General features: G+C 65.6%; 219 protein-coding genes and 1 pseudogene (1 of these 220 running past the window's edge). 130 read left to right on the top strand and 90 right to left on the bottom strand.

Features of this window, described 5'->3' with window-relative positions; genetic code table 11:
- Positions 1-564, top strand: a 564-nt coding sequence (locus D7325_RS10760) for a sodium:solute symporter family transporter (RefSeq protein ID WP_425452289.1), incomplete at its 5' end; no start/stop codon positions are given.
- A gap of 605 nt (positions 565-1169) precedes the next feature.
- Here D7325_RS10760 and D7325_RS10755 read toward each other — a convergent pair.
- Together D7325_RS10755 and D7325_RS10750 are read right to left on the bottom strand one after the other, a co-directional pair.
- Complete coding sequence (locus tag D7325_RS10755; protein WP_120995551.1) at positions 1170-1769, bottom strand: LysE family translocator; 600 nt, start codon at positions 1767-1769, stop codon at positions 1170-1172.
- Positions 1766-2662, bottom strand: a complete 897-nt coding sequence (locus tag D7325_RS10750; RefSeq protein ID WP_120995550.1) for a TauD/TfdA family dioxygenase — start codon at positions 2660-2662, stop codon at positions 1766-1768. Before D7325_RS10750 ends, D7325_RS10755 begins: the two co-directional genes overlap by 4 nt.
- Positions 2663-2812: 150 nt before the next feature.
- Between D7325_RS10750 and D7325_RS10745 the strand changes: the two genes are divergently transcribed.
- Entirely contained in the window at positions 2813-3733 is a 921-nt protein-coding gene (locus D7325_RS10745) for a LysR substrate-binding domain-containing protein (RefSeq protein ID WP_120995549.1), read from the top strand.
- Between the two features lie 2 nt (positions 3734-3735).
- On the opposite strand, the gene D7325_RS10740 is transcribed toward D7325_RS10745, so the two are convergent.
- The 9 genes and pseudogenes from D7325_RS10740 to D7325_RS10700 all read right to left on the bottom strand — a co-directional run bounded on the left by D7325_RS10740 (position 3736) and on the right by D7325_RS10700 (position 10591).
- Positions 3736-3960: a DUF3203 family protein gene (locus D7325_RS10740; protein WP_120995548.1), complete on the bottom strand. Its 225-nt coding sequence runs from the start codon at positions 3958-3960 to the stop codon at positions 3736-3738.
- 116 nt (positions 3961-4076) lie between these two features.
- On the bottom strand, positions 4077-4916 hold the full coding sequence (locus tag D7325_RS10735; RefSeq protein ID WP_120995547.1) for a DMT family transporter: 840 nt from the start codon (positions 4914-4916) through the stop codon (positions 4077-4079).
- Positions 4917-4982: 66 nt separating this feature from the next.
- Positions 4983-5648 (bottom strand): response regulator AgmR, encoded by a 666-nt coding sequence (agmR, locus tag D7325_RS10730; RefSeq protein WP_120995546.1) that lies wholly within the window; start codon positions 5646-5648, stop codon positions 4983-4985.
- Between the two features lie 76 nt (positions 5649-5724).
- Positions 5725-6276, bottom strand: a pseudogene (locus tag D7325_RS10725) (PQQ-dependent catabolism-associated CXXCW motif protein); the annotation flags it as partial.
- 113 nt (positions 6277-6389) lie between these two features.
- On the bottom strand, positions 6390-7184 hold the full coding sequence (locus D7325_RS10720; RefSeq protein WP_120995544.1) for an ABC transporter permease: 795 nt from the start codon (positions 7182-7184) through the stop codon (positions 6390-6392).
- 40 nt (positions 7185-7224) lie between these two features.
- The gene (locus tag D7325_RS10715) at positions 7225-7947 is read right to left on the bottom strand and encodes an ATP-binding cassette domain-containing protein (protein WP_120995543.1); all 723 of its coding nucleotides are present in this window, start codon (positions 7945-7947) and stop codon (positions 7225-7227) included.
- Positions 7944-8906, bottom strand: coding sequence for a YVTN family beta-propeller repeat protein (locus D7325_RS10710; RefSeq protein ID WP_120995542.1), 963 nt, complete (start codon positions 8904-8906; stop codon positions 7944-7946). Before D7325_RS10710 ends, D7325_RS10715 begins: the two co-directional genes overlap by 4 nt.
- 18 nt (positions 8907-8924) lie before the next feature.
- On the bottom strand, positions 8925-9407 hold the full coding sequence (locus tag D7325_RS10705; protein ID WP_120995541.1) for an SEL1-like repeat protein: 483 nt from the start codon (positions 9405-9407) through the stop codon (positions 8925-8927).
- Positions 9404-10591, bottom strand: coding sequence for an ABC transporter substrate-binding protein (locus tag D7325_RS10700; protein ID WP_120995540.1), 1188 nt, complete (start codon positions 10589-10591; stop codon positions 9404-9406). Before D7325_RS10700 ends, D7325_RS10705 begins: the two co-directional genes overlap by 4 nt.
- 338 nt (positions 10592-10929) lie before the next feature.
- Between D7325_RS10700 and D7325_RS10695 the strand changes: the two genes are divergently transcribed.
- Positions 10930-13008 (top strand): TonB-dependent receptor, encoded by a 2079-nt coding sequence (locus D7325_RS10695; protein WP_245962066.1) that lies wholly within the window; start codon positions 10930-10932, stop codon positions 13006-13008.
- A gap of 219 nt (positions 13009-13227) precedes the next feature.
- Here the strand turns inward: D7325_RS10695 and D7325_RS10690 are convergent, their stop codons facing one another.
- Positions 13228-13854: a 3'-5' exonuclease gene (locus D7325_RS10690; RefSeq protein WP_120995538.1), complete on the bottom strand. Its 627-nt coding sequence runs from the start codon at positions 13852-13854 to the stop codon at positions 13228-13230.
- Positions 13855-14159: 305 nt separating this feature from the next.
- Here D7325_RS10690 and D7325_RS10685 point away from each other — a divergent pair, with 305 nt between their 5' ends.
- Positions 14160-15506, top strand: coding sequence for a pectate lyase family protein (locus D7325_RS10685; RefSeq protein WP_120995537.1), 1347 nt, complete (start codon positions 14160-14162; stop codon positions 15504-15506).
- Positions 15507-15646: 140 nt separating this feature from the next.
- Here D7325_RS10685 and D7325_RS10680 read toward each other — a convergent pair whose 3' ends face one another.
- Positions 15647-16051, bottom strand: a complete 405-nt coding sequence (locus D7325_RS10680) for a VOC family protein (protein ID WP_120995581.1) — start codon at positions 16049-16051, stop codon at positions 15647-15649.
- Between the two features lie 122 nt (positions 16052-16173).
- Positions 16174-17490: a methyl-accepting chemotaxis protein gene (locus D7325_RS10675; protein WP_120995536.1), complete on the bottom strand. Its 1317-nt coding sequence runs from the start codon at positions 17488-17490 to the stop codon at positions 16174-16176.
- A 350-nt stretch (positions 17491-17840) separates the two neighbouring features.
- Here D7325_RS10675 and pedF point away from each other — a divergent pair, with 350 nt between their 5' ends.
- From pedF to D7325_RS10610, 13 genes are all read left to right on the top strand, one after another.
- Positions 17841-18278, top strand: a complete 438-nt coding sequence (gene pedF / locus D7325_RS10670) for a cytochrome c-550 PedF (protein ID WP_120995535.1) — start codon at positions 17841-17843, stop codon at positions 18276-18278.
- Between the two features lie 5 nt (positions 18279-18283).
- Positions 18284-19180: a substrate-binding periplasmic protein gene (locus D7325_RS10665; RefSeq protein WP_120995534.1), complete on the top strand. Its 897-nt coding sequence runs from the start codon at positions 18284-18286 to the stop codon at positions 19178-19180.
- On the top strand, positions 19164-19970 hold the full coding sequence (locus D7325_RS10660) for a quinoprotein dehydrogenase-associated SoxYZ-like carrier (RefSeq protein ID WP_120995533.1): 807 nt from the start codon (positions 19164-19166) through the stop codon (positions 19968-19970). Before D7325_RS10665 ends, D7325_RS10660 begins: the two co-directional genes overlap by 17 nt.
- Positions 19971-20068: 98 nt before the next feature.
- Positions 20069-21025 (top strand): quinoprotein relay system zinc metallohydrolase 1, encoded by a 957-nt coding sequence (locus D7325_RS10655; protein WP_177431789.1) that lies wholly within the window; start codon positions 20069-20071, stop codon positions 21023-21025.
- Positions 21026-21123: 98 nt separating this feature from the next.
- Complete coding sequence (locus D7325_RS10650; protein WP_120995532.1) at positions 21124-23262, top strand: TonB-dependent siderophore receptor; 2139 nt, start codon at positions 21124-21126, stop codon at positions 23260-23262.
- Positions 23263-23288: 26 nt separating this feature from the next.
- On the top strand, positions 23289-23585 hold the full coding sequence (locus D7325_RS10645) for a DUF3649 domain-containing protein (protein ID WP_425452287.1): 297 nt from the start codon (positions 23289-23291) through the stop codon (positions 23583-23585).
- The gene (locus D7325_RS10640) at positions 23582-25105 is read left to right on the top strand and encodes a PepSY-associated TM helix domain-containing protein (protein ID WP_120995531.1); all 1524 of its coding nucleotides are present in this window, start codon (positions 23582-23584) and stop codon (positions 25103-25105) included. The genes D7325_RS10645 and D7325_RS10640 overlap by 4 nt, the downstream gene beginning before the upstream one ends.
- Positions 25105-25425, top strand: a complete 321-nt coding sequence (locus tag D7325_RS10635; RefSeq protein WP_120995530.1) for a DUF3325 domain-containing protein — start codon at positions 25105-25107, stop codon at positions 25423-25425. Before D7325_RS10640 ends, D7325_RS10635 begins: the two co-directional genes overlap by 1 nt.
- Positions 25426-25564: 139 nt before the next feature.
- A complete protein-coding gene (locus D7325_RS10630; protein WP_120995529.1) occupies positions 25565-27337 on the top strand; it encodes a PQQ-dependent methanol/ethanol family dehydrogenase in 1773 nt (590 codons plus the stop codon).
- 127 nt (positions 27338-27464) lie between these two features.
- Positions 27465-28727 carry an NAD(P)/FAD-dependent oxidoreductase gene (locus D7325_RS10625; RefSeq protein ID WP_120995528.1) on the top strand — a complete coding sequence of 421 codons (1263 nt, stop codon included), beginning with the start codon at positions 27465-27467 and terminating at the stop codon, positions 28725-28727.
- The gene (locus tag D7325_RS10620) at positions 28724-29497 is read left to right on the top strand and encodes a thiosulfate oxidation carrier protein SoxY (RefSeq protein WP_162988034.1); all 774 of its coding nucleotides are present in this window, start codon (positions 28724-28726) and stop codon (positions 29495-29497) included. Before D7325_RS10625 ends, D7325_RS10620 begins: the two co-directional genes overlap by 4 nt.
- Before the next feature lie 293 nt (positions 29498-29790).
- Positions 29791-31311, top strand: a complete 1521-nt coding sequence (exaC, locus tag D7325_RS10615) for an acetaldehyde dehydrogenase ExaC (protein WP_120995526.1) — start codon at positions 29791-29793, stop codon at positions 31309-31311.
- Positions 31312-31580: 269 nt separating this feature from the next.
- Positions 31581-32690: an oxidoreductase gene (locus D7325_RS10610; protein WP_120995525.1), complete on the top strand. Its 1110-nt coding sequence runs from the start codon at positions 31581-31583 to the stop codon at positions 32688-32690.
- A gap of 29 nt (positions 32691-32719) precedes the next feature.
- Here D7325_RS10610 and tsaA read toward each other — a convergent pair whose 3' ends face one another.
- Complete coding sequence (gene tsaA / locus D7325_RS10605) at positions 32720-33406, bottom strand: tRNA (N6-threonylcarbamoyladenosine(37)-N6)-methyltransferase TrmO (protein WP_120995524.1); 687 nt, start codon at positions 33404-33406, stop codon at positions 32720-32722.
- Positions 33407-33443: 37 nt separating this feature from the next.
- Positions 33444-34214 carry an SDR family oxidoreductase gene (locus D7325_RS10600; RefSeq protein WP_120995523.1) on the bottom strand — a complete coding sequence of 257 codons (771 nt, stop codon included), beginning with the start codon at positions 34212-34214 and terminating at the stop codon, positions 33444-33446.
- Positions 34215-34621: 407 nt separating this feature from the next.
- On the opposite strand from D7325_RS10600, the gene betT reads away from it, so the two are divergent.
- From betT to betA, 3 genes are all read left to right on the top strand, one after another.
- Entirely contained in the window at positions 34622-36685 is a 2064-nt protein-coding gene (betT, locus tag D7325_RS10595; RefSeq protein ID WP_120995522.1) for a choline BCCT transporter BetT, read from the top strand.
- An 84-nt stretch (positions 36686-36769) separates the two neighbouring features.
- Entirely contained in the window at positions 36770-38242 is a 1473-nt protein-coding gene (gene betB / locus D7325_RS10590) for a betaine-aldehyde dehydrogenase (RefSeq protein WP_120995578.1), read from the top strand.
- A gap of 42 nt (positions 38243-38284) precedes the next feature.
- Complete coding sequence (gene betA / locus D7325_RS10585; RefSeq protein WP_120995521.1) at positions 38285-39961, top strand: choline dehydrogenase; 1677 nt, start codon at positions 38285-38287, stop codon at positions 39959-39961.
- Positions 39962-40057: 96 nt separating this feature from the next.
- Here the strand turns inward: betA and D7325_RS10580 are convergent, their stop codons facing one another.
- Positions 40058-40447, bottom strand: a complete 390-nt coding sequence (locus D7325_RS10580) for an ABZJ_00895 family protein (RefSeq protein ID WP_120995520.1) — start codon at positions 40445-40447, stop codon at positions 40058-40060.
- 209 nt (positions 40448-40656) lie between these two features.
- Positions 40657-41979: a 30S ribosomal protein S12 methylthiotransferase RimO gene (rimO, locus tag D7325_RS10575; RefSeq protein WP_120995519.1), complete on the bottom strand. Its 1323-nt coding sequence runs from the start codon at positions 41977-41979 to the stop codon at positions 40657-40659.
- Between the two features lie 361 nt (positions 41980-42340).
- On the opposite strand from rimO, the gene D7325_RS19170 reads away from it, so the two are divergent.
- Both D7325_RS19170 and D7325_RS10565 read left to right on the top strand, forming a co-directional pair.
- Positions 42341-46042 (top strand): hypothetical protein, encoded by a 3702-nt coding sequence (locus D7325_RS19170; RefSeq protein WP_177431788.1) that lies wholly within the window; start codon positions 42341-42343, stop codon positions 46040-46042.
- Positions 46043-46278: 236 nt separating this feature from the next.
- A complete protein-coding gene (locus tag D7325_RS10565; protein ID WP_120995518.1) occupies positions 46279-47991 on the top strand; it encodes an amidase in 1713 nt (570 codons plus the stop codon).
- A gap of 79 nt (positions 47992-48070) precedes the next feature.
- Here the strand turns inward: D7325_RS10565 and D7325_RS10560 are convergent, their stop codons facing one another.
- Positions 48071-48712, bottom strand: coding sequence for a cupin domain-containing protein (locus D7325_RS10560; protein WP_120995577.1), 642 nt, complete (start codon positions 48710-48712; stop codon positions 48071-48073).
- Positions 48713-49036: 324 nt separating this feature from the next.
- Between D7325_RS10560 and D7325_RS10555 the strand changes: the two genes are divergently transcribed.
- Positions 49037-50083: a threonine aldolase family protein gene (locus D7325_RS10555; RefSeq protein ID WP_120995517.1), complete on the top strand. Its 1047-nt coding sequence runs from the start codon at positions 49037-49039 to the stop codon at positions 50081-50083.
- Between the two features lie 33 nt (positions 50084-50116).
- Here the strand turns inward: D7325_RS10555 and D7325_RS10550 are convergent, their stop codons facing one another.
- The 7 genes from D7325_RS10550 to coxB form a co-directional block, all read right to left on the bottom strand.
- Positions 50117-50893 (bottom strand): cytochrome c oxidase assembly protein, encoded by a 777-nt coding sequence (locus tag D7325_RS10550; RefSeq protein ID WP_120995516.1) that lies wholly within the window; start codon positions 50891-50893, stop codon positions 50117-50119.
- Complete coding sequence (locus D7325_RS10545) at positions 50883-51338, bottom strand: DUF2243 domain-containing protein (protein ID WP_120995515.1); 456 nt, start codon at positions 51336-51338, stop codon at positions 50883-50885. The genes D7325_RS10550 and D7325_RS10545 overlap by 11 nt, the downstream gene beginning before the upstream one ends.
- Before the next feature lie 131 nt (positions 51339-51469).
- A complete protein-coding gene (locus tag D7325_RS10540) occupies positions 51470-52708 on the bottom strand; it encodes a c-type cytochrome (protein WP_218565180.1) in 1239 nt (412 codons plus the stop codon).
- Positions 52692-53324 carry a cytochrome c oxidase assembly protein gene (locus D7325_RS10535; protein ID WP_120995514.1) on the bottom strand — a complete coding sequence of 211 codons (633 nt, stop codon included), beginning with the start codon at positions 53322-53324 and terminating at the stop codon, positions 52692-52694. The genes D7325_RS10540 and D7325_RS10535 overlap by 17 nt, the downstream gene beginning before the upstream one ends.
- Positions 53324-53737, bottom strand: a complete 414-nt coding sequence (locus D7325_RS10530) for a hypothetical protein (protein ID WP_218565179.1) — start codon at positions 53735-53737, stop codon at positions 53324-53326. Before D7325_RS10530 ends, D7325_RS10535 begins: the two co-directional genes overlap by 1 nt.
- The gene (gene ctaD, locus D7325_RS10525) at positions 53734-56265 is read right to left on the bottom strand and encodes a cytochrome c oxidase subunit I (protein WP_120995513.1); all 2532 of its coding nucleotides are present in this window, start codon (positions 56263-56265) and stop codon (positions 53734-53736) included. The genes D7325_RS10530 and ctaD overlap by 4 nt, the downstream gene beginning before the upstream one ends.
- Positions 56262-57260 (bottom strand): cytochrome c oxidase subunit II, encoded by a 999-nt coding sequence (gene coxB / locus D7325_RS10520; RefSeq protein WP_120995512.1) that lies wholly within the window; start codon positions 57258-57260, stop codon positions 56262-56264. The genes ctaD and coxB overlap by 4 nt, the downstream gene beginning before the upstream one ends.
- Before the next feature lie 167 nt (positions 57261-57427).
- On the opposite strand from coxB, the gene D7325_RS10515 reads away from it, so the two are divergent.
- The 3 genes from D7325_RS10515 (at position 57428) to D7325_RS10505 (ending at position 58911) form a co-directional block, all read left to right on the top strand.
- Positions 57428-57667, top strand: coding sequence for a hypothetical protein (locus D7325_RS10515; protein ID WP_120995511.1), 240 nt, complete (start codon positions 57428-57430; stop codon positions 57665-57667).
- Between the two features lie 91 nt (positions 57668-57758).
- On the top strand, positions 57759-58574 hold the full coding sequence (locus D7325_RS10510; RefSeq protein ID WP_120995510.1) for a substrate-binding periplasmic protein: 816 nt from the start codon (positions 57759-57761) through the stop codon (positions 58572-58574).
- 148 nt (positions 58575-58722) lie between these two features.
- Entirely contained in the window at positions 58723-58911 is a 189-nt protein-coding gene (locus D7325_RS10505) for a hypothetical protein (protein ID WP_120995509.1), read from the top strand.
- Positions 58912-58921: 10 nt separating this feature from the next.
- On the opposite strand, the gene D7325_RS10500 is transcribed toward D7325_RS10505, so the two are convergent.
- The 3 genes from D7325_RS10500 to D7325_RS10490 are packed head-to-tail and all read right to left on the bottom strand — an operon-like array spanning position 58922 to position 61856.
- Positions 58922-59959, bottom strand: coding sequence for an NADP-dependent oxidoreductase (locus D7325_RS10500; protein WP_120995508.1), 1038 nt, complete (start codon positions 59957-59959; stop codon positions 58922-58924).
- A 29-nt stretch (positions 59960-59988) separates the two neighbouring features.
- Positions 59989-60957, bottom strand: a complete 969-nt coding sequence (locus tag D7325_RS10495) for an alpha/beta hydrolase (RefSeq protein ID WP_120995507.1) — start codon at positions 60955-60957, stop codon at positions 59989-59991.
- 50 nt (positions 60958-61007) lie between these two features.
- Positions 61008-61856, bottom strand: a complete 849-nt coding sequence (locus D7325_RS10490; RefSeq protein WP_120995506.1) for a TlpA disulfide reductase family protein — start codon at positions 61854-61856, stop codon at positions 61008-61010.
- Between the two features lie 506 nt (positions 61857-62362).
- On the opposite strand from D7325_RS10490, the gene nirB reads away from it, so the two are divergent.
- From nirB to D7325_RS10470, 4 genes are all read left to right on the top strand, one after another.
- Positions 62363-64933 (top strand): nitrite reductase large subunit NirB, encoded by a 2571-nt coding sequence (nirB, locus tag D7325_RS10485; protein ID WP_120995505.1) that lies wholly within the window; start codon positions 62363-62365, stop codon positions 64931-64933.
- Positions 64933-65307, top strand: a complete 375-nt coding sequence (gene nirD, locus D7325_RS10480) for a nitrite reductase small subunit NirD (RefSeq protein WP_120995504.1) — start codon at positions 64933-64935, stop codon at positions 65305-65307. The genes nirB and nirD overlap by 1 nt, the downstream gene beginning before the upstream one ends.
- Positions 65308-65579: 272 nt before the next feature.
- Entirely contained in the window at positions 65580-66392 is an 813-nt protein-coding gene (locus tag D7325_RS10475) for a formate/nitrite transporter family protein (protein ID WP_120995503.1), read from the top strand.
- A 56-nt stretch (positions 66393-66448) separates the two neighbouring features.
- Positions 66449-68170, top strand: a complete 1722-nt coding sequence (locus D7325_RS10470; protein ID WP_120995502.1) for a bifunctional protein-serine/threonine kinase/phosphatase — start codon at positions 66449-66451, stop codon at positions 68168-68170.
- Positions 68171-68182: 12 nt separating this feature from the next.
- Here the strand turns inward: D7325_RS10470 and D7325_RS10465 are convergent, their stop codons facing one another.
- The gene (locus tag D7325_RS10465; protein ID WP_120995501.1) at positions 68183-68866 is read right to left on the bottom strand and encodes a DUF1294 domain-containing protein; all 684 of its coding nucleotides are present in this window, start codon (positions 68864-68866) and stop codon (positions 68183-68185) included.
- 214 nt (positions 68867-69080) lie between these two features.
- Between D7325_RS10465 and D7325_RS10460 the strand changes: the two genes are divergently transcribed.
- Positions 69081-70766: an AMP-binding protein gene (locus D7325_RS10460; RefSeq protein ID WP_120995500.1), complete on the top strand. Its 1686-nt coding sequence runs from the start codon at positions 69081-69083 to the stop codon at positions 70764-70766.
- A gap of 16 nt (positions 70767-70782) precedes the next feature.
- Here the strand turns inward: D7325_RS10460 and D7325_RS10455 are convergent, their stop codons facing one another.
- The 4 genes from D7325_RS10455 to D7325_RS10440 are packed head-to-tail and all read right to left on the bottom strand — an operon-like array spanning position 70783 to position 75584.
- Entirely contained in the window at positions 70783-71862 is a 1080-nt protein-coding gene (locus D7325_RS10455) for a hypothetical protein (RefSeq protein ID WP_425452285.1), read from the bottom strand.
- A 4-nt stretch (positions 71863-71866) separates the two neighbouring features.
- A complete protein-coding gene (locus tag D7325_RS10450) occupies positions 71867-72115 on the bottom strand; it encodes an acyl carrier protein (RefSeq protein WP_120995499.1) in 249 nt (82 codons plus the stop codon).
- On the bottom strand, positions 72112-74028 hold the full coding sequence (locus D7325_RS10445) for an HAD-IIIC family phosphatase (protein ID WP_120995498.1): 1917 nt from the start codon (positions 74026-74028) through the stop codon (positions 72112-72114). The genes D7325_RS10450 and D7325_RS10445 overlap by 4 nt, the downstream gene beginning before the upstream one ends.
- A 17-nt stretch (positions 74029-74045) precedes the next feature.
- On the bottom strand, positions 74046-75584 hold the full coding sequence (locus D7325_RS10440; RefSeq protein ID WP_120995497.1) for an MBOAT family O-acyltransferase: 1539 nt from the start codon (positions 75582-75584) through the stop codon (positions 74046-74048).
- A 458-nt stretch (positions 75585-76042) separates the two neighbouring features.
- On the opposite strand from D7325_RS10440, the gene D7325_RS10435 reads away from it, so the two are divergent.
- From D7325_RS10435 to D7325_RS10415, 5 genes are all read left to right on the top strand, one after another.
- Positions 76043-76645, top strand: a complete 603-nt coding sequence (locus tag D7325_RS10435) for a flavin reductase family protein (protein ID WP_120995496.1) — start codon at positions 76043-76045, stop codon at positions 76643-76645.
- A 94-nt stretch (positions 76646-76739) separates the two neighbouring features.
- Positions 76740-77657, top strand: a complete 918-nt coding sequence (locus D7325_RS10430) for an AAA family ATPase (protein WP_120995495.1) — start codon at positions 76740-76742, stop codon at positions 77655-77657.
- A gap of 31 nt (positions 77658-77688) precedes the next feature.
- Entirely contained in the window at positions 77689-78651 is a 963-nt protein-coding gene (locus D7325_RS10425) for a DUF58 domain-containing protein (RefSeq protein WP_120995494.1), read from the top strand.
- Positions 78648-80642, top strand: a complete 1995-nt coding sequence (locus D7325_RS10420) for a transglutaminase TgpA family protein (RefSeq protein ID WP_120995493.1) — start codon at positions 78648-78650, stop codon at positions 80640-80642. The genes D7325_RS10425 and D7325_RS10420 overlap by 4 nt, the downstream gene beginning before the upstream one ends.
- Before the next feature lie 82 nt (positions 80643-80724).
- On the top strand, positions 80725-81522 hold the full coding sequence (locus D7325_RS10415) for an acyl-CoA thioesterase (protein ID WP_120995492.1): 798 nt from the start codon (positions 80725-80727) through the stop codon (positions 81520-81522).
- A gap of 3 nt (positions 81523-81525) precedes the next feature.
- Here D7325_RS10415 and D7325_RS10410 read toward each other — a convergent pair whose 3' ends face one another.
- Both D7325_RS10410 and D7325_RS10405 read right to left on the bottom strand, forming a co-directional pair.
- Positions 81526-82995 carry a methyl-accepting chemotaxis protein gene (locus tag D7325_RS10410; protein WP_120995491.1) on the bottom strand — a complete coding sequence of 490 codons (1470 nt, stop codon included), beginning with the start codon at positions 82993-82995 and terminating at the stop codon, positions 81526-81528.
- 92 nt (positions 82996-83087) lie between these two features.
- Complete coding sequence (locus D7325_RS10405) at positions 83088-83936, bottom strand: TatD family hydrolase (RefSeq protein ID WP_120995490.1); 849 nt, start codon at positions 83934-83936, stop codon at positions 83088-83090.
- A gap of 132 nt (positions 83937-84068) precedes the next feature.
- Between D7325_RS10405 and D7325_RS10400 the strand changes: the two genes are divergently transcribed.
- Positions 84069-84716, top strand: a complete 648-nt coding sequence (locus D7325_RS10400; RefSeq protein WP_120995489.1) for a hypothetical protein — start codon at positions 84069-84071, stop codon at positions 84714-84716.
- A 199-nt stretch (positions 84717-84915) separates the two neighbouring features.
- Here D7325_RS10400 and D7325_RS10395 read toward each other — a convergent pair whose 3' ends face one another.
- From D7325_RS10395 to D7325_RS10380, 4 genes are all read right to left on the bottom strand, one after another.
- Entirely contained in the window at positions 84916-85683 is a 768-nt protein-coding gene (locus D7325_RS10395; RefSeq protein WP_120995488.1) for an SDR family oxidoreductase, read from the bottom strand.
- 54 nt (positions 85684-85737) lie between these two features.
- Positions 85738-86805, bottom strand: a complete 1068-nt coding sequence (locus D7325_RS10390; RefSeq protein WP_120995487.1) for a phosphotransferase family protein — start codon at positions 86803-86805, stop codon at positions 85738-85740.
- Between the two features lie 193 nt (positions 86806-86998).
- Complete coding sequence (locus D7325_RS10385) at positions 86999-87313, bottom strand: SCP2 sterol-binding domain-containing protein (protein WP_120995486.1); 315 nt, start codon at positions 87311-87313, stop codon at positions 86999-87001.
- Positions 87314-87365: 52 nt separating this feature from the next.
- Positions 87366-88067 (bottom strand): histidine phosphatase family protein, encoded by a 702-nt coding sequence (locus D7325_RS10380; protein WP_120995485.1) that lies wholly within the window; start codon positions 88065-88067, stop codon positions 87366-87368.
- 171 nt (positions 88068-88238) lie between these two features.
- Here D7325_RS10380 and sohB point away from each other — a divergent pair, with 171 nt between their 5' ends.
- Positions 88239-89264 (top strand): protease SohB, encoded by a 1026-nt coding sequence (sohB, locus tag D7325_RS10375; protein ID WP_120995484.1) that lies wholly within the window; start codon positions 88239-88241, stop codon positions 89262-89264.
- Between the two features lie 13 nt (positions 89265-89277).
- On the top strand, positions 89278-90264 hold the full coding sequence (locus D7325_RS10370) for a YhdH/YhfP family quinone oxidoreductase (protein WP_120995573.1): 987 nt from the start codon (positions 89278-89280) through the stop codon (positions 90262-90264).
- Between the two features lie 80 nt (positions 90265-90344).
- Here the strand turns inward: D7325_RS10370 and D7325_RS10365 are convergent, their stop codons facing one another.
- From D7325_RS10365 to D7325_RS10345, 4 genes are all read right to left on the bottom strand, one after another.
- Positions 90345-90851 (bottom strand): DUF934 domain-containing protein, encoded by a 507-nt coding sequence (locus D7325_RS10365; RefSeq protein ID WP_120995483.1) that lies wholly within the window; start codon positions 90849-90851, stop codon positions 90345-90347.
- Positions 90835-92493, bottom strand: a complete 1659-nt coding sequence (locus D7325_RS10360; protein WP_120995482.1) for a nitrite/sulfite reductase — start codon at positions 92491-92493, stop codon at positions 90835-90837. Before D7325_RS10360 ends, D7325_RS10365 begins: the two co-directional genes overlap by 17 nt.
- A 340-nt stretch (positions 92494-92833) precedes the next feature.
- Positions 92834-93049: a DUF2970 domain-containing protein gene (locus tag D7325_RS10350; RefSeq protein WP_120995480.1), complete on the bottom strand. Its 216-nt coding sequence runs from the start codon at positions 93047-93049 to the stop codon at positions 92834-92836.
- A gap of 124 nt (positions 93050-93173) precedes the next feature.
- On the bottom strand, positions 93174-94829 hold the full coding sequence (locus tag D7325_RS10345) for an electron transfer flavoprotein-ubiquinone oxidoreductase (protein ID WP_120995479.1): 1656 nt from the start codon (positions 94827-94829) through the stop codon (positions 93174-93176).
- Between the two features lie 319 nt (positions 94830-95148).
- Here D7325_RS10345 and D7325_RS10340 point away from each other — a divergent pair, with 319 nt between their 5' ends.
- The 7 genes from D7325_RS10340 to D7325_RS10310 all read left to right on the top strand — a co-directional run bounded on the left by D7325_RS10340 (position 95149) and on the right by D7325_RS10310 (position 101023).
- Complete coding sequence (locus D7325_RS10340; protein WP_120995478.1) at positions 95149-95898, top strand: electron transfer flavoprotein subunit beta/FixA family protein; 750 nt, start codon at positions 95149-95151, stop codon at positions 95896-95898.
- Complete coding sequence (locus tag D7325_RS10335; RefSeq protein ID WP_120995477.1) at positions 95898-96827, top strand: electron transfer flavoprotein subunit alpha/FixB family protein; 930 nt, start codon at positions 95898-95900, stop codon at positions 96825-96827. Before D7325_RS10340 ends, D7325_RS10335 begins: the two co-directional genes overlap by 1 nt.
- A gap of 114 nt (positions 96828-96941) precedes the next feature.
- The gene (locus tag D7325_RS10330) at positions 96942-97775 is read left to right on the top strand and encodes a substrate-binding periplasmic protein (RefSeq protein ID WP_120995476.1); all 834 of its coding nucleotides are present in this window, start codon (positions 96942-96944) and stop codon (positions 97773-97775) included.
- Positions 97772-98128, top strand: a complete 357-nt coding sequence (locus D7325_RS10325; protein ID WP_120995475.1) for a DUF4398 domain-containing protein — start codon at positions 97772-97774, stop codon at positions 98126-98128. Before D7325_RS10330 ends, D7325_RS10325 begins: the two co-directional genes overlap by 4 nt.
- Positions 98125-98919, top strand: coding sequence for an OmpA family protein (locus D7325_RS10320; protein ID WP_120995474.1), 795 nt, complete (start codon positions 98125-98127; stop codon positions 98917-98919). Before D7325_RS10325 ends, D7325_RS10320 begins: the two co-directional genes overlap by 4 nt.
- Positions 98920-99015: 96 nt before the next feature.
- The gene (locus D7325_RS10315; protein WP_120995473.1) at positions 99016-100455 is read left to right on the top strand and encodes an aminotransferase-like domain-containing protein; all 1440 of its coding nucleotides are present in this window, start codon (positions 99016-99018) and stop codon (positions 100453-100455) included.
- Between the two features lie 34 nt (positions 100456-100489).
- Positions 100490-101023, top strand: a complete 534-nt coding sequence (locus D7325_RS10310; RefSeq protein ID WP_162988032.1) for a hypothetical protein — start codon at positions 100490-100492, stop codon at positions 101021-101023.
- Between the two features lie 7 nt (positions 101024-101030).
- Here the strand turns inward: D7325_RS10310 and D7325_RS10305 are convergent, their stop codons facing one another.
- Entirely contained in the window at positions 101031-103601 is a 2571-nt protein-coding gene (locus D7325_RS10305) for a bifunctional diguanylate cyclase/phosphodiesterase (protein WP_245962060.1), read from the bottom strand.
- Between the two features lie 88 nt (positions 103602-103689).
- Positions 103690-103851: a DUF2897 family protein gene (locus D7325_RS10300; RefSeq protein WP_120995470.1), complete on the bottom strand. Its 162-nt coding sequence runs from the start codon at positions 103849-103851 to the stop codon at positions 103690-103692.
- Positions 103852-103967: 116 nt separating this feature from the next.
- On the opposite strand from D7325_RS10300, the gene pyrF reads away from it, so the two are divergent.
- Entirely contained in the window at positions 103968-104666 is a 699-nt protein-coding gene (gene pyrF, locus D7325_RS10295; protein ID WP_120995469.1) for an orotidine-5'-phosphate decarboxylase, read from the top strand.
- A 5-nt stretch (positions 104667-104671) separates the two neighbouring features.
- On the opposite strand, the gene D7325_RS10290 is transcribed toward pyrF, so the two are convergent.
- Positions 104672-105676, bottom strand: a complete 1005-nt coding sequence (locus tag D7325_RS10290; RefSeq protein WP_120995468.1) for an NADP-dependent oxidoreductase — start codon at positions 105674-105676, stop codon at positions 104672-104674.
- A gap of 219 nt (positions 105677-105895) precedes the next feature.
- On the opposite strand from D7325_RS10290, the gene D7325_RS10285 reads away from it, so the two are divergent.
- Positions 105896-106657 carry an SDR family oxidoreductase gene (locus D7325_RS10285; protein ID WP_120995467.1) on the top strand — a complete coding sequence of 254 codons (762 nt, stop codon included), beginning with the start codon at positions 105896-105898 and terminating at the stop codon, positions 106655-106657.
- Position 106658: 1 nt separating this feature from the next.
- On the opposite strand, the gene D7325_RS10280 is transcribed toward D7325_RS10285, so the two are convergent.
- Positions 106659-107834, bottom strand: a complete 1176-nt coding sequence (locus tag D7325_RS10280; RefSeq protein ID WP_245962059.1) for a benzoate/H(+) symporter BenE family transporter — start codon at positions 107832-107834, stop codon at positions 106659-106661.
- 144 nt (positions 107835-107978) lie between these two features.
- On the opposite strand from D7325_RS10280, the gene D7325_RS10275 reads away from it, so the two are divergent.
- The 19 genes from D7325_RS10275 (at position 107979) to flhB (ending at position 123966) form a co-directional block, all read left to right on the top strand.
- Positions 107979-108611, top strand: coding sequence for a hypothetical protein (locus tag D7325_RS10275; RefSeq protein WP_120995465.1), 633 nt, complete (start codon positions 107979-107981; stop codon positions 108609-108611).
- Between the two features lie 98 nt (positions 108612-108709).
- Positions 108710-109039, top strand: a complete 330-nt coding sequence (gene fliE, locus D7325_RS10270; protein ID WP_120995464.1) for a flagellar hook-basal body complex protein FliE — start codon at positions 108710-108712, stop codon at positions 109037-109039.
- Positions 109040-109053: 14 nt separating this feature from the next.
- A complete protein-coding gene (gene fliF, locus D7325_RS10265; protein WP_120995463.1) occupies positions 109054-110844 on the top strand; it encodes a flagellar basal-body MS-ring/collar protein FliF in 1791 nt (596 codons plus the stop codon).
- Positions 110837-111853, top strand: a complete 1017-nt coding sequence (gene fliG / locus D7325_RS10260; RefSeq protein ID WP_120995462.1) for a flagellar motor switch protein FliG — start codon at positions 110837-110839, stop codon at positions 111851-111853. The genes fliF and fliG overlap by 8 nt, the downstream gene beginning before the upstream one ends.
- Positions 111854-111863: 10 nt before the next feature.
- Positions 111864-112643 (top strand): flagellar assembly protein FliH, encoded by a 780-nt coding sequence (fliH, locus tag D7325_RS10255; RefSeq protein WP_120995461.1) that lies wholly within the window; start codon positions 111864-111866, stop codon positions 112641-112643.
- The gene (gene fliI / locus D7325_RS10250; RefSeq protein ID WP_120995460.1) at positions 112633-113991 is read left to right on the top strand and encodes a flagellar protein export ATPase FliI; all 1359 of its coding nucleotides are present in this window, start codon (positions 112633-112635) and stop codon (positions 113989-113991) included. Before fliH ends, fliI begins: the two co-directional genes overlap by 11 nt.
- Positions 113992-114012: 21 nt before the next feature.
- Positions 114013-114465: a flagellar export protein FliJ gene (gene fliJ, locus D7325_RS10245; protein ID WP_120995459.1), complete on the top strand. Its 453-nt coding sequence runs from the start codon at positions 114013-114015 to the stop codon at positions 114463-114465.
- Between the two features lie 78 nt (positions 114466-114543).
- The gene (locus D7325_RS10240) at positions 114544-114849 is read left to right on the top strand and encodes an STAS domain-containing protein (RefSeq protein ID WP_120995458.1); all 306 of its coding nucleotides are present in this window, start codon (positions 114544-114546) and stop codon (positions 114847-114849) included.
- A 1-nt stretch (position 114850) separates the two neighbouring features.
- Positions 114851-116545 (top strand): ATP-binding SpoIIE family protein phosphatase, encoded by a 1695-nt coding sequence (locus D7325_RS10235; RefSeq protein WP_120995457.1) that lies wholly within the window; start codon positions 114851-114853, stop codon positions 116543-116545.
- Positions 116546-116574: 29 nt separating this feature from the next.
- A complete protein-coding gene (locus tag D7325_RS10230; protein WP_120995456.1) occupies positions 116575-116931 on the top strand; it encodes an Hpt domain-containing protein in 357 nt (118 codons plus the stop codon).
- Between the two features lie 74 nt (positions 116932-117005).
- Entirely contained in the window at positions 117006-118322 is a 1317-nt protein-coding gene (locus D7325_RS10225) for a flagellar hook-length control protein FliK (RefSeq protein ID WP_120995455.1), read from the top strand.
- A 154-nt stretch (positions 118323-118476) separates the two neighbouring features.
- The gene (gene fliL, locus D7325_RS10220; protein ID WP_120995454.1) at positions 118477-119001 is read left to right on the top strand and encodes a flagellar basal body-associated protein FliL; all 525 of its coding nucleotides are present in this window, start codon (positions 118477-118479) and stop codon (positions 118999-119001) included.
- A 9-nt stretch (positions 119002-119010) separates the two neighbouring features.
- On the top strand, positions 119011-119982 hold the full coding sequence (gene fliM / locus D7325_RS10215; protein ID WP_120995453.1) for a flagellar motor switch protein FliM: 972 nt from the start codon (positions 119011-119013) through the stop codon (positions 119980-119982).
- Positions 119983-120018: 36 nt separating this feature from the next.
- Complete coding sequence (fliN, locus tag D7325_RS10210; protein WP_120995452.1) at positions 120019-120477, top strand: flagellar motor switch protein FliN; 459 nt, start codon at positions 120019-120021, stop codon at positions 120475-120477.
- Positions 120477-120905, top strand: a complete 429-nt coding sequence (gene fliO / locus D7325_RS10205) for a flagellar biosynthetic protein FliO (RefSeq protein ID WP_120995451.1) — start codon at positions 120477-120479, stop codon at positions 120903-120905. The genes fliN and fliO overlap by 1 nt, the downstream gene beginning before the upstream one ends.
- A complete protein-coding gene (gene fliP, locus D7325_RS10200) occupies positions 120905-121690 on the top strand; it encodes a flagellar type III secretion system pore protein FliP (protein WP_120995450.1) in 786 nt (261 codons plus the stop codon). Before fliO ends, fliP begins: the two co-directional genes overlap by 1 nt.
- Complete coding sequence (fliQ, locus tag D7325_RS10195) at positions 121687-121956, top strand: flagellar biosynthesis protein FliQ (RefSeq protein ID WP_120995449.1); 270 nt, start codon at positions 121687-121689, stop codon at positions 121954-121956. The genes fliP and fliQ overlap by 4 nt, the downstream gene beginning before the upstream one ends.
- 72 nt (positions 121957-122028) lie before the next feature.
- Complete coding sequence (gene fliR, locus D7325_RS10190) at positions 122029-122805, top strand: flagellar biosynthetic protein FliR (RefSeq protein ID WP_120995448.1); 777 nt, start codon at positions 122029-122031, stop codon at positions 122803-122805.
- A 24-nt stretch (positions 122806-122829) separates the two neighbouring features.
- Positions 122830-123966: a flagellar biosynthesis protein FlhB gene (gene flhB, locus D7325_RS10185; protein ID WP_120995447.1), complete on the top strand. Its 1137-nt coding sequence runs from the start codon at positions 122830-122832 to the stop codon at positions 123964-123966.
- A 205-nt stretch (positions 123967-124171) separates the two neighbouring features.
- On the opposite strand, the gene sodC is transcribed toward flhB, so the two are convergent.
- Positions 124172-124693 carry a superoxide dismutase family protein gene (gene sodC / locus D7325_RS10180; RefSeq protein WP_120995446.1) on the bottom strand — a complete coding sequence of 174 codons (522 nt, stop codon included), beginning with the start codon at positions 124691-124693 and terminating at the stop codon, positions 124172-124174.
- Positions 124694-124903: 210 nt separating this feature from the next.
- Here sodC and flhA point away from each other — a divergent pair, with 210 nt between their 5' ends.
- From flhA to D7325_RS10105, 15 genes are all read left to right on the top strand, one after another.
- On the top strand, positions 124904-127024 hold the full coding sequence (flhA, locus tag D7325_RS10175; RefSeq protein WP_120995572.1) for a flagellar biosynthesis protein FlhA: 2121 nt from the start codon (positions 124904-124906) through the stop codon (positions 127022-127024).
- A gap of 15 nt (positions 127025-127039) precedes the next feature.
- On the top strand, positions 127040-128335 hold the full coding sequence (flhF, locus tag D7325_RS10170; protein WP_120995445.1) for a flagellar biosynthesis GTPase FlhF: 1296 nt from the start codon (positions 127040-127042) through the stop codon (positions 128333-128335).
- Between the two features lie 82 nt (positions 128336-128417).
- On the top strand, positions 128418-129245 hold the full coding sequence (gene fleN, locus D7325_RS10165; RefSeq protein ID WP_120995444.1) for a flagellar synthesis regulator FleN: 828 nt from the start codon (positions 128418-128420) through the stop codon (positions 129243-129245).
- Between the two features lie 17 nt (positions 129246-129262).
- Complete coding sequence (gene fliA, locus D7325_RS10160; RefSeq protein WP_120995443.1) at positions 129263-129988, top strand: RNA polymerase sigma factor FliA; 726 nt, start codon at positions 129263-129265, stop codon at positions 129986-129988.
- A 72-nt stretch (positions 129989-130060) separates the two neighbouring features.
- A complete protein-coding gene (locus tag D7325_RS10155; RefSeq protein ID WP_177431786.1) occupies positions 130061-130435 on the top strand; it encodes a chemotaxis response regulator CheY in 375 nt (124 codons plus the stop codon).
- A 19-nt stretch (positions 130436-130454) separates the two neighbouring features.
- A complete protein-coding gene (locus D7325_RS10150) occupies positions 130455-131243 on the top strand; it encodes a protein phosphatase CheZ (RefSeq protein WP_120995441.1) in 789 nt (262 codons plus the stop codon).
- 12 nt (positions 131244-131255) lie between these two features.
- A complete protein-coding gene (locus tag D7325_RS10145; protein ID WP_120995440.1) occupies positions 131256-133418 on the top strand; it encodes a chemotaxis protein CheA in 2163 nt (720 codons plus the stop codon).
- A 39-nt stretch (positions 133419-133457) separates the two neighbouring features.
- A complete protein-coding gene (locus D7325_RS10140; protein ID WP_120995439.1) occupies positions 133458-134555 on the top strand; it encodes a protein-glutamate methylesterase/protein-glutamine glutaminase in 1098 nt (365 codons plus the stop codon).
- A 16-nt stretch (positions 134556-134571) separates the two neighbouring features.
- A complete protein-coding gene (locus D7325_RS10135) occupies positions 134572-135312 on the top strand; it encodes a flagellar motor protein (protein ID WP_120995438.1) in 741 nt (246 codons plus the stop codon).
- Position 135313: 1 nt separating this feature from the next.
- A complete protein-coding gene (motD, locus tag D7325_RS10130; protein ID WP_120995437.1) occupies positions 135314-136186 on the top strand; it encodes a flagellar motor protein MotD in 873 nt (290 codons plus the stop codon).
- A gap of 62 nt (positions 136187-136248) precedes the next feature.
- The gene (locus tag D7325_RS10125; RefSeq protein ID WP_120995436.1) at positions 136249-137037 is read left to right on the top strand and encodes a ParA family protein; all 789 of its coding nucleotides are present in this window, start codon (positions 136249-136251) and stop codon (positions 137035-137037) included.
- A gap of 71 nt (positions 137038-137108) precedes the next feature.
- Positions 137109-137972: a CheW domain-containing protein gene (locus tag D7325_RS10120; RefSeq protein ID WP_120995435.1), complete on the top strand. Its 864-nt coding sequence runs from the start codon at positions 137109-137111 to the stop codon at positions 137970-137972.
- Between the two features lie 62 nt (positions 137973-138034).
- Positions 138035-138514, top strand: a complete 480-nt coding sequence (locus D7325_RS10115; RefSeq protein ID WP_120995434.1) for a chemotaxis protein CheW — start codon at positions 138035-138037, stop codon at positions 138512-138514.
- Between the two features lie 3 nt (positions 138515-138517).
- Positions 138518-138922, top strand: a complete 405-nt coding sequence (locus tag D7325_RS10110) for a DUF2802 domain-containing protein (RefSeq protein WP_120995433.1) — start codon at positions 138518-138520, stop codon at positions 138920-138922.
- Positions 138923-139045: 123 nt separating this feature from the next.
- Positions 139046-139483, top strand: coding sequence for a rhodanese-like domain-containing protein (locus D7325_RS10105; protein ID WP_120995571.1), 438 nt, complete (start codon positions 139046-139048; stop codon positions 139481-139483).
- Here D7325_RS10105 and D7325_RS10100 read toward each other — a convergent pair.
- The gene (locus D7325_RS10100) at positions 139480-139812 is read right to left on the bottom strand and encodes an EscU/YscU/HrcU family type III secretion system export apparatus switch protein (protein ID WP_120995432.1); all 333 of its coding nucleotides are present in this window, start codon (positions 139810-139812) and stop codon (positions 139480-139482) included. The two genes, D7325_RS10105 and D7325_RS10100, sit on opposite strands and share 4 nt — an antisense overlap.
- Complete coding sequence (gene fliK / locus D7325_RS10095) at positions 139809-141335, bottom strand: flagellar hook-length control protein FliK (RefSeq protein WP_120995431.1); 1527 nt, start codon at positions 141333-141335, stop codon at positions 139809-139811. The genes D7325_RS10100 and fliK overlap by 4 nt, the downstream gene beginning before the upstream one ends.
- A gap of 139 nt (positions 141336-141474) precedes the next feature.
- Between fliK and ccmA the strand changes: the two genes are divergently transcribed.
- From ccmA to D7325_RS10025, 14 genes are all read left to right on the top strand, one after another.
- On the top strand, positions 141475-142107 hold the full coding sequence (gene ccmA, locus D7325_RS10090) for a cytochrome c biogenesis heme-transporting ATPase CcmA (protein ID WP_120995430.1): 633 nt from the start codon (positions 141475-141477) through the stop codon (positions 142105-142107).
- A complete protein-coding gene (gene ccmB / locus D7325_RS10085) occupies positions 142104-142775 on the top strand; it encodes a heme exporter protein CcmB (protein ID WP_120995429.1) in 672 nt (223 codons plus the stop codon). The genes ccmA and ccmB overlap by 4 nt, the downstream gene beginning before the upstream one ends.
- 85 nt (positions 142776-142860) lie before the next feature.
- Complete coding sequence (locus D7325_RS10080; protein WP_120995428.1) at positions 142861-143616, top strand: heme ABC transporter permease; 756 nt, start codon at positions 142861-142863, stop codon at positions 143614-143616.
- The gene (gene ccmD, locus D7325_RS10075; protein ID WP_120995427.1) at positions 143613-143789 is read left to right on the top strand and encodes a heme exporter protein CcmD; all 177 of its coding nucleotides are present in this window, start codon (positions 143613-143615) and stop codon (positions 143787-143789) included. Before D7325_RS10080 ends, ccmD begins: the two co-directional genes overlap by 4 nt.
- Complete coding sequence (ccmE, locus tag D7325_RS10070) at positions 143786-144250, top strand: cytochrome c maturation protein CcmE (RefSeq protein WP_120995426.1); 465 nt, start codon at positions 143786-143788, stop codon at positions 144248-144250. The genes ccmD and ccmE overlap by 4 nt, the downstream gene beginning before the upstream one ends.
- Positions 144247-146220: a heme lyase CcmF/NrfE family subunit gene (locus D7325_RS10065; RefSeq protein WP_120995425.1), complete on the top strand. Its 1974-nt coding sequence runs from the start codon at positions 144247-144249 to the stop codon at positions 146218-146220. The genes ccmE and D7325_RS10065 overlap by 4 nt, the downstream gene beginning before the upstream one ends.
- Entirely contained in the window at positions 146221-146754 is a 534-nt protein-coding gene (locus D7325_RS10060; protein WP_120995424.1) for a DsbE family thiol:disulfide interchange protein, read from the top strand.
- Positions 146751-147221 (top strand): cytochrome c-type biogenesis protein, encoded by a 471-nt coding sequence (locus D7325_RS10055; protein WP_120995423.1) that lies wholly within the window; start codon positions 146751-146753, stop codon positions 147219-147221. Before D7325_RS10060 ends, D7325_RS10055 begins: the two co-directional genes overlap by 4 nt.
- Positions 147218-148444, top strand: a complete 1227-nt coding sequence (gene ccmI / locus D7325_RS10050; RefSeq protein ID WP_120995422.1) for a c-type cytochrome biogenesis protein CcmI — start codon at positions 147218-147220, stop codon at positions 148442-148444. The genes D7325_RS10055 and ccmI overlap by 4 nt, the downstream gene beginning before the upstream one ends.
- 25 nt (positions 148445-148469) lie before the next feature.
- Positions 148470-148904 (top strand): hypothetical protein, encoded by a 435-nt coding sequence (locus D7325_RS10045; protein WP_120995421.1) that lies wholly within the window; start codon positions 148470-148472, stop codon positions 148902-148904.
- Between the two features lie 118 nt (positions 148905-149022).
- A complete protein-coding gene (gene fliT, locus D7325_RS10040) occupies positions 149023-149319 on the top strand; it encodes a flagellar protein FliT (RefSeq protein WP_120995420.1) in 297 nt (98 codons plus the stop codon).
- 162 nt (positions 149320-149481) lie between these two features.
- Complete coding sequence (locus tag D7325_RS10035) at positions 149482-150954, top strand: sigma-54 dependent transcriptional regulator (protein ID WP_120995419.1); 1473 nt, start codon at positions 149482-149484, stop codon at positions 150952-150954.
- A gap of 117 nt (positions 150955-151071) precedes the next feature.
- Positions 151072-152259 (top strand): sensor histidine kinase, encoded by a 1188-nt coding sequence (locus D7325_RS10030; protein WP_120995418.1) that lies wholly within the window; start codon positions 151072-151074, stop codon positions 152257-152259.
- A 4-nt stretch (positions 152260-152263) separates the two neighbouring features.
- Positions 152264-153652 carry a sigma-54-dependent transcriptional regulator gene (locus D7325_RS10025; protein ID WP_120995417.1) on the top strand — a complete coding sequence of 463 codons (1389 nt, stop codon included), beginning with the start codon at positions 152264-152266 and terminating at the stop codon, positions 153650-153652.
- Here D7325_RS10025 and D7325_RS10020 read toward each other — a convergent pair.
- Positions 153649-154110 (bottom strand): MarR family winged helix-turn-helix transcriptional regulator, encoded by a 462-nt coding sequence (locus D7325_RS10020; protein WP_120995416.1) that lies wholly within the window; start codon positions 154108-154110, stop codon positions 153649-153651. The genes D7325_RS10025 and D7325_RS10020 overlap by 4 nt on opposite strands.
- Positions 154111-154188: 78 nt before the next feature.
- Between D7325_RS10020 and D7325_RS10015 the strand changes: the two genes are divergently transcribed.
- Both D7325_RS10015 and D7325_RS10010 read left to right on the top strand, forming a co-directional pair.
- A complete protein-coding gene (locus D7325_RS10015) occupies positions 154189-155355 on the top strand; it encodes an aminotransferase-like domain-containing protein (RefSeq protein WP_120995415.1) in 1167 nt (388 codons plus the stop codon).
- A gap of 7 nt (positions 155356-155362) precedes the next feature.
- Positions 155363-155965 carry a glutathione S-transferase family protein gene (locus tag D7325_RS10010; protein WP_120995414.1) on the top strand — a complete coding sequence of 201 codons (603 nt, stop codon included), beginning with the start codon at positions 155363-155365 and terminating at the stop codon, positions 155963-155965.
- Positions 155966-155978: 13 nt separating this feature from the next.
- Here D7325_RS10010 and folE read toward each other — a convergent pair whose 3' ends face one another.
- The 4 genes from folE to D7325_RS09990 all read right to left on the bottom strand — a co-directional run bounded on the left by folE (position 155979) and on the right by D7325_RS09990 (position 158218).
- Positions 155979-156527 (bottom strand): GTP cyclohydrolase I FolE, encoded by a 549-nt coding sequence (gene folE / locus D7325_RS10005; protein ID WP_120995413.1) that lies wholly within the window; start codon positions 156525-156527, stop codon positions 155979-155981.
- A 108-nt stretch (positions 156528-156635) separates the two neighbouring features.
- Entirely contained in the window at positions 156636-157196 is a 561-nt protein-coding gene (locus D7325_RS10000; RefSeq protein ID WP_120995412.1) for a Smr/MutS family protein, read from the bottom strand.
- Positions 157197-157229: 33 nt separating this feature from the next.
- Positions 157230-157550, bottom strand: a complete 321-nt coding sequence (locus D7325_RS09995) for an LPXTG cell wall anchor domain-containing protein (protein ID WP_120995411.1) — start codon at positions 157548-157550, stop codon at positions 157230-157232.
- A gap of 74 nt (positions 157551-157624) precedes the next feature.
- The gene (locus D7325_RS09990; protein WP_120995410.1) at positions 157625-158218 is read right to left on the bottom strand and encodes a cysteine hydrolase family protein; all 594 of its coding nucleotides are present in this window, start codon (positions 158216-158218) and stop codon (positions 157625-157627) included.
- Positions 158219-158386: 168 nt separating this feature from the next.
- On the opposite strand from D7325_RS09990, the gene prmB reads away from it, so the two are divergent.
- Complete coding sequence (prmB, locus tag D7325_RS09985) at positions 158387-159343, top strand: 50S ribosomal protein L3 N(5)-glutamine methyltransferase (protein WP_120995409.1); 957 nt, start codon at positions 158387-158389, stop codon at positions 159341-159343.
- Here prmB and D7325_RS09980 read toward each other — a convergent pair.
- Entirely contained in the window at positions 159317-160084 is a 768-nt protein-coding gene (locus D7325_RS09980; RefSeq protein ID WP_120995408.1) for a hypothetical protein, read from the bottom strand. The genes prmB and D7325_RS09980 overlap by 27 nt on opposite strands.
- Before the next feature lie 173 nt (positions 160085-160257).
- Here D7325_RS09980 and aroC point away from each other — a divergent pair, with 173 nt between their 5' ends.
- The 7 genes from aroC (at position 160258) to D7325_RS09945 (ending at position 164970) form a co-directional block, all read left to right on the top strand.
- Positions 160258-161349, top strand: a complete 1092-nt coding sequence (gene aroC, locus D7325_RS09975; protein ID WP_120995407.1) for a chorismate synthase — start codon at positions 160258-160260, stop codon at positions 161347-161349.
- Positions 161350-161426: 77 nt separating this feature from the next.
- A complete protein-coding gene (locus tag D7325_RS09970) occupies positions 161427-162590 on the top strand; it encodes an MFS transporter (protein WP_120995406.1) in 1164 nt (387 codons plus the stop codon).
- Positions 162590-163213: a methylthioribulose 1-phosphate dehydratase gene (locus tag D7325_RS09965; RefSeq protein WP_120995405.1), complete on the top strand. Its 624-nt coding sequence runs from the start codon at positions 162590-162592 to the stop codon at positions 163211-163213. The genes D7325_RS09970 and D7325_RS09965 overlap by 1 nt, the downstream gene beginning before the upstream one ends.
- A 34-nt stretch (positions 163214-163247) precedes the next feature.
- The gene (locus D7325_RS09960) at positions 163248-163793 is read left to right on the top strand and encodes a 1,2-dihydroxy-3-keto-5-methylthiopentene dioxygenase (RefSeq protein ID WP_120995404.1); all 546 of its coding nucleotides are present in this window, start codon (positions 163248-163250) and stop codon (positions 163791-163793) included.
- A gap of 3 nt (positions 163794-163796) precedes the next feature.
- A complete protein-coding gene (gene mtnC, locus D7325_RS09955; protein ID WP_120995403.1) occupies positions 163797-164513 on the top strand; it encodes an acireductone synthase in 717 nt (238 codons plus the stop codon).
- A gap of 56 nt (positions 164514-164569) precedes the next feature.
- Positions 164570-164779, top strand: a complete 210-nt coding sequence (locus D7325_RS09950; protein WP_120995402.1) for a PLD nuclease N-terminal domain-containing protein — start codon at positions 164570-164572, stop codon at positions 164777-164779.
- The gene (locus D7325_RS09945; protein WP_120995401.1) at positions 164779-164970 is read left to right on the top strand and encodes a PLDc N-terminal domain-containing protein; all 192 of its coding nucleotides are present in this window, start codon (positions 164779-164781) and stop codon (positions 164968-164970) included. Before D7325_RS09950 ends, D7325_RS09945 begins: the two co-directional genes overlap by 1 nt.
- Before the next feature lie 4 nt (positions 164971-164974).
- On the opposite strand, the gene D7325_RS09940 is transcribed toward D7325_RS09945, so the two are convergent.
- Positions 164975-165904 carry a DNA-3-methyladenine glycosylase family protein gene (locus D7325_RS09940; protein ID WP_120995400.1) on the bottom strand — a complete coding sequence of 310 codons (930 nt, stop codon included), beginning with the start codon at positions 165902-165904 and terminating at the stop codon, positions 164975-164977.
- 128 nt (positions 165905-166032) lie between these two features.
- Here D7325_RS09940 and speE point away from each other — a divergent pair, with 128 nt between their 5' ends.
- The gene (gene speE, locus D7325_RS09935) at positions 166033-166893 is read left to right on the top strand and encodes a polyamine aminopropyltransferase (protein ID WP_120995399.1); all 861 of its coding nucleotides are present in this window, start codon (positions 166033-166035) and stop codon (positions 166891-166893) included.
- A gap of 181 nt (positions 166894-167074) precedes the next feature.
- The gene (locus D7325_RS09930) at positions 167075-167416 is read left to right on the top strand and encodes a ribonuclease E inhibitor RraB (RefSeq protein WP_120995398.1); all 342 of its coding nucleotides are present in this window, start codon (positions 167075-167077) and stop codon (positions 167414-167416) included.
- Between the two features lie 7 nt (positions 167417-167423).
- Here D7325_RS09930 and D7325_RS09925 read toward each other — a convergent pair whose 3' ends face one another.
- Positions 167424-168380, bottom strand: coding sequence for a LysR family transcriptional regulator (locus tag D7325_RS09925; protein ID WP_120995397.1), 957 nt, complete (start codon positions 168378-168380; stop codon positions 167424-167426).
- A 107-nt stretch (positions 168381-168487) separates the two neighbouring features.
- Between D7325_RS09925 and D7325_RS09920 the strand changes: the two genes are divergently transcribed.
- Entirely contained in the window at positions 168488-169237 is a 750-nt protein-coding gene (locus D7325_RS09920; RefSeq protein ID WP_120995396.1) for a sulfite exporter TauE/SafE family protein, read from the top strand.
- Here D7325_RS09920 and D7325_RS09915 read toward each other — a convergent pair.
- Entirely contained in the window at positions 169205-170629 is a 1425-nt protein-coding gene (locus D7325_RS09915; RefSeq protein ID WP_120995395.1) for an MATE family efflux transporter, read from the bottom strand. The two genes, D7325_RS09920 and D7325_RS09915, sit on opposite strands and share 33 nt — an antisense overlap.
- Before the next feature lie 132 nt (positions 170630-170761).
- On the opposite strand from D7325_RS09915, the gene pdxB reads away from it, so the two are divergent.
- The 8 genes from pdxB to D7325_RS09875 all read left to right on the top strand — a co-directional run bounded on the left by pdxB (position 170762) and on the right by D7325_RS09875 (position 178523).
- Positions 170762-171904, top strand: coding sequence for a 4-phosphoerythronate dehydrogenase PdxB (pdxB, locus tag D7325_RS09910; RefSeq protein ID WP_120995394.1), 1143 nt, complete (start codon positions 170762-170764; stop codon positions 171902-171904).
- A gap of 96 nt (positions 171905-172000) precedes the next feature.
- The gene (dnaX, locus tag D7325_RS09905; protein WP_120995393.1) at positions 172001-174133 is read left to right on the top strand and encodes a DNA polymerase III subunit gamma/tau; all 2133 of its coding nucleotides are present in this window, start codon (positions 172001-172003) and stop codon (positions 174131-174133) included.
- Entirely contained in the window at positions 174130-174456 is a 327-nt protein-coding gene (locus tag D7325_RS09900) for a YbaB/EbfC family nucleoid-associated protein (RefSeq protein WP_008567825.1), read from the top strand. The genes dnaX and D7325_RS09900 overlap by 4 nt, the downstream gene beginning before the upstream one ends.
- 62 nt (positions 174457-174518) lie before the next feature.
- Positions 174519-175118, top strand: coding sequence for a recombination mediator RecR (gene recR, locus D7325_RS09895; RefSeq protein ID WP_120995392.1), 600 nt, complete (start codon positions 174519-174521; stop codon positions 175116-175118).
- A gap of 114 nt (positions 175119-175232) precedes the next feature.
- Positions 175233-176222 (top strand): ABC transporter substrate-binding protein, encoded by a 990-nt coding sequence (locus tag D7325_RS09890; RefSeq protein WP_120995391.1) that lies wholly within the window; start codon positions 175233-175235, stop codon positions 176220-176222.
- Positions 176223-176305: 83 nt separating this feature from the next.
- Positions 176306-177052 (top strand): ABC transporter ATP-binding protein, encoded by a 747-nt coding sequence (locus D7325_RS09885; protein WP_120995390.1) that lies wholly within the window; start codon positions 176306-176308, stop codon positions 177050-177052.
- Positions 177049-177822 (top strand): ABC transporter permease, encoded by a 774-nt coding sequence (locus tag D7325_RS09880; RefSeq protein WP_120995389.1) that lies wholly within the window; start codon positions 177049-177051, stop codon positions 177820-177822. Before D7325_RS09885 ends, D7325_RS09880 begins: the two co-directional genes overlap by 4 nt.
- Positions 177823-177830: 8 nt before the next feature.
- Entirely contained in the window at positions 177831-178523 is a 693-nt protein-coding gene (locus D7325_RS09875; protein WP_162988031.1) for a type 2 periplasmic-binding domain-containing protein, read from the top strand.
- On the opposite strand, the gene D7325_RS09870 is transcribed toward D7325_RS09875, so the two are convergent.
- The 4 genes from D7325_RS09870 to hemN form a co-directional block, all read right to left on the bottom strand.
- Positions 178524-179135, bottom strand: coding sequence for an SCO family protein (locus tag D7325_RS09870; RefSeq protein ID WP_120995387.1), 612 nt, complete (start codon positions 179133-179135; stop codon positions 178524-178526).
- A 10-nt stretch (positions 179136-179145) separates the two neighbouring features.
- Complete coding sequence (locus D7325_RS09865; protein WP_120995386.1) at positions 179146-179694, bottom strand: adenine phosphoribosyltransferase; 549 nt, start codon at positions 179692-179694, stop codon at positions 179146-179148.
- A 13-nt stretch (positions 179695-179707) separates the two neighbouring features.
- On the bottom strand, positions 179708-180442 hold the full coding sequence (fnr, locus tag D7325_RS09860) for a fumarate/nitrate reduction transcriptional regulator Fnr (protein WP_120995385.1): 735 nt from the start codon (positions 180440-180442) through the stop codon (positions 179708-179710).
- 98 nt (positions 180443-180540) lie between these two features.
- Positions 180541-181917: an oxygen-independent coproporphyrinogen III oxidase gene (gene hemN / locus D7325_RS09855; protein ID WP_120995384.1), complete on the bottom strand. Its 1377-nt coding sequence runs from the start codon at positions 181915-181917 to the stop codon at positions 180541-180543.
- 195 nt (positions 181918-182112) lie between these two features.
- Here hemN and nadE point away from each other — a divergent pair, with 195 nt between their 5' ends.
- Positions 182113-182943: an ammonia-dependent NAD(+) synthetase gene (gene nadE / locus D7325_RS09850; protein ID WP_120995383.1), complete on the top strand. Its 831-nt coding sequence runs from the start codon at positions 182113-182115 to the stop codon at positions 182941-182943.
- 8 nt (positions 182944-182951) lie between these two features.
- Here nadE and D7325_RS09845 read toward each other — a convergent pair whose 3' ends face one another.
- The 12 genes from D7325_RS09845 to ccoN (D7325_RS09790) form a co-directional block, all read right to left on the bottom strand.
- Positions 182952-183671, bottom strand: coding sequence for a sulfite exporter TauE/SafE family protein (locus D7325_RS09845; RefSeq protein WP_120995382.1), 720 nt, complete (start codon positions 183669-183671; stop codon positions 182952-182954).
- Entirely contained in the window at positions 183664-183864 is a 201-nt protein-coding gene (gene ccoS, locus D7325_RS09840) for a cbb3-type cytochrome oxidase assembly protein CcoS (protein ID WP_120995381.1), read from the bottom strand. The genes D7325_RS09845 and ccoS overlap by 8 nt, the downstream gene beginning before the upstream one ends.
- 1 nt (position 183865) lies before the next feature.
- Positions 183866-186316 carry a heavy metal translocating P-type ATPase gene (locus D7325_RS09835; protein ID WP_120995380.1) on the bottom strand — a complete coding sequence of 817 codons (2451 nt, stop codon included), beginning with the start codon at positions 186314-186316 and terminating at the stop codon, positions 183866-183868.
- Positions 186317-186323: 7 nt separating this feature from the next.
- Complete coding sequence (locus D7325_RS09830; RefSeq protein ID WP_120995379.1) at positions 186324-186824, bottom strand: FixH family protein; 501 nt, start codon at positions 186822-186824, stop codon at positions 186324-186326.
- A 9-nt stretch (positions 186825-186833) separates the two neighbouring features.
- A complete protein-coding gene (gene ccoG, locus D7325_RS09825) occupies positions 186834-188243 on the bottom strand; it encodes a cytochrome c oxidase accessory protein CcoG (RefSeq protein WP_120995378.1) in 1410 nt (469 codons plus the stop codon).
- 129 nt (positions 188244-188372) lie between these two features.
- Positions 188373-189335 carry a cytochrome-c oxidase, cbb3-type subunit III gene (gene ccoP, locus D7325_RS09820; RefSeq protein WP_120995377.1) on the bottom strand — a complete coding sequence of 321 codons (963 nt, stop codon included), beginning with the start codon at positions 189333-189335 and terminating at the stop codon, positions 188373-188375.
- Positions 189332-189520, bottom strand: coding sequence for a cbb3-type cytochrome oxidase subunit 3 (locus D7325_RS09815; protein WP_120995376.1), 189 nt, complete (start codon positions 189518-189520; stop codon positions 189332-189334). The genes ccoP (D7325_RS09820) and D7325_RS09815 overlap by 4 nt, the downstream gene beginning before the upstream one ends.
- 6 nt (positions 189521-189526) lie before the next feature.
- Complete coding sequence (ccoO, locus tag D7325_RS09810) at positions 189527-190138, bottom strand: cytochrome-c oxidase, cbb3-type subunit II (protein WP_120995375.1); 612 nt, start codon at positions 190136-190138, stop codon at positions 189527-189529.
- Positions 190139-190150: 12 nt separating this feature from the next.
- Complete coding sequence (gene ccoN, locus D7325_RS09805) at positions 190151-191578, bottom strand: cytochrome-c oxidase, cbb3-type subunit I (RefSeq protein WP_120995374.1); 1428 nt, start codon at positions 191576-191578, stop codon at positions 190151-190153.
- Between the two features lie 349 nt (positions 191579-191927).
- A complete protein-coding gene (ccoP, locus tag D7325_RS09800; protein WP_120995373.1) occupies positions 191928-192848 on the bottom strand; it encodes a cytochrome-c oxidase, cbb3-type subunit III in 921 nt (306 codons plus the stop codon).
- A gap of 73 nt (positions 192849-192921) precedes the next feature.
- The gene (ccoO, locus tag D7325_RS09795; protein ID WP_120995372.1) at positions 192922-193533 is read right to left on the bottom strand and encodes a cytochrome-c oxidase, cbb3-type subunit II; all 612 of its coding nucleotides are present in this window, start codon (positions 193531-193533) and stop codon (positions 192922-192924) included.
- A gap of 10 nt (positions 193534-193543) precedes the next feature.
- Positions 193544-194968 carry a cytochrome-c oxidase, cbb3-type subunit I gene (gene ccoN, locus D7325_RS09790; RefSeq protein ID WP_120995371.1) on the bottom strand — a complete coding sequence of 475 codons (1425 nt, stop codon included), beginning with the start codon at positions 194966-194968 and terminating at the stop codon, positions 193544-193546.
- Between the two features lie 54 nt (positions 194969-195022).
- Between ccoN (D7325_RS09790) and D7325_RS09785 the strand changes: the two genes are divergently transcribed.
- Entirely contained in the window at positions 195023-195733 is a 711-nt protein-coding gene (locus tag D7325_RS09785; protein WP_120995370.1) for an alpha/beta family hydrolase, read from the top strand.
- Positions 195734-195741: 8 nt separating this feature from the next.
- Here D7325_RS09785 and D7325_RS09780 read toward each other — a convergent pair whose 3' ends face one another.
- Positions 195742-197310, bottom strand: coding sequence for a methyl-accepting chemotaxis protein (locus D7325_RS09780; protein ID WP_120995369.1), 1569 nt, complete (start codon positions 197308-197310; stop codon positions 195742-195744).
- A gap of 718 nt (positions 197311-198028) precedes the next feature.
- Entirely contained in the window at positions 198029-200704 is a 2676-nt protein-coding gene (gene acnA / locus D7325_RS09775; RefSeq protein ID WP_120995368.1) for an aconitate hydratase AcnA, read from the bottom strand.
- Positions 200705-200889: 185 nt separating this feature from the next.
- Here acnA and rlmM point away from each other — a divergent pair, with 185 nt between their 5' ends.
- Together rlmM and tusA are read left to right on the top strand one after the other, a co-directional pair.
- Positions 200890-201939: a 23S rRNA (cytidine(2498)-2'-O)-methyltransferase RlmM gene (rlmM, locus tag D7325_RS09770; protein WP_120995367.1), complete on the top strand. Its 1050-nt coding sequence runs from the start codon at positions 200890-200892 to the stop codon at positions 201937-201939.
- Positions 201940-201995: 56 nt separating this feature from the next.
- On the top strand, positions 201996-202247 hold the full coding sequence (tusA, locus tag D7325_RS09765) for a sulfurtransferase TusA (RefSeq protein ID WP_120995366.1): 252 nt from the start codon (positions 201996-201998) through the stop codon (positions 202245-202247).
- 15 nt (positions 202248-202262) lie between these two features.
- On the opposite strand, the gene D7325_RS09760 is transcribed toward tusA, so the two are convergent.
- Positions 202263-203612, bottom strand: a complete 1350-nt coding sequence (locus D7325_RS09760; protein ID WP_120995365.1) for a class II 3-deoxy-7-phosphoheptulonate synthase — start codon at positions 203610-203612, stop codon at positions 202263-202265.
- A gap of 117 nt (positions 203613-203729) precedes the next feature.
- On the opposite strand from D7325_RS09760, the gene D7325_RS09755 reads away from it, so the two are divergent.
- The 3 genes from D7325_RS09755 (at position 203730) to D7325_RS09745 (ending at position 207039) form a co-directional block, all read left to right on the top strand.
- Positions 203730-204479 (top strand): spermidine synthase, encoded by a 750-nt coding sequence (locus D7325_RS09755; protein WP_120995364.1) that lies wholly within the window; start codon positions 203730-203732, stop codon positions 204477-204479.
- Positions 204480-204750: 271 nt separating this feature from the next.
- Entirely contained in the window at positions 204751-206424 is a 1674-nt protein-coding gene (locus tag D7325_RS09750; protein WP_120995363.1) for a DEAD/DEAH box helicase, read from the top strand.
- Between the two features lie 6 nt (positions 206425-206430).
- Positions 206431-207039 (top strand): tRNA-uridine aminocarboxypropyltransferase, encoded by a 609-nt coding sequence (locus tag D7325_RS09745; RefSeq protein WP_120995362.1) that lies wholly within the window; start codon positions 206431-206433, stop codon positions 207037-207039.
- Here the strand turns inward: D7325_RS09745 and D7325_RS09740 are convergent.
- Together D7325_RS09740 and D7325_RS09735 are read right to left on the bottom strand one after the other, a co-directional pair.
- Positions 207018-207443 (bottom strand): YbaN family protein, encoded by a 426-nt coding sequence (locus D7325_RS09740; protein ID WP_120995361.1) that lies wholly within the window; start codon positions 207441-207443, stop codon positions 207018-207020. The genes D7325_RS09745 and D7325_RS09740 overlap by 22 nt on opposite strands.
- A gap of 7 nt (positions 207444-207450) precedes the next feature.
- Positions 207451-208038 carry a UPF0149 family protein gene (locus D7325_RS09735; protein WP_120995360.1) on the bottom strand — a complete coding sequence of 196 codons (588 nt, stop codon included), beginning with the start codon at positions 208036-208038 and terminating at the stop codon, positions 207451-207453.
- 157 nt (positions 208039-208195) lie between these two features.
- On the opposite strand from D7325_RS09735, the gene recQ reads away from it, so the two are divergent.
- The 3 genes from recQ (at position 208196) to D7325_RS09720 (ending at position 211133) form a co-directional block, all read left to right on the top strand.
- Positions 208196-210316 (top strand): DNA helicase RecQ, encoded by a 2121-nt coding sequence (gene recQ, locus D7325_RS09730; RefSeq protein WP_120995359.1) that lies wholly within the window; start codon positions 208196-208198, stop codon positions 210314-210316.
- A 97-nt stretch (positions 210317-210413) separates the two neighbouring features.
- On the top strand, positions 210414-210848 hold the full coding sequence (slyA, locus tag D7325_RS09725) for a transcriptional regulator SlyA (RefSeq protein WP_120995358.1): 435 nt from the start codon (positions 210414-210416) through the stop codon (positions 210846-210848).
- 6 nt (positions 210849-210854) lie between these two features.
- Positions 210855-211133: an Rdx family protein gene (locus tag D7325_RS09720; RefSeq protein WP_120995357.1), complete on the top strand. Its 279-nt coding sequence runs from the start codon at positions 210855-210857 to the stop codon at positions 211131-211133.
- Here the strand turns inward: D7325_RS09720 and D7325_RS09715 are convergent.
- The 5 genes from D7325_RS09715 to D7325_RS09695 form a co-directional block, all read right to left on the bottom strand.
- The gene (locus D7325_RS09715) at positions 211130-212026 is read right to left on the bottom strand and encodes a DMT family transporter (RefSeq protein ID WP_120995356.1); all 897 of its coding nucleotides are present in this window, start codon (positions 212024-212026) and stop codon (positions 211130-211132) included. The two genes, D7325_RS09720 and D7325_RS09715, sit on opposite strands and share 4 nt — an antisense overlap.
- An 84-nt stretch (positions 212027-212110) precedes the next feature.
- Positions 212111-212872, bottom strand: coding sequence for an AraC family transcriptional regulator (locus D7325_RS09710; protein WP_120995570.1), 762 nt, complete (start codon positions 212870-212872; stop codon positions 212111-212113).
- Positions 212873-212944: 72 nt separating this feature from the next.
- On the bottom strand, positions 212945-214333 hold the full coding sequence (locus tag D7325_RS09705) for an adenylate/guanylate cyclase domain-containing protein (RefSeq protein WP_120995355.1): 1389 nt from the start codon (positions 214331-214333) through the stop codon (positions 212945-212947).
- Between the two features lie 130 nt (positions 214334-214463).
- Positions 214464-215039: an HD domain-containing protein gene (locus D7325_RS09700; protein WP_120995354.1), complete on the bottom strand. Its 576-nt coding sequence runs from the start codon at positions 215037-215039 to the stop codon at positions 214464-214466.
- 18 nt (positions 215040-215057) lie between these two features.
- Complete coding sequence (locus D7325_RS09695) at positions 215058-215375, bottom strand: Mpo1-like protein (protein WP_120995353.1); 318 nt, start codon at positions 215373-215375, stop codon at positions 215058-215060.
- A 135-nt stretch (positions 215376-215510) separates the two neighbouring features.
- Between D7325_RS09695 and D7325_RS09690 the strand changes: the two genes are divergently transcribed.
- Complete coding sequence (locus tag D7325_RS09690) at positions 215511-216512, top strand: AraC family transcriptional regulator (RefSeq protein WP_120995352.1); 1002 nt, start codon at positions 215511-215513, stop codon at positions 216510-216512.
- A 3-nt stretch (positions 216513-216515) separates the two neighbouring features.
- On the opposite strand, the gene D7325_RS09685 is transcribed toward D7325_RS09690, so the two are convergent.
- Positions 216516-217967: a TrkH family potassium uptake protein gene (locus D7325_RS09685; protein ID WP_120995351.1), complete on the bottom strand. Its 1452-nt coding sequence runs from the start codon at positions 217965-217967 to the stop codon at positions 216516-216518.
- A gap of 197 nt (positions 217968-218164) precedes the next feature.
- Here D7325_RS09685 and D7325_RS09680 point away from each other — a divergent pair, with 197 nt between their 5' ends.
- Together D7325_RS09680 and D7325_RS09675 are read left to right on the top strand one after the other, a co-directional pair.
- Complete coding sequence (locus tag D7325_RS09680; RefSeq protein WP_120995350.1) at positions 218165-218536, top strand: YkgJ family cysteine cluster protein; 372 nt, start codon at positions 218165-218167, stop codon at positions 218534-218536.
- A gap of 60 nt (positions 218537-218596) precedes the next feature.
- A complete protein-coding gene (locus tag D7325_RS09675) occupies positions 218597-219157 on the top strand; it encodes a nitroreductase family protein (protein ID WP_120995349.1) in 561 nt (186 codons plus the stop codon).
- A 10-nt stretch (positions 219158-219167) separates the two neighbouring features.
- On the opposite strand, the gene D7325_RS09670 is transcribed toward D7325_RS09675, so the two are convergent.
- From D7325_RS09670 to D7325_RS09660, 3 genes are all read right to left on the bottom strand, one after another.
- The gene (locus D7325_RS09670; protein ID WP_120995348.1) at positions 219168-220484 is read right to left on the bottom strand and encodes a sensor histidine kinase; all 1317 of its coding nucleotides are present in this window, start codon (positions 220482-220484) and stop codon (positions 219168-219170) included.
- A 48-nt stretch (positions 220485-220532) separates the two neighbouring features.
- Entirely contained in the window at positions 220533-220922 is a 390-nt protein-coding gene (locus D7325_RS09665; protein WP_120995347.1) for a Spy/CpxP family protein refolding chaperone, read from the bottom strand.
- A 123-nt stretch (positions 220923-221045) separates the two neighbouring features.
- Positions 221046-221570 carry the 3' portion of a response regulator transcription factor gene (locus D7325_RS09660; RefSeq protein ID WP_120995346.1) on the bottom strand. It continues 153 nt past the right edge of the window, so only the last 525 of its 678 coding nucleotides appear in the window; its start codon lies off the right edge, out of view — the gene reads right to left on this strand; it ends in the stop codon at positions 221046-221048.

The following is a 221570-nucleotide window of genomic DNA, read 5'->3' as shown; positions in this document are numbered from 1 at the left end:
GAGAACGGCGAGCGCGTGTTCCTCGAACTGACCATGATCCTGTTCAACCCCTGGGTGGCCGGCATCATCCTGTCCGGCGTGCTGGCGGCGGTGATGAGTACGCTCAGCGCCCAGCTGCTGGTCAGCTCCAGCGCGCTGACGCAGGACTTCTACAAGGCCTTCCTGCGCAAGGGCGCGTCGCAGACCGAGCTGGTGTGGGTCGGCCGTGCGATGGTGCTGCTGATTTCGCTGATCGCCATCGGCATCGCCTCCAACCCGGAGAGCAAGGTACTGGGCCTGGTGTCCTACGCCTGGGCCGGTTTCGGCGCGGCGTTCGGGCCGGTGGTGCTGTTCTCGCTGCTATGGAAGCGCATGACCCGCAACGGCGCACTCGCCGGCATGCTGGTCGGCGCCGTCACCGTGGTGGTGTGGAAGGAGTTCATCGGGCTGGGGCTGTACGAAATCATCCCCGGCTTCATCCTCGCCAGCCTCGCGATCCTGATCGTCAGCCGCATGGGCCCGGCCCCGTCGACGACCATCGTCGAGCGTTTCGAGGCGGCCGAGCGGGAATACCACGCGGGCTGATCGTTGGAGCGGTACCGGTAGTAAAGAAGGCCATGGCGGGCGACCGTCATGGCCTTTTTCATTGGCCGTGGAGTCGGGCTTGCCGGCGATACTCGCCGGATCGCCCGCAAGCGGGCTCCTACAGGGGGCGTGACCGGATTTCAGCCGTAGGGCGGATTCAGGAGCGAAGCGAACAATCCGTCAGAGACTATGCCCGTGCAAAACCCGCGGTGCATTGCTTCGCGAATGCACCCTACGAGGCTGCGAACTCCGGTCCGACCGGCATTGGCCGTGGAGTCGGGCTTGCCTGCGATGCTCGCCGGATCGCCCGCAAGCGGGCTCCAGGGGGCGCTGCTGATCTGCGAACGAACGGATTTCAGCTGTAGGGCGGATTCAGGAGCGAAGCGAACAATCCGTCAGAGACTATGTCCGTGCAAAACCCTGCGATCTCCGGTCCGACCGGCATTGGCTGTGGCGTCGGCTTGCCGGCGATGCTCGCCGGATCGCCCGCAAGCGGGCTCCTACAGGGGCGCTACTGGCCGAGCGCGGGTACCGCGCGGGCTGGTAGCCGTAAAAAAAAGAAGGCCATGACGGGCGACCGTCATGGCCTTTTAAATGGGCCGCTGTCAGGTCAGCCTTTGCAGGCCACTGACGCAGGACAGCAAGCCCAGCGCAATCAGGATGTAGCCAGGCGCCTGGCCCAGGATCAGGCGACCGAAACGGGTGGCCAGCACGCGCCGCGAGAGCAGGCTGTAGCCCACCAGGATCGACAGGTCGATCGCTCCCCAGATCAACAGCAGCGTCAACGCCTGCTGAAAGAAGGGTTCGATCGGCAGGATGAAGCTCGGCAGGAAGGCCAGGAAGAACAGGATGTCCTTCGGGTTGGAGAGTCCCACCTTGAGCGCCCGCCAGAAATAGGTGTTGGGTTGCTCACGGTTGAGCCGGTCGTCCTGCTCGTCGCTGAGCAGGGTGCTGAATCCCAGCCAGGCGAGGTAGACGCCGCCGATCACCTGGCCGACGTGCAGCACCTGCGGATCGACGTCCAGGGCGAGATAGATCAGCAGCAGCGCCGACACCAGCAGAATCTGCGCCGACAGCACCCCGCCGAGGATCGTCTTGCCCGGCCAGGCGCGGCGCGAGTCGTTCATTACCAGCGCCACCACCGGGCCGGGCGAGGCGATCAGCAGCGTGATGGCGGCGGCGAAGGCGACGTAGGTCGTGATCATAGATTGGCCACCAGCTCGAACACCTGGTTGTGCGTACCGAGCCGCTCGACCAGAAAGCGCCGGTTGCAGACGGCGAAGGTGCGCTGGATCCAGCGATCGGTGCCGTCGAACCGCGCATCGAAGGCGCTGCGTGCATGCGCCGTCTTGCGGTTGTCGATGATCAGCAGGTCGCCCTGGCGCAGCGTCAGCGGTTCGGCCGCCTCCCAGGCGATGTCGCGCAGCATCGCCAGCTTGCTCTCGGCCTGGTGGCTGCTGGCGACCATGAAGTAGGGATCGAAGCGGAAATACGGCGAGGCGATGTCCCCGTACAGCACGGTCTGCCGCTTGTTGATGTCGATGCGGCAGTTCTTCTCGCGCTGGCAGTAGTCGGAGAGGAAGTTGTAGGGCTCGTGGAAGAAGTAGTGGATGTCGCTGGACGGCAGCCGCTCGATGATCGAGTCGATCGACGAGATGAAGGTCACCGCCTGCCGGTCCGGATCCTGGCGCAGGCAGAGCAACACCAGGTAATCGGGCTGCACGGCATGAAAGGCGTTTTCGGTGTGCAGGTCCAGTTCGGTGTCGAAGCTGTCGGAGGACATCTTGCTGGCCTGCGAACGCTGCGGGAAGAAGTTGTTGATCAGGCTGCCTTCCGATTCCTGGACGTAGCCGATCGGGTCTCCGAGCAGGGCGGTCGCCTGCAGGAGCAGCTTCTCGCTGCGGGTGTCCGGCTTGCCGAGCTCGTCGCGGCGGCTGGGTGTGCGTGGAATCGAGCCGATGGGCATGTTCTCCAGCAGCAGGAAGCCGCGACGGTTGCCAAATACCCGGAACTGAATGATCTCGGCGATGTGCTCCTGGCTCAGCCCGCCCGAGGCGATGCTCGTGGCGATGAGATCGTTCATGCGTGCCTGGTCCATTGGTCGTTTGTCCTTATCCGAGACGTGCGGGGGAGAGAAGGCGCGCGGCGGCGCAGCCATCGGATTTTTCCCGTACGGCCCGCTGCTACCCAAACGGAAAAACCGGTAGGCTGGCATGAGTTTTAGTCATGCCAGCCCGGAGAGACGCCGATGAGTTCGAGGATGCCGCCGCTCTACGCCCTGCGTGCCTTCGAGGCGGCCGCTCGCTGTGGCTCCTTCACGCTGGCGGCCGATAGCTTGAACATCACGCAGAGCGCCGTGAGCCGGCACGTGAAGACGCTCGAGCAGTCGCTGGGCTGCAAGGTGTTCGAACGCAAGGGCTCGCGGCTCGCCTTGACCGAACCCGGCCGGCTGTTGGCGGAAGAGCTGAAGCTCGGCTTCCGGATCATCGAGAATGCCTGCGTCGCGGTCGGCGCGGGCAGTGGCTCGCTGCGCCTGAAGGCGCCGTCGACGCTGACGGTGCGCTGGCTGCTCGGCGTGCTGGAGGGCTATCACCAGGCCTTTCCCGACCACCGCATCCAGCTCACCAGCGCCTGGATGGACGTCGATGCGGTGGACTTCCACGCCGAGCCCTTCGATTGCGCCATCCTGCTGTGCCACGGCGAGCCGGACAGCGAGATCGAATCGCTCAGGCTGTTCGATGAATGGCTGGTGCCGGTGTGTATGCCGCAGAGCGGTGACGATCGACCGTGGCCGATCGAGCGGCTGCAGGCGGCCGAGCTGATCCACCCCTCGCGCGATCGTCGCGACTGGAAGCGCTGGCTCGAGCGCACCGGCCATGCCGAATCGGTGCCGTGGCAGCGGGGCAAGCTGTTCGACACGCTGGAACTCGGCATCTCGGCCGCGGCGCAGGGGCATGGCGTGTCGATGGCCGACCTGTCGCTGATCGGCCCCGAACTCACACGTGGCACGCTGATGATGCCGGTCCGCACCGCCGTGCGTTCGGGGGGCAGCTATCACCTCATCTGGCCGCGCCATCTGGGCGAAAGCCGGGCGTTGCATCATCTCAAGGGCTACCTGCGTGAGCGGTTGCCGAGCGCGGATGCCGCCGACGTCCTGCGGCTGGACTGAACTCAGTCGTCGACGATCAGGTTCTCGCGGTCATCCTTGGCGCCGCCATTGATCAGGCTGACGACCTGTTCCTCGGTCACATGGGCGCTGGCGCCGTCGATGTTCAGCACCGACATGCGCGTCGCCGGGTCGGTGGTGATGCGCGCATCCATGATGGCGCTGTGGTGGGTCTGGCCATTCAGCTCGATGGCGCAGGTGCGGGTGACGTTGTCGATACGGATGCTCATGGGCGTCTCCTTGGGCGCGTTGCGGCTCTGTCACTTCTGACCACGGCGGTGGGAGTTGGGTCGGTCGGCCTGTTGCAAAGCCCTGGCCCAAAGCGGCGCCGTGCCGGTCCTGGCGTTCAGGCGCGGCGTTTGACGAACAGCACCAGGGCGATCCCGCCGAGGATCGCCACGCTGGCCAGCAGCAGCCGCGGGGTAAGCGGTTCGGCCAGCAGCAGCGCGCCGAGTACGGCGGTCAGCAGCGGGACGCTGAGCTGGACGCTCGCCGCCTGCATGGCGGCCAGGCCCGGCAGCGCGCTGTACCAGATGGCATAGCCGATGCCGGAGGTGACGGCGCCGGACAGCACGGCGTACAGAAGGCCGGCTCCGTCCCACTGCTGGCGGCTCAGCATCAGCACCGCGAGCACGATGGCCATCGGCACCGCGCGAAGGAAGTTGCCGGCCGTGGCGGCCAAGGGGTCGGGCACGCCGCGTCCGCGCAGCGAATAGGCGCCCCAGGCGATGCCGGCGAGCAGCATCAGCAGTGCGCTGCCAAGCGACGGCGAACGGGCGCCGGGCAACAGGAGTATCAGCAGCCCGGCGAGCGCCAGCAGCAGGCCGACGATCTGCCAGCGCCACAGCCGCTCGCCGCGCAGCAGGCCCCAGGCGATCATCGAGAGCTGCACGGCACCGAACAGCAGCAACGCTCCGGTGCCGGCCGCCAGGCCGACATAGGCGAAGGAAAACGCCGCGGCATAGACGAACAGCGCAGCAGCGCCGAACCAGTCACCGCCCGCCGGCCGGTCGCCGCGGCGCATCCGCACCAGAAGCCAGAGCGTCACGGCGCCGGCGACCAGGCGCACGGTCGTGAAACTTGCCGGATCGATGGCGGTATCGCGCAGCGCCAGCCGGCAGAGCAGCGAATTGCCGGCGAAGGCGAACATCGCCAGGGTCGTCAACAGCAGGATGCGTGGCGGCATGTCTGACCTGTCGGGAAAGGGCGGAAGGCGCGTTGCGACGCGGCAGCCAACGGGGCTCGCCGGCCGTCAGCGGCGCAGGTAGGCGGCGAAGTCGATATCGCCGGCGGAGAGAATAGCCTGCACCCGGTTATGCACGTTGAGCTTGCGCAGGATCGCCGACACATGGGCCTTCACCGTCGTTTCGGCGATGTCGAGGTTGTAGGCGATCTGCTTGTTCGATTCGCCCTTGGTCATGCGTTCGAGCACCAGCAACTGCTTGCGGGTCAGCGCCTGGAGCAGCTCCGGCGCAATCGCCGGTTCGTCGTGATGGGCGCGGCGCGGCGAGCTCTTCTGCGTGCGGATGATGTCGGAGGGCAGGTAGACGTTGCCGTTGAGGATCTGCTCGATGGCCTCGGTCATCTGCGCGCGCGGCGAGGACTTGGTGATGAAGCCGACCGCGCCGTAGGTGATGGCCTGGAGCACCACCTGCTTGTCCTGCTCGGCCGAGACGATCACCACCGGGATGGTCGGTGCCTCGTTGCGCAGGTTGATCAGGCCATTGAGCCCGTGCATGCCGGGCATGTTCAGATCCAGCAGGATCAGGTCCAGATCGTCGTGCTCCTGGGTCAACGCCAGGGCGCTGTCCAGGTCGGCGGTTTCCATCACCTCGCTGCCGACGAAACCGTCACTGATGACGTTATGGATGGCTTCGCGAAACAGCGGATGGTCGTCGGCAATCAGGATCTTGTACATCGCCGTTCACCTCTTTGTTGTGATTATGGTGGGGCTGGTCGGAGCAGGGGGCACGCAGGTCGTCGATGCGCTCGATCATCGGCTCGGGGGTGGCGGGCTCCAGCGGCAGGCCGGCTTGCTGCCAGCCGTCGATACCGTCCCGGTACCAGTACAACCGCTCATAGCCCAGGCTGCGAGCGCGTTTTACCGCGTTCCAACCAAGCCAGCAATCGGAGCGGCAGTAGAACAGCAGGGGGCGGCCGGTATCGCCGCCGGTGGCGCGCGCGAGGCCGTGCTCGAAGTAACGGGCCCAGCGTCGCTCCAGTTCGCCGTCGCCGGTATTGGCCAGCCAGAGGCTGCCAGGCAGGTTGGCATGCGGCTGGTCGTCAATGAAGCGGCCGAACAGCCACTGGCGCCGATAGACGTCCACCAGCACCGTGTCGGGTGTCGTCGCCAGCAGCTGCCGCACGCCGTCGGTGTCCAGGGTTCGCGCGCCCGGCGCCGTGGCTGGGGTCGGGCTGCGGTAATGGCTGATGCGATAACCCTCGGCGGAAAACCGCGGCGGCTCCTGCGCGCCGACCGCAACCGCGCCGAAGACCGCGCAACCGATGCCGAGCATCGACACCGCGAGCAAGCTGGATCGCCGCATCGTCTTGTCCGAGTGACCGTGTCGGAATTCATTACAGGCAAGTTCGGCGCCCAGGGAAATCCTACGTTGGATGCAGGTAGCAGTACCAAAGTCGTAGAAATGGCCAGAAGCCTTCACGCCGATCGTCTGATGGCGGCGTGCTGCGGGTTGAAGGTCAGCACGGCCAGGGCGCCGAAGGCGAGGGTCAGGCCCAGGCAGACGGCGAGCGCCAGCGGGTCGAGCCGCTGGTACAGCGCGAAGCGCACCAGCTCCACCGCATGGCTGAAGGGATTCACCGCGCACAGCCAGTACAGCCATTCGCTCGCCTCGCGCATCTTCCACAGCGGATAGAGCGCCGAGGAGAGGAAGAACATCGGGAAGATCACGAAATTCATCACGCCGGCGAAGTTCTCCAGCTGGCGGATGCCATTGGACAGCAGCAGGCCCAGCGCACCGAGCATCAGCGCCACCAGCAGCAGCGCCGGCAGCGCGGCGACAAGGCCCAGCGGCGGCGGCTCGACGCCGTAGAGCCAGGCAATGGAGAGAAAGGCATAGACCTGCAACAGCGAAACCAGCGCCGTGGCCAACAGCTTGCCGGCCAGCAGGAACGCCCGTGGCAGGGGGCTGGTGAGCAGCACGCGCATGCTGCCCATCTCGCGGTCGTAGACCATCGACAGCGACCCCTGCATGCCGTTGAACAGCAGGATCATGCAGGCCAGCCCCGGCACGATGTAGGTCTCGTAGGTGATGTAGGTGTCATAGGGCTCGATGATGGCGATCCCGAGTGCGGCGCGAAAACCGGCCGCGAACACCAGCAGCCACAGCAGCGGTCGCACCAGCGCGCTCAGCAAGCGGCTGCGTTGCTGGACGAAGCGCAGCCACTCCCGACCGACGATGCCGGCCAGGCCGTTCCAGTAGCGGTTGTTCATGCCGGGCTCCGAGGCGAATGAGGGGCGCGGGTCGATCGCTTCATGCCACCGTCTCCGGCCGGGTAAGGCGGGTGAAGGCGTCGCTCAGGCTGCTCTCGCCGCTCAAGCGGGCAGCGGAGCCCTGCGCGACCAGACGCCCCCGGTCGAGCACCAGCACCTCGTCGGTCGGCCGGATTTCATCGAGCAGGTGGGTGGTCCAGAGCACGCTCATGCCTTCGTCGGTGAGCGCCCGCACATGCTGGCCGAGCGCTGCCCGGCTGGCCGGATCGAGCCCGGTGCTGGCTTCGTCGAGCAGCAGCAGGGCCGGGTCGTGCAGCAGCGCGCGGGCGATCTCGACGCGGCGCCGATGACCGCCATTGAGCTCGCGGACCCTGGCGTGGCGCCGTTCGCCGAGGTCCTGGCGCGCCAGTTCGCGGTCGATGCGCTGCGCGGCGGTACGGCGCGAGAGGCCGTGCAGCGCCGCGTGATAGCGCAGGTTCTGCTCGACCGTGAGGTCCAGGTCCAGCGTGCTCTGCTGGAACACCACCCCAAGTCGGGCGAGCGCCTGGCGGGGCTCGCGCGCGAGGCTATGACCGAGCACCCGGATGTCGCCCTGCCGCAGGTCGTAAAGACGGGTGAGCAGCGCGATCAGCGTCGACTTGCCGGCGCCGTTCGGGCCGAGCAGCGCGGTGAAGCGCCCGACCGCGGTGGCGAATTCCAGCTCGCACAGCGCCTGTCGCGCCCCGTAGGCGAAGCCGACGCCGTGCACCTCCAGCGCGTTCATGGCGTCACGACCACGCCCCAGGGATAACGCCCGACCTTGATCGATCGGGTCACCTTCAGGTCGTCGACATCGATCACCGAGACATCGCCGCTCACGCCGTTGGTGGCCAGCAGCAGGCTTTCGTCGGGGTTGAACGCCATGTGCCAGACACGCCGGCCCACCAGCAGGTAGTCCAGTACCTCGTAGGTGTTGGCATCGACCACGGCGATATGGTTGGCCGGGCCGAGCGCGACGAAGGCGTACTCGCCGTCGGCGGTCAGCTTGACGCCCACTGGCTGTACCTTGTCCGGGTGGACGCCCTTGATCTCGAACTTCAGCTTCTTGAGGATCTGCCGCGTTGCGACGTCCACGACCGCGACCGTGCCGCCGATCTCCGACGACGCCCAGAGCGTGCTGCCGTCCTTGCTGAACTCGACGTGGCGGGGTCGCTGGTCGACCAGGGTGTTGTCGACCAGCGTGTTCGTCGCGGTGTCGATCCAGTGCAGCATGTTGGTCGTTTCGCTGGTGTTGACCGCCCACTTGCCGTCCGGGCTGACGGCCATGCCTTCGGGCTCGACGCCCACGTCGATCTGCGCCCGCACCTCTTCCTTGTTCACGTCGACCACGGTGACCAGCGCATCGTCTTCGTTGGAGATGTACAGCCACTGGTCGTTGGGGTGCAGCGCGAACTGCTCGGGGTCGGCGCCGGAGGGCAGTTGCTTGATGATCTTGCGGGTCGCCAGGTCCATCACCTGGACGGTGTCGGAGTCGCTGGCGCAGATGTACAGCAGGCGGTTGTCGGCCGAGAGCGCGAGGCCACGCGGACGCATGCCGACATCGATGGTGCCGACCGTCTCCAGCCGGTCCAGGTCGATGACGCTGAGGTTGTTGTCCTTCTCGTTGGAGACATAGGCGGTGGCGGCGAGTGCCGGTCCGCTGACCAGCAGCAGGGCGAGGGGGACGAACAGGGCAGTGCGCATGGCGGTTCCTTCTTGTGGTTATGGGGTGCGGGTATGAGGGTCGGCGGCCATCTGGGCGAGGTAGTCCGTGGCTTCGTCCTGCCCACCGGCGGCGGCGCGTTCCAGCCAGTGGCGCGCGGCGGCGCGATCGACCGGGACGCCCCGCCCTTCGGCCAGCGCGACGCCCCAGTGGTAGCGCGCGAGGCTGACGTAGCTGGCGTCGTCGGGCTGATGGGCAGCGCGTTCGAGCAGGGCGGCGGCGCGGGTCAGGTCCTTGGGTACGCCGCTGCCGCTTTCGTACATCTGCGCCAGCCAGATCATCGAATAGACGTCGTTCCAGCGTCGCACGCAGTCTTCGAAGATCGTCCGCGCCGCGCTGAAATTGCCGGTCTTGGCAGTGACGTAGCCATACAGGCATTTGATGCGCTTGCTGCTGTCGAGGTAGGCCTCGTAGCCCAGCTCGTTGGCGCCGGCCGGCAGGCCGACGCCGAGGGCGAGGGCGGCGGTCCAGGCCCGTTTCATCGAATTGACTCGCTCAGCCGGCAGCGGCTTTCGGGCGCGTCGTAGCCGAGCGTGTCCAGCTCGCTGACCGGATGCAGAAAGCCGTCCTGCGGCGAGTTGGAGACCAGGGCACGCGGATGCACGAGCGGAATGGGTTGGCGCAGCTGGCCGTTCCAGGGGCGGTAGCCGAGCTTGCGACCCTTGAAGCCGTCGAGCGGCAGGTCGTCGCTCAGCGACAGGGCGCGGATGGCGGTGGGATCGGCCCGGCCGAGCTGGGTCACGGCGGCGGCAATGCTGCGCACGGCGATCCAGGCGGCGAAGTCGCGGTCATTCATCCAGCGTCCGGCTTGCGTTTCGAAGCGCCTCTGCAACTGGGCCGCGCCATAGGTTTCCACGGTCTTGTGCCAGCCGGTCGGCGTCAGCCCCTGGGTGCCGGCCACCGGGCGCGGCAGCCAGGTGTGGTAGGGCACGTATTCGCCGAAGTCGCCGTGTTCGTCGGCGACCAGCACCACGTCGTAGTCGCCGCCCTTGGTGAACAGCGGCATCTCGGCCTGGGCGCTGCGGCGTTGGTCGTTATCGAAGCTCCAGGCCTTCTCCGCGATCACCCGATGGCCGAAGCGCTTGGCCGCCCGGCGCAGGGTCTCGGCGTAGGCGCGGTCTTCGGGTCGCTGACCGACGATCAGCAGCCAGCGGTTCCATTGGCGTACCGCCAGAAACTGCGCCAGCGCATCGGCGAGCATCGCGCGGCTTGGCAGGGTGTGCAGCACGTTGGGCAGGCACAGGCTGGTGCGCAGCGCATCGTCCGCGCTGCCGGCATTGAACAGCAGGCTGTCGGGCATGGCGTCGGCGAGCTGGCGCAGGCTCTGCGTCGGTGCATTGACGACGAAAAGCCGCAGCCCGGCCTCGTGCAGCGCCTTCGCCGCCGCTGCCAGTTGCTCGGGGCTCTGCGCGTCGCGGGCGGTGAGCTGATAGTCGTGCTGGAGGAAGCGTCCGGTGGTATCGCTGTCGGCGATCGCCAGTTGGGCGCCTTGCAGGCCGGCATCCTCCGGCTCGGGAATGACGTTCGAGAGCAGCGGACCCGGATCGGGGCGGTAGCCCAGGTAGCCGATGGCGACGGTCAACGGCTCGCGAGCCGGTGCCGCCAGGGTTGGCGCGCAAACCAGCGGGGACAGGCAGAGCGCGGCGTAAAGAAGTAGCGGGCGCATGGGACGGCTCCGAGGGCTTCGTCCCAGCATAGGAAGCGGGGGCAGGGCGGGAAATATGCAGAAAGTACCGGGACACCGGTACCAAGGTAGTAGGACGCACGGGGTAGTAGGACGCACGGGCAAGGCAGCGCCCTCGGATGATGTGTCACATCACCGAAATCAGCGCGCTTTCGTTGAAGTCAACGCAGCGAAGTCCCTGCCGGATAATCGCGAAATGCATGCGTATAAAAATGGGAAACATTATTATTTACAGTAATTTTACATTTGGCTATCTTCGCCGCCTTTCACTAGGAAGCGACAAAATGCCGTTACAAAATTCCCGCCTGGCTTTGCCTTTGATGGCTGTCCTGACAGCGCCTGCGGCCCTCGCGCAAACCGACTTGCTTGAGCTTCCGGCCACCGACGTTACCGGTCTGCGCGAGCAAACCAGCTACAAGCCCGAGCAGAGCGAAAGCGCCCTGAAGATCGACGCAGCGCTGCGCGACATTCCTCAGTCCATCAGCGTCGTGCCTCAAGCCGTCCTCAGGGATCAAGGTGCGGATTCGCTCGAGGATGCGCTCAAGAACGTTCCCGGCATCGGATTGAGCAACGGCGACGGCCAGCGAGATCAGGTGACCATTCGTGGGTTCAGCGCTATCGGCGATCAGTACGTCGATGGCATTCGAGACGACGCGCTGTACTACCGAGACATGTCCAACATCGAGCGCGTTGAAGTCATCAAGGGCCCGGCCGCTGTCCTCTATGGACGTGGCTCCTCTGGCGGACTGATCAACAGTGTCACCAAGAAGCCGTCCTTCGCCCCTGAGCAGGAAATCGGCGTCAGCTTCGACAGCGAAGGCAAGCGGCGCACCGAATTCGATGCAGGTTGGGCTGATCTGGAGCAGAAAGACAAGGCGTTCCGCGTCACCGGCGCCATCGAGGACAGCGATACCTTCCGTGAAGGGGGCTTTCTCGAGCGCAAGGCCATCGCCCCGTCCGCCTATTTCCGGCTTTCCGATGATTTAGAAGTGAACCTCGCCGCCTCGTACCTGTACGACGAGCGCCTGATCGATTTCGGCATACCGGCACTCAACGGGCGGCCGGTGGACGTCGACCCGGACAAACGTTTCGGTTCAGCCGATGCCGACCAGGATTACACACGCAGTGAGGTCTACTCACTAACCGCCGGCATCGACTACCGCCTAAATGACGTCTTCACCCTGAGCAACACCACGCGTTACTACCACTACGATCTGGATCGCAACAACACGCTCGCCCACACCGATGCGAATCGATTCGTGACCGCAGCGGACGGCACGCTGTTGGTGAAGCTCAAGCGCGGCAACGTGCAGCGCAAGGAAGACGGACTGTTCAACCAGACCGAACTCAAGCAGAACGTGCAGTTGGCCGGCATGAATCACCAGTTGCTGTACGGCGTGGAGGTCGGGCGGCAGGACAAGGATCAACAATTCTTCAACCAGAACGATGTCGCGCGCGTACCGGTGTATGGCGACGGACTGGTGGCGGTACCGTTCCAGGCGACCGGGAAAACCGGTGACGGCCTCAATACCCAGGACACCTTCGGCCTGTATGTCCAGGACTTCATCGAACTCACTCCGCACTGGAAAGCGCTCGTAGGTCTGCGCTACGACGAATTCGAGCAGAGCTACCGCGACGACATCAACGATGCGGAACTTGAGCGCACCGACTACACGCTCAGCCCGCGCGCGGGCCTGGTCTGGCAACCCGATGACGTGCAGTCGTATTACGTGTCCGTCAGCCGCTCGTACCAGCCTTCCGGCGAAATGTTCCAGATCAGCGCGAGCAACGCCGAACTGGATCCGGAGGAAACCACCAACTACGAAGTTGGCGCCAAGTGGAATCTGCTCGATGACAACCTGCTGCTGACGGCTGCCGTCTTCCGGCTCGAGCGGACGCAGATCAAGACCTCCGATCCGCTGGACCCGAGCAGGCTGGTGCTGGCAGGCGAACAGCGCACCGATGGTTTCGAAACCACGTTCATGGGGAAAATCGCGGACAAGTGGCAGCTCTATGGCGGCTATGCCTATCTGGACGCCGAAATCACCAAGTCCAACAGCAAGACCAACGGGGTACCCAACGAAGGCCAGGTTCCCACCCTTACGCCACGGCACAGCGCCAACCTCTGGACCGTTTACTCCCTGGCCCCGCAATGGCGCGTCGGCATGGGCGCCAACTACGTCGGTCGTCGCTACACCTCGCTGGATAACGAAACCGAGATGCCCGGCTACACCACGGTAGACGCCGCTCTGTTCTACGAACAGCCGCGCTGGGATGCCGCGCTTCGACTGTTCAACGTATTCGACAAGGAATACTACGCATCGGCCCACGGCTCGGTAGACCTCATCACCCCCGGCGCACCACGAACGCTTGAGCTGAGCGGTCACTATCGGTTCTGACGCGGTTCTGCGCATGCCTGCGGCGGCTCCATCGAAGCCGCCGCAGCTCGCAGGACGCCACGGACGTCCGTTTTCAGTGATGAACACGGCCAGATAACTCGGAACGCAACCTTCCGGCGATTCTTGGTTTTTCGGTGCGAACACCAGTTGGGCACCACTATTTCTGCTGCGACCGGAACTCTCCGGCTCGGCCTCGGCTCGCGGATAAACCCGCGAAAGTTATAACCGCGCAGCGTCGAGCAGCGCTTGCCGCTGCGCGTCATCCAGCCCGAGAAACACCTGCAACGCACCGTAGGCATCGTTGGCCGCGTACAGTCGTTGGGCCTCGCTGAGCGTCGTGTTGGCCCAGTTCGAGGTAGACAGGCGACGCGACTTGGTCAGCCGTGTGCCAAGCACTGCCGCCACTGCGCCGCGCAGGCCGACCTCGCCTTTCTTGCCGCCATAGCGCAACACCGTGCCCAGATCGATGTAAGGCCCGAGCTCGATGCCGAACCGGCTGCGTAGCCGGCTGCGATCGGATCTGAGCCCGAAGCCGACCTTCACCACGCTGTCTGCTTCCAATACCGTCGTGGCCGCCTCGAGGCAGCCCTCCAGGCCGACCTGGAACAGGTAGACCCGAAGCGGCGTGGCGAACTGGATCAGGTGCGGCCCGGTCGAGACCTCGCCGACTCGGAAGGTGGGTTTGGATTCGGTATCGAAGCCGATCTCCCCACAGGTGCCGATGTCATCGACCGCCTGACGGAAGGCTTCGCGCGTCGTGGGCATGAGAATGCGTTCCGGCGCTACGCCCTCGTATCGGGGCAGGGCGTCCAGGTCGACCAGCTGCGGGATGCGGATGATGGGCATGGCGGTTCCGTCTCGGGGTGGCGCCTGCAGCCTAAGCCCTGGGCGCGCTGTGCGCGATCCTCTCGCGGTCGCGGACATCACAGGCGTTATCCCGGCTTCCCATCAATCGCCGCGTTCAAAAGGCCCGTTGGTACCGTCGGTTGTGAGGCCATTTGTCGGAAAAAAACCTCCCTATAGATATGACGTCATACGACATATTGACGGGCAGGGCCGCTCGCCTAGGCTCAGAAGCGGCCGGATATCGCCTGCCGGCCCGGCGAACATCCGGCAGACATACGACAACATCATCCAATAAGGATAAGAACATGCGACATGTTGCTTCGGTTTTGGCGCTCTCCCTGAGCCTTGGCCTCACCTCCGCGGCGGTTGCCGCGTCATCTGGCCCCGGAGGGCGGATTCCGCTGGAACGGCAAACGTTGCCGGCGCGCGATGGATTCGCCTCGATGGGCGGCGGCACGACCGGTGGCGCCTACGCCACGCCAGAGCGCGTCTATGACGTCACCACACGCGCCCAGCTGAAGGCGGCCCTCGATGAAGCGGGTGACGAGGCCAAGATCATCCGTGTGCACGGCACGCTTTTGGGCAACGCGGACGATGCAGGCAATCCGCTGAGCTGCGATGACTATGCCCGTGGCACTGGCTACACCCTGGAAAGCTACCTGGCGGCCTACGACCCGGCGGTCTGGGGCTGGGATACCGAGCCCTCGGGTGGTCCGGAGGAGGCTCGGCGGCAGGCGGCCGAGAAGCAGCGCAGCACGATGGTGATCCAGGTACCGAGCAACACGACGATCATCGGCGTGAACCCGCAGGCCAGCCTGATCGGCCTGTCCCTGCGTATCGACGGCGAGCGCAACGTGATCGTGCGCAACCTGAACCACAAGGCCGTCAGCGACTGCTTTCCGCAATGGGACCCGACCGATGGCTCGGCCGGCAACTGGAACAGCGAGTACGACATGGTCCAGATCATCAATGGCTCGTCCAATGTCTGGATCGACCACAACCACTACACCGATGACCCGAACTTCGACGACCAGGCGCCACGCTATTTCGGCAGGCCATTCCAGCAGCACGACGGTTCGGTCGATATCACCTATGGCTCGGACCTGGTCACGGTGTCCTACAACCGCTTCGTCGACCGCGACAAGCTGATGCTCATCGGCTCTACCGATTCGCCGTCCGCCGGTGACCCCGGCAAGCTGCGGGTGACCATCCACCACAACGAGTTCATCAATATCGGCCAGCGTGCGCCGCGCCTGCGCTGGGGTCGTGCCGATGTCTACAACAACCATTTCATCCGCAATGATGACGCCCGTGTCTCCTTCGGCTACGTCTTCGGCGTCGGCTATGACTCGCACATCTGGGCCGAGGCCAACGCCTTCACCTTCAGTCCCTCGGTGGACGCGACGCGAATCATCAAGCATTGGAAAGGGCAGGCGATCACCACCCTCGACAACGTGATCAACCGTCGCAAGGTGGACCTGCTCGCGGCCTACAACGCCAACGCCTCGGACGAACTGCAGCTGGTGCGCAATACCTCCTGGCAACCGACGCTGCGCACCAACGTGCATCCGGCGCAGGCCATCCCCGCGCTGCTCAAGCGCAAGGCCGGGCCGGTGCTGCGGCTCGATCGGCCGGGCAGACCACGCGGCTGATCCCATGCTCCGGCCAGGCCGCAGGCGCGGCCGGGGCATCGGCCGGCATGTCGGGGCGGGCCTCGAGCAGTCCGGCGGCAGTGACCGAACGGGCGTGGACCCCTACGCCGTACCGCCGCGTGCGGATTGCGCCCGTTGAGTCAGGTTGCGCCGACTTCATAGGGCGGCGCTCCGTTGAAGCTGACCAGACACACGCCATGGCCGAAGGGGTCACGCAGGGTGACCAGACTGCCCCATGCCGCGTGCTGCGCCGGTTGCGCCACGGCACCCGCCTCGATGGCCCGACGAACCGCTGCGTCCAGATCATCGACGACGAAGTCCAGATGCACCGGCGTCCAGTGCTCGCGATAGTCGCGCCGGCAACCGGCGGGCGTCGCACCGGAGCCATTCGCCTGCTCGATCAGATATAGACGAACGCCGGCTCCGCGCAGCTCAGCGACGCTCCCCTGAAACAGGCGCCGGGTCAGGTGCAAACCCAGCGCTCGGCAATAGAACGCGATGCCCTGATCGAGATTCGACACGTCGACATTGACCAGTACCTGCATGAGCCGTGCCTCGCGCTGCGCCATCCAAGGAGCCTAGCGGAAGCTGACCTCTGGGCAACGCCGCCCCGTCAGCGGGTTGGCGGCGAATCGCCTCCGCGCAGACGAGACGAAGCGGCGTTCGATCAGGTCTTCAACTGGCTGGCGAACTGCCCGACCGCGCTGACCACGCGCTGGGCGCCGTCCTGGATCTCGACGATCACGGCGCCGGCCTGGTTGGCAAGCTCGAGGCCCTGTTCGGCCTGTCCGCGGCTGGCGGCCATGCTCTGCACCGCCGCCTGCGCCAGGTCCTGGTTCTTCTGGACGACGCCGACGATTTCCTCGGCCGCCTTGCTGGTGCGCGCCGCGAGTTGGCGCACCTCGTCGGCCACGACGGCGAAACCGCGTCCCTGGTCGCCGGCACGCGCCGCTTCGATGGCGGCGTTGAGGGCGAGCAGGTTGGTCTGGTCGGCAATGCCGCTGATGGTCTTGAGGATGGCGCTGATCAGCTGGGATTGAGCATCCAGCGCTTCGATGCCGTCGGCCGCCTCTTGCATCTGCTGGGCGATCCGGCGCATGACGCCTACCGTCTGCTGCACCACCTGGGCACCGCGCTGGGCGCTGAGGTCGGTGTGCTGGGAAGTGTCGTAGGCGATGGTGGCCGCCTCGGCGATCGCCATCTCGCGAGTGACCTGGTCGGTAATGATGGTGGCGAACTTGACGACCTTGTACAGCTTGCCGTGGGAGTCGTGCACGGGGTTGTAGGTGGCTTCGAGCCAGACGCTGCGGCCGTGGGCGTCGATGCGCTTGAAGCGATTGGCGATGTACTCGCCCCGATTCAGGCAGGCCCAGAACTCGCGGTACTCCGGTGATTCGCTCTCCTGGCGCTCGCAGAACAGGCTGTGATGCTTGCCGCGCACCTGTTCGAGGCGATAGCCCATGCCGTCCAGGAAGCGCTGGTTGGCGGTGATGACGTGCCCGCGCAGGTCGAATTCGATCACGGCCGTCGAGCGCTGCAGGGCGTTGATCACGCTCTCGTGCTCGCGCGATGTCTCGATGGTGCGGGTCAGGTTGTTGGCGAGCAGCGTGAAGTGGCGCAGCGTACCGTCCGAGCCCTTGATCGGTTGCCAGATCGAGCGCAGCCAGGCTTCCTCGCCGCTCGCATTCAGCAACCGGTAGGCGCCGCTGACATGCTCGTTGCGCTGCAAGGCGGTCTTGAGCCGTGCGTAGTTGGCTTCCGAGCGGAACTGCTCGGAAAAGAAGCTCTCGAGCGGGCGGCCGATCAGAGCGTCGCGGCGGTAGCCCATCTCGCTCAGGAACAGGTCATTGGCATGCTGGACGCGACCCTGCGGATCGAGCTCCAGAATCATCATTTCCCGGTAGAGCGAGTCCTTTATCTGCCGGGCGATCGCAACGTCTTCGCGAAGCTCCACTACTTCACGTTTTAAATGATTGTTGAACATGGGATTGGCACCGAGTGAGGGCAAGACCGCCCGCTTTCTAGATCGGCGTGGCGCGGTGTTTCCTGAAGGTCCGGAGGCTGCGATTTTTCTATCGGCACGATAGGCGCGGGCTGGCTTCGGTGGCGGCGCGCCGTCGCGGCCAGTCGACCGGCAATCGATGCGCCCGGCCAGCTGCGTTCCGAGCGTTCGCATGACGACCTGCTGCAAAAGAGGGGGGAGAAAGCAGTACCAAGGGAGGAGGCGCAGGCATCCAAAGCAGGATTCTGCCGCTCCGGCCACACGGCCAACATGACCGCCATGCGCTCCGATAGGGGCTGCCTTGCATGGTTTTTCGAAACGAGGTGGTGGTCATGAACAACAAGAACGTATTGCGCGCACTGCTGGCTGCGGGTGTCTTCGGTATGGCCGGGCTGGTTCTGGCCCACGGCGACGTGACGCCGCAGAAGGTCGAAACGACCGGCTTGCCGGACCTGGGCGACGAATGGCTCGACGAGAACCCCTTCCGCGGCGATTCGGAGTACCACGACCGGGCCGTGGAAATCGGCGCCTCGGCCTACAACCAGAACTGCGCGCGTTGTCACGGGCTGGAGGCCATCTCCGGCGGCATCGCGCCGGACCTGCGCATGCTCGAGCCCACCATTGATGGCGATGACTGGTTCAAGGAGCGGGTCATCAACGGCGCGGTACGTGACGGCGCCGTCTACATGCCGCGCATGGCCGATTACCTCAGCCAGGAAGCGCTGTGGGCCATCCGTACCTACATCGAAAGCGTCGCCCCGCAGGAGTGACCGCCATGCGCCGGTTCCTGCTGGTGCTGCTCGGCTGGCTGTGCTGCGCGGGCGTTTCGCTGGCGCAGGTGCAGCCGCGTCCATACGACGACATCATCGCCTCGGGCGTGCTCAAGGTTGCGGTGTATGACCAGTTCCCACCGTACAGCTACCGGGTCGAGGGCGAGCCGCGGGGCGTCGACGTCGACCTGGCCAGGGCGCTGGCGAACGGGCTCGGGCTGACGGTCGAGTGGCTGTGGGTCGTGCCGGGCGAGACGCTCGACGATGACCTGCGCAATTTCGTCTGGAAGGGGCACTACCTGCGCCCCGACGTGCTCGCCGATCTGATGATGCGCATCCCCTACGACCGCGAATACGCCTATCGCCGCAACGAGCTGGGCGAACTGGTCAACGAGCAGGTGGTGATGTTCGGGCCGTACCAGCGCGAGCGCTGGCAGGTCGCCCATGATGTTCGGCGTCTCGCCGAGGTGCCTAGCGTGGCGGTGTTCCAGTACCACCCGATCGGCGTCGAGGTCGAGAGCGTGCCGTCGTTCTATCTGACTTCGGTCTTCGGCGGCCGCATGAGCGGCATGACCCATCACTATCCGACGCCGCGTGCCGCCTTCGAGGCGATGCAGGCCGGGGAGGTGGACGCGGTCATGGCGATGCGCGCCGAAGTCGATTGGCTGCTCCATCAGGCCCAGGACGAACACCTGCGCCGGGCCGACAACGCCTACCCGGACATGGGCCAGCAGGCCTGGGACCTGGGCATGGCGGTGCACGAGTCCAACCGCCAGTTGGCCTATGCGCTGGAAGGCCTGCTCGATCCGATGATTCGCGCGGGCGATCTGGAGGCGCTGTATGCGCGTCACGGTGTGCGGTACGAACTGCCGGGCCTTTACCAAGATGTGCAGGCCAACTGATCCCTCGCTCGGCCGCGCCACGCAGGCTCGGGCGTCGCGGGGCTGGCGCCGGTTCGCCGTGCTGGTCCTGGCCGCGCTGGCTGGCGGCGCGGTATCCGCCGGCGAGCCGGACCCGCTCGGTTCGGTGATGTGGGACTACCACCACGAGCGACTGCTCGAGGGCCGACCCTATGTCTTCGACGAGCGGGTGAAGGTGATGGCGCCGCCGTTCGCGGAGGATGCGCGGCAGGTGCCGATACAGGTCGATGCGCGGGCACTGGACGGGCAGATCGAGCGGGTGCTGCTCTGGGCCGACCTCAACCCCATTCCGCGCATCGCCGTTTTCCAGCCCGGGCCCGAGGTCGCGCCGCTGCTGGCGATCCGCATACGCGTCGAGCAGGCGACGCCCGTGCGCGCGGCGGTGCTGACGCGCGACGGCGTCTGGCATGTCGGTTCGTCGCGGGTCGACGCCGCCGGTGGCGGCTGTACGGCGCCGAGCGTGGTGCGCGCCCAGCCGGGGTGGGAAGACCGGCTTGGCCAGGTGCTGGGCGGTCGCTATCCGCGCGGCGAGCAAAGCCGGTTGCGCGTGCAGGTCTCGCACCCGATGGACAACGGCCTGGTCGGCGACATCCCCGAGTTCTACCTCAACCAGGCCGAGCTGCGTGGCGCCGACGGCCAGCCGCTGGCGACGCTGGAGCTGTTCCCGGCGGTGAGCGAGAACCCGACCCTGACGCTGCAGCTCAAGACGGACCAACCCGCCGAGCTGTGGCTGCGCGACAACAACGGCAATGAATTCCAGGCCGCCTTCTGAGGGACAGCCATGAGCCTTGCACGCCACGTTCCGCTGCTGTTGCCGGCCCTGTGCGGGTTGCTGCTGCTGGGGCTGCCGTTCGTCCTGCCGGTGCCGGCATGAGGCAGCATCCAGCTGCGCCGATCGCCGTGTGGGCGGCGTTGCTGCTGATGTTCGGCCTGCCGGTTCAGGCCGCGCCGGACTACCGGCTCGAGCCGCGGCAGATCGCCCCGGACACCTGGCTCGTCGAAGGGCGTACGGAGAATTTCAGCAAGGACAACGGTGGCGATATCGTCAACGTGGTGTTCCTGGCCACCGACGCCGGCGTACTGGTGATCGACACCGGCCCTTCGCGGCGCTATGGCGAGGCGTTGCGCGCCGCGATCGCCCGCGTGACCGATGCCCCCGTGCGTCGCGTGCTGCTGACCCATCACCACCCCGACCACGTGCTCGGCAACCAGGCGTTCGCCGACGTACCGATCGCCGCCCTTGCCGGCACCGCGCGCCTGATGGCGGATGAGGGCGACGCGATGGCCGAGAACATGTACCGCCTGGTTGGCGACTGGATGCGCGGAACGGAAGTCGTGCTGCCCGACGAGGCGCTCGAGCCCGGGGTGCTGGCGTTCGGCGGGCACCGCCTGCGGTTGCTGGCATTGCAGGGCCACACCGGCGCGGACCTGGCGATCCTCGATGAGACCACCGGCGTGCTGTTCGCCGGGGACCTGATCTTCCACGATCGAGCCCTGACCACGCCGCATACGCCGGGCATCGATGCCTGGCTGGCCGATCTCGATCGTCTTGGCGCGCTGGCGTGGTCGCTCGTCGTGCCCGGCCACGGCCCGATCGCGCGGGACGATGGCCCGCTACGGCAGACCGCCGACTACCTGCGCTGGCTCGACCGCACCTTCACCGAAGCGGCCGCCCGCGGCGCCGACATGAACGAGGTGATGCAGTCGCCCATCCCGACGCGCTTCGCCGACCTGCCGCTGGCCCGCTACGAGCTGATTCGCTCGACCAACCACCTGTATCCGCGATACGAGGGGGCGCAATTCCGCCTGCTTGCCCCGGCACCTTGAGCTGAGCCGTCCACCTGACGTTGCCATCAGGATTCGCTATGAAATGCGAAGTAGTCGCATTAACATGCGCGCCTGATTTACAACGACAAGGAATGCTAATGCCTCGCACGCTCGCTCCACGCCCTCTGGCCGTCGCCCTGCGGCTGATCGCCCTCGGTCTGCCGCTGGCAGGTTTCGCCACCTCGATCGCCGCTCAGGAATCGGTCGATGCAGCGCTCGAACTGCCGGCGCAGCAAGTCACTGCCAGCCCGGCCGAGCGCGCCGATGGTCCGGTGGATGGTTACGTCGCGACCCGGTCGGTGACCGGCACCAAGACCGACACGCCGCTACTCGAAGTGCCGCAGTCGATCAGCGTGATCACGGCCGATCGTATGCAGGATCAGGGCGTGCAAACCGTGCAGGACGCCCTGCGCTACGTCGCTGGCGTACGCGGCGAGGCCTTCGGTCTGGATACCCGCGGCGACTGGGCCAAGGTGCGCGGCAGCTCGCCCGAGCTGTTCCTCGATGGCCTGCAGCAAACCTTCGGCTACTACAACAACATCCGCACCGACCCGTACACGCTCGAGCGCATCGAGGTACTCAAGGGGCCGTCGTCGATGCTGTACGGCCAGAGCCCGGTGGGCGGGCTGGTGAACCTGGTCAGCAAGCGTCCGCAAGCCGAGCCCAGGACCGAGCTGCAAGCGCAGTACGGCAACTACGACCACAAGCAGATCGCCCTGGACAGCACCGGCCCGCTGAACGAAGACGGCAGCCTGCTGTACCGCGTTGTGGCGATTGCGCGCGACAGCCAGTCACAGGTCGATTATGTCGAGAGCGATCGGCTGGTCCTGATGCCCTCGATCACCTGGCGTCCGAATGACGACATCGAGTGGACGCTGCTGGCGAACGTCCAGCGTGACGATGGCGGCTCCACCTCGCAGTTCCTGCCCCACGAGGGCACCGTGTTCGGCGCGCCATACGGGCGCTACGACACCGACCTGTTCGTCAGCGAGCCGGGGTTCGACGAATACGACGCCGAGCAGACGGCGCTGACCTCGCAGTTCAGCTGGCGCCTGAACGAGACCTGGACGCTGCGGCAGAACCTGCGGTACCAGGAGAGCGAAGTCAGCTACCAGCAGATCTATGGTTGGCCGCCAGTACTCAATACTGACAAGCGCACGCTCGATCGCATCTATTACGTCTCCAAACCCGAAGTGGACGTCTGGGTCGCCGACCACAACGCCCAGGCGCTGTTCGATACCGGCCCGATCCAGCACACCCTGTTGATCGGTGCTGACTACCAGCACGCCGTGACCAACGAGCGCAGCGCCGGCGGCGCGGCGACACCGCTGGATCTCTACGATCCGGTATACGGCACCTTCGATCCCTCGGTGATCTCGCTCGTCGACTCCCCGGAGCAGACCGTGGTTCAGCAGGGCATCTACGTGCAGGACCAGCTGAAGTACCAGCGCTGGCTGCTGACCCTCGGGCTGCGCAAGGACTGGGCCGACAACCGCACCGATGGCGGCACGCGGCAAAAGGATGACGCCGTGACCGGTCGGGTCGGTCTGACCTACCTCTTCGATAACGGTGTGGCGCCGTACATCAGCTACAGCGAATCCTTCCAGCCGATCATCGGCCTGAACAAGGCCAACAACGAGCCCTTCACGCCGCTGGAAGGCGAGCAATGGGAGGTGGGCGTGAAGTACCAGCCGCTCGGCAGCCGCAGCCTCTACACCGCCGCGGTGTTCGACCTGCGTGAGCTGAATCGCCAGATGCCTGATCCGGCCAACCCGAACAACACCCTGCAGGCCGGCGAAACCCGCACCCGCGGGCTGGAGCTCGAAGCGTTGGTCTCCGTCACCCCCAACTGGGACCTGATCGCCACCTATACGCACCTGGACACCGAAGTGATCGAAGGGGCACCGGGCGAAGTCGGCAAGCGCCTGGCTTCCATTCCGGAAAACATGGCGTCACTCTGGTCGCAGCATCAGTTCGCGCTGTTCGGCGTGCCGGGCTTCCGTGCCGGCGCCGGCGTGCGCTATGTCGGCGCCAGCTGGGACGGGGCCGACGACGTGAAGACCCCGTCGACCACGCTGTTCGACGCCATGCTGGGTTATCGCTACCAGAACTGGGACTTCGCCGTTAACGCCACCAACCTGGAAGACGAGACCTACTACACTAGCTGCCTGGCGCGCGGAGACTGTTTCACCGGCAGCCGCCGCACGGTGGTCGGTACCGTCAGCTACAGCTTCTGAACGACCGTGCCCTACGGAGCCTGCTCATGGACATGACCCTGCAAACCCGGCGCCTGAGCGTCGCCTCGCGCGTTCTCGCCGCGCTGGTCGGCGGCTATGGCCTGGCCTACGGCTGTACCGCCTTTCTCTCGGTGTACCTGCCGCTCGCCCGACCCGATCGTGTGGCGCTGGCCGGGTTGCTGTGCTTCGCGGTGTGGGTGGTCGGCGCGCTCTATGCCTTCGGCGCACGCAGCGCGACGCGCGCCTGGCTGGTGATCGGCGGATTGGCGCTGCTCACCGGGCTGTGCGGTTTTCTTCCGACCGAGCTGAGGACCCGTCCATGAGCCTGCGTCAATCGATGGCCGGTCTGCACACCTGGGGCGGCCTGCTGCCAAGCTGGCTGCTCTACGTGATCATCTTCACCGGCACCGTGGCCTGCTTCGACAAGGAGCTGGAGCGCTGGATGCGGCCGGCGTTGCACGACGATTCGTCGGCGCAGCTGACCGCCGAAGGGGCGCGCAACTGGGTGATGGCCAACGCCGACAAGGACCTGCATGCGATCTGGATGCGCGGGCCGAACGAGCGTGAGCCGTTCTGGGCCGTGCACTGGATGACCAACGCGGGCGAGCAGGGCAAGGCCATGCTCGATCCGGCCACGGGGGCTCCCCTGGCCGAAACCCTCGGTGGGCAGTTCTTCTTCACCCTGCACTACAACCTGCATGCCGACACGCTGGGTATGTATGTGGTCGGGCTGGCGGGCATGTTCATGCTGGTCGCGCTGGTCAGCGGGGTGATCATCCACCGGCGCATCTTCAAGGACTTCTTCACCTTGCGCCCCCGAGCCAATGGCCAGCGGGCCTGGCTCGATGCGCACAACCTGTTCGGCGTGGTGGGCTTCCCGTTCCACCTGCTGCTGGCCTACACCGGCGTGGTGGTCTTCGTGGCCAGCTACATGCCGGCTGGCGGCCAGGTCGCCTATGGCAACGACCAGGAGGCCTATTTCACCGAAGTGACGGGTAGCTACCACCGCGAGGAGGTTGGCCGCCCGGCGCCGCCGGCCGTTTCGCTCGACGGCCTGTTGCGCGATGCCCAGGCGCGCTGGACCGGGGCGCAACCGGGCTGGATCGTGATCGAGCATCCGCTCGATGCCTCGGCGGTCGTCGCCATCCGGCGCGCGGATGCCTCACGCATCGGCGACCTGGGCGGCACGCTGAGCTACGACGCGGCCACGGGCGAGTTGCTGCATGTCCAGGAGCAGCCTCCGTTCTATCGCGCCTACAGCTGGATGGTGGGCCTGCACATGGCGCAATTCGGCGGCACCCTGGTGCGTGCGCTGTATCTGATGCTCGGCCTGGCGGGCTGCGCGATGGTCGTGGCCGGTACGCGGGTATGGCTGCGCAAGCGCGAAGCGCGCGCCGTGCCGGGTGTGGCGTTGGTCCGCGCGCTGGATGGCGCGGTGTACCTCGGCCTGCCGGTCGCGAGCCTGGCCCTGTTGTGGGCCAACCGCCTGCTGCCGGCCGAATTGCCCTGGCGCGCCAGCGGTGAGGGCTGGACGTTCGTCATCGCCTGGCTGGCGGTGGCGTTGTGGTCCGCGCTGGCCCGCCACCATTGGCGCCTGGCGCTGCGTTCGCAACTGGTGCTGATCGGCCTGCTGGCGCTCGGGCTGCCGTTGCTCAGCCTGCTGGCTGCGCCCAATGGTCATCTGCTGGCCGCACTGCCACGGGGCGATTGGGGCCTGGTCGGTGTCGACCTGGCGCTGCTGGCGATCGGCCTGATCGCCTTGATCCAGGCCTGGCGCCTGAATCCCGATCCGGTCGCCCGACCGGCTCGACGCGCGCCCGGCCGGCTCGAGGAGGCCCTGTGATGCTCCTGGTGTTCGCGTTGTGCTATCTCGGCATGTCGGGCCTGGCCCTGGCGATGCCGCGCCATTTTCGTCAGCTCCGTCAGCATGAGCCGAGCGGTGCCCAGCAGCGCACCCTGCGCGTGCTCGGGTGCGCGGCGCTGGCCATCGGCCTGGGGCTGTGCGTGCGGCTGCTCGGGTTCCAGATCGGGCTCGTCAGCTGGTTCTGCCTGCTGATGCTCGGCGGGCTGGCGGTGTCGTCGCTGCTGGCCTGGCGCGAGCGCTGGACGGTACCGGCGGGACCGGTGCTGGTGGCGCTCGGCCTGCTGTCCAGCGTGGTCTGATCGGCGGGTATTGCTACCAAGGAAGGAGGGAATTCGGCACTGCGGGCAATTGTTGAGGCAAGGCGAGAAACCAAGAATCCGCCTCAGACCGGGAGTTTTCCCGGCGCCAATAACAATGACTCCCGCAGAGGTAGCCGAAATGAAGCACTCCGGTCTCAAGCCTTTCGCCGTGACCGCGCTTTGCGCTGCGATCGCCCTGTCCAGTCTGCCTGCCTGGGCGGTGACCGACGAAGACATCCTCAATGACGCCAGAACGCCGGGCGATGTCGTCACCAATGGGCTCGGCCTGAAGGGCCAGCGCTACAGCACGCTCGATACGCTGAACAGCGAAAACGTCACGCAGCTGCGCCCGGTGTGGGGCTTCTCGCTCGGCGGCGAAAAGCAGCGGGGGCAGGAATCCCAGCCGATGGTCAAGGATGGCGTCATGTACGTCACCGGCTCCTACTCGCGGGTGTACGCCATCGACGCCCGCACGGGCGAAGAACTCTGGCAATACGATGCGCGCCTGCCGGACGGCATCATGCCCTGCTGCGACGTGATCAACCGTGGGGTCGCGCTGTACGACGGCCTGGTGATCTTCGGCACGCTCGACGCCAAGCTGGTCGCCCTCGACAAGGACACCGGCAAGGTGGTCTGGAAGAAGACCGTCGCCGACTACAAGGCCGGTTATTCGATCACCGCGGCTCCGCTGATCGTCAAGGGCAAGCTCATCACCGGCGTATCCGGCGGCGAATTCGGCGTGGTCGGCAAGATCGAGGCCTACGACCCGAAGAACGGCGAACTGCTCTGGACCCGTCCGACCGTCGAAGGCCACATGGGCTACGTGATGAAGGACGGCAAGAAGGTCGAGAACGGCATCTCCGGCGGACAGGCCGGCAAGACCTGGCCGGGCGATCTGTGGAAGACCGGCGGGGCCGCGCCCTGGCTCGGCGGCTACTACGACCCGGACACCGACTCGCTGCTGTTCGGCACCGGCAACCCGTCGCCCTGGAACTCGCACCTGCGTCCGGGCGACAACCTGTACTCCTCCTCGCGCCTGGCGCTCGACCCGGACGACGGCTCGATCAAGTGGCACTTCCAGTCCACCCCGCACGACGGCTGGGATTTCGACGGCGTGAACGAGCTGATTTCGTTCGACTATCAGCAGGACGGCAAGACCATCCAGGCCGCTGCCACCGCCGACCGCAACGGCTTCTTCTACGTGCTGGACCGCACCAACGGCAAGTTCATCCGCGGCTTCCCGTTCGTGGACAAGCTCACCTGGGCCAAGGGGCTGGATGAGAACGGACGCCCGATCTACGACGGCAACAACCGTCCTGGCGCGCCGGGTGAGGCTGACAAGGGCAACTCGGTGTTCGTCGCACCGTCCTTCCTCGGCGGCAAGAACTGGATGCCGATGGCCTATAGCCAGGACACCGGGCTGTTCTACGTGCCCTCCAACGAGTGGGGAATGGACATCTGGAACGAAGAGGTCGCCTACAAGAAGGGTGCCGCCTACCTGGGCGCCGGCTTTACCATCAAGCCGCTCAACGAGGACTACATCGGCGTGTTGCGGGCCATCGATCCCAAGACCGGCAAGGAAGTGTGGCGCTACCAGAACTACGCGCCGTTGTGGGGCGGCGTGCTGGCGACCAAGGGCAACCTGGTGTTCACCGGCAACCCGGAAGGCTACCTGATGGCCTTCGACGCCAAGACCGGCGAGAAGCTCTACCAGTTCAACACCGGCTCGGGCGTGATCGGCTCGCCCGTCACCTGGGAAATGGACGGCGAGCAGTACGTCTCGGTGCTGTCCGGCTGGGGCGGCGCGGTGCCGCTGTGGGGTGGCGAGGTCGCCAAGCGGGTCAAGGCCTTCAACCAGGGCGGCACGGTCTGGACCTTCAAGCTGCCGAAGGAGGCGGTCGCGGCGCGCTGATGTCGAGGGTGTAAGGGCCGGCGAGCTGCCGGCCCTTATGGTTGACGCTCGAAAGAAGCAGCGCCGCCTCTGCTTCGTCCGCCATCCGGGCGTCATGCCGGGCAAATCAGTGAAACAGGAGCGGATCATGGGGCTGACGCGTCGCACCCTGCTGCTCGGTCTCGGCGTGCTGCCCTGGTATGTCAGAGGCCAGGGGAGTGGGGCGCGGGTGGTGATCGTGGGCGGCGGGTTCGCCGGCGCCACCGCCGCTCGCTACCTTCGCCTTGCCGATCCGACACTGGACGTACGGTTGATCGAGCCGCACCTGGCGGTGCATACCTGTCCCTTCAGCAATCATGTCCTCGGCGGACTGCGCGATCTCGCCAGCCTGCGCCAGGACTTCACGGGCCTGACGCGGCTCGGTGTGCAGCATGTGCGGGCGAGGGCGGTCGCCGTCGATCGCACGGCGCGGCACGTCCGGCTCGATGAGGGCAGCCGGATCGGCTATGACCGCCTGATGCTGGCGCCGGGCATCGATTTTCGCTGGGGTGCGATCGACGGCTACGGCCCCGAGATGGCCGAGCGGGTGCCCCATGCCTGGCAGGCCGGGCCTCAGACGGCGCTGCTGTGGCGGCAATTGCAGGCCATGGACGATGGCGGCACGGTGCTGATCGGCGTGCCGGACAATCCGTACCGCTGCCCGCCCGGGCCTTACGAGCGCGCCAGCCTGATCGCCCATTACCTGACCCGGCACAAGCCGCGCAGCAAGGTGCTGATCCTCGATGCCAAGGACAGCTTCTCCAAGCAGGCGCTGTTCCAGCAGGCCTGGGCGCAGCGGTATTCCGGCAGGGTCGAGTGGATCGGCCGCAGCGACGATGGCCGTGTGATGGGCATCGCCCGCAATGGCCGCGAGCTGCACACCGAGTTCGGCGGGCGTCATCGCGGTGCGGTGATCAACCTGATCCCGCCGCAGCAGGCCGGCGCGATCGCCGTCCATGCCGGGCTGACGGACGACAGCGGCTGGGTGCCGTTGGAGGCGACGACCTTTCGCACGCGCGCCGATCCGTACCTTTATGTCGCGGGCGACGCCGGCATCGCCGCGCCCATGCCCAAGTCGGCCTATTGCGCCAATGCGCAGGCGAAGGTGGCGGTGGCCGCCATGCTGGCCGACCTGGCCGGCCAGCCCGCACCGGAGCCGCACTGGCACAACGTCTGTTACAGCCTGCTCGCGCCGGAGCGTGCCGTCTCGGTCGCGGCGGGCTACCGGGTCGAGGCGGGGCGGCTCGTGGAAGTGCCCGGCACCGCCGTGCTCAGTCCGCTCGACGCACCGGATCGGCTGCGTATCGACGAGGCCGAACGCGCGCAGGCCTGGTATCGCGCCATCCGCGCGGATGCCTGGGGCGCGGCGTGACTGGGTGGCGGCTCACGGGCGTGTTGCTGGCGGCGACCCTCGCTGCCGGGCAGGCGTCGGCGCGGCCCGTCGAGCCGGGATCGTCGGACGATCACGCCTATGCCTACGACACGCAACGCCAGCGCTTCATGGACGGCGCCGCGTTGCAGCGCCGCGGTCTCTCGATCGACGTGCCGAGCTGGGTCGAGGACGGTGCCTTCGTCCAGCTGAGCATCGAATTGATGGGTGCCCGGCCGCCGGTTGAGGTGCTCGTCCTGCGCGACGGGGAGGCCGATGCGCGTATCGCCCGCCTGCGAATCCACCAGTGGCAGGAGCCGCTGCGGCTGGGCACGCGGGTGCGGCTGCCAGCAAGCCAGACGCTCGCGGTGCTGGCGCGGGATATCGACGGGCGCGTCTGGCAGGCCGAGCAGGCGGTCGAGGTGCTCGGCAGCAGTTGCCTCGCGCCGCTCCCGCCGGGTGTCGACTGGGGCGAAATACGCCTGTGGGCCGATGTTCAGGCCGGAGGGTTCGCGCTGCGCAGCCTGCTGCGTCATCCGATGGAAACCGGCCGCCGGCCCGCCGCGGAGGGCGGACGGCTGCCGCGCTGGTTGCTCGCCCGGCTGAGCATCGAGGGTGCGACCGGCCCTGTGCTGGCGCTGGAAGCGTTCGAAGGCCTGGCGGCCAATCCGCTGCTGCACCTCGTGTTGCCGGCGCGGGTCGCTCCGGTGCGCCTGGACTATGTCGATGACCGTGGCGAGCGCCGCCTGGCGCAGTGGCCGAGCGCGGAATGAGCCGCGGCTGGGGCCGAGCGATCGGTTCGCGGCTCCGCTCGTTACCGCCGCTGGCGCCGGCGTCCCCGTGGCTTGCCCGATCGATGCCGAGCGACCGTCCGTCGGCTCCGGTGGCCTGTCATGGCCGGCCGCGCGAAGGCGAGGGTGCGATCTAGAGCGGCTGCAAGTGACTACTACCAAATGAGTAGCCCTCCCATGCCTTGGGCGCATTCCGGGGTATCCGGGCGCTGACTAACATCCAGACATGACCTGCCCCATGTCAGGGGCGGGCGACCACAAGAAGAGGCCTCGCCATGATCTACGCCCAACCCGGTACCCCAGGCGCCATCGTTTCGTTCAAGCCGCGCTACGGCAACTACATCGGCGGCGAGTTCGTCGCGCCGGTCAAGGGTGAGTACTTCACCAACACCTCGCCCGTCACTGGCGAAGTGATCGCCGAGTTCCCCCGGTCCACCGCCGACGACGTCGAGAAGGCGCTGGATGCCGCCCACGCCGCGGCCGATGCCTGGGGCCGCACCTCGGTCCAGGATCGCTCCAACGTGCTGCTCAAGATCGCCGACCGTATCGAGGCGAACCTGGAAAAGCTCGCCGTGGCCGAAACCTGGGACAACGGCAAGGCGGTGCGCGAGACGCTGAACGCCGACGTACCGCTCGCCGCGGACCACTTCCGCTACTTCGCCGGCTGCATCCGCGCCCAGGAAGGCAGCGCCGCCGAAATCAACGACACCACCGCCGCGTACCACTTCCACGAGCCGCTGGGCGTGGTCGGGCAGATCATTCCCTGGAACTTCCCGCTGCTGATGGCGGCCTGGAAACTCGCGCCGGCGCTGGCCGCGGGCAACTGCGTGGTGCTCAAGCCGGCCGAGCAGACGCCGCTGTCGATCATGCTGCTGGCCGAGATCGTCGGCGACCTGCTGCCCGCCGGCGTGCTCAACATCGTCCAGGGCTTCGGCAAGGAAGCGGGGCAGGCGCTCGCCACCAGCACCCGCATCGCCAAGATCGCCTTCACCGGCTCGACGCCGGTCGGCTCGCACATCATGCGCTGCGCCGCCGAGAACATCATTCCGAGCACCGTGGAGCTGGGCGGCAAGAGCCCGAACATCTACTTCGAGGACATCATGAATGCCGAGCCGGCGTTCATCGAGAAGGCCGCCGAGGGCCTGGTGCTGGCCTTCTTCAACCAGGGCGAAGTGTGCACCTGCCCGTCGCGCGCGCTGGTGCAGGAGTCGATCTACGAGCCCTTCATGGTCGAAGTGATGAAGAAGGTGAAGCAGATCAAGCGCGGCAATCCGCTCGACACCGAGACGATGGTCGGCGCCCAAGCTTCTCAGCAGCAGTACGACAAGATCCTCTCCTACCTCGAAATCGCCCAGCAGGAAGGCGCCGAGGTGCTCACTGGCGGCGCGGTCGAGCGGCTCGAAGGCAGCCTGGCGACCGGTTATTACATCCAGCCGACGCTGCTCAAGGGCCACAACAAGATGCGCGTGTTCCAGGAGGAAATCTTCGGGCCGGTGGTCGGCGTCACCACCTTCAAGGACGAAGCCGAAGCCCTGGCCATCGCCAACGACACCGAGTTCGGCCTGGGTGCCGGCGTCTGGACGCGCGACATCAATCGCGCCTACCGCATGGGTCGCGGCATCAAGGCCGGTCGCGTGTGGACCAACTGCTATCACCTGTACCCGGCGCACGCCGCCTTCGGTGGCTACAAGAAGTCCGGCGTCGGTCGCGAGACGCACAAGATGATGCTCGACCACTACCAGCAGACCAAGAACCTCCTGATCAGCTACGACATCAACCCGCTGGGCTTCTTCTAAGGAATCGCTCCCCGGCGTGTCGCTCCGGCACGCCGCTTTCCTTGGATCGCGGCTTCGGCCGCGATTTTTTTATCCGGCGCTGCAATGAGCATTCGACCGGGCTCGTATCCGGGCCTGCTCCAACGCGGCCTCAACGAACGCCGCGGCTTTCACACGACCTGTCCGGCCGCGTTCTCTCAGCATCTTTTCCATGCGAACCGTCAGCCTCGACGAACTCCGCGGCGCGTTGATCCTCACAAGGGGAACGCCATCGATGGAAGGAATTCGCCATGCCGCGCCTGTTCGAGCCGTACTCGCTGAAATCGCTGACGCTGCGCAACCGCGCCGTGCTCGCGCCGATGACCCGCGTCAGCGCCGAGCCCGAGGGTTACGCCAATGACCTGATACGCGACTACTACGGCTCCTTCGCCAAGGGCGGATTCGGCCTGCTGATCACCGAGGGGCTGTACACCGACACCGCCTTCAGCCAGGGCTACATCAACCAGCCGGGCATCGCCACCGAGCAGCAGCGCGATTGCTGGGTGCCGGTCGTGCAGGCGGTGCACGACGCGGGGGCGGGCTTCGTCGCGCAGCTGATGCACGGCGGCGCGCAGACGCAGGGCAACCTGCACCATGCCCGGCATGTCGGTCCTTCGGCTGTGCAGCCGAAGGGCAGCCAGTTGTCCTTCTATGGCGGCGAGGGGCCTTATCAGGTGCCCTCGGAAATGACCGACGGCGAGATCGCCGAAGCCATCGCCGGCTTCGCTCAGGCGGCGGTGCATGCGCGCGACGCGGGCTTCGATGGGGTGGAGCTGCACGGGGCCAACGGTTACCTGCTGCACGAGTTCATGAGCGCCGAATTCAATCAGCGCACCGATCGCTGGGGTGGTGATTTCAAGGCCCGGCTGGCTCTTCCGCTGGCGGTCATCCGGGCCGTGCGGGACGCGGTCGGCGAGGACTTCGTCGTCGGCATGCGCCTGTCGCAGCAGATGGTCACCGACAGCGACCTGAAGTGGGAGGGCGGCACCGAGGCGGCGAAACTGCGCATGGCCACCCTCGCCAATGCCGGTCTGGATTACCTGCACATCAGCGAGCCGGATATCGCCGCACCGGCCTTCGGAGAAGGGCCGACGCTTTGCGAGCTGGCGCGTGCCGTCGGGCCGGTCACGCTGATCGGCAATGGCGGCATCCGCACCGGCGAGCAGGCCGAGCAACTGCTCGGGCAGGGCACGATGGACCTGGTGGCGGTCGGCAAGGCGGCGCTGGCCGATCATGACTGGCCGCGCCGCGTCGAGCATGGCGAGCCACTGACCCCGTTCGACTACGGGATGTTCGTGCCGATGGCGACGGTTACCAACGAACTGGCCTGGCGCCAGGCGCATTACCCGACGGCAAGCTGACGGGCTCAGGCTCAGGCTCAGGCTCAGGCTCAGACGATCTCGGTCACGCGAATGACGCCCGCCTGCGGGTAGTGCCACCGCACCTCCACGCCCCAGAAGCGCGTGCCGTAGCGCCGTTGCGTATCGGGCTGCTGATAGGCCGGACGCGGGTCCTGCGCGAGGCACTGTTCGATCAGCTCCACCAGCGGCTCGCCGAGACGGTGTGCGTGTTGCCGCGCCTGGTCGAGGCAATCGGCCGCCCACTGCACCTCGATCGGCGACGGCGGCTCGGGGGCCAGGGCGTTGCGCGCCTCGCCGAGCGCATCCGCGTAGGGCACGTAGGGCTTGATGTCCAGCACCGGTGTCCCGTCGAGCAGGTCGATGCCGGAGACCCGCAGCCGGCCCGGCTCGATGCCGTCGAGCTTGACCACCGATTGCCCGATGCCGTTCGGCCGGTGGGTCGCTCGCGTCGCGAACACGCCGACGTAGCGATTGCCGCCCAGCCGCGGCGGCCGGACCCGCAGCCGCGGCGCTTCTTCGAGGGTCTGGTGGAAAAGAAACAGCAGCCAGACGTGACTGACCTGTTCGAGCCCTTCCAGCGCATGCGGCTGGTCGAACGGCGGCAGCAGTTCCAGCACGCCGCGAGCCGCTGGCGCCAGTTGCGGTTGCCGCGGGATGGCGAATTTTTCCTCGAAACAGGAACGCAGGTAACCGATGGGGGAGACGGTGTGCTTCATAGCGCCGGCCTTGGTCAGGGGGCGCCATGTTACCCGGTCAGAGGTGGAAGCCGCCGTCGATGGGGATGATCGCGCCGGTCATGTAGGCGCCCGCGGCGCTGGCCAGGCTGATCGCCAGGGCGGCCATTTCTTCTTCGCGACCCCAGCGCTTCATCGGGATCAGCGCGCAGTCTTGCGCCATCGCCTCGTCGTCATTGGCGATGAAGGCGGTCATCTTGCTCGGGAAGCGGCCGGGGGCGATCACGTTGACGTTGATGTGCTGCTGCACCAGTTCGCGCGCCAGCATGCGGGACAACTGATGCAGCGCCGCCTTGCTCGGGCCGTAGGCGTACGCCTGCTCGCCCATCGAGGTGATGCCGGCGACCGAGCCGATGTTGATGATGCGCGCCGGATTGTCGGACGTGCCGGCCTGCCGCAGCAGGGGCAGCAGCTGCTGAGTGACGCTGAACACCGCCGTGACATTGAGCTGCATGACCTTTTCCCAGCCCTTGGCCGGGTAGTTTTCGAGGGGCGCACCCCAGGTGGTGCCGGCGTTGTTGACGAGGATGTCGAGAGCGCCGATCTCGCCCTTCAACCGTTCGGCCAGATCGCGAGCGCCTTCTTCGGTGGCCAGGTTGGCCGGCAAGCCGTGGCATTCGCCGAGTGCGGACAGCTCGCGAGCGGTCTCGGCACAGGCCTCGGCATCGCGTGCGCAGATGAACACGCGGGCACCGGCTTCGAGCAATCCTTTGGCGATCATGCGACCAAGGCCGCGGGTGCCTCCGGTGACGAGGGCGGTGCGGCCTTGCAGGGAAAAGTAGGGGTGCATCGGTGCCTCCAAGGCAGAAAACGTGCCTTTACCCTAGCGGGCGCCAGGGCGGACGGTACGGACCATATTCGGTGCAAATGGCGGCATATCCATGCAGTCAAGCTGGCCGGAACTGAGGTGGGCGTTTTCACGATTGGCTACGATGGGCACAAAATCGAGCGGAATACCCTTGAATCGCGTATGATCGCCGCCTTTCCCGTTTTGGGAACTAACTCAAGTCCGTCTCTCTCTACCCCTGTCAGGGGTGCCTTGCGTAGCGTCGCCGTACCAAGTTGCGGCCAGGCGACTCCGCTTCTTCCGCGCCATTCGCTTGCTGGCTGAGCGGGACAGACTTGGTCCTCGACTCTGCTTTGGTCGCCTGCTGGCGCGACCCTCAGGAGCTGACACAGGTTCAGGAGAACTCGACTATGAACGAGGCCGCACCGACATCGGGCGATGCCGATACCCAGCGTGATCGCATCAACCCGGTGGTGTTCTACTCGTCTGCAATAGGGATCGTCGCATTCGCGCTCTGGACGATCTTCTTCACGGACAGATCGCTCGCGATGATCAATGCCGTGCTTGGTTGGATTTCGAACTCATTCGGCTGGTACTACTTCCTCGCCGTCCTTTCATACCTGGTATTCGTCGTGGTTATCGCGACCACGCGATACGGCAAGATCCGGCTCGGCCCGGACCATTCCAAGCCCGAATTCAACGTGATCACCTGGGCCGCGATGCTGTTTTCGGCAGGGATCGGTATCGACCTGCTGTTCTTCTGCATCGCCGAGCCGGTCGCGCAATTCCTCGCACCGCCCGTAGGCGAGCCGGGCAGCGTGGCGGCGGCGCGGCATGCGATGGAGCTGACCTACCTGCACTGGGGACTCTCCGGCTGGGGCGTCTATACGCTGGTGGGGATGTCGCTGGCCTATTTCTGCTTTCGCCAGGGCCTGCCGCTTTCGATTCGGTCGGCGCTGTATCCGCTGGTGGGCAAGCGCATTCACGGCCCGATCGGTCACACCGTCGACACCGCCGCGGTGCTTGGCACGGTGTTCGGCATCGCGACCAGCCTGGGCATCGGCATCATCCAGCTCAACTTCGGCCTGAACTACATCTTTGGCATCGCGGAAAGCACGGCGACCCAAAGCATCATGGTGGTGATGATCGTCGTGTTCGCTGCGATTTCCGCGGCTACCGGGGTGGAGAAGGGCATCCGCCGGCTGTCCGAGTTCAACATGCTGCTGGCCGTGTTGCTGATGCTGTTCGTGCTGTTCGTTGGTAACACGACCTTTCTGCTGAACGCCTTCATGACCAATGTCGGCGATTACCTCACCAACTTCGTCCGGCTCTCGCTCGATACCTATGCCTACCGCCGGCCGACCGACTGGCTGAACGCCTGGACGGTGTTCTTCTGGGCCTGGTGGATCGCATGGGGGCCCTTCGTCGGACTGTTCCTGGCGCGCATCTCGCGCGGCCGGACTATCCGAGAGTTCGTCGTTGGCACGCTGATATTGCCGCTGGCCTTCATGATGGCGTGGATGTCCATCTTCGGTAACAGCGCCATCGACATGGTCATGAATGGCGGTGCCGTCGAATTCGGCCAGCAGGCGATGGACAATCCGGGGTCGGCGCTCTACCTGTTCCTCGAACGTCTGCCCTGGACCACCCTCACGACGGTTGTCGCGACCATCCTCGGGATCGTCTTCTTCGTGACGTCTGGCGACTCCGGCTCGCTCGTGCTCTCCAACTTCACCTCGATCCTGCGCGACCCGAACAGCGATGCGCCGGTGTGGATGCGCGTGTTCTGGGCCGCGGTGATCGGCGTGCTCACCCTTGCGCTGCTCATCGCCGGCGGGCTGACCACGTTGCAGGGCACCGTGGTGATCATGGGGCTGCCGTTCTCCTTCGTGCTGATCTTCATGATGATCGGGCTGTTCAAGGCGCTGCATCTGGAAGGCCTGATGGCCGACAGTTATCAGCAGAGCCTGTCCGGTCAGCTGTCGGGCCGCGCGACGATGGACACCGCTCCCATCAATTGGGGCCAGCGGTTGGCGCGGGCCATGAGCTTTCCGTCCCGGCAACAGGCCATGCGCTACATGCGTGAAGTCTGCAAACCGGCGATGGAAGAGATTCAGCAGGCGCTCGCCCAGCGGGGCGTACCGGTGGTGATCGACGAGGGTGAGGCCGGCCACGAGCACCTGTCGCTGACCGCCAACCTGGGTGAGGAGCAGGACTTCGTCTACCAGGTCTGGCCGGTGCGCAGCGCCATGCCATCGTTCGCGATCCGCAGCCAGCGCAGTGATGCCGACTACTACCGGCTCGAGGTCTACCTGCGTCAGGGCAGCCTCGGCTATGACCTGATGGGCTACACCAAGCGCCAGCTCATCGAGGACATCCTCGACCACTACGAACATCACATGCAGTTCCTGCATCAGCAGCGCCCAAAGATCGAGCCGCACGAGGCGCCGGATACCGGCGTGCCTGGCGCCTGAACCTGGCCCGCCGGCATGTTCGGTGGGCCTTTCCGTTTGACCCTGGCCGGCGCGATGCCGGCCTGTTTTCTTGAAGAGGTGAACATGGCCCGTTTTCCGAGGCAGCAGCTCTACATTCACGGCCGCTTCGTCGATTCCAGCGGAGCGGACACCTTCGAAAGCATCAACCCGGCCACCGGCGAGGTGCTCGCCGAGTTTCCCCGCGCCACACGCGATGATCTGGAGCGTGCGATACGCAGCGCCGAGGAGGGCCAGAAGGTCTGGGCGGCGATGACCGCGATCGAGCGCTCGCGTGTGCTGCGCAAGGCCGTCGACCTGCTGCGTGCACGCAACGATGAGCTGGCCGAGCTGGAAACACTCGACACCGGCAAACCGCTGATGGAAACCCGTGCGGTGGATATCGTCACCGGCGCCGACGTGCTCGAGTACTACGCCGGGCTGGCGCCGGCGATCGAAGGCGAGCAGATCCCACTGCGCGAGAGCAGCTTCGTCTACACGCGGCGCGAACCCCTGGGCGTGGTCGCCGGGATCGGCGCCTGGAACTACCCGATCCAGATCGCCCTGTGGAAATGCGCGCCGGCACTGGCGGCGGGCAACGCGATGATCTTCAAGCCCAGCGAGGTGACCTCGTTCACCGCGCTCAAACTCGCCGGACTCTTCACCGAGGCCGGATTGCCGGACGGCGTGTTCAACGTGCTCACCGGGCTGGGCGCCGAGATCGGCGCCTTCATCACCGAGCATCCGCGCATCGAGAAGATCTCCTTCACCGGTGGCGTGGCCACGGGCAAGAAGGTGATGGCCAGCGCCGCGGCTTCCTCGCTGAAAGAGGTCACCATGGAGCTCGGCGGCAAGTCGCCGCTGATCGTCTGTGAGGATGCCGACCTCGACCGCGCCGCTGACATCGCCGTCATGGCCAACTTCTTCAGCTCGGGCCAGGTGTGCACCAACGGCACCCGGGTATTCGTGCCCCGGCGCCACAAGCAGGCGTTCGAGGCCAAGGTGCTGGAGCGGGTCGAGCGCATCACGCTTGGCGATCCGCTGGACGAGGCCACCAACTTCGGCCCGATGGTCAGCTTCCCGCATATGGAGAACGTGCTGCGCTACATCGAACAGGGCAAGGCGGCTGGCGCCACGTTGCTGTGCGGCGGGCATCGTGTGACGGAGGGTGAGTACGCCAAGGGCGCCTACATCGCGCCGACCGTGTTCACTGACTGCACGGACGACATGGTCATCGCCCGCGAGGAGATTTTCGGACCGGTGCTGAGCATCCTGTTTTATGACGACGAAGAAGAGGCCATCCGGCGCGCCAACGACACCACGTTCGGGCTCGCCGCCGGTGTGGTCACGCCCGACCTGGCCCGCGCGCACCGCATCATCCACCGCATGGAAGCCGGCATCTGCTGGATCAACACCTGGGGCGAGTCGCCGGCGCAGATGCCGGTGGGCGGCTACAAGCAGTCCGGTGTCGGTCGCGAAAACGGCATCGCCTCGCTGGCGCATTACACGCGCATCAAGTCGGTTCAGGTCGAGCTTGGCGAGTTTCAATCGGCGTTCTGACGCCTCGGTGGCTGCGATCAGGCCACCGGTAGGAGAGACAACATGGAATACGACTACATCATCATTGGCGCGGGCTCAGCGGGTAATGTGCTGGCGACGCGCCTGACCGAAGACCGCGACGTCACCGTGCTGCTGCTCGAAGCAGGCGGCCCGGACTACCGGCTGGACTTCCGCACGCAGATGCCCGCCGCACTCGCTTATCCGCTGCAAGGCACGCGCTACAACTGGGCCTACAAGACCGACCCCGAGCCGCACATGAACAACCGCCGGATGGATTGCGGCCGCGGCAAGGGGCTGGGCGGCTCGTCGCTGATCAACGGGATGGTCTACATACGCGGCAACGCGATGGATTTCGACAATTGGGCGAAGGACCCGGCACTGGCCGACTGGACCTATCACGACTGCCTGCCGTATTTCCGCAAGGCCGAGACGCGCGACATCGGGCCCAACGACTACCACGGCGGCGACGGCCCCGTCAGCGTGGCCACGCCGAAGGCGAACAACAACGTGCTGTTCCAGGCCATGATCGAGGCGGGCGTGCAGGCCGGTTATCCCTACACCGAGGATTTGAACGGTTACCAGCAGGAAGGCTTCGGCCCGATGGACCGCACCGTGACGCCGAACGGCCGGAGGGCGAGCACCGCGCGCGGTTACCTCGACCAGGCGAAGGACCGGTCGAACCTGACCATCGAAACCCACGCGGTCACCGATCACGTGATCTTCGACGGCAAGCGGGCGGTGGGTGTTCGTTACCTGCGCAACCGGAGGGACCCACATGTCGCGCGGGCGCGCCGCGAAGTGCTGCTATGTGGTGGTGCGATCGCCTCGCCGCAGCTGCTCCAGCGCTCCGGGGTGGGGCCGGGCGAATTGCTGCGCCGGGTCGGGGTAAAGCCGGTGCATGAGCTACCCGGTGTCGGCCGGAACCTGCAGGATCACCTGGAAATGTACCTGCAATACGAGTGCACCCAGCCGGTGTCGCTCTACCCGGCGCTGCAATGGTGGAACCAGCCGGCGATCGGCGCCGAGTGGATGTTCCTCGGCAAGGGGATTGGCGCCAGCAACCAGTTCGAGGCGGGCGGCTTCATCCGCAGCCGCGACGAATTCGAGTGGCCGAACATCCAGTTCCACTTCCTGCCGGTGGCGGTGAACTACAACGGCAGCAATGCGCACAGCGGCCACAGCTTCCAGGCGCACGTCGGTTCGATGCGCTCACCGAGCCGCGGCCGCGTCGAGATCCGTTCGACCGACCCGGCCGAAGACCCGAGCATCCTCTTCAACTACATGGCGCACGAGCAGGACTGGCAGGAGTTCCGCGATGCCATCCGCATCACGCGCGAGATCGTCCGGCAGCCGGCGCTCGATCCCTACCGCGGCAAGGAACTGAGCCCCGGCGCCGAGGCGCAGAGTGACGAGGACCTGGATCGCTTTGTGCGCGAGCACGCCGAGACGGCGTACCACCCTTCATGCTCCTGCAAGATGGGATCGGACGAGATGGCCGTGGTCGATGGGGAAGGGCGGGTGCACGGGCTCGAGGGGCTGCGTGTGGTCGACGCTTCGATCATGCCGCAGATCGTGACCGGCAACCTGAACGCCACGACCATCATGATCGCCGAGAAGATCGCCGACCGGATTCGCGGCCGGCAGCCGCTGCCGCGTAGCACCGCACCGTACTACGCCGCTCATGGCGCGCCGGTGCGAAAGGTGCCGGAACGCGCATGACGAAGCGAGGGCCTGCTGAGGAATGGCCAGCGATTCGGTGCAGCGATCGACACCCGCGTGTTGATCACTGCAACGGATCGCTAGCGCGGATGCTCGTCAGGCCAGCCCTTTGCTCGCCAGCATGCGCCCGGCCCATTGCACGATCAGCGTGAGCACCACCGCATGCAGCACGGCCACCATCGCGAAGGCCAGCAGCACCTCGACCAGCGGCGCCATGCCGGGCAGCAGAATGTTGCCGAACAGGATCTGGAACAGCAGGTCGATCAGCAGGAAGGCGGAGATGACGGTCGTCTTCTCGCCGCGGTCGAAGTAACGGCCGTTGCGACGACCGAAGGCAAGGCAGGGCCAGAGGCCGGCGCCTGCCAGCAGGCCGATGAACACGCCCTCGTTGGCGCCGACTCCGAGCATGCTGAGCAATTGGCCAAGCAGAAGAAGCAGGCCGACGTAGGTCAGCAGGTAGCGCAGTACGACCGCTTTGATCGTCATGAAGGCATCTCTCTTGTTGTTATGGATAGCGGCTTGTTATGGATAGCGGCCTGACCGATCAGGCACCCAGAGCATGGCGGCAAAGCCGGGAGGTGTCACCCCTGCCTTGGTCGAAGCGGTGGTCGTGAGGCGGTAGATGCCTGCCGGATGCGGCAGGCTGGAACGAGCGACAGGCAGGCGGGCTTAGGCTCAGCCCGCTGTGAAACCGGTCAGATGGCTTCGGCCCAGAGGTCGTATTCGTCGGCGTTGGTGACCCGCACCCAGACCTTGTCGCCGGGCTGGAGCGGGTGCTCGCTGTCGACGTAGACCATGCCGTCTATCTCCGGCGCGTCGGCGTAGGAGCGGCCGATGGCGCCTTCGTCGTCGACTTCGTCGATCAGGACTTCGAGTTCCTTGCCGATCTTGAGCTGCAGGCGCGCCGCGGAGATCGCCTGCTGGTGCGCCATGAAGCGCTCCCAGCGATCCTGCTTGACATCATCCGGCACCAGTTCGAGGCCCAGCTCGTTGGCCGGTGCGCCCTCGACCGGCGAGTACTGGAAGCAGCCGACGCGATCCAGCTGCGCCTCGGTCAGCCAGTCCAGCAGGTACTGGAAATCCTCCTCGGTCTCGCCGGGGAAGCCGACGATGAAGGTCGAGCGGATGATCAGCTCCGGGCAGATGGCGCGCCATTGCTTGATGCGGGCGAGCGTCTTGTCCTCGAAGGCCGGGCGCTTCATCGCCTTCAGCACCTTGGGGCTCGCATGCTGGAAGGGGATGTCCAGGTACGGCAGCAGCTTGCCGGCCGCCATCAGCGGGATGACGTCATCGACGTTCGGGTACGGATAGACGTAGTGCAGGCGCACCCACACGCCCATCGAGGACAGCGCCTCGCACAGCTCTTTCATGCGCGTCTTGACGGGCTGGCCGTCCCAGAAGTCGGTCTTGTACTTGAGGTCCACGCCGTAGGCGCTGGTGTCCTGGCTGATGACGAGGATTTCTTGCACGCCGGCCTTGACCAGCCGCTGCGCCTCGGACAGCACGTCGCCCACCGGGCGGCTGACCAGCTTGCCGCGCATCGAGGGGATGATGCAGAAGCTGCAGCTGTGGTTGCAGCCTTCGGAAATCTTCAGGTAGGCGTAGTGGCGCGGCGTGAGCTTGATGCCCTGCGGCGGCACGAGATCGACGAAGGGGTCGTGCTCCTTGCTCGGCGGCACCACCTCGTGCACCGCGTTGACCACCTGCTCGTACTGCTGCGGGCCCGTCACGGCCAGGACACTGGGATGCACGTTGCGGATGTTGCCTTCGTCCACGCCCATGCAGCCGGTGACGATCACCTTGCCGTTCTCGGCGATGGCCTCGCCGATGGCATCGAGCGACTCGGCCTTGGCGCTGTCGATGAAGCCGCAGGTGTTGACCACCACCACGTCGGCGTCCTCGTAGGTCGGCACCACCTGGTAACCCTCCATGCGCAGCTGCGTGAGGATGCGCTCGGAATCGACGGTGGCCTTCGGGCAACCGAGGCTGACGAATCCGACTGTTGGCGCTTTGCTCATGGGGGAACCCTCGGGACACCGGAAAAAATGGCGCGCGAGTATACAGCGATTCGCGCCGCTCAGCGGTGACCGAAACTCGGCCAGGGCGGCCGGTCGTCGGGCTGTAGGACTCGCGATCCCGCGCAGCCTGTCGCTCGATTCCGCGCGGCTGATCCGCCTCCGCGCGCTCGGCGCATCAGGCTTGCCAATTGGCCGTTTCGTCGCCTCCGGTGCCAGGTGTCATCGTATGGTCACTCAGGCGGCTTTTCATGGACGACGCACACCGCGCTTCACCCTCCCACCAGTAGCGAGTATTGCGCCTGGCCCACGTAAGCTCATGCAGTCACTGTAGTTTTCTGGCGCTCTCTGAAAGGAACAGGCAATGACCGTCAAAGTGTCGAGTAACGCCGTGGGTAACGTATCGGCGAATTCGGATACCACCCAGGCATGGGAGGAGGCCGCCGAGCAAGCCAGGGATGCCGGAATACGGTGGGAGAGGCCGGAGGGCGACGACCGCTCGGCACAAGAGATCATCGATGACAGCCCGCTGCTGAAGAACCTCGGCAACCAGGGCGACGTGAAAGACATGCTGCGCGACCGGGTCGGTGATTTCGAGAAGGACGCCGACGCCGCGTACCGCGCCGTCCAGGTGCTCGAGCACATCGAGAAGCTGGATGAACGCGGCAACCGCGTCGCCAGCAACGATGTGGACAACGGCCGGGTGGACGGCTTCACCAGCAGCGGCGAGGCAAGGCACGGCACCGAGGCGGGCCGTCTGCAGGACTTCGGCAAGTATGGCTTTTCCCACCTGAAAGGCGAGCTGCGCGATGTGAGCACCGTCGCCGACGACCCGGAGGCGCGCAAGAATGCCGAAGCCGTCGGGATCGAATGGGAACGCTCCGCGGGAGACGATCGCTCGGCGCAGGACATCATCGATGACAACCCGCTGCTGAAGAACCTGGGCAACCAGAGCGACGTGCGGGACATGCTCAAGGAGCGGGTCGGCGACTTCGAGAACGACGCCGACGCCGCCTACCGGGCGGTCCAGGTGCTGGAGCATGTCGAGAAGCTCGATGGCGATGGCAACCGCATCATCGGAGACGACATTGGCAACGGCAGCATCAATGGCTTCACCAGCAGCGGCGAAGCGAAACACGGCACCGAGGCGGGCCGGCTGCAGGATTTCGGCAAGTACGGGTTCGGTCATCTGAAGGGCGAGCTGAAGCAGGTGTCGCGCGCCGCGGATGACGAACAGGCCCGCGAGATGGCCGAGAAGCTCGGCATCCAGTGGAAGCGTCCCGAGGGCGACGACCGCTCGGCGCAGGACATCATCGACGACAACCCGCTGCTGAAGAACCTGGGCAACCAGAGCGGCGTGAAGGACATGCTCAAGGAGCGGGTCGGCGACTTCGAGCGTGATGCCGACGCCGCTTACAGGGCCGCGCAGGTGCTGGAGCACATCGAGACGCTCGACGGCAACGGCGACGTCATCGCGGGGAAAGACGTCGCGAACGGCAGCGTCGACGGGTTTACCAACAGTGGCGAGGCACGGCACGGCACCGAAGCGGGCCGTCTTCAGGATTTCGGCAAATACGGCTTCGCCCACCTGAAGGGCGAGCTGCGTAGTCCCGCCTCGGCCGGGGATGACAAGGCCGCCCGCGAGCAGGCCGAGAAGCTCGGCATCGTCTGGGAACGTCCCGAAAACGACGAGCGCTCGGCACAGGACATCATCGACGGCGATCCGCTGCTCAAGAACCTCGGCAACCAGAGCGGCATCAAGGACCGCCTCAAGGAGCAGGTCGGCGACTTCGAGAAGGACGCCGATGCCGCGTACCGCGCGTCGCAGGTGCTCGAATACATCGAGACGCACGATGCCGATGGCAAGTTGATCACCGGCGGCGACGTCGGCAACGGCAGCATCGACGGCATCACCAAGGACGGCGAGGCCAGGCACGGCACCGAAGCGGGCCGGTTGCAGGACTTCGGCAAGTACGGCTTCTCCAGCCTGAAGGCAGGCGAGGTCACCGAGACCAGCAAGCAGGATTTCGAGCGCAAGAGCGCGGGGCTGCCGCCGATGAGCGAAACGGACGTCGCCAGCCTTGAAACCACCACCGTCGACCCGAACGACAAGAGCCGCAAGCTCACCGTCAGCGAGCTGACCTGGCAGAACCTGATCAACGAATGGAAGACCGGCATCGCCAACGGCACGATCGCGAAGGACGACGACCGCGCCAAGCTGTACAACGCCTTGCGCGCCCAGGCCGCCAGCGAGAACGGCCTGGACATGGTCACGCTGGACATCTCGATGGGCCAGAGCACGTCCAAGGTCAATGGCGAAGACTTCGCCTCGATCATCGACCGCGCGAAGGTCGATGAACAGGTCGCCGAGCTGTTTGGCTCCGAAAGCGTCCAGAAAGACTTCCAGGCCCAGCAGAGCAAGGCCCTGGACGCATTGCCGGACAAGGACGCCGTGCTCGAGAAGCTCGAGAAGATGGCCTTCTCCGAGGAATACTCGCGCTATATCGCCGAGCTGAAGAACGACCAGAAGGGCGACCTGGCCGAAGCGGACATCGGCAAGACCTACGCGGCGCTGGCCGCGTTCGATCCCGACAAGGCTGCCCAGTTCTCGCAGCACATGATGATCGACGCAACGACGATGGACCTCGACAAGTTGCTCGCCGACCCGTCGGGCATCAATGACGAAAACACCGTTCTCGCCACGCAGGACACCATCAAGACGCTGCTCGCCGCGCTGAAGAAAGGCGGCATCGACATGACCCGTCGCACGGTGGAGACCGAGCGGTTCGTCCAGGAGTTTCTGGGCAACAAGCAGACTGCCAAGGCCTTCGGCGATGCCCTGAAGGAGCTGGGCGCGACCTTCGCCAAGAACGGCACCGTGACCCAGGCCGACATCGACAAGGTCATGGGCAAGGACATCTACAAAACGCTGGGCGAGGGCGCGCACGGCAGCATGCTCAAGACCCTCACCGAGCTCAACGGCAACGGTGCGCTGGGCTCGGCGGGTGGCCTTATTTCGCTGGCGTCGGGCATCTACCAGATTGCCGGCAAGGGCGGCACGCTCGCCGATACGCCGGAGGAGCGACTGGCGATCGCGAAGGACTTCGTCAGCGTGCTGGGCGCCGGTCAGCACTTCGTCAATCTGGGCAGCAACATCGTCGACAGCATTCGCGGCACTCATGTGAACCAGATGCTGGGGCTCGACAAGTCCTTGCCTCAGATCTTCGGCAAGGACGTCCCGAACGGCGCCGGCCGCAACATGGGACTGGTCGAAGGCGACCTGCACAAGCTGCTCACGGATTTCAACGATGCCCTCGAAGCGACGCCTATCGCTGATCAGGACAAGCTGGCCAAGAAGCTCGACCTGACACCGGAGCAGTGGACGCAACTCAACGAAGGCTTCCGCGATGGCTTCGCCAAGAACCCCGGGCTCAACGGCAGCACGCCGACGAGCCGTGGCGTATCGGCGTTTCTTCGGGTCATGGACGCCGGTGCCAATACCTTCACCGGCGTGGCTGATCTCGTCCTGGGTGGGCTGAAGATCAAGTCCGGGCTCGCCAGCAACGACAAGGTGGCGGTCGCCCAGGGCGCGATCACGGTGGCGGCCGGCGCCTTCAACTTCGCGGGCGGCGGCGCGCAGATGGCGGCGCTCATGGGTTCCAGCGCCGCCCGTGCCATCGCCGCACCGCTGCTTTGGGTCGGCGCCGCACTGACCGTCGCGTTGACGCCGTTCCTGATTGTCGAGGACATCAAGCACAACAACCGCATGGACGCCCACCGCGCCGATCTCAAGCAGCTGTTCGCCGATCTCGAGGCGCAGGGCCTGCTCACCGAGGACGGGCTGGAGCGCTACGAATTCCTCGACGAGTACATGTACAGCTACGGACAGCGCGACGCGCCGGACGATCAGAGCATCTTCGAGTACCGCGAGGAGGAGTACGAGTTCTTCGCCGAGAGCGGTTACTTGCCCTCGCCAGGCTTCGACTACGTCGCGCATGCCGACTACGAGGGCGATGGCAGCAACCTTCAGACCCAGATGGACAAGGGCAGCACCGTCGCCAGCTGATCCGGCCGAGACAGCTGCCATGGGCGACCTTCGTGAGGTCGCCACCGCTCACCCGAATGGCTCAGGGGCCATTCGGGTTTTTTCTTGCGTGGCGATGGCGTCGCCCGCTCCGGCGAGCTGTTCGCCCTGAGGTTGCCAGCGAGCCAGCTCGTGGCTGGTCGCGCATCCTGTCCTTCTGCAATTCAGGCAGATACCGCTAAAGTTGTCCGCATCGTTTTCCAGCCAGAGAGGGCCGAATGAATACACCGATCGAAGTTACCGAAGCGTCCATCGCCGACCTGCGCGAGGCGCTGGATGGCGGGCGGGTCACGGCGGTCGAGCTGGTGCAGGCCTATCTCGCGCGGATCGAGGCCTACGATGGCCCCGACACCCCGACCGCGCTCAATGCGGTGGTGGTACGAAACCCGGCGGCGTTGGAGGAAGCGCGGGCATCCGACGCCCGACGCGCGCGGGGCGAAACGCTCGGCCCGCTCGATGGCATCCCCTATACGGCCAAGGACAGCTACCTGGTCAAGGGGCTGACGGCGGCGTCCGGCAGCCCGGCCTTCGCCAAACTCGTCGCCTACCGCGACGCCTTCACCATCGAGCGGCTGCGCGCGGCGGGTGCGATCTGCCTCGGCAAGACCAACATGCCGCCCATGGCCAACGGCGGCATGCAGCGTGGCGTCTACGGGCGCGCGGAAAGCCCGTACAACGCAGACTACCTGCCCGCGCCCTTTGCTTCCGGTTCCTCCAACGGCGCCGGCACCGCGACCGCCGCGAGTTTCGCCGCCTTCGGCCTGGCGGAGGAAACCTGGTCCAGCGGTCGCGGGCCGGCGTCGAACAGCGGCCTCTGTGCCTACACGCCGTCGCGCGGGGTGATCTCCGTGCGCGGTAACTGGCCGCTGACGCCGACGATGGATGTGGTCGTGCCCTTCACCCGGACCATGAGCGACCTGCTCGAAGTGCTCGACGTTATCGTCGCGGAGGACCCGGACACGCGTGGCGACCTGTGGCGCATGCAGCCCTGGGTGCCGCTGCCGAGCGTGGCCTCGGTGCGCCCGGCGTCCTACCTGGAACTGCTGTCGAAGGCCGATGCCCTGGCGGGCAAGCGCTTCGGCGTACCCAGGATGTACATCAACGTCGATCCCGAGGCAGGCACCAGCGAGAACCCCGGCATCGGCGGGCCGACCGGGCAGCGCATCCACACGCGGCCGTCGGTCATCGCGTTGTGGGAAGACGCCCGCCGAGCGCTCGAGGCGGCCGGCGCCGAGGTGGTGGAGGTCGACTTTCCGCTGGTCTCCAACTGCGAAGGGGATCGGCCGGGCGCACCGACCGTGTTCAACCGTGGCTTGGTCTCCAAGGAATTTCTGCACCACGAGCTGTGGGACCTGACGGCCTGGGCCTTCGACGACTTCCTGCAAGCCAATGGCGACCCGGCGCTGAACCGGCTGGTGGACGTCGACGGGCCGCAAATCTTCCCGCATGAGCCCGGCACTCTGCCAAATCGCGAGGGCGATCTGGCCGCCGGCATGGACGAGTACGTGCGCATGGCCGAGCGCGGCATCACGCCGTGGGACAAGATCGAGACGCTGCCGGACGGCCTGCGCGGTCTGGAAGAGACGCGCCGGATCGACCTGGAAGCGTGGATGGACCGGCTCGGGCTCGACGCGGTGATCTTCCCGACCGTGGCGGACGTCGCGCGGGCCGACGCCGACGTCAACCCGGCGTCGGCGGACATCGCCTGGAGCAATGGTGTCTGGGTCGCCAATGGCAATCTGGCCATCCGGCATCTGGGCGTGCCTACCGTCACCGTGCCCATGGGCCTCATGGACGATATCGGCATGCCGGTCGGCCTGACCTTCGCCGGCCGTGCCTACGACGATTCATCGCTGCTGCGCCTGGCTGCCGCCTATGAGGCCACCGGCAGCAAGCGGCGCGTGCCTCCGCGGACGCCGCCCCTGAGCTGAAAAATGACGGGGCGATAAGGTCTCGGCTAGTTTGCGACGGCGCTAGAGACTTCGGGGTTCGGTAGAGCGGCGGCAGTCGCTAAAGTCCGAGCTCCGGCGCCGCGTCTTTCAGCCAGAAGCGCGCGCCCCCGGCGCCAGCCTGCGCCTTTAGTGGTTCGCCCGCCGGGAGACGCATCCAGCTCCACGGCGCCAGGGCAACGTCCGCCCCAACCAGGTTGCCCTCCAGCATCAGCAGCTCCAGGCCGCGCGGGTTGGGATGGGCGATCGAGCCCTCGGGCGCAACCGCCTCGATGCCGACGCGTTCATTAACGTTCTCGAACAACGGCTGGCTGCCCGCCGCCTGCAGGCTGATCACGCACTGCTCGCGGTCGTCCGGATGGAACTGCCGCAGGCGAACGAAGATGACGCACCCGTTCGTCGAACCGGGCGTGTGCCGGCTGCCGGGTGGATTGCGCAGGTAGCTGCCCGCCGGGTAGCGGCCGTGCTCGTCTTCGAACACACCCTCGAGTACGAGGATTTCCTCGCCGCCGCCGTGTTCATGCGCGCTGAAGTGGCTGCCGGGCCGGTAGCGCACCAGCGAGGTGGCACGCGCCTGTTCGCCGCCGAGACGGTAGAGCGGGCGTCGTTCCACGCCGGCCAATGGGCTGGGCAACCAAGGCAGATGGGTGCCGTGCGCGATGGCCCGCTCCTGCAACTCGGCATTGATTCGTTCGGCTATCACGGTTTCGCTGGCCTCCCTTTGGCGCACTGACGCGAGGATCTCAGGTCGCGACAGCATAGCGTGCGATTGGCCCGCGTCTGATCGGCATTTACGGCTCGTCATGAGTGGGACCTCGGTCGCTGGGCGGTTCGACGGTCTTGGCTGGTCGATCAGCTCTAAATTCATCGCCCATGACGTTGCGGCCTGGGCGAGCCTGGTTGTTCGCAGGTCGCGTTCGTCGCGATCGCGCGCAGCGAATCCGTATTTGCGCTCGGTCGCCTCGGGCTCTACAACCTACTCTTTGCTGCGACAAATGCCCGGCAGCACCCAGACGACGAGGCCTCGATGACCACCGCCAATCAGCAATTCGCCAGCGACAACTATTCCGGAATCTGCCCTGAAGCCTGGGAGGCCATGGCACGGGCGAACCAGGGCCATGACAGAGCCTACGGCGACGACCAGTGGACCGCGCGCGCAGCCGATCACTTTCGCGACCTGTTCGAAACCGACTGCGAGGTCTTTTTCGCTTTCAACGGCACGGCGGCGAACTCGCTGGCGCTGTCGTCCCTGTGCCAGAGCTACCACAGCGTGATCTGCGGCGATATCGCCCACATCGAAACCGACGAATGCGGCGCTCCCGAATTCTTCTCCAACGGCTCCAAGCTGCTGGTCGCGCGGACCGAGCAGGGCAAGCTGACCCCGGCTGCGATCCGCGAGATCGCGCTGAAACGCAAGGACATCCACTACCCCAAGCCTCGCGTGGTCAGCCTCACACAGGCCACCGAAATCGGCACCGTCTACCGGCCGGACGAGCTGCGCGCCATCAGCGATACCTGCAATGACCTGGGGCTGCACCTGCACATGGACGGCGCCCGCTTCGCCAATGCCTGCGCGCACCTGGGCGCCTCGCCGGCGGCGCTGAGCTGGAAGGCCGGCGTCGACGTGCTCTGCTTCGGCGGCACGAAGAACGGCATGGCGGTCGGGGAAGCCATCCTGTTCTTCGATCGCGAGCTTGCCACCGACTTCGAGTACCGCTGCAAGCAGGCCGGCCAGCTCGCCTCCAAGATGCGGTTTCTCTCCGCGCCCTGGGTGGGCCTGCTGGAAAGTGGCGCCTGGATGAAGTACGCCGAACACGCCAACCGCTGCGCGCGGCTGCTGGCCGAGCTGATCGGCGATGTGCCGGGTGTCGAGCTGATGTTCCCGGTGCAGGCCAACGGTGTCTTCGTCAGCCTGCCGCCCTTGGCGCTGGAGGCGCTGAGAAGCCGCGGCTGGATGTTCTACACCTTCATCGGCGTCGGCGGCGCGCGCTTCATGTGCTCCTGGGACACCAGCGAAGCGCGCGTACGCCAGCTGGCGGATGACATACGCAGCGTTTTGGCCGAGCACCAATAGCCTTCCCTGCGACGCCCGCAGCGTGGCCCCGAGCTATCCGGCAAGACGCGGTCGCGGGTACAGGTCGTCGGCAGGCGGCCGAAGCCTGCGTTGCCTTGCCTGCGACCACAGATGGAACAGGGCGACGGCGAGCAGCAGCTCGGCGAGGTCGCCGCCGTAGTACATCAGCTTCGCCGCGGCCTGCAGCTCATCGAGGCTGGCCGCGGTTCCGCGTGGGTACGCCAGGCCATACATGAGCTTGGCGAGCAGCGCATGAGCGGCCGTCCCGACGAACAGCACCATCAGCCGGAGGCGAAAGCCCGGCCGATGCGGCGCCGGGTCGGGTCCGGCGATCGCCCAGCTGTAGAGGTAGCCGGCAACCACGAAATGCAGCATCAGCCAGCCGTGAAGCAGTGGGTCATGCAGGCTGCGATGGAACAGAGGCGTCAGGTAGAGCACGTAGAGCCCGCCGATATCCAGCAGCAGCGCAGTCACCGGATGCGTGAGCAGGCGGATCGGTGCGCTCGCCAGCAGCCCCAGCCAGCGTCGCGCGGCCAGGGGAGAGAGGCACCTCAGGATCAGCGTGCCCGGTCGGCCGAGCATCAGCGGCAGCGGTGCGAACATGCCGAGCAGCAGGTGCTGCGCCATGTGACCGCTCGGGCTGGCATGACTCCACGCCTGCATGCCCGGCATGAGTGCCCCCGCCAGCAGCAGGCAGCCCAACGCGAACCAGGCCGTACGCACCCGCGGCCAGCGACCCCGGCGCCGGCACCGCAGGCACACGCCATAGAGCAGCATGAGCAGTGCCGGCAGGCCCAGTTCAGGGTGCATGCCGGGCTCGCCGCAGCAGCCACCAGCCGATCAGCAGCAGCGCCACGCCCGCCGCATTCCAGCCAAGGTCGTACGGCCAGAGGTTATCGACGTAGCGCACCTGATGGACGCGCAGCACCTTGTGATCGATCACGCCATCGAACAGCTGGAAGCCGCCCGCGCCGAGAAAGAGCCCGGCCCGCGCGTACCCCTTCGCCAGCGCCTGCTGTCGCTTGAGCTCCGAGAGCAGAAAGAAGCCGGCGACCAGGAAGATGAGTTCGGCCGCGTGGAGCAAACCATCCGAGAGCAGGCCGATCGCCGGGGTCGCGCGATCGAAGAAGTGATGCCAGGCCAGCAGCTGGTGGAAGACGATCTCGTCGACCGCGGCCATCAGGCCCACGCCGATCAGGAGCACGGCGACCAGCGAGCGGCGGGTATCGAGGGGTTGCTGGCCTGTGGGCTTCATCGCGGCCTCCGGTGACCTGTCATCAGGATGGACCCTTGCCAGGGCTCGCCGTTGCGCAGGTCGACGGTCGTGGCCAGCCGGTGGTCTGATGTTGTGGCGCGGCGGGGCCTTCGTCTGTTGCTGGGCTTGATTCAGTCCCGCGGCTCGGTCACGCGCTCGATCGCTTCCCACGGCTGGCTGGCGTAGTAGCGCGCCAGCTGGTCGATCTGCTCGGGCGTCAGCCGCTGTGCGGCGCTGTGCATCACGTTGGCGTAATCGGTGCCGCCGCGGTGGCCGCTCTTGAACAGCTCCAGTTGCAGCGCCAGGTATTCGGCGTACTGGCCGGCGATGGCCGGGTAGGCCGGGTTGATCGGCCCTGACTTGGGGCCGTGGCAGTCGGTGCAGGACGGCACGCCGCGTTCGGCCGCGCCATGCTCGGCCAGGCGCAAGGCCTGCGCGAGCTCCGCCTCGTCGTATTCAACGGCTTCGTCGGCTTCGTCCGTAGCCGGCACCGTGGCGTCGGCCGGCAACTGGGCGTAGTGGCGCGCCAGCCGTTGCAGCACTTCGTCGTCGAGCCCGGCGGCGATCGGCTGCATGACGCCGCTCTTGCGCGCGCCGTTGGCGTAGGCGCGCAGGCTTTCGAGCAGGTAGGTCTCGCTCTGGCCGGCGAGCTTGGGGAAGGCGCCCGCGCCGCGACCGAGGCCTTCGGCGCCGTGGCAGCGCGCGCAGTCGGCGAGCACCGGGCCGAGCGGATCGCTGAGCGTGTCGAGCAGCGCCGACGAGCCGCCATCGCCCGGCGCGGGCGTCGGGCCGAACGCCAGCGCCTCGTATTCGGCCGGCGTCATCGTCGGCAACCGCTGGAGAAAGGCGACCATCGCCCAGACTTCATCCTTGCGCTCGTACGCCGGCCAGGCGGGCATGGCGGTGTACTTGAGGCCGTTGTGGACGATCCAGAACAGCTCGCTCGGGTCCCACTGCTCCAGATGATCGGGCAGGTAGGGAGGCGAGGGGATCATGTGCTGGACGATCAGCGAACGCGGCTTGCCCGGCGCGCCGTGGCAGGCGGCGCAGCCGGTTTCGTAATGGCCCGCGCCCTTGAGCACGAGCGTGCGATCGTCCAGCCGCGGCGGCTCGATGCCAATCGATTGGGTTTCGACCGCATTGCGCATGGCGAAGCCGAGGAACCAGCGTGTCACGGCCCAGTGCTCGGTGTGGGCGCTGACCGATACCAGCCCGGTCCAGGCGACGAATAGGGCGCCAAGCACCGTGGCGGTCAGGAGCCCGCCGAGCAGGGCGATCCCGCGCCACCACGAGCCGCCGGTCAGGCAGCGCAGGACGTGGCGGAAGTAGCCCGCGATCCGGCGCGGGAGCCGTTCAACCTGCCGAAGCAATGTCGTGCTCCTTTCGCAGCAATCCGGCGAGCAGATACAGCCCGCCGACCAGGTAGGAAACGCCGCCGAACACCAGCATCAGCACGCCGCCGAGGTGCTGGTCCTCGAGCGCAGTGAGGCCGAGCGGGGCGGGCGATGCATGGATGAACAGCGGCCGGCTGGCGGTGGCAAGCAAGACGCCGAGCAAGGTCATGTGCATCGACGTCAGCAGCAAGCCTCCGATCCCGGCCGGTGCGCGCTCGCGCCGGCTCGCCCGATCGCCGCCGAACGCGGAGAGCCAGAGCAGCAGGCCCACGGCCAGGTAGCTCGCCTGTTCCAGCGCGAGAAACAGCGTCGACTCGCGCGAGGCGTGATGCGCGGCGGGCGCATGCCAGCCCCAGACCACCACCAGCTCGACCAGCGAGGCCAGCACCGGCGCGAACAGCCAGGGCAGTCGCCGCGCTGGGTCGACGGTACTGCCGGCGATGCCGAGCGCGAACAGGGGCGCGGCCACGGCGATCACCAGCACGTGCATGGCCATGTGCGCGGCGAACGAGCCCTCGGCCATCATCGGCAGCGGGCCGACCCAGGCGGCAACCAGCGTCATCAGGCCGGCAAGCAGCGGCAGCGGGCGCATTAGGCGCAGCTCCGTATGAACACCGCCGACAGCGCCACGAAGATCGTCGCCACCGCGCTCAGCCCCGACAACAGCAGCGTCGCGTAGCCGAGGAAGCGGTAGCGGTCTTCGGAGCTGTCCTCGTTGTGCGGCGCGCTGCCCTCGCCATAACTGTGCTGGCGATAGCCGCGCCACGCGGTCAGGACGATGCCGACCAGCGCCACGACCGTGTAGGCGGCGATCAGCAGTCGCGCGTCGCCCAGCATGCCGTTGCGTCCGACCACCCGTGCGCACCAGATCGCCGCGGTCACGTAGCACAGCAGGAAGTGCACGGCCCAGATGGTTGGGCTGACGGTGATCAGCCAGAGCGACGCCCAGCGTGCGGCGGGCTTGTGCTGATCGTCGCTGTGTCGTTCGTCGTTGCGCTCGTTCATGCGACCCTCGGGAAGCCGGCGATCACCGCGACCGTGACGAGCACGGTGATCAGCATGAAGTGCCAGAACAGGCCAACGTTCTGCATGTCGATGTCGTGCACGGCGGTCATCCGGCCGGCCGCGCGACGGGCGATGCAATACAGCTGCATGATCAGCGCGATGCCGAAGTGGATCAGCGTCCACAGCACCAGCACCCATACCGTCGCCGGGTAGACGTGCGTGGTCGGGTCCAGGCCGCTCAGGTGCGGGCCGGCGAACAGTGCGGCGGCGGCGCCGACCGTCAATACCGGTGCCAGCCCCAGCGACAGGTAGAAACCGACGGCCGCGTCGCGCCGGTTCAGGTGCCGCGCCAGCAGCGTCAGCGCCCAGGAGCCGATCGCAAGGCCCGCCGCCAGCAGCGGCCAGGTCAGGCCGGGGCCGGGTAACGGGTCGGGCGGGAAGTCCTCATGCACCGTCCAGAAGAAGAAGTAGCCGAACACCAGGCTCGCAAAGGCGCTCATGTCGCCGATCATGGTGATGAACATTGCCCACCAGCCGACCGACTTCGGCCCGGACGCGTACAGCGGCAGCTTGAGCCCGAGGCCGACGTCTTTCTCGGGTTTCTCCGGAATCTGCGCCGTGCCGGTCCACAGCCAGGCGAGAATGACGACACCGGCGATCGCCGCGCTGACCAGCGCGGCGGTGTACAGCTTGTAGGTCGGCAGGATGAAGGCGCCGCCGGTGAACACCGCCGCCCATAGCGTGATCCAGGTGGGGCCGGGCACGCGCAGGCACTGGATCGGCCGGCTGTCGATGGTGCTGGTGATCAGCGTCTCGCGCTTGCCTTCCTCGGCGTCGGCCAGGTAGTAGCGCCCGGCGTCGACGTCGGCCATCAGGTTCGGCTGGTCCCACAGCGGGTAACGGCTTTTGATGATCGGAATCGAGCGGACGCCCCAATTGCGCGGCGGCATCTGCGCCAGCCATTCCAGCGTGCCGGCTCGCCAGGGGTTGCGCGGCGAGTCGGCCTGCTTGCCCTTGGGCCGCACCACGTCGAACAGCACCACCAGCACGCCGGCGGCGAAGACGAACGCGCCAACCGTCGAGACCATGTTGAGCACGTCGAAGCCCATGTCGGCCGGGTAGGTGTAGACCCGTCGCGGCATGCCCAGCAAGCCGGTGAAGTGCATCGGTAGGAAGGCGACGTTGAAGCCGATGAACATCAGCCAGAAGCCGATCTTGCCGAGCTTGTCCGAGAGCTGCTTGCCGTTGCGCAGCGGGAAGAAGTAGTAGATGCCCGCCGTGACCGGGAACAGCATCCCGCCGATCAGCACGTAGTGCAGGTGCGCGACGATGAAGTAGGTGTCGTGCGCCTGGAAGTCGAACGGCGCCACCGCCACCATCACGCCGGTCAGTCCACCGAGCACGAAGATCGCCAGCGCGCCGGAAACGAACAGCATCGGCGTCGACTTGGTGAAGCGCCCGGCCAGCGCCGTGGCCAGGAAGCAGAAGATCTGCACCCCGGTCGGAATCGCCACCGCCTCGGAGGCCGCCGAGAAAAACGCGAGCGAAATGCCCGGCATCCCGGTGGTGAACATGTGGTGCACCCAGAGGCCGAAGCTGATGAAGCCCGTGCCCACCGCCGCCAGCACGATCCAGCCGTAGCCGACGATCGGCCGCTGCGCCGCGGTCGGCACGATCATGGCCACGAGCGCGACCGCCGGCAGGAAGATGATGTAGACCTCCGGGTGGCCGAAGATCCAGAACAGGTGCTGCCACAGCAGCGGGTCGCCGCCGCGGGTGTGGTCGAAGAACGGCCAGTCGAAGGCCCGCTCCAGCTCGAACAGCAGGTCGCCGGCGATCAGCGGCGGAAAGGCGAACAGGATCATTCCCGCCACCACCAGGATGTACCAGGCGTAGAGCGGGATCAGGTTGATGCGCATGCCCGGTGGGCGCGTCTTGAGCACGCCGACGATCAGCTCCACCGCGGCGGCGATCGATGCGATCTCGATGAACGACAGGCCCAGCAGCCAGATGTCGGCGCCGATCCCTTCCTGGTAGGCCGTGGTCAGCGGCGGATACATGAACCAGCCGCCCTCCGGCGCGACACCGAAGAAGATTGATCCGCAGACGAACACGCCCCCGATCACGAAGCACCAGAAGCCATAGGCCGACAGCCGTGGGAAGGGCAGGTCGCGCGCACCGAGCAGCTGCGGCAGGATCAGGATCGAGAAGGCCTCGAAGATCGGCACGCCGAACAGGAACATCATCACCGAGCCATGCAGGGTGAAGATCTGGTTGTAGGTGCCGGCCGAGAGAAAGTCGTTCTCCGGCACGGCCAGCTGCGTGCGGATCAGCAGCGCCAGTACGCCAGCGAACAGAAAGAAGACGAAGGCGACCGTCGTGTACCACTGGCCTACTTCGGTGTTGTTCACCGCCGACCAATAGCGCCAGCCCTTGGGCGCCTGCCAGGGAATGGCAAGACGTGCCTCCTGCGCCTTTTGCCGTTCCAGATCGGCCGGGTCGTGGGGGTGCGCTGCGCTGTCGGTCATTCGAGTTCGCTCAGGTAGGTGGCCAGCGCGGCCAGTTCATCGTCGGGAAGCATGCCGTAGGCGGGCATCCGCACATCGGGCTTGATCCGGTCGGTATGGCCGATCCAGCGGACGAAGGCTTCGGTGGTATTCGGCAGGACGTCGGCGCCCAGCCCGAGGCGGCTGCCGACGTGGGTCAGGTCGGGGCCGAGGCGGCCGTCGGCCTCGGTACCGCGGATGGCGTGGCAGGCGCCGCATCCGTTGGCCAGGAAGGATTCGAGCCCGCGCTGTGCGATCTCGCTTCGTGGCGGCTGGGCCGGTTCTGCCTGGTGCGCAAGCCAGCGTTCGAAGGCGGCCGGCTCCATCACCACCACCTGGAAATTCATCAGCGCGTGGGCGGTGCCGCAGTATTCGGCACAGGCGCCGCGAAAGGTACCGAGCTGCGTGGGCTGGACGATCAGCTCGGTGGTGCGGCCCGGGATCATGTCGACCTTGCCGGCCAGCGACGGCACCCAGAAGGAATGGATGACGTCAGGGCTCAACAGATCGAACGCGACGCGCTCGCCCAGCGGCAGGCGGACTTCGTTGGCCAGTTCGATAGGGCCGCCGCCATCCGGCGAGGGATAGTGCACGCGCCACCACCATTGCTCGCCCGACACCTCGACGCGCATCCCGACGTCTTCCGGCGTGCGCAGCGCGGGAATCAGCATCAATCCGTAGATGAGTAGCGCACTGAGCACGACGGTCGGGAAGACCACGCCACCGCCGAGGATCAGCCAGCGCGAGGCGACGAGGCTGTGCTTGCCCCGGCTGAATCGCGTGACGTACGCCGCCAGCCCCAGCACCAGGGTCCAGATGACCGCCGATCCGCCGAGCATCCACCAGAACAGGTTGGCGATGCGCTCGGCACCGTCGCCGGCCGGTGCGAGCGCCGACTGCGGGCCGTCGCACCCCGCAAGGAGTATCGCTGTCGCGAGGAGCAGGCCGCTGCGCGGGGCGAGGACGGTTGGCTTCATGCGTTACCCGTGGTCCGTGACTAATGGTGTCCGACCGCCATCGGCCGAAAAAATTTACCGGTCGCCGGGTTTCTTTGCGCCACGGACGCCGACCGGCCGGTCGGATGCGCGGAACCTCTGGATTGACTCGTCGGTCAGGTTTGCATCCACACAGCCAGGAGAGCCCCATGACAGACCTTCGTACCCGCCGCGTCGAATACCGTTACCAGCAGGATCCGCGCGAGCATGTCATCCAGTCCGGTGAAGGCCCGCTGACGCCGGGCGAGGCGGCGCGCCAGCTCATCGAGCGGCATTTAGCCGACGCCGAGAACAACCTCGTGCTGCCCGAGCCGGATGCCACAGACGAAGAACTGCTGCGGCAGGCCGAGATACTGGGCATCACCGATATCCGGCTGTCCAAGGAGTGATTGGCCACAGAAAAATATCTGATATGTATACAAAGTAGTGGAAATCCGGTACTCATGCGTGCATCGACGTCACCTGCACAGGATGTGAGCCATGAAGTACCTGATTGCCGCCTTGTCCCTTCTCGCCAGCGTTTCCGCGTTCGCCCGGCCTATCGTGGTCGGGGTCGAACAGGCGTCGTTCCTTCCGCATTACAGCGTTGACGAGCAGGGGCGTTACCACGGCTATGCACGTGACGTGCTGGACCTGTTCGCCGCGGTTGAAGGGGTGGAGCTGACCTTTCGACCCATGCCCGCCGAGGCGCTGCTGCCGGCGTTGCTGGCCGGCGAGATCGATCTGAAGTACCCCGACAACGCGAGCTGGGCGAGCGACGCCAAGGCCGGCCACAGCCTGCACTACAGCCTGCCGGTGGCCGACTACGTCGACGGCGTGCTGGTGGCGCCACGCCGGCTCGGCCTGGGTGCCGACCAGCTCAAGCGGCTCGCCGTGGTCGATGGCTGGACGCCGCGCGGCTACGAGGCGGCGCTGTCGTCCGGGCAGACGTTGCTGGTGCCCGGTGAGGACATCGAACAGATGATTCGCCAGGCATTGCTCAAGGACACCGACGGCGCCTATTACAACGTGGTCGTGGCGACGTATTACCTCGACAACATCCGCGCCCGGCCGGGTGCCCTGGTGTTCGATCCGGACCTGCCGCACACGCGCTCGACCTATCACCTGTCGACCGTGCGCCATCCGGAACTGGTCGCCGCCTTCAACCGCTTCCTGAGCGAGAACGCGGCCTCGGTCGAGCAGCTCAAGACGCGCCACGGCCTCCAGGTCGACCCGGCGTACCTGGGCATGGAGCAGTGGAAGGTCGATTTCCTCGAGCGCCAGAAGGCGCGCCAGGCCGGCGAGCCGGCCTCTTGAGGCAGTGCGAGGCCGCCGGTCGCCGCGTTGCGTCATGTGATGGCGATGCCTGCGAACCGCGCCGGTGCACGCCGGTCTGTTGAGGGAAGATCCGCCTCGAACCGGGGCGGGTCGGCAGCCGGGTGCAGGCACCCTCAAGGACTTTCCCATGAGCGAGAAAATCGTCACCAGCGGCAATGGCTTCTACGTCTACGAATGCTGGCAGGACGCGTCGATGAGCGACCCGTACTACGAAGTGCGCCAGGCCGGTGAGGTGGTCAAGCGCTGCGACCAGCTCACCGAGGCCAAGGAGTACGTCCACTACGGGACGCGCCCCGAGCACAACTACGACGACTGACGGCGGGGCGTCACGCCGGCTCGCCGACCTGGATCACCAGCTTGCCGAAGTTCTTGCCTTCGAGCAGGCCGATGAAGGCTTGCGGCGCGTTTTCCAACCCTTTGACGATCTGCTCGCGGTACTTGATCCGGCCTTCGGCGTACCAGGCGCTCATGTCGCGGTAGAACTCGTCGTAGCGGTGCCCGTAGTCGTTCCAGATGATGAAGCCCTGCATGCGCAGGCGCTTGCGCAGGATGAGGCCTTCGAGCATCGGCAGGCGGTCCGGCCCATCGGGCAGCGAGGTGGCATTGTAGTGCGCGATCACGCCGCAGACGGGGATGCGTGCACGGGCGTTGAGCAAGGGCATCACCGCATCGAACACCTTGCCGCCGACGTTCTCGTAATAAATGTCGATCCCCTGGGGGCAGGCCTGCGCCAGTGCCTGGGCAAGGTCGTCGCGGTGATGATCGAGGCAGGCGTCGAAGCCGAGCGTCTCGACCGCATGACGGCACTTTTCCTCGCCACCGGCGATCCCCACCACGCGGCAGCCCTTGAGCTTGCCGATCTGCCCGACCGTGGCGCCGACCGGACCGGTCGCGGCGGCCACCACCAGCGTCTCGCCCGTCTGTGGCGCGCCGATGTCCAGCAGGCCCATGTACGCCGTGAAGCCCGGCATGCCGAGGATACCGAGCGCATGCGAGGGGTGCGCCATGTCGTCGGCGAGCTTCTGCAAGCCCTGACCGTCCGACAGCGCATAGTCCTGCCAGCCGGTGTAAGCCAGCACCCAGTCGCCCTCGCGGTAGTCGGGATGACGCGACTGCGCGACCCGGCACACGGTCGCGCCGCACATCACGTCATCGACCGCGACCGGCTCGGCGTAGGAGGGGGCGTCGCTCATGCGGCCGCGCATGTACGGATCGAGCGACAGGTAGACGGTGCGCAGCAGCACCTGGCCGTCGGCGGGCGTCGGCACGGGGGCGGTTTCGAGCCGGAAGTTCTCTGGCGTGGGCGCACCCTGTGGTCGCGCGGCGAGACGGATGCTGCGGTTGGTGTCGGTTGTCTGGCTCATGTGGGCTCCTTCGGAGGGATGGGCTGGGGTCAGAGCGGAGCGGGCGGGAAGGGCACGTCCCGACCGAGCAGTACCTTGTCGAGAAACTGGCGGGTGCGTTCCAGCACGCCGTCCGGGAAATCACCGTGGCCTGCATCCGGCACGGTGATGAAGTAGCTGGGCACGCCGGCCTTGCGCAGCGCGCGGTCCAGTCGCACGGCCTGCTGGTAGGGCACGGCGGCGTCTTCGGTGCCGTGGAAGGTCAGCACCGGCGGATCGTTCGCGCTGATCCAGCTGATCGGCGAGGCCGCCCTGGCGAGCGCCGGCACCTCGACCACCGGTGCGCCGAGCAACCTCGCCTCCGGGCCGTCGGGGCTGTCGCGCGTGCCGTAACCCGGTTGGCCCGCCAGCGCCGGGATCGCGACGATGCCGTAGAAGTTGAGCACCGCCTGGACCTCGGTGCCGAACGCATCATGCGGTCCGAGGCTGCCGGCAAGCGTCGGTTCGTCGCCGGTCAGGCCGAGCATCAGCGCGAGGTGACCTCCGGCACTGTGGCCCCACACGGCGATCCTTTGCGCGTCCAGCCCATAGCGATCGGCGTTGGCCTTGACCCAGCGCACCGCCGCCTTGGCGTCGTGCAGTTGGGCCGGCCAGCTCGCCTCGTCGGTGAGTCGGTACCCGACCGACACGCCGGCGAAATCTCCGCTGGCGACGAAGCGCGGCAAGTGGGCGGCGCCGGCGCCCTTGTTGCCCTGCCACCAGGCGCCGCCATGCAGGTAGATCAGCACCGGCAGCGCCGCTTCGGAGCGGTCGCGCGGCCGGTAGAGGTCGAGCTGCTGGCGAGGGTTGTCGGTGCCGGCGTAGGGCAGGTCGCGGAGGATGTCTATCCGAGTCGCCTGCGCGTCAGAACGCTCTGACGCCGAGGCTACCGCCAGGCTGGCACTGGCCAATAGGAGGGCGACAGCCCATAGGCCATGCCAGACGTGGCGATATAGCCGGTCGTAGACATTGCGACGCATCGAAAACCCACTCCTTGCTTTATGGCGCACCAGACGTTGACCGCGCCAAGTCAAGGTCGATCCACGATCGCGGCGTCTCCGGTTGGCAGGCGCTCGAGCATGTCCAGCGACAGCAGGGTCGCGGCCAGGCTGGCGCGGGAAAACTCGCCCAGGTGCACGCCCAGGCGTCGGCCGTCGGCGTCGTAGAACAGGGTGGTCGGCAGGGCATGCGAGCCGACCGCCTGGCCGAGCTGCGAATCGGCGTCCAGCAGCAGGTTATCCAGCGCCAGGCCTTCCTTGGCCAGGTAGGCCTGGACGGTCTGCGGCGGTTCGCCCTCGTTGACGAACAGGAAGGTCACCTCGGGCGCACGCCGCTGGAATTCGGCGAGCACCGGCATTTCGCGTCGACACGGCGGGCACCAGGTCGCCCACAGGTTGATTACCAGGGGTTTGCCCAGGTGGTCCTCCAGTTCGACAGGCACGCCCTGCGCGTCATGCAGCACCAGCGGCGGCAGGCGGTTGTCCGACTCGCTCGTATGCCAGAGGTAGCTCGCGCCGACCCAGGCGGCCAGGCCGATGGTCAGTCCCGCGCCGAGCGGTCTGCGCAGACGCGGCCGCCGCCACGACCACCACCCGGCCAGCGCCAGCGCCGCGAGGATGCCCGGCCAGGGCACGAAGCCGCCGTCACGAATGTCCAGCACCTGCCAGGGTGCGCTCTCGTATTCCTCCGCATACGCCAGGACGAAGACGAGGCGGGCGATGACCACCGCGACCACGAGCAGGGCGAACAGCCGACCCTCCGGGTTGACGCCTTGCGCGCGGCCGAGCCACCAGCCAACCGCGACGGCCAGCAACAGGCTGCCGAGCAGGATCGCCTGCGGTACGCCCAGCGCCAGCGGGCCGAGGTCCAGGCTCAGCATGAGCCACCTGCCGGGCGGCATCCGGGGTGGCGAGGCAGCGAGTGTTCGGGTGATGGCATGAGGGCGTTCCTGAGCGTTGTGATGGCGGCTTGAGTCGTCGATAGCCGTGCAGGTTCAACATCGTCGCCCCGCGAGCGTGCCCTAAGAATGGGACAGCCGAACGGCGCGTGCACCTTTGTGGATCGAAGGCGCCCGGCGTGATGGCCTTGGCGAAGCGCACTCAGTCGGTGCGGCAGGCATGCCCTGCTCGGTCTGGAGCCCAGCTGACACGCGGCTTTGCGGCATGCGACCCGTTTTGATCGCGCTGATCGAGCGTGTTGGCACGCCGCCTGCAAAAGCCCTGGCGTCCCTGTGGTCAACGGCGATCACGACAGGACGAACGCGATGCCGACTGCACGGCCGCGACACGAACACCAGGCAAAGGCGCCTGGAGCCACTCGATGGCTCCGGGCGCCTTTTTTTTGGCCGGCAGACAACCGCACGGCCGTTTGCACAGAGGTACAGGCATGAACTCCATCGTCACCCCGATCAAGAGCGAACGATTGGTCATCGTCGGCAACGGCATGGTCGGCCATCACTGCGTCGAGCAGCTGGTCGAGCGCCTGCTCGGGCGTGGCACCCTGGGGCTGCACGAGATTCACGTCTACGGCGAAGAGCGCCAGCGCGCCTACGACCGTGTGCACCTCTCCGAATACTTCGGTGGCCGCGACGCCGAGTCGCTCGCCCTGTGCGAGGCCGACTACTACGCCCGCCACGGCGTGCAGGCGCACCTTGGCGTGCAGGTGATCGACATCGATCGCGACCGCCGCGAAGTGATCACCACCGCGGGCCGCCAACCCTACGACCGGCTGATCCTGGCGACCGGCTCCTATCCCTTCGTGCCGCCGATCGCCGGCGCCGAAGGCAATGCGCGGCTGGTCTACCGCACCCTGGATGATCTCGATGGCATCCGCGCCGCCGCGGCCGGCGCCCGTCGCGGCGTGGTGGTCGGCGGTGGACTGCTCGGGCTGGAAGCGGCCAACGCGCTCAAGTCGCTGGGCCTCGAAGCCCACGTGGTCGAGTTCGCCCCACGGCTGATGCCGGTGCAGCTCGACGAGCAGGGCGGCGCGGCGCTGAAGGCGCGCATCGAGGCGCTGGGCGTCGGCGTGCACCTGTCGCGCGCCACCCAGGAGATCATCGTCGGCGAGGAATACGCCTACCGGATGGCTTTCCAGGACGGCGACTTCCTCGAGACCGATCTGATCGTCTTCTCCGCCGGCATCCGCCCGCAGGACGCGCTCGCCCGCCGCTGCGGGCTGGACGTCGGCGCCCGCGGCGGCGTGGTGGTCGACAACGACTGCCGCACCTCGGACCCGGCGATCTTCGCCATCGGCGAATGCGCGGCCTGGAACGGCAGCGTGTTCGGCCTGGTCGCGCCGGGCTACACCATGGCCCGCACGGTCGCCGCGCAGCTGGCCGGCGAGGCGCACACGCCGTTCACTGGTGCCGACATGTCGACGAAGCTCAAGCTGCTCGGTGTGGATGTCGGCTCGATCGGCGACGCCCACGGTGCCACGCCCGGCAGCAAGAGCTATCGCTTCATCGACGAGGCCACCGCGAGCTACCGCCGGCTGGTGGTCTCGCCGGACGGCAAGACCGTGATCGGCGCCGTGCTGGTCGGCGACAACAGCTACTACGACACCCTGCTGCAATACGCGCAGAACGGCATCAAGCTGCCGGCCGAGCCGTCGGGGCTGATCCTGCCGGCGGGCGAGGGCGCCCCGGCGCTGGGTGCCGATGCGCTGCCCGACACGGCGACCATCTGCTCCTGCCACAACGTCAGCAAGGGCGCGGTGTGCTGCCAGATCGACGCGGGTGTGACCGACCTCGGCGAGCTGAAGGCCGCGACCAAGGCCGGCACCGGCTGCGGCGGCTGCTCGGCGCTGCTCAAGCAGGTCTTCGAACACGAACTGGCGGCGCGGGGCGTGGCCGTCGACAAGAGCCTCTGCGAACACTTCGCCTACACCCGCCAGGAGCTGTACGGCATCGTCCGCGTCGAGGGCATCCAGACCTTCGAGGCGCTGCTCGCCAAGCACGGCCGCGGGCATGTCGGCTGCGATATCTGCAAGCCGGCGGTGGGCTCGATCCTCGCCTCCTGCTGGAACAAGCCGATCACCGACCCGCTGCTGATCCCGCTGCAGGACACCAACGACACCTTCATGGCGAACATGCAGAAGAACGGCACCTACTCCATCGTGCCGCGCATCGCCGGTGGGGAAATCACCCCGGACAAGCTGATCGTGCTCGGCCAGGTGGCGAAGAAATACGACCTCTACACCAAGATCACCGGCGGCCAGCGCATCGACCTGTTCGGGGCCCAGCTGCATGAGCTGCCGGACATCTGGGGCGAGCTGATCGACGCCGGCTTCGAGACGGGCCATGCCTACGGCAAGAGCCTGCGCACGGTGAAGTCCTGCGTCGGCAGCACCTGGTGCCGCTATGGCGTGCAGGACAGCGTCGGCATGGCGCTGCGCCTGGAAGACCGCTACAAGGGCCTGCGCTCGCCGCACAAGATTAAGTTCGGCGTCTCCGGCTGCACCCGCGAATGCGCCGAGGCGCAGAGCAAGGACATCGGCGTGATCGCCACCGACAAGGGCTGGAACCTCTACGTGGCCGGCAACGGCGGCATGCGCCCGCGCCACGCCGAGCTGCTGGCCACCGACCTCGATGACGAGACGCTGGTGCGCACCATCGACCGCTTCCTGATGTTCTACGTGCGCACCGCCGACAAGTTGCAGCGCACCTCGGTCTGGCGCGAGTCGCTCGAAGGCGGGCTGGACTACCTCAAGGACGTGATCGTCCACGACAGCCTGGGCCTTGGCGCCGAGCTCGAAGCCCAGATGCAGCTGGTCGTCGACCGTTACGAATGCGAGTGGGCCAACGCCCTCAAGGACCCGGAAAAGCTCAAGCGCTTCCGCACCTTCGTCAACGACGAGCGCGGTGACCCGGATGTTCATTTCGTCAAGGAGCGCGGCCAGCGTCGGCCGGTACGCGCCTCCGAACTTCACCTGATTCCCGTAGCCGAGGAGGCCCTCTGATGAGCCAGTCCAACACCCTTCGTGTGCAACCCCTCGAAACCGTAACCTGGCGCGCCCTGTGCAGCCGCCAGGACCTGGTCGCTCATTCCGGCGTGGTGGCCTGGCTAGACGGCGAGCAGGTGGCGCTGTTCCACCTGCCCGATACCGAGACCGGCGATCAGGTGTTCGCCATCGCCAACAAGGACCCGAAGTCAGGCGCCAACGTCATCGGCCGCGGCATCGTCGGGCAACTCAAGGGCGACCTGGTGATCGCCTCGCCGCTGTACAAGCAGCACTTCCGGCTGGCTGACGGCACCTGCCTGGAGTACCCCGAGCAGCGCCTGCGCGTCTGGCCGGCGCGGCTCAACGGCGACGCGGTGGAGATTGCCCACTGAGCAGGGCGTTAGGCGGCCCGGTCCAGCCGCCAGCGTGCTGGCGATTGCCGCGACGCCAATGCCCGAAAGCCAGACGAGCCCGCTTGTAGGGTGGGCTTCAGCCCACCAGGCATCACCATCGTTACCGGTGGGCCGAAGCCCACCCTGCCGGGTTGGCAGGCTGTGTTGCCTGGCGCACCCGCACGCTCCGCCAGCTCCGCACCCGCACGAGACAAATACGCCTGACCGGCCCAACCGGTCGGGTCCTTGATCGCCCATACAGAGAAATGGAAATGTCCTACCTGATCCCAGCGGAATTCGTCACCAAGATGGTGGATGCCGGCGAATCGAAGATCTTCATGTCGACCCGCGACACCCTGATCCGCGCCTACATGGCCGGCGCCATCCTCGCACTGGCCGCGGTGTTCGCCATCGCCATCTCGGTGCAGACCGGCTCGCCGTTGCTCGGCGCGGTGCTGTTCCCGGTCGGCTTCGTGATGCTCTACCTGATGGGCTTCGACCTGCTGACCGGGGTCTTCGTCCTGGCGCCGCTGGCGCTGCTCGACCGGCGTCCCGGCGTCACCCCGGCCGGCGTGCTGCGGACCTTCGCCATGGTGTTCGTCGGCAACTTCGCCGGCGCGCTGACCGTGGCGTTCATGATGGCGTTCGTCTTCACCACCGGGTTTTCCACCGATCCGGGCGTGCTCGGCGAGAAGATCTCGCACATCGGCGAGGCGCGCACGCTGGGCTACGCCGAGTACGGCCTGGCCGGCTGGCTGACCATCTTCCTGCGCGGCATGCTCTGCAACTGGATGGTTTCGATGGGCGTGGTCGGCGCGATGATCTCCACCACCGTCGGCGGCAAGACCATCGCCATGTGGATGCCGGTGATGCTGTTCTTCTACATGGGCTTCGAGCATTCGGTGGTGAACATGTTCCTGTTCCCCTCGGCGATGATCATGGGCGGCAATTTCTCGGTCATGGATTACATGCTCTGGAATGAAATCCCCACGGCGCTCGGCAACCTGGTCGGCGGCCTGGCCTTCACCGGGCTGACGCTCTACACCACCCACGTGCGCACCGCGCCGAAGCGCTCCTTCAACTGACGGAGACCGCCCAGCCCCCGGCGCGCCAGCGACCGGGGGCTCGCGCGCACCCACCCATGCCCAGCCAACTCGCCATCAGCCTCGGCCAGCATTCGGACAAGGGGCGCAAAGCGCTCAACCAGGATTTCCACGGTGCGCTGACCCCGCGGGAGCCGCAGCTCAGCGCGAAGGGCATCGCCGTCGCCCTCGCCGACGGGATCAGCAGCAGCAACGTCAGCCATATCGCCAGCCAGGCGAGCGTGGGTGGCTTCCTGCAGGACTATTTCTCGACCTCTGAAACCTGGTCGGTGAAGAAGTCCGCCCAGCGCGTGCTGGTGGCGACCAACGCCTGGCTGCACGCGCAGACGCGTCAGAGCCAGTACCGCTACGACCGCGAGCGGGGCTATGTCTGCACCTTCAGCGCGCTGGTGCTCAAGTCGACCACGGCGCACCTCTTTCATGTCGGCGATGCGCGCATCTACCGGTTGCGCGCTGGCGCGCTCGAACAGCTCACGCAGGACCATCGCGTTTGGGTCGCCCAGGACACCAGTTACCTCGGTCGTGCGCTCGGCATCAATCCGCACCTGGAGATCGACTACCAGTGTGTGCCGCTCGAGCGCGGCGATGCGTTCGTGCTGGCGACCGATGGCGTCTACGAATTCCTCGAAGCGCGGACGATGGCCGAGCTGATCGCCGCACACGCGCATGACCTGGACAGCGCCGCGCGCGCGCTCGTCGAACAGGCGTACGCCAACGGCAGCGACGACAACCTCACCGTGCAGGTGCTGCGCATCGACGATCTGCCGGAGCAGGGCGCCGGTGAGCTGATCCAGCAACTCACCGAGCTGCCGTTGCCTCCGATGCTCGAACCGCGCGCCCGGTTCGACGGCTATACGATCGTGCGCGGCTTGCATAGCAGCAGCCGCAGCCATGTCTACCTCGCGCGCGATGACGACACCGGGCAGACGGTGGTGCTGAAGACGCCATCGCTGGACCTCCAGCACGATCGCACCTACCTGGAGCGCTTCCTGACCGAGGAATGGATCGCGCGGCGCATCGACAGCCCGCATGTGCTCAGGCCGTGCATGGCGTCGCGCCGGCGGCACTACCTCTACACCGTCACCGAATGGGTGGAAGGGCAGACCCTGGCCCAGTGGATGATCGACCATCCGCACCCGGAGCTGGAGACGGTCCGTGGCATCGTCGAACAGATCGCCCGCGGGCTGCGCGCGTTCCACCGGCTGGAAATGCTCCACCAGGACCTGCGCCCGAACAACGTCATGATCGATGGGACGGGAACGGTGAAGATCATCGACTTCGGCTCGGCGCGTGTGGCCGGGCTGATGGAAATCGGCCCGCAGCCGCTTGGCGAGGACATCCTCGGTACCGCCCAGTACACCGCGCCGGAGTACTTTCTGGGCGAGCGCGGAACGCCCCGCTCGGACCTCTTCTCGCTGGCCGTCATCACCTACCAGATGCTCTGCGGCAGCCTGCCGTATGGCGCCGACGTGGCCAGGGCGCGGACCCGTGCGCAGCAGGCGCGCCTGCACTATCGCCCGCTGCGCGATGCCGATCGCGCCATTCCCGCCTGGATCGACGACGTGCTGCAAAAGGCGTTGCAGCCCGACCCCAACAAGCGCCAGGTCGATTTGTCCGAATTCGTTTACGACCTGCGGCACCCGAGCCAGACCTTCCTCGACCGGACGCGCCCACCGCTGATGGAGCGCAATCCGGCCGCCTTCTGGCGCGGGGTGTCGCTGGTGCTGGCGGTCGTCGTGGTGGTGTTGCTGCTGCGCTAGGTCGGGCTTGCGTCAGAACAGCGGTTGGACGAACAGGTGATACGCCCAGGCTGCCTGGTGGGCTATGGCGATGAGCCAGAAGGTGGCCTGGTAAGAAATCTTTCGCGTCTTGTGGCGGTACAGCCACTGCGCGACCAGCCCACCGGGCCACCCACCGCACAGCTCGACCAGATGCAGCTGGCTTTCCGGTACACGCCATCGGTTGCGTTCGGCGCAGCGCTTGTCGTGGCCGTACAGCAGGAGCGCCAGCATGCTGGCCACGCCGTAGGCGATCAGCGGCCAGGGCATGCCGCTGTCAACAGCGCGCCAACTACCTGCGATGGGCAGCACTAGAAGCAGCAGCAACAGAACCGCGCCGCCGAGCGGCAGCCCGCGGTGGCGGGTCCGCATGGCCGCGGTGCGCGGCTTGGGCCGTGCGGCCGCTGGCTTGGACGCTGCGGCCTGGGCCGGTCTGGTTTTACGTCGGATGGCGGGTTGATCGAGCGTCATTGGCGCGTCGAGCCTGACATGCGTGGCGCGCAGCCGGCCCTTGTCGTCCTTGCCGGCCAGGTAGAGCACGGCATCGCCAGCGCTGGGTCGACGGTCGCCACGCATCGCTGAGATATGCGCGAAGACGTCGTGGCCGCCGCGCTCGGGCCGGATGAAGCCGAAGCCCTTGTCGTCGTGCCAGGTTCTGAGCTGTCCGCGTTGTTCCATGTCGCGCCACCGGGAGGGAAGGGTGCGCATTCTAGCGGCGGCCGGGCACGTCGCGAAGTCGGTGCAGGCGGCACTGCCTGGCATCCTGACGGCCGTTCGGCAAAGGGCGTGGCCTGGCAATGGGCGCCGACGCTGCTACCCTCCTTACGTTAACGTAAAGCACGCTGCCTCCCGCCGTGCCGACCCTCAGAACAAGCCCAAGACAGAGGACCCCATGAGCCGACCGAGCTATACCTGCGGACCGCAAGACAAGCCCCTGCTGGCGATGACCATCGGCGAAGCCTTCGATCGCACCGTTGCCCGTTTCGCCGACCGCGAGGCGCTGGTGGTGCGCCATCAGGACCTTCGCTACAGCTGGGCGCAGCTCGCCGAACAGGTCGATCGCTGCGCCCGTGCCCTGCTGGCCATCGGCATGCAGCCGGGCGAGCGGCTCGGCATCTGGGCGCCGAACCGCGCCGAGTGGTGCATCGCCCAGTTCGCCAGCGCCAAGGTCGGGGTGATCCTGGTGAACGTCAACCCGGCGTATCGGCTGTCGGAACTGGAATACGCACTCAAGCAATCCGGCTGCCGCTGGCTGATCTGCGCCGATGCGTTCAAGACGTCCGATTACCACGCCATGCTGGCCGAGCTGCTGCCGGAACTGCCCGCGAGCGAGCCCGGCGAGCTGCACAGCGCGGCCTTGCCGGAGCTGCGTGGCGTCATCAGCCTGGGCGAGCAGCCGGCGCCGGGCATGCTGGGCTGGACAGCGCTGCTGGCGCGGGGCGAGGCCGTCTCGTCCGAACAGCTCCAGGCATGCAGCGCGGCGCTGCAGTTCGACGAGCCGATCAACATCCAGTACACCTCCGGCACCACGGGCTTTCCCAAGGGGGCCACGCTCAGCCACTACAACATCCTCAACAACGGCTACATGGTCGGCGAAAGCATGGGCCTGACGGAGACCGACCGGCTGGTGATCCCGGTGCCCCTCTACCACTGCTTCGGCATGGTGATGGGCAACCTCGGCTGCCTGACCCACGGCGCCACCATGATCTACCCGGGCGCCGCCTTCGAGCCGCTGGCGACCCTGCATGCGGTCGCCGAAGAGCGCGCCACCGCGCTGTACGGTGTTCCGACCATGTTCATCGCCATGCTCGATCAGCCCGAGCGCACGGAGCTGGACCTGACCTCGCTGCGCACCGGCATCATGGCCGGCTCGATCTGCCCGATCGAAGTGATGAAGCGCGTCATCGCCGAGATGCACATGAGCGAGGTGCAGATCGCCTACGGCATGACCGAGACCAGCCCCGTCTCGACCCAGACCGGCCCGGACGACGACCTCGAGCGCCGCGTGACCAGCGTCGGCCGTACCCAGCCGCAGCTCGAGAGCAAGATCGTCGACGAGCAGGGCCGCATCGTGCCGCGCGGGCAGATCGGCGAACTCTGCACGCGCGGCTACAGCGTGATGCTCGGCTACTGGAACAACCCGGAAGCGACGGCCCAGGCGATCGACCGCGCGCGCTGGATGCACACCGGCGACCTCGCCGTGATGGATGACGAGGGCTACGTGAAGATCGTCGGGCGCAACAAGGACATGATCATTCGCGGCGGGGAGAACATCTATCCGCGCGAGATCGAGGAATTTCTTTATGCCCACCCGTGCGTCGCGGATGTGCAGGTCATCGGCATTCCGTGCAGCAAGTACGGCGAAGAGATCGTCGCCTGGGTCAAGTGCCATCCCGGCCATCCGTGCGACGAGGCGCAGCTGCGCGACTACTGCGCCGGCAAGATCGCGCACTTCAAGGTGCCGCGGCATTTCAAGTTCGTCGACGAATTCCCGATGACCATCAGCGGCAAGGTGCAGAAATTCCGCATGCGCGAAATCAGCGCGGCGGAACTGTGCGAGGAGGGCGCCAGCGCCTGACGCACCGGCGCGGCGCTCAGCGAATGGGCGTCGCCAGGCCGGCCTCGCTGGTCAGCACGGCGCCGCCGGAGACCGCCTCGGTGGGTTCGCCGAGACCGAGCTGGCGGGCGAGCGCGGCGGAGAAGGCCTGCGCGGCGGACCAGCGCAAGTGGATGGCGTCGATGAACGCGGTTTTCGGCGCCTGCCATTGCTGGTCGGCGTTCCAGTAGCGCGCCGTCGTCCCGCCGAGGGCCTGCAGGATGCGCGCGTCATAGTCGGCGATGAAGCTGCCGTCGGGGTCGACGAGCGTCTTCCATTCCGGGTGCAGCGGCGTCGAGACGACCGTGAGCTGCCGGCCTTCGCGGTCCAGCGTGTCGGCCATGTCGGCGAGCGCGGCGAAGCAGGCGCCATCCAGCGGTTCGGGCGTGCCGTAGAACAGCCCGCGGTCGTTGTCGCTGACCAGCGGGCCGTCGCCGTGACGGTTGAACACCAGCGGGTCCCATTCGATCAGCCCGGCGCGCTGATCGCTGACCTTGAGCGCGTTGCGGGTGAGCGAGATGGGCGCGAAGTAGCGCAGGTAGTACAGCCACGGCGAGGCGTCCTGATAGACGTAGCGATCGGCGTCATCACGATCGAACACCGCGTCGCGCTCACGCCAGCAGCCGGCGAGATCCAGCGGATCGACCACCATGACCACCTGCCGCACGGTCGGCTGGCGGTCGAGCAGCCACTCGGTGACATAGGCGGTCTGGTCGACATGCAGACCGCAGAAGGCGCCGTTCATGGGGCGGGTGCCGGGCGCGGCGGCCACCAGCGCATCGCCGTCGACATGCCGCCAGGCGACCGACGAGCCGACCACCAGGAGCGTCGGGTCCACGATCGGGTTGTTGCGCAGGAAGTTGAGCTTTTCGTCGACGCACAGGCTGTTGGAAAAGGCCGGCGGCGGCAGGTTGCCGGTGGCCCGCAGACCCAGCAGCACCAGCACGAACGCCGCCATCGCGGCCAGCAGGCCGGCGACCACCGCGGTCAGATACCCGGCGAAGCCTGCCCGTGCGAGGCCGGTTTCGTCGCCTTGCGCGGCCTGCTCGTCCGCACTCACGCCTGCCATGCGCATCATGGGATCACCTGCCTTCGAGCTTGGCGCCTATCAATTGAGCGAAGTGGCCGACGTTGTGCAGCGATTCCAGCTCGGCCGTGCGGAACTTGACGCCGAAGCGCTGCTCGGCGGCGACGATCAGGATGACGTGGGTCTGGCTGTCCCAGCCGTCGATGTCGTCGGCGGTGGTGTCGGGGCTCAGCGTCAGCTCGTCCTCGTCGAACACGTCGCGAAAGACCTCGGTGAGCCGTTCCATGATGTCTGCCTGAGTCATGCGTCCTTTACCTCGATGAAGTGGGAAGTGGGCTGGTGGGTGTCCAGGCGGTAGCGCCAGAAGGTGGCGTCCGCGGTCGCGCCGGCGGGCGTCGGCCGCTGCCCGAAGCCCAGGCGCGGGTAGTGCTCGGCCACCATGCCGTTACGTGCGGTGGGTCGGTATTCGCCGACCAGCGCGCGGTAGCCGGCGGCCTGCGCGGCGCGGGCCAGGACGTCGAGCGCGGCGTCTTCGACCTGACGCCCGAGCACGCGGCAGCTCATCAGCCAGCTGTCGATCAGCACCTCGCCGGGCTCCAGCGCCGGGTCGGGTCGCGCCAGCAACACGCCGATCAGGCCGTTGTCGCCGAACTTGTCTTTCAGGCGCAGCGCCAGCGCGAGGCTGCCAGGGGCGTTGGCGAGACGTTCGACTTCCGCCTCGCTGTAGCGGCGCGTGGTGAGGTTGAACTGGTTGGTCTTGTTGATCAGCTGGGTCGCGCGGGCCCGCTCGGCCTCGCCGATGCGGCTGATCTCCAGCCGCATCTCCAGGCCGCGCAGATAGCCTTCCATGTCGGTCGCCTGGCTGAGCGCCGCCTTGCGTTCGGCGTTGGCCGCGTAGCTGCGGCCGCGACCGAGGTCATCGGCGGTGAAGGACACGGCCTCGAAGTACCCGGCCGCCGCCACCCGCGCGGGGTAATCGGCGACGTCGTCCGGCAGCTCGGGCACCGCCACCTGCGGCAGCTCGCGCCGGACGATGTCGCGCTCGGCTGGGTTGTCGTCGACGAACACCAGCGCGTCCAGGCCGATGTCCAGCATCGCCGCGATACGCCGCAGGTTGCCGGCCTTGTCGTCCCAGTTGGCGACGAAGGCGGCGATGTCGGCGCGGGCGATGGCCATCTCGGGATGACCGAATGCCGCTTCGGCGACGGCGTGGTCGTTCTTGCTGCACACCGCGAGGATGATGCCGCGGCGGGCGAGGAGGGCGGCGTAGTGCTGGAACGCCAGGAACGCCTCGCCCGTCGCCGAACCCTGGCCGAGCCTGATGCCGTCGATGCCATCGTCGCCCACCACGCCGCCCCATAGCGTGTTGTCGAGGTCGAGCACCAGGCACTTGCGCGACAGCCCGACCCCGGCCGCGAGGATCCGCGCCAGGTGGTCGCCGTACAGCGGCGCCAGCTCCGGGCTGACCAGCTGCTTGGCCTGGTGCCAGCGCACCGGGTCGGCGAGCCCCGCGCCATAACTGCCTTGGGCGGCGTGCCAGGCCAGGTCCAGCAGCAGCACCCCGTCTGCGGCCGCGGCCTGGCGGATAGCGTCGTTCAGTCGCTGAGTCAGGGCAAAGGGCGAGGCGGGCACATGGGCCTCGAAGGAGCCGAACAGCGGCGGATCGACCGGCACCAGCGTCTGCTGGATGATCTGCGCGGCATGGCGCTCGCGGGCCCGACGCCACAGCTGGCGCAGCTCCCCGACGCGGTCGTCGATGGCGGCGACCACCTCGGCCTCGCTGGCATCGAGCGGCAGTTGCAGCGGTGCGTCGCGGGCGTCCAGCGCCAGCACGACCACCTGCGGCGCGAAGTCGGCCAGCGCGCGGTCGTCGCTCAGCAACGCCTGCCGATACAGCCCGTAAGGTGCGACGTAGAGCGACAGCGCCAGCCGTCGCCCGAGACCGGCCACCCGTACGGCGGGCAGCAGGTGATCGACCGTATGCGAGGAAAGCACCGCCACCCGCAGGCTCGTCAGGCCCAGCGTGGCAGTCTGAGCGGGTTCACCCTGTCCTTCGGTCGCGAGTCGGTCGATGCGGGCGGTCTGGGTGAAGTCGCGGCGATAGCCTGACAGGGTCAGCGCGCGAGCCAGTCGCTCGGCCGGGTCGGTGATCCGCTTGGCGTCACTCAACGCCTCGCCGAGGCCTGGGTGGGGCGGGAGCCAGAGTAGCTGTTCCATCGCGTGCTCCTTGTCGATCAGAACTGGAAGTAGAGGAACTCCGTGGGCGCGACCGAAAAGGCCAGCGCCAGTGCGAAAAAGCCCAGCAGGCCGATTCCGAACCCGATCGCCGGCGCCGGCTGCCAGCCGGTGAAGGGCATCCAGCGCTCGAGCCAGTGCGGGTGAACGTGGGCATCGAGCGCGATGGCGAAGCGATTCATCCACTGCTGCAGGTTCGGCGCGGTCCAGACGAAGCCGAGCAGGAAGGCGAGGGTCAGGAAGTCGGATTTGTCGAAGTGGGTGCTGTGCTCGCTGAGGCCGATCATCCCTGCAAGCAGTGCGAGCGCCGCCGGCACGTCTGCGGCGCGGAAGAACACCATCGCCACCACGACGCAGAGAAAGGTCAGGCCAACCGCTGCGATCACGTGTGCGGGGTTGTCGCTGTCGACCCTCCAGCCCTGGCGAACCTTGTAGGCGCGCCAGCCATGCGCGACCACCAGATAGAGGCCGTGCAGCAGCCCGAACACCACGAACTGCCAGCCGGCGCCGTGCCAGACGCCGGAGACGAACATGGTGAACAACGTGGGGTAGGCGACCAGGGCGATGAAGGTGCCGACGGTCATCTTGCCGCGACGTGCCTGCGGCTTGCCGGCCGCCATGCGGGCGCGGGTGATGCGCAGCACGATCGGGTTGTAGAGGTAGGCCGTGAGGAAGCGCGTCAGCGTCATGTGCCAGCGATTCCAGTAGTCGATGACGTTGCGGGCCTTGAACGGGCTGTTGAAGTTGGCTGGCAGGCGGACGCCGAACATCAATCCCAGGCCGATGGCCATGTCGCTGTAGCCGGAAAAGTCGAAGTAGATCTGCAGCGTGTAGGCGAGCGCGCCGGTCCAGGCGTCGTAAAGGGCCGGCACCGTGCCGTCGGCGGCCACGGCAAAGATCGGCGAGGCCTTCTGCCCCAGCGGATCGGCGATGACCACCTTCTTGAACAGGCCCAGCAAAAACACCGTGACACCCAGCGCCAGGTAGTCGAGGCGCAGTCGGAAGCGGTCGCGATCGTTGAACTGGCGCAGCATCTCGCCGTGGTGCGTGATGGGGCCGGCGATCAGCTGCGGGAAGAAGGTGATGAACAGGCAGTAATGGACGAAGTCATGCTCCTTCACGGCGCCGTCGTGCGCATCGACGAGATAGGCGATCTGCTGGAAGGTGAAGAAGGAAATGGCCAGCGGCAGGATGATGTCGTCCACCTGCAGCCCGACGCCGAAGGCATCGTCCAGCGTGGCGAAGAGAAACCCGGTGTATTTGTAGTAGCCCAGCAGGGCGACGTTGGCGCCGATCGCCAGCAGCAGAAACCGGCGAGACGGCTGCCGGGCGAGGTAGCCGCCGGCCAGGTAGTTGAAGAGCATGCTGCCGACCAGCAGCGGCACGTAGGCGGGGTTCCACCAGCCGTAGAAGACCAGCGAAGCGAGTGTCAGCCAGATCGCCGCAAGGCGCGCATGCCCTCGGCGGGAAAAGAGGAAAAAACCAAGCAGCACCACCGGAAGGAACCCGGCGATGAAAATCGCGGAATTGAAGAGCATCGTCCTGACTCCCTGACCCATCCATAGCAAGTCGCGGTCAGGCCCGTCTGGCGAGCTCGAACGTGCGGCTTGGAATGGCCTTCAACTAGCTATCGCTTACCCATTGCGCCTACGACACAACGCGCTTGCCCTGTCGCCTGACTGCTCCGGCTAGCCACTGACCTTTTGTGTTTAGTGCGACTTGAAGGTGTTAGAAAAAGTTTCAGCTGTGAACTACCGCTGGGCAGGAATCTGACCGTTAGGTTAGGCGCGACGAGCGGGCGCAAGGCGCGGACGCTCTGGCTTGAGTACTTGCGGTCGCGGCGGCCTCATGGCGTTTTGCCTCCCACCAAGCCGGGCGCGTGGCGACGGCGCGGCGATTCCGACGAACGGAAGGCTTGCATCACGTCGCCTGCGCGCGGTCATATCCTCTGGCCGCCTGTTTCGGGTGGCGTCGTTGCCTTTCGGGAGTCGTGTTCGTGCAACTGGATTTCAGCACCCTGTCACCCCTGGAGGCCTACCGCTGGTTGGCCTCCACCGTCACCCCGCGCCCGATCGCCTGGGTGTCGACCGTCACGCCCGAGGGCACCAGCAACCTGGCGCCGTTCAGCTTCTTCCAGGTGATCAGCGACGATCCGCCGACGCTGATGATCAACATCGGTCAGCGCAACGGACACAAGAAGGACAGCCTGCTCAATGCCGAGGCCACCGGCGAGCTGGTAATCCACCTGGTCAGCGCCGCGCAGGCGGAAGCGATGAACGCAACGGCCGTCGCGCTCGACCGCGGGCTCAGCGAATTCGAACACTGTGGCATCCTTGGCGAGCCCTCGGCTCGTGTCCGTCCGCCCCGCGTGGCCGGCGCGGCGGTCGCGTTCGAATGCCGGGTTGCGCATATCCAGGCCTACCCGCCGCAGCGACCCAACTGCCACCTGATCTTCGCCGAGGTGCTGCTGGCGCATATCGACGACCGCGTGCTGGACGCGAGCGGTCGCATCGATCCGGCGCGGCTGGACCTGATCGGTCGGCTCGGCGGGCAGCGCTACACCTATACCCGCGAGCGCTTCGAGATGATCCGTCCCTGAGCGAGCGGCGTCACAACCTTCGAAGCGTCCGGCCGATGGCGATGGCCGAGCCGGCGGGCGCTGTTTAGGATCGAGCCTCGCAAAGGAGTCCTGCATGCTGTCCGAACTCGAAGCCTGTCTTACCCGCATCAACGCTGTGCTGCTCGGCAAGGAGGCTCAGGTTCGACTGGCCGTCACCTGCCTGCTCGCCCGCGGCCACTTGCTGCTCGAAGACTTGCCCGGCATGGGCAAGACGACCCTCAGCCATACGCTCGCGCGGGTGATGGGGCTGGCCTTCCAGCGCATCCAGTTCACCTCGGACCTGCTGCCCGGCGATATCCTCGGCACCTCGGTGTTCGACCGGGACAGCGGACGCTTCGTGTTCCATCCGGGGCCGATCTTCGCCGAACTGGTGCTGGCCGATGAAATCAACCGCGCCACGCCCAAGAGCCAGAGCGCGCTGCTCGAGGCGATGGAAGAGGGGCAGGTGACGATCGAGGGCGCGACCCGGCCCTTGCCGGACCCGTTCTTCGTCATCGCGACGCAGAACCCGGCCAACCAGGGCGGCACCTTCGCCTTGCCCGAATCGCAGCTGGATCGGTTCCTCATGCGCCTGTCGCTGGGGTATCCGGCGCGCGAGGCGGAGAAGGCCTTGCTCATGGGCGGCACGCGCCGCGATGCGTTGGCTCATATCGAGCCGCTGCTCGATCACACTCGGTTGCATGAAATCCAGGCCGAGGTGGCTCGCGTGAGGGTGAGCGACGCGCTGGCCGATTACGTGCTGCGGCTCGTCGAAGCGACCCGCACCCAGCCCCAGTTCGCCTGGGGGCTCTCGCCCCGTGGCAGCCTGGCGCTGCTGGCGGCGGCCCGCGCCTGGGCGTTTCTGGACGGCCGCGACTACGTCATCCCCGAAGACGTTCAGGCGGTGCTGCCGGCTGTCGTCGGGCATCGCCTGCGCGAGCGCGCCGACCCCACCGGTCTTGGCGGCGGCACGCTGGTGCAGTGGCTGCTGCGGGAAGTGCCGCCACTGTGAGCGGGCATGCAGCGCCAGCGTGGAGCAGGGCATGAGCCGTTTTTCGCGCCATCGCGACCGCTGGCTGGACAAGCGCATCCCGCGGGCCAAATCCGTAGTGCTGAGCCAGCGGAGCATTTTCATCCTGCCGACGCGCATGGGCGTCGCGTTCCTCATCGTGCTCGGGCTGATCCTGCTGGCGGCGATCAACTACCAGAACAGCCTGGCGTACGCGATGTGCTTCCTGCTGGGTTCGGTCTACGCCGTCGCCATCCTGCATACCTGGCGAAACCTCGCCGGGCTGCGCCTGCAATCGGGTCGCACGCACCCGATTTTCGCGGGTGAGCAGGCCCATCCCTGGGTGCGTCTGGAAAGCCGCTCGCGTGCTCACCAGGCGGTAGCGCTCGGCTGGCAGCGCGCGGCCATGACGCTTGACGACGTGCCGGCGCGCGGCGCCTGCGAGATCGAGCTGGCGCTGCAGAGCGAACGCCGTGGTTGGCTGCGGCCGGAACGGCTGCGCGTGGAGAGCCGCTTTCCGCTGGGCCTGTTCGTCGCATGGAGCTGGGTCGACCTGGACATCGCGGTGCTGGTCTATCCGCGACCGCTCGAGGGCGAGGCGCCCACCGTCCAGGGCGGCGAGGGCGACGAAGAGGGCGCGCGGGTCGTCGGGGTCGGCGCCGACGACTACCGCGGGCTGGTCGCCTGGCAGCGTGGCGACTCTCTGCAGCGCCTGCACTGGAAGGCCTACTCCCGCGGCCGCGGCCTGCTGGTGAAGGATTTCGCCGCGCTGGCGGGCAGCGACCTGCTGCTGAGCTTCGATGCGCTTGGCGGCGACCCGGAGGCCCGGCTGTCGCTGCTTTGCCATCTGGTTCTGGCTGCGAGCGACGCCCAGCAGCGGTTCACGCTGCAACTGCCCGGTCGCACGCTGGGGCCGGGCGAAGGGGCCGAGCACCAGGAGCGATGCCTGCAAGCCCTGGCGCTGCATGGCGCGCCAGCGGAGAGGGCCGCGGCATGAGTCTCTTGACGATTCCGCGCGAGACGCTCGTCTGGCTGATGGTCGCCCAGGTGCTGGTCATCCTTCCGCATCTGGCGCACCTGCCGCTCTGGATCGTTGCGCTCTGGCTGGGCTGCGGATTGTGGCGGGTACGCATCTATCGCATGCAGGCGTCCTATCCGCCGGGCTGGCTCAAGGGCCTGGCGATGCTGGTGGTCGGTGCCGGCGTCTATCTCTCCCACGATGGCCTGGTCGGGCTGGATGCGGGCGTCACGCTGTTGATCGCCGCCTTCATCCTCAAGCTGGTGGAAATGCGCAGCCGCCGAGATGCCGTGGTGGTGATCTTCCTTGGATTCTTCGCGGTCGCGACCAGCTATCTGTTCGAGGACGGATTGCTCGCCGGCCTGTTCAGCCTGCTGCCGATCCTGGCGCTACTGGCGGCGATGATCGGCTTGCAGCAGAGCCGCCTGTTCGGCCGCCCCTGGCCGGCGGTGCGGCTGGCAGGTGGGTTGCTGCTGCAAGCGGTGCCCCTGATGCTGGTTCTGTTCGTGTTCTTCCCGCGTGTCGGTCCGCTGTGGTCGCTTCCTCAAGCGCAGACGCGCGGTACAACCGGGCTGGCCGAAGAGATGGCACCCGGGGACATCGCCGAGTTGAGCCAGTCGGGTGAACTGGCCTTTCGTGCCAGTTTCAGCGGCGAGCTTCCCCCGCGCGCGGCGCTCTACTGGCGTGCCCTGACCTTCGAGCAATTCGACGGCCGGCGCTGGGCGCGCGGTCCGTCTTCTCATGTCATGCGTGCTCCCGCCTGGACGCCCCAGGGCGCGCCGCTCGATTACAGTGTGGTGATGCAGCCCAGCGGACAGCCCTGGCTGTTCGCCCTCGATGTGCCGGAGCTTCCCGGGGGCGAGGCGCAGCTGATGGGGGACTTCCATCTCCAGCGCAGCCGACCGGTCGAGGCGGCGCTGATGTATCGGGTGCGCAGTTGGCCGGCGGCGGTGCGCCAGCCGCGCCTGCCGCAATCGGTCGCCCGTGCCGGGCTGCAATTGCCGGCCCAGGGCAACCCGCGCAGCCGTGCCTGGGCGGCGGAACTGAAGGCGACGCACCCCACGCCGCAAGCGGTGGTCGAGGCGCTGCTGCGCCATTTCAACCAGGCGCCTTACGTCTACACGCTCAAGCCGCCGCCCGTGGGCGAGGACATCGTCGATGGCTTCCTGTTCGATACGCGGCGCGGTTTCTGCATCCATTACGCCGGCGCGATGACCTTCGTGCTGCGCGCGGCGGGCATCCCGTCCCGTGTCGTGGTGGGCTATCAGGGCGGCGAACTGAACGAGGCCGGCAACTACGTCTCGGTGCGCCAGCTCGATGCGCATGCGTGGGTGGAGTACTGGCTGGCGGGGCGCGGCTGGGTCCGCGTCGATCCGACGTTCCAGGTGGCCCCTGAGCGCATCGAGCAGGGACTGGTGGAGGCCGTGCCGGAGGAGCGGGCACTGTTCGACGATTCGGCCATTGCCCTGCTCCGGTACCGCGATATCGGCTGGCTGAACGATCTGCGGCTCAAGTGGGAAGGCATCAACTACGGCTGGCAGCGCTGGGTGTTGGGCTATCAGGGGGACGAGCAGCTCGCGCTGATTCAGCGCTGGTTCGGTTCGGTGGACTACCGCGCGCTGGGCGCGGGCGTGGTGGGTGCGCTGGCGATCGGCATGGCGGTGCTGGCGCTGGTGCTGTTCAAGCCTTGGCGCAACGTGCGGGACCGGCAGCGCGAGGGGTATGCGCGTTTCGAGCAGGCGCTTGCGCGGCATGGCGTGCGTCGCCAGCCGGGCGAAGGGCCGCGGGCCTTCGGCGAGCGCGCCGCCCAGCGCTTGCCCGAGCGGGCCGAGGCCATTCTTGCCTTCGTTCGCCAGTACGAGGCGCAGCGCTATGCCGGGCAGACGGCCGACTCCGTCGCGCTTGACCGGGCCTTGCGGCGGGTGTGTCGCCAGTTGCGCTGGCGGGCGGCACGCTCGCGCGGCGAATGACGCGGCATTTGCATGCAGCGAGCGGTCGCCGCCCCTGGCTTGGCCCGCTACTATCGGACTTTTCGCTCAAGAGAGTCTTGCCATGCAGCTATCCGAGATGATCCGGGCCGTTCGCGGCGGATCGGAGCCGATCAGTATTTCCAGCACCTGGGGACAGGGCCGGGCAGCCTTCGGCGGACTGGCTGCCGCGCTCGTCTACGAGGCGATGCGCACACGTGTGCCGGAAGGCCGCCCGGTGCGATCGCTGGCGATCACCTTCGTCGGGCCTATGGCGGTGGACATGCCGGTTACCTTCGACGTCGAGGTGCTACGCGAGGGCAAGGCGGTGAGCCAGGTGCTCGGTCGCGCCGTGCAGAACGGCCAGGTCGTGACGCTGGTGCAGGGCAGCTTCGGTGCGCCGCGCGAGTCGGCCATCGAGGTGGCCGCCGAGCCGGCACCGCCGATGCCGCCGGTCGAAGCCTGCCAGGAGCTGCCTTACGTACAGGGAATCGCGCCGGAGTTCACGCGCTATCTGGCCATGCGCTGGGGCGTCGGCGGCCTGCCGTTCAGTGGCAATCGTTCGCGGGAGATGGGTGGCTGGGTGCGGTTGCGCGGCGAGGTAGTGCGCGAGCCGGTGACCGAGGCGCACCTGCTTGCGCTGGTCGACGCCTGGCCGCCGGCGGTGCTGCCCCACCTGAATCGTTTCGCCCCCGGCAGTTCGCTGACCTGGACCATCGAGTTCGTCCAGCCGATGCCGGCCGTGGACACCCATGACTGGTGCCAGTATCGCGCAGTGATCGAGCATGCCCGCGACGGTTACGGCCATTGCGCCGCCGCGATGTGGTCACCGAAGGGCGAGCTGATCGCGATCAGTCGCCAGACGGTGACGGTGTTCGGCTGACGCTCAGAGCTTGAGCTGGCCGATGGCCCGGTTGAGTTCGCCGGCCAGCCCCGCGAGCTCGCTGCTGGTCTCGGCAGAGTCCACAGTCTGACGCACGGTCTGCTCGGTCACGTCGCGGATGCCGGTCACCGAGCGGGTCAGTTCCTCGGCCACCTGGCTCTGTTGCTCGGCGGCGACCGCGATCTGGGTGTTGCTCTCGCGCATCTGCGCCACGGCCGAGGTGATGGCTTCCAGCGCCAGCCCGGCCTCATGGGCGTCCTGCACGCAGGCGTCGGCGTTGATCGAACTTTCCTGCATGAACTCGACCGCATCGCGCGAGGTGGACTGCAACGCGGAAATCATCCGGGTGATTTCGTCGGTCGACTCCTGGACGCGCTTGGCCAGGTTGCGTACTTCATCGGCGACCACGGCGAAGCCTCGCCCCATCTCGCCCGCCCGCGCGGCCTCGATCGCGGCATTGAGCGCCAGCATGTTGGTCTGCTCGGCGATGCCGTGAATCACGCTGACCACGCCGTTGATCTGCTGGCTGTCGGTGGCCAGCTGCTGGATCATCTCGGCGGTCTGCTGCACGCCACGCGACAGGCTGGAAATGGATCGCTCGACCTTGGTCACGGCCTGTTGGCCTTCCCCGGCCAGGCGGTCGGCCGCCTGAGACTGGTCGCGCGTCTGGCCGGCGTATTCGGCGATGTGATGCACCGTGGCGGACATCTCGTTGATCGCGGTGGCCGCCTGGTCAGTCTCGCTCTGCTGACCGAGCATGCCCTGGCGAACGTCCTTCATGCTGCCGGCCAGCTGGCGGGCGCCGGCATCGAGCCGCACGGCAGCCTGCGCGACTGTGCCGACCACCCGTTGGTAGCCCTGCTGCATCGCGTTGAAGGCGGTCGCCATCTGGCCGACTTCATCCCGCGATTCGAGCGGCACGCGCGCCGCCAGGTCGCCTGTGCGTTCGACGTGCAGCATGACGTCCTTGAGGGTGTTGAGATGGCTCAGCAGGAAGCGAATGAGCAACTGAGAGGCGGCCAGCAAGACGAGCATCAGCACCGCCACGCCGGCGGCATAGCTGAGGAAATGCTGCCAGAACACCTGGAGCAGGCTCGGCGCCCTGGCCAGCACGGCATGCCACTGATCGCCGGACTGGACGAGCTGCGCGCCGATGACCGGCGAATCGCCGAAAAGACTGTCGTGAGGCACCGAGACCCAGCCTTCCAGGGCCGGCACCGCGTGGCCGTTTATGGAAGGGGGCTGCCCAGCCTGGAAGCTGACGAGATCGTCGCTCATCGGGAGCGCGGTTCCGGTGGGCCAGGCACTCAGCAGGGCCGCGTGGGCCTGTGCAGCCACCTGTGCCTGTTCGGCTCGTGCGCGTGCTTCCAGATGCATGGCGAACAGCACCAGGAGCAAGGTGGTTGCGAAGGCGACCAGGTTGACGGCCCAGAACTTGTACTTGAGGGAAAGATCGCGAATCCAGGCGGCCATAGGGCTCTCGTTATCCTTTTCCGAACGGCAGCATTCTGCCGAGAAGGCGCAGTAAGGGTTTGATGCGTATCAAACCGCGTCCTGTTAGCGGCCTATGGCCGGGGTTCTTGAGTGGCGTCGGTTACCGCCCCGTCTTCCTGCGGTGCGGGCAAGCCGAAGAATGCGCGCGCGCACGCCGTGGTGTGCTCGGCAAGCGCCTGCTCGCTCTCGCCGCGATGGCGCGCGACCTCTGCCAGAACGGCCGTCAGGAAGGCCGGTTCGTTGTGGCCGCTGCGTGGCTTGGGGCGCAGCGTGCGGGGGAGCAGGTACGGTGCGTCGGTTTCCATCATCAGGCGCCCGCGCGGAATCTCGCGAACCAACGGGTGCAGGTGCGTGCCGCGGCGTTCGTCGCAAATCCACCCGGTGATGCCGATGTGCAGGTCGAGATCGAGATAGCGGAACAGCGCGGCCTTGTCGCCGGTAAAGCAATGCACGACGGCCGCGCTGAGGCTGTCGCGGCAACTGCGCAGGATTTGCCCCAGTCGCTCGCTGGCATCGCGTTCATGCAGGAACACCGGGCGCCCGGTCTGGATCGCCAGTTCCAGCTGCGCTTCCAGCGCCTGCTCCTGCTGGGGTCGCGGCGAGAAGTCGCGATTGAAGTCCAGCCCGCATTCGCCGACGGCGCGCACCCGCGGCATGCGCAGCAGAGCCAGCAGCCGGGTGGCGGTATCGGAGGACCAGTGGCGTGCATCGTGCGGATGGACGCCTGCGGTGCTGAACAGCAGGGTGGCGCTGGGGTCGAGCCGCTCGGCGAGCGCCAGCGCGGCTTCGCTGTCAGCCGGATCGGTGCCGGTGAGCACCAGCTGGCTCACGCCGGCGCGACGGGCGTCCGCGACGACTCGTTCGGGGTTCGAGGCGAAGCTGGCGTGGGTCAGGTTGACGCCGATGTCGACGAGTTGCATTGAGGGTGTCCGTCTGCGGTTCGATGCGCGGAGCCTACGAGAAGTGTGCAGCCGTCGCCACTGCGCTCGCCTCATGCTGGCAGCCTGCCTGGGCGCTCTCGATAATGCGCGCTTTCAGGGAGGACGCCTTAGATGCAATACATCGGTTTGGCCGTGGTGGTCGCATTGTTCGCGGCGCTGGTGGCGTTCGTCGCGCTGCGGCTCCTGCTTGGCAGCGCCTGGCTGCTGGGCTTCGTACGGGGCACGCTGGGTCTGACGATACTCGCCTTCGCAGGCGCGATCGCGCTGGCAGCCTATGAGTTCTCGAACTTTCGACCCGTGCCGGACCAGGCGCCACTGGCAGTGGTGACGTTCCAGGCGCAGGGGCCGGATGTGTACGAGGCGGCCGTGCAGGTCGGCGACGATCGCCAGACGGTGCTGATCGAGGGCCAGCGCTGGCAGTTGCATGTTCGAATGCTGGCCTGGAAGCACATCGCCGATCTCATCGGACTGGATGCCGGGTATCGGCCCGATGCGCTGGTAGGTCGCTACATGACCGTGGAACAGCAACGCCTGTCGCGGCTGGAGCATGCCGATCTGGCCGAGCATCCGTTCGGGCTGGACGTCTGGGCGGCGCTTGGTCTCTCTGAACGTAGTCTGCTGGTACTCGATCCACGGGAGCTTCGTCACAGCTACATGCCGCTTGCCGACGGCGCGAGCTTCGCCATCGAGCTGATGTCGACCGGCCTGGTCGTCGAACCCCTCAACGACCAGGCGACCCGCGCCCTGGCTGATTGGTGAAGAAAATGAAAGAAGGAGCCTTTTGCAGGCTGTGTGAAAACGTAGCGAGCGAAGGTTAGGCAAGGCAAAAACAGGCGAGGAAGCGGAGTTTACGAGCGGTAAATGAGCATTCCGAGCCTGTTTTTAACGCGGCATAACCGAGCGCAGTAGTTTTCACACGGCCTGTTTTCGGCTCCTTCTTTTATTTCGGTCGCTCACCTCAGGAGAGGAAGCCGCCGTCCACATTGAGCGATACGCCCGTGGTGTAGCTGGACGCGTCGCTGGCAAGGTAGAGCACCGCGCCGGCCATTTCGCTCGGGGCGGCCACGCGCTTGAGCGGAATGTGCTGCAGGGCGGCCTCGCGAATCGCATCGTTCTTGACCAGCGCCGAGGCGAACTTGGTGTCGGTCAGGCCCGGCAGCAGGGCATTGCAGCGAATCCCGAACGCCGCGCATTCCTTGGCGAACACCTTGGTCATGTTGATGACCGCGCCCTTGGTGATCGAGTAGATGCCCTGGAACGCCCCGGGCGAGACGCCGTTGATCGACGCGACGTTGATGATGCTGCCGCCGCCGTGCTCGCGCATCAGCTTGCCGGCTTCGATCGACATGTAGAAATACCCGCGGATGTTGACGTCGACCGTCTTCTGGAAGGCGGACAGATCGGTATCCAGCACATGCGCGAACTGCGGGTTGGTGGCGGCGTTGTTCACCAGGATGTCGAGGCGACCGAATTGCTCGCGTATCGCGGCGAACACGCCCTGGATCTGCTCCATCTCGCCGATATGGCAGGCGATGGCCGTGGCCTTGCCACCTTCGGCCGTGATGGCGTCGGCAACTGCCTGGCAGCCGTCGATCTTCCGGCTGGAGACGATGACATGGGCGCCCTGCTGGGCGAGCAGCTTGGCGATGGCCTCGCCGATACCGCGGCTGGCACCTGAAACGAAGGCGATCTTGCCGTCGAGGTCGAACAGAGTGGTCTTGGACATAAAGGACCTGCTTGCTTGTCTGGTCACCCTGGGGCGACGTGGTGGAAAGATGCGTCAGAGATCGGACTGACCGATGACCTGCGATGCCTTGGCTTCGAGCAGCTTGTTCATGTGGATGAACGGCGCGAATCGCTTGTCCTTGGTTTGCCCGTGGTAGTAGCGGTAGTAGATCTGCTGGACGATGCCCGCCAGGCGGAACAGGCCATAGGTGTAATAGAAGTCGATGCTGGGAATCTCGATTCCGGCGCGGCTGGCGTAGTAATCGACGAACCCCTGGCGCGTGTGCATGCCCGGCATGTGGCTGGGCTGGCGGCGGATCATCTGCATGGGCTGCGGGTCGTCGGCTTCGATCCAGTAGGCGAGGGTGTTGCCCAGGTCCATCAGTGGATCACCGAGGGTCGTCATCTCCCAGTCGAGCACGCCGATGATCTCCATCGGGTTGTCGGGGTTGAGGATGACGTTGTCGAAGCGGTAGTCGTTGTGCACGATGCCGGGCTTGTGATGATCGGCCGGCATTTTGTCCTGCAGCCAGCGCTTGACCGTCTCCCAGGCCGGCGCATCGGGCGTCATTGCGCGTTCGTAGCGGTCGGTCCAGCCTTCGATCTGGCGCCGTACATAACCCTCCGGCTTGCCGAGGTCGCCCAATCCGCAGGCTTCGTAGTCGACGTTGTGCAGGTCGACGAACTTGTCGATGAAGCTCTCGCACAAGGCTCGGGTGCGTTGGGCGTCGAACTGGAGTTCAGCCGGGAAATCCGCCCGCAGGATGATCCCGCGTACCCGCTCCATCACATAGAACTCGGCGCCGATGATCGACTCGTCGGTGCAGTAGACGTAGGCCTTGGGGCAGTAGGGGAACCCGGCGTTCAGCTGGTTGAGAATCCGGTACTCCCGCCCCATGTCGTGGGCCGACTTGGCCTTGTGACCGAACGGCGGCCGCCTCAGCACGAATTCGCGGTCCGGGTATTCCAGCAGATAGGTCAGGTTCGACGCGCCGCCCGGGAACTGCGTGATGCGCAATGCGCCCGCAAGGCCGGGGATGTTCGCCTTGAGGTAGCTGTCGATTACTTCGACTGGCAGCTCTTCGCCCTCGCGTACGCGCGTGGTCTGGTCTTCTAGCGCCATGGTTATCCCTTGTACTTATGATCGGGGGGCGGGTTGATTCGCTAATCTAATGCCGGCGCGGGCGGCGACCAAGCCGGGCGGCGCGTTATAGGCGCGCGTGTTGCCGGTTGATCAAGGCGTCTGATGCCGGCCGCGATCGCGGTCAAAAAAAAACCGAAGCGATGCGCTTCGGTTTTTTTATGGCTCGGCTGGATCAGCCCGGGAACAGTTCGCTGAGCTTGAGCGCCAGCATCATGTCGCCTTCGGCGCGCAGCTTGCCGCCCATGAAGGCCTGCATGCCGTCGGTCTCGCCGGTGGTAATGCCCTTGAGCGTGGCGCTGTCCATGATCAGGGTGACGTTGGCCGCGTCCGAGTTGCCTTGCTGGATGTCGCAAGTACCGTCCTTGACGACCAGGTAGTAGTTGTCGCCATCGGTGATGTCGAACTGGTAGATCAGGTCCAGGCCTGCGGCTGCGGACGGATTGAACTTGGACTGCATGCTTTTGATGGTTTCGCCGACATTGCTCATGAGCGTTTCCTTGAGGGTGGGGAATGCACGGCCTGCGCCGCGTGGGCTGGGCTCATCGATAGGTGATGAGTCCGGGGTTCTTGGTCTGCGCCAGGTGCGCATGGCTGTTGAATGACGCCAGGGCAACGTCTCGATCGCGGAACTTCAACTGGCTGACCGAGGTGTTGATGATCTGCCAGTTGAGCTCGAATGCCTTGATCGGGGCGATGCCGATGACAAGCTGAAGCAGGGCGGTGATGGTGCCGCCTGAGGTAAAGACTGCGATCCGGTCCTTTCGCTCCGCCCGTTCTAGCAGGCGCTCGAGGCCGCCCTGTACACGTGCGACGAACGAGGCCCAGCTCTCCAGGCCGTCCTTGTCGTGCTCACCGGAAATCCAGCGGTGAATCACGTAGGTGAACAGTCGCTGGAACTCCGCCCGATGCTGGGCGGCATTGCGAAAGACGTCCAGCGCATGCGGTTCGCTGGCAAGCAGGTCGGGGAGATGGGCGCGGATGACTTCGTCGGCCTTGAACTCGTCGAACGCGTCGTCGACCTCGGTGGGCATAGGTCTGGCGCGCATGGCGCCAAGGACGCCGCGGGCGGTGTCCTGCTGGCGAGCGAGGCTGCCGCTGACGCAGCGATCGAAGTAAATGCCGAGCGTGTCCAGGTAGTTTCCAAGCACCTCGGACTGCTGGAAACCGATGGGCGACAGCACATCGTAGTTGTCGGCTCCAAATGACGCCTGACCGTGCCTGATCAGGTAAATGCTGCCCATATTCCGCTTCCGGTCGCGTTTTTTCGGCGAGGTTAGGTTGAACGTCCAGAGGTGTCAACGCGAAATCATACGTTCGTTTGAATTGCCTCGGCTGGCCCGGTTCGATGGCCGTCGGTATGCTTGCCCGACCGTCGACCCGCAAGACCGACGGCCATCTACGCGGGAGGTATCGTGGAATTTTTTGCCGATTACGCAGGTTTTCTAGCCAAGACGGTCACCTTGGTCGTGGCGATCGTCGTTGTGCTGTTGACGTTCGCGGTGTTGCGCAAGGGTCGGGCGCGTGCGTCGGAGGGTCATCTGGAAGTCCACAAGCTCAACGATTTCTACAAGGCCATGCGTCAGCGGCTGGAGGCAAGCCTGCTGTCCAAGGACAGCCTCAAGGCATTGCGCAAGCGCGAGGCCAAGGAGGCGAAGGCGGCCCGGCGCTCGGAAGAAGCATTGCCGCGGGTCTTCGTGCTGGATTTCGACGGCGACCTCAAGGCCTCGGCTGTCGAGAATCTGCGACACGAGATCACGGCGCTGCTGATGCTCGCCACGCCGCAGGACGAAGTCGTGGTGCGGCTCGAGAGCGGTGGCGGGATGGTTCACGGGTACGGGCTGGCCTCATCGCAGCTGGCCAGAATTCGGCAGGCGGGCGTGCCGCTGACCGTGTGCGTCGACAAGGTCGCCGCCAGCGGGGGCTACATGATGGCTTGTGTCGGCGACAAGATTCTCAGCGCGCCGTTCGCCATCCTCGGCTCGATCGGGGTCGTCGCTCAGTTGCCGAACGTTCATCGACTGCTCAAGAAGCACGACGTCGACATCGAAATGCTGACGGCCGGGGAATACAAGCGCACCCTGACCGTTCTGGGCGAGAACACCGAAAAGGGTCGGCAGAAATTTCAGGAAGAGCTGGAAACGACCCATGAGCTGTTCAAGAACTTCGTTGCCCGTTATCGCCCGCAGCTGGCGGTCGACGAGGTCGCCACCGGCGAGGTGTGGCTCGGCGTGGCGGCACTTGGCAAGCAGCTCGTCGACCAGCTGAGTACCAGCGACGAGTACCTTGCCGAGCGGGCCAAGTCGGCCGAACTGTTCCACCTTCGCTTCGCACACAAGAAGACGCTGCCCGAACGCCTGGGAATGGCCGCCAGCACGGCGGTGGAGCACCTGGCGGCCAAGGGCTGGAGCGGTCTGAATGCCCAACGCTTCTGGCAATGACGAGGAGATCCGCATGACCTTCACGGCGCTTCAGGTAACCGAGCCCTCCCAGGGAAAATTCCAGATGGATCTCGTGCAGCGGACGCTCGACGAGCTGCGGGCCGGGGAGGTCCTGATCCGGGTGCGATATTCGTCGCTGAACTTCAAGGATGCTCTGTCCGCCAGCGGCAACCGGGGTGTCACCCGAAGCTATCCGCATACCCCTGGCATCGATGCGGCGGGCGTCGTCGAGCAGTCGAGCGTGGCGGAATTCAGCGCCGGGGATGAGGTCATCGTCACCGGCTATGACCTGGGCATGAACACGGCGGGTGGCTTCGGGCAGTACATCCGCGTTCCGGCAGCGTGGGTCATCAAGCGGCCGCGCGAGTTGTCACTGCGTGAATCCATGATCTTGGGAACCGCCGGCCTGACCGCCGCCTTGTGCGTCGACAAGCTGGAGCAGGCCGGGCTGACGCCGGACGCCGGACCTGTCCTGGTGACGGGCGCGACCGGTGGCGTCGGCAGCATCGCTGTGGCACTGCTCGCCCGGCTCGGCTATGCGGTGACGGCGGTCACCGGCAAGGCAGATAGGGCCGGTTTCCTGCGTTCGCTCGGCGCTACCGAGGTCATCGATCGACAAGCGCTGCAGGCCGGCGGCGAGCGTCCTCTGCTCAAGGAGCAGTGGGCGGGTGCGGTGGATACGGTAGGTGGGGACATTCTCTTCAACGCCGTCAAAGGCTTGAAGCGGGGCGGTAGCCTGGCGTGCTGCGGCCTGACCGCTGGCACGGAATTCCAGGGCAACGTGCTGCCTTTCATTCTGCGGGGCGTCAATCTGCTGGGGGTCGACTCGGTGGAGATCCCGTTGGTGGTCAAGGCCTCGATGTGGGACAAGCTCTCGGTGCAGTGGAAGATCGACCTGAGTGCGCTGGTACGTGAGGTCTCGCTTGGCGAGCTCGCTGGCGAGATTGAGCGAATACTGCAAGGGCAGCAGGTCGGGCGCGTGCTGGTCGACCTTGGCTGAGGCGAGCAGGGCACAGGTGCGATGACCAGGCCCGGCCTGACCAACGCAAAAAAAATCCGCCGTTCAGGCGGATTTTTTCATCATGCCGGTTGAGCGCGGCGTCGAAACAGCGGCAGAGGCTGATCCACTGCAGCCTGATAGGTGACGCTGAAATCGCGGAGGCTTTGCAAGGCGTCCTCGGGGTCGCGGTCGGGTCGGATGGCAAAAGCATCGAAACCGCAGCGGTGCATCAGGAACACCTGATCGCGCAGCACATCGCCGATCGCCCGAATCTCGCCCTTGTAGCCATAACGCTCGCGCAGCAAGCGGGCGGAGGAGAAATGCCTGCCGTCGGTGAACACCGGAAAGTTCAGTGCAATCACCTGGAAGTGCTGCAAGTCATCCGCGATGTCTTCGATCTGCTCATCGCTTTCCAGCCAGACGCCAAGGCCACCGTCACGAACGGTGAGGGCGCGGCCATGCTCCAGCCACATCGAGAGCGGCACGATCACGTCGTCGCTGTTGGAGACCGACTCGAATGGCGTGTCCTGGGGCAGCAAGTGCCAGGACTCGTCGACCACCACGCCGTTCTTAATGATTCGCTGCATAGACGCGCTCCTTGAACGGGGCAATGCCGACTCGGCGGAAGGTATCGAGGAAAGGTTCATCTTCTTCGCGATGCTCCACAAAAACGTCGATGATCTTGCCGATCACGTCCGGCATGGCGTCCTGGGCGAACGACGGGCCGAGTATCTGTCCCAGCGTCGCGTCGCGCCCGCTGCTACCGCCAAGCGAGACCTGGTAGAACTCTTCGCCCTTCTTGTCCACGCCGAGGATGCCGATGTGGCCGACATGGTGATGGCCGCATGCGTTCATGCAGCCCGAGATGTTGAGGTCGATCTCGCCGAGGTCGAAGAGGTAGTCCAGGTCATCGAAACGGCGTTGAATCGCCTCGGCGATGGGGATGGATTTCGCGTTGGCCAGCGAGCAGAAGTCACCGCCCGGGCAGCAGATGATGTCGGTCAGCAGGCCGATATTCGGCGTGGCGAAGCCAAGTTCACGCAGCTCACCCCAGAGTTCGAACAGATCCGCCTGGCGCACATCGGCTAGAACGATGTTCTGGTTATGGGTGGTGCGCACTTCGCCGAACGAATAGCGATCGGCCAGATCGGCCAGCGCGTCGAGCTGCTTGTCGGTGATGTCGCCCGGCGCGGTGCCGGTGGGCTTCAGCGATAGCGTGACCGCCGCATAACCCGGCTGCTTGTGCTCGAAGACATTGCGCATGCGCCACCGGCCAAAACCCGGATGCTCGGCCGACAGCGAGGCCAGCAGGGCGGCCTCATCGGCGAGCGTCTCGTAAGCTGGCGCGGTGAAGTACTGGGAGACCCGGTCGACCTCTTGCTGCGTGAGGGTGAGCGGGCCGTCCTTCAGGTGCTGCCATTCCTGGTCGACCTTCTGGGCGAACACTTCGGGTGTCAGGGCCTTCACCAGGATCTTGATGCGCGCCTTGAACTTGTTGTCGCGACGACCGTAGCGGTTGTAGATCCGCAGAATCGCTTCGAGGTAGCTCAACAGGTGCTGCCACGGCATGAACTCGTTGATGAAGCTGCCGACGATCGGCGTCCGGCCCAGCCCACCGCCGACCAGGACGCGGAAGCCCAGTTCGCCGGCGTCGTTCTTCACGGCTTCGAGGCCGATATCGTGGACTTCGATCGCCGCACGATCCCGGACCGCGCCATTGACGGCGATCTTGAACTTGCGCGGCAGGCGGACGAACTCGGGATGGAACGTGGACCACTGGCGGATGATCTCGCACCAGGGGCGCGGGTCGATCAGCTCGTCCTTGGCGACGCCGGCGAACTGATCCGTCGTGGTGTTGCGAATGCAGTTGCCGCTGGTCTGGATCGAGTGCATCTGCACCGTGGCAAGCTCGGCGAGGATGTCGGGGACATCTTCCAGCTCGGGCCAGTTGAGCTGGATGTTCTGCCGCGTACTGATGTGGGCGTAGCCCTTGTCATAGTCGCGGGTGATCTGGGCGAGTTTGCGCAACTGCTCGGAGCGCAGGTTCCCGTAGGGGACCGCCAGGCGCAGCATGGGCGCGTAGCGTTGAATATAAAGGCCATTCTGGAGACGAAGCGGCAACAGCTCCGCGTCGGTGAGTTCGCCCGCCAGATAGCGACGAATTTGATCCCGGAATTGCTTGACTCGTTCTTCGACGATTTGTTGGTCGTACTGGTCGTATACGTACATGAAAAATCCCGTTGTCAGGCTGCCGGCCGAATCGAAGGAACGGTAAGCACGCGCACGGCCGCGCACTTTGCAGCGCGGGGCAAGATACCAGTGCGTCTTTATATGGAAAAGTGATGTTTATCTATATGACGCTAACAATAAGTGATAAGCGATAGAGGACGCCCGCTTGCCGAAGACCCCGCGGCCGACTTAACTCATTGGCAGTCGCTTGGTCCGCTCACCTTGCAAGGGGTCGCTATGAATCAGCAGAACCGGGACAGTCGCGTCGATGCGCTCGCCATCTTCTTTCTTATAGTGATCGTGGTGTCGACGGCGGTGTTCTGGGTCAGTCACCAGTGACTCAGATGCCGGCCAGGTGAGTGACCAGAAGCACGATTGCGAAGAGGCAAAGGCCGAACAGCATCGTGAAGAGGATGCCCATCATGATGAACTGGCTCGGCTTGCCACGGCTGAAGTCCCGGGTGCGGTTCTTGCTGCTTTGTACGCCGAGCGCGGCGGCCAGGACGCTGCCCAGTAGCTCGCGAAAGGAAAGCGGGCGCTGATCTTGGTCGTCCATTGCGATCCCCTTGGTATGGCCGTTCAGCTCAAGACTAGCGATCGTATCGCTGTCTCGCGAGGCAAAGGGCGGCAAAAAAGAAAGGCGCGCTCTTGCAAGCGCGCCTTTCTCATGTCGGACGGTCTTACATGTTGGGGTAGTTCGGCCCGCCGGTGCCTTCCGGTGCGACCCAGGTGATGTTCTGCGCGGGGTCCTTGATGTCGCAGGTCTTGCAGTGCACGCAGTTCTGGGCGTTGATCTGGAAGCGCTTGCTGCCATCGTCCTGGTTCACCACCTCGTATACGCCAGCCGGGCAGTAACGCTGGGCGGGTTCGTCGTACAGCGGCAGGTTCTGGTCGATCGGAATGCTCGGGTCCTTGAGCTTGAGGTGGACCGGCTGGTCTTCTTCGTGGTTGGTGTTGGAGAGGAACACCGAGCTGAGCTTGTCGAAGCTGAGCACGCCATCCGGCTTGGGATAGTCGATTTTCTTCGCGTCCGCCGCCTTTTTGAGGCAGGCGTAATCGGGCTTTCTGTCATGCAGCGTGAAGGGCAGCTTGCCGCCGAAGATGTTCTGGTCGATGAAGTTGAACGCGCCGCCTTTCACCGCGCCCCACTTGTGGATCGCCGCGCCGAAGTTGCGGCTGGCGTACATCTCTTCGTACACCCAACTCTTCTTGAAGGCTTCCTCGTAGGCGGTCAGCTCGTCGCCACCTTCGCGGCCAGCGAACAGCGCGTCGGCAACCGCCTCGGCAGCGATCATGCCGGACTTCATCGCGGTGTGGCTGCCCTTGATCTTGGCGAAGTTCAGGGTCCCGGCATCGCAGCCGATCAGCGCGCCGCCGTTGAAGATCATCTTCGGCAGGCAGTTCAGGCCGCCCTTGGCGATGGCGCGGGCGCCGTAGGACACGCGCTTGCCGCCTTCTAGGTACTGCTTGATGACCGGGTGGTGCTTGTAGCGCTGGAATTCATCGAAGGGCGACAGGTACGGGTTGCTATAGGATAGGTCGACGATCAGACCGACCACGACCTGGTTGTTCTCCAGGTGATAAAGGAAGGAGCCGCCAGAGTTCTCGTCATCCAGCGGCCAGCCAGCGGTGTGCACCACCAGACCCTGCTCGTGCTTGGACGGATCGATGTCCCACAATTCCTTGATGCCGATGCCGTAGTGCTGAGGGTCGACGTTGGCGTTCAGGTTGTAGCGGCTGATCAGCTGCTTGCCGATGTGGCCACGGCAACCTTCGGCGAAGAGGGTGTACTTGGCGCGCAGTTCCATGCCCGGGGTGTACATGCCTTCCTTGGGCTCGCCTTCGCGATTGACGCCGAGGTCACCGGTGATGATGCCGCGAACCACGCCTTGCTCGTCGATCAGGGCTTCCTGCGCGGCGAACCCCGGGTAGATCTCGACGCCCAGGTTTTCGGCCTGCTGCGCCAGCCAGCGGCACAGGTTGCCAAGGGAAATGATGTAGTTGCCTTCGTTGTGCATGGTCTTGGGAACCAGTGCATTCGGCAGCTTGCTCGCACGCTCGGCGCTCTTGAGCAGATAAATGTCGTCACGCTTGACCGCCGTGTTCAGCGGCGCTTCGAGTTCTTTCCAGTTGGGAAACAGCTCGTTGAGTGCGCGCGGTTCGAATACCGCACCCGACAGGATATGGGCGCCGACTTCGGAACCCTTCTCGACGACACAGACGCTGATCTCCTTGCCCTCGTCAGCGGCCCGTTGCTTCAGCCGGCACGCGGCGGAAAGGCCTGCCGGACCCGCTCCGACGATCACCACGTCGAATTCCATGTATTCGCGTTCCATAGGCTAACTCCTACTCAAGGCTTTGATGATTTATAAGATGGAGGGCTTGGATCCGTCCGTGATCGAGCCGAGCCGGCGCATTATATATGGCCGCTCCAGTCGGTCCAATACAAACGTTTGTTTGAATTTTTGCAAGGCCTGTTAGAATCCGATTCCGCGGCTTATGAGGGGGTATATGCGTTGTTGACCCTCCGCGCGTCAGCGGTCCAAGATACAGGCGGTTCTGCGCTCGCCGAAGACTCGCCCATCCGATGGGTCGCTGAGCATGGCCCGGTTCGCCACGGCGAAATCAAATTCACCGGAGAGTAACGAGGAATCCATGAAGGTTCTTGTAGCTGTCAAACGAGTGGTCGACTACAACGTCAAGGTTCGCGTCAAGGCGGACAATTCCGGCGTCGACCTCGCCAACGTCAAGATGTCGATGAACCCTTTCTGCGAAATCGCTGTGGAAGAAGCCGTACGCCTCAAGGAAAAGGGCGTCGCCAGCGAAATCGTGGTCGTTTCCATCGGCCCGACTGCCGCTCAGGAACAGCTGCGCACCGCGCTGGCGCTGGGTGCCGATCGCGCCATCCTGGTTGAATCGAACGAAGAGTTGAATTCCCTGGCCGTTGCCAAGCTGCTCAAGGCGGTGGTCGACAAGGAACAGCCGCAGCTGATCATCCTCGGCAAGCAGGCGATCGACAGCGACAACAACCAGACTGGCCAGATGCTTGGCGCGCTGACCGGCTACCCGCAGGGCACCTTCGCTTCCAAAGTGGAAGTGGCCGGAGACAAGCTCAACGTCACCCGCGAGATCGATGGCGGCCTGCAGACCGTGGCATTGAACCTGCCGGCGATCGTCACCACCGACCTGCGCCTGAACGAGCCGCGCTACGCCTCGCTGCCGAACATCATGAAGGCCAAGAAGAAGCCCCTCGAAACGGCCACCCCCGATGCGCTGGGCGTGTCCACCACGTCGACCGTCAAGACCCTGAAGGTCGAGGCCCCGGCCGCACGCAGCGCCGGCGTCAAGGTCAAGTCCGTGGCTGAACTGGTCGAGAAACTGAAGAACGAGGCGAAGGTTATCTGATGGCTACCCTGGTTATCGCTGAACACAACAATGCCGTTCTCGGAGCGGCGACCCTGAACACCGTTGCGGCGGCCAAGGCGATTGGCGGCGACATCCACGTGCTGGTAGCCGGCGCGGGTTGTGCTGCGGTTGGCGAAGCAGCGGCGCAGATCGAAGGCGTCTCCAAGGTACTGGTTGCCGATGACGCCGCTTACGCCAATCAGCTTCCAGAAAATGTTGCCCCGCTGATTGCCGACCAGGCGAAGAATTACAGCCACGTGCTGGCCTCGGCCACCACCAACGGCAAGAACTTCATGCCGCGCGTAGCAGCGCTGCTCGACGTCGACCAGATTTCGGAAATCGTCTCGGTCGAAAGCGCCGATACCTTCAAGCGCCCCATCTACGCGGGTAATGCGATCGCCACCGTGCAGTCCAGCGCGCCGATCAAGGTGATCACCGTACGTTCGACCGGCTTCGATGCGGTGAATGCTACCGGCGGCAGCGCGACGGTCGAACCTGTTTCCGGCGCGGGCAATGCGGGCAAGTCGGCTTTCGTCAGTGAAGAGCTGGCCAAGTCGGACCGTCCCGAGCTCACTGCCGCCAAGATCGTCGTTTCCGGCGGCCGCGGCATGCAGAACGGCGACAACTTCAAGTACCTGTACTCGCTTGCGGACAAGCTCGGCGCTGCTGTCGGTGCGTCGCGCGCGGCAGTGGACGCCGGTTTCGTACCGAACGACATGCAGGTCGGCCAGACCGGCAAGATCGTCGCTCCGCAGTTGTACATCGCAGTCGGTATTTCCGGCGCGATCCAGCACCTGGCCGGCATGAAGGACTCGAAAGTCATCGTGGCGATCAACAAGGACGAAGAGGCGCCGATCTTCCAGGTTGCCGACTACGGCCTGGTAGGCGATCTGTTCGAGATCGTGCCGGAGCTCGAGCGCTTGGTCTGATAAGCCCGCGTTGATGAAAAACCCGCTCTGGCAGCGGGTTTTTTTATGACTCAGGGCGATGGGCGTCAGTGTTAACATCGCTGCGTGTTCAAACGACCGACAAAGAGGTAAGCAATGCATCTGGCCAGGCGGCTACGGTCGATCCTCGTCATTGGCTTGCTGAGCGTTCCGGCATTGACCGTCGCGGCAGGCAAATGCGAGCGCATCATCGCTACCGGTGCCGACGACAATCCACCTTTCCTCTGGCGTGATCCAGACCAGCCTGAACGGCTCATCGGCGCCAATGTCGACATCCTCAAGATGGCCACCGATGCCATCGGTCTGCAGCTCGAAATGCTCCCTACAGGCGACGCCAAGGCTGCGCTGGCGGAAGTGAGCAGCGGTCGCGTGGATGTGCTCGCCGACGCCGTGCTCGTGGCCGAGAATCTCGATGTACTCGACTACGTCCATCCGCCCGTAGCGGTGCTCGATTCGCTGGTGTGGGTGCCCCCTGAGGCGCTGTTTCCGTATGGCAATCGTGACGACCTGCGCCAGCTCGACGGTGCGATCGTGAAGGGGACGTACCTCGGTGAGCAGTTCGCCGCCTACGCCGAGTCGAGCCTTCATTTGCAGCCGCTCGATACGACCGAAGCGGCGCTGCGTCAGTTGCAAGACGGTGACGTCGAGTATCTGCTTCATGAGCCGCATTCGCTCACGGCCAGGGCCAAGCCGCTTGGGCTGCTCGAAGGGCTCGTTGCGCTTCGACCGCCGGTTCTCAGCCGGACGATGCACCTGGCGATCGCCCACGATTCCGCCTGCAACGGGCCTTGGCTCCGTGGCGAACTGGCCAGGCTCATGACCGAATACCGTGCTGCCGGCATCCCGCAGCGCATGATCGAACAGAACATCGACCGCTGGGCTGCACAGCATGCGACGCAGCCCGCCGACACCGCGCAGGTTTCCCAGTGAATCATCGCAACGCTTTATTCCTCCTCACGGCATGCACCCTGTTGGTGGCGTGCGCCACTGACCCGGTTCCCGATGAGCAACTGCGCCTGACGCGCCAGGCCATCGAGCAGGCCGAAGCGGTGGGCGGCACGGACGAGGTTGCCGAGCTGGCGCTTGCGCGGAACAAGACGGCTCAGGCCGAGGCCGCGGTGCAGGACGGCGACAACAAGCGGGCTCGCCTGCTTGCCGAGCAGGCCGAGCTGGATGCACGCCTGGCCGAGGCCAAGGTCCTGACCCAGAAAAGCGACGAGCAGATCGCCGAGTTGACCCGCCGTATCGCGCGGCTGCGCCAGCAGCTCGGTGATCTCCAATGAAGAGCCTGTTCTGGATGTTGTTGCCCCTGTCTCTGGTCGGGTGTGCCAGCCAGGAGGCGAGCGAGGCCCTGGCCCGGGCAGAAGCGGCCTACCTGTCCGTGAAGGACGACTCCGATGTATTGCGTGCCGCGCCGAAGGATGTGGTTCGATCCGGCGAGTCGCTGGGCCGGGCGGAGCGTTTTGCGGGTTACTGGGGAAGCGCCGATGACGTCGCGCATTATGCCTACCTCAGCGAGCGGTACGCCCAGATCGCCCGCGAGCATACCGATCTGGTGGAAGGGCAGGCGCGGCAGACGCGCTTGACGATGGAACGCGATCGCCTGCGTCTTGCTTTGCAGGAGGCGCGCTTGCTCACGGCCGAACAGCAGGGACGCTGGCTGGAAGACCAGATGATGGCGTTGGCGGCGACCGAAACCGATCGTGGCCTGGTGATGACGCTCGGCGACGTGCTGTTCCAGGCCGGCAGCGCGCAGCTGAGTCCTTCGGCGAACCGAACGCTGTTGCGGTTGGTGCGTTTCCTGAATCTCAACCCCAAGCGCACGATCCGCATCGAAGGCTACAGCGACAACCGAGGCCAGGCGGCTCAGAACCTGGAGCTGTCTCGCTTGCGGGCGCAGGCGGTGGCCGACTTCCTGGCAGACCTGGGCATCGATCCGGCGCGCATGATCGTGCAGGGTTATGGCGAGCAGTACCCGCTGACCGAGAACGCCTCGGCACGTGGGCGCGCGCAAAATCGCAGGGTCGAAATCGTCTTCTCCGACGCACAGGGCACGTTGGCGCCGTCCCGCTGAGGGCGGCAACTGTCCTGTAACCTCTCGTCCCAACTGTTCTGGTTTTGTGTCAATCCCTCGGTTACTGTTCCGGTTCAGTTCCGAGGGAGCGGTGTCATGACCAATCTGTTGCTTTACCAGCGTATCGCCCAGCAATTGGCAGAAGACATTCGTCGCGGCGTCTATCGTCCGGGCGAGCGTGTGCCGTCGGTGCGCAAGATGAGCATGCAGCTGAGCGTCAGTCATGCCACGGTGCTGCAGGCCTACGCCAACCTCGAAGACCAGGGACTGATCCGTGCGCGGCCCCAGTCCGGGTTCTTCGTCCATCAGACGGCGGCGCTGACCGCACCGACGCCCGACATCGCCCGGGTCGAACGGCCCACGCTGGTCACGCGCAGCAGCATCATCGACCAGATCCTCAACCAGACGCGTCGAGAGGGCGTGTTGCCGCTGGGTGCGGCGGTTCCGCATGTCGACTATCTGCCCGTGCGTGCGCTGCACCAGCAGTTGGCCAAGGTGACGCGCTTTCACAGCGCCAGTGCCTTCAGCTACATGTTCAGCCCCGGATTCGAGCCGCTCCGTCGCCAGGTGGCGATCCGCATGCGCGACGCCGGCGTCGTGGTGGACCCATCCGAGATCATCATCACGCACGGCTGCGTCGATGCCTTGCAGATGTCGTTGCGTGTGCTGACGCGGCCAGGCGATCTGATCGCGGCAGAGTCGCCGACCTACTACGGCCTGCTGCAACTGGCCGATCTGCTCGGGCTCAAGGTGATCGAGATACCCAGCGACCCGACGACCGGCATCAGCCTGGAAGCCCTGCAGCTTGCGGCGAGCCAGTGGCCGATCAAGGCCCTGGTCCTGACGGCCAGGCTCAGCAACCCGCTGGGCGGCACGATTCCCGAACCGCGGCAGAAGCAACTGCTCGAGCTGAGTGGGCAGTTCGATATCCAGATCGTCGAGGACGATATCTACGGTGAGCTGCTGTTCGAGCAAGGCGCGGTGAAGGCGCTCAAGTCGCATGACCGTACCGGCCAGGTGATCTATTGCTCCAGTTTCTCGAAAACCCTGTCACCCGGCGTGCGGATCGGCTGGATCATCGCCGGTCGCCACCAGCAAGCCATCCAGCGATTGCAGACCTTCAGCACCCACTCGGCGTGCAGCCTGACGCAGATGGGTGTTGCCGCGTATCTGGAAAACGGTGGCTACGACCGGCACCTGCGCTCGATTCGCCAGGAGTACCGCAAGAACCTCACCGCCTCCCAGCTCGCCGTACAGCGCTATTTCCCCGAAGGCACCCAGCTGACGCGTCCCAACGGCGGGTTCATCCTTTGGGTGAGCCTGCCGGCACGGGTCAATACCAAGGACCTCCATGCGAAGGCGCTGGAGCGCGGGGTGAGCATCGCGCCCGGGCTGATCTTCAGCAACACCGAGCAGTTCAACCACTGCATCCGGCTGAACTGCGCGTTGCCGTGGGGGCGTGAGGCCGAGCGCGCATTGCGTGTGCTCGGCGAGCTGGCCACCGAGCTGTGTCTGACCGCACGACCGGACCTCTGACCGGTCGAACGACCATGCGGAAGGAGGCTCGATGATGAAGGCGGCGATAGCGACGCTGTTGATGCTGTGTGCGTTGGTCGGTTGTGACGAGCCGGCCGAGCGAGCGCCCGAGGTGCGGCGTCCTCCGGCCGAAGAACCGGTCGTACCGGAGCCGGTCGTTACGGCTCCGCCTACGGATGCAGCCGATCCCGTCGAGCCGGTCGAACCGGTCAAGCCAATCGACCCGCCGATTGCCGAGGTGCCCGAGCGTGTATCTCCCATCGGCGCACCTGCGGTGCCGAAAGAGGCCGAGCAGGCGGTTCGCCCGCCGGAGACTGCACCGGAGAAGATTGCGTCGAAACCGGTCGATGACGTTGAGGTCGAGGCGCCCGAGATCGATCTCAGCCTGCCGAAAGATTGGGCCGAGGAGCTCGAGCCCGTCGAGCCTGTCGCCGAGCCGGCCTTATTGCCTGAACTGTTCGATGGCGCCGAGGGCGATCGCATCGGCATGAGCGGTCGCCTGATTCCCGGCGAGGCCGACGATTCGCTGGTCGACGGCGCGGAGCTGCGGATCGAAATCCGGCGCTGAGCCCCCCTCAGCGCTCGTCGGCGAACGCGCCCGCACCGAGGAAAAGGGCGTTCAACGCTTGCGGGTCCAACGGATGGCTCATGTGGAACCCTTGCACCTCGGTGCAACCGGCCTGGGTCAGCACGTCGAGCTGCTCGGCGGTTTCGACTCCTTCGGCGGTGACTTCCATGTGCAGGCCCCGGCCCAGGCCGATCAGCGCATGGACGATGGAATTGTCTTCCTCGGAGCGTGGAATGCCGGCGACGAAGCTGCGATCAATCTTGATGACATCGAACGGAAAGCTGCGCAGGTGACTGAGCGACGAGTAGCCGGTACCGAAGTCGTCCATCGCGACACGCAGGCCGAGCGATTTCAGATCGCGCAGCAGTTCCAGTGTCGCGTGGCCGTCGTGCAGCAGGGCGCTCTCGGTGACTTCGAGCTCCAGGCGGTTGGCCGGCAGGCCGCTCTCGATCAGGGTCGCGCGAACTTCGTCGAGCAGCTTGCCGCGACGTAGCTGGATCGGCGACAGGTTGACCGATACCACCGCATGGTTCGGCCAATGCCTGGCTTCGCGGCAGGCTTCGCGCAAGACCCAGTGGCCCAGGGGGACGATCAGGCCGGTTTCCTCGGCCAGCGGGATGAAGGTTTCGGGCAACAGCAAGCCCCGCGTCGGATGCTGCCAGCGCAGCAAGGCCTCGGCCCCGCGCAACGCCAGCCCCGAGCTGAGGTAGCGCGGTTGGTAGTGCACGACGAACTGCCCTTCCTGAATCGCCGTGCGCAGCTCGTCTTCCAGCCGTCGGCGTTCATGAAGCCGTTCGTCCATCTCGCTGGCATAGAAACGCCAGGTACCGCGGCCATCGGCCTTGGCCTGGTAGAGCGCGATGTCGGCGCAGCGCAGCAACTCGTTGGCGTTGGTCGCGTTGGCAGGCGCCACGGCGACGCCGATGCTGGCGCCGATGAACACGCGCTGCTGGTCGTAATAGAAGGGGTCATCGAGGGCCTCGACGATGCGCGCGCACAGGCGCTCGACGCCCTCGCGCTGCGACAGGCCGACCAGCACCATGACGAACTCATCGCCACCGACCCGTGCGATCAAATCATGCTCGCGGGTGCAGATCCGCAATCGCTCGGCCACCTGCAACAGCACCTCGTCACCCGCGGCGTGGCCGAGGGTATCGTTGACCGGCTTGAAGCGGTCGAGGTCGATGTACAGCAGGGTCAACGGCGAGGGCGCATGCGCGAGCGGTTCGAGCACCGCTGACAGGTATTCCTGCATGCGGTTGCGATTGGCGAGCCCTGTCAGCGCGTCGTGCAGGGACAGATGCTGGATGCGGGCTTGGGCTTCGGTTTCCTCGGTCACGTCGGTCGCCGTACCGCGATAGCCGACCAGGGTGTCGTCGCGATGAATGGGGCGGGCCGCCAGGCGGCAATGGCGCTCACGACCGTCTTCGGCGCGGTAGCGGCAACGCAGCGGAACGTCGTCCGGCGCGCTCAGCCATCCCTGCAACGCCTCGTTGTCGCTGGTCAGCAAATCGGCCAAGGGGCGGTCGAGCCAGGCACTCGGCGGATGCCCGGTAATCTGTTCGAAGCGGCTCGACAGGTAGGTCAGCCGCAGTTGGCTGTCGGTTTCCCAGATCCAATCGGAGGCAGCCTCAGCGACATCACGAAAGCGCGCTTCGCTCGCTTCGAGGGCCTGCTGGCTGGTCGCCAGGTATTCGTAGCTCGCATCCATTATGCGTGCTGTGCGCAGCGCCTGACGCAGCAGCAACCAGGCCAGCAGCCCAAGGCCGAAGGCGACGAGCGCCAGGATCGGCAAGGTCAGCAGCAGCAGATGGCGACCCGGCCGCTCCGGTGTGAAGGCGAAAGTCACCGGCGTGCCATCCTGCAACTGCAGTTCGAAGGTGGCGCCCACCGGGTCGGTGTCATCGGCGAGGCGTAGCTGGGATACGCCATATTCGCTGCCGAACTCGATCAGTCGCTCGGGAGTGAGGATATCGACGAACAGCATCACCGATGGCAGCCCCGACATTTCCTCGACATCGGCGCCGCCGGTGGTCAGCGGGGCCGCCGCGACGATGGCGGGACGCCCCTCGACCATCAGCATGCCGGTCGCGGTTTCTTCGTCTTCGGCGGCCTCGCGCGCGTCTTCGATCAGGCTGTCCAGCCCCGGGCCGATCCAGCGGTAGGCGTCCAGGTCGGCAAGCTCGCCGCGCACGACGGCATAGGTGGTCTCGCCCTCCGGGTTGATCACCAACAGACCTTCGTAGCAGAAGTCTTCGTACAGCGACGGGCCGGCGTTCTGCTGCTCGTAGGCCCAGTCGATGTTGGGTTGGCGATTGAGGTTGACGTAGGCATCGCCCCAGAAGGCGTAGTCGGCGATCGAGCGACCCATCCAGTCATGCGGGGCCTCGAGCGCCTTGCCGGAGAGAAAGCGGCCGCGGGTCAGCGCGCGCTCGTCCAGCTCATCGGCCAGGTGGGCGATCGCGAAGACGGCGGCCAGAAGGATGACGAGCAGCAGTGCCACGATGCCCGGCAGGACGCGACGAGACAGCGTGGAACCCAGGCGGGGTGCGGACGGGGCAGGGGCGGGGTGTTGCAACGCATACATCCTTCATTCGGGGGATGGGAATGATGGCGGCATTGGCGGCCGATTGCCATCATTCTGGCGGACCGGGCGCCAGGCGGTCCTAATCGCGTTCCTTGGCGTCGGCTTCGGCGTTGCGCTTGGCGATCTGGCGCTTCTGCGCTTCGGTGAGCGGAATCTTGCGAGATGTCGAGCGCAGGGCCATCAGGCTGCCCACGATCGAACCCAGGGCCAGGGCGAGAATCAACCAGGCGTACCACGGCATGCTGCATCCTCCTGTCAATCTGGCGCACCTTACTGCATGCGCGACGGCCAGCCCAGCCGATAGCGCGCCGCAGCCGGCTTTTGCGACAATGCGCCCCCGCTTTCCGAGGACGCATCATGACCTGCCAGACCCCCATCATCGTAGCGCTCGATTTCCCCAGCCAGGGCGAGGCCCTTGCGCTGGCCAGCCGCCTGGATCCGAAGCAATGCCGCGTGAAGGTGGGTAAGGAACTGTTCACCCGCTGCGGCCCGACGGTGGTCGAAGCCCTGCAGGCGCAAGGTTTCGATGTGTTTCTCGATCTGAAATTCCACGACATTCCCAACACGGCGGCGATGGCGGTCAGTGCGGCGGCAGAGCTTGGTGTGTGGATGGTCAATGTGCATTGCTCGGGTGGCCTGCGCATGATGGCGGCCTGCCGCGAGGCGCTGGGACGTCGATCAGGGCAGCAACCCCTGCTGATCGGCGTGACGGTGCTGACCAGCATGGAACAGCCCGATCTTGCCCAGCTGGGAGTCGATGTCGCGCCGCAGGAACAGGTCCTGCGCCTGGCAGCGCTGGCCGCGCAGGCTGGCCTGGATGGTCTGGTGTGCTCCGCCCAGGAGTCGGCTGTTCTCAAGCGGGAACAGCCCAGCCTGGCGCTGGTAACGCCCGGCATTCGCCCGGCAGGCAGTGCGCAGGATGACCAGCGCCGCATCCTCACGCCGGCCGATGCCATGCGGGCCGGTTCCGATTATCTCGTCATTGGGCGACCGATCAGCCAGGCGGAGGATCCGTCCCGGGCGCTGGCCGATGTGGTCGCCTCGCTGGCCAGCTGAGCGGGTCAGCTTACTTTCAGCACGAGCTTGCCGAAGTTGCCGCCGGTAAACAGCTTCATCAACGTGTCGGGGAATGTCTCCAGCCCTTCGACGATGTGCTCCTTGCTCTTGAGCTCTCCGCTCTTCAGCCAGCCGGCCATGTCGCGCATCGCCTCTGGGTAACGCGCGACGTAGTCGGTCACCACCATGCCTTCCATGCGCGCCCGGTTCACCAGGAGCGACAGGTAGTTGGAAGGCCCTTTGACCGCTTCCTTGTTGTTGTACTGGCTGATCGCGCCGCAAATCACCACGCGCGCCTTGACCGCGATGCGCGTGAGCACCGCGTCGAGGATGTCGCCGCCGACGTTATCGAAGTAGACGTCCACCCCTTTCGGGCACTCGCGCTTGAGCGCGGCATGCAGATCCTCGCCCTTGTAGTCGATGGCCGCATCGAAGCCGAGCTCGTCGACCAGGAACTTGCACTTGTCCGCGCCTCCGGCGATGCCGACGACACGGCAGCCCTTGATGCGTGCGATCTGCCCCGCGACGCTGCCTACCGCGCCGGCGGCCCCGGAGATGACCACCGTCTCGCCGGCCTTGGGCTCGCCCACGGCCAGAAGCGCGAAGTAGGCGGTCATGCCGGTCATCCCGAGCGCGGACAGGTACAGCGGCAAAGGCGCCTGTGCCGCGTCGACCTTGTAGAAACCCTTGGGCTCGCCGAGGTAATAGTCCTGCACGCCAAGCGCGCCATTGACCTGGTCGCCGACCGCATAGTCCGGATGCTGCGAGGCGATGACCTTGCCGACGCCGAGCGCCCGCATCACCTCGCCGATGCCGACCGGCGGAATGTAGGACTTGGCGTCGTTCATCCAGCCGCGCATGGCCGGGTCCACCGAGAGGTATTGCACCTGCACCAGGATCTGCCCCGGCCCCGGCTCGCCGAGCGGCGTCTCGACATAATTGAAGGTCTCGCGCGTCGGCGCGCCGACCGGCCGTTGTGCGAGCAGGCATTGGCGATTGATCGTTGGCATCGTGAACCTCGTCTGGATTGGAAAGGGCTCTGGTTTAGCCCCGCGTGCCCAGCAGGGCAAGGGTCGGGATCGGCTGGAATGGCAAGACATCCAGCGGGCTGATCGGCCGGCCTAAAACTTACCGCGGGCGACCCTGCGAGGTATAAGCGTGACTGTCCGCGCCGCTTCGGTCACATCTTCGGGTGGCGCTTCACCGATTGGCAGAAAGGTAGAACAAAAATGGGCATGACGTTTTCAGGGCGTGTTGCGTTGGTTACAGGCGGGGCCGCGGGTATCGGCAGGGCCACGGCACTGGCGTTCGCCGCCGAGGGTGTGCAAGTGATGGTGGCTGACCTCGATGCGCAGGCCGGCGAGCGCACGGTTTCGTTGATCCGCGAGCAGGGCGGTGAAGCCGAGTTCATTCGCTGCGATGTGACCCGCAGCGCCGAGGTGCAGGCCATGGTCGAGGCGACGGTGCAGCGCTTCGGCCGGCTGGACTACGCCTTCAACAATGCCGGCATCGAAATCGAGAAGGGCCGGCTGGCCGAGGGCGAGGAGTCCGAGTTCGACGCCATCATGGGTGTCAACGTCAAGGGCGTCTGGCTGTGCATGAAGCACCAGCTTCCGGTGATGCTCGCCCAGGGCGGCGGTGCGATCGTCAACACCGCCTCGGTCGCCGGCCTCGGTGCGGCGCCGAAGATGAGCATCTACGCCGCCTCGAAGCATGCCGTGATCGGGCTGACCAAGTCGGCGGCGATCGAATATGCAAAGAAGGGCATCCGGGTCAACGCGGTCTGCCCCGCGGTGATCGACACCGACATGTTCCGCCGCGCCTACGAAGCGGACCCGCGCAAGGCCGAGTTCGCCGCAGCCATGCACCCGGTCGGCCGCATCGGCAAGGTCGAGGAAATCGCCGCCGCAGTGCTCTACCTGTGCAGCGACGGTGCCGCCTTCACCACCGGGCACGCATTGGCGGTCGATGGCGGGGCGACGGCTATCTGACTCAACCTGGCGTGCGTGCGCGCAGTATCCACAGTGTGAGGATGCCGGCGACCAATCCCCAGAGCGCCGAGCCAATGCCCCACAACGTCAGCCCTGATGCCGTGACCATGAAGGTGATCAGGGCGGCCTCGCGCTCGCTCGGCTGCTGCATGGCCTGGGTCAGGCCGCTGCCGATCGAACCCAGCAAGGCCAGGGCGGCGATGGCGATGACCAGCGCTGACGGGAAGGCCGCGAACAGCGCGGCCAGCGTCGCGCCGAAAAGCCCCGCCACGCCGTAGAACAGCCCGCACCAGACGGCGGCCGTGTAGCGCTTGGTCGGGTCGGGATGCGCTTCGGGGCCGGCGCAGATAGCCATCGTGATCGCGGCGAGATGAATGCCATGCGAGCCGAACGGCGCCAGCAGCAACGAGGCCAGGCCGGTGGTCGAGATCAGCGGCGAGGCCGGCAATGCGTAACCTTCCGCGCGCAGCACCGCGAGGCCCGGCATGTTCTGCGATGCCATCGCAATGACGAACAGCGGGATGCCGATGCTGATCACCGAGGCGAACGACAGCGATGGCGTGGTCCATACCGGCACCGCGAATCGGAGGCCGAACCCGCTGAAGTCCAGCTGGCCATACAGCGCCGCCAGCACCACGCCGACCAGCAGTGCTGTCAGCACCGCATAGCGCGGCGCCAGGCGCTTGGCCGCCAGGTAGCTGAAGAACATGCCAAGCACCAGGACCGGCTGCACTTCCACTGCGCGAAAGATCGCCACGCCAATCTGGAACAGCACCCCCGCCAGCAGCGCCGCGGCCAACGAGCCAGGCACATGACGCATCAACCGATCGAAGCTGCCGGTCAGGCCGCAGAGCAGAATGGCCGCCGACGCGAGCATGAACGCGCCGATCGCCTCGGAATAGGGAACGCCCGGCAGGCTGCCGATGAGCAGGGCGGCGCCCGGCGTCGACCAGGCGATCACAACGGGTGTGCGGTAGCGCAGCGAAAGACCGACGCTGCAGATCGCCATGCCGATCGACAGCGCCCAGATCCAGGATGAGATCTGCCCGTCGGTCAGTCCCGCAGCCTGGCCGGCCTGGAACATGAGCACCAGCGAGCTGGTGTAGCCGGTCAGCATCGCCACGAAACCGGCAACGACGGAGGAGGCCGAGGTGTCGGTCAGCAGTCGGGATGGCATGTGCATTGCTCCTGGATACGGCGGTCGCTGGCGTCGTCAAAAGCCGGACACCTCGGCGCAGGGTCGGTTAGCGTACGAGGCGCACCGGCCGCTGTATCGGTACAGTCGCGCAGGCAAGCACGCATACAGTCCCAGGAGCCGGTGATGGAGCCAGCCGACAATCCTTATTCGCCCCCGGATGCGACGTTGCTTTCACCGGCAGAGGCGCCCGTACCGGCCGGGTGGAGTTCCGGGCAACTGCGGGTCCTGGCCGGGTTGTCGGCGGCGGCTGCGCTCGGATCGCTGCCTTTGATGTTGCTATGGCTGATCGGCCTCAAAGGGCACCAGGCCCTAATGCCGCATCTGGCTTGGCTCAATCCGCTGACGGCGCTGCTCGGTGCCTACCTGTTGTTGCGCCTGAAGACATTCCTCGGTGCGCGCTTTGGCGTTGCGAAGCTCGGGTTGGCGACCTGGTCGGTCATCGCCATGGAGGGCGTGATGCAGCTCTTCTGGGCGGATCCCCAACTCGGGCTCCCCGGCGACTGGCAGGTGCTCGCCTATCTGGCGGCGGTGAGCCTTCACGGGCTCGGTCTGGCCTGGCTTGGCGTGCGATTGGTTCGTACCCGTAAGGTCTATGCCGTGCTTCGGCTGTTCGGTTGGCTGCTCTTGCTGGGCGGACTGCTGCGAAGCTCCGTGGCCTTGGCATCGCTGGCTTCGCTGCCGCTGCTTGGCGCGCAACTGGCGCTGGTCGCGGTCCTCCTGCGGGGCGCTTCGGAGCTTCGTGCGCGGGGTCGCTGACGCGCTAACCGGCCCTCTTCGCCAATCTGGCACCCTTGTTGCAAAAACCCTTTCGCCGACGGTGATGCGTCAAAAACCCGCGGTTTCGGAGGAAGGGTATGAGTCAGGGTGTCGAATTCAATCGCTTGATGCTGGAAATGCGCTCCATGCAAATGGATGCGATGGCGCGCGCCAAGCCGGTGGAAACGCCCCAGGAGGTCGGTGCGCCGAGCTTCGCCGACATGCTCGGCCAGGCGGTGAACAAGGTCTCCGAGACCCAGCAGGCGTCGAGCCAGCTCGCCACCGCCTTCGAAATGGGGCAGGGCGGCGTCGACCTGACCGACGTGATGATCGCATCGCAAAAAGCCAGTGTGTCCTTCCAGGCGCTGACCCAGGTTCGCAACAAGCTGGTCCAGGCGTACCAAGACATCATGCAAATGCCGGTTTGAGGGTAAGTTGAATCATGGCTGAAGCCGTCTCCAGCAACGTTCCAGTGACCACCCTTGAAGCCGATGCGCCGAAGAAGCCGCTGTTCGGCCTCGCATTCCTGGAAAACCTCTCCGACATGTCCATGCTGCGCCAGATCGGCCTGTTGGTCGGCCTGGCCGCGAGCGTGGCCATCGGTTTCGCCGTCGTGCTCTGGTCGCAGCAGCCGGACTACCGCCCGCTGCTCGGCAGCCTCGCCGGGATGGACGCCAACCAGGTGATGGAAACCCTCGCCGCGGCAGACATCGCCTATACCGTCGAGCCGACCTCCGGTGCCTTGCTGGTCAAGGCCGAGGACCTGGCCCGCGCGCGCCTGAAGCTCGCCGGTGCCGGCATTGCGCCGACCGACAGCAACATCGGTTTCGAAATCCTCGACAAGGAGCAGGGCCTGGGCACCAGCCAGTTCATGGAAGCGACAAGATACCGTCGCGGCCTGGAAGGCGAGCTGGCTCGTACCGTCTCCAGCGTCAACAACGTCAAGAGTGCCCGCGTGCACCTGGCCATCCCGAAAAGCTCGGTCTTCGTGCGTGACGAGCGCAAGCCAAGCGCGTCCGTCCTGGTCGAGCTGTACCCGGGCCGCACGCTGGAGCCCAGCCAGGTGATGGCGATCATCAACCTGGTCGCCACCAGCGTGCCGGAGCTGAGCAAGTCGCAGATCACCGTCGTCGACCAGAAGGGCAACCTGTTGTCCGATCAGCAGGGCATGACGGAACTGAGCATGGCCGGCAAGCAGTTCGACTACACCCGTCGGATGGAAGGCCTGTACACCCAGCGCGTCCATAACATCCTGCAACCGGTCCTCGGCATGGGCCGCTACAAGGCCGAAGTGTCTGCCGACGTCGATTTCAGCTCGGTCGAGTCGACCTCCGAAACCTTCAACCCGGACCAGCCGGCCCTGCGCAGCGAGCAGAGCGTTTCCGAACAGCGTCAGAGCAGCCTGCCGCCGCAGGGCGTTCCGGGTGCGCTGAGCAACCAGCCCCCCGGACCGGCCGCCGCGCCCGAGCAGGCCGGCGGTCAGGCGGCCGCCGCTGGCGCGGTGGCGCCCGGTCAGCCGCTGCTGGATGCCAACGGCCAGCAGGTGATCGATCCGGCGACCGGCCAGCCGATGCTGGCGCCGTACCCGGCGGACAAGCGCGAGCAGGCGACCCGCAACTACGAGCTGGACCGTTCCATCAGCTACACCAAGCAGCAACTCGGTCGCCTCGAGCGTCTGTCGGTCGCCGTGGTGATCGATGACAAGGTGGTGGTGAATGCCGAAGGCCAAGTGACGCGCGAACCCTGGAGCGCCGAGGATCTGGCGCGCTTCACGCGCCTCGTTCAGGACTCGGTGGGTTATGACGCTTCGCGCGGCGACAGCGTGAGCGTCATCAACACGCCGTTCGCCCCGGATACCGCCGAAGTCGACTTCGAGGTGCCGTTCTACTCGCAACCCTGGTTCTGGGATGTGGTCAAGCAGGTGCTGGGGGTGCTGTTCATCCTGGTGCTGGTGTTCGGCGTGCTGCGTCCGGTGCTGAACAACCTGACCAATCCGAAAGGCAAGGAACTGGTCGCAGGCGACCGCAACGCCGATGTCGATCTCGGCGAAATGGGAGGTATCGACGGTGAGCTTGCCAGTGATCGGGTAAGCCTCAGCGGGCCGCAGAGCATCCTGCTGCCCAGCCCGACCGAGGGGTATGATGCCCAACTCAACGCGATCAAGAGTCTGGTGGCCGAAGACCCGGGCCGTGTCGCCCAGGTCGTGAAAGAGTGGATCAACGCCGATGAGTGACAATCGAGTTCCCGTCAAACTGTCCAAGGTCGACAAGGCCGCGATCCTCCTGCTGTCGCTCGGCGAAACCGACGCCGCCCAGGTGCTGCGCCACATGGGGCCGAAAGAAGTGCAGAAGGTCGGCACCGCGATGGCCCAGATGCGCAACGTGCAGCGTGCGCAGATCGAGCAGGTGATGGGCGAGTTCGTCGAGATCGTCGGCGACCAGACCAGCCTGGGCGTTGGCGCCGACGGCTACATCCGCAAGATGCTCACCGCCGCGCTGGGCGAGGAAAAGGCCGGCGGCCTGATCGATCGCATCCTGCTGGGCGGCAGCACCAGCGGCCTGGACAGCCTCAAGTGGATGGAACCGCGCGCGGTCGCGGACGTCATCCGCTACGAGCACCCGCAGATCCAGGCGATCGTCGTCGCCTACCTCGATCCGGACCAGGCCGGCGAAGTGCTGTCGCACTTCGATCACAAGGTCCGGCTGGACATCGTGCTGCGGGTCTCCTCGCTCAACACCGTGCAACCGGCCGCCCTGAAGGAGCTGAACCTGATCCTGGAGAAGCAGTTCTCCGGCAGCGCCAACACCACGCGCGCCGCGCTCGGCGGCGTCAAGCGCGCCGCCGACATCATGAACTACCTCGACAGCTCGGTCGAAGGCCAGCTCATGGACGCGATCCGCGATGTCGATGCCGACCTGTCCAGCCAGATCGAGGACCTGATGTTCGTCTTCGACAACCTGGCCGACGTCGACGACCGCGGCATCCAGGCCTTGATGCGCGAGGTATCGTCCGAGGTGCTGGTACTGGCGCTCAAAGGGGCCGACGACGGCATCAAGGACAAGGTGTTCAAGAACATGTCCAAGCGTGCGGCCGAACTGCTGCGTGACGACCTTGAGGCCAAGGGGCCGGTGCGCGTCAGCGACGTCGAGAACGCACAGAAGGAAATTCTCACCATCGCCCGTCGCATGGCCGAAGCCGGGGAAATCGTGCTCGGTGGCAAGGGCGGCGAAGAAATGATCTGAGGAACGGTCGATGGCCAAAGACAACCCCAGCGAGCTGATCCGCGCGAAGGACCTCGGGGCCTTCGACCGCTGGGCGTTGCCGAGCTTCGACCCCGACCTGCCCGAGCCGCAGGTGCTGGAAGCGCCCGAGCCGGAGCCCGAGCCCTCGCATATCGAGGATGTGCCGGTCGAGCACGTCAAACCGCTGACGCTCGACGAGCTGGAGGCCATCCGCCAGGAGGCCTACAACGAAGGCTTCGCCACTGGCGAAAAGGACGGCTTCCATGCCGGCCAGCTCAAGGCGCGCCAAGAGGCGGAGACGGCCCTGGCGCCGCGTCTTGCATCGCTCGAGCAATTGATGACGCAACTGCTCGAACCGATCGCCGACCAGGACCGCAACCTCGAGCATGCGATGGTCACGCTGGTCAGCCATCTGGCACGAGAGGTCATCCAGCGTGACCTGATCATCGACTCCAGCCAGATTCGTCACGTCCTGCGCGAGGCCCTCAAGTTGCTGCCGATGGGGGCGGAGAACATCCGCATCTTCATCAACCCCCAGGATTTCGAGGTCGTGAAGGCGTTGCGCGAGCGCCATGAAGAGCGCTGGAAAATCCTCGAGGACGACAGCCTGCTGCCTGGCGGCTGCCGGATCGAAACCGAGCACAGCCGCATCGATGCCAGCGTCGAGACGCGCCTGACGCAGGCGATCAAACAAGTGTTCGAGCAGCAGCGGGAGAACGCCACCAACCCGCCGCCCGCCGATGTCTCGCTCGATCTGTCGGGCGACGTGGAGCACCGCGATGCGACTTGAACGAACCAGCTTCATGCGGCGCTTCGACACCTACCTGGACGCCGTCAAGCTGCCGGCCCAGCCGATTCTCGAAGGTCGGCTGCTGCGCATGGTTGGCCTGACGCTCGAAGCCGAGGGGCTGCGCGCTGCGATCGGCAGCCGATGCCTGGTCATCAACGACGACAGCTACCACCCGACGCAGGTCGAGGCAGAGGTGATGGGGTTCGCCAGCGGCAAGCTCTACCTGATGCCGGTCGGCAGCCTGGCCGGCATCGCGCCCGGCGCCCGGGTGGTGCCGCTGCCCGACACCGGCCGGCTACCGATGGGCACCTCGATGCTCGGCCGCGTCCTCGATGGCGCCGGTCGCGCGCTCGACGGCAAGGGCGGGATGAAGGCCGAGGACTGGGTGCCGATGGACGGCCCGGTGATCAACCCGCTCAAGCGCCACCCGATCAGCGAGCCGCTGGATGTCGGCATCCGTTGCATCAACGGGCTGCTGACGGTCGGCCGTGGCCAGCGCCTGGGCCTGTTCGCCGGCACCGGCGTCGGCAAGTCGGTGCTGCTGGGCATGATGACCCGCTTCACCGAGGCCGACATCATCGTGGTCGGCCTGATCGGCGAGCGCGGTCGCGAAGTGAAGGAATTCATCGAGCACATCCTCGGCGAAGAGAGCATCAAGCGTTCGGTCGTGGTCGCCTCGCCGGCGGACGATGCGCCCTTGATGCGCCTGCGCGCCGCCCAGTACTGCACGCGCATCGCCGAGTACTTCCGCGACAAGGGCAAGAACGTCTTGCTGCTGATGGATTCGCTGACCCGCTATGCCCAGGCGCAGCGGGAGATTGCGCTGGCCATCGGCGAGCCGCCGGCGACCAAGGGCTATCCGCCGTCGGTGTTCGCCAAGTTGCCGAGCCTGGTCGAGCGTGCCGGCAATGCGGAGAAGGGCGGTGGCTCGATCACCGCCTTCTACACCGTGCTGTCCGAGGGCGATGACCAGCAGGACCCGATCGCCGATGCGGCGCGTGGCGTGCTCGATGGCCATATCGTGCTCTCGCGCCGGCTCGCCGAAGAAGGGCACTACCCGGCGATCGACATCGAAGCCTCCATCAGCCGCGTCATGCCGGCCGTGGTCAGCCCCGAGCACCTGCGCGGCTCGCAGCGCTTCAAGCAGCTTTGGTCGCGCTACCAGCAGAGCCGCGACCTCATCAGCGTGGGCGCCTATGTGCCCGGTGGCGACCCGGAGACGGACCTTGCGATCGCCCGGCAAGCCGACATGGTCCGCTACCTGCGCCAGGGCCTGGACGAAAGCGAAGGGCTGGACCGCAGCGCTGCGCACCTGGCCTCGGTGTTCGGGGCCAAGGCCAATGGCTGATCCGGTCCCGGCGAGGCGTGAATGAGCACCAGCCGCGCGGCGCGCCTGGCGCCGGTGATCGACATGGCCGAACGGGAAGAACGCGAGGCGGCCAAGGCCTTCGGCCAGGGCCAGACCCAGCTTGCCCAGGCGCAGACGAAGCTCACCGAGCTCGAGCAGTATCTCGGCGACTATCAGCAACAGTGGATGTCGCAGGGCAGTCGGGGCGTTTCGGGCGACTGGCTGATGAATTACCAGCGCTTCCTTACCCAGCTCGAATCGGCGATCGGCCAGCAGCGACGTAGCGTCGCCTGGTACGAGAACAACCTCGCCAAGCTGCGCCAGCAATGGCAGCAGCGCCACGCGCGGCTGGAAGGACTGCGCAAGCTGGTCGAGCGCTACCTGCAGGAGGCGCGAGTCGCCGCCGACAAGCGCGAGCAGCGCCTGCTCGACGAGTTTTCCCAGCGACTGGCCGGCCGCCCGCGCAACGATTGAGTTGCCGCGAGGCGGTTCGGCTGCTAAATGTCTGACATCCCGCATCCGGCGGCGGCCCGCTTGAAACAGGAGTGTCACATGACAATCACCTCGCAGCTCTCGGCTGATGATCAGGAATTGACCATTCACATCCGAGGCCGCTTCGATTTCAGCACTCACCAGGCGTTTCGCGATGCGTACCAGAGCGTCGGCGCGACGCCGCAGCGCTATGTCGTCGACCTGAAGGAGGCGACCTACCTGGACAGCTCCGCCCTCGGCATGTTGCTGCTGCTGCGCGACCACGCCGGCGGCGACAAGTCGGACATCCGTCTCGTTCACTGCAACTCGGAGGTGCGCAAGGTGCTGGCGATTTCCAACTTCGAGCAGCTGTTCAAGATCGAATGACATGCCGCGCCGACTGACGATCCTGATCGCCGAGGACAATCCCGCCGATCGGATGCTGCTGTCGACGATCGTCAGCCGCCAGGGCCACCGGGTGCTGACCGCCGGCAACGGCCATGAGGCGATCTCGATCTTCGAGCATGAGCATCCGCAGCTGGTGCTGATGGATGCCCTGATGCCGGTGATGGATGGCTTCGAGGCGGCCGAGCGGATCAAGCAGCTGGCCGGCGACGAGCTGGTGCCGATCATCTTCCTCACGTCGCTGGCCGAGAACGAAGCCCTGGTGCGATGCCTGGAGGCGGGCGGCGACGATTTCATTTCCAAGCCGTACAACCCGATCATCCTCGAGGCCAAGATCCAGGCGATGGGTCGCCTGCGCCGGTTGCAGGCCACCGTGCGGCAACAGCGCGACCTGATCGCACGGCAAAACCAGCAGTTGCTCAACGAGCAGCAGGTCGCCAAGGCGATCTTCGACAAGGTGGCCCACGCCGGCTGCCTGGATGCGCCGAACATTCGCTATGTGCAATCGCCGCTGGCGCTGTTCAACGGCGATCTGCTGCTCGCGGCGCAGACGCCGACCGACCGGATGTTCGTCCTGCTCGGGGACTTTACCGGCCACGGTCTTCCGGCGGCGATCGGCGCCATGCCGCTGGCCGAGACGTTCTACGGCATGGCCGCCAAGGGCTATTCCAGCGGCGACGTGCTGCGCGAGATGAATGCCAAGCTCAAGCGAATCCTGCCGGTCGGCGTGTTCTGCTGCGCGACGCTGCTCGACATCTCGCTGCAGAAGGGCACGCTGCACGTCTGGAACGGCGGGTTGCCGGATGGCTACGTCATTCGTGCCGACGGCCGCCACGCGCCATTGGTCTCGCGCCACCTTCCGCTCGGCGTGGTGGAACCGGGGAATTTCGACGACCGCTTCGACGTGGTGCCCGTTCAGCCAGGCGACCGGCTGCTGCTGCTGTCGGACGGCGTGCTGGAAAGCCGCAATGCGCAGGATGAGATGTTCGGTGAGCAGCGGTTGCTGCAGGTCCTGGACGATGCCAGGCCCTCGGAGTCGTCGATCGACCGCATCCAGCAAGCCCTGCTGGCCTTTCATGGCCAGGTGCAGGACGACCTCAGCCTGGTCGAGGTGACCCTGGTCGACGGGCTGACGCTCACGCCGGCACCGCTGGCGTTCGTCGGCACACCGCAGCCGAGCCCGCTCGACTGGTCGGCGCGCTTCGAGCTTCGCGCCGAAACACTGCGCAACTTCAATCCGCTGCCATCGCTCCTGCAATTGCTGTTGCAGGTGCATGAGTTGCGGCACCAGGCGGGTACCGTCTACACGGTGTTGGCCGAGCTGTATTCCAACGCGCTGGAACATGGCGTGCTTCGGCTCGATTCCCGGCTGAAGGCCAGTGCCAAGGGGTTCAGCGACTATTACAGCGAGCGCCAGAACCGCCTGCGCGCGCTGAGCGACGGTCACGTCTGCATCGGCATCGACGTCTCCCATACCGACACCGGCGGGCGCCTGTCGATCACCGTCGATGACAGCGGGCCAGGCTTCGACGTCGAACGCGTGCTGCAGGCCGAATACCGGGCCGAGGGGCTGTCCGGTCGTGGCATCCGCCTGATCCGCGAACTTGCCGATGGCTTTTCCTGGCGACCGGGAGGGCGCGGAATCAGCGTGGAGTTCCGCTGGGACCGTGAGGCATAATCTCCGACCTTCCCGTTAGGAGCGATCCGGTGTCCGACGTCCACCTTGACAGCGCCGTCCTGGCTACCTTGCAAGACGTCATGGAAGATGAATACCCCGTCCTGCTGGACACCTTTCTCAAGGATTCCGAAGAGCGCGTGCAGCTGCTGCATCAGGCGCTCGAAGCCGGCGATGGCGAGGGGCTTCGGCGCGCCGCCCACAGCTTCAAGGGGAGTTGCAGCAACATGGGCGCCACGCTGCTCACCGAGCTCTGTCGAGCGCTGGAAGACGCTGCCCGGGAGGGAGCGATCGAGCAAGCCGACGGGCTGATCGATCGCATCGAGCGCGAGTTCGCCATCGTCCGGATCCTGATGCGTTCGGAGCGTCAGCGCTTCACGCTGGGGTGACGCCTCGTCTGGCCGATGCTGGCCCCGAAATTGCTTGCGTGGCTGACGAGACTTCTTTCTGGCGGAACGCCCCCATGTCCGTGACGACCGACGCACTGCTCAAACTGACTCCCGATCTTGGCATCCGGCCGACGGCCGCCCGCGCGACCGCAACGACGGCTGCCGCCAATAACGCCGACCGTTTCGCCGAGGTCTACGCCAAGGAGCGCCAGCCCAAGGCCGCCGAACGCCCGCCAGAGCCGGCGGCGCGCCCAGCCGAGCGGTCCGAAGCGCCGGCGCGGGCCAAGCCCGCCGAGCGCAAGGAGACGAGCCAGGCAGATCGCGACACCGCCACCGAAACTTCGACCCAGGCGGCCGACGAAGAAAGCCCGGCGGCTGCCGACGTAAAACCGGCAGTGGCCGAAGACGGCAATGCCTTGCCGGTCGCGGACGAGCCGATCCCGGAGAGCGAGCTCGATCCCCTGTTGATGCTTGGCTTGTCGGGGCAGTTTCCGCCGCCCGCTCCGGCATCGGCGACCGTACCGAGCGGGTTGCCGCCGGCCGAAACCGCCCCGACCACGGCGGCCACCGCGTTGCCGACATCCGGCCTGACAGGCGCGAGCGGGCCAATGGCACAAGCCGAGGGGCAGGCGTCGGCCGAGGGTGGCGAAGCCGAGGGCCAGCTGCTTTCCCTCGGCACGTCGGCCGATGCCGCAGCCAAAGGCGGCGCCAAGACCGAATCCTTTGCCGCGACGCTGCTTTCCGCCAACCCTGGCGAGCAGCCCACCGCAGAGGTTCAGCCGGATGCCGCACTGGCGGCGCTCGGCGAAACCCTCGAAGCGCAGGAGGGCGCCAAGGAGTCTCGTTCGACCAGCGAGCCATTGGCGCTGCGGCTGAATGCGCTCGGTCAGGCCATCTCGCAGGTACAGCAGACCCAGCAGGCCCAGCGACTGACGCAGGTGCCCGGCCAGCCGGTGCAGATGCAGCAGGGGAACTGGAGCGAGGCGGTGGTCGATCGCGTGATGTGGCTGTCCAGCCAGAACCTGAAATCCGCGGAAATCCAGCTCGATCCGGCGGAGCTGGGTCGGCTGGAGGTTCGCATCGAATTGAACAAGGACCAGACCCAGGTGACCTTCATGAGCCCGCATGCTGGCGTTCGCGAAGCGCTGGAAAGCCAATCTCAGCGCCTGCGTGACATGTTCACCCAGCAGGGCATGAACCTGATGGACGTCAACGTCTCGGACCAGTCGCTCGCCCGTGGCTCGCAAGGGCAGGGCGACGGACAAGGGCAGGGGCGAGGCGGTCCGAACGGCGGCACGCCGGGCACCGACGGCGATGTCCTCGTCTCGACCAGCGAAATAAGCTCGGGCCGCACGGCCGGCGGTCGTGGGCTGGTGGATTTCTACGCTTGAGTCATGTGAGGCGCCGGCAATGGCTTGCCGGCGCCATCGTCCGTCGGGCCGACAAGCCATTTACGCCCCGCGCGATCGGCTGATACTTTGGCATAGCAGTTGCTCGTAAGCCCTTGACCGGCTATAGAAACAGCCCCCTCGACGGATTTTTGGCATGGCTAAGAAGCAAGCCCCACCACCCAGCACCGACGGCGCGCCCGCCGGCAAGTCGAAGTTGAAACTGATCATTCTCGGCGCGGTCGTGTTGTTACTGGCGATCGGTCTTTCCGTGGGCGCTACCTGGTTCCTGATGAAGAAGGATGCCGGCAGCGAAGAGGACGAGGCGACGCCAGCGGCGGCCGAAGCGACCCCGGGCAAGCAGCCGGCGGTCTATGAGGTGCTGATGCCGGCGTTCGTGGTCAACTACCGGCACAATGGCCGGCAGCGCTACATGCAAACGACCGTCGCGCTGATGTCGCGCGACCAGGCGGCGCTCGATGCGCTCAAGGAGCACATGCCGGTGTTGCGCAATCAGCTGGTGATGCTCTTTTCCAGCCAGGATTTCGCTTCGCTGGCCACGCCGGTCGGCAAGGAGATGCTGCGCCAGCAGGCCACGGCCAGCGTGCAGGAACTCGCACAGAAGGAAACCGGCAAGGTCGCCATCGAACAGGTGCTGTTCACCAACTTCGTACTGCAGTAAGGGCGCGCTATGGCCGTACAGGACCTTCTTTCACAAGATGAAATCGACGCGCTGCTGCACGGCGTCGACGATGGGCTGGTCGAGACCGAAAGCAGCGGCGAGCCCGGCAGCATCAAGAGCTACGACCTCACCAGCCAGGATCGCATCGTCCGCGGACGGATGCCGACGCTGGAGATGATCAACGAGCGCTTTGCGCGCTACACCCGCATCAGCATGTTCAATCTGTTGCGCCGCTCGGCCGATGTGTCGGTCGGCGGCGTGCAGGTGATGAAGTTCGGCGAATACGTGCATTCGCTCTACGTGCCCACCAGCCTCAACCTCGTGAAGATGAAGCCGCTGCGTGGCACCGGGCTGTTCATTCTCGATGCGAAGCTGGTGTTCAAGCTGGTCGACAACTTCTTCGGTGGCGACGGTCGCCACGCCAAGATCGAGGGGCGCGAATTCACCCCGACCGAGCTGCGGGTCGTGCGGATGGTCATCGACCAGGCCTTCGTCGATCTCAAGGAAGCCTGGCATGCGGTGCTTGACGTCAACTTCGAGTACATCAACTCCGAAGTGAACCCGGCGCTGGCCAACATCGTCAGCCCCAGCGAAGTGGTAGTCGTCTCGACCTTCCACATCGAGCTGGATGGCGGCGGCGGCGACCTTCACGTCACCATGCCGTATTCGATGATCGAGCCGATTCGCGAGATGCTCGACGCCGGCTTCCAGTCCGATGTCGACGACCAGGACGAGCGCTGGATCAAGGCGCTGCGCGAGGACATCCTCGACGTCAAGGTGCCGCTCGGCGCAACGGTGGTGCGGCGCCAGCTCAAGCTGCGCGACATTCTCAACATGGCGCCGGGCGACGTGATTCCCGTCGAGGTGCCCGAAGACATGATCCTGCGCGCCAATGGCGTGCCTTCATTCAAGGTGAAGCTCGGTGCCCACAAGGGCAATCTCGCGCTTCAGGTAGTGGCACCTGTCGAGCGCCCCCGCTGACAGGCGAACCTCTTTCGTGCCGGTCGAGGACTGAAAATGGCAGACGAAAACCAACCCACCTCTCCTGAGGAGCAGGCGCTCGCCGACGAGTGGGCCGCCGCGCTCGCCGAAGCCGGCGATGCCAGCCAGGACGATATTGACGCCCTGATGGGCGGGGCCGCGCCAACGCCGCCGCGCGCACCGATGGAAGAGTTCGGCAGCTCGCCCAAGCCCAGCGCCACGTCGGGTCTGGAGGGTCCGAACCTGGATGTGATCCTCGACATTCCGGTGTCCATCTCGATGGAGGTCGGCAGTACCGAAATCACCATCCGCAACCTGCTGCAGCTCAACCAGGGGTCGGTGGTCGAACTCGACCGGCTGGCCGGCGAGCCGCTGGACGTGCTGGTCAACGGCACCCTGATCGCACATGGGGAAGTGGTGGTGGTGAACGAGAAGTTCGGCATCCGACTGACCGACGTGATCAGCCCCAGCGAACGCATCAAGAAGCTGCGCTGATGCGTGCGCTGCTGCTGGTACTGGTTTCGCTCGCCGTGTCGGCGCCGGCGTTTGCAGCGCCCGCCGCCACCGGGGCGATGGATGGCGCCGGCATGGGCGGGCAGGTGACCAAGTTGCTGCTCGGCCTGTTGCTGGTCGTCGGCCTCATCTTTCTGTTGGCCTGGCTCTTGCGCCGCGTGCAACACCTCGGGCCGCGCGACGCCCAGGCGATCAAGCTGATCTCGACCCGCTCGCTGGGGCCTCGCGACCGGTTGGTGCTGGTCCAGGTGGGCGGCGAACAAATCCTGCTCGGCATGAGCCCCGGCCGGATCACCCCGCTGCATGTGCTCAAGGAGCCGGTCATGCTGCCGGACGCCGAGCCGGCGAGCCCCGAATTCGCCCAGCGCCTGATGGAGCTGCTCGGCAAGGACCACAAGGACAAGCGCTGATGGCCAAGTTCCTCCTGGCGATGGCGTTTCTGCTCGCTGCCCCCTTCGCCTTCGGCCAGGAACTGGGCCCGCTGCTCACCGAGGGCGAGAATCCGCTGTCCATCCCGGCAATCACCGTGACTACCGAGGGAGAAGGGCAGCAGTATTCGGTCAGCCTGCAAATCCTGCTGATCATGACGGCGCTGAGCTTCATCCCGGCGTTCGTCATGCTGATGACCAGCTTCACGCGGATCATCATCGTGTTTTCCATCCTGCGGCAGGCGCTCGGCCTTCAGCAGACGCCGTCCAACCAGATTCTCATCGGCCTGACCATTTTTTTGACGCTGTTCATCATGGCGCCGGTCTTTGAAGAAATTAACCGCGAAGCGCTGCAGCCCTACCTCAACGAGCAGCTGCCACCCGATCAGGCGCTCGAACGGGCACAGGTGCCCTTGAAGAACTTCATGCTGGCGCAGACCCGTGAAAGCGACCTGGAACTCTTCGTGCGGCTGTCTCGACGGACCGACATCCAGAGCCCGGAAGCCGCGCCGCTGACGATCCTCGTGCCGGCCTTCGTGACCTCCGAGCTGAAAACGGCGTTCCAGATCGGTTTCATGCTGTTCATTCCGTTCCTGATCATCGACATGGTCGTGGCCAGCGTGCTGATGGCGATGGGCATGATGATGCTCTCGCCGCTGATCATTTCGCTGCCGTTCAAGATCATGCTGTTCGTGCTGGTCGACGGCTGGGGGCTGATCATCGGTACCCTGGCCGGTAGCTTCGGCACGCTGGGAGGTTCGCCATGACACCCGAGGTCGCGGTCGATCTGTTTCGCGAGGGGCTCTGGATGACGGCGATGATCGTCGCCGTGCTGGTGGTACCAAGCCTGCTGGTCGGCCTGGTGGTGGCCATGTTCCAGGCGGCCACGCAGATCAACGAGCAAACCCTGAGCTTTCTGCCGCGCCTGCTGGTGATGCTGCTGACCCTGATCTGGGCGGGCCCCTGGCTGACGCGCCAGCTGATGGAGTACATCCAGTCGCTGATCACCAACATTCCGCTGCTGATCGGTTGAGGCCTTCGGCATGACGGGGGCGAGGCGGGGGGGCGTCGGCCGGCGTCGGCGAGTACGATCGGGCCGGTTGCCATGCTGGAGCTGAGCGGCGAGCAGATCGGCACCTGGGTCAGCATCTTTCTGCTGCCGTTGTTCCGTATCGCCTCGATGCTGATGCTGATGCCCATCATCGGGACTCAGCTGGTGCCCGCGCGGGTCCGGTTATACCTGACGCTCGCCATCGCCGTGGTGCTGGTGCCGGCGCTGCCACCGATACCGGCGGTCGAGCCGCTGAGCCTGCGAGCGCTGGTGCTGATCGCGGAGCAGATCCTGATCGGCGCCATGCTGGCCTTCGTGCTGCAGCTGTTCTTCCACCTGTTCATCGTGTCCGGCCAGTTGTTGGCGATGCAGCTCGGGCTCGGCTTTGCGTCGATGATCGACCCGGCCAACGGCATCTCGGTGCCGGTGATCGGCCAGTACTTCAATACGCTGGTGATCTTGCTGTTCCTGGCGATGAACGGGCATCTGGTCGCGCTCGAGATATTGGCCGAGAGCTTCACGACCTTGCCGATCGGCACCGGTCTGACGCCTCAGCACTACTGGGAGCTCGCCGGCAAGCTGGGTTGGGTGCTCGGGGCCGGGCTGCTGCTGGTGTTGCCGGCGATCACCGCGCTGCTGGTGGTCAACCTGGCGTTCGGCCTGATGACCCGCGCGGCGCCTCAGCTCAACATCTTTTCCATCGGTTTTCCGCTGACGCTGGTGATCGGTCTGGTGATCGTGTGGATCGGCCTGGCGGACCTGCTGTCGCAATATCAGGTGTTCGCCACCGAAGCATTGCAGTTGCTTCGCGAACTGGTACGGGCCCGTTGATGAATCGGCCGGAGGAGCGCGCGCATGGCTGAAAACGAGAACGGCGCGGACAAGAGCGAAGAGCCCACAGAAAAACGCAAGCGAGAGTCACGGGAGAAAGGGCAGATCGCACGCTCGCGCGATCTGAGTACGGTCGCGGTGACGCTCGGAGGGATTGGCGGCCTGCTGATCTCCGGCGGCAGTATGGCGCAGAGCCTGATGGCGGTGATGCAAGGCAGCTTCGACCTGCCCCGCGAGGCGCTGCTCAGCCAGGACGCCATGCCGCATATGCTGCTGACGGCCGGCCTGATCGCGCTCAAGGCCACGTTGCCGCTGCTGGTCATGCTGCTGATCGCTTCCATCCTCGGGCCGATCGCGCTGGGCGGCTGGCTGTTTTCCGGCAAGGCGATGGCCCCCAACTTTGGCCGGATGAATCCGCTGTCCGGTCTCAAGCGAATGTTCTCGACCCATGCGCTGGTCGAGCTGCTCAAGGCGCTGGGCAAGTTTCTGGTCGTGCTGCTGGTGGCGCTGGCCGTGCTCAAGGCTTATGAGGACGACCTGCTGTCGATCGCCAAGCAGCCGCTGGAGCTGGCCATCGCGCACAGCGCCGAGGTCGTGGGCTGGTGCGCCTTGTGGATGGCCTGCGGCCTGATTCTCATCGCGGCGGTCGACGTTCCGTTCCAGCTCTGGGACAACAAGCAAAAGCTGATGATGACCAAGCAGGAGGTCAAGGACGAATACAAGGACTCCGAGGGCAAGCCCGAGGTCAAGGGCCGCATCCGCCAGATGCAGCGCGAGATGGCCCAGCGGCGCATGATGCAGGCGGTACCCGAGGCCGATGTGATCATCACCAACCCGACGCACTTCGCCGTCGCGCTGAAGTACGACGCCGACAAGGGCAACGCGCCGGTGTTGCTGGCCAAGGGCGGCGACTTCCTGGCGCTGAAGATCCGCGAGATCGGCCAGGAGCATCGGGTGATGATCCTGGAATCCCCGGCCCTGGCGCGGGCGGTGTACTACTCGACCGAGGTGGAGCAGGAGATTCCCGCCGGCCTTTATCTCGCCGTCGCGCAGGTCTTGGCGTACGTCTACCAGCTACGGCAATACCAGTCCGGCCGCGGCAAACGGCCCGACCCGCTACGTGACCTGCCGATCCCGCCGGATTTGCGAAGGGATGAGTAGGAACGCCTGGGCGCGGAGGGCGGGTATCGGACGCATGAGTAATTCCGCCTGGGCGTGATCGTGGGAGCCGGCTTGCTGGCGATCCGGAAGAGCAATCGCCAGCAAGCTGGCTCCTACAAACGGCCTGTCAGCCGGCCAGGTCGTATCGCTTGTTGGACGTCCAAATCGTCAGGAGGGCTCACCCTCCTGGCTTTCATCCGACTGCTTACTTGATGACGCCGCAGGCCACGCGCGCGCCGCCACCGCCCAGCGGTTCGGGATGATCGGCGTGGTTGTCGCCGCCGGCATGCACCATCAACGCGAGGCCCTTGATTTTGTCGAGCTCATCGATGCGCGGTGCCAGCACCGGCTGGTGTGCCATGCCGTCCGCGTCGACGATCAGGACGGGCAGGTCGCCCATGTGCCCATCGCCCCAGGGCTCGCCGTGTTTGCCGGCATTCTTCGGATCCCAGTGGCCGCCCGCGGCGCCGGCGGGCGTCATCTTGCCGTCTTTCTCGGCGGGTTCGCAGTTGCCGACGGCATGGACGTGAAACCCGTGCGTGCCCGGCTCGAGCCCTTCCAGGTGCGGCCGGAAGACCAGCCCGTATTCGGTGTCCTCGATCTTGACCTGGCCGATCGGCTTGCCGATGCCATCGGCACTGACGACGTTGAGATCGGCGGTCAGAGTCTGCGCGTGCAGACCCGTCGCGCAGCAGCCGGCGAGGGCGGCGAGTATCCAGCGGTTCATCGTGTCCACTCCTTATTCAGTCAGAGGCCGGCGGAGCCGGTGTGTCTGTGACTTCGCGATCATGGCTGCGTTTCATCCCGTCACAGCCTGTTACAGGCGCCGTTCTGAACGCCCTGACCGGCGCTTGTGAAAAGTTGGACCCCTTCTTGCTATAGCCAAGCCAGTAGGACGCTCATGGCGTCAATCTTTTGGTTCAGGGTCGGGGGCTACGTGGATCGCACGCAACTGGTGAACATGCGCAATAACCTGGCGGGGGCCGGTCGCGGCAACCTCGGCGTGCCGCTGTTGCTGCTGGTCATGCTGGGCATGATGATGCTGCCGGTGCCGCCGTTCCTGCTGGACGTGCTGTTCACCTTCAACATCGCGCTGTCGATCGTCGTGCTGCTGGTCAGCGTCTATGCGCTGCGTCCGCTCGATTTCGCCGTTTTCCCGACGATCCTGCTGGTGTCGACGCTGCTGCGCCTGGCGCTGAACGTGGCCTCCACCCGCGTGGTGCTGATCCACGGCCACGAGGGCGGCAGTGCGGCGGGTCACGTTATCGAGGCCTTCGGCAAGGTCGTCATCGGCGGTAACTACGTCGTCGGTGTGGTCGTGTTCGCGATCCTCATGATCATCAACTTCGTCGTGGTGACCAAGGGTGCCGGGCGTATCTCCGAGGTGAGTGCGCGCTTCACCCTCGATGCCATGCCTGGCAAGCAGATGGCGATCGATGCCGACCTCAACGCCGGCCTCATCGATCAGGCCGAGGCCAAGAAACGCCGGACCGAAGTGAGCTCCGAAGCCGACTTCTACGGTTCGATGGACGGTGCGAGCAAATTCGTTCGCGGCGACGCCATCGCCGGCCTGCTGATCCTGTTCATCAACCTCATCGGTGGCGTGGCGATCGGTATTTTCCAGCACTCGATGAGCTTCTCCGAAGCCGGCCAGGTGTACGCGCTGCTCACTATCGGTGACGGCCTCGTCGCGCAGATCCCGTCGCTGTTGCTGTCGACCGCCGCCGCCATCATGGTGACCCGCGTCACCAGCTCCGAAGACATGGGTCAGCAGGTCAACCGGCAGATGTTCGCCTCGCCCAAGGCGTTGGCGGTGTCGGCGGTGATCATGATCGCCATGGGTCTGGTCCCGGGCATGCCGCACTTTTCCTTCCTCAGCCTCGGCGGTCTGGCCGCCGCGGGCGCCTACTGGATCTGGCATCGCCAGAAGCAGGCCAAGGTCGTCGAGCAACAGGACGTCCAGAAACAGCAGGAGCTGCTCCCTGCACAGCGCGCCGCGGAGACCAAGGAGCTCGGCTGGGAAGACGTGACGCCCGTCGACATGGTCGGGCTGGAGGTCGGCTACCGGCTGATCCCGCTGGTCGATCGCAACCAGGGTGGGCAACTCCTGGCGCGCATCAAGGGCGTACGCAAGAAGCTGTCTCAGGACCTCGGCTTCCTGATGCCGTCGGTGCACATCCGCGACAACCTCGACCTGATGCCCAACGCCTATCGGCTGACGCTGATGGGGGTGAGTCTGGCCGAGGCGGAGGTTTATCCCGATCGCGACATGGCGATCAACCCGGGGCAGGTGTTCGGCACGCTCAACGGCATCGCCACGCGCGATCCGGCGTTCGGCCTGGATGCGGTGTGGATCGAGGCGAGCCAGCGCGACCAGGCACAGTCGCTCGGCTACACCGTGGTCGATGCCAGCACCGTGGTGGCGACGCACCTGAACCAGGTGCTGCACAAGCACGCCCATGAACTGCTCGGCCATGAGGAAGTGCAGCAGCTGATGCAGTTGCTGGCCAAGAGCTCGCCCAAGCTCGCTGAAGAGCTGGTGCCGGGGATGATCTCGCTGTCCACGCTGCTCAAGGTGCTGCAAACCTTGCTTCAGGAGCAGGTGCCGGTGCGCGACATCCGCACCATCGCCGAGGCGATCGCCAACGTCGCGCCGCGCAGTCAAGATCCCGGCGCCATGGTCGCTGCGGTCCGCGTCGCGCTGGCACGCGCCATCGTGCAGAACGTGGTGGGACTAGAGCCGGAGCTGCCTGTCATCACGCTCGAGCCCAGGTTGGAACAGATATTGCTCAGTAGCCTGCAGAAGGCCGGACAAGGCTCGGAAGATGGCATTCTTCTGGAGCCAGGAATGGCAGAGAAGTTGCAACGGTCCCTGATAGAAGCGGCACAGCGTCAAGAAATGCTCGGCAAGCCAGCCATCCTGCTGGTCGCCGGGCCGGTTCGGGCGATGTTGTCGCGGTTCGCCAGACTCGCCGTGCCGAATATGCACGTACTGGCCTACCAGGAAATTCCGGACAACAAGCAGGTCACCATCGTTGCGACGGTGGGTCAGAACTAATCGAGGGTACAGGCCATGCAGGTCAAACGTTTCTTCGCTGCCGACATGCGGACCGCCATGAAGCTGGTGCGCGATGAGCTGGGTGCCGATGCTGCGATCATCGGTAACCGCAAGGTCGCGGGCGGTGTTGAGCTGACCGCGGCGCTGGACTACCCGGTACAGGCGCCGGCCGCACGCCAGCCAAACCCGGCGCTCGAAGCCGAGCTGCGCAAGACGCAGTCGGTGATTGCCGCCGCGCATGCCGAGCTGGTGACGCGCAATCAGGCTGCTGCCGGCATGGACCGTCAACTCCTTGGCGAAGCCGCCCAGGCACCCGCCGTCGAACCGGCGCGTCCGGCTCCCGCTCCGGCTGCCACGCCAGCGGTCGATCCGCGTGCCTTCGAAGCCATGCGCTCGGAGCTGAGTGGCCTGCGCGAGCTCATCGAAGTCCAGCTGGGCTCGATCGCCTGGGGCCAGATGCAGAGCCGTCGTCCGCAGCAGGCCAACCTCTGGCGCCGCCTGCAACGCATGGGGCTGCCGGTGGAACTCTCGAAAGCCCTGCTGGAGAAGGTCGCCGGCATCGAAGAGCCGCGTCAGGCCTGGCGGATGCTGCTGGCCTATCTGGCACAGGGCATCAAGACACCCAAGCAGGAGCCTCTGGAAGAGGGCGGCGTGATCGCGCTGGTCGGCCCGGCCGGTGCCGGCAAGACCACCACGCTGGCCAAACTGGCCGCCCGCTACGTGCTCAAGTACGGCGCGCAAAACATCGCGCTGGTGAGCATGGACAGCTTCCGTATCGGCGCGCAGGAGCAGCTCAAGACGCTCGGTCGCATCCTCAACGTTTCGGTGACGCCGGTCGACCCTGGCCAGTCGCTGACTCAGGCCCTCGCGCCGCTCGCGCGCAAGCGCGTCATCCTGATCGACACCGCCGGTTTGCCGGCGAGCGACCCGGCGCTGCGCATGCAGCTCGAGGCGCTGGCCAACCGCAACATCCGGTCGAGGAACTACCTCGTCATGGCGGCGACCAGCCAGAGCCAGGTGCTCAAGGCCGCATGGCACAGCTATCGCCGCTGCGGGCTGGCCGGTTGCATCCTGACTAAACTCGACGAGGCGGGCAGCCTTGGCGAAGTGCTCGGCCTGGCCATTAGCCAGCGCCTGCCGGTAGCCTACCTGGCCGACGGGCCGCGCATTCCGGACGACCTGCACCTGCCGCGCAGCCACCAATTGGTGAGTCGGGCGGTCAGTCTCCAGGCGCCGGAGAACCCCAGCGAGGAGACGATGGCCGATGTGTTCGCCGGCCTTTACAACGATTCGAGCCGTCAGGTCGGTTAACATCCGGCGATTGGTTGCAAACAGAGACGCCCCAGGGCGCATCGTGAGGCCGAGGCCTCGCTCCTTATAAAGGTGTGTAGAGATGGGAATGCATCCCGTACAGGTGATTGCGGTAACCGGCGGCAAAGGCGGTGTCGGCAAGACCAACGTATCCGTCAATCTGGCGCTGGCACTGGCTGACCTGGGTCGCCGCGTCATGCTGCTCGACGCCGACCTCGGCCTGGCCAACGTCGACGTCCTGCTCGGGCTGTCGGTCAAGCGTACGCTGGCGGACGTCATCGCCGGCGACTGCGATCTGCGTGACGTGATCATCCAGGGGCCGGGCGGCATACGCATCGTCCCGGCCGCCTCCGGCACGCAAAGCATGGTGCAGCTGTCGCCCATGCAGCACGCCGGTCTGATCCAGGCGTTCAGCGAAATCGGCGACAACCTCGACGTGCTGATCGTCGACACGGCCGCCGGTATCGGCGACTCGGTGGTCAGCTTCGTGCGCGCCGCGCAGGAGGTCCTGCTGGTCGTGACCGACGAGCCGACCTCGATCACCGATGCCTACGCCCTGATCAAGCTGCTCAACCGCGACTACGGCATGAACCGTTTCCGCGTGCTGGCCAACATGGCGCATACGCCGCAGGAAGGTCGCAACCTCTACGCGAAGCTGACCAAGGTCACCGACCGCTTCCTCGACGTCGCCCTGCAGTACGTCGGCGTCATCCCCTATGACGAGTCGGTACGCAAGGCCGTGCAGAAACAGCGCGCGGTCTACGAAGCCTATCCCCGCTCAAAGTGCTCGCTGGCCTTCAAGGCCGTCGCGCAGAAAGTCGACACCTGGCCGCTGCCCGCCAATCCCCGCGGCCATCTGGAATTCTTCGTCGAACGGCTTGTTCGACCCACCGTGGATACGCCCGCATGAAATCAGCAGGACTTCGTATGTACGACAACAAGGCACAAGCGAAGGACTCGCAATACCGACTGGTTGAACAGTACGCCCCCCTGGTCAAGCGCATCGCTTACCACCTGCTGGCACGGCTGCCGGCGAGCGTACAGGTGGACGACCTCATGCAGGCCGGCATGATCGGCCTGCTCGAGGCGTCCAAGAAATACGACTCGAGCAAGGGCGCCAGCTTCGAGACCTACGCCGGCATCCGCATCCGCGGCACCATGCTCGACGAGGTGCGCAAGGGCGACTGGGCACCGCGCTCGGTGCACCGCAATTCGCGCATGGTCAGCGATGCGATTCGCACCGTGGAAGCGAAAACCGGGCGCGACGCTAAAGATCAGGAAGTTGCGGCCGAACTTAAATTGAGTCTGGATGAGTACTACGGCATCCTTGGCGACACCATGGGCAGCCGCCTGTTCAGCTTCGATGACCTGTTGCAGGAAGGCGAGCACGGCGAGCTGAACGAGGATGCGTCCAGCGCTCATCCCGAGCCGTTCCGTGATCTCGAGGACGAGCGGTTCCAGCAGGCGTTGGCCGACGCGATCGCCAATCTGCCGGAGCGGGAAAAGCTGGTGCTTTCGCTCTACTACGACGAAGAGCTGAATTTGAAGGAAATCGGTCAGGTACTCGGTGTCAGCGAGTCGCGTGTCAGCCAGCTGCACAGCCAGTGCGCGGCGCGCCTGCGGGCACGCCTCGGCGAATGGCGCGCGCACTGACGGATCTACCGATCGATACGGTCCTCGACGCTGAGGGTTTTGAGGTTTACGGAGGCTGATTTGGACAAGAACATGAAAATCCTCATTGTCGATGACTTCTCGACGATGAGGCGGATCATCAAGAATCTCTTGCGCGATCTGGGCTTCACCAACACCGCAGAGGCGGACGACGGCACCACCGCGCTGCCGATGCTGCAGAGCGGTAGCTTCGATTTCCTGGTCACTGACTGGAACATGCCCGGCATGACCGGCATCGATCTGCTGCGTGCGGTGCGAGCCGATGCCAGGCTCAAGCACCTGCCGGTGCTGATGGTGACCGCCGAAGCCAAGCGTGACCAGATCATCGAGGCTGCGCAGGCCGGTGTTAACGGCTACGTGGTCAAGCCCTTCACAGCCCAGGTGCTCAAAGAAAAGATCGAAAAGATCTTCGAGCGCGTAAACGGGTGATGTCTGCCGCGAGGGCGTTATGGAACACCAAGAGCCAACCTCCGGCGACCTCGAGTCGTCGCTGAAAACACACGCCCGCGAGCTGATTCAGTATCTCGAGCAAGGCCATTTCGATCAGGCCGCCCAGCTTATTCACGAACTGGCCGCAGTCCACGATTCCGAGCTCTATCGCGAAGTCGGGAAGCTGACGCGAGAGCTGCACACGGCCATCGTCAACTTCCAGATCGATCCCAAGTACCCGCAGGCCCAGGAAGTCTCGCAGATCGCCGATGCGACCGAGCGGCTGTCCTACGTGGTGCACATGACCGAACGCGCCGCCAACCGGACGATGGATCTGGTCGAGGAGTGCGCGCCGCTGGTCAACGATCTCAACGACGAGGCCAAGACGCTCTCGGCCGAGTGGAAGCGTTTCATGCGCCGGGAACTCGGCGTCGAGAACTTCCGCGAGCTGGCCAAGCGTATCGACCTCTTCCTCGCACGCAGCGAGCGGGACACGCAGAAGCTGTCGGGCCATCTGAACGACATTCTGCTGGCCCAGGACTACCAGGACCTCACCGGCCAGGTGATCAAGCGCGTCACGCAACTGGTGACCCAGGTCGAGAACGACCTGGTCAAGCTGGTGCTTATGGCCAGTCAGGTCGATCGCTTCACGCACCTCAAGCACGATCACGAACAGATCCGGCAAGAGCAGCAACAACAAAAAGCGCCTTCGAAGGGTGAAGGTCCGCAGATTCATGCCGATAAGCGTGAAGACGTCGTTTCCAATCAGGATGACGTAGACGATCTGCTTTCCAGTCTTGGGTTCTAGGGGTATGCCGATATGAGCTTCGACGCCGATGAAGAAATCCTCCAGGATTTCCTTGTTGAGGCCGGCGAAATTCTTGAACAGCTGTCCGAGCAGTTGGTGGAGCTGGAAAGCCGACCCGACGACATGGCGCTGCTCAACGCGATTTTCCGTGGATTTCACACCGTCAAGGGCGGCGCCGGCTTCCTCCAGCTGAACGAGCTGGTCGAGTGCTGCCATATCGCCGAGAACGTGTTCGACATTCTTCGCAAGGGCGAGCGGCGGGTAGACGCCGAATTGATGGACGTGGTGCTGCAGGCGCTCGATGCCGTCAATGAAATGTTCGCCCAGGTCCGGGAACGTGCCGAGCCGACGCCGGCGTCGCCCGAACTCCTGGCGGCCCTGGCGCGCCTGGCCGAACCTGCCGGTGCCGAGGCTTCGGCGGCGCCCGTGGCGCCCGTTGCGTCCGCACCTGCCGAGCCGAGCCAGGACGCCGACATCACCGATAACGAATTCCAGCAGCTGCTCGACGCGCTCGGTGACGACGCCAGCGAGCCCGCGGCGGCGTCGCCGGGGACGGACGAGATCACCGATGACGAGTTCGAGTCGCTGCTCGATCAGCTTCATGGCAAGGGCCAGTTCACCGCCGAAGCGGTGCAGCCCGTCGCTGCCTCGGCTGAGGCCACGCCTTCGACGACGAGCGATGAAATCAGCGATGACGAGTTCGAGGCACTGCTCGACCAGTTGCATGGCAAAGGCAAGTTCAAGGCGGAGGAAGTCGTACCGACCGCGTCTTCGCCGGCTGCGTCGGCTGCGAACGGCGAGCTGATTACCGACGACGAGTTCGAATCGTTGCTCGACCAGCTGCACGGCAAGGGCAAGTTCGAGCCCGCATCAGCCCCAGCCGCCACGCCAGCCAAGCCAGCGCCGGTGCCCAGCGCGCCGGCCGCGAGTGCACCCCGCGCCGAGCCTGCCAAGCGCACGCCAGCGCCGGCTGCCGCTGCCGAGGCCAAGGCGCCGGTCGCCAACGAAGCCGAAACCACGGTGCGGGTCGATACCGCGCGGCTCGACGAGATCATGAACATGGTTGGCGAGCTGGTGCTCGTGCGTAACCGCCTCGTGCGCCTCGGCGCTTCGAGCGGGGACGAGGCCATGTCCAAGGCCGTTTCGAACCTCGACGTGGTGACGGCCGATCTGCAGACCGCGGTCATGAAGACCCGCATGCAGCCGATCAAGAAGGTGTTCGGCCGCTTCCCGCGTCTGGTCCGCGACCTGGCGCGCAACCTGAAGAAAGAAATCAACCTCGAGTTGGTGGGCGAAGAGACCGACCTGGACAAGAACCTGGTCGAGGCGCTGGCCGATCCGCTGGTGCACCTGGTGCGCAACGCGGTCGACCACGGCATCGAGTCGCCCGACGAGCGCGAAGCGGCGGGCAAGCCGCGAACCGGTCGCGTCGTCCTGTCGGCCGAGCAGGAGGGTGACCACATCCTGTTGATGATCACCGACGACGGCAAGGGCATGGACGCGGAAGTGCTGCGTGCCAAGGCCGTCGAGAAGGGATTGCTGGAGAAGGATGCAGCCGATCGGCTGAGCGAGCTGGAATGCTACAACCTGATCTTCGCGCCGGGCTTCTCGACCAAGACCGAGATTTCCGACGTATCCGGCCGCGGTGTCGGCATGGACGTGGTCAAGACCAAGATTTCCCAGCTCAACGGCACGGTCAACGTCTTCTCGCAGAAAGGGCACGGCTCGAAGATCGTCATCAAGGTTCCGCTGACGCTGGCGATCATGCCGACCCTGATGGTGATGCTGGGCAACCAGGCCTTTGCCTTCCCGCTGGTGAGCGTGAACGAGATCTTCCACCTGGACCTGTCCCGCACCAACGTGGTGGACGGCCAGGAGGTGGTGATCGTGCGCGACAAGGCCCTGCCGCTGTTCTACCTCAAGCGATGGCTGGTGCCGGGGTCGAGCCACGAGACGCCGCGCGAAGGACATGTGGTGATCCTGAGCGTGGGCAATCAGCGGATCGGCTTCGTGGTCGACCAGCTCGTCGGTCAGGAAGAAGTGGTCATCAAGCCGCTGGGCAAGATGTTGCAGGGCACACCGGGCATGTCCGGTGCGACGATCACCGGGGATGGCCGCATCGCCCTGATTCTCGATGTTCCGAGCATGCTGAAGCGGTACGCGCGCCGGATGTGATTCCGGGCGGCCGGTCGCGGCCGCCCGCTTGGAGTGTTTATGCCTGTCAAAGTCTTGGTGGTCGACGACTCCGGATTCTTTCGTCGGCGCGTGTCTGAAATCCTCTCGTCCGACGCCAACATCCAGGTCATCGGTACGGCGACCAATGGGCGCGAGGCCATCGACCAGGCGCTCGCGCTCAAGCCCGACGTGATCACGATGGATTACGAGATGCCGATGATGGACGGCATCACGGCGGTCCGTCAGATCATGCAGCGGTGTCCGACGCCGGTGCTGATGTTCTCCTCGCTCACGCACGAAGGTGCCAGGGTCACGCTCGATGCGCTGGACGCGGGCGCGGTCGACTTCCTGCCGAAGAACTTCGAGGACATTTCGCGCAGCCCGGACAAGGTCAAGCAACTGCTGTGCGAGAAGGTGCACAGCATTGCTCGCAGCAACCGCCGCTTCAGCTCGATGCCAGCGCCCAGCAGCGCGCAGCCTGCACCGACATTTGCCGCCAGCCGTACTGCTGCGCCGGCAAATACGACCGCAGCCGCCGCGCCGAGAAGCGCGGCATCGCCAGCGCCGCGACGCAAGGCGTACCGCCTGGTCGCGATCGGGACGTCGACCGGCGGCCCAGTCGCGCTGCAGCGTGTGCTGACTCAGCTTCCCGAGCATTTCCCTGCACCGATTCTGCTGATCCAGCACATGCCGGCGGCCTTCACCAAGGCGTTCGCCGAGCGGCTGAACAAGCTATGCCGCATCAGCGTGAAGGAAGCCGAGGATGGCGATCACCTGCGCCCGGGGCTGGCCCTGCTGGCGCCCGGTGGCAAGCAGATGATGGTCGATGCCCGCGGCGTGGTGCGCATCCTGCCGGGCGATGAGCGCCTGAACTACAAACCCTGCGTCGACATCACCTTCGGCTCGGCCGCCAAGTCGTTCAACGACAAGGTCTTGGCGATCGTTCTCACCGGCATGGGCGCCGATGGGCGTGAAGGGGCCCGAATGCTCAAGCAATGCGGCAGCCAGGTGTGGGCGCAGGACGAAGCCAGCAGCGTGATCTACGGCATGCCGATGGCGATCGTCAAAGCCAATCTCAGCGACGCCATCTACAGCCTGGATGACATCGGCCGCCACCTGGCCGAGGCCTGCCAGTGAGCGCGGGATGCCGTAGATGGATGTCCTGAGCCTCATCGGACTGATCCTCGCGTTCGTCGCGATCGTCGGTGGCAACTTTCTCGAAGGCGGACACGTCGGCGCACTGCTGAACGGACCCGCCGCGCTGATCGTCTTGGGCGGCACGCTCGGGGCGGTTTTGCTGCAGACCCCCATCGCGGTGTTCAAGCGTGCGATGACGATCGTCCGCTGGATCCTGCTGCCACCGCGGCTGGACCTGACCGGTGGCATCGGCAAGGTCGTCGGGTGGAGCATGACGGCGCGCAAGGAGGGGCTGCTCGGGCTCGAGCCGCTCGCCGAGACCGAGCGTGATCCTTATGCGCGCAAGGGCCTCCAGCTGCTCGTCGATGGCGTCGAGCCGGAGACCATCCGCAGCATCCTGGAAGTCGACCTGTCAACCCAGGAGTCGCGCGACCTGCGCGCCTCCAAGGTGTTCGAAAGCATGGGCGGCTACTCGCCGACCATCGGCATCATCGGTGCGGTCATGGGGCTGATCCATGTGATGGGGAACCTCGCCGACCCGAGCCAGCTCGGCAGCGGCATCGCCGTCGCGTTCGTGGCGACGATCTATGGCGTGGCGTTCGCCAACTTGCTGGCGCTGCCGGTCGGTAACAAGCTCAAAGCGCTCGTGCAACAGCAGACCGCGTACCGGGAGATGCTCCTCGAAGGCGTGCTGTCGATCGCCGAAGGTGAAAACCCGCGCGCCATCGAGATGAAGCTCCAGGGCTTCATGGATTGACATGGCCCGCCGTCGACCGCACGAGGAGCCGGAAAACCACGAGCGATGGCTGGTTTCCTACGCTGATTTCATCACGCTCCTGTTCGCCTTTTTCGTGGTGATGTACTCGATATCTTCCATCAACGAAGGCAAGTACAAGATTCTGTCCGAGTCGCTGGTCGGGGTGTTCAACCAGCCCGAGCGTTCCATCGAGGCGATTCCCATCGGCGATGCCAAGCCCAGGGCGCCCGAATCGGCGAGCGTCTCGACGGCGCCGAAATCCGTCGACGCCGAGGCGAACCATGATCCCCTGCAAGCGATGGCCGACAGCCTGCGCCAAGTATTTGGCGATCTGATCGAAAGCGGCCAACTGAGCGTGCGCGGCAACGAGCTGTGGATCGAGATCGAGCTGAGCTCGAACCTGCTGTTCCCGAGTGGGGATGCCATTCCGAACGACACCGCCTTCGCGCTCATCGAGAAAGTCGCGACGATTCTCGCGCCTTATGACAATCCGGTTCATGTCGAGGGCTTCACCGATAACCTGCCCATCAGCACGGCGCAGTATCCGACCAACTGGGAACTCTCCGCGGCGCGGGCAGGCAGCGTGGTTCGCATGCTGGCGGCGCAGGGTGTTTCACCGTCGCGGCTGGCTGCGGTCGGCTATGGTGAATTCCAGCCGGTGGCGGACAACGCCACGGCAGAAGGTCGTGCGCGCAACCGCCGCGTGGTGTTGGTCGTGTCCCGCAATCTGGATGTGCGCCGCAGCGTGTCCGGTGTCGGTAGCGCCAAGGCTCAGCCCGATCCCACGCTGCGTCGAGCTGGCATGCAAACTGCTTCCGGGCAGACAGGCCGTGAGAATGCAGGCGCGATCGCCAATTCTCCGTCGATCGACTGATAGCAGCGCCACCCGGGACGGCACCTTCACGGTGCCAGGCTCACCGGGGCGAGGAAGACAGCATGAGAGTTTGGGCGGTAGCCAACCAGAAGGGTGGGGTAGGCAAGACCACGACATCGGTCGCACTGGCCGGTCTGCTCGCCGACGCGGGCAAGCGTGTCGTGATCGTCGATCTCGATCCGCATGGTTCGATGACCAGTTACTTCGGACATGACCCCGACACGCTGGAGCACAGCGTGTTCGAGCTGTTCCAGCACCAGGGCGGCGTGCCGGACGGATTGCCGCGTCAGCTGTTGCTGCCAACCAGCCATGAGCGCATGTCGTTGCTGCCGTCGAGCACCGTACTGGCGACCCTGGAACGCCAATCGCCTGGCCAGAGCGGCCTGGGGCTGGTCGTCGCCAAGAGTCTTTCCCAGCTGTGGGGCGATTTCGATCACGCCATCATCGACAGCCCGCCGTTGCTCGGCGTGCTGATGGTCAACGCGCTTGCGGCGAGCCAGCAACTGGTCATTCCGGTGCAGACCGAGTTCCTGGCCGTGAAGGGCCTGGAACGCATGGTCAGCACCTTGGCGATGATCAACCGGTCGCGGCGCCAGGCGCTGCCGTACACCATCGTGCCGACGTTGTTCGATCGCCGCACGCAGGCCTCGATGAACACCCTGAAGGTGCTGCGTGCCAGCTACGAGACGAACCTCTGGCAGGCCTTCATACCCGTCGATACGCGCCTGCGCGACGCCAGCCGTGCCGGCGTGACGCCGTCGCAGTTCGATGGCGGCAGTCGGGCGGTGCTGGCGTACAAAGCCCTGCTCAAACACCTGCTGGCGGCGCAGACGACCCCGCAGGTCGCCTGAATGCAACGCCGCTCGATTCAAGTCGATGCCATGCCAGCCGATAGCCTTTCACCTTTAAACGAGTTCGTTGCATGAGCCGCTCCGTTCTTACCGCTACCCGACCGCAACTGGCGTTGCAAAGCTATCTGGATGCCCTGTTGCAGGACGCCGAAGCCGCGCTCGAGGCCTCGGTCAGCGTCGATGACTTCGCCGCCGCCGTGCAGGAGGAAAAGCGCCGTGACACCCGTCCGGCGCCGGTCGAACCGGTGCAGGCGCGCGCAGTCCCGATACGTCCCACGCTGGTCGATGTGCCCGTGTTGCAGCCCGTGCTGCCGACCATTGTCGTGCCGGTCGCCGAGCTGCCGGTCGCCCTCGAGCCCGAGCCGCCAGTCGTGGCGCCGATGGAACCCATCGTCGAGCTGGCGCCTGCCAAGGCTCACGCCAGCGCGCCCATTCTCGAGGCGGTGGACGGCAATCCGGCCTGGGCCGATGAGCCGTTCGAATGCCTGCTGTTCGATGTCGCCGGCCTGACGCTTGCGGTTCCGCTGGTCAGCCTGGGATCGATCTACCCGCTGGCAGGCCAGGAACTGACGCCACTGTTCGGTCAGCCGGACTGGTTTCTCGGTATCCTGCCGTGCCAAGCTGGCAACCTGAAGGTGCTCGATACGGCGCGCTGGGTCATGCCCGACCGCTACCGCGACGACTTTCGCCAGGGCCTTCAGTACGTGATCTCGGTGCAGGGCTACGAGTGGGGGCTTGCGGTGCATCAGGTGAGCCGTTCGATCCGCCTCGACCCGCGCGAAGTGAAGTGGCGAACCCAGCGCAGCCAGCGTCCCTGGCTGGCCGGGACGGTGATCGAGCACATGTGTGCATTGCTGGATGTGGCAGCGCTGGCGGAGCTGATCGCCAGCGGTGCGATCAAACGAATGATGGCGCCGGTTCGCGGGCGCTCCTGAGTTTTCTGGGCCCGACGGGCCCGTTATCGAAGTCGACTGCGTGCGGTCATGAGGGGCAGCAAATGAAAAAATCGGCTGGGCAAGGTTCGGAAGATCCGATTCTGCAGTGGGTCACCTTCCGTCTGGACAACGAAACCTACGGCATCAACGTCATGCAGGTGCAGGAAGTGCTGCGCCACACCGAGATCGCGCCGGTCCCGGGTGCGCCGAGCTATGTGCTGGGCATCATCAACCTGCGCGGTAATGTCGTGACGGTCATCGATACGCGCCAGCGCTTCGGCCTGGACCCTGCGCCGCTCACCGACAATACCCGGATCGTCATCATCGAGGCCGACCGGCAGGTGGTCGGGATTCTGGTCGACAGCGTTGCGGAAGTGGTTTACCTGCGGCAGTCCGAAATCGAGACGGCACCGAATGTCGGTAACGAAGAGTCGGCCAAGTTCATCCAGGGCGTCTGCAACAAGAACGGCGAGCTGCTGATTCTGGTCGAGCTGGAAAAACTCATGACCGAAGAAGAGTGGTCCGAACTCGAGAGCATCTGATCGATGCTGGTTGCCGCTGTCGTGCTGCTGGCCGTCTGCTGTGTCGGCCTGCTGGCCTTCTGTCTGTGGCTGATGCGTGCTCAGAAGACGCAGGCGCGGCTTCAGGCCGAACGCGACGCCGCGCATGACCAGCGGATCAGGGAGCTTGCCAAGCGGCTCGACGCATACCTCTCCGGCAGCGTGCGGATGGGTGAGGAGTTGCAGGACCTGCGCCGGCTGGTTGCGCCGCTGCCCGACAAGCTGAGCCAGATGGAGCAGCGCGATCCGGGTAGCCTTTCCTTCACGCAGGCCGCGCGGCTGATCGGCATGGGCGCCAGTATCGAGGATCTCACCCAGGCCTGCGGGCTTACCCAGGCCGAAGCGGAACTGATGAGCCGCCTGCATCAACCCCGTCCCACCAAGCGCTGAGCCCGCCGCCCGTCACGCCAGTCCGTTTCCCTTGGAACCCCTCCGCGCGTTGCCTTCTCCAACGAATACGGGCGGCACTTGCTCCCGCTCGTGTTCACCGGCCATGCGGCCGAGGAGGGCGGTATGTGGCGAATCCTGGCATTCCTCATCCTGGCGATTCCCGGCTGGACGGCCGCTCGCGAAGCGCCCGAGCAAATTCCCGGCGCCATGACCGTCAATGTCTTCCAGGCCAAGCAGCTCTATGACATGGGAGCGATCTTCGTCGACGTGAGGCCTGTCCGCGAATGGGGCTGGGGCCATGTCTATGGCGCCGTGCACCTGGACCTGTCTGTCGGCTTCCAGGGCCTGGCGCATCCCGAGTGGCCGCGCCAGGTGCCGTTGGTCATCTACTGCGACAGCGAGATATGTCCTTCGAGCGCCCGAGCCGTCGAGCTGGCGGTCGATTGGGGTTACCAGCACGTGTTCTATTTCCGTGGCGGCTATTTCGCCTGGCAGCTGGCCGACTTCCCGCAGGGCAAAGGCGAGGCAGGTGAGTTGGCGACCTTGACGGCCAGCCGCTAACGCGACGGCGCGGGAAGTAGCGGGGGCTGGGGGCCGGCGGCGTCGCGACCCCCTTCGCCAAAGCCAGCGGGCGCCTTGCCGCGCAGGTACCAGGCGAAGGCGATGATTTCGGCGATCGTCAGGTAAAGCGCCTCCGGTATCGCGTCGCCCAATTCGAGCTGCGCGAGCAGGCGCACCAGGTCGGCGTTCTCATAGATCGGTACGGCATGCTCCCGCGCGATCGCCAGGATCGCCTCGGCGAGCTCATCGTCGCCCTTGGCCGTCAGGTTCGGTGCGTTGACGCCGTCATAGCTGAGCGCGATGGCGCGTCGTGCCGGTTTGTCGGTCATGCGGTCTCGTCCACGAAGCGTTGGTGCAAGCCGGTTCGCGGTCCTCGCGCCGGCATGCCCTGATTACAGGCCAGTTCGTCGACCACCAGGCCCGCACGGGTCAGCCGCTCGCGCAGATTGCCGATCTCGCCGTCGATCAGGCGCGCGGTTTCCTTTCGTTCGGCCCAGAACTCGCTGGAGAGGGCGCCCTGTTGCAACTGTGCCAGCACTTGCAGCGGGCCGAGCGGTTCGAGGTCGAAGGCCAGCTCGATCCGCCAAACGGGCGTGCCGCGCGATCGCTGTGGTTGATCGGCCGGGTCTTCGCGCTGGAACTTCATCTGCAAGGGGATGAAGGTGTGCTGTTCCCGGACCGGTATTTCCATCTGCCAGGTGGTGAGCAGGTTGCCTTCAGGCGTGACGTGCGTCTGGGCCAGGCTGGAGAGCTGGTGGGTCTGTAGCCGGGAGATGGCGGCGGCCGCCAATTTCAGCAGCATCTCCAGATCCGGTTCGTCATCCAGACCCTGCAAGAGCCTGGACGGCAACGGGAAGCTGAGCGGCTGTTGGCGCGCCCCGACCTGTGCCAGCGCCCCGAGTGCACTGCGCGCGAACGCGGGAAGCGCTTGGCTGATCGCTCCGCTGGCCTGGGCACTGCTTAATGGTGAGCTGCCGGGCAGGTTGGGGAGCAGCTCGCCGATCAGGCGCAGCAGGCCTGCCTTGGCATCGCCTGTCGTGCCACCGGGTAGCGATCCTGCCAGGCTGTTCTCGAGAAACAACCCGCTCTTGGCGATCGCTTGGGCGAGTGCCTTCGGGTCGGCCAGTTGCCCCGGTGTAGGCATCGAGCCGAGCAGGGCGTCGACAGCGGTGCGCACGCCTTCGGGCAGCTTGCCCGAGGCGGTTTGCAGTGCCGCTGCCAATTCGCCGAGCGAGCCCTGGCGCGCGTACTGGCCGGCGAGCTGCTGGACGACCGCCAATCGATCCAGGCGCCCGCTCAGCGGCACCACGGCCAAGGCCTGACTGTCGAGCACACGGGCGGTGAGCAAGCTGCCAACGGGCAGGGCCGTCGGCGCCTCGACCGATAGCTTGCGGCCGGAAAGCGGCGTATCGAGGAGCGACACGAGCATCCGATAGCCCGCCGTACCTGCCTCGTTCACCGCCTGCGTCGCAACCACGCGGCCCTGGATCAGCGAGCCAGGCGGTAGCGTGTCGAGGTCGAGGCTCTCCAGCGGTTGCAGCCCGGGGAGCTGCAGGTTGGCGATCAGGCGGCTTTCGGAAAGCGCCGTCACCGCGTAGGCCGCGCCGAGCGGAACGGCGCGAGGCGTGCTGGCCTGCAAGGTCGTCTGTCGGCCATCCTGCAGGGTGACGCGCAGCATCAACTGGAAACTCTGTGCCTGCTCCTTGATGCCGACGACCTCCGCCTCGGCGGTTTCGCCCGGCGCAAGCAGGCCTTGCAACGGCTGCATCAGTCGTAGCGCGAGCTCGGCGGTGGCGGCGCCTCGGACGGCGGCGCTTGCGGGCCCGGGCGGGGCGATCTTGATCTCGGTCATCTCAACTCGAAACGCTCACACGCTGTCGTATTTACGACCTTGGGCAACGCCGCTTGCCATGTATACTTTCGGCCGGTCGTAGCGGTCGCCAGAGTATAGCGGCCGCAGGTCTTCCCTCTTGAGCCCCAGGTGTCCTAGCGTGCCCAGCCCCTTTCTCGAAGCCTTGTCGCTGACCTGCGAGCGCGACTGGCGCGTGCTGTTCGAGGGGCTGGACCTGGAGATCAGGGCAGGCGAAATGCTGCAAGTGTCCGGCCCCAACGGCAGCGGAAAGACCAGTCTCCTGCGCCTGCTCGGCGGCTTGATGCAGCCCACCCAGGGCGAAATCCGCCTGAACGGCAAGGCATTGCTCGCGCAGCGCGCAGAGGTGGCTCGCAATCTTTTATGGATCGGCCATGCGGCCGGCATCAAAGGGTTGCTGACCGCCGAGGAAAACCTCGTCTGGTTGTGCGCCTTGCAGCGCCCCAGCACGCGCGATGCGATCTGGACCGCGCTGGATGCGGTCGGTTTGCGCGGTTTCGAGGATGTTCCTTGCCATACCCTGTCGGCTGGCCAGCAGCGCCGGGTCGGGCTGGCGCGTCTCCATCTTGATGCGCCACCGTTGTGGATTCTGGACGAACCGTTCACGGCGCTCGACAAACTCGGTGTCGCCCAGCTCGAGCGCCATCTGGCCGAACATTGCGAACGCGGCGGCATGGTCGTTCTGACCACTCATCACACGCTTGGCGAGCGCCCGGCAGGCTATCGCGAGCTGGATCTGGGGCGAGCCGCATGAGCAACGTCTTCGTCCTGCTGTTCGCCCGGGAAGCTCGCTTGCTCTGTCGTCGGCCGGCCGAGCTGGCCAACCCGCTGGTGTTCTTCGCCATCGTCATCGCGTTGTTCCCACTGGCGGTCGGTCCGGAAACGCAACTGTTGCAACGCATTTCGCCGGGACTGGTATGGCTGGCCGCGCTATTGGCCGTCCTGCTCTCGCTGGACGGGCTTTTCCGGGGTGATTACGAGGATGGCTCGCTCGAGCAGTGGGTCGTTTCGCCGCACCCCCTCGCGCTTCTGGTGCTCGCCAAGGTACTGGCACACTGGGTTTTTTCCGGTCTGGCGCTCGTCATCCTGGCCCCCCTGCTGGGGTTGATGCTCGGTTTGCCGGGCAGTGCGATGCCTGTGCTGCTGCTTTCGCTGCTGCTCGGCACACCGGTGCTGAGTTTGCTGGGAGCGGTTGGTGCGGCGTTGACGGTCGGCCTGAAACGAGGTGGCTTGCTCTTGGCTTTGTTGATTTTGCCGCTGTATATCCCGGTTCTCATCCTGGGTAGCGGCGCATTGCAGGCCGCGCTGCAGGGATTGCCGGCGGCGGGTTATCTCCTGTGGCTGGCGAGCCTTGCGGCGCTGGCCCTGACCCTGACGCCCTTCGCCATCGCGGCCGGCCTGACCATCAGTGTCGGCGAATGATGCGCAGGCGTCTGATCGGTCCTCGACGGGAACAGGCAGCTGGCGCTACGGATGTGGCCAGGCGTTCGATGGTTAAGGCAACGATATGAACTGGACATGGTTTCACAAGCTCGGCTCGCCCAAGTGGTTCTACGAAATCAGTGGCCGCTGGCTGCCCTGGCTCGGCTGGGCGGCGCTGGTCCTGATCTCGGTCGGGCTGGTCTGGGGGCTCGCCTTCGCGCCTGAGGATTACCAGCAGGGCAACAGCTTTCGCATCATCTATATCCACGTTCCGTCTGCCTTCCTGGCGCAATCGGTTTACGTGATGCTGGCGGTCGCCGGTCTGGTCGGCCTGGTCTGGAAAATGAAGTTGGCCGACGTCGCCCTTCAGCAGGCCGCGCCGATCGGTGCCTGGATGACCTGCATCGCCTTGCTGACCGGCGCGGTATGGGGCAAGCCGACCTGGGGCTCCTGGTGGGTGTGGGATGCGCGCCTGACCTCGATGCTGATCCTGCTGTTTCTCTATTTCGGCGTGATCGCGCTGGGGCATGCGATCACCAACCGCGACAGCGCCGCCAAGGCCTGTGCCGTGTTGGCAATCGTCGGGGTGGTCAACATTCCGATCATCAAGTACTCGGTCGAGTGGTGGAACACGCTGCATCAGCCGGCCACCTTCAAAGTGACCGAAAAACCCGCCATGCCGGTCGAGATGTGGCTGCCGCTCTTGGTGATGGTTCTCGGGTTCTACTGTTTTTTCGCGGCGGTGCTACTCATGCGCATGCGGCTGGAAGTGCTGCGTCGCGAATCGCGTGCCAGTTGGGTTCGCTCCGAGGTGCGCGCCTTGACGGAGGGCGAACGGTGAATTTCTCGTCCTTTTCCGAGTTCATGGCCATGGGGCAGCACGGGCTCTATGTCTGGTCGGCGTATGGCATCAGCATTGCGGTGCTGCTGCTCAATGTCGGTTTGCCCTGGCTGGCCAAGCGTCGCTATCTGCAAGACGAGGCGCGTCGTATGCGCCGGGAGGAAAAACGATGAATCCGGTGCGCAAGAAGCGCTTGTTCATAGTGCTGGCGATCCTGGCGGGCGTCGGCATCGCGGTGGCACTGGCCCTTTCGGCGCTACAGCAGAACATCAACCTGTTCTACACCCCGACGCAGATCGCCAACGGCGAGGCGCCTGAGGGCACGCGCATCCGCGCAGGCGGGCTGGTCGAGAACGGCTCGGTGAAGCGCGGTGAGAATCTGGCCGTGGAATTCCGCGTCACGGATGGTGCCGAGACCATCACGATCCGCTACCAGGGCATCCTTCCCGACCTCTTCCGCGAAGGGCAGGGCATCGTCGCGCTCGGGCGAGTCGGTGCCGATGGCGCGCTCGTTGCCGATGAGGTGCTCGCCAAGCACGACGAAAACTACATGCCGCCCGAAGTGAGTCAGGCGCTGGAGCAGAGCGGCATGATGAAGCACTACGAGGAAGGCAAGCAGGAGTACGCGAAATGATCCCCGAGCTCGGCCACCTGGCGATGATCCTGGCGCTCTGCCTCGCGGTGGTGCAAGGCACCCTGCCGCTGGTCGGTGCCTGGCGCGGCGATCGTCAGTGGATGGGCCTTGCGCAGCCAGCGGCCTGGGGACAGTTCGCATTCCTGGCATTCGCCTTCGTTTGCCTGGCTCATGCCTTCATGACGGACGATTTCTCGGTCGCCTATGTCGCCGGCAACTCCAACAGCGCGTTGCCCTGGTACTACAAGTTCAGTGCGCTGTGGGGCGCCCACGAAGGCTCGTTGCTGCTGTGGGTGTTCATCCTTTCCGCCTGGACCTTCGCCGTTTCGATCTTTTCGCGGCAATTGCCGGAGGAGATGCTGGCACGGGTCTTGGGCGTGATGGGGTTGATCAGCATCGGTTTCCTGCTGTTCCTGATCATCACCTCCAACCCCTTCGAGCGCTTGCTGCCGCAGTCTCCGGCCGATGGGCGCGATCTGAACCCCTTGCTGCAGGACTTCGGTCTGGTGGTTCATCCGCCGATGCTCTACATGGGGTATGTGGGGTTCTCGGTCGCCTTCGCCTTCGCCATTGCGGCGCTGCTCGGCGGCCGCCTGGACGCTGCCTGGGCGCGCTGGTCGCGGCCCTGGACGCTGGTGGCCTGGGCCTTTCTGGGCATCGGCATCGTGCTGGGGTCCTGGTGGGCGTACTACGAACTCGGCTGGGGCGGCTGGTGGTTCTGGGATCCGGTGGAGAACGCCTCCTTCATGCCGTGGCTCGTCGGCACCGCGCTGATCCACTCGCTGGCCGTGACGGAAAAGCGGGGCGTATTCAAGAGCTGGACCGTTCTGCTTGCCATCGCGGCGTTTTCCCTGAGCCTGATGGGCACCTTCCTGGTCCGTTCGGGCGTGCTCACCTCCGTGCATGCGTTCGCGACCGATCCGGAGCGGGGGGTGTTCATCCTCGCGTTCCTGCTGGTGGTGGTCGGTGGCTCGCTGACGCTGTTTGCCCTGCGGGCGCCGGTGGTCAAGAGTCAGGTCGGTTTCGCGCTCTGGTCGCGTGAAACGCTGCTGCTGGTGAACAACATCCTGCTGGTCATCGCTACCGCCACCATCCTGCTCGGCACGTTGTATCCGCTGCTGCTCGATGCCCTGTCCGGCGCGAAGCTTTCCGTAGGCCCGCCGTATTTCAACGCCTTGTTCCTGCCGCTGATGGGCTTGCTGATGTTCACGCTGGCGGTCGGCGTGCTGGTGCGCTGGAAGGACACGCCCGGACGCTGGCTAGCGGGCATGCTCACGCCGATATTGCTGGCCAGCGCGGTGCTGGGTGTCGCCGCCTCCTTTCTGTTCGGCGATTTTCACTGGACGGTGCTGGCGGTGTGCCTGCTGGCGGTCTGGGTGGTGCTTGCCGGTGTTCGCGACCTGCTGGACAAGACCCGCCACAAGGGCCTGCTCAAAGGCGCCCGCGCGCTCAGCCGCAGCTATTGGGGCATGCAGGCCGCGCATTTCGGGATTGCGGTATGTGCGATGGGCGTCGTGCTGTCCAGCCAGCAGAGCGACGAACGCGATCTGAGCCTGGCGCCGGGCCAGTCGCTGGAGCTTGGTGGCTATCGCTTCGTCTTCGAAGGCGCCGAGCATCATGAAGGGCCCAACTACACCGCCGATCGGGGCACCGTCCGCGTGTTCGAGGACGGCGAGCAGATAGCCGTGCTCCACCCGGAGAAGCGCTTGTACACCGTCCAGCAGATGCCGATGACCGAAGCCGGGATCGACGCCGGATTCACGCGCGACCTCTACGTGGCGCTGGGTGAACCGCTCGAGAACGGTGCCTGGGCCGTGCGCGTGCATATCAAGCCCTATGTTCGCTGGATCTGGCTGGGAGGGCTGCTCATGGCATTTGGCGGTGTACTGGCCGCGAGCGACCGTCGTTATCGGGTCAAGGTACGCACACGGGTGCGCGATGCGCTGGGTATGACGGGGCAGGGGGTCTGAATGAGGCGTGCACTGATGTTGCTGCCGCTGGCGATCTTCCTGATCGTCGCGGTCTTCCTGTATCGCGGTCTGTTCCTCAATCCATCGGAGCTGCCTTCAGCCCTGATCGGCAAGCCGTTCCCCGCGTTCACCTTGCCATCGGTCAAGGCCGGCGAGCCGGCCATCACCCAGGCCGATCTGCTCGGCAAGCCGGCCCTGGTCAACGTGTGGGGGACCTGGTGTGTCGCGTGCAAGGTCGAGCACCCGGTCCTGAACAAGCTCGCGTCGCAAGGCGTCGTCATCCACGGCATCAACTACAAGGACGACACCGCGGCGGCGCGCGACTGGCTGCGGGACTTCCATGATCCCTACCAGCTCAACATCAGCGACGTGGATGGCAGTCTGGGGCTCGACCTGGGTGTCTACGGCGCGCCCGAAACCTTCCTGATCGACCATAACGGGATCATCCGCCACAAATACGTCGGCGTGATCGATGAGCGGGTCTGGCAGCAGGAAATCGCGCCGCTCTACCAGGCGATGGTGGACGACCAATGAAGCGCCTCTTCGCAAGCCTGTGCCTGCTGGCCTGTTCACTGATGGCCAGTGCGGCGATCGATACCTACACCTTCGACAGCGAGGCGGAGCGAGAGCGCTACCGCTCGCTGACCGAAGAGCTGCGATGCCCGAAATGCCAGAACCAGAACATCGCCGACTCCAATTCGCCGATCGCCATGGACCTGCGCGACGAGATCTACCGCATGCTGCAGGAAGGGCGCAGCAACGAGCAGATCGTCGATTACCTCGTCGCGCGGTATGGCGACTTCGTGCGTTACCGTCCTCCGCTCAACCCGACGACTTTCCTGCTCTGGTACGGCCCGTTCGGTCTGCTGGCGATCGGTCTCGTCGTCGTGGTTTTCATCGTGACCAAGCGCCGGCGCGCGAATGTCTCGCCATCGGCCCAGGCCCTGTCTCCGGCGGAGCGTGAACGGCTCGCCGCCCTGTTGGATAAAAAAGACCCATGATCGATTTCTGGATCGCCGCCGGCCTGTTGTTGCTTGCGGCGCTGGCTTTCCTGCTGCTGCCGTTGCTGCGTGGTCGGCGTGCGCAGGCCGAGGAAGATCGCACGGCGCTCAACGTGGCGCTGTATCAAGAGCGGCTTGGCGAGCTCGCTGCCCAGCGTGCGGCTGGCGTGCTCTCGGATGAACAGCATGAGGCCGGGCGCGTCGAGGCCAGCCGCGAGCTCCTGCAAGATACCGAGGGTGCCGAGCGGCGTTCGGGTTCGACGCTGGGAAAGGCAATCCCGGTCATCATGGCGCTGTTGGTACCGCTCGCCGGTTTCGGCCTTTACCTCCACTGGGGCGCCAGCGACAAGGTCGAACTGGCCCGCCAGTTCGGCGAGCAGCCGCGCTCGATGGAAGAGGTTACGGCGCGCCTGGAACAGGCCGTGCAGGCGCAGCCGGATTCGGCGGAGGGCTGGTACTTCCTCGGTCGTGCGTACATGGCGCAGGAGCGTCCTGCCGAGGCTGCGCGTGCGTTCGAGAAGGTCGTGCAACTGGCGGGTCGTGAGCCCGAGCTGCTCGGTCAGTGGGCGCAGGCGTTGTACTTTGCCAATCAGCAGACCTGGACGCCGCAGATGCAGGCCCTGACCGACGAGGCGCTCCAGGCCGATCCGACCGACGCGACCAGCCTGGGGTTGCTCGGGATTGCCGCCTTCGAGGATGAACGGTACGAAGATGCCGTTGCCTTCTGGGAGCGGCTGGTCGCGACACTGCCGGAGTCTGATCCGTCGCGAGCCGCCATCCAGACCGGGATCGATCGGGCCCTGGCCATGAGCAAGGACAACGCGCAGCCCACCACGCCCGCGGCTGATGCGGTCGAGAAAGCCGAGGCACCGACGGTGGTCGAACTCGACGTGACCGTGACGCTGGCACCGGAACTGACCGCTCGCGTGCTGGCGAGCGACACGGTGTTCGTGTTCGCCCGTGCCGCGTCCGGTCCGCCGATGCCGCTGGCGGTCAAGCGGTTGTCGGTTCGCGACTTGCCGGCCACCGTGACCTTGAGTGACGCCGATGCGATGATGCCAGCGCTGAAGCTGTCCAACTTCGATCGCGTCGTGGTCAGTGCCCGTGTGTCGCGCTCTGGCGATGCGACCAAGGGCGAGTGGCTGGGTACCAGCCAGGCGGTTGCTCCGGCCACGGCGGACGAGCCGCTGCAGGTGACCATCGACAAGGTCGACGGCGACTGATTCGACGGCTTACGAGGACAAGAGCATGCACGGGTACCTTCGCTTGCGACTGACGTTTCGCCCGCTGAAAGGGGCGGTTCCGCTTTGCCTGGCCGGATTGCTGGCGGCCTGTGCTGGCAATCCCTACCAGAACGAGCCGCCCCGCCCGGTGCCGCCTACGCCACCTAAGGTCGAGCCCGCGCGACCGGTGATCACGCCGCCGCGCATCCAGACGCCCCCCGCACCGTCCAGGCCATCGGTCCAGCGCAGTCACCCTCGCTATGCCCCACCGCCGCACGCGCAGGCGCATTGGGACAACCGGCTCGGTGTCTACGTCGTCGAGGGCGCGCGTGGGCTCTACTACCGGCAGCGGGTGTATTACCGCTGGGACGGTCAGTGGCTTTCCGCATCACGGCCTGCCGGCCCGTGGGAGTCGATTGCGCCGCCCAGCGTGCCGCCGGGGCTGCGTGCCTTGCATTGACCGATTGCATGCTAAAGCTCTGGTCGCCATGGCCGATAGAAGGAGGGCGGTCCTCGGGTCGCACACCTTTGAACCGGCAAATGTCACAAGGCGGGCTGTGGGCCCTGGAGTGGTGGTCATGAATGCTTCGATCAGACGTCTCGAGGAGACGAGCGTCGCGCTTCGGGAAGCCTTGCTGCAACAGGACTGGTCGTCCATAGGCACGCTGGATCTGCAATGCCGGCAGGTCGTCGAAGAAGCCATGCGCTCGCCCGAGCGCGACGAGGCGGCCATTCGCCAACAGCTGCAACACCTGTTGATGCTCTACCGGGAGCTGGTCGACCGCTGCCGCACCGAGCAGCGACGCATTGGCGATGAGTTGCGCCAGCTCAACCAGGCCAAGCAAGGCGCGAAGGTCTATCAGCTGTTTGGTTAAGCCGCTCGCGTCGGTTTAGTGTGCTTGGTCGGATTTAGCAGGAAATTCACGTCATAAATTTGACTCACGCCTCATTTTTGACTTAACTACTGGCCATCTGCCGTTGGTCGGGTCTCGTCACTTACCGGGCAGACCCTAACGGCGACAAGAGTCAGACGACAGATGTGGCGCGAAACCAAGATTCTGCTGATTGATGACGACAGCGATCGTCGGCGTGACCTGGCGGTCATCCTCAATTTCCTCGGCGAAGACTACCTCGCCTGCACCAGCTCCCAATGGCGTGGCGCTGTCGAAGCGCTGGAATCCAGCCGCAGCGTTCACAGCGTCATGCTGGGCGACGTCGACAGCAAGGGCGGGGCCGTGGAGCTGCTCAAGCAGCTGGGGCAATGGGACGAGAACATTCCGTTGTTGCTGATCGGCGAGCCTGCGCCGGCCGAGTGGCCGGAAGAGGTCCGTCGCCGGGTCCTCGCCAGTCTCGAGATGCCGCCGAGCTACAACAAGCTGCTCGATTCGCTTCACCGCGCCCAGATCTATCGCGAGATGAACGACCAGGCACGCACGCGTGGTCGCCATCGCGAGCCCAACCTGTTTCGCAGCCTGGTCGGCACCAGCCGAGCCATCCAGCATGTCCGCCAAATGATGCAGCAGGTGGCCGATACCGATGCCAGCGTGCTCATCCTGGGGGAATCCGGGACAGGCAAGGAGGTGGTCGCACGCAATCTGCATTACCACTCCAAGCGCCGCCAGGGCCCGTTCGTACCCGTCAACTGCGGGGCGATTCCCGCCGAGTTGCTCGAAAGCGAGCTGTTCGGCCATGAGAAGGGCGCGTTCACCGGCGCCATCAGCGCGCGCGCGGGACGTTTCGAGCTGGCCGATGGCGGGACGCTGTTCCTCGACGAGATTGGCGACATGCCGCTGCCGATGCAGGTCAAGCTGCTGCGGGTGCTGCAGGAGCGAACCTTCGAGCGGGTGGGCAGCAACCGGATGCAGAACGTCGATGTGCGCATCATCGCCGCCACGCACAAGGACCTCGAGAAGATGATTACCGAGGGCACCTTCCGCGAGGATCTTTACTATCGCCTCAACGTCTTTCCGATCGAGATGGCACCGCTGCGCGAGCGCGTCGAGGACATCCCGCTGCTGATGAACGAAGTCATCTCGCGTATGGAGCATGAGAAGCGTGGTTCGATTCGCTTCAACTCGGCAGCCATCATGTCGCTTTGCCGTCATGACTGGCCCGGCAACGTGCGGGAGCTGGCCAATCTGGTCGAGCGCATGGCGATCATGCATCCCTACGGGGTGATCGGCGTGATGGAGCTGCCGAAGAAATTCCGTCACGTGGATGACGAAGACGAGCAATACATGATTCCGGCGCACGAGGAGGAGGACGAGCGTTCCGTCTTCACCGCGCCGCTACCGGGTCACGAGACGCGGGCGATGCTGCCGGCCGAAGGCCTCGATCTCAAGGATTACCTCGGCAACCTGGAGCAGGGGCTGATCCAGCAGGCGTTGGACGATGCCGGCGGTGTCGTCGCCCGGGCGGCCGAGCGGTTGCGTATTCGACGCACCACGCTCGTCGAGAAGATGCGCAAGTACGGCATGAGCCGCAAAGACGAGGAAGAAGAGCCGGTCTGATCCAGCCCGGGCCGCCGATCGGCCGGCCCGTTCCTTTACGCTTCGCTCGGCACGCTGCTTGCAGAACGTCTGACAGTGACAAACTTCTGTCAGGCCCTGTGAGCTGTTGCCGTGGAAATGCTACGCCCGACTTCGCCAAGCCTCCCCGAAACGCCGAGCGATCCAGCCGATCTGGCCGGAGCCTTGGCGCATGTCGAGCGCATCGAGCGTCAGCTCGGTGAGTCGCGCGGCTGGCTCGAAGCGCACGTCGCCGAGCTGCAGGATCGTCTGGAGCTGGTCAGCGCCGAGCGCCTGAAGGAGCTAGACGAAAAGGAACGGCTCGCCAGGCGGCTCGGCAACCTGCTCGATTCGTTGCCCGGCGGCGTGGTCGTCATTGACGGTCACGGCGAGGTTCAGGATGCCAACCCCAGTGCGCGCGAGTTGCTCGGCGAACCGCTGCTCGGTGCGGTCTGGCGCGACGTCATCCAGCGAGCCTTTTCGCCGCGGCATGACGATGGCCATGAAATTTCGCTGCGCGATGGTCGACGCGTGTCCATCTCGATTCGCTCGCTCGAAGGCGAGCCCGGGCAGCTGATCCTGCTGACCGACCTGACGGAAACCCGTCGTCTTCAAGCCAAATTGGCGCGGCATGAACGGCTCTCGGCGCTTGGCCGGATGACCGCATCGCTTGCTCACCAGGTTCGAACCCCGCTGTCGGCGGCGCTGATTTATGCCAGCCATCTGACAGAAGAGGCGCTGCCGACCGAGCATCGCACGCGGTTCGCCTCGCGGCTGAAGGAGCGACTCCATCAGCTCGAGCGGCAGGTGCGCGACATGCTGCTCTTTGCTCGAGGCGATCTGCCGCGCCCGGACCGCGTCACGCCGGCCGACCTGATGCGCGCCCTGCGATCGGCTGCCGAGCCGCACCTGCAGGACGTTGCGATCCGCTGGCAGTGCGATGCCCACGCCGGCGAGCTGACCTGCAACCTCGACACGCTCGTCGGTGCTTTGCAGAACCTCATCGACAATGGCGTACAGGCGGCCGGCAGCACGGACGCCCGGCTGAAAGTACACCTGTACCGACGTGACGACTCGCTGCACCTCTGTGTTAGCGACAACGGTCCCGGCATCGCGCCGCAGGTGCTTGCACGTCTGGAAGAGCCTTTTTACACCACCAAGGCAACGGGGTCCGGGCTAGGCCTGGCGGTAGCCCGTGCCGTGGTGCACGCCCATGAAGGACAGCTAAGACTGATGTCACGCCCAGGGCGGGGTACGTGCGTTCACATTTCCATCCCGTTGCGGGTGAGCGGTGCATCCGAGGAGTAAGACGATGACTGCCAGAATTCTGTTGGTCGAAGACGACCGTTCGCTTCGCGAGGCCCTTGGCGACACCCTGGCGCTCGGTGGCGTCGAGTTCAAGGCGGTGGACTGCGCCGAGGCGGCGGTCGCGGCGTTGCAGCGCGAGTCGTTCGACCTGCTCGTTTCCGACGTCAACATGCCTGGCATGGATGGGCATGCCTTGCTCGGTCACGTACGCAACCACTACCCCATGCTGCCGGTCCTCCTGATGACGGCCTACGGTGCGGTGGAGCGTGCCGTCGACGCCATGCGCCAGGGCGCCGTCGACTACCTGGTCAAGCCTTTCGAGCCGCGAACCCTGCTGGAACTGGTGGCTCGCCATGCGTGCGGTCGCGTCGACGCCGGTCAGAGCGAAGGACCGGTCGCGTTCGAGCCCAGCAGCCAGCAACTGCTTCAGCTCGCTGCGCGGGTTGCCCGCAGCGATTCGACCGTGCTGCTTTCCGGCGAATCGGGAACGGGCAAGGAAGTACTGGCGCGCTACATTCATCAGCAGTCGCCGCGGGCCAGCGGACCCTTCGTGGCGATCAACTGCGCCGCGATCCCGGAAAACATGCTCGAGGCCACGCTGTTTGGCCACGAGAAGGGCGCTTTCACCGGGGCGATCGCCTCGCAGCCGGGCAAGTTCGAAGCTGCGCAGGGTGGCACGCTTCTGCTCGATGAGATTTCCGAGATGCCGCTCGGCCTGCAAGCCAAGCTGCTTCGGGTGCTTCAGGAACGGGAAGTCGAGCGAGTGGGCGCGCGCAAGGCGATCGCGCTCGACATCCGGATCGTCGCGACGACCAACCGCGACCTGTCGGCCGAGGTGGCTGCCGGACGCTTCCGTGAGGACCTGTTCTATCGCCTGTCGGTCTTCCCGCTGGCCTGGGCGCCGCTGCGCGAACGGCCGGGCGATATCCTTCCGCTGGCCCAGCGGTTGCTGAACAGCCATGCAACCAAGATGCAGGCAGGTCCGGTGCGCTTCTCCGCCACGGCGCGGCAGTGCCTGGTGCGCCATGCATGGCCCGGCAACGTGCGGGAGCTGGACAACGCTATCCAGCGCGCCCTGATCTTGCAGCAGGGCGGGGTGATTCAGCCGCACGACCTGTGCCTGAACGCGCCGATCGGGCTCGTTACGACGAGCGCGCCGACCGCCGAAACCATCGTCCAGGCCGATGTCGCAGCGCCCGAAGTTGCCGGCGGGCTGGGTGACGACTTACGGCGACGCGAGTTCGAGGTCATTCTCGACACGCTGAAGGCCGAGCGCGGCCGTCGGCGCGAGGCGGCCGATCGGCTTGGCATCAGCCCGCGAACCCTGCGCTACAAGCTGGCGCAGATGCGCGATGCGGGGCTGGACGTCGAGGCGTATCTCTACGCGAGTTAAACCTCGGCGGCGGATGGCTTTTTGGGCGGTCGCTCGGCCAGCGCCTGATTGACCGATAGCCAGCTCGCTACGGCCGGCTCCCCCATGTCGGCGAACACACGCTGCACATGGCGGATCTGCTCGCGACGCAAGGTGTGCTCGAGCTTTTCGCCCGCGCCGCTCAGGGCCAGCAGGCGCTTGCGTTTGTCGCCTTCGGCGGGCGCGCTCACCACCAATCCCATTTCGATCAGTTGGCGCAGGGGCGTGTTGAGCGCCTGCTTGCTCACGCCGAGGTGCTCGAGCAGCTCGCCGACGCTCAGGGCCGGATGGCTGGCGATGAAGAACAGGATCCGATGGTGCACCCGTGACAATCCACGGCGGGCGAGCATCTCGTCCGGTTTGGCGGTGAACGCCTGGTAGGCGCGGAAGAACACTTCCATCACATGACGTTGAACAGCGCTGTTTTTTAGGTCAGGCATATTGACGTTTTTATAGGGCAGGCTTAGTTTCGGTCAACCAGTTTGACTCATTTGTCCCGCCCTCGCACCGGTATCGCCATGGTCTTCTCCGAACGCGTCGATCGTCTCAAAAGCTCGCTGATCCGCGAAATTCTCGCCGCTGCCCAGCAGCCCGGCATGATGTCCTTTGCCGGCGGCTTGCCGGCCGAGGGCATGCTTCCAGCGGTGGAATGGGCGCCGATGCCTGCGAGCATGGGCCAGTACGGCATGAGCGAGGGCGAACCGGCCCTTCGCGAGGCGATTGCAGCGGAGGCTCGCAGCCGCGGGATCGCGTGCGAGGCGAGCCAGGTGCTGATCGTCAGCGGCTCGCAGCAGACGCTGGACCTGGCGGCCAAGCTCTTCATCGACCGCGGTACCGAGGTCCTGGTGGAGTCGCCGACCTATCTGGCCGCACTCCAATCGTTCCAGCTGTTCGGTGCCGATTGCCTGGCGGTTCCGCAGACCTCGGAGGGCCCTGATCTCGACGCGCTGAGGGACCGCTTGCAGCGGCACAAGCCCGCGTTCGCCTATCTGATCCCGACATTCCAGAATCCCTCGGGGGTTCGTTACAGCCAGGCGCGCCGGCGTGCGGTGGCCGAGTTGCTGGACGAATTCGCGATCCCCTTGCTCGAGGACGAGCCGTACCGCGAGCTGGTGTTCGACGAAGGCGAGGCGACCCCCTTGGTTGCGCAGCTGCGCCGGGCCAGCTGGATACACACCGGCACCGTATCGAAGACGCTGCTGCCGGGGCTGCGCGTCGGCTACCTGATCGCCAGCCCCGATCTGTTCCCGCATCTGCTGCGCTTGAAGCAGGCTGCCGACCTGCACACCAATCGCATCGGTCAATGGCAGGCGCTCCAGTGGCTCGGCAGCGAGCGCTACCAGGAGCACCTGGCGGCTTTGCGTGCGTTCTACCGTGAACGCCGCGATGCCATGCAGGCCGCCCTGACCGAGCATTTCGCCGATCTCGCCGACTGGGAAATACCCCAGGGTGGGCTGTTCTTCTGGCTGGCACTCAAGCAGCCGATCGATACCCGCGCCCTGTTGCCGAAGGCGCTCGAGCGCCAGGTCGCGTTCATGCCGGGTGAGCCGTTCTTCGTCGAGCCGGAGCGCAACCCGGGCTATCTGCGGCTGAACTTCAGCCATGTCCCGCCAGAACGTCTGGGAGAAGGGTTGCGGCGCCTGGCCGAGGTCATTCGCGAAGCATTGCCGGCGCAAGCGGCGTAGGAGGGCTGTGATGAAGGTCTATGGCGATTACCGGTCGGGCAACTGCTACAAGGTCAAGCTGATGCTGCACCTGCTCAATCGCGGCTATGAGTGGGTGCCGATCAATATCCTGCGCGGCGAGAGCCGTTCCCCCGAGTTCCTACTGAAAAACCCGAACGGAAAGATCCCGGTCCTGGAGCTCGACGACGGCACCTGCCTGTGGGAATCCAATGCGATCCTGAACTTCCTGGCCGAGGGAAGCGAATTCCTGCCGAGCGATCCGCGTCTGCGCACGCAGGTCTTGCAGTGGCAGTTCTTCGAGCAGTACAGCCACGAGCCCTTCCTTGCCGTCGCTCGCTACATCAAGGTCTATCTCGGACTGCCGGACGAGCGCCTGGCTGAATACCAGGCCAGGCAACTGGATGGCTACCACGCGCTGGATGTCATGGAACAGCAACTGGCGCGCACGCCTTACCTGGTCGGTGAGCGCTACTCCATTGCGGACGTCGCGCTGTATGCCTACACGCACGTGGCGCATGAAGGTGGGTTCGACCTGTCGCGTTATCCGGCGATCGGTGAATGGCTGGCACGGGTGGCCAGCCATCCTCGCCATGTCGGCATGTACGACTAGGTGGCGATAACGGCTACTTGCTCACCAGACCCATGAATTCGCTGCGGGTCGCGGGGTTGTCGCGGAACTGACCGAGCATCACGGAGGTGATCATCGACGAGTTCTGCTTCTCCACGCCGCGCATCATCATGCACATGTGCTGGGCTTCGATGACGACCGCAACGCCGGCGGCATCGGTAACCTGCTGGATCGCCTCGGCGATCTGGCGGGTCAGGTTCTCCTGAATCTGCAGGCGACGCGCGTACATATCCACGATGCGGGCGAACTTCGACAGGCCGAGTACCTTGCCATTGGGTAGGTAGGCGACATGTGCCTTGCCGATGAAGGGCAGCATGTGGTGTTCGCAGAGTGAATAGAGCTCGATGTTGCGCACCAGCACCATTTCGCTGTTATCAGAGCTGAACAGCGCGCCGTTGGTGACTTCCTCCAGTGTTTGCTGGTAGCCCTTGCAGAGGTATTGCATGGCCTTGGCCGCCCGCTTGGGTGTGTCCAGCAAACCTTCACGAGAGACGTCTTCGCCCAGTTCGCTGAGGATGGCGGTGTACTGTTGTTCCAGTGACATGTGTTGACCTTGAGACCCGATTGCGCGAACCGCGCAGGGTAGGTGGGGGCCGCCTGCCTGGCAAGAGGGGCGACGATTGGTAAAAGCCATGCGCCCGATTGGCTCGGGTTATTCGTCCCGACCCTCGAGCATGTGCCGCTTGAGCAGGACGTAAACCGCGCCGGTGCCTCCGTGCCTCGCCTGGCAGGACGTGAACGCCAGTACCTGCGCATGCTGGCGCAGCCAGGTATTGACGTGGCTCTTGATCATGGGCCGTCGACCGTCCAGCCGCGCGGCCTTGCCATGCGTGACACGCACGCAGCGAATCTCCAGGCGTACCGCTTCGGCGATGAAGGCCCATAGCTGCTCGCGGGCGCGTTCGACCGTCAGGCCATGCAGATCCAGGCTGCCCTCGAAGGGGACCTGGCCGGCCTTGAGCTTGCGAACCTGTGCCTCCTGTACGCCGTCGCGCGACCAGAGCAATTCATCCTCGGCGCCGACGTCGATCACGAATTGATCGGACAGCCCGTCTACCTTGATTTCGCCGGTGCGCTCGACGGCATTGCCGCGACGAACCGCGATGGCCTGTTCATTGCGCCGTGGCTTGCCGGTTTCGGCCCGGTCGTGACGAATGCGCGTCGCGCCGCGGACCGCCGAGCGAAACAGCGAAAGGTCGTCATCGTCGTGCATGGGGCTCTCCTTCTCGGCCGCGCATTCTAACGCTCAGCCGCGCTTGCGCAGCAGGTGAGGAGAGAGACTCAGCTCGCTTGGCCGACGCATGCGGCGGCGGCAGCGCCGCCAGGTCGCCAGGCCGGTGAATACAAGCGCCACGCCGAGCACGAGCAGCAGGATGGCGGCTTCACGACCGGTCTGAGGCAGCCCCAGTGCCAGGCCCTTGCCTGCCAGCGCCGCTCCGCCTGCGACGGCCAGGGCGAGCCCTCCGAGCGCCAGCAGCAGACCGATGGCCACGCCGAGACGCAGGCCCCATCCCTTGGGCTCGCGCGGACGAAGGCGGCGGGCGTCGAAGCCATCGGACGATTTCATTCGGTTACCTCGTCAGGGATGAGACTGGGACCGAGGCGCGGCGGGCGGGTTCATCGTCCCGCCGGAGCGGCCATTCAGGCCAGCGACCGGACGTCCGGGACGCATGCCGCGAAGTTGTCGGCGAGGATGGTCATTTCCATCCGATGGACCTGGTCCGCCGGAATCACCTGGTCGCCCATCGGCAGGTCGCGTGTCGCACAGGCGCTGTCGATCAGCGTACACCGGTAACCGTAGTCCTTTGCCGCGCGCACGGTCGTGCTGATGCTCGAGTGGGTCATGAAGCCGCAGACGATGATGTCCAGTCGACCCAGTTGTTGCAGCTGTTCGTGCAGTTCGGTGCCCGCGAAGGCATTGGGAAGACGCTTTTCGATGACCATCTCGCCGTCCTGCGGCGCGACCTCGGGCATGATCTGGCCACGCTGACCCTGGGGATCGAACAGGCCGCCGCTGATGCCCAGGTGCCGCACATGCACGATGGGCGCCCGAACTTCACGGGCTGCCGCCAGCAGGTTGGCGATCTCGGGCAAGGCCTTGTCCAGCCCCGGGAGTGCCAGCACGCCGCCTCGGTATTCCTCTTGCGCATCGATGAGCAGCACGGTCGCCGTCGCAAGCTTCGCCGGCGCGTAACCGCGACCGCTGAGCTGGAACATGGTCTGTGGCAAGGCCATCGCTGACTCCTAGGTTTCTGAAAAGGCCCCGATTGTGGCGCCAGATTTCATCGATGTGAACCGCCCTGTTGCAATCAGCCATCATCGACGACTCGCGCCCGTCGCCAAGCCTGGGCAGAGCAGGCCGGGCTTCCGCTAGACTTCGCGCTTTTGACGAGGGAGCCATCGATGCCTGCTTCAGCTTCGCGCCTGCGCACGTTGCGCGATTACATCCGGTGGGCCGTGACCCAGTTCCAGGAGCGGGAGCTGTTCTTCGGGCATGGCACCGACAATCCCTGGGACGAGGCCCGCCAGCTGGTCCTCGGCGCGCTGCACCTGCCCTGGGAGATGTCCGACAGCTACCTGGATTGCCGCCTCGAGGAAGACGAATGCGAGCGGCTCCAGGCATTGCTGAATCGGCGCATCGAGGAGCGGGTTCCGGCGGCATACCTGCTTGGTGAAGCCTGGTTCTGCGGCCTGCCGTTCTGGGTCGACGAGCGCGTGCTGGTGCCACGCTCGCCCATCGCCGAACTGATCGAGCAGCGCTTCGAGCCCTGGCTGCCGCAGTCCCCGGCGAAAATCCTCGATCTCTGCACCGGTTCGGGCTGCATCGGCATCGCCTGTGCCTATGCCTTTCCGCAGGCCGAGGTGGCGCTGGCCGACCTGTCGTTCGATGCCCTGGAGGTCGCCAACCACAATATCGAACGGCATGGGCTGGAGGAGCGCGTCTATGCCGTTCAGGGCGATGGTTTCGAGGGGCTGCCGGGTCAGCGCTTCGACCTCATCGTGTCGAACCCGCCCTACGTCGATGAAGAGGACTTCGCCGACATGCCGGCCGAGTACCGGCACGAGCCGGCGCTGGGGCTGGCGTGCGGCGCAGACGGATTGGACCTGGTCCGGCGCATTCTGGCGGAGGCTGCCGATCACCTGAGCGAGACCGGCGTGCTGGTCGTCGAGGTCGGCAATAGCCAGGTCCACGTCGAGGCCGCTTACCCGGAGGTCGATTTCACCTGGCTCGATTTCCGCCAGGGCGGGCATGGTGTGTTCCTGCTGGCAGCCAGCCAGTGCCGCGAGCACCAGCCGTTGTTCCGTGTGCAGCTGGAACAGGCCCGTGCGGCTTCAGCGGGTCGCGATCCAGATCAGTAACCCGCCCTGGAATAACGCGAAGGCGACCAGACAGGCGATCGTGAAGCGCAATGTCCCGTCTTCGCGGCGCAGCCGATCGAGCCGTTCCTTGAGTTGATGGAGGCTCGATTCCTGCTCCTGAAGCGAGCGATCGGCCTGTTCGAGCATGGCGGCGGCCTCGGGCAGCTCGATGCGTCTGACCTTGTCATGATTCCACTCGCTGCTGAGCAGGCCGACGTTTGCCGCCTGATACAACGCCTTGAGCTGCTGCGGCTGGGGATACACCACCTCCAGGCCCTGGGCCCGCAGGGCCTGGTCCCGCCGTTGGCGTTCGTCTTCGCTGGTGGTATCGCGCAGCACCGCGCCTTCGAGGGCGTAGTGGCTCCAGCGTTTCTTCGCCCAGGCCGCGCCCTGAGCCAGCAGGAAGCGACCGAGCCCGCGATTGCCCGGTTCCAGACGCAGCCCGCCTTCCGGCCCGAAGCGCACTTCCTTGGCGCGATGGTCGGCCCAGACCTCGAGCAGGTTGTAGTCCGAATGAACACGCTGGCCCGGCAGGCGGATGGCCAGACGCAGCAGGCTCGCCTGGGCCGAATGCCGCTCCAGCTCGGTCATCTCGACGAAGCGCAGCGGCCGCGGCCCGCTGCTGCGGTCGGTTGGCAACGGCGCCAGTCGCAGCAGGTGGAAGCGCTCCGGCGCAAGCTCCGCCCACGGATGGCGGACCGGCTCGGCGGGTTCGGGGACGGGTGGGGTGGCGTCGCTCATGGCGACCTCGCTCGCGGGAAACAGAACAGACCGCCGATCGGGCGGTGGCATGCTCGGTTATCGGCGGCCCGGCGCCTGGCTTAAGGGCTGCCCGCACACGACCGACCGGCTTCGCCATGCCGGGCTCAGGTATACTGCCGCGCATTTTTGAAGGCACCTTGCGGAGCGTCTGCATGTCCGGAAACACCTACGGAAAGCTGTTCACCGTCACCACGGCAGGCGAAAGCCACGGTCCGGCGCTGGTGGCGATCGTCGATGGATGCCCGCCGGGGCTGGCGCTCGCCTGCGACGATCTGCAACATGAGCTGGACCGCCGCAAGCCGGGGACCAGCCGGCACACCACGCAGCGCCAGGAGCCGGACGAGGTCGAGATCCTGTCCGGGGTGTTCGAGGGCAAGACCACGGGTTGCCCGATCGGCCTGCTGATCCGCAACACGGATCAGAAATCCAAGGATTACTCGGCCATCAAGGACCTGTTCCGTCCGGCTCATGCCGACTACACCTACCACCACAAGTACGGGATGCGCGATTACCGCGGCGGTGGGCGCAGCTCCGCGCGGGAAACCGCCATGCGTGTCGCCGCCGGCGCCATCGCCAAGAAATACCTGGCCACCCTGGGCATCCAGGTGCGTGGCTACATGAGCCAGCTCGGCCCGATCGAAATTCCGTTCAAGACCTGGGACAGCGTCGAGCAGAACGCCTTTTTCAGCGCCGATCCAGAGAAGGTGCCAGCGCTCGAGGCCTACATGGATCAGTTGCGGCGCGACCAGGATTCGGTCGGTGCCAAGATCACGGTGATCGCCGACGGCGTGCCGCCCGGGCTGGGCGAGCCGATCTTCGACCGGCTCGATGCCGATCTGGCCCACGCGCTGATGAGCATCAACGCGGTCAAGGGTGTGGAAATCGGCGCCGGCTTCGCCTCGGTCGCGCAGCGCGGCACCGAGCACCGTGACGAGCTGACACCCGAGGGGTTCGTGTCCAACAACGCTGGCGGCGTGCTCGGCGGTATCTCCAGCGGCCAGCCGATCGTCGCGCACCTGGCGCTCAAGCCGACATCCAGCATCACCACGCCCGGTCGTTCGATCGATCTGGCGGGCAATCCGGTCGAGGTGATCACCAAGGGCCGGCACGACCCCTGCGTCGGCATTCGGGCGACGCCGATCGCCGAGGCCATGATGGCCATCGTGTTGATGGATCACCTGCTGCGCCATCGTGCGCAGAACGCGGATGTCCAGGTATCGACGCCGGTGCTGGGACAGCTTTGAACCTGGCGCCAAAGGGCCGGGCGCGGGAGCGAGGGACACCCGCACTTGCCTCGCTCCCGGCGCGTGGCCGCTAGCACATGGCTGCTGGGCTTCCCTACTGGCGCCTGTCCGGGTTCTATTTCTTCTATTTCGCGCTGCTGGGCGCGACGGCGCCATTCCTCGGCCTGTATTTCGACTACCTGGGCTTTTCGCCAGAGCACATCGGGGCGCTGGTCGCCATTCCGATGCTGATGCGTTGCGTGGCGCCCAATCTCTGGGGCTGGCTGGGTGATGCGAGCGGCCAGCGCCTGGCGATCGTCAGGCTGGGCGCGGTGTGCACGCTGGTGTCGTTTTCGCTGATCTTCTTCGACAAGCGCTTCGCCTGGCTGGCGCTGGTGATGGCGCTGCATGCGTTCTTCTGGCATGCCGTGCTGCCGCAGTTCGAAGTCATCACCCTGGCGCACCTGCGCGACCAGGCCGCGCGCTACAGCCAGATACGCCTCTGGGGCAGCATCGGTTTCATCGTTGCGGTCGTCGGGCTTGGCGGGCTGTTCGAGCGACTGAGCCTGTCGGCCTATCCCGTGGCGATGTGCCTGATCATGGCGATGATCGTGGTCAGCAGCCTCTGGGTGCCGAATGCCGCGCCGGAGGTGCGCCCCGAGCGGCCGGGGCAGGGCGGCTTCATGAGCCAACTGCGCCAGGGGCCGGTGCTGGCGTTCTTCGGTTGCGTCGCGCTGATGCAACTCAGCCACGGCCCGTACTACACCTTCCTGAGCATTCATCTGGAGCAGCTTGGCTATGGCCGCGGCGTGATCGGATTGCTGTGGGCCTTGGGGGTCGTGGCCGAAATTCTGGTGTTCCTGGCGATGGCGCGGATCCTGTCGCGCTTTTCCGTGCGACAGGTGCTGCTGGCGAGCTTTCTGCTGGCCGCCGTTCGCTGGATGCTGCTGGGGCAACTGGCCGAGCACCTGTCCATGCTGCTGCTCGCGCAAGCGATGCATGCCGCGACATTCGGCGCCTTCCATGCGGCGTCGATTCATTTCATCCAGCGCAGTTTCGGCCATCGCCAGCAGGGGCAGGGCCAGGCGCTCTACGCCGCCCTGGCCGGGGTCGGCGGTGCGTTGGGGGCACTGTATGCCGGTTTTGCCTGGGACGGCCTCGGCCCTGGCTGGACCTTCGGCATCGCCAGCCTGGCTGCGCTGACGGCGGCCGGTATCATGGCCAGCGGCCTGAGCGCCATGCGACCTGAAGAGGAGAAGTGATGAACACGACGAGAGAGCAGTTGGCGCGGCAGATCATCGAGGCCGGCCGCTTCCTCTATGGGCGGGGCTGGTCGCCGGCGACCAGCAGCAACTACTCGGCGCGGCTTTCCGATACCGAGGCCTTGCTGACGGTATCCGGCAGGCACAAGGGCGAGCTGACGCCGGACGATCTGCTGGCCGTGGATTTCGAAGGCCACAGCCTCGAGCCCGGCAAGCGCCCATCGGCCGAGACGCTGCTGCACACCCAGCTCTATCGCTGGCGGCCCGAAATCGGCGCGGTGCTGCATACGCACTCGGTCAACGCCACGGTGCTGTCGCGCCTCTGCCTCGGGGATTCGCTGGTATTCGCCGATTACGAGTTGCAGAAGGCCTTCGCCGGCGTCTCTACCCACGCGTGCCAGATCGAGGTGCCGATCTTCGACAACGATCAGGACATCGCTCGCCTGGCCGGGCAGGTGCAACCCTGGCTGGATGAGCACCCCGATTGCGTCGGCTACCTGATCCGTGGCCACGGCCTCTACACCTGGGGCCCCGGCCTGGCTGACGCGCTGCGGCAGATCGAAGCGTTCGAATTCCTGTTCGAGTGCGAACTGAAAATGCGTGCCTTGAGCCACACCAGATGATCAATCGCCGCGCGCGGCGAAACCGGAGGACCCGATGAGCGTACTCAGTGTTTACCAGGCATTTGCCCCTGACGTGCCCTTGAAAGTGCTGACCCACGGCGATGACATCGCCACCACGCTGGCCGAGGTCGGCGTGCGCTTCGAACGGTGGGAAGCGAATGCGCCGATCGCCGCCGGCGCGAGCCAGGAAGCGGTGATCGCCGCCTATCGCCCGCAGATCGATGCCCTGATGCGCGAGCGCGGCTACGTCACCGTCGACGTCGTCAGCCTGGCCAGCGACCATCCGCAGAAGGCGGAGCTGCGTGCCAAGTTTCTCGACGAACATCGCCATGCCGAGGACGAGGTCCGCTTCTTCGTCGCCGGGCGCGGGCTGTTCAGCCTGCACATCGGCGAGAACGTCTACGCCGTCGAGTGCGTGAAGAACGACCTGATCTCCGTGCCGGCCGGCACGCTGCACTGGTTCGACATGGGCGAGAATCCCCACTTCGTCGCGATTCGCCTGTTCAACAACCCCGAGGGCTGGGTCGCGCAGTTTTCCGGCGATGACATCGCCAGCCGCTTCCCGCGCCTGGAGGACTGAACGATGCCGATCCGCGCCATCCTCACCGACATCGAAGGCACCACCAGTTCGGTGAGCTTCGTCTATGACGTGCTCTTTCCCTATGCGCGCCAGCACCTGCCGGCCTACCTGCGTGCCCATGCCGATGAGCCGGAAGTCGCCGCACAACTGGCCGCGGTGCGCCGGGAGGCAGGCGAGCCTGGGGCGGACCTCGAGCGCGTGATCGCCATCCTGCTGGCATGGATGGACGCCGATCGCAAGGTCACGCCGCTCAAGGCGCTGCAAGGCATGGTCTGGCGCGAGGGCTATCGCGCCGGGGAAATCCGCGGCCATGTCTATCCCGATGCCGTCGAGGCGCTGCGTGCGTGGAAGCAGCAGGGCCTTGGCCTGTACGTCTATTCGTCCGGCTCGGTGCAGGCCCAGCGGTTGATCTTCGGCTGTTCCGAGGCTGGCGACCTGACGCCGTTGTTCAGCGGCTACTTCGATACCGAGGTCGGCCACAAGCGCGACCCGGCAGCGTATCGGCGCATTCTCGGCGAGATCGGCCATGCGCCCGATGAGGTGCTGTTTCTGTCCGACGTGGTCGAAGAACTGGACGCCGCACGCGAAGCAGGCCTGCAGACCTGCGGTCTGGCACGCGAGGGCGGCGAGCTGTCGGGGCACCGGACGGTGAGTGGGTTCGACAAGGTCGGGCTGGACGCCGACCAAGGTTCGCCGTCGGCCGATCGCCAGGCGCGCTGAACCCTCCAACCGCCGCGGCATCCCAATAGTGAGCACATCATTTGGGAGCCACGTTCATGGATATGTTCGGCGGAATCTTCGGCCTGATCATCCTCGCGCTCGATATCTGGGCAATCGTCAGTGTCGTGCGCAGCGATGCCAGCGGCGGCAAGAAAGTCCTCTGGGTGTTGCTGATCGTCATCCTGCCGGTGCTCGGCCTGATCCTGTGGGGCCTGATGGGGCCGCGCGGCAACCACATGGACGACCGAACCCACCTCAAACCCTGATGGATCATCTAAGCCTGGGCGTCGCCATCCTGGTCGCGGTATTGGACGTGGTGGCGATCGCTCATGTCTGGCGCAGCCGCATCGAGCGGGGACGCAAGATCATCTGGAGCGTGGTCATCGTCGTGACGCCGGTGATCGGGCTGATCTGCTGGGCGCTGGCGGCCGGCAGGATCGGAAAGGTTCGGCTGTAGCGGCTCAGGCGCCGTCCGAAAGGCTTTCCGTGCGGGGCGGGCGCATGGGGACACTGCCGCGCGCATAGTCGCGCCAGATATGGATCGCCGCGTAGGCACGAAACGGCCGCCACGCATCGGCCCGGGCGCGCAAGGCCCGTGCCGACATGCCAGCGGTGCCCCACAACGGCGCCTTGAGCAGCCCCAGGTCCGCCGCCGGGAAGGCATCGGGCGCCCCGAAGCCGCGCAATGCGATGTATTCGGCGGTCCAGGGCCCGATGCCGGGCAACGCGCAAAGCCGCTCGACCAGATCCTCGGTGCCCTGCTCGATATCGAGCGCCAGTCGCCCCTGCGCCACCGCTTCGGCGAAGCGCTGCATGGCGAGCAAGCGCTTGGCCGGCATGCCGATGCCCAGCAGGGATGCGCCGGCGATCGCTTCCGGCGTCGGGAACAGCTGAGCCAAGGCGTCGGACGGCGCATCGGGCAGGGGCTCGCCAAGGCGCTCGACCAGCCGCCGCGTGATGGTCACCGCCGCCTTGATGCTCACCTGCTGCCCGGCGATGGCGCGAATCGCCTGTTCGAACGGATCGAACGCGGCGGGCACCCGCACTTCGGGCTTCTCCAATGCAAGCGGTCGCAAAAGCGCGTCACGGGCGAGGTGGGCGGTGATCGCCTGTGGATCGGCGTCCAGATCGAACATCTTGCGCACCCGAGCCACCAGCGCCGGATGTTCGGCCGCACAGGAGCGGCTCAGCCACAGCTCGAGCGCCGGCCGGTCGGATAGCGGGCGTACCTGCAACCAGCCCGTCACCGCTCGGAAGCGGAACGTCCGGCCATAACTCCCGTCGTCGAGGTGCTCGACGGCCGGCAGCAGGCGCAGGGCGAAGTGGTCATGGAACTGCTGCCAGTCCCAGGGTTCGCGGTAGGGCAGTTCGTAGCGGATCGGGTCATTCATTCGGTGACCTTAGCCGTTTGCGCTAGGGTTGTCCCGGTGCGGTTCGACCTTGCCGATCGGCTCGACGTAGAATGCGCGCCTTTTTTCGGGCGAGGCCCAATCTCGCCGCCATCCATGCGGAGAACGCGATGAGCGACTACCAGGAAACCCTCTACCAGGGCTACGGCCAGCGATTCCAGATGGACCGGTTGCTGCACGAGGTGCGTACCGATCATCAGCACCTGGTGATCTTCGAAAACGCGCGCATGGGACGGGTGATGGCGCTCGACGGCGTCATCCAGACGACCGAATCGGACGAGTTCATCTACCACGAGATGCTCACCCATGTGCCGATCCTGGCCCATGGCAGCGCGCGCCGCGTGCTGATCATCGGCGGTGGCGACGGCGGGATGTTGCGCGAGGTCGCCAAACATCGCGGCGTGGAGTCGATCACCATGGTCGAGATCGACGGCACCGTGGTCGAAATGTGCAAGCAGTTCCTGCCCAATCACTCGCGTGGCGCCTTCGATGACCCACGGCTGAATCTGGTGATCGACGACGGCATGCGGTTCGTCAGCACGACGCAGGAGCGCTTCGACGTCATCATTTCCGATTCGACCGATCCCATCGGGCCGGGCGAAGTGCTGTTTTCGGAAAACTTTTACCAGGCCTGCCGGCGCTGCCTGAACGACGGCGGGATTCTCGTCACCCAGAACGGCACGCCGTTCATGCAGCTTGGCGAAGTTCGCACCACGGCGGAGCGGATGAACGGGCTGTTCCCCGATTGGCATTTCTATCAAGCGGCGGTGCCGACCTACATTGGCGGTGCGATGGCCTTCGCCTGGGGCGCCTGCGACAGCAGCTATCGCAAGCTGCCGATCGATACGCTGCGCCAGCGCTATGCCGGCAGCGGAATCATTACCCGGTATTACAACCCGGACATTCACCAGGGCGCCTTCGCGCTGCCGCAATACGTCCTGCAGGCCATCGGAAAGCCGAGCAACGACTGAGACATAGCCCTCGCCGTGGTTCGCAACGGGCGGTGATCCAGGCAGGCAGGCGAAAGCTCGCCTGCCTCGCGCGGCCCGGCGGACAGACTGAAGGCTTCGGTGCCCCGAGGAACATTAGGCCGTCAGACCGCTCCTAATCTCTAGAGCGATCGTTCATCCACGCCAGAAAGGAGGTTGTTTTATGAGTACCACCTTCCACGAGGATGTCAGCAGCACGGTTTTGCGGCGCATGAAAGAGGGCGGATTCGATTTCGCCCGCGCCCATCCCATCGAGTTCTACGCCATCTTTCCGGACGAAAAGCGCGCCCGGATCGCGGCGAGCAACTTCCGAGGCGAGTCGACCAATACGCAGATTTCCGCCCGCGACGACGGTGGCTGGAACCTGCAAGTCAGCAAGGTCATGTACGCGACGTACGATGGCATTGGCGACTTCGAGCAGGATCTTGAAAACCTGGTCGAGCCGCTTGGCGGCGTGGTCGATGGCTGGGGCGTGACGCAAGAGATCGAGGCGCACCCGGCCTGAGCCGGGGTCAGGCTCGCTCGCCAAAGGTGGCCAGCAGGGCCTGATCCCACGGCGGAATGCCACCGAAGCGGCGGACCAGAAATTCCAGCAGCAGGTGCGTGCGCGACTCGGCTTCGCGGGTCAGTCGCAGCGCGTGGATGCCTGCCGGCTCCGCCTGCGGCAGCCCTGCATGGCAGAACAGCGGCACCAGCTCGCCTCGGGCCAAGGCATCGCCCGCAAGCCATGTCGGCAAATGGGCGATTCCCAGCCCGGCCAAGGTGCCGGTCAGCAGGGCTTCGGCATTGTTGGCGAGCATGCGCATGCGGCCCGGTTTGTATAGCGTTCGCACGCCGTGCTCTTCGAACCGCCAGGCCAGCAGCGGCGCCAGCGTGTCCCAATCCAGTCCGTCGTGCGCGGGCAGCTCGGCCGGATGCATCGGCGTGCCGCGCCGCTCCAGATAGGCCGGGCTTGCACAGGCGATCCTCACCATTTGCGCCACCGGAGTGGCCACCAGTCGTGTGTCGGCGATCGGGCCGATGCGCAGCACCAGATCGACCTTGCCGAGATGATCGCCGCGCGGATCGGTGAAGCTGTCGATCAGCCGCAGCTGGATGTCGACGTCGGGGTAGGCGTTCAGAAAATCGGCCAGCGCAGGCGCAAGATGGCGTCGGCCGAACGGCGCGGGCGCATCGACCCGGATCAGCCCCTTGAGCGCGCTCGGCGACGACGCTGCCTCCGCGCGCGCCAGATTCAACTCGTCGACGACACGCCGCGCGCGCACGGCGAACGCCTGGCCCGCGGAGGTCGGCCGCACCGCATGAGTCGAACGGCTGAAGAGCTGGCAGCCCAGCTCGCGTTCGAGCGCGTCGATACGCCGTGCGACGGCCGAGGGCGTCAGGTCATGGCGCCGACCGGCGACCGAAAAGCTGCCGGCCTCCAAAACATCGAGAAAGAGCACGAGTCGCTGGGCGAGGACGTCGGACATCAGGACCTCTTGTGCGTGAAAGGCACAGCCATTGTGCTTCGTTGTGCGTTTCCGTGTCAGCGCTCGCTTCATACCATTGCTGGCAAACGCCTGAAGAGAATGAGTCGGTGCTGAATTTCACGATCGATGTAGTGCTGGGACTGGTATTGGGCACCTTGGGCGGGCTGTTCGGGATCGGTGGCGGTCTGATCGCGATCCCGGTGCTTGGCGTGCTGTTCGGGCTGGACCAGCAATTGGCGCAAGGAACGGCGCTGGTCATGGTGGTGCCCAACGTGGTGCTCGCGATATGGCGCTATCACCAGCGCAACCGTATCGAGTGGCGTCATGCCTTGGCGCTGGCGATTCCGAGCTTGTGTTTGGCCATAGTCGGCTCGTCGGTGGCCGTGGCGCTGGATGCGGGACGGATGCGGCTGATCTTCGTGGCCTTTCTGCTGGCGCTGGCGGCTCATACGCTGTACCGCGCCCTCCACCGGCCGAGCGGAGGTTCGGGTGCGATGCGTCATTCGTGGCGCTGGCTGAGCCTGCTGGGCGGCGTCGCCGGTGCGCTGGGCGGGCTGTTCGGGGTAGGTGGAGCGGTCCTCGCGACGCCCATCCTCACCGGCGTGTTCGGCACCTCGCAGGTGGTGGCGCAGGGCTTGTCGCTGTCGCTGGCATTGCCCAGTACGAGCGTGACGCTGGCGACCTACGGCCTGCACGGGCAGGTTGATTGGGCGCTGGGCGCGCCCTTGGCGATCGGTGGGTTGCTCAGCATCAGCCTTGGCGTGCGGCTGGCGCATGCGCTGCCCGAACGGTTGCTCAAGGCGATGTTCAGCGGGTTCCTGGCGCTAAGTGCCTGCCTGCTCGCGCTCGAGGTCTGAGGTGGCCGCCAGTGGCGCGCCTCGCTGATCGTGGATGTGCCGGGCGGCGCTTCGGGCCAGCCGCACGCTGAGCAGTATGGCGGCGCAGCTCAATCCGGCGATCAACCCCTGCCAGAGTCCGCGCGGCCCGCTCGGCTCGCCGAGCCAGTCGGTCAAGCCGAGTACGTAACCGATCGGCAGGCCGATGCCCCAGTAGGCGAGCAGCGTGAAGATCATCGTCACCCGCGTGTCCTGGTAGCCCCGCAACGCACCGGCCGCCGTGACCTGGACCACGTCGGACAGCTGGAACAGCGCGGCGTAGAAGAACAGCGACGCCGCAATCGCGATGACCGCGGGATCAGGCGTGTAGAGCCGTGCGATGTCGTCGCGCCACAGCAGCATCGCACTGGCCGACAGGCAGGCGAACAGCAGCGCCATGCCGATGCCCGTCGCGGAAATGAATCGCGCCTCGCGCGGCGTGCCTCGGCCGAGCGCCTGTCCGACACGGACGGTGATGGCCATCGCCAGCGACAGCGGAATCATGAACACCAGCGAGGTGAAGTTCAGCGCGATCTGGTGCCCGGCGACGACCGTCGCCCCGAGGCTGCCGATCAGTAGCGCGATCACGGAGAAAATGCTGGCCTCGGCGAAGATGGCCACGCCGATCGGCACGCCAACCGACACCAGCGGCATGATCGCCTTGCCATGCGGCGCTTCGAAGCGATCGAACAGGCCGCACGCCTGGTACGCGCCTGCGCGCCGAACCCAGAACAGCATGCCGCCGAACATACTGATCATCACCAGCGCCGTCGCCCAGCCGCAGCCCACGCCGCCCATCGCCGGCAATCCGAACTTGCCATAGATGAAGATGTAGTTCAGCGGAATGTTGAGCAGCAGCCCGAGCAGCCCGAGCACCATGCTGGGACGGGTGCGCCCGAGGCCGTCGCTGAAGCAGCGCAGCACCTGGTACAGCGCGACGGCAGGAAAGCCGACCGCTACCGCGCGCAGGTAGTCCATCGAAGGTTCCAGCAAAGCCGGCGCGACATCCATCCAGCGAAGGATGGGCATCGCATTCCACAGCAGCACGGCACAGCCGACGCCGAGGCCGAGTCCCAACCACAGCGCCTGGCGCACGAGCGGTCCGATCTGCGCCAGTTCCCCGCCACCGTAGCGCTGGGCCACGTTGGGTGTGGTGGCGAGCAGCACGCCGGTCATGAACAGGTAAACCGGAACCCAGATCGAATTGCCGAGCGCGACCGCGGCCAGGTCGGCGGGGCTGACGCGACCGGCCATCAGCGTGTCGACGAAGCCCATCGCGGTGTGGGAGACCTGCGCGATCATGATTGGAAGGGCAAGCACCAGGAGGGCTTGCATTTCCTGGCGCACTCGTCTGGCGCGGGCCTTGGCGGGCATGGGGCGATCCGTTGTATACAAGTTGGCGGCTAGTGTACGACGCCGGTGTCGCGGGTTGAACCGCCGTGCTGCGCGCAAGGCGCAGCGGGTTGCGATGCTAGACTTCCGCGTCCGATTCTTCAGGAGCCGCCCATGCGCATCCTCGCCGATGAAAATATCCCGCTGGTCGATGAGTTCTTCGGGGAACTGGGTGAAATTCGCCGGATGCCTGGTCGCGCCATCAACCGGGCGGCTGTCGAGCAGTGCGATGCGCTGCTGGTGCGCTCGGTCACCCAGGTCAGTCGCGAAATGCTGTCCGACAGCCCGGTGCGCTTCGTCGGTACCTGCACCATTGGCGTCGATCATCTGGATCTCGACTATTTCGACGAGGCGGGCATCGCCTGGTCGAGCGCCCCTGGCTGCAATGCCCGTGGCGTGGTGGATTACGTGCTTGGCTGCCTGCTCGCGTTGGCCGAGCATGACGGCAGCCGGCTGGATCAGCGGCGCTACGGTGTCGTCGGGGCCGGGCAGGTCGGCGGTCGGCTGGTCGAGGTGCTGCGCGGGCTCGGGTGGTCGGTGAAGGTGTGCGATCCGCCTCGTGCGGCGCGCGAAGCCGGCGATTTCACTGATCTGGACGATATCCTCGCGAGCTGCGACGTGGTCAGCCTGCATACGCCGCTCGATCTCTCCGGCGAGCACCGCACCTTCCACCTGCTCGATGAACGACGCCTCGCGCGATTGCAACCGGGCGCCTGGCTCATCAACGCCAGTCGCGGCGCCGTCGTCGACAACCTGGCGCTGCTCGATTGCCTGCAACAACGACCCGACCTCGGCGTCGTGCTCGATGTCTGGGAAGGCGAGCCCGAGGTGGACGTGGCGCTGGCCAGCCTGTGCCGGATCGCCACGCCGCACATAGCCGGACACAGCCTCGAAGGCAAGTTGCGCGGTACGGCTCAGATCTACCAGGCGTTCTGCCTGGCGCTGGGTCTGGAGCCACGCGTCCATCTGGACGCGCTCATGCCGGCCGCTGGACTCGAGGCGCTGACCTTCGGTAGCGGCGCCGACGAGGCGGAGCTGCTATCGGTGCTCTGCCGGTCCGTCTATGACCCTCGGCGCGACGACGCCAGCTTTCGGCGCAGCCTGGTCGGGGAGCCGGAGCAGCGTCGGCTGGCCTTCGATGCGCTGCGCAAAGGCTATCCGCGAAGACGTGAAATCGATGGCCTCAGCGTTACGCTGGCCTCTTCGGACGAAGCGCTCGTCCGGGTCGTCCGGGCGCTGGGCGCACGCCTGAAATGAGCGGGGCGACCATCCGGGGCATCCGGCCAGCGGGTGCAATTTGCGACCTGCTCCGCTAGCATTACCCGTCTTTCGCTCGCTGCCCATGACGGTCCTATGAGTTACCAGGTGCTTGCCCGCAAGTGGCGTCCACGTTCGTTCGGCGAGATGGTCGGCCAGACCCACGTACTGCGGGCGCTGATCAACGCGCTGGACAATCAGCGGCTGCACCATGCCTATCTCTTCACCGGCACGCGCGGCGTCGGCAAGACCACCATCGCGCGCATCATCGCCAAGTGCCTGAACTGCGAGACGGGCGTGAGTTCGACGCCCTGCGGTCAATGCTCGATCTGCCGCGAGATCGACGAGGGTCGCTTCGTCGACCTTATCGAGGTAGACGCCGCAAGCCGCACCAAGGTCGAAGATACCCGTGAATTGCTGGACAACGTGCAGTACGCGCCAACGCGAGGGCGGTACAAGGTCTACCTGATCGACGAAGTGCACATGCTGTCCTCGCACTCGTTCAACGCGCTGCTCAAGACGCTCGAAGAGCCGCCGCCGCACGTCAAGTTCCTGCTGGCCACCACCGATCCGCAAAAGCTGCCCGTCACCATTCTTTCGCGCTGCCTTCAGTTCTCGTTGAAAAACATGCCGCCGGAGCGGGTGGTCGAGCATCTGGAGCATGTGCTGTCTGCCGAGGGCATCGTCTACGAAAAGGACGCGCTGTGGTTGCTGGGCCGGGCCGCCGACGGGTCGATGCGCGATGCCATGAGCCTGACCGACCAGGCGATCGCCTTCGGCGAGGGCAAGGTGCTGGCGGCCGATGTTCGCGCCATGCTCGGTACGCTCGACCACGGCCAGGTCTATGGGCTGCTGCAGGCGCTGTTCGAAGGCGACGCGCGGGCCGTGCTTGAGGCGATTCGCCAGCTGGCGGAGCAGGGACCGGATTGGGCCGGCGTCCTCGCGGAATTGCTGAATGTCCTGCATCGGATCGCCATCGCCCAAGCGCTGCCCGATGCGATCGACAATGGACAGGGCGACCGTGAGCGCGTGCTGGCGCTGGCCCAGGTGTTGCCGGCCGAAGAGGTGCAGTTCTATTACCAGATGGGGCTGATCGGGCGCCGCGACTTGCCGCTTGCGCCGGAACCGCGTGGCGGTTTCGAAATGGTCATGTTGCGCATGCTGGCCTTCAAGCCCGCCGGCGCCGATGCACCGAAACGCGATCTAAAGCTCCTGGGAGTCAGCCCGGCCACGACTGATTCCCACCAGGCTCCGGTGGCCGCCGCCGGCTCGGTGAGGTCTGCGCAGGAGGCCGACGCTTCGCCGTCGCCGCAGAATGTCGAGGCCCGCACTGTCGAGGCGACCCGCCCCATCGAGGAGGTGGCCGCGCCGGCACCGCAACCGGCTGCCCCCGCGCTCGAGCCCGGGTCCGAACCAGGGCCGGTATCGATCAAGGACGCCGCCCACCCGGCACTTCAGCCAACGCCCATTCCATCGCCGGTTGATGCGCGCACGACGACCGAAGCCCAGCCGACGGTCGCAGAGCAGGCATCCCCGGCGCCAAAAGTCGATGTGCCCTGGGAAGAACCGCCGCATACGCCGCCGGTCGCCGTCGATGACGATGCGCTGGAAGTCGAAGCCGAAGAGGCGATTGCCACGCCTGATCACGTCGCAACGGTCGTGGCGGTCAGCGAGCCCGAGGATGAGGAGCCTCCGCATTCGGACGAGGACTACTATCAGGTCGAATCCGAAGTGGAGGCGTTTCTGAATGAGCGGGATCGCAGCGAACCCGCGCCGGCGGCTGCGGCGGCCGTATCGCTGCCACCGGTCAAGCCGGCGACCGGGCTGGCCGCGCAGTGGCTGGAGCTCTACCCGCGGTTGGGCCTCTCGGGGCTGACCGGTAGCATCGCTGCCAACTGCACGCTGGTGGCGGTCGAGGGCGATCGTTGGACACTCCACCTCGATCCGGCGCAGAGTGCGTTCTTCAATGCCACGCAGAGCAAGCGTCTGAACGACGCGCTCAATCAGTTTCACGGCCGCACGCTCGATGTTTCCATCGTGTTGCAGGCGCCGGAGCAGGAAACACCGGCACAAGCGGCGATGCGTCGCCGGGCCGAGCGCCAGCGCGCTGCGGAGGCCGCCATCAAGAGCGATCCGGTGGTGCTGCAGCTCATGGAGCAGTTCGCCGCCGTCATTCGCGAAGAGACCATCGAACCCTTAGAACCCCAAGCGCAGAGGACCCCATCATGATGAAAGGTGGAATGGCTGGCCTGATGAAGCAGGCGCAGCAGATGCAGGAAAAAATGCAGAAGATGCAGGAAGAGCTGGCCAACGCCGAGGTGACCGGTCAGTCCGGCGCGGGGCTGGTGAGCGTCGTCATGAACGGTCGGCATGACGTGAAGCGGGTTTCGCTCGACGATAGCCTGATGCAGGAAGACAAGGAAATCCTCGAGGACCTGATCGCCGCCGCCGTCAACGACGCCGTACGCAAGATCGAGCAGAACAGCCAGGAAAAGATGGCGGGCATGACCGCTGGCATGCAGTTGCCGCCCGGCTTCAAGATGCCGTTCTAAGCACCCTGTAGCACCGCATGGCGTCCGGGTTCGCCGGAGCCGGACCTGTTTCGGAACGACCGATGTCATTTTCTCCGCTGATACGTCAGTTGATTGATTCGCTTCGCATCCTGCCGGGCGTTGGACAGAAGACCGCCCAGCGTATGGCTCTGCAATTGCTCGAGCGTGACCGCAATGGCGGGTTGCGGCTGTCCCAGGCCTTGCAGGCGGCGATGGAGGGGGTCGGTCGCTGTCGGCAATGCAGAACGCTGAGCGAGGATGAGCTCTGCCCGATTTGCGCCGATCCCAGGCGCGACGCCGGCGTGCTCTGCGTCGTGCAGAGTCCGATGGACGTGTTCGCCGTCGAGCAGACCGGCTATCGAGGGCGCTACTTCGTTCTGCGGGGCAACCTCTCGCCGCTCGATGGCTTGGGGCCCGAGGCGATCGGAATCCCGGAACTGGTCGACTACGTGACGTCCAGCTCGCCTCAGGAAGTCATCCTCGCGACCAATCCAACCGTCGAGGGCGAAGCGACCGCTCACTACATTGCGCAGCTCCTAGGCGCTCAGAATGTTGCCCTGAGCCGCATCGCCCATGGCGTTCCGCTCGGTGGCGAGCTGGAACTGGTCGACGGCGGAACGCTGGCTCATGCCTTCGCCGGTCGTAAGCCCTTGCAGGCATAAGACGATAACCAAATGGAAGGTGTGGCCGATCGCTACCTTGGTGTATGGTTCTAAGCCCAATTCACCGCCGACAGATGGATGGCGCCTGAACGGTGCATCGTCGAGGACTCCTACATGAAAGCAAAAGCTCTGTTGTTGCCGCTGGCACTGCTGTTCAGCGTCGCTGCGCAGGCCGAAGAGAAATTCAAGGTCGGCTTCATCCGCGTGATGGACGATGCGCAAGCCATGGTCGCCTACGAGGCGGGTCTCTATGAGAAGCATGGCCTGGATGTCGAACTCATCGAGTTCAGCTCCGGGACCGATCTGATCAAGGCGATCGTTGGTGGGCAGCTGGACACCGGTGTGCTGGGATTCACCAACGCAGTCGCCTGGGCCTCGAAAGGCGCGGACCTGAAGGTCGTCGGCGGTGCGCAGCAGGGTTACCACTCGATCGTCGCCCGCGAAGGTACCGGCATCGAGAAAGTCGAAGACCTCGCAGGCCACACCCTGGCCTCGCAGAAGGAAGGCAGCACCGCCGATACGGTTCTGCGCGGCGTGACGCTGAAGAGCGCCGGGGTCGATCCAAGCGAGGTGAACATCATGGGCGTCAGCCCGGCCGTGGCGGTTCAGTCGCTGGTGGCGGGCCGTGTCGACGCAGCCTTCCTGTTCGAACCTTACGATCGCATCGCCCAGCTCGTCGCACCTGTCGAGCAGATCTACGAGATCGGCGAGGTGTGGCCGTTCCCGTGCATGGTGGTCATCACCTCCGGCGAGACCGTCGAGAAGCGCAAGGAGGCGGTCTGGAAATCGCTGGATGCACAGCGCGAAGCGATCGCCATGCTCGAAAACGAGCCCGCCAAGGCGGCTGATCTGATCGCCGATTACTTCATCGCCGAGCCGACGCTCAAGACGCTCGAGCGTGGCGAGCTGCCTCGCGACCAGGTGATCGAAGAGGCGATCAAGACCCAAACCTTCAGCGCCAAGCTGAACGAGGACGATCTCAAGCGCATCCAGGAACTGGCTGACATCCTGCAGGCGCAAGGTTCGCTCAAGACCCGGGACGGAAAGCCGTTCGACACCGCCTCGATCATCGACCTGTCCTGGCAGAAAGCCCGAGAGCTCTAACCAGGCGGTGATGTTTCGATCGCTGCCCGGCCCCGCCGGGCAGTCTCGTTTTGGGCGCACGCCTGCCGCCGATTGGACCGTTTATGCAACTCAGTTTTGAAGAAGTAGACAAGCGCTTTGGTGACCTCGAGGTCATCAAGGGGTTTTCCCATGACGTCGTACAGGGCCAGTTGATCGCGCTCGTCGGGCCTTCCGGCTGCGGCAAGTCGACCCTGCTCCATCTGGTGGCCGGGCTCGAGAAGCCCAGCGCGGGAAAGGTGCTGGCCGATGGCGCGCCGATCACCTCGCCCAGTCCCCGCCGCACCCTGGTGTTCCAGGAGCATGCGCTCTATCCCTGGCTCACCCTGCAAGCGAATGTGGCGATGGCTTTGGAGCTGCAAGGCGTGGACAAGGCCGCTGCCTTCCAGGAAGCACAGACTTGGCTGGGCCGCGTCAACCTTGCCGGCTTCGAGCAGTACTACCCGCACCAGGTATCGGGCGGCATGCGCCAGCGTACGGCGTTGGCGCGGGCGTTCATCGCCAAGCCTGAGGTGCTCCTGCTCGACGAGCCCTTCGGCGCGCTGGATGCGCTTACCCGCATGGCGTTGCAGGACGTGCTTCGCGAGCTGATCGAAGAGCACCAGCCCACCGTGTTGCTGGTCACCCATGACGTCGATGAAGCCCTCTATCTGGCTGATCATGTGCTCGTCTTCAGTGCTCGGCCTGCACGGGTGTTGAAGGCGTTCGATTTCGCGCATTGCGAAAAGAGTCATGACCTCTCCGGCTTCGCGGCCGAACGCAAGGAGATCCTCAGCTTGTTGGGCATCAAGACGGAGGTTGCTGCCCGATGAGCCAGGCACGACGTTTGACGGGACCCAAGAAATACCTCGCCGTGGTCCTGGCGGTTCTGTTCATTTTGCTGATCTGGCAGATCGCCGCCTGGAGCCTGCCCGATTTCCTGATGCCGGGCATTCCGGCGGTTCTGGACCGGATGAGCGAAGCCTTGCTCCAGCCGGATTTCCGGGAAGGGCTGCTGGGCAGCATGAGCCGTCTCGGTACCGGCTATGGCTTTGCCTTGCTGTTTGGCATCAGCTTCGGCCTTGTGGGTGGCATCCTGTTCTTCTTCCGGGAAACCCTTCGCTCGGCGATCGTCATTCTTCAATCGATTCCATCCATCGCCTGGGTGCCGCTGTTCTTGATCGTGATGGGCTTCGGCAACCTGCCGATCATCGTCGTGGTAGCGCTGGCGGCCTTTTTCCCGATGGCGCTGTCAGTGATGAATGCGACCGAAAGCGTTCAGCCGGTGCACGTGGCCGCGGCCCGCGTGATGGGTGCTTCGCGCTGGCAGCTGTTGCGCCGGGTTTACCTGCCCGCCGTCATGCCCGAGCTGATCACCGGCGCCCAGCTGGCCTTCGGCAATGCCTGGCGTGCGCTCATTTCGGCCGAAATGCTGATTGGTTTCGGCCAGGGCCTCGGGCGGTCGCTGGCCTACTCCGGGGAGATCGCCGACATGGTCGGGGTGATGATGAACATTCTCGTCATCGCGATCCTGGCCACGGTCATCGATCAGGTGCTGCTGGAGAAGTTCAAGCAGCGGATGCTGCGTTACCAGTACGTCTGAGAGGGCACATGAGCCGGGTGATGGCGGTCGCGATCCTTTCGCTTCTCGGGCTTCCGCATTGCCTGGCGGAAAGCCGCTCGCTGTCGCACGTCGGCCCGTACCGTCCGCTGACTGCAACCGAGACCAGCGGGGCCGCACCCTCCGGTTTCGAAGCCGCGTTGGTTGAGGCAATCATCGAGCAGCGGCCGGATGATCTGCAGTCGACGGGGTTTCGAGTTGGCATTCAGGAGGGCGGGGTCGAAGTGTATCGAGCGCGACCCAGCGGCCTCGTCGCCACCGAAGGGGCATTCGATTCGTGGGCGTCGCTGGAAGGTCGGACCGCATGCCTGGTAGCGAACAGCCCCTACGGCGATCAGGTCGCCGAGCGTTTCAAGGTGCGTTTGCGTAGCTATCCGAGTTCCGCTCATGCCCTGATCGGGCTCAAGCTCGGGGAGTGCGAGGTGGTCGTGGACGACGATCGTCTGCTTGCCGACATCGCGCAACTGCCTGAATGGAAGCGCTACAACCGGGTGCTCGCGCCGTTGGAAGACGCCGAGGTCAGCCTCCGCTTAAGCAGCGTCCAGCCTGGGAAGGACGAAGCGATCAGGCAGGCCGTGACCGACTGGCAGCGGAGCGAGGCGGATGACGAGCTGGTGCAGTACTGGATCGACGAGGTGGCATTCCAGGCCTATGTAATGGCCGACACGCTCGACTGCCACTGATCAATCCTCGATTACCTCGGGCAATACCGTTTGCAGCGCGTCGATCGCGAGCGGTGCGCGAAGGTGTCCCACCAGCCGTCCCGTCGGATCGACCAGGGCGACATTGGCGCTGTGCGCCACGCTGTAGTCGCCGGTGGCGCCGTCAGCAGGCGTGAACGGCAGGCCCAGTGCTTGAGTCAGGCGCTTCAGTTCTGCCAGTTCGCCCGTCACGCCCTCGAAGCCTGCGCGGTAGTAGCCAAGATAGGTCTTTAGCCGCTCCGGTGAGTCGCGCCGCGGATCGACCGAGACCAGCGTGACCTGTATCTGCTCGCGAATGGGGGCGGGGAGGCCGGCCAGCAACCGACGTAGTTCGCTCAGCGTCGTCGGGCAGATATCGGGGCAAAAGGTGAAGCCGACGAACATCAGGTGCCATCGGCCATCCAGGGCGTCGGTGCGGTAGGCTTCGCCATGCTGATCGACAAGCTCTACCGCTGGCAACGGACGGGCGCGGGGCAGTAGCAGCAGGTTCGCTTCGTCGAGCAGTTGCGTCCGGTCGAGTGCAGCGGCAACGCTCGGCAAACCCAGCAAACCGGCCAGCAGCAGGCTGCTGCAACGCAGGCGCAGGCTAGTCATGGATAGGCGTTCAGCGATCATCCAGCGCGAAGGCTGTCAGCGTGAACGTCGGGATGCCGATGTCTTGCAGTCGCCGCGAGCCGCCCAGTTCGGGCAGATCGATGATGGCGGCGGCTTCGTAGACGGTCGCACGCATACGGCGGACCAGTTGGGTCGCCGCCAGCAGGGTGCCTCCCGTGGCGATCAGGTCATCGAAGATCAGCACCGAATCGCCTTCGCATAGGCCGTCTGCATGCGTTTCCAGGCACGCTTCGCCGTATTCGGTACGGTAGTGCTCGACCAGCACATCGCCCGGTAGCTTCCCACGCTTGCGAAACAGCACCAGGGGTTTGTTCAGCTCGTACGCCATGATCGAGCCAAGCAGAAATCCGCGAGCATCGAGTGCGCCAATGTGCGTGAAGTCGGCCTCCACGTAACGTTGTATGAAGCTGTCGGCGACCATCCGCAGCGCCTTCGGCGACTGGAAGATGGGCGTGATGTCGCGAAAGATCACGCCTTCCGAGGGGAAGTCAGGCACAGGGCGAATCAGCGTCTTGATGGCGAATTCGTCGAAGATCAAGGCATCGGCTCCGTCAGATTTCCATGCTTCCGCCGGCCAGCGCGCAGAGCGCGGCGGAGTCGAGGATGCGCACTTCCTTGCCGTCCGCGGCGATCAGGCCGCTCTGCTGGAATCGGGTGAACACGCGCGAAACCGTCTCGACCGCCAGGCCCAGGAAGTTGCCGATCTCGTTGCGTGACATCGAGAGCCGGAACTGGCTGGACGAGAAGCCGCGAGCGCTGAAGCGCGCAGAAAGATTGACCAGGAACGTCGCGATGCGCTCGTCGGCGGTCTTCTTCGATAGCAGGAGCATCATCTGCTGGTCGTCGCGTATCTCGCGACTCATGATCCGCATCAGCTGGCGGCGCAACTGGGGCAGGATGAGGCTGAGTTCGTCGAGTCGCTCGAAAGGAATCTCGCACACCGAGGTGGTCTCGAGCGCCTGTGCCGTGACCGGGTAGCTCTCGGCATCCATGCCGGACAGGCCGACCAGCTCGCTCGGCAAATGGAAACCCGTGATCTGTTCTTCGCCACCATCGGTCACGCTGTAGGTGCGCAACGCACCGGAGCGCACGGCGAAGACCGAATGAAAGGCATCGCCCTGCCTGAACAGCGTTTCACCCTTTTTCAGTGGGCGGCCGCGTTTGACGATTTCGTCGAGCGCATCCATATCCTGCGTATTCATGGACAGGGGCAGGCACAGGCTGGCCAGGCTGCAATCCTTGCAGTGAGTCTGGCGCATGGCGGGGGCCTTGTTCAGTTCGGGCATGGGCGGTCCTGAGAGCGGATTCGTTCGGCGCAAGGTTAGCGCACCCGCCGACCTGCGCCAATCAGGCCCGGCGTCGCACTGCCGATCGGTTGGCCCGTTCAGATCACGAGCGGATAGGGGCGAACCTGCTCGTCGAACGCGTAGCGGTCGAACAGCCGGCAGAGGGATCGCACCAGCAGCCGGCCCACCGACAGGACGGTCATCGCCTCGGCCGAAAGGCGGATCAGGCCATCACGCTCCATCTGGAGGAGCATCGGCCAGCAGTCGGCGAAGCACTGATCGAAGCGGTCGCCGAATCGTTCGGCGAAGGTGGCGAAGTCGACTTCGAAGTCGCACATGAGCCGCTGGATCACGTAGCGCCGCCGCCTGTCATCGTCATCGCAGCGAAAACCCCGTTCGGTTGGCAGCTGGCCCCGGTCGAGCGCCTCCTGATAGCGCGCGATGTCCTCATGGTTGCAGGTGTACAAATCGCCGACCTGGCTGACCGATGACACACCCAGTCCGATGACGTCGCAGTCACCACGTGCCGTGTAGCCAAGAACGTTGCGCTGGAGGCTGCCATCCTCCTGGGCCATCGCCAGATCGTCGTGCGGCAGGGCGAAGTGACCCATGCCGATATGGCGGTAACCCGCTCGCGTCAGCTGCTCGAGGGTCGTGCGAAGCATCTCGAGCCTGTTGCCGGGCTCCGGAAGGTCTGAGGCGTTGATTCGCCGCTGGGCCTTGAACCGTTCCGGCAGGTGGGTGTAGGCGAAGACCGAGATCCGATCGGGTTGCTGGCCGATGATCAGCTGGACCGTCTTGGCGAAGCTGTCCGGGGTCTGGAGGGGCAGGCCGTAGATGAGGTCGATGTTGAGCGAGTGATACTGCAACGTACGCGCGGCGTCGATGACGGTGGTCGTCTGCTCGAACGTCTGCATGCGGTTGATCGCGCGCTGCACCGCAGGATCGAGGTCTTGCACGCCGACACTGATGTGTTTGAACCCGAGCTCACGCAGCAAGCCCATGGTGGGCCAGTCCGCTTCGCGTGGGTCGATCTCGATGCTCAGCTCGGCGTCGTCGGCAACATGGAAGCGCTGCTGCAGGGTACCCATCAGCCGGCGCAGTTCGTCGTGACTGAGGAAGGTCGGCGTACCGCCGCCCAGGTGCAGCTGTTGTACCGCCTGGGCATGCCCCAGGTGACAGGCGATCAGTTCGATCTCGCGTTCGAGCCGTTCGAGGTAGGGGAGTGCGCGGCCGTGATCCTTGGTGATCACCTTGCTGCAGGCGCAGTAATGACAAACGTTGGCGCAAAACGGGATATGGGCGTGGAGCGCAAGCGGGCGTGCGGCACGGCGGCTTTCCCGTAGCGCCTGGTGCAGCTCGTAGGAGCCGACACGCGGATCGAACCGCGCAGCGGTGGGGTACGAGAGATAGCGCGGGCCGGGCTGATCGTAACGACGGATCAGGTCGGCATCCCAGCGGATGTCGGCATTCATGGGGGCTTTCCCGTGCTTGGCTGCGATGCCGGGGATTCTAGGGAGCCGGGCTCGCGGGCAACTTGACTTGTATCAACCTTGCCCCGAGCCGGTTTTACGAGCGACGATCGGCGCTCTCGTCGCGATCTTGACGCGCTCTTGCGGTCTTACCCGTAACGCTCACACCCGGGCCAACGGCCTTTCAGGAGGATATCCATGCACAGTCGCCAACACGAAATCGCCAGGGCCTTGAACGTCTGCCGGCCATTCAAGGGGCCTGCGTCCGTCCAGGCGGAAATCGACCGCCGCATCGGCTTTCTCCAAGATTGCCTGCGCCAGTCCGGCATGAAGACGCTGGTGCTCGGCATCAGCGGCGGCGTCGATTCGACCGCGGCCGGCCTGCTGGCTCAGCGAGCGGTCGAAGGAATGCGCGCCGCAGGCGAGGGTGACGATTACCGATTCATTGCCGTGCGCCTGCCATACCAGGTGCAGCGCGACGAGGACGAAGCGCAGATGGCCATCAATACCATCGAGCCCGACGAGTGCCATACGGTGAACATTGGCACAGCCGTGCAGGGGCTCGCACATGCCACCGAAGCCCTGGATTCACTGGACGAGCGCAAGCGCGATTTCGTGCTGGGCAACACCAAGGCCCGGATGCGGATGGTGGCGCAATACACCATCGCCAACGCCCGCCAGGGGTTGGTGATCGGCACGGATCACGCGGCCGAGGCGGTGATGGGGTTCTTCACCAAGTTCGGCGATGGCGCCTGTGACGTCGCGCCGCTAACCGGACTGGTAAAGCGACAGGTACGCGACCTGGCGGCTGCGCTGGGCGCGCCGGAACGGTTGGTGAAGAAGGTGCCGACGGCTGATCTGGAAGAACTGGAGCCTGGAAAGCCAGACGAAGCGGCCCACGGCGTGCGCTATGAGGACATCGACGACTTTCTCCAGGGCTTCGAGGTGCCTGAATCGGCGGCGCGTGCGATCGTGGAGACCTACGATCGCAGCGAGCACAAGCGGCAGATGCCGATAGCGCCGATCTGACCAGCCCGTCAGTGCGAATGGTGATGCGCCGGTTCAGGCGCATCGCCGTGATTCATCAACCAATGCTGGTGAGGGCCAGGCAGTGTCCACAGGCCGAACAGGATGACCAGCAGACCGCCCGCCACCCGTACGCCCCGGCGACGCAGCAGGGCCGTGACGCGCTCGGCGGCCATTCCGGTCGCCAGCAATACCGGCCAGGTGCCGATGCCGAACGCGAACATCAACAAGCCGCTTCTCAAGGCGTCGCCCTGGCTCGCCGACCAGATCAGCGTGCTGTAGACCAGGCCGCAAGGGAGCCAACCCCATAGCGCACCGAGCAGCAGGGCGCGGGGGGCGCTACTGACCGGCATCAGGCGGCTGGCATGAGGCTGGATATGGCGCCATAGCCCGCGCCCAAGCCGTTCGATACGCGTCAGCCCCGCCCACCATCCGGCCAGATAGAGCCCCATGCTGATCAGTAACAGGCCGGCCAGGATACGCAGCAGGCTGGCGGCGGGACTGTTGGCGATCGCCAGGCCGCCGAGCCCCAGCAAGACGCCAGCAGCCGCATAGCTCAGTACCCGTCCGAAGTTGTAGCAAACCAGCAACCGCAAGCGCTGCGCTCGCCGCTCTGGCGGAATGGCAAGCGTCAAGGCGCCCATCAAACCGCCGCACATCCCCAGGCAGTGCCCGCCGCCGAGCAGCCCGAGCACGAACGCGGACGTCAGCAACGGAACGAGGTCAGGCATCGCGATCGTTTTCCCCGTTGCGCGCTTCCTCGACACCCGCCTGGTGCTTGGGGTCTTCGTCGTCGAACAGGATGCTGTGGGCTGGACTGTCCAGGTCTTCGTACTGACCGCTGTCGACCGCCCAGAAGAACAGCCAGATAGCGAAGGCGACCAGGATGACAGCGACAGGAATCATCACGTAGAGCGCGGCCATGCTACCTCCCGAATGTGGTCTTCTGAGCCGGCTGACCAGGGCGACGGACAGTCGTTTGCCGGGTGAGCCGCAGGGCGTTCAGGACGACCAGCAATGAGCTGAAGGACATGCCCAGCGCCGCCCAGAGCGGTGTGATCCATCCGAGCGCGGCGAACGGCAGGACGAGGCCATTGTACAGGCTGGCCCAGGCAAGGTTCTGGATGATGATCCGCCGGCAGCGGCGGGCCGTGACGAAGGTATCCACCAGGCTGTCCAGCCGGTTGGACAGCAATACGGCGTCGGCGTTGGTCTTGGCGAGGTCGGTGGCCGAGCCCATTGCCACGCTGATGTCCGCCGCCGCCAGGACCGGCACGTCATTGATGCCATCGCCGACCATCAGTACGCGGTGGCCGGTGTGTTGCAGATCACGTAGTGCGGTGAGTTTTTCGGCCGGGCTGAGACCGCCGCGTACCTCGTCGAATCGCAGCTGCTCGCCAATGGTCTGCACGGCGCGCGATGCATCACCGGAAAGCAGGAGGGTGCGCAATCCAGACCGTCGACAGGCCTCGAGCAGGGACGAAGCATCGTCCCGCAGGCGGTCGTCGAGGCCGAACCAGGCGAGCAGTCCACTGTCATCGCCAAGCAGCAGCCATTGCCCTGCTGCGTCCGGCACCTCAGGCGCCGGAACGCCTGACAGCTGCGCCACGTAATCGGGCTTGCCGATCCGGAGCGTTCGGTTGCCGACCCTGCCTTGCAGGCCGGCTCCCGGTTGGCTGGTGACATCGGTTGCCGCGACCGGCGCCCGGCCGAAGGCCTGTGCGATCGGATGTTCCGAGCGGTTTTCCAGCGCGGCGGCGAAGGCCAGGCATTGCTCGGCGGAAAGCTCGGAAAGCGTGTCCACCTTGCGCAGGGTAAGGCGGCCCTCGGTGAGCGTACCGGTCTTGTCGAACACCACGGTGTCGATGTGATTCAGCCCTTCGAGCACGTGACCGCGGGTGACCAGCAGGCCCAGCCGATGCAGGCTGCCGGTGGCCGCGGTGAGCGCGGTGGGCGTCGCCAGTGCGAGGGCGCAAGGGCAGGTCGCGACGAGCAGGGCCAGAACGATCCAGAAGGCCCGATCGGCGTCTATCTGCCACCAGACCAGGCCGACGATGACGGCGCTGATTAGCACGATGACGAGAAACCACTGCGAAACCCTGTCTGCCAGCTCGGCCAGCGGTGGCTTCTCGGCCTGCGCGCGTTCGAGCAGGCGCACCACTGCCGAAAGGCGCGACTGCTCGCCGAGTGCCTCGACACGCACGGTCAGTGGCGTCTCGACGTTGAGTGTCCCGCCCGTCACCGCGTCGCCGCTGCTGCGGGGAACGGGCAGGTATTCGCCGGTGAGCATGGATTCGTCGATGCTCGAGTGACCGTCGACGATGCGTCCGTCAGCGGGAATGACGCTGCCCGGCTGGACCAGGATGAGGTCGCCCACCGACAGCTCGTTGAGCAGGATGCGCGTCGTCTGGCCGGCGCTGTCCAGCCGAAGGCAGGATTGCGGCAGCAGATTGACCAGCTGCGAGGTCGCCGCGGCCGTTCGTTCGCGCGCCCGGCGCTCGAGATAACGACCGGTGAGCAGGAACAGCGCGAACATCCCGACCGCATCGAAGTAGAGCTCGCCCTGCGCTGTCACGGTCGACCAGATGCCAGCCACGTAGGCGCCGCCGATGGCGAGGCTGACTGAAACGTCCATCGTCAGATGACGGGTGCGCAGATCCCGCAAGGCGCCCTTGAAGAAGTCGGTGCAGCAATAAAAGACGATCGGCGTGGTAAGAAACAGGCTGACCCAGCGCAGGATCCGGTCCATTCCCGCGGACAGGTCGAGGTTGAATTCCGGCCAGGTCGCCATGCTGGCCATCATGATCTGCATCCAGAGCAACCCGGTGACGCCAAGCTGCCTGAGGGCGCGGCGATTCTCGGCTGCCATCCGCTGCGCCGCCTCGTCCGGGCGATAGGGATGGGCGGCATACCCGATCCGTCGAAGCTCGCCGAGCAACTGGCTGAGGGGCAGATCGGCATCGTTCCAGCGCACACGCAATCGATGGTTGGAGAGGTTCAACGATGCCTGATCGACGCAGGGCAGACCGCTCAGGTGGCGCTCGATCAGCCATCCGCAGGCGGCGCAGCTGATACCTTCGACGTGCAGCGCGACCTCCGCCATCTCGCCTTCGTGCTGGACGAACGGCTCGTGGACTTCTTTCCGATCGTAGAGGGCGATTTCCTCGGTGAGTGCCTGCGGCAGTACCGCCGGGTTGGGTGCGGTGTCGCTGCGATGCTGGTAATAACTTTCCAGCCCGCTGGCCACGATGGCTTGCGCCACGGCTTCACAGCCAGGGCAGCAGAAGGGGCGGCTTTCACCGAGCACGACGGCACGGAACTGCGGCGCCGTCGGAACCGGCAGACCGCAGTGGAAGCAGGGCGTGATGGTGGACATCTGTCGATCAGGGTTCGAGCGCGATGTGACGTCCCGTCTCGATGGTGCGCTCCTCGAACAGCCTCCATTGCTGTCCACCTTCCTCGCCAAGCAGCTCGACGAACCGGCGACCGGTTACCGCATCCTGCATCTGTCCCTGATAGAGCCCATCCCCCTGCGGAATCAACACGACGCGTCGATCGCGCTCGGGCTGGGTCGGCGAAATGAGGTTGAGCACCAGCTGACGCGGATTGCTGGCGCCGGTGAGCTGCAGTTCGGCGATACCGGTCTCTTCGTTGAGGACCAGGTCGGCTCGTAGTTTCAGCCGGGCGGCCAGCTCTTCGCGTTCGAGCGACTGGTTGATTCCCTTGCCGGCATCGTAATAGTTGTCGACCACCAGGCTGTCCGAGTGATTGATCGATACCACCAGCAGGCTCACGCCAAGCACGACCGCGAACGCCAGAATGGCGATGACGAACCAGGCCCAGAACTGCTTGTACCAACGGCTGTTTTCGGAATGGGTTTGCATGACTACCTTTTAGCGGACACTAGGACCGATGAACCGGCTCTCGGCGTCATCTTCGATGGAAGGGTCGTCCACGGATTGCACATGGAACATGATCTCGTTGGTGCTCGACGGGAGCTTCTCATGCGGAATCGACAGTTCGACCGTCAGCGAGACCTGCTCACCGGCCGCGGCCGTGACTTCGCTGTCTCCGTCATACCTCAAGCCCTCGAGCCCCGACGCCTCGACCACGAAGGTCTGCGGGTGCTGGGCCTTGTTGGCGATCTTCAGCGCATACACGTTTTCGACGTGGCCTTCGGCATTCTCGCGGAACAGAACGCGATCCTTGGACACGTCCAGCTGAACCAGCGGACGGGCGATCACGGCATAGGTGAACAGCGTGATCATGGCGATCAGCGCAATGGCATAGCCGATCAGGCGAGGGCGCACGAGGTGCGTTTTCTGGCCCGACAGATTGTGTTCGGTCGTGTAGCTGATCAGGCCGCGCGGATAGCCCATCTTGTCCATGATGGTGTCGCAGGCGTCGATACAGGCGGCGCAACCGATGCATTCGACCTGCAATCCGTCACGGATGTCGATCCCCGTCGGGCAGACCTGGACGCACATGGTGCAGTCGATGCAGTCGCCCATGCCGAGGGCCTTGTAATCCGCATCCTTCTTGCGCGGGCCACGACGCTCGCCGCGCCGGGGATCGTAGGAGACGATCAGCGTGTCCTTGTCGAACATGACGCTCTGGAATCGCGCATAGGGGCACATGTAGATGCACACCTGCTCGCGCAGATAGCCCGCATTCCCGTAGGTCGCCAGGGTGAAGAAGCCGATCCAGAACGCCGCCCAGCCGCCGATTTCGAGCGTCAGGAAGTCGGGCACCAGCTCACGGATCGGTGTGAAGTAGCCGACGAAGGTGATGGCCGTCACCAGCGACACGCCGAGCCAGATTGCATGCTTGGCGGCCTTGCGGCCGAACTTGTTCGCGCTCATCGGCTGCTTGTCGAGCTTCATCCGCTGGTTGCGGTCGCCCTCGGTGACTTTCTCGGCCCACATGAACACCCAGGTGAACACGCTCTGCGGACAGGTGTAGCCGCACCATACGCGCCCGGCGAACACGGTGATGAAGAACAGGCCGAACGCCGCGATGATCAGCAGGGCGGAGAGAAGGATGAAGTCCTGCGGCCAATAGGTCGCGCCGAAGATATAGAACTTACGCTCGGGCAGGTTCCACCAGACGGCCTGGCGGCCGTCCCAGTTCAGCCAGACGGTGCCGAAGAACAGCAGGAAGAGTGTTGCGCCACCAACGCGACGGAGGTTGCGATAGAGGCCGGAAAAGGCGCGCGTGTAGATCTTTTCGCGCTTGGCATAGAGGTCGACGCTTTCCACCTTGGCGGGGGGCGTGACGTCTCTAACGGGGATCTGTTGGGTCATGCAGGCGTACCACGGCTTGAGTTTGCGCCCCGGCTGGTACGTTGCCGACCGGGGTCTGAATACCTAGCGGTATGGTACGCCTGCATCAGGGGTGGCGGGTGCGACAGTAGGTCGCGCGCCAACCTTGACTTACTCCGTTTCTTCCTTGTGCGAAAGGCTGTAGACGTACGCCGCGAGCAGGTGGACCTTGTCGTTGCCAAGCATCTCTTCCTGTGCCGGCATGCGGCCGTTGCGGCCATAACGCAGGGTCTGCTGGACCTGGCCGAAGCTCGAACCATAGAGCCAGGTGCGATCGGTCAGGTTCGGTGCGCCCATTGCCTGGGTGCCTTTGGCTTCCGGGCCGTGGCAGACGGCGCAGTTGGTCGCGAAGATCTCCTTGCCCTTGGCCAGATCGATCTCGACGCCTTCCGGGTTCTTCAGGCCCGAGAGACTACGCACGTAGCCGGCAACGTTGCGGATGCCTTCTTCGCCGATCACGTCGCGCCATGCCGGCATCGTCGCCTGACGGCCGCCGAGGATGGTGGTCTTGATCGTTTCGGCTTCGCCGCCCCAGAGCCAGTCGTTGTCGGTCAGATTCGGGAAGCCATAGGCGCCCTTGGCATCCGAGCCGTGGCAGACCGAGCAATTCGAAGCGAACAGGCGACCGCCCATCTTCAGTGCCTGCGGGTCCTGTGCGACTTGTTCGATCGGCATCGCTGCGTATTTTTCGAACAGCGGGCCGTACTGGGCCTCGGCCTGCGCCATTTCCTTTTCCCACTGGTGAACGCCGGTCCAGCCGCTCTTGCCGTCGGCGAACGCGAGGTCGGCCTCCGAGTCGAGCTGCTCATAGCCCGGCAGGATGCCGCGCCAGTTGCCCAGCCCCGGATAGAGAACCAGATAGCCGAGGGCGAAGACGATGGTCGCCACGAAGAGCATGAACCACCACTTCGGCAGCGGGTTGTCATATTCCTCGATGCCGTCGAAGGCGTGACCGACGGTTTCTTCGGTCGATTCGGCGCGCTGACCCTTGCGCGTCGCCATGATCAGCCAGATCAGCGCAGCGATCGTGCCGAGGGTCAGCAGGGTGATGTACCAGTTCCAAAAGGTGGTCATTCGCTTTTACTCCGGGAAGCGTCTTCGTCGCCGCGCTTTTGCTCGTGAGGCTCATCCGCGAACGGCAGGTTGGCCGCTTCGTCGAAGCTCTTCTTGCGTTTGCTGTTGTAGGCCCACAGGACGACGCCGATGAATGCGACGAAGACCAGAATGGTGCCGAGGCCACGAAGGGTTCCGATATCCATGGTGAGTTACCGTTTGTTCTTCAGGGCCAGGCCCAGGCTCTGCAGGTAGGCGACGAGCGCGTCCATCTCGGTCTTGCCTTCGACGGCTTCGCGGGCGCCTGCGATGTCTTCCTCGGTATAGGGAACGCCGAGGGCCTGCATCGCCTGCATCTTCTGCGCGGTGTGCTTGCCGTCGAGGCGGTTCTCGACGAGCCAGGGGTAGCTCGGCATCTTCGACTCGGGGACGACGTTGCGCGGGTTGTACAGGTGGGCGCGGTGCCAATCATCGGAGTAGCGACCGCCGACGCGGGCCAGGTCCGGGCCGGTGCGCTTGGAGCCCCAGAGGAAGGGGTGATCCCAGACGCTTTCGCCGGCGACGGAGTAGTGGCCGTAGCGCTCGGTTTCGGCGCGGAACGGACGGACCATCTGCGAATGGCAGCCGACGCAGCCTTCGCGGATATAGATGTCGCGGCCTTCCAGTTGCAGCGCGGTGTAGGGCTTCATGCCTTCGACCGGCGTGTTGGTCACGTCCTGGAAGAACAGCGGAACGATCTGGACCAGGCCGCCGATGCTGACGGCCAGGACCATGAACAACGCCAGCAGGCCAACGTTCTTTTCTACCTTCTCGTGTTGCTTCACTTCGAATGCTCCTTAGGCCATCTGCGCGGCGGCTTCATATTCGGCCGGCTTGGCGACGCGCACGGTGCGCCAGGTGTTGTAGGCCATCAGCAGCATGCCGCTAGCGAAGAACGCGCCACCGATGAAGCGGATGATGAAACCCGGATGGCTGGCCTCGAGCGCTTCGACGAAGGAGTAGGTGAGGGTGCCGTCTTCGTTGACCGCGCGCCACATCAGACCCTGGGTGATGCCGTTGACCCACATGGAGGCGATGTAGAGCACGGTGCCGATGGTCGCCAGCCAGAAGTGAGCGTTGATCAGGCCGATGCTGTGCATCTGCGGACGGCCATACACCTTGGGAATCAGGTGATAGAGCGAACCGATGGAGATCATCGCGACCCAGCCGAGGGCGCCGGCGTGTACGTGGCCGATGGTCCAGTCGGTGTAATGCGACAGGGCGTTGACCGTCTTGATCGCCATCATCGGGCCTTCGAAGGTCGACATGCCGTAGAAGGCCAGCGAGACGACGAGGAAGCGCAGAATCGGGTCGGTGCGCAATTTATGCCAGGCGCCCGAGAGGGTCATCATGCCGTTGATCATGCCGCCCCAGCTCGGCGCCAGCAGGATGATCGACATCGCCATGCCCAGCGACTGCGCCCAGTCCGGCAGCGCGGTGTAGTGCAGGTGGTGCGGGCCGGCCCAGATGTACACGGTGATCAGCGCCCAGAAGTGCACGATCGACAGGCGATACGAGTAGATCGGACGCTCGGCCTGCTTCGGCACGAAGTAGTACATCATCCCGAGGAAGCCGGCGGTCAGGAAGAAGCCCACCGCGTTGTGGCCGTACCACCACTGCACCATCGCGTCGGTAGCGCCCGCATAGATGGAGTAGGACTTGAATGCGGTGACCGGGATTTCTAGGTTGTTGACGATGTGCAACAGCGCGACGGTCAGGATGAAGCCGCCGAAGAACCAGTTGCCGACATAGATGTGCTTGACCTTGCGCTTGGCGATGGTGCCGAAGAACACCAGGGCATAGCTGACCCAGACGATGGCGATCAGGATGTCGATCGGCCACTCCAGTTCGGCGTACTCCTTGGTGGAAGTGAAGCCTTGCGGAAGCGTGATTACGGCCAGCACGAGCACCGCTTGCCATCCCCAGAAGGTGAAGCTGGCGAGCGAGTCGGAGATGATCCGCGCCTGTGAGGTGCGCTGCACCACGTAATAGGAGGTTGCGAACAGGGCGCAGCCGCCGAAGGCGAAGACGACCAGGTTGGTGTGCAGAGGACGCAGGCGGCCGAAGCTCGTCCACGGCAGGTCGAAGTTCAGTTCAGGCCACACGAGTTGTGCGGCGATGAACACACCCATCCCCATCCCGATGATTCCCCATACCACCGTCATGATGGCGAACTGGCGAACCACCTTGTAGTTATAAGCAGTCTGACTGATTGCTGTGCTCATGCTGGGTTCCACGGTTAATGGCATTACAAGGCAAAAAACGGCGGCAAGTATGGAGAAGAGAGGGGGTCAATGCAACGCGCCCACCGGCCGCTCCAGGCCACGGAAACCCTGTCGTAGCGCGTGTTCCGTACCGATGACAGGGTCGAAGGCGTGCCAGGCCGGCAGCCCGAAGAATGGCGTTCGCCTTGTGATTCTGCGGGTGGTCGGCGAGTGCAGGGCCAAGCTTAGGAAGATGGTGCAGAAGGGAGAAGAGGCGTCGGTCGGCAGGTCTGCGACATAGCGTCGCAGCATGACCGAAGTCAATGGCGGCACGAGTGTACCGCCATCGCGCGGGTCAGTGTTTGACCGGTTATGGCTGTTTGTGTGACAGGCTGTAAACGTAGGCGGCGAGCACGTGGATCTTGTCGCTGCCCAGGTAATCCTGCTGCGCCGGCATCTGTCCGTTGCGACCATGACGGATGGTCTGTTGCAGCTGGCCGAGGCTCGATCCATAGATCCAGCCGTCCGGGCGCGTCAGGTTCGGCGCGCCCATCAGCGCCATGCCTTCACCGTTCTGGCCATGGCAGGCGGCGCAGTTGGTGGCATAAAGCTGCTTGCCGGCTTCGCGATCGCCCTTGCTGCCTTCGGCGAGCGGCAGTTGTGCGAGGTCATGCCGCACGTAGCTGGCGACGTCCTGAACGCCTTGCTCGCCAATCACCGGTAGCCAGGCCGGCATCCCGGCGATCCGGCCACTTTCGATCGTCGTCTTGATGGCGGCCGGCTCGCCGCCCCAGCGCCAGTGCGCATCGGTCAGATCGGGAAAGCCAAGTGCGCCCTTGGCGTCGGAACCGTGGCAGATGCCGCAGTGGTTGGCGAATAGCCGACCGCCCATCTTCAGCGCCTCAGGATCCTGAGCGACCTGCTCGACGGACATGGACGAGTATTTGGCGAAGATCGGCCCGTATTGCGCATTGGCCAGATCGACCTCGCGCTGCCATTGCTTGTCCTGCGTCCAGCCGCCGTCGTACCCCGGCAACATACCCCGCCAGTTGCCGAGGCCAGGGTAGAGGACGAGGTAGCCCAGGCCGAATACCAGCGTGCCGACGAACAACATGAACCACCACTTCGGCAGTGGGTTGTCGTATTCCTCGATGCCGTCGAACGAATGTCCGAGGGTTTGCTCGGTTGTGTCCGAGCGCTGACCCCGGCGTGTGGCGAAAACCAGCCAGAACAGCGCGGCGATGGTCCCCAGGGTCAGCAGGGTGATGTACCCGCTCCAGAAAGTGCTCATATCTGCTCCACGACGGCCCGATGCAGGGCCTTCCGCATGGGTGATCGACCGGCCGCGAACGCGGCCGCTGCTATCAACGTTTGTTCTTCAGGGCCAGGCCCAGGCTCTGCAGGTAGGCGACGAGCGCGTCCATCTCGGTCTTGCCTTCGACGGCTTCGCGGGCGCCTGCGATGTCTTCCTCGGTGTAGGGAACGCCGAGGGCCTGCATCGCCTGCATCTTCTGCGCGGTGTTCTTGCCGTCGAGGCGGTTCTCGACGAGCCAGGGGTAGCTCGGCATCTTCGACTCGGGGACGACGTTGCGCGGGTTGTACAGGTGGGCGCGGTGCCAATCATCGGAGTAGCGACCGCCGACGCGGGCCAGGTCCGGGCCGGTGCGCTTGGAGCCCCAGAGGAAGGGGTGATCCCAGACGCTTTCGCCGGCGACCGAGTAGTGACCGTAGCGCTCGGTCTCGGCGCGGAACGGACGGACCATCTGTGAATGGCAGCCGACGCAGCCTTCGCGGATATAAATGTCGCGGCCTTCCAGCTGTAGTGCGGTGTAGGGCTTCATGCCTTCGACCGGCGTGTTGGTCACGTCCTGGAAGAACAGCGGAACGATCTGGACCAGGCCGCCGATGCTGACGGCCAGCGTCATGAACAGCGCGAGCAGGCCAACGTTCTTTTCTACTTTCTCGTGTTGCTTCATTTTTGAGTCCTCACGCCATCTGCGCGGCGGCGACAACTTCGGCCGGCTTGGCCGCGCGTACGGTGCGCCAGGTGTTGTAGGCCATGACCAGCATGCCGCTGAAGAAAATCGCCCCGCCGATCACGCGCACCACGAAGCCCGGATGGCTGGCGACCAGTGACTCGACGAAGGAATAGGTCAGGGTGCCGTCGGCGTTGACCGCACGCCACATCAGGCCCTGGGTGATGCCGTTGACCCACATGGAGGCGATGTAGAGCACGGTGCCGATGGTCGCCAGCCAGAAGTGGGTGTTGATCAGGCCGATGCTGTGCATCTGCTCGCGTCCGAACACTTTCGGGATCAGGTGATAGAGCGAGCCGATCGACACCATGGCCACCCAGCCGAGGGCGCCGGCGTGTACGTGGCCGATGGTCCAGTCGGTGTAGTGGGAGAGGGCGTTGACCGTCTTGATCGCCATCATCGGGCCTTCGAAGGTCGACATGCCGTAGAAGGCCAGCGATACGACCAAGAAGCGCAGGATCGGGTCGGTGCGCAATTTATGCCAGGCGCCCGAGAGGGTCATCATGCCGTTGATCATGCCGCCCCAGCTCGGCGCCAGCAGAATCACCGACATCACCATGCCCAGCGATTGCGCCCAATCCGGCAGCGCGGTGTAGTGCAGGTGGTGCGGGCCGGCCCAGATGTACACGGCGATCAGCGCCCAGAAGTGCACGATCGACAGGCGATAGGAATACACCGGCCGCTCGGCCTGCTTGGGCACGAAGTAATACATCATTCCGAGGAAGCCGGCGGTCAGAAAGAAGCCCACCGCGTTGTGGCCGTACCACCACTGCACCATCGCGTCGGTCGCACCGGCATACAGCGAGTAGGACTTGAACGCCGTGACCGGGATTTCCAGGTTATTGATGATGTGCAACAGCGCGACGGTCAGGATGAAGCCGCCGAAAAACCAGTTGCCGACATAGATGTGCTTGACCTTGCGGGTCGCCAGCGTGCCGAAGAAGACGATGGCGTAGCTGACCCAGACGATGGCGATCAGGATGTCGATCGGCCATTCCAGTTCGGCGTATTCCTTGGTCGTCGTCAGGCCGAGCGGCAGGGTGATCGCCGCGAGGACGATGACCAGCTGCCAGCCCCAGAACGTGAACGCGACCAGCGGACCGCCGAACAGCGGCGCCTGGGACGTGCGCTGGACTGCGTAGTAGGAGGTCGCGAACAATGCGCAACCGCCGAACGCGAAGATGACCGCGTTGGTGTGCAGCGGGCGCAGGCGGCCGAAGCTCGTCCAGGGCAGGTCGAAGTTGAGTTCCGGCCACGCCAGTTGCGCGGCGATGAAAACGCCGAGCCCCATCCCGACGATTCCCCACACCACCGTCATGATGGCGAATTGGCGGACCACCTTGTAGTTATAGGCGGTACTGGTTGCTGTGTTCATGTATGGGCTTCCATCCACGGTTGTGAGAGTGCTTACAGATGAAGCGGGGCAAGCATGGGGAAAGCGTTTTTGTGCGGTATTGATCGGGATCAATTCCAGCCCGGCGCGGCGCCGGGGTGCGGCATCGTGGACAACCCGGCGGGTGAGCCCTGGGCGAGCCTGGTCCTGGCGCATGGTGCGGGCGCGCCGATGGACAGTCCGTTCATGCAGGCGACGGCAGCGCGACTGGCCGCGCGAGGCATACAGGTGCTGCGCTTCGAGTTCGGCTATATGGCGGCCCGGCGCGAGGATGGCCGTCGGCGACCCCCGAGCCCGCAAGGACAGCTACTCGATGAATGGCGCGAGGCGCTGGCGCAGGCCCGGAAGGTCGCGGCCGCACCGGTTGCGATCGGTGGCAAGTCGATGGGTGGACGCATGGCGAGCCTGTTGGCGGACGAGGCGAAGCCGCTGGCGCTGGTCTGCCTCGGCTACCCGTTCCACCCCGCCGGCAAGCCGGAAAAGCCCCGTGTCGCACACCTGGAACGGCTGGCGACGCCGACGTTGATCGTGCAGGGCGAACGCGACGCCCTTGGCGGTCGCGAACAAGTCGAGCGCTATTCGCTCGCTCCGGCGATTCAGCTGGCGTGGCTGGAAGCCGCCGATCATGACCTCAAGCCGCTGGTCCGTTCAGGACACACCGCCGAAGGCCACCTCGATCGCTGCGCCGAGCGGGTGGCCGCATTCCTGCGCGAGCAGGTCGCCGCTCGCTCGCCGTCTACGTCCTGAGCGAGGGTTCAGCGATTGAAGCGCTCGACCAGGCGGCACTGTTCCAGCGCCGTGCCTGCCAGGCCTTCGCTCACGCCTGCGGTCTGACGCGCATCGGCCGAGGTGCTCTCGGCCAGGCCGGCGATGGTCGACACGTTCTGGCTGATCTCGTCGGCCACCGCACTCTGCTCTTCGGCGGCCGAGGCGATCTGCTCGGCCATGCTGGCGATGTGAGCCACCGCTTCGCTGATCCCGCTCAGGGCCTGGTCCGCCAGCACGACCTGCTCGAGTCCCGCTTCGGCCTGCTGGCGGCCCTGTTCGGTGGTCGACACGGCGGCGCGAGCCTGCTGTTGCAGCTTGTCCACCAACTGGTTGATCTGGCCGGTCGATTCGGTGGTGCGCTGGGCCAGCAACCTGACTTCATCGGCCACCACGGCGAAGCCGCGACCGCTTTCCCCGGCGCGTGCCGCCTCGATGGCCGCGTTCAGCGCCAACAGGTTGGTCTGCTCGGCGATGCCGCGAATCGCGTCCACCACGCTGCTGATCGACATGCTGTCGCTGGCGAGCTGGTCGACCGCTTCGCCTGCCGCGTCCACGGAGCGGGACAAGCGCTCGATCGCCTTGCGCGTCTCGCTGGCCACGGCTCGACCCTGATCGGCCAGGCCGCTGGCTTGCTGCGTTGCGCTGGCGGTGCGAGCGACGTTGCTGGCGACATCCTGGGTGGAGGCGGCCATCTGGTTGACCGCCGCGGCGATCTGGTCCGTTTCGCGCCGCTGGCGATCCAGCCCGCTGGCGCAATTCTTCGCCAGTTCGCTGGCCTGGTTGGCCTGGGTCTGCACGTGCACCGCGCTGTCCAGCAGGCGGGTCATGCAGGTCGCCAGGTGGGCCTGCTGACTCAGCATGGCCAGCTCCAGGCGCGCTTCGACGCCTCGGCTATCGGTGTACATGCGGGCGATGAGTTCATCGCTGGTGGCCTGTTCCGCCAGTGCCATCAAGCGCTTGAGCCCCCGCTGTTGCCAGCTCAGACCGGCCAGCCCCAGCGGCACGGACAGCAGCGCGGCAAGCAGGAAGCCCCAGTGATGCCCGTAGAAGACGCCGACACCGAAGCCGATCTGGCTCACCAGAATGAACGGCAGCCACTTGATCAGGACGGGAACGAGCCTGTCCCGGCGCGGCACGGCCGGCTTGCCGGCGTTGAGCCGCGTGTACAGGGCCTGTGCCCTCGTGACGTGCTCGGCGGTGGGTTTGGTACGTACCGACTCATAGCCGATCACCCGTCGGTTCTCGTCCATCACCGGCGTGACATAGGCATTGACCCAGTAGTGATCGCCATTCTTGCGGCGATTCTTGACGATACCCATCCAGGGTTTGCCGGCCTTGAGCGTCGTCCACATGTGCAGGAATACGGCAGGCGGTACGTCGGGATGGCGCACGAGGTTGTGGGGCGCGCGAATCAGTTCCTCGCGTTGGTAACCGCTGACCTCGGCGAAGTGATCGTTGCAATAGGTGATCTGGCCCTTCAGATCGGTGGCCGAGATCAGGCGCTGGTGGTCGGGGAAGGTGTATTCGCGCTGGGTGACAGGCTGATTGTTTCGCATCGACGACTCGCAGAAGGCTTGGACAGTGCCGCATGGGCAGCATGTCGGCCACAAGCCCGCAGGCTTGATGCAAGACGTTCGTTCAGGGCGAGAGGGTGACGAACGGCGCACCGCTTTAACCCATCTGCAACCTTGGCGCCTTAGGTTGGTGCTCATACCGCTCGAGGCAGCCGATGCCGCAGGAGAGCAGGTGCTGCTTAAGCCCCGGATGACGGGCTTCGGCGCGAAGATCGCAAGGCTGGCACCGTCTTTGCTGTCTTAGCTTGCAGGATCAGGAGCACCAGGACGCCAGGATCGCATCGCTCGAAGGACCGAGCCGGCAGGAGGCCATGTCAGGGACGATTCGGACGGCAGGATGCCGTATCCCGACGGAGGCCGGGCCGTGTAGGGAGGGAACGCCGCGAGGTGAATGACGGAGCGTTGGTCGCGGTGGCGAGAGGGAGCTTCCTTCAGGGCGAAGGCGGAGAGGAACCCACAGGGATGTCGGTGGGCGGCGGGGCGCCGATCTACCAATCGGTCGTTGACGGGCAGGACGCTCGTCAGCGGCCGATCCTTATTGCCTGCATATCACTGAAATCCCACCCGTTTTCTCGCCGGTCATTGCCAAGCTAGCGCTCGTTACGTTCAGACAGCCTCGAGCAGGTCTGACTGGCCTGCTGCACTCGGCCGGGCCAAGGTGTCTGTTTTCTCCCTGGCCCGACCATCGCTCGCTACCGTGCTAGCTGCCGATCAACTGGCGCAATACGTAGTGCAGAATGCCGCCGGCCTTGAAGTACTCGACCTCGTTCAGGGTGTCGATGCGGCACAACACCTGGAAGCTGGCGCAACTGCCGTCCTGCCGTTCGATTTCGACGGTGAGCAACTGGCGTGGCTTGATGTCGGCGGAGAGTCCGAGGATGGACAGCCGCTCGGTACCATCGAGCCCCAGCGTGTGGCGGTTCTGATCCCCCACGAACTGCAACGCCAGCACACCCATGCCGATGAGGTTCGACCGGTGAATCCGTTCGAAGCTCTCCGCGATCACGGCCTTCACGCCGAGCAGGTTGGTTCCCTTCGCTGCCCAGTCGCGGCTCGAGCCGGTGCCATATTCCTTGCCCGCGACGACCACCAGCGGGATGCCTTCGGCCTGGTAGCGCATGGCCGCGTCGTAAAGCGAGAGTTTCTCGCCGCCGGGCTGGTAGAGGGTGTTGCCACCTTCTTCGCCACCGAGCATTTCATTCTTGATGCGGATGTTGGCGAAGGTGCCGCGCATCATCACTTCATGGTTGCCGCGGCGCGATCCGTAGGAGTTGAAGTCCTCCGGCTTTACGCCGAGCTGCTGCAAGTAGAGCCCGGCGGGCGAGCTGGCCTTGATGTTGCCGGCCGGCGAGATGTGGTCGGTGGTGATGGAGTCTCCAAACAGCGCCAGGATCCGGGCGTTCTCGATGTCCTTCGGCGCCGGTGCCGGCTCGCCGATGCCTTCGAAGAACGGCGGGTTCTGCACATAGCTGGAATCGGCATTCCAGGCGTAGGTGTTGCCGGCCGACACCGGTATCTGCTGCCAGCTCGGCTCGCCGGTGAACACATCGGCGTAGCGCTGGCGGAACATCTGGCCATCGATCCTGGCCACCGCCTCGTTGACCTCGGCGCTGCTCGGCCAGATGTCGCGCAGGTACACCGGCCGGTTGGCGTCGTCATAGCCGAGCGGGTCGCGGCTCATGTCGATCCGGGTGGTGCCGGCGAGGGCGAAGGCCACCACCAGCGGCGGCGAGGCGAGCCAGTTGGCTTTGACCAGTGGGTGCACGCGCCCTTCGAAGTTGCGGTTGCCGGAAAGCACCGAGCAGACGACGAGGTCGTTCTCGGCCACTGCCGTACCGACCGCCTCAGGCAGCGGCCCGGAGTTGCCGATGCAGGTGGTGCAGCCGTAGCCGACGAGCTGGAAGCCCAGTTGGTCGAGGTAGGGTGTCAGGCCAGCACGCTCGAGGTAGTCGGTGACCACCTTGGAGCCGGGTGCCAGTGATGACTTCACCCAGGGCTGGCGCTTGAGTCCGCGCTCGATGGCCTTCTTCGCCACCAGGCCGGCGGCCATCAGGACGTTCGGGTTGGAGGTGTTGGTGCAGGAGGTGATCGCCGCGATGACGACGGCGCCGTGCTTGAGCTTGAAGTCTTCTCCGGCAACGTCGAACGGCGTGTCCGCCTGGTTCTTCTTGCCGCCGGTTTCGAGCAAAAGGTCGAATGCCGAGCCGATGGTGTCGAGCGAAACCCGGTCCTGCGGGCGCTTGGGACCGGCCAGCGAAGGCACCACGTCGGCGAGGTCGAGCTCGAGCGAGGCGGTGAACACCGGGTCCGGCGAGTCGGTATCGCGCCACATGCCCTGCGCCTTGCAATAGGCCTCGACGAGCTGAATGCGGGCCTCGTCGCGCCCGGTCAGGCGCAGGTAATCGATGGTGATCTGGTCGACCGGGAAGAAGCCGCAGGTGGCACCGTATTCCGGCGCCATGTTGCCGATGGTCGCGCGGTCGGCCAGCGGCAGGTTGTCCAGCCCAGGCCCATAGAACTCGACGAACTTGCCGACCACGCCGTGCTTGCGCAGCATCTGGGTCACCGTCAGCACCAGATCGGTGGCGGTGACGCCTTCGTTGAGACGCCCGGTCAGGCGAAATCCGACCACTTCTGGAATCAGCATCGACACCGGCTGGCCGAGCATCGCGGCTTCGGCCTCGATGCCGCCCACGCCCCAGCCGAGCACGCCCAGGCCGTTGATCATGGTGGTGTGCGAATCGGTGCCGACCAGGGTGTCGGGGTAGGCGTAGGTTTCGCCGTTCTCTTCGCGCGTCCAGACGACCTGGCCCAGGTATTCGAGGTTGACCTGATGGCAGATGCCGGTGCCCGGCGGCACCACGCGGAAGTTGTCGAAGGCCTGCTGGCCCCAGCGCAAAAATTCGTAGCGCTCGCCGTTGCGCTCCATCTCGATGCGCACGTTTTCCTCGAAAGCGTTCGCGTCGCCGAAGCGGTCGACCATCACCGAGTGATCGATGACCAGGTCGACGGGCGACAGCGGATTGATCTTCTGCGGGTCGGCACCCGCGCGCGCCACGGCGTCGCGCATGGCGGCGAGGTCGACGACCGCCGGCACGCCGGTGAAATCCTGCATGAGGACGCGGGCGGGGCGGTACTGGATCTCGCGCTCGGAGCTGCGTGTCTTGAGCCACACCGCCAGCGAGGTGAAGTCGTCCGGCTGGACCGTGACGCCGTCTTCCCAGCGCAGCAGGTTCTCCAGCAGCACCTTCAGTGAAACGGGCAGGCGGCTGATGTCGCCGAGCGACCGGGCAGCGTCCGGCAAACTGAAATAGTGGTAGGTCTGGCCGGCAACCTCCAGGCTGCGGCGGCAATTGAGGCTATCCAGGGAGGGCATTGCTCATCTCCTCGTACCCGCACGGTCGGGTTGGCTGGTTCGCAGAGTCAAAAAATAGCCCTGCGGGAAGGGTTTCGCCATTTCACTGGACCGGGCGCGATGCGGTGGGGTTCCCCCTCGGCTATCATGCGCCGCCTCGCGCCGGCTGCTGTGGTAGGCGTGCAACGGCGTATCGGAGACGAGCGATGGACACTCTGCTGCTGCACTGCCGACCCGGTTTCGAGAACGAAGTCTGCGCTGAAATCAACGACCTGGCCGCCGAGCTGGGCGTATCGGGCTATGCCAGGGCGAAGCCGAACAGCGCCTATGCGCAGTTCGTCTGCGGCACGCCCGAGGAGGCCTGGCGATTGGTGCGCACGCTGGAGTTCTCACGCCTGATCTTCATCCGGCAGTGGGCGGCCGGCGGCTTCATCGCGTTACCCGAGGGAGATCGCCTCGGCGCGATCGAGCAGAGCCTCGACGGTGCGCCAGTGGCCGGCAGCCTGTGGCTCGAAGTGTTCGACACCAACGAGGGCAAGGCCTTGTCGACCTTCTGCCGCAAGTTCGAAGGGCCGCTGCGCAAGGCATTGATCCGGCAGGGCCGTTTGAAGGAGGGCACCGCCGGGCCGCGCCTGCTGCTGTCATTCGTCAGCGGACGCGAGGTGTTCGTCGGCCTCGCCCCGGCGGACAACAGCGCGCTCTGGCCGATGGGCATCCCTCGCCTGAAGTTTCCCCGCGAAGCGCCCAGTCGCTCCACCCTCAAGCTCGAGGAAGCCTGGCACCACTTTCTGCCGCGCGCCGAATGGGACGCCCGACTGGCGCCGGGCATGACCGCGGTCGATCTCGGCGCCTCGCCCGGTGGCTGGACCTGGCAGCTGGTCAACCGGCACATGAAGGTCAGCGCGGTCGACAACGGGCCGATGAACGAGCAGCTGATGGATTCGGGATTGGTGGATCACGTACGGGCGGACGGATTTGCCTTTCGACCGCGCCGTCCGGTCGACTGGATGGTGTGCGACATCGTCGAAAAGCCCGCCCGCAATGCCGCGCTGATGGAGGCCTGGATCGGCGAGGGACTGTGCCGCGAGGCGGTGGTCAACCTCAAGCTGCCGATGAAGCAGCGTTATGCCGAAGTCCGCCGCCTGCTCGCGCGGGTGGAAGAGGGCCTGCAAGCGCGCGGGCTGCGCGTGACGCTGGGCTGCAAGCAGCTGTATCACGACCGCGAGGAAGTGACCTGCCACCTGCGCCGCCTTTAAGCCGGTGACCTTGCCGGCACTCTGCGCGACAATGCCGTCCTGTTCTGGAGCCCCGTATGACCCACTCTATCGATGCACCCGCCGACGCGTTGTTGGACGCCAGCGGCCTGAACTGCCCCGAACCGGTGATGATGCTGCACAACAAGGTCCGCGATCTGCACGGCGGCGCGTTGCTCAAGGTCGTCGCAACGGACCCGTCCACGCAGCGCGACATCCCCAAGTTCTGCGTTTTTCTCGGCCATGAACTGGTCGGGCAGGCTGAGGACGCCGGCCGCTATCTTTACTGGATTCGCAAGAAGGCCGACTGACGCGTCGGCCATCCATCAAGTCGGCCGGACGCGCTTGAGCGTCTCGGCGATCATGAACGCCAGTTCCAGCGACTGATCGGCATTGAGCCGCGGATCGCAGTGCGTGTGGTAGCGATCGCTCAGGCCGTCTTCAGTGATCGGCCGCGAGCCGCCAATGCACTCGGTGACGTTCTGCCCGGTCATCTCGATATGGATGCCGCCCGGGTAGCTGCCCTCCGCACGATGCACCTCGAAGAATTGCCGAACCTCGGCAAGGATGCGCTCGAAGTCGCGCGTCTTGTAGCCGCTCGAGGCCTTCATGGTGTTGCCATGCATCGGGTCGGAACTCCACAGGACCTGCCGGCCCTCCGCCTGCACGGCCCGCACGAGACGCGGTAGTCCCGCCTCGACCTTGTCCGCGCCCATCCGCACGATCAGGTTCAGGCGGCCCGGGTCGTTGTCCGGGTTGAGGATGTCGATCAGGCGGATCAGGTCGTCGGTGTCCATGCTCGGGCCGACCTTGACCCCGATGGGATTGCCGACGCCGCGCAGGAACTCGACGTGCGCGCCATCGACCTGACGGGTGCGGTCGCCGATCCACAGCATGTGCGCCGAGCAGTCGTACCAGCCGCCGGTCAGGCTGTCCTGGCGGACGAAGGCCTGCTCGTAGTTCAGCAGCAGCGCCTCATGGGCGGTGAAGAAGCTGGTCTCGCGCAGCTGCGGCGCATCATCCAGGCCGCAGGCGCGCATGAAGGCGAGCGTCTGGTCGATGCGATCGGCGAGCTGGTGGTACTTCTCCGACAGCGCCGAGCTGGCGATGAAGTCGAGGTTCCATTTGTGCACCTGGTGCAGGTCGGCGAAGCCGCCGCCGGCAAAGGCGCGCAGCAGGTTGAGGCTTGCCGTCGACTGGTGATAGGCCTGCATCAGACGCTCGGGGTCGGGCACCCGGCTGCGCTCATCGAAATCGATGCCGTTGACGATGTCGCCGCGATAGGCCGGCAGCGACAGCCCGTCGATCGTCTCCATGCCGGCGCTGCGCGGCTTGGCGAACTGGCCGGCCATGCGGCCGACCTTCACCACCGGGCAGCCGGCCGCGAAGGTCATGACGACCGCCATCTGCAGCAGCACCTTGAAGGTGTCGCGAATCTTCGGCGCGGAAAATTCGGCGAAGCTTTCGGCGCAGTCGCCCCCCTGCAACAGGAATGCGCGCCCCTGGGTGACTTCGGCGAACTGGCTGCGCAACGCCCGGGCTTCACCCGCGAACACCAGCGGCGGCAGGCTGGCGAGGGTCGCTTCGACCTTCGCGAGGTGAGCGCTGTCAGGGTATTCGGGCTGTTGCTGGATCGGCTTGGATCTCCAGCTGGTCGGGCTCCAGGGCGGATTCATCGGGCAGTTCCATCGTGCATGAGAGAGCGGCGATGGTACTCCATGACCGCCTGCCGCGCTGATAGCCAGGCTATATGGCGCTGTTAAGATGCGGCCACTTCTGTGGGGGGGGGCACGATGGTGGACGAAGAACGGCTGCTGGCCGAGGTACGGGACGACTATGGCGTCGTTCGCGTCGTGGAAGTCGGTGACTATCGGTTCCTCGAGTTCGGCGAGGGTATCGAGCAAAGCTGCGTCTTCACCGCCGACCCGGCGTGGCTCGAATACGACTACACCCGCGCGATGCTGGTCGGCGCCCTCTGTCATTCGGCCCCGGAGACCGCGCTCTTCCTGGGGCTCGGCGCGGGCACGCTGACCCAGGCCTGCCTGCGCTTCCTGCCGCTGGAGGATGTCGAAGCCATCGAGCTGCGGCCGGCGGTGGTCGAGCTCGCCAGTCGCTGCCTGGGGCTCGGCGACGATCCGCGGCTCTATGTTCGGGTGGGCGATGCGAACGCACTGCTCGACAGCGCGGAGCAGGCCGATCTGGTATTCGTCGACCTGTATACCGACGTCGGTCCGGCGCCGGCGCACCTGGCGTGGCGTTTTCTCGAGCGATGCCAGGCGAGGCTGGCCGAGGACGGCTGGCTGGTCATCAACCAGTGGGCATCCGCGGATGGCAGGCCCCTGGGAGCGGCCCTGCTTCGCGGGCTGTTCCATCGGCATTACTGGGAGATACCGGTGAAGGAGGGCAACGTCATCCTGCTGGTGCCGGGTTCGCTGGAACAGACGCTTGACCTCGATGGCCTGCGTACCCGCGCGGCGCGCCTGGCGCCGATGCTCGGTTACTCGCTCGATTCGCTGATCGAGGCGATACGGCCGCCGAGCTGATCGTCGGCAGAATGTGACGCAGAGCAAAAGGCTGACCCAAAAGGCAAATCTTCATGTATAGTGCGCGCCGGCCAAAACGGCCCGTTCAAGTTGCACTTTTACGAAGCACCCGCTTCGGCTGCAGTCCGCGTGCGGACTATCCTTGACGTTTCATCATTTCTTGTATCTTTCGCAAAGCCGGCGACCGGGCTGCCAGGGTGACCTTCGGGTCTTGCATGGCATGCGCAGCCTTGGATCTTGGGTCTTTGCGGATGCATCAGAGGCAGATCCCATGACCCAGGAACTCGGCACTTTCGCCGCGCTCGGCATTCATCCTTCCGTGCTCGCCGCCATCTCGGCGGTCGGTTACGAAGAACCTTCACCCATCCAGGCACAAGCCATTCCGGTAATCCTCGGCGGTCACGACATGATCGGCCAGGCCCAGACCGGAACCGGCAAGACCGCGGCCTTCGCGCTGCCGATACTTTCGATGATCGATCCGGCCCGGCGCGAGCCGCAGGCGTTGATCCTCGCCCCGACGCGCGAGCTGGCGCTGCAGGTCGCCACGGCCTTCGAATCCTATTCGGCGCAGATGCCGGAACTGAGCGTCGTCGCCATCTATGGCGGTGCCCCGATGGGCCCGCAGCTCAAGGCGATCCGCCAGGGCGCGCAAGTCATCGTCGCCACCCCGGGGCGCCTCGTCGACCACCTGAGCCGCAACGGCGGCCTGCTGTCGACCATCCGCTTCATGGTGCTCGACGAAGCCGACGAGATGCTCAAGCTCGGCTTCATGGATGACCTGGAGGTCATCTTCGAGGCGATGCCGGAGACGCGCCAGAGCGTCCTGTTCTCGGCCACGCTGCCGCACTCGATCCGGGCGATTGCCGAGAAGCACCTTCGCGAACCGAAGCACATCAAGATCGCCGCCAAGACGCAGACGGTCGCCAAGATCGAGCAGGCGCACCTGATGGTGCATGCCGACCAGAAGATCCCGGCGATCCTGCGTTTGCTCGAGGTCGAAGAGTTCGATGCGCTGATCGCCTTCGTTCGCACCAAGCAGGCGACGCTCGACCTGGCGGCCGCGCTGGAAGCCAAGGGCTACAAGGCCGCCGCCCTCAACGGCGACATCGCGCAGAACCAACGCGAGCGCGTGATCGAATCGCTCAAGGACGGGCGCCTGGACATCGTCGTGGCCACTGACGTGGCGGCTCGCGGCATCGACGTGCCGCGCATCACCCACGTAGTGAACGTGGACATGCCGTATGACCCGGAGTCCTACGTCCACCGCATTGGCCGTACGGGCCGGGCCGGTCGTGAAGGTCGCGCGCTGCTGCTGGTCACGCCGCGCGAGCGGCGCATGCTGCAGGTCATCGAGCGTGTCACGGGGCAGAAGGTCGCCGAGGTACGCCTGCCGACGCCGCAACAAATCCTCGACGCCCGCCTGCGCAAGCTGACCGCCAGCCTCGCACCGTTGGCGGCCGAGGCGGAGCAGAGCCATGGTGAGCTGTTCGACAAGCTGATCGCCGATATCGGCTGCAGCCCACGCGCGCTGGCCGCTGCCTTGCTGCGCAAAGCCACGAACGATCAGGCGCTGACCCTGGCGCAGATCGAGAAGGATCAACCGCTGGTGCCGACCGGCGGCGGTGCGCCTCGCGAGCGTTCGGAGCGAAGCGAGCGCGGTGGTGATCGCGACCGTGAACGCCGCGCGCCGATGCCGCTTGCCGAGGGCCGCGTGCGTTGCCGTACCGCACTCGGTGCGCGCGATGGCATCGCTGCGCGGAACCTGCTGGGCGCCATCCTCAACGAAGGCGGGCTGGCACGCGAGGCGATTGGCCGCATCCAGGTTCGCGAAAGCTTCAGCCTCGTCGAACTGCCAGAAGACGGTCTCGATCGCCTGCTCGGCAAGCTCAAGGACACCCGTGTCGGCGGCAAGCAACTGAAGCTGCGTCGCTACCGGGAAGACTGACCGCCGGTGGCGCGCCTTGAATGCGCGCGCTGCGGGCGGCCTGTACGTCTGTGCCTGTGCGCGCTCATTCCCTCGCTTGACAACCGGACCCGGGTGTTGCTCCTGCAGCATCCGGACGAGACTCGCCATGCGCTCAATACGGGGCGCTTCGTGTCACTGGGTTTGTGCAAGGCCGACCTCTGGGTGGGCGAAACCTTCCCGGCGCTGGCAGAACTGATCGCCGAGCATCGCGCCTTGTTGCTCTTTCCGGGCGCCGCGGCAATCTCCACTACCGATCTGGCAATCGATCATCAAGACGATGCAAAGGAGCGGTTGCTGATCGTGCCCGACGGGACCTGGAAGAAGGCACGCAAGCTGCTTTATCTCAATCCCGTGCTCGAGGGGCTGCCGCGAGTCGTGGTGCCGGACGGGCCGCCGGGTCGCTATCGCTTGCGCAAGGCGCCGTCGACGCAGGCGTTATCCACGATCGAGGCGGTCGTTCGAACGCTGAATGCCCTCGAACCGCCGGCTTCGTTCGATGAATTGCTGGCCCCCTTCGAGGCATTGATAGCGTCCCAGATCGCCGAGATGGGCGAGGCGACCTACCAGCGCAACTATTCCGGTCGCGAATCCTGACGCGGCCGCATGGGCAGCGTCTTCTGCTTGAGCAGGTACAGGGTCACCAGTACCGCACTGGTGAGCATGCCGGCGCGAGCCCAGAACAGCGGTACCAGCCAGCACGAGATACCGATGCTGATCCACATGGTCACGATCGCGTAGATCTTTCCCCTCAACGGAATGCCGTTGCCCTCGAGGTAGTCCCGCAGCCAGCGGCCCAGCCAGGGATGGTTGACCAGCCAGTCATAGAAGCGCCTCGAACTGCGAACGAAGCAGGCTGCGGCCAGCAGCAGGAAGGGTGTGGTGGGTACGACCGGCAGGAAAATGCCGATGACGCCCAGCGCCACGGCAAGCCAGCCGATCGCCAGTACCGCATAGCGCAGAAGCGGATTGCGAAAGCGAGGCTGGTCGCCGTGCGCCATTGGCGAGTCAGTGACGCCGCGGCTTCAGCAGGGCTGGCTTTTCTTCGGGGGCGTGGCAGATCAGGTACAGCGCGGTCAGCACCTCGGGAATCTGGCCGACCATCTCGTCGACCAACTCGCTGTCGTCGGCGATGTCGGCGAATTCCTGCTGCTCATCGAACAGCCCCGATCCGACCATGATCGGCAGGAGCAGCTCGCTGACTTCGTCCTCGGCGTCTTCGAACCAGGCGGCCTCGCGCAGGAACACGCCTTCCATGAAGCCGATGCACCAGCCCCTGAGATCGGAATCGTCCGGCTCGCTGCCCATGTCGAGATCGCACGGCAGCTCCATGTCCTCGTCGCTGGCCAGTTGCCGGGCGATATGCGCCTTGAGCTGGATCAGCGTGGCTTCGATCGCGTCACGCTCGGTGTCGTCGCGGTAATGCGGCGGCTCGGCGAAGAGGGCGTCGATCCATTCACGCTCCGGCACCTCCTGCGGACAGATGCACAGGGCCGTGAGGTAACCGTGCGCGGCGATGTAGTCGAGCGCTTCTTCGTGCAGATCATCGGCATCGAGAAACACTTGCAGGCGGGCGAGTTGCTCGGCGAAAGACATCGGGGGCTACCTGGGAGGAGAAACGACGTCGGATTCTAGTTCACACCGCCCGCCACGGCTACCGCGGGCTTTTGCCGCCGGAAGGTCCGCCTGACGATTGCGGATCAGGTGGCGGGCGGGCTCACGTATACTGCGCGCCTCGTTTTCGGAGATTCGCATGCTCGACCAAGCGCTACGCACCCTGAAAGACGTCTTTGGCTACGACGCATTCCGCGGCAACCAGGCGGCGATCATCGAGCGAGTCGCAGCGGGGGGCGACGCCCTGGTGCTGATGCCGACCGGCGGCGGCAAGTCCCTGTGCTATCAGGTCCCGGCGCTGCTGCGCGATGGGCTGGCCGTGGTGGTCTCGCCGCTGATCGCGCTCATGGATGACCAGGTCGCGACGCTCGACGAACTCGGCGTGGAGGCGGTTGCGCTCAATTCCAGCCAGTCGGCCGACGAACAGCGGCAGATCGCCGAGCGGTTGCGGGCCGGACAGATCAAGCTTCTCTACCTCGCGCCCGAGCGCCTCGTGCAGCCCCGCATGCTGGCCTTCCTGCAGTCGCTTCGGGTCGGGCTGTTCGCCATTGACGAGGCCCATTGCGTGTCGCAATGGGGACACGACTTTCGCCCGGAATACCTCCAGCTTGGCCAGCTCGCCGAACTCTTTCCGGGCGTACCGCGCGTTGCGTTGACCGCGACGGCCGATCGCCGGACCCGTGAAGAAATCGTGCAGCGCCTGCGCCTGGAGGCGGCGGAGCGGTTTCTCTCCAGCTTCGACCGGCCGAACATCTTCTACCGGATCGTCCCGAAGGATCAGCCGCGCAAGCAGTTGCTCGGATTCCTCGCCGAGCGGCGGGCAGACGCCGGCATCGTTTACTGCATGTCGCGCAAGAAAGTCGACGACACCGCCGCGTTCCTCAGCGAGCAGGGCTTTCCGGCGCTGCCGTATCACGCGGGACTATCGAGCGAGTTGCGCAGCTACCACCAGCGCCGCTTCCTCAACGAGGAGGGCTTGATCATGGTGGCGACCATCGCGTTCGGCATGGGTATCGACAAGCCCAATGTGCGGTTCGTCGCCCATCTGGACCTGCCCAAGTCGCTCGAAGCCTATTACCAGGAGACGGGTCGTGCCGGGCGCGACGGCCTGCCGGCCGACGCCTGGATGGCCTACGGGCTCCAGGACGTCGTGTTTCTCAAGCAGATGCTCGCCAGCTCCGAGGGCGATGAGCGACACAAGCGCGTCGAACAGCACAAGCTCGAGGCGATGCTGGCACTCTGCGAGGAGACGCGCTGTCGGCGGCAGGCCCTTCTGGCCTACTTCGACGAGGAACTCGCGCAACCTTGCGGTCACTGCGACAACTGCGTGGATGGCGTGCAGACCTGGGATGCGACCGAGGCCGCTCGCCAGGCGCTGTCGGCGATCTACCGCAGCGGCCAGCGCTACGGCGTCGGGCATCTCGTCGACATCCTGCTCGGGCGGGACAACGAGAAAATTCGCAGCCCCGGCCATCAGCATCTGAGCGTATTCGGCATCGGCAAGCAGCGCTCCGAAGCCGAATGGCGTTCTATCTTTCGCCAGCTCGTGGCGCGCGGCTTGGCCGACATCGATCTGGACGGCTACGGCGGGCTGCGCCTGACCGATGCCTGCCGGCCGTTGCTGCGCGGCGAAACCCAGTTGGCGCTAAGGCGCGAGACGGTCAAGGCGCCGAAGCCGGCGAGCAGCAACGCCAGCCAGCTGGTGCGCGCCGAGGAACGCGAGCAATGGGAGGCGTTGCGCACGCTGCGCCGCAAGCTGGCCGAGGAGCATGGCGTACCGCCGTATGTGATCTTTCCCGATGCCACCTTGCTAGAGATGCTGCGCAGCCGGCCTTCCACGCTCTCGGACATGGCCCAGGTCAGCGGCGTCGGGGCGCGCAAGCTGGAGCGCTACGGGGAGGCTTTCCTCGCCGTGCTGGCCGGTTCGGGCGTGAGCGTTACCGAACCGGCCGGCGATGTGCGGCATGAGCTCATCAGCCTCGCACGCGCCGGGATGACGCCGGCGCAAATCGCGCAACAGCTCAAGTGCAGTGAGAAGAACGTCTACGCGATGCTGGCCGAGGCGATTGGCGCGCAGCAGCTTTCGCTCGATCAGGCGCTGGACCTGCCACCGGATCTGCTCATGGATATCCAGGACGCCTTCCTCGAGGGCGATGGCGAGCTGCCTTCTGTCGCCGATGTCGCGGGCCGTTTCGGCAAGGTGCCGGTTGGCGTGCTGCACTGCATTCGCGCCGCGCTCGAGCTTGAATTCCAGGCATGACATGCCTTGAAGCGTTTTCCCTGGCCGCTGCGCTTGTGCAGCGGCTGGACTATGCTTAGTTTCCTAATAATAAGCATCACCCTGGAATCCTTTTGCCATGCCGCAGTACTCGCAACATTCCTTTGGCTTGCAGCTCGCGCTGCTTTCCCGCGCCTGGCGCGCCGAGCTCGATCGGCGACTGGCGAACCTGGGCCTGTCTCAGGCGCGCTGGCTGGTGCTTCGCCACCTCTCGGTCATGAAATCGCCGCCCACCCAGCGGGAGCTGGCGCAAATCGTCGGCGTCGAAGGGCCCACGCTGGCTCGGCTGCTCGACAGCCTCGAATCGCAGCGGCTGGTCAAGCGCGTGACGGTGCCCGAAGACCGTCGTGCCAAGCGCGTGACCCTGACCGAGCAGGCGCGGCCCTTGATCGAGCAGATCGAGACCATCGCCTCGCAGATGCGAAGCGAAGTGTTCGTCGGCATTGCCGAAGAAGACGTACGACGGTGCGAGGACGTGCACGAGCGCATCCTCGCCAACCTGACAAGGGAGTAAGGACCCATGGCTACCAGACCGGAGATCGTCATCACCTACTGCACGCAATGTCAGTGGCTGCTGCGAGCGGCCTGGCTGGCGCAGGAGCTTCTCTCGACCTTCAGCGACGACCTGGGTCGTGTCTGCCTTGAGCCGGGAACCGGCGGCGTGTTCCGCATCACCTGTGATGGCCATGAGATCTGGGAGCGAAAACGCGACCAGGGCTTTCCCGAGGCGAAGGTGCTGAAGCAGCGTGTCCGCGATCGGATCGATCCCGACCGGTCGCTGGGTCACAACGACCGCTAGGGTTCCTGCGCGACCGGCGGCCTGCCCGGTGCGGGGCGAGCATCCGGCTCTTTCAGGCGACTGGCGATGACGCTCGCCAGGATGATCATGGCGCCGCCGAAAAGCATGGCGCCGCCGGGTCGCTCGGCGAACAGCCACCAGGCGAAGGCGATGCCATAGACCGGCTCCAGGGCGAAGATCACCGAGGTCGTACGCGCGTTCAGTACGCGCAGGCTGGCGACGAAGAAGCTATGCGCGAGCCCGGTGCACAGCACGCCCAGCATGGCGAGCCACAGCCAGTCCATCGCAGGAACCTCGCCGATGCCTTGCCAGTTCCACGGCAACAGCACCAGCACGATCGCCAGGTTCTGCCAGAGCGCTGCGCGGATGGGATTGATGCCACGCGTCACGGCGCGGTTGAGCAGGGCCAGCATGGCGAACAACAGGCCCGAGAGCACCCCGTAGAGAAGCCCCAGCGTTGCCTCGCTCTGCACGCTGGGCGTCGGCGCAACCAGTACCAGGCCAACGCAGACGAGCCCAACCAGGGCGAATTCGACAGGCCGGGTTCGCTCACGGAACAGCACGCCTTCGAGCAGGATGGTGAAGGCCGGAAAGCTCGCGAAGCCAAGGGTGGCGATGCCGACGCCCGCGGTTTTCACGGCGATGAAGAAGGTCAGCCAGTGACCTCCCAGCAGAAGCCCGCCGGCAACCAGTCCCGCGCCTCGCTTCCAGCTGATCGCCTCGCCGCGAATATCGATCAGGGTGGCCGCGGAGGCCAGCGCCAGGACGGCGAACAGCGCCCGGGCGAAGGTAATGAACAGGGGGGCGCTTTCGGCCAGTTTCCCGAACACGCCGGAGAGGCCGAACATCAATGCACCGATGTGGATGGCAATAAGCGCCTGGCGCCGCGTCATGGCATATCCGTCGAAGAGCGGGTGGCGGGCTGCCACCGACATGGAGGCACCTTAGCGCGAGGGGCGTCGCGACGTCTGTCGAGCCTACTCGCCAGTTTTGTCGAGAGGCTCTCGCTTGAGCTGCCTCGGACTCTTGCCGTAGGCCTGCCTGACGGCGGCGGCGAACGCGCTCTGCGAGTCGTAACCGACCCTCGCCGCGACCTCCCCGATGGGCAGGTCGGTGCTTTGCAGCAAGGCGTGAGCACGCGCCAGCCGGCGCTCGCGCACGTATGCCATCGGCGAGTGCCCGGTTTCGGCGAGAAAGCGCGCATGCAGGCGGGCGACGGACAGCCCGCATAACCGGGCCAGGTCAGCCACCTGCAAGGGATGCTGCAGGTGGCGGTCGATGTGCGCGCGCAGGGCAGCGAGCGGAAACGCCGACGCTTCGGCGGGTGCGCAGTCTTGCGCAAGGCTGGCGATGAGCAGCGCCGCGCCATGTTCGCCCAGCGTGCGGTCGATGGTGGCGTGCCGGGCGAGCCAGTCTACGAGCTGGTACTGGGACACGGTCATGTCCTGGATCAGGGGTCGCTCGAACAGTCGCAGGCTGCTGTCGGTACGCCCGGCGAGGCGGCTGCGCACCCAGTGCTCCGGCACGTCGAGCACCAGGCAACGGCTACCGGTCCGGCTGTCGCAGGCGTGCTGCGTCGCGGCCGGTACGACGGCGAGCGTTTGCCGGGGCAGGCGTCGCAGCGAGCCCGCGTGGCCGCTGATCTCGAGGTCGAGCGTGCCCTGCAGACCGAACAGCAGCTGCACGTGGTCATGGCTATGGCAGATGACGTCGCGCGTGTAATCGCGCAGGGACAGGATGGCGCTCACGTGCGGCTCTCTCCGTAGCGGGTCGCCAGTTTAGCGCGCGCCGCCGGGTGAGCCAGTCATGCCTCAGAGAATGACCTTGTCACGCAGTTTTTCGGTCGCCTGTTCGAGCGCCTGAATCACTCGGTCTTTGTCGAAGTTCTGAACGCCGTTGGTGTCCAGGTACATCGAAAAGCCCGGCAGCTCATGCTCCAGGTAACTGGAGGTCGCCCCGAGATCGCGGCGGAAATCCACGACCTGATAGATCTGCACCGGACGGGAGAAGCCCTTGACCGGGATCTGGCCCTTGTCGCGGCACATGATCAGGTCCTTCACCAGTGAGTAGGTCTCGTGCGAGATCAGGATTTCACCGGCCTCGGCGGCGCTTTCCAGGCGGCTGGCGAGGTTCACGTCGCGCCCGATGATGGTGTAGTCCATGCGGGTGTCTGCGCCGAAGTTGCCCACCGTGCAATAGCCGGTGTTGAGGCCCATGCGGATCTCCAGCGGCTTGGTGATACCCCGCGCACGCCAGTGCTGGCGCAGCACCTTCATGTGTTTGCGCATCGCGATGGCCATCGAGACGGCCGCGACGGCATCCTTCTTGGCCCCCTGGGTGGTCGGATCGCCGAAGAACACCATGACGCAATCGCCGACGAACTTGTCGATGGTGCCGCCGTGCTTGAGGGCGATGCGCGACATTTCGGTCAGATATGTGTTGAGCAGATCGGTGAGTGCCTCGGCTTCCAGCTCTTCGGCCAGCTCGGTGAAGCCCTTGATGTCGGAAAAGAAGACGGTGAGCTTTTTCCGCTGGGTTTCCAGGCGGACATGCCGTTTGCCGTTGAAGATCGATTCCCAAACCTGGGGCGAGAGGTATTTGGCGAGGTTGCGCGCCAGGCGTGCCGCCTTGGCCTGTTCGGCCTCGATCTCCCGACGCGCTTCGGCCAGGCGCAGGTCCTGCTGATGCACGAAATAAGCGGTGATGCAGATGTACAGCGTCGCGAAGGCGATGCTCACCAACGCCACCAGGGTGTCGGTCGGTGCCTTGAGCTGCAGCGGGACGAGCAGACTGCAAGCCGCGATGCCGACCGAGAGCCAGAGCAGGCCCATCAGGAAGTGCCGGACGCCACCGGTGATCAGCGCGCTGAAGGTCAGGATGAGCAGGAACATCAGGCTCGGAACCGGCGTGAAACCGAGCAGGACGATGGCGCAACCGGCATTCAGCGCGTCGAGGCAGAGCAGGGTGCGGCTGGTCAGCTCCGCGTGATCGCGGCGGAAGCGATAACTCAGGTGGTAGGCCAGGTGCGGGTAGAGCAGGGCGTAGGGGACCATCCACAGCAGTTCGATCGAATAGAACTGGGTGTAGGTCCCGGCGGCCAGGCTGGCGGCGCAGGCGAGAAAGGCGAGGACGCGGGAGTGGTATTCGCGCAGCGGCCGTGAGGCCAGGCCCTTGCGTCGGTCACCGAGAACTGAATTCATGCGTGCGGTCCCTTTGAATCGTCGCGCGTCGCGTCGACGTACTGCCGGTGTCCATGGCGGTGCCCGGGTCGGCGGCATGATAGCCAAGCCGGGGTTTGACGCCAAACATGCCTGCCGAAAGGCGTGCCGCTCAGTCTTCGGTCTTTCGGTAGATCGATTGCCGGGGCCTGGCCAGGACGCGCCGGACCATCGGCACGAAGTAATCCAGCGGCAGCGTGTCGTAGTCCGGGTCGAACGCGGCGGCGTCGTACTTCGCGCAGAATTCGGCGGTGTGCTGGTACAGCGGATGGCCGTTGAATTGCTCGCGCAGATGGCGATCCATGCCCAGGTGATGGAAGAAGTAATAGCCCTGGAACAGGCCGTGCTTTTCCACCATCCAGTGGTTCTCGGCGCTGACGAAGGGCTTGAGGATGGCGGCGGCGATGTCGGGATGGTTGTAGGTGCCCAGGGTATCGCCGATGTCGTGCAGCAAGGCGCAGACGACGTACTCCTCGTCGCGCCCGTCGCGGTGGGCGCGGGTGGCCGTTTGCAGGGAGTGGGTCAGCCGATCGACCGGGAAGCCGCCGAAATCGCCATCCAGGAGCTTGAGGTGAGCGATGACCCGTTCCGGCAGACCGCGAGCATAGGCGCCGAAATCGGCGGCGATGATCGCCCAGTCATCGGCGGTGCCGTCTTGCATGTGTTTGAAGGTGGCTCTGTGTGTCATCGACGTGGCCTCGAGCGGTCAGAAGCGGATGCGGCCGATCAGCATGTCCCGGAACATCACCCAGTCGCCGAGCAAACTGTACAGCGGGTACTGGAAGGTTGCCGGCCGGTTCTTCTCGAAGACGAAATGACCGACCCAGGCGAAGCCATAGCCCACGACGGGCATCGCCAGCAGAAGTAACCATTGGCCCGTCGCCAGCGTGGCGGCCAGCAAGGCGAGCACCAGCACGCTCCCGGCGAAGTGCAGGCGCCGGCAGGTCGGGTTGCGGTGTTCCTCGAGGTAGAAGGGATAGAAATCGGCAAAGCGGGTGAAGCGTCCGGTGGTTTGCGCGCGCATCTCGCACCTCCTGTCATTGTCTGCCCGCAGTCTAGGCCTGCGGCCTGGCCGCGCCAGTGACAATCGATGCCAGTTTAGTATCCTTGCGGCCACCTCGGCCGGGCGCAGGCGCGCGTCGGCACAAGCGGAAAGCCTATGACCGAGCGCACCACCTCCTCCCGCTGGGTTCAGAGCATCGTCCAGGCGCTGACCCTGGCCGGTCTCGATTGCCCGCGCCTATTCCATGAGCTGCATCTCGACTACGACGCGCTGGACGACCCGGAAGCGCGCTTCCCACAGGACGACATCACCCGGCTCTGGCACCGGGCGGTCGAGCTGACCGGCGATCCGGCGATCGGCCTGCGCATGGCCCAGGTGATCCGGCCCGCGGCCATGCATGTCGTGGGGTATGCCTTGATGACCAGCGGTACGCTGCGCGAGGGTTTCGCGCGGCTGCTGCGGTATCAGCGGATCATCGCCGAAGGGGCCGAGCTTGGCATGATCGAGACGGGCGAAGGCTGCGTCCTGAGCTTGCGTATCCATGGCGACGCCTTGCCGCCGGCCCGCCAGGCGGCCGAAGGGGCGCTGGCCAGCCTGCTCGCCTTTTGTCGATGGCTTACCGACACGCCCATCGTGCCGCGACAGGTACGGTTGCAGGGCGCGGCGCCCGCCGATTTGGCCCCGTATCGCGACATCTTTGCGGCGCCCCTGTGCTTCGGCGCCGAGCAGGACGCGCTGCTCTTCGGCAACGCCGACCTCGATCGGCCGCTGCCGTCGGCGAACGAAGCCCTGGCGCTGGTGCACGATCGCTTTGCTGGGGATTACCTGGCGCGCTTCGCCAGTGACCGGCTCAGTCACGAAACGCGGCAGATCCTCTGTCGTCTGCTGCCGCAGAGCGAGCCCAAGAAAGAGGCGGTCGCGCGCATGCTCAACCTGTCCGCACGGACATTCCAGCGGCGGCTGCAGGAGGAAGGCACGAGTTTCCAGGTGTTGCTCGACGAGACGCGGCGCACGCTGGCCCGGCAATACCTGGCGCAGCCCGAGCTACGCCTGCTGGAGATCGCCTACCTGCTGGGTTTTTCCGATCCGAGCAACTTCTTTCGGGCATTCAAGCGCTGGTTCGGGACGACGCCCAAGGCGTTCCGCGCCGGCGATTGACCTTCAGTGCCGCCAGAAGGCGCGCGTGCAAAGCACCAGGACGGTGATGATTTCCAGCCGTCCTAGCAGCATGCCGATCGATAGCAGCCACTTTGCCGCATCGGGCAGCGTGGAGAAGTTGCCGGCCGGCCCGATCACCGGACCGAGGCCGGGGCCGACGTTGCAGACGGCCGTGGCCGCGGCGGTCAGGGCGGTGATCATGTCCAGGCCAAGCAGCGCCAGGGACAGCGCCAGCACCGCGATGGTCATGGTGAAGAAGAAGGAGAAGGTCAGGATCGAGCGAACGATCTCCTCGTCGATGGTGTGGCCGTTGTAACGCTGCTTGATCACCGCGCGGGGGTGGATGAGCTGGTTGAGATAGGCGCGCAACATTTCGTAGGCCACCTGAAACCGGAAGATCTTCAACCCGCCCGTGGTCGAGCCCGAGCAGCCGCCGATGAAGGTCAGGTAGAAGAACGCCATCACCGCGAAGCCGCCCCACTGGGTGTAGTCACCCAGCGCATACCCGGTCGTGCTCACGACCGTGACGACGTTGAAGGTCACGATGCGCACCGCATCGAGGGCGCTGCCGCCGACCGTCAGCCAATACCAGAGGCTGAACAGCGCTGAAACGGCTACCAAGAGGAAAAGGAAGCCGCGCACCTGTTGGTCGCGCAGCAGCGCCCGGCGGTTGCCTCGCAGGGTCGCCACGTAGAGCGTGAACGGCAGGCTCCCCAGCACCATGTAGAAGACTGCGACCCAGTGCGAGGCCGGGCTGAACTTCGCCAGCGACGCATCGGAGGTCGAATAGCCACCCGTCGAGACGGCAGTGAAGGCGTGGTTGATGGCATCGAACCAGGACATGCCCGCCAGCCAGAACGCCACGATCGCCGTGACGGTGAACACCAGATAGATGCCGAGGATGTACTTGGCGGCGACGTGCGAGCGAGGCGTGACCTTCTCCGACCAATCCGACGATTCGGTCTGGAACAGACGCATCCCGCCGACGCGCAGCAGCGGCAGGATGGCCACCGCCATGCCGATGAAGCCGATGCCGCCGATCCATTGCAGGAGCGAGCGCCACATCAGCAGCCCCGGCGAAGCGGAATCCAGCCCCGAGAGCACGGTCGAGCCGGTCGTGGTGATGCCCGACATGGCTTCGAAGAACGCATCGGTGTAGCTGATGTGCTGGATCAGCATCAGCGGCAGCGCGGCGAAGATGCATACGCCGACCCAGCTCATGGTGGTGAGGAAGTACATGTCCCGCGGGCGAAGCTTGGCGTGCACCTTGTGCCCGGTGGCGATCAGCAGGGCACCGGTTCCGAAGGTGATGGCGCTGCCCCAGACGAACGCGTGCAGGTCATCGTTGCGCTCGAACACCCAGAGGGTCAGGAGCGGTACCAGCATGGCGACGGAGAGGGTGACGAGGAAGATGCCGAGTATGAAACCGATGGTGCGCAACGTCGGCAGTGCCATGAGTGACTTGCTCGGCGACGAAAAGGGCCGCCAATTCTACCCGCCTGCGCCGGGCTGTAAACCGCGACGGGCCGGGCCTTGGTGGTGTCCGGCCGGCGTTGCGTGAAGCCGACTGGCGGCCTCTTCACAAAGGCAGGCCGATCACTAGAATAGCCGCCCGGGCGCCGGCCCATTCCGGTTTCCTGAGTATCCTCTCGATGTCGCTCGACAACCCCTGCCTGACGTGCGGTGCGTGCTGCGCCTATTTCCGTGTGTCCTTTTACTGGGGGGAATGTGCCTCCAATGGCGGGACGGTACCGGACGACCTGACCGTCCAGATCAGCCCCTATCACGTGGCGATGCGTGGAACCGACAGCAAGCCGGCGCGCTGCGTCGGGCTGATGGGCGACGTCGGCTGCGGGGTGCGCTGCACGGTCTACGAACAGCGCTCCTCGACCTGCCGCGAGTTCGAGGCGTCCTGGGCCAATGGCGAGCCCAACGCGCACTGCGATGCGGCGCGCGCGGCGCATGGCCTGCCGCCGCTGATGCCACCGCTGCAGCCGATCCTGGCGCCGGATCGCGTGGCCTGATGGTTGCCCGCTGACGCGCCGCATGCCCCTACAATGGGCCTTCTTCTTGAGGAGGTCTGGATGGACGCTTTCGATCTATTGCTTAACCGCGTTTCCGTACCCCGACTGCGCGAGCCAGCGCCGGACGCGGCCCAGCGTGACCGGCTGTTTCGCGCGGCGCTGCGGGCGCCCGATCATGGCCAGCTGCGGCCCTGGCGCTTTCTGACCATCGAAGGAGCGGGGCGGGAGGCGCTGGGCGAGGTGCTGGCCCGTGCGGTGGCGTGCAACGCGGCTGCCAGTGATGAACTGATCGCCAAGGCGCGCAAGATGCCGCTGCGTGCGCCCTTGCTGATCGTCGTCATCGCATCGCCGAAGGATCACCCGAAGGTTCCGGTGCAGGAGCAGCACCTGGCAGCCGCCTGCGCCGCGCACGGCATCCTGCTGGCGGCCCATGCCGAGGGGCTCGGCGCCGTCTGGCGAACCGGCGACCTGGCCTACCACCCCGAGGTGGAGCGAGGGCTCGGCCTCGCGGACGGCGAGCGCATACTCGGCTTCATCTACATCGGCACGCCGGATTGCGAGCCTCGTCGTGCGCCCGAGCTGGCGCCGGATGCGTTCGTCAGCGCCTGGCCGGCGCACTGAGGCGCCGGGCTCAAGCGGCCGGCAGCAGCAGCGTTGCGACGAAACCGCCGTCCGGGTGGTTGGCCAGGTGCAGCTCGCCGCCATGCCGTTCCGCTGCCCGGCGCGCGATGGCCAGTCCCAGACCATGCCCCGGTTCGGATTGGCCCGCCGCGCGATAAAAGGGCTCACCCAGCCTGGGCAGGTCTTCATCCCGAGCGCCGGGGCCGTGATCGCGTACGCTGAGGCGAATTCGTTCCCCTGAACGCTGCGCCTCGATCACAACCGGCTGGCCGACCGGATTGAAGCGCAGCGCATTGCGCAGTAGGTTGTCGATCGCGCGCTCGATCATCTCGGGCCAGCCGTCGAGGCTGAGGCCCGGCTCGGCATTCACGTCGAGAAGCTGATCCGGTCGGTAGAACTGCGCGTGTTCGGTGAGCGAGGCGAGCAGATCGGCCAGCGGCACCGGCCGCGGCGGGCCGGGGTCGGCGTCCAGCCGCGCCAGTTCGAGGATCTCGCTGATCAGCGCTTCGAGGCGATCGCATTCGCGCGCCAGACGCGGCCAGATGACCTCTCGCTCGGTCGGTGTGGCACGTTCGGCCAGCGCCAGCGCCACGCGCAGGCGTGCCAGTGGCGAGCGCAGTTCGTGCGAAACGTCGCGCAGCAGTTGTCGCTGGCTGCCGATCAACCCTTGCAGGCGCGCGCCCATCCGATTGAAGTCCCGCGCCAGAACGCCCAGCTCGTCGCCTCGCTTGGATAGCCGTGCGAGCGAATCCTGCTGGTAGCTGGTTTGACCCAGGTCGTGGACGGCCTTGCGCAGACGGTCGAGCGGGCGGGTGATCGACAGCGTCAGAAGCAGGCTGAAGCCCGTCAGGACGATCAAGGCGATCCCCAGCGCACTCAGCGGCCACAACAGGCTGCCGCGGTGCCAGGCTTGAAGTTCAGGCAGCGGGATGCGGTAGATGAACAGGTAGGTTTCGCCCGTTTCGGGGCTGGTGTAGTCGGCGGTGATACGACGCCACGGCAGGCGCCGGGCGTTGCGTTCGCGCGCTTCGTACACCGCGGCGCGCGGCGGGAAGGTGCCGCGCACGACCGGCAGGCCGTTCTCGCCCAGCACCTGCACGTCGATGTGCTGGGTGCGCCGGTGGATTTCGAGGGCGCGCTGGGCAACGATCGGCCCTTCGCGCTCGTAGAGCAGCGTCCAGTTCTCGGCAAGATCCCGGATGGCGGGATGGCGGCTGAGAATCCAGGCGTCCTGGTTTAGGGCGCGCCCAAGCAGGATGGCCAGCGCCGCCACGAGGGCGATCGCCAGCCAGAACGTCGCGAAGATTCGCCAGAAAAGTGAGCGCACGCAGCCTCCCGCTTCGACGTCCGCCCGGTGCGGGCGGACGTCGCATCATCATTCGGTCTTGTCTGCCAGCTGTTCGGCGCGCTTGGCTTTCATTTCGGCGTGGAGCTTGTCGAATTTCTCGACCTGCTCGGGCTTCATCAAGGCCCGAATTGCCTCGTGGGTCGACTGGCGGCTGGCGGTCAGTTCGTCCTGCATGGCCTTGCGCTCGGCTTCGGGCAGCTTATCCAGGTAGCGCTGGACGATGTCGCGATGGGCCTGCCACTGCTTGCCCATGAGCTCACGCATCTCCTTGCGTTGCTCCTTGGTCAGGTCGAGCTCCTTGAAGGGGGGGTGCATGTCGTGCTTGCCGTGGTGCCGTCCGCCTTCGCCGTCGGGCATGGCCATCGCCAGGCCGGGCAGCGCTGCGGTGAACACGAGGGCGATCAGGGTCTTGCGCATGATGGGTCTCCTATGACTGCCGGCGGCCAGTGCCAGACGGCACCTGCTTGCCTTGACCGGACAGCGCCAGTCTAGGGCGCGGCTCGTCAGGTGAAGTCAGCCGTCCGTAAAGGCTGGGTAAAGTCAGGGGGCGTACAGGTAGCCGCGGCTGCGCAGCGCCACGATTCGAGGGCGGCCATCGGCATGGGGGCCGAGTTTGCGGCGCAGGTTGCTGACGTGCATGTCCAGGCTGCGGTCGTAGAGCGTCAGCTTGCGGCCGAGGGCGGCCTGTGCCAGCGCCTGCTTGCCCACAGGCTCGCCGGGTTGGGCCAGCAGGGCTTCGAGTATCCGGCCCTCTGACAGGGTCAGCGCTACTTCCTGTTCACCCAGCGTGGCGATACCGCGCGCCGGGCTGTAGCTCAGGTCGCCACTCGCGAGCTGATTGGGTGCCGCCACGGGTTGTGCGCGGCGCAGGATGGCCCGCAGCCGCGCTGTCAGCTCCCTGGGGTCGCAGGGCTTGGCGACGTAATCGTCCGCGCCGAGTTCCAGGCCGATGATGCGATCCAGGGGTTCGCCGCGCGCCGACAGCATGAGCACCGGCAGGTCGGGATGGTCGGTGCGCAGCTGCTTGAGCAATTCCAGCCCGCTGCCGTCGGGCAGCATCACGTC

Source organism: Stutzerimonas urumqiensis, from assembly GCF_003640395.1.
Lineage (GTDB): Bacteria > Pseudomonadota > Gammaproteobacteria > Pseudomonadales > Pseudomonadaceae > Stutzerimonas > Stutzerimonas urumqiensis.
This window is presented reverse-complemented; position numbering and strand designations above follow the sequence as displayed.

Excerpts from the sequence above, each read along its gene's own strand:
- tsaA (WP_120995524.1), bottom strand. The coding sequence starts at position 33,406 with ATGAAGCACACCGTCTCCCCCATCGGTTACCTGCGTTCCTGTTTCGAG.
- D7325_RS10550 (WP_120995516.1), bottom strand. The coding sequence starts at position 50,893 with ATGCACCCTGAACTGGGCCTGCCGGCACTGCTCATGCTGCTCTATGGC.
- D7325_RS10405 (WP_120995490.1), bottom strand. The coding sequence starts at position 83,936 with ATGCAACTCGTCGACATCGGCGTCAACCTGACCCACGCCAGCTTCGCC.
- ccmB (WP_120995429.1), top strand. The coding sequence starts at position 142,104 with ATGAGCAACGTCTTCGTCCTGCTGTTCGCCCGGGAAGCTCGCTTGCTC.
- pdxB (WP_120995394.1), top strand. The coding sequence starts at position 170,762 with ATGCGCATCCTCGCCGATGAAAATATCCCGCTGGTCGATGAGTTCTTC.
- D7325_RS10475 (WP_120995503.1), top strand. The coding sequence starts at position 65,580 with ATGTCCTACCTGATCCCAGCGGAATTCGTCACCAAGATGGTGGATGCC.
- D7325_RS10450 (WP_120995499.1), bottom strand. The coding sequence starts at position 72,115 with ATGACTCAGGCAGACATCATGGAACGGCTCACCGAGGTCTTTCGCGAC.
- D7325_RS09980 (WP_120995408.1), bottom strand. The coding sequence starts at position 160,084 with ATGAGCGACGCCACCCCACCCGTCCCCGAACCCGCCGAGCCGGTCCGC.
- D7325_RS09740 (WP_120995361.1), bottom strand. The coding sequence starts at position 207,443 with ATGGCGCACGGCGACCAGCCTCGCTTTCGCAATCCGCTTCTGCGCTAT.
- fnr (WP_120995385.1), bottom strand. The coding sequence starts at position 180,442 with ATGCCCGAACTGAACAAGGCCCCCGCCATGCGCCAGACTCACTGCAAG.
- D7325_RS10280 (WP_245962059.1), bottom strand. The coding sequence starts at position 107,834 with ATGCCATCCCGACTGCTGACCGACACCTCGGCCTCCTCCGTCGTTGCC.
- hemN (WP_120995384.1), bottom strand. The coding sequence starts at position 181,917 with ATGAATGCCGACATCCGCTGGGATGCCGACCTGATCCGTCGTTACGAT.
- coxB (WP_120995512.1), bottom strand. The coding sequence starts at position 57,260 with ATGAAGCCAACCGTCCTCGCCCCGCGCAGCGGCCTGCTCCTCGCGACA.
- D7325_RS09780 (WP_120995369.1), bottom strand. The coding sequence starts at position 197,310 with ATGCGAAACAATCAGCCTGTCACCCAGCGCGAATACACCTTCCCCGAC.
- mtnC (WP_120995403.1), top strand. The coding sequence starts at position 163,797 with ATGCCGATCCGCGCCATCCTCACCGACATCGAAGGCACCACCAGTTCG.
- D7325_RS09870 (WP_120995387.1), bottom strand. The coding sequence starts at position 179,135 with ATGACTAGCCTGCGCCTGCGTTGCAGCAGCCTGCTGCTGGCCGGTTTG.
- D7325_RS10695 (WP_245962066.1), top strand. The coding sequence starts at position 10,930 with ATGGCTGTCCTGACAGCGCCTGCGGCCCTCGCGCAAACCGACTTGCTT.
- D7325_RS10140 (WP_120995439.1), top strand. The coding sequence starts at position 133,458 with ATGCCTGTCAAAGTCTTGGTGGTCGACGACTCCGGATTCTTTCGTCGG.
- D7325_RS10515 (WP_120995511.1), top strand. The coding sequence starts at position 57,428 with ATGACAGACCTTCGTACCCGCCGCGTCGAATACCGTTACCAGCAGGAT.
- D7325_RS10400 (WP_120995489.1), top strand. The coding sequence starts at position 84,069 with ATGCAATACATCGGTTTGGCCGTGGTGGTCGCATTGTTCGCGGCGCTG.
- pyrF (WP_120995469.1), top strand. The coding sequence starts at position 103,968 with ATGACCTGCCAGACCCCCATCATCGTAGCGCTCGATTTCCCCAGCCAG.
- motD (WP_120995437.1), top strand. The coding sequence starts at position 135,314 with ATGGCCCGCCGTCGACCGCACGAGGAGCCGGAAAACCACGAGCGATGG.
- D7325_RS10100 (WP_120995432.1), bottom strand. The coding sequence starts at position 139,812 with ATGACCGACAAACCGGCACGACGCGCCATCGCGCTCAGCTATGACGGC.
- prmB (WP_120995409.1), top strand. The coding sequence starts at position 158,387 with ATGCCTGCTTCAGCTTCGCGCCTGCGCACGTTGCGCGATTACATCCGG.
- fliE (WP_120995464.1), top strand. The coding sequence starts at position 108,710 with ATGAGTCAGGGTGTCGAATTCAATCGCTTGATGCTGGAAATGCGCTCC.
- ccoO (WP_120995372.1), bottom strand. The coding sequence starts at position 193,533 with ATGAAGCAACACGAGAAAGTAGAAAAGAACGTTGGCCTGCTCGCGCTG.
- D7325_RS10680 (WP_120995581.1), bottom strand. The coding sequence starts at position 16,051 with ATGCAGGTACTGGTCAATGTCGACGTGTCGAATCTCGATCAGGGCATC.
- D7325_RS09835 (WP_120995380.1), bottom strand. The coding sequence starts at position 186,316 with ATGTCCACCATCACGCCCTGCTTCCACTGCGGTCTGCCGGTTCCGACG.
- tusA (WP_120995366.1), top strand. The coding sequence starts at position 201,996 with ATGACCCACTCTATCGATGCACCCGCCGACGCGTTGTTGGACGCCAGC.
- D7325_RS09890 (WP_120995391.1), top strand. The coding sequence starts at position 175,233 with ATGAAAGCAAAAGCTCTGTTGTTGCCGCTGGCACTGCTGTTCAGCGTC.
- D7325_RS10755 (WP_120995551.1), bottom strand. The coding sequence starts at position 1,769 with ATGATCACGACCTACGTCGCCTTCGCCGCCGCCATCACGCTGCTGATC.
- D7325_RS10460 (WP_120995500.1), top strand. The coding sequence starts at position 69,081 with ATGAGCCGACCGAGCTATACCTGCGGACCGCAAGACAAGCCCCTGCTG.
- D7325_RS10705 (WP_120995541.1), bottom strand. The coding sequence starts at position 9,407 with ATGAAACGGGCCTGGACCGCCGCCCTCGCCCTCGGCGTCGGCCTGCCG.
- D7325_RS10685 (WP_120995537.1), top strand. The coding sequence starts at position 14,160 with ATGCGACATGTTGCTTCGGTTTTGGCGCTCTCCCTGAGCCTTGGCCTC.
- D7325_RS10715 (WP_120995543.1), bottom strand. The coding sequence starts at position 7,947 with ATGAACGCGCTGGAGGTGCACGGCGTCGGCTTCGCCTACGGGGCGCGA.
- D7325_RS10065 (WP_120995425.1), top strand. The coding sequence starts at position 144,247 with ATGATCCCCGAGCTCGGCCACCTGGCGATGATCCTGGCGCTCTGCCTC.
- D7325_RS19170 (WP_177431788.1), top strand. The coding sequence starts at position 42,341 with ATGACCGTCAAAGTGTCGAGTAACGCCGTGGGTAACGTATCGGCGAAT.
- ccoP (WP_120995377.1), bottom strand. The coding sequence starts at position 189,335 with ATGACCACCTTTTGGAACTGGTACATCACCCTGCTGACCCTCGGCACG.
- D7325_RS10640 (WP_120995531.1), top strand. The coding sequence starts at position 23,582 with ATGAGCCTGCGTCAATCGATGGCCGGTCTGCACACCTGGGGCGGCCTG.
- D7325_RS10390 (WP_120995487.1), bottom strand. The coding sequence starts at position 86,805 with ATGGCGCTAGAAGACCAGACCACGCGCGTACGCGAGGGCGAAGAGCTG.
- D7325_RS09925 (WP_120995397.1), bottom strand. The coding sequence starts at position 168,380 with ATGTCCGACGTCCTCGCCCAGCGACTCGTGCTCTTTCTCGATGTTTTG.
- D7325_RS10300 (WP_120995470.1), bottom strand. The coding sequence starts at position 103,851 with ATGCCGTGGTACGCCTGGTTGATTCTCGCCCTGGCCCTGGGTTCGATC.
- speE (WP_120995399.1), top strand. The coding sequence starts at position 166,033 with ATGAGCGACTACCAGGAAACCCTCTACCAGGGCTACGGCCAGCGATTC.
- nadE (WP_120995383.1), top strand. The coding sequence starts at position 182,113 with ATGCACAGTCGCCAACACGAAATCGCCAGGGCCTTGAACGTCTGCCGG.
- D7325_RS10045 (WP_120995421.1), top strand. The coding sequence starts at position 148,470 with ATGCACGGGTACCTTCGCTTGCGACTGACGTTTCGCCCGCTGAAAGGG.
- D7325_RS10500 (WP_120995508.1), bottom strand. The coding sequence starts at position 59,959 with ATGAGCCAGACAACCGACACCAACCGCAGCATCCGTCTCGCCGCGCGA.
- D7325_RS10505 (WP_120995509.1), top strand. The coding sequence starts at position 58,723 with ATGAGCGAGAAAATCGTCACCAGCGGCAATGGCTTCTACGTCTACGAA.
- D7325_RS10060 (WP_120995424.1), top strand. The coding sequence starts at position 146,221 with ATGAGGCGTGCACTGATGTTGCTGCCGCTGGCGATCTTCCTGATCGTC.
- D7325_RS10490 (WP_120995506.1), bottom strand. The coding sequence starts at position 61,856 with ATGCTGAGCCTGGACCTCGGCCCGCTGGCGCTGGGCGTACCGCAGGCG.
- D7325_RS10030 (WP_120995418.1), top strand. The coding sequence starts at position 151,072 with ATGCTACGCCCGACTTCGCCAAGCCTCCCCGAAACGCCGAGCGATCCA.
- fliT (WP_120995420.1), top strand. The coding sequence starts at position 149,023 with ATGAATGCTTCGATCAGACGTCTCGAGGAGACGAGCGTCGCGCTTCGG.
- D7325_RS10735 (WP_120995547.1), bottom strand. The coding sequence starts at position 4,916 with ATGCCGCCACGCATCCTGCTGTTGACGACCCTGGCGATGTTCGCCTTC.
- D7325_RS10380 (WP_120995485.1), bottom strand. The coding sequence starts at position 88,067 with ATGGGCAGCATTTACCTGATCAGGCACGGTCAGGCGTCATTTGGAGCC.
- D7325_RS10335 (WP_120995477.1), top strand. The coding sequence starts at position 95,898 with ATGGCTACCCTGGTTATCGCTGAACACAACAATGCCGTTCTCGGAGCG.
- fliR (WP_120995448.1), top strand. The coding sequence starts at position 122,029 with ATGCTGGAGCTGAGCGGCGAGCAGATCGGCACCTGGGTCAGCATCTTT.
- D7325_RS10535 (WP_120995514.1), bottom strand. The coding sequence starts at position 53,324 with ATGCGCCCGCTGCCGCTGCTTGCCGGCCTGATGACGCTGGTTGCCGCC.
- D7325_RS10125 (WP_120995436.1), top strand. The coding sequence starts at position 136,249 with ATGAGAGTTTGGGCGGTAGCCAACCAGAAGGGTGGGGTAGGCAAGACC.
- D7325_RS10655 (WP_177431789.1), top strand. The coding sequence starts at position 20,069 with ATGAGGCAGCATCCAGCTGCGCCGATCGCCGTGTGGGCGGCGTTGCTG.
- D7325_RS09930 (WP_120995398.1), top strand. The coding sequence starts at position 167,075 with ATGAGTACCACCTTCCACGAGGATGTCAGCAGCACGGTTTTGCGGCGC.
- fliP (WP_120995450.1), top strand. The coding sequence starts at position 120,905 with ATGGCCAAGTTCCTCCTGGCGATGGCGTTTCTGCTCGCTGCCCCCTTC.
- D7325_RS10345 (WP_120995479.1), bottom strand. The coding sequence starts at position 94,829 with ATGGAACGCGAATACATGGAATTCGACGTGGTGATCGTCGGAGCGGGT.
- D7325_RS09830 (WP_120995379.1), bottom strand. The coding sequence starts at position 186,824 with ATGCAAACCCATTCCGAAAACAGCCGTTGGTACAAGCAGTTCTGGGCC.
- fliH (WP_120995461.1), top strand. The coding sequence starts at position 111,864 with ATGGCCAAAGACAACCCCAGCGAGCTGATCCGCGCGAAGGACCTCGGG.
- D7325_RS09675 (WP_120995349.1), top strand. The coding sequence starts at position 218,597 with ATGGACGCTTTCGATCTATTGCTTAACCGCGTTTCCGTACCCCGACTG.
- D7325_RS10310 (WP_162988032.1), top strand. The coding sequence starts at position 100,490 with ATGAAGGCGGCGATAGCGACGCTGTTGATGCTGTGTGCGTTGGTCGGT.
- D7325_RS09940 (WP_120995400.1), bottom strand. The coding sequence starts at position 165,904 with ATGAATGACCCGATCCGCTACGAACTGCCCTACCGCGAACCCTGGGAC.
- fliM (WP_120995453.1), top strand. The coding sequence starts at position 119,011 with ATGGCCGTACAGGACCTTCTTTCACAAGATGAAATCGACGCGCTGCTG.
- D7325_RS10055 (WP_120995423.1), top strand. The coding sequence starts at position 146,751 with ATGAAGCGCCTCTTCGCAAGCCTGTGCCTGCTGGCCTGTTCACTGATG.
- ccoS (WP_120995381.1), bottom strand. The coding sequence starts at position 183,864 with ATGGCCGCGCTCTACGTGATGATTCCTGTCGCTGTCATCCTGGTCGCC.
- ctaD (WP_120995513.1), bottom strand. The coding sequence starts at position 56,265 with ATGACCGACAGCGCAGCGCACCCCCACGACCCGGCCGATCTGGAACGG.
- D7325_RS10360 (WP_120995482.1), bottom strand. The coding sequence starts at position 92,493 with ATGTACGTATACGACCAGTACGACCAACAAATCGTCGAAGAACGAGTC.
- D7325_RS10495 (WP_120995507.1), bottom strand. The coding sequence starts at position 60,957 with ATGCGTCGCAATGTCTACGACCGGCTATATCGCCACGTCTGGCATGGC.
- D7325_RS10455 (WP_425452285.1), bottom strand. The coding sequence starts at position 71,862 with ATGATGCGCATGGCAGGCGTGAGTGCGGACGAGCAGGCCGCGCAAGGC.
- D7325_RS10440 (WP_120995497.1), bottom strand. The coding sequence starts at position 75,584 with ATGCTCTTCAATTCCGCGATTTTCATCGCCGGGTTCCTTCCGGTGGTG.
- D7325_RS09885 (WP_120995390.1), top strand. The coding sequence starts at position 176,306 with ATGCAACTCAGTTTTGAAGAAGTAGACAAGCGCTTTGGTGACCTCGAG.
- D7325_RS09715 (WP_120995356.1), bottom strand. The coding sequence starts at position 212,026 with ATGACGCGGCGCCAGGCGCTTATTGCCATCCACATCGGTGCATTGATG.
- folE (WP_120995413.1), bottom strand. The coding sequence starts at position 156,527 with ATGTCACTGGAACAACAGTACACCGCCATCCTCAGCGAACTGGGCGAA.
- D7325_RS09970 (WP_120995406.1), top strand. The coding sequence starts at position 161,427 with ATGGCTGCTGGGCTTCCCTACTGGCGCCTGTCCGGGTTCTATTTCTTC.
- betA (WP_120995521.1), top strand. The coding sequence starts at position 38,285 with ATGGAATACGACTACATCATCATTGGCGCGGGCTCAGCGGGTAATGTG.
- D7325_RS10365 (WP_120995483.1), bottom strand. The coding sequence starts at position 90,851 with ATGCAGCGAATCATTAAGAACGGCGTGGTGGTCGACGAGTCCTGGCAC.
- exaC (WP_120995526.1), top strand. The coding sequence starts at position 29,791 with ATGATCTACGCCCAACCCGGTACCCCAGGCGCCATCGTTTCGTTCAAG.
- D7325_RS10470 (WP_120995502.1), top strand. The coding sequence starts at position 66,449 with ATGCCCAGCCAACTCGCCATCAGCCTCGGCCAGCATTCGGACAAGGGG.
- slyA (WP_120995358.1), top strand. The coding sequence starts at position 210,414 with ATGCCGCAGTACTCGCAACATTCCTTTGGCTTGCAGCTCGCGCTGCTT.
- D7325_RS09960 (WP_120995404.1), top strand. The coding sequence starts at position 163,248 with ATGAGCGTACTCAGTGTTTACCAGGCATTTGCCCCTGACGTGCCCTTG.
- D7325_RS10645 (WP_425452287.1), top strand. The coding sequence starts at position 23,289 with ATGGACATGACCCTGCAAACCCGGCGCCTGAGCGTCGCCTCGCGCGTT.
- D7325_RS10420 (WP_120995493.1), top strand. The coding sequence starts at position 78,648 with ATGAGTCTCTTGACGATTCCGCGCGAGACGCTCGTCTGGCTGATGGTC.
- ccmI (WP_120995422.1), top strand. The coding sequence starts at position 147,218 with ATGATCGATTTCTGGATCGCCGCCGGCCTGTTGTTGCTTGCGGCGCTG.
- recQ (WP_120995359.1), top strand. The coding sequence starts at position 208,196 with ATGCTCGACCAAGCGCTACGCACCCTGAAAGACGTCTTTGGCTACGAC.
- D7325_RS10530 (WP_218565179.1), bottom strand. The coding sequence starts at position 53,737 with ATGAACGAGCGCAACGACGAACGACACAGCGACGATCAGCACAAGCCC.
- D7325_RS09720 (WP_120995357.1), top strand. The coding sequence starts at position 210,855 with ATGGCTACCAGACCGGAGATCGTCATCACCTACTGCACGCAATGTCAG.
- D7325_RS09965 (WP_120995405.1), top strand. The coding sequence starts at position 162,590 with ATGAACACGACGAGAGAGCAGTTGGCGCGGCAGATCATCGAGGCCGGC.
- D7325_RS10465 (WP_120995501.1), bottom strand. The coding sequence starts at position 68,866 with ATGGAACAACGCGGACAGCTCAGAACCTGGCACGACGACAAGGGCTTC.
- ccmE (WP_120995426.1), top strand. The coding sequence starts at position 143,786 with ATGAATCCGGTGCGCAAGAAGCGCTTGTTCATAGTGCTGGCGATCCTG.
- D7325_RS10410 (WP_120995491.1), bottom strand. The coding sequence starts at position 82,995 with ATGGCCGCCTGGATTCGCGATCTTTCCCTCAAGTACAAGTTCTGGGCC.
- aroC (WP_120995407.1), top strand. The coding sequence starts at position 160,258 with ATGTCCGGAAACACCTACGGAAAGCTGTTCACCGTCACCACGGCAGGC.
- ccoN (WP_120995374.1), bottom strand. The coding sequence starts at position 191,578 with ATGAGCACAGCAATCAGTCAGACTGCTTATAACTACAAGGTGGTTCGC.
- D7325_RS10275 (WP_120995465.1), top strand. The coding sequence starts at position 107,979 with ATGGAGCCAGCCGACAATCCTTATTCGCCCCCGGATGCGACGTTGCTT.
- D7325_RS09690 (WP_120995352.1), top strand. The coding sequence starts at position 215,511 with ATGACCGAGCGCACCACCTCCTCCCGCTGGGTTCAGAGCATCGTCCAG.
- fliO (WP_120995451.1), top strand. The coding sequence starts at position 120,477 with ATGCGTGCGCTGCTGCTGGTACTGGTTTCGCTCGCCGTGTCGGCGCCG.
- D7325_RS09700 (WP_120995354.1), bottom strand. The coding sequence starts at position 215,039 with ATGACACACAGAGCCACCTTCAAACACATGCAAGACGGCACCGCCGAT.
- D7325_RS09680 (WP_120995350.1), top strand. The coding sequence starts at position 218,165 with ATGTCGCTCGACAACCCCTGCCTGACGTGCGGTGCGTGCTGCGCCTAT.
- D7325_RS10110 (WP_120995433.1), top strand. The coding sequence starts at position 138,518 with ATGCTGGTTGCCGCTGTCGTGCTGCTGGCCGTCTGCTGTGTCGGCCTG.
- D7325_RS10020 (WP_120995416.1), bottom strand. The coding sequence starts at position 154,110 with ATGCCTGACCTAAAAAACAGCGCTGTTCAACGTCATGTGATGGAAGTG.
- D7325_RS10510 (WP_120995510.1), top strand. The coding sequence starts at position 57,759 with ATGAAGTACCTGATTGCCGCCTTGTCCCTTCTCGCCAGCGTTTCCGCG.
- D7325_RS10080 (WP_120995428.1), top strand. The coding sequence starts at position 142,861 with ATGAACTGGACATGGTTTCACAAGCTCGGCTCGCCCAAGTGGTTCTAC.
- flhF (WP_120995445.1), top strand. The coding sequence starts at position 127,040 with ATGCAGGTCAAACGTTTCTTCGCTGCCGACATGCGGACCGCCATGAAG.
- D7325_RS10015 (WP_120995415.1), top strand. The coding sequence starts at position 154,189 with ATGGTCTTCTCCGAACGCGTCGATCGTCTCAAAAGCTCGCTGATCCGC.
- D7325_RS10240 (WP_120995458.1), top strand. The coding sequence starts at position 114,544 with ATGACAATCACCTCGCAGCTCTCGGCTGATGATCAGGAATTGACCATT.
- fliJ (WP_120995459.1), top strand. The coding sequence starts at position 114,013 with ATGAGCACCAGCCGCGCGGCGCGCCTGGCGCCGGTGATCGACATGGCC.
- fliF (WP_120995463.1), top strand. The coding sequence starts at position 109,054 with ATGGCTGAAGCCGTCTCCAGCAACGTTCCAGTGACCACCCTTGAAGCC.
- ccoP (WP_120995373.1), bottom strand. The coding sequence starts at position 192,848 with ATGAGCACTTTCTGGAGCGGGTACATCACCCTGCTGACCCTGGGGACC.
- D7325_RS09950 (WP_120995402.1), top strand. The coding sequence starts at position 164,570 with ATGGATATGTTCGGCGGAATCTTCGGCCTGATCATCCTCGCGCTCGAT.
- nirD (WP_120995504.1), top strand. The coding sequence starts at position 64,933 with ATGAGCCAGTCCAACACCCTTCGTGTGCAACCCCTCGAAACCGTAACC.
- D7325_RS10610 (WP_120995525.1), top strand. The coding sequence starts at position 31,581 with ATGCCGCGCCTGTTCGAGCCGTACTCGCTGAAATCGCTGACGCTGCGC.
- D7325_RS10430 (WP_120995495.1), top strand. The coding sequence starts at position 76,740 with ATGCTGTCCGAACTCGAAGCCTGTCTTACCCGCATCAACGCTGTGCTG.
- betT (WP_120995522.1), top strand. The coding sequence starts at position 34,622 with ATGAACGAGGCCGCACCGACATCGGGCGATGCCGATACCCAGCGTGAT.
- D7325_RS10120 (WP_120995435.1), top strand. The coding sequence starts at position 137,109 with ATGAGCCGCTCCGTTCTTACCGCTACCCGACCGCAACTGGCGTTGCAA.
- D7325_RS09995 (WP_120995411.1), bottom strand. The coding sequence starts at position 157,550 with ATGAAATCGTCCGATGGCTTCGACGCCCGCCGCCTTCGTCCGCGCGAG.
- D7325_RS10630 (WP_120995529.1), top strand. The coding sequence starts at position 25,565 with ATGAAGCACTCCGGTCTCAAGCCTTTCGCCGTGACCGCGCTTTGCGCT.
- D7325_RS10700 (WP_120995540.1), bottom strand. The coding sequence starts at position 10,591 with ATGCGCCCGCTACTTCTTTACGCCGCGCTCTGCCTGTCCCCGCTGGTT.
- D7325_RS10145 (WP_120995440.1), top strand. The coding sequence starts at position 131,256 with ATGAGCTTCGACGCCGATGAAGAAATCCTCCAGGATTTCCTTGTTGAG.
- D7325_RS10600 (WP_120995523.1), bottom strand. The coding sequence starts at position 34,214 with ATGCACCCCTACTTTTCCCTGCAAGGCCGCACCGCCCTCGTCACCGGA.
- D7325_RS10425 (WP_120995494.1), top strand. The coding sequence starts at position 77,689 with ATGAGCCGTTTTTCGCGCCATCGCGACCGCTGGCTGGACAAGCGCATC.
- D7325_RS10545 (WP_120995515.1), bottom strand. The coding sequence starts at position 51,338 with ATGAAGCCCACAGGCCAGCAACCCCTCGATACCCGCCGCTCGCTGGTC.
- fliI (WP_120995460.1), top strand. The coding sequence starts at position 112,633 with ATGCGACTTGAACGAACCAGCTTCATGCGGCGCTTCGACACCTACCTG.
- sodC (WP_120995446.1), bottom strand. The coding sequence starts at position 124,693 with ATGAACCGCTGGATACTCGCCGCCCTCGCCGGCTGCTGCGCGACGGGT.
- D7325_RS10665 (WP_120995534.1), top strand. The coding sequence starts at position 18,284 with ATGCGCCGGTTCCTGCTGGTGCTGCTCGGCTGGCTGTGCTGCGCGGGC.
- rimO (WP_120995519.1), bottom strand. The coding sequence starts at position 41,979 with ATGAGCAAAGCGCCAACAGTCGGATTCGTCAGCCTCGGTTGCCCGAAG.
- D7325_RS10370 (WP_120995573.1), top strand. The coding sequence starts at position 89,278 with ATGACCTTCACGGCGCTTCAGGTAACCGAGCCCTCCCAGGGAAAATTC.
- D7325_RS09990 (WP_120995410.1), bottom strand. The coding sequence starts at position 158,218 with ATGGCCTTGCCACAGACCATGTTCCAGCTCAGCGGTCGCGGTTACGCG.
- D7325_RS09845 (WP_120995382.1), bottom strand. The coding sequence starts at position 183,671 with ATGCCTGACCTCGTTCCGTTGCTGACGTCCGCGTTCGTGCTCGGGCTG.
- D7325_RS10555 (WP_120995517.1), top strand. The coding sequence starts at position 49,037 with ATGACCACCGCCAATCAGCAATTCGCCAGCGACAACTATTCCGGAATC.
- D7325_RS09945 (WP_120995401.1), top strand. The coding sequence starts at position 164,779 with ATGGATCATCTAAGCCTGGGCGTCGCCATCCTGGTCGCGGTATTGGAC.
- D7325_RS09705 (WP_120995355.1), bottom strand. The coding sequence starts at position 214,333 with ATGAATTCAGTTCTCGGTGACCGACGCAAGGGCCTGGCCTCACGGCCG.
- D7325_RS10710 (WP_120995542.1), bottom strand. The coding sequence starts at position 8,906 with ATGCGCACTGCCCTGTTCGTCCCCCTCGCCCTGCTGCTGGTCAGCGGA.
- D7325_RS10745 (WP_120995549.1), top strand. The coding sequence starts at position 2,813 with ATGAGTTCGAGGATGCCGCCGCTCTACGCCCTGCGTGCCTTCGAGGCG.
- D7325_RS10150 (WP_120995441.1), top strand. The coding sequence starts at position 130,455 with ATGGAACACCAAGAGCCAACCTCCGGCGACCTCGAGTCGTCGCTGAAA.
- D7325_RS09760 (WP_120995365.1), bottom strand. The coding sequence starts at position 203,612 with ATGAATCCGCCCTGGAGCCCGACCAGCTGGAGATCCAAGCCGATCCAG.
- fliA (WP_120995443.1), top strand. The coding sequence starts at position 129,263 with ATGTACGACAACAAGGCACAAGCGAAGGACTCGCAATACCGACTGGTT.
- D7325_RS10350 (WP_120995480.1), bottom strand. The coding sequence starts at position 93,049 with ATGGACGACCAAGATCAGCGCCCGCTTTCCTTTCGCGAGCTACTGGGC.
- D7325_RS10285 (WP_120995467.1), top strand. The coding sequence starts at position 105,896 with ATGGGCATGACGTTTTCAGGGCGTGTTGCGTTGGTTACAGGCGGGGCC.
- D7325_RS10415 (WP_120995492.1), top strand. The coding sequence starts at position 80,725 with ATGCAGCTATCCGAGATGATCCGGGCCGTTCGCGGCGGATCGGAGCCG.
- D7325_RS09915 (WP_120995395.1), bottom strand. The coding sequence starts at position 170,629 with ATGCCCGCCAAGGCCCGCGCCAGACGAGTGCGCCAGGAAATGCAAGCC.
- D7325_RS10445 (WP_120995498.1), bottom strand. The coding sequence starts at position 74,028 with ATGGAACAGCTACTCTGGCTCCCGCCCCACCCAGGCCTCGGCGAGGCG.
- fleN (WP_120995444.1), top strand. The coding sequence starts at position 128,418 with ATGGGAATGCATCCCGTACAGGTGATTGCGGTAACCGGCGGCAAAGGC.
- pedF (WP_120995535.1), top strand. The coding sequence starts at position 17,841 with ATGAACAACAAGAACGTATTGCGCGCACTGCTGGCTGCGGGTGTCTTC.
- D7325_RS09815 (WP_120995376.1), bottom strand. The coding sequence starts at position 189,520 with ATGGATATCGGAACCCTTCGTGGCCTCGGCACCATTCTGGTCTTCGTC.
- D7325_RS10105 (WP_120995571.1), top strand. The coding sequence starts at position 139,046 with ATGTGGCGAATCCTGGCATTCCTCATCCTGGCGATTCCCGGCTGGACG.
- D7325_RS10580 (WP_120995520.1), bottom strand. The coding sequence starts at position 40,447 with ATGACGATCAAAGCGGTCGTACTGCGCTACCTGCTGACCTACGTCGGC.
- D7325_RS10315 (WP_120995473.1), top strand. The coding sequence starts at position 99,016 with ATGACCAATCTGTTGCTTTACCAGCGTATCGCCCAGCAATTGGCAGAA.
- D7325_RS10000 (WP_120995412.1), bottom strand. The coding sequence starts at position 157,196 with ATGCACGACGATGACGACCTTTCGCTGTTTCGCTCGGCGGTCCGCGGC.
- D7325_RS10290 (WP_120995468.1), bottom strand. The coding sequence starts at position 105,676 with ATGCCAACGATCAATCGCCAATGCCTGCTCGCACAACGGCCGGTCGGC.
- rlmM (WP_120995367.1), top strand. The coding sequence starts at position 200,890 with ATGGACACTCTGCTGCTGCACTGCCGACCCGGTTTCGAGAACGAAGTC.
- D7325_RS10720 (WP_120995544.1), bottom strand. The coding sequence starts at position 7,184 with ATGAACAACCGCTACTGGAACGGCCTGGCCGGCATCGTCGGTCGGGAG.
- ccoN (WP_120995371.1), bottom strand. The coding sequence starts at position 194,968 with ATGAACACAGCAACCAGTACCGCCTATAACTACAAGGTGGTCCGCCAA.
- dnaX (WP_120995393.1), top strand. The coding sequence starts at position 172,001 with ATGAGTTACCAGGTGCTTGCCCGCAAGTGGCGTCCACGTTCGTTCGGC.
- D7325_RS09785 (WP_120995370.1), top strand. The coding sequence starts at position 195,023 with ATGGGGAAAGCGTTTTTGTGCGGTATTGATCGGGATCAATTCCAGCCC.
- D7325_RS09735 (WP_120995360.1), bottom strand. The coding sequence starts at position 208,038 with ATGTCTTTCGCCGAGCAACTCGCCCGCCTGCAAGTGTTTCTCGATGCC.
- D7325_RS09900 (WP_008567825.1), top strand. The coding sequence starts at position 174,130 with ATGATGAAAGGTGGAATGGCTGGCCTGATGAAGCAGGCGCAGCAGATG.
- D7325_RS10330 (WP_120995476.1), top strand. The coding sequence starts at position 96,942 with ATGCATCTGGCCAGGCGGCTACGGTCGATCCTCGTCATTGGCTTGCTG.
- D7325_RS10155 (WP_177431786.1), top strand. The coding sequence starts at position 130,061 with ATGAAAATCCTCATTGTCGATGACTTCTCGACGATGAGGCGGATCATC.
- fliK (WP_120995431.1), bottom strand. The coding sequence starts at position 141,335 with ATGACCGAGATCAAGATCGCCCCGCCCGGGCCCGCAAGCGCCGCCGTC.
- D7325_RS10565 (WP_120995518.1), top strand. The coding sequence starts at position 46,279 with ATGAATACACCGATCGAAGTTACCGAAGCGTCCATCGCCGACCTGCGC.
- D7325_RS10235 (WP_120995457.1), top strand. The coding sequence starts at position 114,851 with ATGCCGCGCCGACTGACGATCCTGATCGCCGAGGACAATCCCGCCGAT.
- D7325_RS10750 (WP_120995550.1), bottom strand. The coding sequence starts at position 2,662 with ATGGACCAGGCACGCATGAACGATCTCATCGCCACGAGCATCGCCTCG.
- D7325_RS10115 (WP_120995434.1), top strand. The coding sequence starts at position 138,035 with ATGAAAAAATCGGCTGGGCAAGGTTCGGAAGATCCGATTCTGCAGTGG.
- fliG (WP_120995462.1), top strand. The coding sequence starts at position 110,837 with ATGAGTGACAATCGAGTTCCCGTCAAACTGTCCAAGGTCGACAAGGCC.
- fliN (WP_120995452.1), top strand. The coding sequence starts at position 120,019 with ATGGCAGACGAAAACCAACCCACCTCTCCTGAGGAGCAGGCGCTCGCC.
- acnA (WP_120995368.1), bottom strand. The coding sequence starts at position 200,704 with ATGCCCTCCCTGGATAGCCTCAATTGCCGCCGCAGCCTGGAGGTTGCC.
- D7325_RS10395 (WP_120995488.1), bottom strand. The coding sequence starts at position 85,683 with ATGTCCAAGACCACTCTGTTCGACCTCGACGGCAAGATCGCCTTCGTT.
- D7325_RS10385 (WP_120995486.1), bottom strand. The coding sequence starts at position 87,313 with ATGAGCAATGTCGGCGAAACCATCAAAAGCATGCAGTCCAAGTTCAAT.
- fliQ (WP_120995449.1), top strand. The coding sequence starts at position 121,687 with ATGACACCCGAGGTCGCGGTCGATCTGTTTCGCGAGGGGCTCTGGATG.
- D7325_RS10135 (WP_120995438.1), top strand. The coding sequence starts at position 134,572 with ATGGATGTCCTGAGCCTCATCGGACTGATCCTCGCGTTCGTCGCGATC.
- D7325_RS10625 (WP_120995528.1), top strand. The coding sequence starts at position 27,465 with ATGGGGCTGACGCGTCGCACCCTGCTGCTCGGTCTCGGCGTGCTGCCC.
- D7325_RS09695 (WP_120995353.1), bottom strand. The coding sequence starts at position 215,375 with ATGCGCGCGCAAACCACCGGACGCTTCACCCGCTTTGCCGATTTCTAT.
- agmR (WP_120995546.1), bottom strand. The coding sequence starts at position 5,648 with ATGTACAAGATCCTGATTGCCGACGACCATCCGCTGTTTCGCGAAGCC.
- D7325_RS09665 (WP_120995347.1), bottom strand. The coding sequence starts at position 220,922 with ATGCGCAAGACCCTGATCGCCCTCGTGTTCACCGCAGCGCTGCCCGGC.
- D7325_RS09750 (WP_120995363.1), top strand. The coding sequence starts at position 204,751 with ATGACCCAGGAACTCGGCACTTTCGCCGCGCTCGGCATTCATCCTTCC.
- D7325_RS10635 (WP_120995530.1), top strand. The coding sequence starts at position 25,105 with ATGCTCCTGGTGTTCGCGTTGTGCTATCTCGGCATGTCGGGCCTGGCC.
- D7325_RS09755 (WP_120995364.1), top strand. The coding sequence starts at position 203,730 with ATGGTGGACGAAGAACGGCTGCTGGCCGAGGTACGGGACGACTATGGC.
- betB (WP_120995578.1), top strand. The coding sequence starts at position 36,770 with ATGGCCCGTTTTCCGAGGCAGCAGCTCTACATTCACGGCCGCTTCGTC.
- D7325_RS10690 (WP_120995538.1), bottom strand. The coding sequence starts at position 13,854 with ATGCCCATCATCCGCATCCCGCAGCTGGTCGACCTGGACGCCCTGCCC.
- D7325_RS09875 (WP_162988031.1), top strand. The coding sequence starts at position 177,831 with ATGAGCCGGGTGATGGCGGTCGCGATCCTTTCGCTTCTCGGGCTTCCG.
- D7325_RS10660 (WP_120995533.1), top strand. The coding sequence starts at position 19,164 with ATGTGCAGGCCAACTGATCCCTCGCTCGGCCGCGCCACGCAGGCTCGG.
- D7325_RS10675 (WP_120995536.1), bottom strand. The coding sequence starts at position 17,490 with ATGTTCAACAATCATTTAAAACGTGAAGTAGTGGAGCTTCGCGAAGAC.
- D7325_RS10650 (WP_120995532.1), top strand. The coding sequence starts at position 21,124 with ATGCCTCGCACGCTCGCTCCACGCCCTCTGGCCGTCGCCCTGCGGCTG.
- D7325_RS10225 (WP_120995455.1), top strand. The coding sequence starts at position 117,006 with ATGTCCGTGACGACCGACGCACTGCTCAAACTGACTCCCGATCTTGGC.
- D7325_RS10340 (WP_120995478.1), top strand. The coding sequence starts at position 95,149 with ATGAAGGTTCTTGTAGCTGTCAAACGAGTGGTCGACTACAACGTCAAG.
- nirB (WP_120995505.1), top strand. The coding sequence starts at position 62,363 with ATGAACTCCATCGTCACCCCGATCAAGAGCGAACGATTGGTCATCGTC.
- D7325_RS10740 (WP_120995548.1), bottom strand. The coding sequence starts at position 3,960 with ATGAGCATCCGTATCGACAACGTCACCCGCACCTGCGCCATCGAGCTG.
- fliL (WP_120995454.1), top strand. The coding sequence starts at position 118,477 with ATGGCTAAGAAGCAAGCCCCACCACCCAGCACCGACGGCGCGCCCGCC.
- D7325_RS09880 (WP_120995389.1), top strand. The coding sequence starts at position 177,049 with ATGAGCCAGGCACGACGTTTGACGGGACCCAAGAAATACCTCGCCGTG.
- recR (WP_120995392.1), top strand. The coding sequence starts at position 174,519 with ATGTCATTTTCTCCGCTGATACGTCAGTTGATTGATTCGCTTCGCATC.
- D7325_RS10320 (WP_120995474.1), top strand. The coding sequence starts at position 98,125 with ATGAAGAGCCTGTTCTGGATGTTGTTGCCCCTGTCTCTGGTCGGGTGT.
- flhB (WP_120995447.1), top strand. The coding sequence starts at position 122,830 with ATGGCTGAAAACGAGAACGGCGCGGACAAGAGCGAAGAGCCCACAGAA.
- D7325_RS09685 (WP_120995351.1), bottom strand. The coding sequence starts at position 217,967 with ATGGCACTGCCGACGTTGCGCACCATCGGTTTCATACTCGGCATCTTC.
- D7325_RS10025 (WP_120995417.1), top strand. The coding sequence starts at position 152,264 with ATGACTGCCAGAATTCTGTTGGTCGAAGACGACCGTTCGCTTCGCGAG.
- ccoG (WP_120995378.1), bottom strand. The coding sequence starts at position 188,243 with ATGACCCAACAGATCCCCGTTAGAGACGTCACGCCCCCCGCCAAGGTG.
- D7325_RS10035 (WP_120995419.1), top strand. The coding sequence starts at position 149,482 with ATGTGGCGCGAAACCAAGATTCTGCTGATTGATGACGACAGCGATCGT.